This window comes from Massilicoli timonensis (genome assembly GCF_900199515.1).
GTDB lineage: Bacteria > Bacillota_I > Bacilli_A > Erysipelotrichales > Erysipelotrichaceae > Massilicoli > Massilicoli timonensis.
This window is the reverse complement of the sequence record NZ_LT963434.1, coordinates 1,442,180-1,672,865: the sequence shown is the minus strand read 5'-3', so window position 1 is coordinate 1,672,865 and position 230,686 is coordinate 1,442,180. Positions and strand designations below refer to the sequence as shown.

General features: G+C 44.9%; 241 protein-coding genes, 1 pseudogene, 1 riboswitch and 2 other annotated features (1 of these 245 only partly in view). Of the genes and pseudogenes, 42 read left to right on the top strand and 200 right to left on the bottom strand.

The window, feature by feature from the left end; all coding sequences use genetic code 11:
• The 16 genes from C1712_RS10360 to C1712_RS10275 all read right to left on the bottom strand — a co-directional run.
• Positions 1–331: the 5' portion of a PrgI family protein gene (locus tag C1712_RS10360; RefSeq protein ID WP_102269018.1), read on the bottom strand. The gene continues 104 nt to the left of window position 1, outside the view; the window shows 331 of its 435 coding nt (coding positions 1–331); the start codon lies at positions 329–331; the stop codon falls past the left edge of the window.
• A 43-nt stretch (positions 332–374) separates the two neighbouring features.
• A complete protein-coding gene (locus C1712_RS10355) occupies positions 375–1,100 on the bottom strand; it encodes a hypothetical protein (protein ID WP_102269016.1) in 726 nt (241 codons plus the stop codon).
• Positions 1,101–1,104: 4 nt separating this feature from the next.
• On the bottom strand, positions 1,105–1,662 hold the full coding sequence (locus C1712_RS10350; protein WP_102269015.1) for an MT-A70 family methyltransferase: 558 nt from the start codon (positions 1,660–1,662) through the stop codon (positions 1,105–1,107).
• Positions 1,662–2,114: a SpoVG family protein gene (locus C1712_RS10345; RefSeq protein ID WP_102269013.1), complete on the bottom strand. Its 453-nt coding sequence runs from the start codon at positions 2,112–2,114 to the stop codon at positions 1,662–1,664. The genes C1712_RS10350 and C1712_RS10345 overlap by 1 nt, the downstream gene beginning before the upstream one ends.
• A 41-nt stretch (positions 2,115–2,155) precedes the next feature.
• Positions 2,156–3,019: a VirB6/TrbL-like conjugal transfer protein, CD1112 family gene (locus C1712_RS10340; RefSeq protein WP_102269011.1), complete on the bottom strand. Its 864-nt coding sequence runs from the start codon at positions 3,017–3,019 to the stop codon at positions 2,156–2,158.
• Positions 3,020–3,025: 6 nt separating this feature from the next.
• Positions 3,026–3,106, bottom strand: a complete 81-nt coding sequence (locus tag C1712_RS10335) for a Maff2 family mobile element protein (protein ID WP_121708447.1) — start codon at positions 3,104–3,106, stop codon at positions 3,026–3,028.
• A gap of 92 nt (positions 3,107–3,198) precedes the next feature.
• The gene (locus tag C1712_RS10330) at positions 3,199–4,863 is read right to left on the bottom strand and encodes a recombinase family protein (protein ID WP_102269009.1); all 1,665 of its coding nucleotides are present in this window, start codon (positions 4,861–4,863) and stop codon (positions 3,199–3,201) included.
• A gap of 6 nt (positions 4,864–4,869) precedes the next feature.
• Positions 4,870–5,067, bottom strand: a complete 198-nt coding sequence (locus C1712_RS10325) for a hypothetical protein (RefSeq protein ID WP_015536493.1) — start codon at positions 5,065–5,067, stop codon at positions 4,870–4,872.
• Positions 5,068–5,308: 241 nt separating this feature from the next.
• A complete protein-coding gene (locus C1712_RS10315; RefSeq protein WP_425436012.1) occupies positions 5,309–6,703 on the bottom strand; it encodes a virulence-associated E family protein in 1,395 nt (464 codons plus the stop codon).
• Entirely contained in the window at positions 6,615–7,250 is a 636-nt protein-coding gene (locus tag C1712_RS10310) for a CHC2 zinc finger domain-containing protein (protein WP_102269005.1), read from the bottom strand. The genes C1712_RS10315 and C1712_RS10310 overlap by 89 nt, the downstream gene beginning before the upstream one ends.
• Positions 7,251–7,313: 63 nt before the next feature.
• Entirely contained in the window at positions 7,314–8,903 is a 1,590-nt protein-coding gene (gene mobQ, locus C1712_RS13170) for a MobQ family relaxase (RefSeq protein ID WP_102269003.1), read from the bottom strand.
• Between the two features lie 139 nt (positions 8,904–9,042).
• Positions 9,043–9,459: a hypothetical protein gene (locus tag C1712_RS10300; protein ID WP_102269001.1), complete on the bottom strand. Its 417-nt coding sequence runs from the start codon at positions 9,457–9,459 to the stop codon at positions 9,043–9,045.
• A gap of 2 nt (positions 9,460–9,461) precedes the next feature.
• On the bottom strand, positions 9,462–9,659 hold the full coding sequence (locus C1712_RS10295; RefSeq protein WP_102268999.1) for a helix-turn-helix transcriptional regulator: 198 nt from the start codon (positions 9,657–9,659) through the stop codon (positions 9,462–9,464).
• A gap of 314 nt (positions 9,660–9,973) precedes the next feature.
• On the bottom strand, positions 9,974–10,273 hold the full coding sequence (locus tag C1712_RS10285) for a DUF3847 domain-containing protein (RefSeq protein ID WP_180963126.1): 300 nt from the start codon (positions 10,271–10,273) through the stop codon (positions 9,974–9,976).
• Entirely contained in the window at positions 10,266–10,607 is a 342-nt protein-coding gene (locus tag C1712_RS10280; protein ID WP_102268993.1) for a DeoR family transcriptional regulator, read from the bottom strand. The genes C1712_RS10285 and C1712_RS10280 overlap by 8 nt, the downstream gene beginning before the upstream one ends.
• Positions 10,608–10,793 carry a hypothetical protein gene (locus tag C1712_RS10275; protein ID WP_044930770.1) on the bottom strand — a complete coding sequence of 62 codons (186 nt, stop codon included), beginning with the start codon at positions 10,791–10,793 and terminating at the stop codon, positions 10,608–10,610. It abuts the gene before it with no gap.
• A 532-nt stretch (positions 10,794–11,325) separates the two neighbouring features.
• Here C1712_RS10275 and C1712_RS10265 point away from each other — a divergent pair.
• Positions 11,326–12,147, top strand: coding sequence for a helix-turn-helix domain-containing protein (locus tag C1712_RS10265; protein WP_102268991.1), 822 nt, complete (start codon positions 11,326–11,328; stop codon positions 12,145–12,147).
• Positions 12,148–12,215: 68 nt separating this feature from the next.
• Here the strand turns inward: C1712_RS10265 and C1712_RS10260 are convergent, their stop codons facing one another.
• From C1712_RS10260 to C1712_RS10145, 24 genes are all read right to left on the bottom strand, one after another.
• The gene (locus C1712_RS10260) at positions 12,216–12,668 is read right to left on the bottom strand and encodes a GNAT family N-acetyltransferase (RefSeq protein ID WP_102268989.1); all 453 of its coding nucleotides are present in this window, start codon (positions 12,666–12,668) and stop codon (positions 12,216–12,218) included.
• Positions 12,669–12,680: 12 nt separating this feature from the next.
• Positions 12,681–13,580, bottom strand: coding sequence for a GrpB family protein (locus C1712_RS10255; RefSeq protein WP_102268987.1), 900 nt, complete (start codon positions 13,578–13,580; stop codon positions 12,681–12,683).
• A gap of 36 nt (positions 13,581–13,616) precedes the next feature.
• Positions 13,617–14,258: a Vat family streptogramin A O-acetyltransferase gene (locus C1712_RS10250; RefSeq protein ID WP_102268985.1), complete on the bottom strand. Its 642-nt coding sequence runs from the start codon at positions 14,256–14,258 to the stop codon at positions 13,617–13,619.
• A gap of 28 nt (positions 14,259–14,286) precedes the next feature.
• Entirely contained in the window at positions 14,287–14,580 is a 294-nt protein-coding gene (locus C1712_RS10245; RefSeq protein WP_281254635.1) for a helix-turn-helix domain-containing protein, read from the bottom strand.
• 67 nt (positions 14,581–14,647) lie between these two features.
• Positions 14,648–14,806 (bottom strand): Maff2 family mobile element protein, encoded by a 159-nt coding sequence (locus C1712_RS10240; RefSeq protein WP_102268981.1) that lies wholly within the window; start codon positions 14,804–14,806, stop codon positions 14,648–14,650.
• Between the two features lie 234 nt (positions 14,807–15,040).
• Complete coding sequence (locus C1712_RS10235) at positions 15,041–16,879, bottom strand: VirD4-like conjugal transfer protein, CD1115 family (protein WP_425436026.1); 1,839 nt, start codon at positions 16,877–16,879, stop codon at positions 15,041–15,043.
• A gap of 2 nt (positions 16,880–16,881) precedes the next feature.
• On the bottom strand, positions 16,882–17,352 hold the full coding sequence (locus C1712_RS10230; protein WP_102268977.1) for a PcfB family protein: 471 nt from the start codon (positions 17,350–17,352) through the stop codon (positions 16,882–16,884).
• A 34-nt stretch (positions 17,353–17,386) separates the two neighbouring features.
• Positions 17,387–17,800, bottom strand: a complete 414-nt coding sequence (locus tag C1712_RS10225; RefSeq protein WP_102268975.1) for a hypothetical protein — start codon at positions 17,798–17,800, stop codon at positions 17,387–17,389.
• Positions 17,801–17,837: 37 nt separating this feature from the next.
• Positions 17,838–18,638, bottom strand: a complete 801-nt coding sequence (locus C1712_RS10220) for a hypothetical protein (protein ID WP_102268973.1) — start codon at positions 18,636–18,638, stop codon at positions 17,838–17,840.
• A gap of 17 nt (positions 18,639–18,655) precedes the next feature.
• Positions 18,656–19,075 carry a DUF3846 domain-containing protein gene (locus C1712_RS10215; protein WP_102268971.1) on the bottom strand — a complete coding sequence of 140 codons (420 nt, stop codon included), beginning with the start codon at positions 19,073–19,075 and terminating at the stop codon, positions 18,656–18,658.
• On the bottom strand, positions 19,072–19,899 hold the full coding sequence (locus C1712_RS10210) for a hypothetical protein (RefSeq protein WP_245858131.1): 828 nt from the start codon (positions 19,897–19,899) through the stop codon (positions 19,072–19,074). Before C1712_RS10210 ends, C1712_RS10215 begins: the two co-directional genes overlap by 4 nt.
• A gap of 6 nt (positions 19,900–19,905) precedes the next feature.
• Positions 19,906–21,936 (bottom strand): LPD1 domain-containing protein, encoded by a 2,031-nt coding sequence (locus tag C1712_RS10205; protein WP_102268967.1) that lies wholly within the window; start codon positions 21,934–21,936, stop codon positions 19,906–19,908.
• A 29-nt stretch (positions 21,937–21,965) separates the two neighbouring features.
• Entirely contained in the window at positions 21,966–22,868 is a 903-nt protein-coding gene (locus tag C1712_RS10200; protein ID WP_102268965.1) for a hypothetical protein, read from the bottom strand.
• Positions 22,869–22,902: 34 nt separating this feature from the next.
• Entirely contained in the window at positions 22,903–23,673 is a 771-nt protein-coding gene (locus tag C1712_RS10195) for a DUF6674 family protein (RefSeq protein WP_102268963.1), read from the bottom strand.
• Complete coding sequence (locus tag C1712_RS10190) at positions 23,674–23,958, bottom strand: helix-turn-helix domain-containing protein (RefSeq protein WP_102268961.1); 285 nt, start codon at positions 23,956–23,958, stop codon at positions 23,674–23,676.
• Between the two features lie 32 nt (positions 23,959–23,990).
• Positions 23,991–24,215 (bottom strand): hypothetical protein, encoded by a 225-nt coding sequence (locus tag C1712_RS10185; RefSeq protein WP_102268959.1) that lies wholly within the window; start codon positions 24,213–24,215, stop codon positions 23,991–23,993.
• A 14-nt stretch (positions 24,216–24,229) separates the two neighbouring features.
• A complete protein-coding gene (locus tag C1712_RS10180; protein ID WP_102268957.1) occupies positions 24,230–25,213 on the bottom strand; it encodes a DUF3991 and TOPRIM domain-containing protein in 984 nt (327 codons plus the stop codon).
• 80 nt (positions 25,214–25,293) lie between these two features.
• Positions 25,294–26,166, bottom strand: a complete 873-nt coding sequence (locus C1712_RS10175; protein ID WP_102268955.1) for a DUF6017 domain-containing protein — start codon at positions 26,164–26,166, stop codon at positions 25,294–25,296.
• A 29-nt stretch (positions 26,167–26,195) separates the two neighbouring features.
• A complete protein-coding gene (locus C1712_RS10170) occupies positions 26,196–26,717 on the bottom strand; it encodes a DUF5720 family protein (RefSeq protein WP_102268953.1) in 522 nt (173 codons plus the stop codon).
• Positions 26,718–26,817: 100 nt separating this feature from the next.
• Positions 26,818–27,678, bottom strand: coding sequence for an SIR2 family NAD-dependent protein deacylase (locus tag C1712_RS10165; RefSeq protein ID WP_102268951.1), 861 nt, complete (start codon positions 27,676–27,678; stop codon positions 26,818–26,820).
• Positions 27,678–28,502 (bottom strand): SIR2 family NAD-dependent protein deacylase, encoded by an 825-nt coding sequence (locus tag C1712_RS10160; RefSeq protein WP_219718857.1) that lies wholly within the window; start codon positions 28,500–28,502, stop codon positions 27,678–27,680. Before C1712_RS10160 ends, C1712_RS10165 begins: the two co-directional genes overlap by 1 nt.
• Positions 28,447–29,226: a protein-ADP-ribose hydrolase gene (locus tag C1712_RS10155; protein WP_102268949.1), complete on the bottom strand. Its 780-nt coding sequence runs from the start codon at positions 29,224–29,226 to the stop codon at positions 28,447–28,449. The genes C1712_RS10160 and C1712_RS10155 overlap by 56 nt, the downstream gene beginning before the upstream one ends.
• 4 nt (positions 29,227–29,230) lie before the next feature.
• Positions 29,231–29,845 (bottom strand): pyridoxamine 5'-phosphate oxidase family protein, encoded by a 615-nt coding sequence (locus C1712_RS10150; RefSeq protein WP_102268947.1) that lies wholly within the window; start codon positions 29,843–29,845, stop codon positions 29,231–29,233.
• 75 nt (positions 29,846–29,920) lie between these two features.
• Positions 29,921–30,694, bottom strand: coding sequence for a nuclear transport factor 2 family protein (locus tag C1712_RS10145; protein ID WP_102268945.1), 774 nt, complete (start codon positions 30,692–30,694; stop codon positions 29,921–29,923).
• 358 nt (positions 30,695–31,052) lie between these two features.
• Between C1712_RS10145 and C1712_RS10140 the strand changes: the two genes are divergently transcribed.
• Positions 31,053–31,388, top strand: a complete 336-nt coding sequence (locus C1712_RS10140) for a winged helix-turn-helix transcriptional regulator (protein WP_102268943.1) — start codon at positions 31,053–31,055, stop codon at positions 31,386–31,388.
• 150 nt (positions 31,389–31,538) lie between these two features.
• Here C1712_RS10140 and nusG read toward each other — a convergent pair whose 3' ends face one another.
• The 9 genes from nusG to gap all read right to left on the bottom strand — a co-directional run bounded on the left by nusG (position 31,539) and on the right by gap (position 37,413).
• The gene (nusG, locus tag C1712_RS10135) at positions 31,539–32,087 is read right to left on the bottom strand and encodes a transcription termination/antitermination protein NusG (RefSeq protein WP_102268941.1); all 549 of its coding nucleotides are present in this window, start codon (positions 32,085–32,087) and stop codon (positions 31,539–31,541) included.
• Between the two features lie 12 nt (positions 32,088–32,099).
• Positions 32,100–32,276 carry a preprotein translocase subunit SecE gene (secE, locus tag C1712_RS10130; RefSeq protein WP_102268939.1) on the bottom strand — a complete coding sequence of 59 codons (177 nt, stop codon included), beginning with the start codon at positions 32,274–32,276 and terminating at the stop codon, positions 32,100–32,102.
• Positions 32,277–32,288: 12 nt separating this feature from the next.
• The gene (gene rpmG, locus C1712_RS10125) at positions 32,289–32,438 is read right to left on the bottom strand and encodes a 50S ribosomal protein L33 (protein ID WP_102268937.1); all 150 of its coding nucleotides are present in this window, start codon (positions 32,436–32,438) and stop codon (positions 32,289–32,291) included.
• A 60-nt stretch (positions 32,439–32,498) separates the two neighbouring features.
• The gene (locus tag C1712_RS10120; protein WP_102268935.1) at positions 32,499–33,107 is read right to left on the bottom strand and encodes a sigma factor-like helix-turn-helix DNA-binding protein; all 609 of its coding nucleotides are present in this window, start codon (positions 33,105–33,107) and stop codon (positions 32,499–32,501) included.
• Positions 33,108–33,155: 48 nt separating this feature from the next.
• The gene (rlmB, locus tag C1712_RS10115; protein ID WP_102268933.1) at positions 33,156–33,881 is read right to left on the bottom strand and encodes a 23S rRNA (guanosine(2251)-2'-O)-methyltransferase RlmB; all 726 of its coding nucleotides are present in this window, start codon (positions 33,879–33,881) and stop codon (positions 33,156–33,158) included.
• Positions 33,878–34,267: a Mini-ribonuclease 3 gene (locus C1712_RS10110; RefSeq protein ID WP_102268931.1), complete on the bottom strand. Its 390-nt coding sequence runs from the start codon at positions 34,265–34,267 to the stop codon at positions 33,878–33,880. Before C1712_RS10110 ends, rlmB begins: the two co-directional genes overlap by 4 nt.
• Entirely contained in the window at positions 34,267–35,598 is a 1,332-nt protein-coding gene (gene cysS, locus C1712_RS10105; RefSeq protein ID WP_102268929.1) for a cysteine--tRNA ligase, read from the bottom strand. Before cysS ends, C1712_RS10110 begins: the two co-directional genes overlap by 1 nt.
• A gap of 33 nt (positions 35,599–35,631) precedes the next feature.
• Positions 35,632–35,837, bottom strand: a binding site (T-box leader).
• Between the two features lie 63 nt (positions 35,838–35,900).
• Entirely contained in the window at positions 35,901–36,116 is a 216-nt protein-coding gene (locus tag C1712_RS10100) for a hypothetical protein (protein WP_102268927.1), read from the bottom strand.
• A 283-nt stretch (positions 36,117–36,399) separates the two neighbouring features.
• Positions 36,400–37,413 (bottom strand): type I glyceraldehyde-3-phosphate dehydrogenase, encoded by a 1,014-nt coding sequence (gene gap / locus C1712_RS10095; protein WP_102268925.1) that lies wholly within the window; start codon positions 37,411–37,413, stop codon positions 36,400–36,402.
• Positions 37,414–37,612: 199 nt separating this feature from the next.
• Between gap and C1712_RS10090 the strand changes: the two genes are divergently transcribed.
• A complete protein-coding gene (locus C1712_RS10090; protein WP_102268923.1) occupies positions 37,613–38,200 on the top strand; it encodes an ATP-dependent Clp protease proteolytic subunit in 588 nt (195 codons plus the stop codon).
• A 275-nt stretch (positions 38,201–38,475) separates the two neighbouring features.
• Here the strand turns inward: C1712_RS10090 and rlmH are convergent, their stop codons facing one another.
• The 12 genes from rlmH to C1712_RS10035 form a co-directional block, all read right to left on the bottom strand.
• The gene (gene rlmH / locus C1712_RS10085; protein ID WP_102268922.1) at positions 38,476–38,949 is read right to left on the bottom strand and encodes a 23S rRNA (pseudouridine(1915)-N(3))-methyltransferase RlmH; all 474 of its coding nucleotides are present in this window, start codon (positions 38,947–38,949) and stop codon (positions 38,476–38,478) included.
• Complete coding sequence (locus C1712_RS10080; RefSeq protein WP_102268920.1) at positions 38,946–39,686, bottom strand: MBL fold metallo-hydrolase; 741 nt, start codon at positions 39,684–39,686, stop codon at positions 38,946–38,948. Before C1712_RS10080 ends, rlmH begins: the two co-directional genes overlap by 4 nt.
• The gene (locus tag C1712_RS10075; protein ID WP_102268919.1) at positions 39,686–41,182 is read right to left on the bottom strand and encodes a M23 family metallopeptidase; all 1,497 of its coding nucleotides are present in this window, start codon (positions 41,180–41,182) and stop codon (positions 39,686–39,688) included. Before C1712_RS10075 ends, C1712_RS10080 begins: the two co-directional genes overlap by 1 nt.
• A gap of 32 nt (positions 41,183–41,214) precedes the next feature.
• Entirely contained in the window at positions 41,215–42,552 is a 1,338-nt protein-coding gene (gene dnaB / locus C1712_RS10070; protein WP_102268917.1) for a replicative DNA helicase, read from the bottom strand.
• Between the two features lie 9 nt (positions 42,553–42,561).
• Positions 42,562–43,014 carry a 50S ribosomal protein L9 gene (gene rplI, locus C1712_RS10065; RefSeq protein WP_102268915.1) on the bottom strand — a complete coding sequence of 151 codons (453 nt, stop codon included), beginning with the start codon at positions 43,012–43,014 and terminating at the stop codon, positions 42,562–42,564.
• On the bottom strand, positions 42,992–44,974 hold the full coding sequence (locus C1712_RS10060) for a GGDEF domain-containing protein (protein ID WP_102268914.1): 1,983 nt from the start codon (positions 44,972–44,974) through the stop codon (positions 42,992–42,994). Before C1712_RS10060 ends, rplI begins: the two co-directional genes overlap by 23 nt.
• Positions 44,952–45,872 (bottom strand): DUF2232 domain-containing protein, encoded by a 921-nt coding sequence (locus C1712_RS10055; protein ID WP_178200395.1) that lies wholly within the window; start codon positions 45,870–45,872, stop codon positions 44,952–44,954. Before C1712_RS10055 ends, C1712_RS10060 begins: the two co-directional genes overlap by 23 nt.
• A gap of 113 nt (positions 45,873–45,985) precedes the next feature.
• Positions 45,986–46,216: a 30S ribosomal protein S18 gene (gene rpsR, locus C1712_RS10050; RefSeq protein WP_102268911.1), complete on the bottom strand. Its 231-nt coding sequence runs from the start codon at positions 46,214–46,216 to the stop codon at positions 45,986–45,988.
• Between the two features lie 14 nt (positions 46,217–46,230).
• The gene (locus C1712_RS10045) at positions 46,231–46,734 is read right to left on the bottom strand and encodes a single-stranded DNA-binding protein (RefSeq protein ID WP_102268909.1); all 504 of its coding nucleotides are present in this window, start codon (positions 46,732–46,734) and stop codon (positions 46,231–46,233) included.
• A gap of 15 nt (positions 46,735–46,749) precedes the next feature.
• Entirely contained in the window at positions 46,750–47,043 is a 294-nt protein-coding gene (gene rpsF / locus C1712_RS10040; RefSeq protein WP_102268907.1) for a 30S ribosomal protein S6, read from the bottom strand.
• A gap of 168 nt (positions 47,044–47,211) precedes the next feature.
• A complete protein-coding gene (locus C1712_RS13125) occupies positions 47,212–47,334 on the bottom strand; it encodes a hypothetical protein (protein ID WP_256197870.1) in 123 nt (40 codons plus the stop codon).
• A gap of 21 nt (positions 47,335–47,355) precedes the next feature.
• Positions 47,356–48,192: a hypothetical protein gene (locus C1712_RS10035; protein WP_102268905.1), complete on the bottom strand. Its 837-nt coding sequence runs from the start codon at positions 48,190–48,192 to the stop codon at positions 47,356–47,358.
• A gap of 375 nt (positions 48,193–48,567) precedes the next feature.
• Between C1712_RS10035 and C1712_RS10030 the strand changes: the two genes are divergently transcribed.
• Positions 48,568–49,056, top strand: a complete 489-nt coding sequence (locus tag C1712_RS10030) for an Lrp/AsnC family transcriptional regulator (RefSeq protein WP_102268904.1) — start codon at positions 48,568–48,570, stop codon at positions 49,054–49,056.
• Complete coding sequence (locus C1712_RS10025; protein WP_102268901.1) at positions 49,053–50,216, top strand: aminotransferase class I/II-fold pyridoxal phosphate-dependent enzyme; 1,164 nt, start codon at positions 49,053–49,055, stop codon at positions 50,214–50,216. Before C1712_RS10030 ends, C1712_RS10025 begins: the two co-directional genes overlap by 4 nt.
• Before the next feature lie 101 nt (positions 50,217–50,317).
• On the opposite strand, the gene C1712_RS12760 is transcribed toward C1712_RS10025, so the two are convergent.
• The 15 genes from C1712_RS12760 to C1712_RS09945 all read right to left on the bottom strand — a co-directional run bounded on the left by C1712_RS12760 (position 50,318) and on the right by C1712_RS09945 (position 68,548).
• A complete protein-coding gene (locus C1712_RS12760) occupies positions 50,318–51,538 on the bottom strand; it encodes a DUF4825 domain-containing protein (RefSeq protein WP_180963124.1) in 1,221 nt (406 codons plus the stop codon).
• A 215-nt stretch (positions 51,539–51,753) separates the two neighbouring features.
• Positions 51,754–53,178: a DEAD/DEAH box helicase gene (locus C1712_RS10015; RefSeq protein ID WP_102268899.1), complete on the bottom strand. Its 1,425-nt coding sequence runs from the start codon at positions 53,176–53,178 to the stop codon at positions 51,754–51,756.
• Positions 53,179–53,302: 124 nt separating this feature from the next.
• Complete coding sequence (locus C1712_RS10010) at positions 53,303–54,223, bottom strand: calcium/sodium antiporter (protein WP_102268898.1); 921 nt, start codon at positions 54,221–54,223, stop codon at positions 53,303–53,305.
• A gap of 277 nt (positions 54,224–54,500) precedes the next feature.
• A complete protein-coding gene (locus tag C1712_RS10005; protein ID WP_102268896.1) occupies positions 54,501–55,898 on the bottom strand; it encodes a murein hydrolase activator EnvC family protein in 1,398 nt (465 codons plus the stop codon).
• Complete coding sequence (gene ftsX, locus C1712_RS10000) at positions 55,895–56,815, bottom strand: permease-like cell division protein FtsX (RefSeq protein ID WP_102268894.1); 921 nt, start codon at positions 56,813–56,815, stop codon at positions 55,895–55,897. The genes C1712_RS10005 and ftsX overlap by 4 nt, the downstream gene beginning before the upstream one ends.
• A complete protein-coding gene (ftsE, locus tag C1712_RS09995; protein ID WP_102268892.1) occupies positions 56,808–57,497 on the bottom strand; it encodes a cell division ATP-binding protein FtsE in 690 nt (229 codons plus the stop codon). The genes ftsX and ftsE overlap by 8 nt, the downstream gene beginning before the upstream one ends.
• Positions 57,498–58,121: 624 nt before the next feature.
• Positions 58,122–58,490 (bottom strand): nuclear transport factor 2-like protein, encoded by a 369-nt coding sequence (locus tag C1712_RS09985; protein ID WP_102268890.1) that lies wholly within the window; start codon positions 58,488–58,490, stop codon positions 58,122–58,124.
• Positions 58,491–58,731: 241 nt separating this feature from the next.
• Positions 58,732–59,833, bottom strand: a protein-coding gene (gene prfB, locus C1712_RS09980; RefSeq protein ID WP_102268889.1) for a peptide chain release factor 2 whose coding sequence is annotated in 2 segments (ribosomal slippage) — positions 58,732–59,760 and positions 59,762–59,833 — 1,101 coding nt in all. Because the reading frame shifts where the segments join, the coding sequence is not laid out codon by codon here.
• Complete coding sequence (gene secA, locus C1712_RS09975) at positions 59,833–62,172, bottom strand: preprotein translocase subunit SecA (protein WP_102268888.1); 2,340 nt, start codon at positions 62,170–62,172, stop codon at positions 59,833–59,835. Before secA ends, prfB begins: the two co-directional genes overlap by 1 nt.
• Positions 62,173–62,402: 230 nt before the next feature.
• Complete coding sequence (locus C1712_RS09970; RefSeq protein ID WP_102268886.1) at positions 62,403–62,600, bottom strand: cold-shock protein; 198 nt, start codon at positions 62,598–62,600, stop codon at positions 62,403–62,405.
• Positions 62,601–62,868: 268 nt separating this feature from the next.
• Positions 62,869–63,603, bottom strand: coding sequence for a ComF family protein (locus tag C1712_RS09965; protein ID WP_102268885.1), 735 nt, complete (start codon positions 63,601–63,603; stop codon positions 62,869–62,871).
• A complete protein-coding gene (locus tag C1712_RS09960; protein WP_102268883.1) occupies positions 63,591–64,754 on the bottom strand; it encodes a DEAD/DEAH box helicase family protein in 1,164 nt (387 codons plus the stop codon). The genes C1712_RS09965 and C1712_RS09960 overlap by 13 nt, the downstream gene beginning before the upstream one ends.
• A gap of 167 nt (positions 64,755–64,921) precedes the next feature.
• Complete coding sequence (locus C1712_RS09955; protein WP_102268882.1) at positions 64,922–65,833, bottom strand: sugar phosphate nucleotidyltransferase; 912 nt, start codon at positions 65,831–65,833, stop codon at positions 64,922–64,924.
• A gap of 103 nt (positions 65,834–65,936) precedes the next feature.
• Complete coding sequence (gene galE / locus C1712_RS09950; protein ID WP_102268880.1) at positions 65,937–66,932, bottom strand: UDP-glucose 4-epimerase GalE; 996 nt, start codon at positions 66,930–66,932, stop codon at positions 65,937–65,939.
• 173 nt (positions 66,933–67,105) lie between these two features.
• Positions 67,106–68,548: an LCP family protein gene (locus tag C1712_RS09945; RefSeq protein WP_102268878.1), complete on the bottom strand. Its 1,443-nt coding sequence runs from the start codon at positions 68,546–68,548 to the stop codon at positions 67,106–67,108.
• A gap of 402 nt (positions 68,549–68,950) precedes the next feature.
• Here C1712_RS09945 and C1712_RS09940 point away from each other — a divergent pair, with 402 nt between their 5' ends.
• The 13 genes from C1712_RS09940 (at position 68,951) to wecB (ending at position 83,612) form a co-directional block, all read left to right on the top strand.
• Positions 68,951–69,565, top strand: a complete 615-nt coding sequence (locus C1712_RS09940) for a sugar transferase (protein ID WP_102268877.1) — start codon at positions 68,951–68,953, stop codon at positions 69,563–69,565.
• A gap of 85 nt (positions 69,566–69,650) precedes the next feature.
• Positions 69,651–70,862 carry a glycosyltransferase family 4 protein gene (locus C1712_RS09935; protein WP_102268875.1) on the top strand — a complete coding sequence of 404 codons (1,212 nt, stop codon included), beginning with the start codon at positions 69,651–69,653 and terminating at the stop codon, positions 70,860–70,862.
• Between the two features lie 69 nt (positions 70,863–70,931).
• A complete protein-coding gene (locus C1712_RS09930) occupies positions 70,932–72,080 on the top strand; it encodes an N-acetyl sugar amidotransferase (protein ID WP_102268873.1) in 1,149 nt (382 codons plus the stop codon).
• Positions 72,081–72,100: 20 nt separating this feature from the next.
• Positions 72,101–73,141 (top strand): nucleoside-diphosphate sugar epimerase/dehydratase, encoded by a 1,041-nt coding sequence (locus tag C1712_RS09925; RefSeq protein WP_102268872.1) that lies wholly within the window; start codon positions 72,101–72,103, stop codon positions 73,139–73,141.
• Between the two features lie 45 nt (positions 73,142–73,186).
• Positions 73,187–74,350: a CDP-glycerol glycerophosphotransferase family protein gene (locus C1712_RS09920; RefSeq protein ID WP_102268870.1), complete on the top strand. Its 1,164-nt coding sequence runs from the start codon at positions 73,187–73,189 to the stop codon at positions 74,348–74,350.
• Positions 74,334–75,359, top strand: a complete 1,026-nt coding sequence (locus tag C1712_RS09915; RefSeq protein WP_102268868.1) for an acyltransferase family protein — start codon at positions 74,334–74,336, stop codon at positions 75,357–75,359. Before C1712_RS09920 ends, C1712_RS09915 begins: the two co-directional genes overlap by 17 nt.
• 5 nt (positions 75,360–75,364) lie before the next feature.
• Positions 75,365–76,093 (top strand): IspD/TarI family cytidylyltransferase, encoded by a 729-nt coding sequence (locus tag C1712_RS09910; RefSeq protein ID WP_102268866.1) that lies wholly within the window; start codon positions 75,365–75,367, stop codon positions 76,091–76,093.
• Between the two features lie 2 nt (positions 76,094–76,095).
• Entirely contained in the window at positions 76,096–77,130 is a 1,035-nt protein-coding gene (locus C1712_RS09905) for an NAD-dependent epimerase/dehydratase family protein (RefSeq protein ID WP_102268864.1), read from the top strand.
• The gene (locus C1712_RS09900; protein ID WP_180963123.1) at positions 77,111–78,328 is read left to right on the top strand and encodes a glycosyltransferase; all 1,218 of its coding nucleotides are present in this window, start codon (positions 77,111–77,113) and stop codon (positions 78,326–78,328) included. Before C1712_RS09905 ends, C1712_RS09900 begins: the two co-directional genes overlap by 20 nt.
• A 1-nt stretch (position 78,329) precedes the next feature.
• Positions 78,330–79,697, top strand: coding sequence for a hypothetical protein (locus tag C1712_RS09895; protein WP_102268860.1), 1,368 nt, complete (start codon positions 78,330–78,332; stop codon positions 79,695–79,697).
• A complete protein-coding gene (locus C1712_RS09890; protein WP_102268858.1) occupies positions 79,675–81,198 on the top strand; it encodes a polysaccharide biosynthesis protein in 1,524 nt (507 codons plus the stop codon). Before C1712_RS09895 ends, C1712_RS09890 begins: the two co-directional genes overlap by 23 nt.
• 115 nt (positions 81,199–81,313) lie before the next feature.
• Positions 81,314–82,474 (top strand): capsular polysaccharide biosynthesis protein CapF, encoded by a 1,161-nt coding sequence (locus C1712_RS09885; protein WP_102268856.1) that lies wholly within the window; start codon positions 81,314–81,316, stop codon positions 82,472–82,474.
• A 1-nt stretch (position 82,475) separates the two neighbouring features.
• Entirely contained in the window at positions 82,476–83,612 is a 1,137-nt protein-coding gene (gene wecB / locus C1712_RS09880) for a non-hydrolyzing UDP-N-acetylglucosamine 2-epimerase (RefSeq protein ID WP_102268854.1), read from the top strand.
• Positions 83,613–83,973: 361 nt separating this feature from the next.
• Here the strand turns inward: wecB and C1712_RS09875 are convergent, their stop codons facing one another.
• The 18 genes from C1712_RS09875 to C1712_RS09790 form a co-directional block, all read right to left on the bottom strand.
• Complete coding sequence (locus C1712_RS09875; RefSeq protein ID WP_102268852.1) at positions 83,974–85,326, bottom strand: ATP-binding protein; 1,353 nt, start codon at positions 85,324–85,326, stop codon at positions 83,974–83,976.
• Positions 85,327–85,868: 542 nt separating this feature from the next.
• A complete protein-coding gene (locus C1712_RS09870) occupies positions 85,869–86,219 on the bottom strand; it encodes a sporulation initiation factor Spo0A C-terminal domain-containing protein (protein ID WP_180963122.1) in 351 nt (116 codons plus the stop codon).
• A gap of 280 nt (positions 86,220–86,499) precedes the next feature.
• On the bottom strand, positions 86,500–87,969 hold the full coding sequence (locus C1712_RS09865; protein WP_102268848.1) for a flippase: 1,470 nt from the start codon (positions 87,967–87,969) through the stop codon (positions 86,500–86,502).
• A gap of 59 nt (positions 87,970–88,028) precedes the next feature.
• A complete protein-coding gene (locus tag C1712_RS09860; protein WP_102268846.1) occupies positions 88,029–89,135 on the bottom strand; it encodes a glycosyltransferase family 4 protein in 1,107 nt (368 codons plus the stop codon).
• A gap of 12 nt (positions 89,136–89,147) precedes the next feature.
• Positions 89,148–90,257, bottom strand: a complete 1,110-nt coding sequence (locus tag C1712_RS09855; protein WP_102268844.1) for a glycosyltransferase — start codon at positions 90,255–90,257, stop codon at positions 89,148–89,150.
• A 20-nt stretch (positions 90,258–90,277) separates the two neighbouring features.
• Positions 90,278–91,357 carry an EpsG family protein gene (locus C1712_RS09850; RefSeq protein WP_102268842.1) on the bottom strand — a complete coding sequence of 360 codons (1,080 nt, stop codon included), beginning with the start codon at positions 91,355–91,357 and terminating at the stop codon, positions 90,278–90,280.
• Between the two features lie 20 nt (positions 91,358–91,377).
• The gene (locus C1712_RS09845; RefSeq protein WP_102268840.1) at positions 91,378–92,337 is read right to left on the bottom strand and encodes a glycosyltransferase; all 960 of its coding nucleotides are present in this window, start codon (positions 92,335–92,337) and stop codon (positions 91,378–91,380) included.
• A gap of 20 nt (positions 92,338–92,357) precedes the next feature.
• On the bottom strand, positions 92,358–93,671 hold the full coding sequence (locus C1712_RS09840) for a nucleotide sugar dehydrogenase (protein ID WP_102268838.1): 1,314 nt from the start codon (positions 93,669–93,671) through the stop codon (positions 92,358–92,360).
• A 5-nt stretch (positions 93,672–93,676) separates the two neighbouring features.
• Positions 93,677–94,567 carry a UDP-3-O-(3-hydroxymyristoyl)glucosamine N-acyltransferase gene (locus C1712_RS09835; RefSeq protein WP_245858127.1) on the bottom strand — a complete coding sequence of 297 codons (891 nt, stop codon included), beginning with the start codon at positions 94,565–94,567 and terminating at the stop codon, positions 93,677–93,679.
• A complete protein-coding gene (locus tag C1712_RS09830) occupies positions 94,560–95,702 on the bottom strand; it encodes a DegT/DnrJ/EryC1/StrS family aminotransferase (protein WP_102268835.1) in 1,143 nt (380 codons plus the stop codon). Before C1712_RS09830 ends, C1712_RS09835 begins: the two co-directional genes overlap by 8 nt.
• 9 nt (positions 95,703–95,711) lie before the next feature.
• A complete protein-coding gene (locus tag C1712_RS09825; protein WP_180963121.1) occupies positions 95,712–96,596 on the bottom strand; it encodes a UDP-3-O-(3-hydroxymyristoyl)glucosamine N-acyltransferase in 885 nt (294 codons plus the stop codon).
• A gap of 14 nt (positions 96,597–96,610) precedes the next feature.
• Positions 96,611–97,342: a polysaccharide deacetylase family protein gene (locus C1712_RS09820; protein WP_180963120.1), complete on the bottom strand. Its 732-nt coding sequence runs from the start codon at positions 97,340–97,342 to the stop codon at positions 96,611–96,613.
• Positions 97,320–98,399 carry a Gfo/Idh/MocA family protein gene (locus C1712_RS09815; protein ID WP_102268830.1) on the bottom strand — a complete coding sequence of 360 codons (1,080 nt, stop codon included), beginning with the start codon at positions 98,397–98,399 and terminating at the stop codon, positions 97,320–97,322. The genes C1712_RS09820 and C1712_RS09815 overlap by 23 nt, the downstream gene beginning before the upstream one ends.
• A 3-nt stretch (positions 98,400–98,402) precedes the next feature.
• Positions 98,403–99,608 carry a glycosyltransferase gene (locus C1712_RS09810; protein ID WP_102268829.1) on the bottom strand — a complete coding sequence of 402 codons (1,206 nt, stop codon included), beginning with the start codon at positions 99,606–99,608 and terminating at the stop codon, positions 98,403–98,405.
• Positions 99,609–99,612: 4 nt separating this feature from the next.
• The gene (locus C1712_RS09805) at positions 99,613–100,299 is read right to left on the bottom strand and encodes a sugar transferase (RefSeq protein WP_102268827.1); all 687 of its coding nucleotides are present in this window, start codon (positions 100,297–100,299) and stop codon (positions 99,613–99,615) included.
• Complete coding sequence (locus C1712_RS09800) at positions 100,290–101,507, bottom strand: DegT/DnrJ/EryC1/StrS family aminotransferase (RefSeq protein ID WP_102268825.1); 1,218 nt, start codon at positions 101,505–101,507, stop codon at positions 100,290–100,292. The genes C1712_RS09805 and C1712_RS09800 overlap by 10 nt, the downstream gene beginning before the upstream one ends.
• 118 nt (positions 101,508–101,625) lie before the next feature.
• On the bottom strand, positions 101,626–102,144 hold the full coding sequence (gene loaP, locus C1712_RS09795) for an antiterminator LoaP (protein WP_102268823.1): 519 nt from the start codon (positions 102,142–102,144) through the stop codon (positions 101,626–101,628).
• Between the two features lie 193 nt (positions 102,145–102,337).
• The gene (locus C1712_RS09790; protein WP_102269843.1) at positions 102,338–104,224 is read right to left on the bottom strand and encodes a polysaccharide biosynthesis protein; all 1,887 of its coding nucleotides are present in this window, start codon (positions 104,222–104,224) and stop codon (positions 102,338–102,340) included.
• Between the two features lie 130 nt (positions 104,225–104,354).
• Between C1712_RS09790 and galU the strand changes: the two genes are divergently transcribed.
• A complete protein-coding gene (gene galU, locus C1712_RS09785; protein ID WP_102268822.1) occupies positions 104,355–105,233 on the top strand; it encodes a UTP--glucose-1-phosphate uridylyltransferase GalU in 879 nt (292 codons plus the stop codon).
• 552 nt (positions 105,234–105,785) lie between these two features.
• Here galU and fba read toward each other — a convergent pair.
• The 3 genes from fba to C1712_RS09770 all read right to left on the bottom strand — a co-directional run bounded on the left by fba (position 105,786) and on the right by C1712_RS09770 (position 107,617).
• Complete coding sequence (fba, locus tag C1712_RS09780; RefSeq protein WP_102268820.1) at positions 105,786–106,652, bottom strand: class II fructose-1,6-bisphosphate aldolase; 867 nt, start codon at positions 106,650–106,652, stop codon at positions 105,786–105,788.
• Between the two features lie 208 nt (positions 106,653–106,860).
• Complete coding sequence (gene rpoE / locus C1712_RS09775) at positions 106,861–107,190, bottom strand: DNA-directed RNA polymerase subunit delta (RefSeq protein ID WP_102268819.1); 330 nt, start codon at positions 107,188–107,190, stop codon at positions 106,861–106,863.
• Between the two features lie 37 nt (positions 107,191–107,227).
• Positions 107,228–107,617, bottom strand: coding sequence for a YwiB family protein (locus C1712_RS09770; RefSeq protein WP_180963119.1), 390 nt, complete (start codon positions 107,615–107,617; stop codon positions 107,228–107,230).
• A gap of 125 nt (positions 107,618–107,742) precedes the next feature.
• Here C1712_RS09770 and C1712_RS09765 point away from each other — a divergent pair, with 125 nt between their 5' ends.
• On the top strand, positions 107,743–109,614 hold the full coding sequence (locus C1712_RS09765; RefSeq protein WP_102268815.1) for a transglycosylase domain-containing protein: 1,872 nt from the start codon (positions 107,743–107,745) through the stop codon (positions 109,612–109,614).
• Between the two features lie 87 nt (positions 109,615–109,701).
• Here the strand turns inward: C1712_RS09765 and miaA are convergent, their stop codons facing one another.
• Positions 109,702–110,619, bottom strand: coding sequence for a tRNA (adenosine(37)-N6)-dimethylallyltransferase MiaA (gene miaA, locus C1712_RS09760; protein ID WP_102268814.1), 918 nt, complete (start codon positions 110,617–110,619; stop codon positions 109,702–109,704).
• A gap of 418 nt (positions 110,620–111,037) precedes the next feature.
• Between miaA and C1712_RS09755 the strand changes: the two genes are divergently transcribed.
• Positions 111,038–111,736, top strand: a complete 699-nt coding sequence (locus C1712_RS09755; protein WP_102268812.1) for a response regulator transcription factor — start codon at positions 111,038–111,040, stop codon at positions 111,734–111,736.
• Between the two features lie 27 nt (positions 111,737–111,763).
• Positions 111,764–113,965: a sensor histidine kinase gene (locus C1712_RS09750; RefSeq protein WP_102268810.1), complete on the top strand. Its 2,202-nt coding sequence runs from the start codon at positions 111,764–111,766 to the stop codon at positions 113,963–113,965.
• A gap of 119 nt (positions 113,966–114,084) precedes the next feature.
• On the opposite strand, the gene C1712_RS09745 is transcribed toward C1712_RS09750, so the two are convergent.
• The 6 genes from C1712_RS09745 to C1712_RS09725 all read right to left on the bottom strand — a co-directional run bounded on the left by C1712_RS09745 (position 114,085) and on the right by C1712_RS09725 (position 118,641).
• Positions 114,085–115,566: a recombinase family protein gene (locus C1712_RS09745; RefSeq protein ID WP_102268808.1), complete on the bottom strand. Its 1,482-nt coding sequence runs from the start codon at positions 115,564–115,566 to the stop codon at positions 114,085–114,087.
• Between the two features lie 84 nt (positions 115,567–115,650).
• Complete coding sequence (locus C1712_RS12755) at positions 115,651–115,824, bottom strand: hypothetical protein (protein WP_022200308.1); 174 nt, start codon at positions 115,822–115,824, stop codon at positions 115,651–115,653.
• Between the two features lie 109 nt (positions 115,825–115,933).
• Positions 115,934–116,134: a hypothetical protein gene (locus C1712_RS09740; protein WP_021903912.1), complete on the bottom strand. Its 201-nt coding sequence runs from the start codon at positions 116,132–116,134 to the stop codon at positions 115,934–115,936.
• A gap of 351 nt (positions 116,135–116,485) precedes the next feature.
• Positions 116,486–116,896, bottom strand: coding sequence for a sigma factor-like helix-turn-helix DNA-binding protein (locus C1712_RS09735; RefSeq protein WP_102268807.1), 411 nt, complete (start codon positions 116,894–116,896; stop codon positions 116,486–116,488).
• 485 nt (positions 116,897–117,381) lie between these two features.
• Positions 117,382–118,005, bottom strand: coding sequence for a nitroreductase family protein (locus C1712_RS09730; RefSeq protein WP_219718856.1), 624 nt, complete (start codon positions 118,003–118,005; stop codon positions 117,382–117,384).
• 45 nt (positions 118,006–118,050) lie between these two features.
• On the bottom strand, positions 118,051–118,641 hold the full coding sequence (locus C1712_RS09725; RefSeq protein WP_087232193.1) for a TetR/AcrR family transcriptional regulator: 591 nt from the start codon (positions 118,639–118,641) through the stop codon (positions 118,051–118,053).
• A 183-nt stretch (positions 118,642–118,824) separates the two neighbouring features.
• Here C1712_RS09725 and C1712_RS09720 point away from each other — a divergent pair, with 183 nt between their 5' ends.
• A complete protein-coding gene (locus tag C1712_RS09720; RefSeq protein WP_087232196.1) occupies positions 118,825–119,184 on the top strand; it encodes a transcriptional regulator in 360 nt (119 codons plus the stop codon).
• 191 nt (positions 119,185–119,375) lie between these two features.
• Here the strand turns inward: C1712_RS09720 and C1712_RS09715 are convergent, their stop codons facing one another.
• The 23 genes and pseudogenes from C1712_RS09715 to C1712_RS12745 form a co-directional block, all read right to left on the bottom strand.
• Positions 119,376–120,722 carry a relaxase/mobilization nuclease domain-containing protein gene (locus tag C1712_RS09715; protein WP_102268805.1) on the bottom strand — a complete coding sequence of 449 codons (1,347 nt, stop codon included), beginning with the start codon at positions 120,720–120,722 and terminating at the stop codon, positions 119,376–119,378.
• Between the two features lie 147 nt (positions 120,723–120,869).
• Positions 120,870–121,160: a CD1845 family protein gene (locus tag C1712_RS09710; protein WP_102268803.1), complete on the bottom strand. Its 291-nt coding sequence runs from the start codon at positions 121,158–121,160 to the stop codon at positions 120,870–120,872.
• Positions 121,161–121,318: 158 nt separating this feature from the next.
• A complete protein-coding gene (locus C1712_RS09705; protein WP_055152369.1) occupies positions 121,319–121,666 on the bottom strand; it encodes a plasmid mobilization protein in 348 nt (115 codons plus the stop codon).
• Positions 121,663–121,827: a hypothetical protein gene (locus C1712_RS12750; protein WP_168125090.1), complete on the bottom strand. Its 165-nt coding sequence runs from the start codon at positions 121,825–121,827 to the stop codon at positions 121,663–121,665. The genes C1712_RS09705 and C1712_RS12750 overlap by 4 nt, the downstream gene beginning before the upstream one ends.
• Positions 121,828–121,838: 11 nt before the next feature.
• Positions 121,839–122,600, bottom strand: coding sequence for a defense against restriction DarA-related protein (locus C1712_RS09700; protein WP_102268801.1), 762 nt, complete (start codon positions 122,598–122,600; stop codon positions 121,839–121,841).
• A 200-nt stretch (positions 122,601–122,800) separates the two neighbouring features.
• Positions 122,801–123,208, bottom strand: coding sequence for a cysteine-rich VLP domain-containing protein (locus C1712_RS09695; RefSeq protein WP_245858125.1), 408 nt, complete (start codon positions 123,206–123,208; stop codon positions 122,801–122,803).
• Between the two features lie 123 nt (positions 123,209–123,331).
• Positions 123,332–124,117 (bottom strand): DUF4366 domain-containing protein, encoded by a 786-nt coding sequence (locus tag C1712_RS09690; protein ID WP_102268799.1) that lies wholly within the window; start codon positions 124,115–124,117, stop codon positions 123,332–123,334.
• Positions 124,118–124,119: 2 nt separating this feature from the next.
• Entirely contained in the window at positions 124,120–124,371 is a 252-nt protein-coding gene (locus C1712_RS09685; RefSeq protein WP_055152375.1) for a DUF4315 family protein, read from the bottom strand.
• A gap of 13 nt (positions 124,372–124,384) precedes the next feature.
• Positions 124,385–126,136, bottom strand: coding sequence for a C40 family peptidase (locus tag C1712_RS09680; RefSeq protein WP_102268797.1), 1,752 nt, complete (start codon positions 126,134–126,136; stop codon positions 124,385–124,387).
• Complete coding sequence (locus tag C1712_RS09675; protein WP_425436010.1) at positions 126,117–128,486, bottom strand: VirB4-like conjugal transfer ATPase, CD1110 family; 2,370 nt, start codon at positions 128,484–128,486, stop codon at positions 126,117–126,119. The genes C1712_RS09680 and C1712_RS09675 overlap by 20 nt, the downstream gene beginning before the upstream one ends.
• Positions 128,434–128,838 carry a PrgI family protein gene (locus C1712_RS09670; RefSeq protein WP_425436009.1) on the bottom strand — a complete coding sequence of 135 codons (405 nt, stop codon included), beginning with the start codon at positions 128,836–128,838 and terminating at the stop codon, positions 128,434–128,436. The genes C1712_RS09675 and C1712_RS09670 overlap by 53 nt, the downstream gene beginning before the upstream one ends.
• Complete coding sequence (locus tag C1712_RS09665; RefSeq protein ID WP_425436008.1) at positions 128,835–129,395, bottom strand: MT-A70 family methyltransferase; 561 nt, start codon at positions 129,393–129,395, stop codon at positions 128,835–128,837. Before C1712_RS09665 ends, C1712_RS09670 begins: the two co-directional genes overlap by 4 nt.
• A gap of 17 nt (positions 129,396–129,412) precedes the next feature.
• Entirely contained in the window at positions 129,413–130,207 is a 795-nt protein-coding gene (locus C1712_RS09660; protein ID WP_102268793.1) for a DNA-methyltransferase, read from the bottom strand.
• Positions 130,197–130,763, bottom strand: coding sequence for a septation protein SpoVG family protein (locus C1712_RS09655; RefSeq protein WP_082382850.1), 567 nt, complete (start codon positions 130,761–130,763; stop codon positions 130,197–130,199). The genes C1712_RS09660 and C1712_RS09655 overlap by 11 nt, the downstream gene beginning before the upstream one ends.
• A 14-nt stretch (positions 130,764–130,777) precedes the next feature.
• A complete protein-coding gene (locus tag C1712_RS09650; protein WP_054338603.1) occupies positions 130,778–131,644 on the bottom strand; it encodes a VirB6/TrbL-like conjugal transfer protein, CD1112 family in 867 nt (288 codons plus the stop codon).
• 11 nt (positions 131,645–131,655) lie between these two features.
• Entirely contained in the window at positions 131,656–131,868 is a 213-nt protein-coding gene (locus C1712_RS09645) for a Maff2 family protein (protein ID WP_002578752.1), read from the bottom strand.
• 95 nt (positions 131,869–131,963) lie between these two features.
• A pseudogene (locus tag C1712_RS09640) lies at positions 131,964–132,842 on the bottom strand (VirD4-like conjugal transfer protein, CD1115 family); the annotation flags it as partial.
• A 105-nt stretch (positions 132,843–132,947) separates the two neighbouring features.
• A complete protein-coding gene (locus C1712_RS09635) occupies positions 132,948–133,313 on the bottom strand; it encodes a hypothetical protein (protein WP_099322251.1) in 366 nt (121 codons plus the stop codon).
• Between the two features lie 78 nt (positions 133,314–133,391).
• Positions 133,392–133,583 carry a transposon-encoded TnpW family protein gene (locus tag C1712_RS09630; protein ID WP_087221673.1) on the bottom strand — a complete coding sequence of 64 codons (192 nt, stop codon included), beginning with the start codon at positions 133,581–133,583 and terminating at the stop codon, positions 133,392–133,394.
• 44 nt (positions 133,584–133,627) lie between these two features.
• A complete protein-coding gene (locus tag C1712_RS09625) occupies positions 133,628–134,491 on the bottom strand; it encodes an ATP-binding protein (protein WP_087273022.1) in 864 nt (287 codons plus the stop codon).
• On the bottom strand, positions 134,488–135,222 hold the full coding sequence (locus C1712_RS09620; RefSeq protein WP_087989415.1) for a phage replisome organizer N-terminal domain-containing protein: 735 nt from the start codon (positions 135,220–135,222) through the stop codon (positions 134,488–134,490). The genes C1712_RS09625 and C1712_RS09620 overlap by 4 nt, the downstream gene beginning before the upstream one ends.
• A gap of 113 nt (positions 135,223–135,335) precedes the next feature.
• Positions 135,336–135,734, bottom strand: coding sequence for a cysteine-rich VLP domain-containing protein (locus C1712_RS09615; protein ID WP_102268791.1), 399 nt, complete (start codon positions 135,732–135,734; stop codon positions 135,336–135,338).
• Positions 135,715–135,891 (bottom strand): hypothetical protein, encoded by a 177-nt coding sequence (locus tag C1712_RS12745; protein ID WP_002596503.1) that lies wholly within the window; start codon positions 135,889–135,891, stop codon positions 135,715–135,717. Before C1712_RS12745 ends, C1712_RS09615 begins: the two co-directional genes overlap by 20 nt.
• A gap of 106 nt (positions 135,892–135,997) precedes the next feature.
• Here C1712_RS12745 and C1712_RS09610 point away from each other — a divergent pair, with 106 nt between their 5' ends.
• Together C1712_RS09610 and C1712_RS09605 are read left to right on the top strand one after the other, a co-directional pair.
• Entirely contained in the window at positions 135,998–136,276 is a 279-nt protein-coding gene (locus tag C1712_RS09610; RefSeq protein WP_003509354.1) for a type II toxin-antitoxin system RelB/DinJ family antitoxin, read from the top strand.
• Positions 136,273–136,563: a type II toxin-antitoxin system YafQ family toxin gene (locus C1712_RS09605; RefSeq protein WP_102268789.1), complete on the top strand. Its 291-nt coding sequence runs from the start codon at positions 136,273–136,275 to the stop codon at positions 136,561–136,563. The genes C1712_RS09610 and C1712_RS09605 overlap by 4 nt, the downstream gene beginning before the upstream one ends.
• A gap of 105 nt (positions 136,564–136,668) precedes the next feature.
• Here the strand turns inward: C1712_RS09605 and mobQ (C1712_RS09600) are convergent, their stop codons facing one another.
• From mobQ (C1712_RS09600) to C1712_RS09540, 12 genes are all read right to left on the bottom strand, one after another.
• Positions 136,669–138,114 (bottom strand): MobQ family relaxase, encoded by a 1,446-nt coding sequence (gene mobQ / locus C1712_RS09600; protein ID WP_102268787.1) that lies wholly within the window; start codon positions 138,112–138,114, stop codon positions 136,669–136,671.
• A gap of 187 nt (positions 138,115–138,301) precedes the next feature.
• Positions 138,302–138,598, bottom strand: a complete 297-nt coding sequence (locus tag C1712_RS09595; RefSeq protein WP_102268785.1) for a DUF3847 domain-containing protein — start codon at positions 138,596–138,598, stop codon at positions 138,302–138,304.
• Entirely contained in the window at positions 138,538–139,077 is a 540-nt protein-coding gene (locus C1712_RS09590; protein WP_102268783.1) for an RNA polymerase sigma factor, read from the bottom strand. The genes C1712_RS09595 and C1712_RS09590 overlap by 61 nt, the downstream gene beginning before the upstream one ends.
• Positions 139,074–139,535: an RNA polymerase sigma factor gene (locus C1712_RS09585; protein WP_102268781.1), complete on the bottom strand. Its 462-nt coding sequence runs from the start codon at positions 139,533–139,535 to the stop codon at positions 139,074–139,076. The genes C1712_RS09590 and C1712_RS09585 overlap by 4 nt, the downstream gene beginning before the upstream one ends.
• A gap of 10 nt (positions 139,536–139,545) precedes the next feature.
• A complete protein-coding gene (locus tag C1712_RS09580; protein WP_102268779.1) occupies positions 139,546–139,998 on the bottom strand; it encodes an RNA polymerase subunit sigma-24 in 453 nt (150 codons plus the stop codon).
• Positions 139,999–140,101: 103 nt separating this feature from the next.
• Positions 140,102–140,515: an RNA polymerase sigma factor gene (locus tag C1712_RS09575; RefSeq protein WP_102268777.1), complete on the bottom strand. Its 414-nt coding sequence runs from the start codon at positions 140,513–140,515 to the stop codon at positions 140,102–140,104.
• Between the two features lie 480 nt (positions 140,516–140,995).
• Positions 140,996–141,367, bottom strand: a complete 372-nt coding sequence (locus C1712_RS09565) for a metal-dependent transcriptional regulator (protein WP_102268775.1) — start codon at positions 141,365–141,367, stop codon at positions 140,996–140,998.
• 11 nt (positions 141,368–141,378) lie between these two features.
• Entirely contained in the window at positions 141,379–143,118 is a 1,740-nt protein-coding gene (locus C1712_RS09560; protein WP_102268773.1) for an ABC transporter ATP-binding protein, read from the bottom strand.
• Entirely contained in the window at positions 143,115–144,929 is a 1,815-nt protein-coding gene (locus C1712_RS09555; protein ID WP_102268770.1) for an ABC transporter ATP-binding protein, read from the bottom strand. The genes C1712_RS09560 and C1712_RS09555 overlap by 4 nt, the downstream gene beginning before the upstream one ends.
• 22 nt (positions 144,930–144,951) lie before the next feature.
• Positions 144,952–145,551 carry an MptD family putative ECF transporter S component gene (locus C1712_RS09550; RefSeq protein WP_102268768.1) on the bottom strand — a complete coding sequence of 200 codons (600 nt, stop codon included), beginning with the start codon at positions 145,549–145,551 and terminating at the stop codon, positions 144,952–144,954.
• 17 nt (positions 145,552–145,568) lie between these two features.
• Positions 145,569–147,050: an ABC transporter ATP-binding protein gene (locus C1712_RS09545; RefSeq protein WP_245858121.1), complete on the bottom strand. Its 1,482-nt coding sequence runs from the start codon at positions 147,048–147,050 to the stop codon at positions 145,569–145,571.
• Positions 147,051–147,069: 19 nt separating this feature from the next.
• The gene (locus C1712_RS09540; RefSeq protein WP_146003330.1) at positions 147,070–147,822 is read right to left on the bottom strand and encodes an energy-coupling factor transporter transmembrane component T; all 753 of its coding nucleotides are present in this window, start codon (positions 147,820–147,822) and stop codon (positions 147,070–147,072) included.
• A 150-nt stretch (positions 147,823–147,972) separates the two neighbouring features.
• Between C1712_RS09540 and C1712_RS09535 the strand changes: the two genes are divergently transcribed.
• The gene (locus C1712_RS09535; RefSeq protein WP_102268763.1) at positions 147,973–148,944 is read left to right on the top strand and encodes a helix-turn-helix domain-containing protein; all 972 of its coding nucleotides are present in this window, start codon (positions 147,973–147,975) and stop codon (positions 148,942–148,944) included.
• Between the two features lie 31 nt (positions 148,945–148,975).
• Here C1712_RS09535 and C1712_RS09530 read toward each other — a convergent pair whose 3' ends face one another.
• From C1712_RS09530 to C1712_RS09495, 8 genes are all read right to left on the bottom strand, one after another.
• Positions 148,976–149,329: a TnpV protein gene (locus C1712_RS09530; protein ID WP_102268761.1), complete on the bottom strand. Its 354-nt coding sequence runs from the start codon at positions 149,327–149,329 to the stop codon at positions 148,976–148,978.
• A gap of 26 nt (positions 149,330–149,355) precedes the next feature.
• Positions 149,356–151,236 carry a recombinase family protein gene (locus C1712_RS09525; protein WP_102268759.1) on the bottom strand — a complete coding sequence of 627 codons (1,881 nt, stop codon included), beginning with the start codon at positions 151,234–151,236 and terminating at the stop codon, positions 149,356–149,358.
• 73 nt (positions 151,237–151,309) lie between these two features.
• Entirely contained in the window at positions 151,310–152,299 is a 990-nt protein-coding gene (locus C1712_RS09520) for a type IV secretory system conjugative DNA transfer family protein (RefSeq protein ID WP_219718855.1), read from the bottom strand.
• Complete coding sequence (locus tag C1712_RS09515; protein WP_245858119.1) at positions 152,286–152,693, bottom strand: PcfB family protein; 408 nt, start codon at positions 152,691–152,693, stop codon at positions 152,286–152,288. The genes C1712_RS09520 and C1712_RS09515 overlap by 14 nt, the downstream gene beginning before the upstream one ends.
• A gap of 126 nt (positions 152,694–152,819) precedes the next feature.
• A complete protein-coding gene (locus C1712_RS09510; RefSeq protein ID WP_087295699.1) occupies positions 152,820–153,533 on the bottom strand; it encodes an antirestriction protein ArdA in 714 nt (237 codons plus the stop codon).
• A gap of 1 nt (position 153,534) precedes the next feature.
• Complete coding sequence (locus C1712_RS09505; RefSeq protein ID WP_087234751.1) at positions 153,535–153,876, bottom strand: DUF7768 domain-containing protein; 342 nt, start codon at positions 153,874–153,876, stop codon at positions 153,535–153,537.
• A gap of 295 nt (positions 153,877–154,171) precedes the next feature.
• Positions 154,172–155,713 (bottom strand): ParB/RepB/Spo0J family partition protein, encoded by a 1,542-nt coding sequence (locus tag C1712_RS09500; protein ID WP_102268755.1) that lies wholly within the window; start codon positions 155,711–155,713, stop codon positions 154,172–154,174.
• A 236-nt stretch (positions 155,714–155,949) separates the two neighbouring features.
• On the bottom strand, positions 155,950–156,468 hold the full coding sequence (locus tag C1712_RS09495) for a DUF5662 family protein (RefSeq protein ID WP_102268753.1): 519 nt from the start codon (positions 156,466–156,468) through the stop codon (positions 155,950–155,952).
• Between the two features lie 252 nt (positions 156,469–156,720).
• Here C1712_RS09495 and C1712_RS09490 point away from each other — a divergent pair, with 252 nt between their 5' ends.
• Positions 156,721–157,668 carry a magnesium transporter CorA family protein gene (locus tag C1712_RS09490; RefSeq protein ID WP_102268751.1) on the top strand — a complete coding sequence of 316 codons (948 nt, stop codon included), beginning with the start codon at positions 156,721–156,723 and terminating at the stop codon, positions 157,666–157,668.
• An 82-nt stretch (positions 157,669–157,750) separates the two neighbouring features.
• Here the strand turns inward: C1712_RS09490 and C1712_RS09485 are convergent, their stop codons facing one another.
• The 13 genes from C1712_RS09485 to C1712_RS09430 form a co-directional block, all read right to left on the bottom strand.
• On the bottom strand, positions 157,751–159,256 hold the full coding sequence (locus C1712_RS09485) for an RDD family protein (RefSeq protein WP_102268749.1): 1,506 nt from the start codon (positions 159,254–159,256) through the stop codon (positions 157,751–157,753).
• Between the two features lie 134 nt (positions 159,257–159,390).
• Positions 159,391–161,061, bottom strand: a complete 1,671-nt coding sequence (locus C1712_RS09480) for a formate--tetrahydrofolate ligase (RefSeq protein ID WP_102268747.1) — start codon at positions 161,059–161,061, stop codon at positions 159,391–159,393.
• Positions 161,062–161,315: 254 nt separating this feature from the next.
• The gene (locus tag C1712_RS09475; protein ID WP_180963117.1) at positions 161,316–163,079 is read right to left on the bottom strand and encodes an ATP-binding cassette domain-containing protein; all 1,764 of its coding nucleotides are present in this window, start codon (positions 163,077–163,079) and stop codon (positions 161,316–161,318) included.
• Between the two features lies 1 nt (position 163,080).
• Positions 163,081–164,451: an ABC transporter permease subunit gene (locus C1712_RS09470; RefSeq protein ID WP_102268743.1), complete on the bottom strand. Its 1,371-nt coding sequence runs from the start codon at positions 164,449–164,451 to the stop codon at positions 163,081–163,083.
• Between the two features lie 23 nt (positions 164,452–164,474).
• A complete protein-coding gene (locus C1712_RS09465) occupies positions 164,475–165,845 on the bottom strand; it encodes an ABC transporter permease subunit (RefSeq protein ID WP_102268741.1) in 1,371 nt (456 codons plus the stop codon).
• A gap of 23 nt (positions 165,846–165,868) precedes the next feature.
• On the bottom strand, positions 165,869–167,239 hold the full coding sequence (locus C1712_RS09460) for an ABC transporter permease subunit (protein WP_102268739.1): 1,371 nt from the start codon (positions 167,237–167,239) through the stop codon (positions 165,869–165,871).
• 23 nt (positions 167,240–167,262) lie between these two features.
• On the bottom strand, positions 167,263–168,630 hold the full coding sequence (locus C1712_RS09455; protein ID WP_146003329.1) for an ABC transporter permease subunit: 1,368 nt from the start codon (positions 168,628–168,630) through the stop codon (positions 167,263–167,265).
• A 2-nt stretch (positions 168,631–168,632) separates the two neighbouring features.
• Positions 168,633–169,769: an ABC transporter permease subunit gene (locus C1712_RS09450; RefSeq protein ID WP_180963116.1), complete on the bottom strand. Its 1,137-nt coding sequence runs from the start codon at positions 169,767–169,769 to the stop codon at positions 168,633–168,635.
• A 2-nt stretch (positions 169,770–169,771) separates the two neighbouring features.
• Positions 169,772–170,665: an ABC transporter ATP-binding protein gene (locus C1712_RS09445; RefSeq protein ID WP_102268734.1), complete on the bottom strand. Its 894-nt coding sequence runs from the start codon at positions 170,663–170,665 to the stop codon at positions 169,772–169,774.
• Between the two features lie 110 nt (positions 170,666–170,775).
• Positions 170,776–170,943: a hypothetical protein gene (locus C1712_RS12740; RefSeq protein ID WP_180963115.1), complete on the bottom strand. Its 168-nt coding sequence runs from the start codon at positions 170,941–170,943 to the stop codon at positions 170,776–170,778.
• A gap of 20 nt (positions 170,944–170,963) precedes the next feature.
• The gene (locus C1712_RS09440) at positions 170,964–171,233 is read right to left on the bottom strand and encodes a hypothetical protein (RefSeq protein WP_102268733.1); all 270 of its coding nucleotides are present in this window, start codon (positions 171,231–171,233) and stop codon (positions 170,964–170,966) included.
• Positions 171,226–172,290 carry a P-loop NTPase family protein gene (locus C1712_RS09435; RefSeq protein WP_180963114.1) on the bottom strand — a complete coding sequence of 355 codons (1,065 nt, stop codon included), beginning with the start codon at positions 172,288–172,290 and terminating at the stop codon, positions 171,226–171,228. Before C1712_RS09435 ends, C1712_RS09440 begins: the two co-directional genes overlap by 8 nt.
• On the bottom strand, positions 172,283–173,683 hold the full coding sequence (locus tag C1712_RS09430) for a radical SAM protein (protein ID WP_102268729.1): 1,401 nt from the start codon (positions 173,681–173,683) through the stop codon (positions 172,283–172,285). The genes C1712_RS09435 and C1712_RS09430 overlap by 8 nt, the downstream gene beginning before the upstream one ends.
• 238 nt (positions 173,684–173,921) lie before the next feature.
• Here C1712_RS09430 and C1712_RS12735 point away from each other — a divergent pair, with 238 nt between their 5' ends.
• A complete protein-coding gene (locus C1712_RS12735) occupies positions 173,922–174,059 on the top strand; it encodes a hypothetical protein (protein ID WP_180963113.1) in 138 nt (45 codons plus the stop codon).
• 63 nt (positions 174,060–174,122) lie between these two features.
• Positions 174,123–175,367 (top strand): hypothetical protein, encoded by a 1,245-nt coding sequence (locus C1712_RS09425; RefSeq protein ID WP_102268728.1) that lies wholly within the window; start codon positions 174,123–174,125, stop codon positions 175,365–175,367.
• 443 nt (positions 175,368–175,810) lie between these two features.
• Here the strand turns inward: C1712_RS09425 and C1712_RS09420 are convergent, their stop codons facing one another.
• Both C1712_RS09420 and C1712_RS09415 read right to left on the bottom strand, forming a co-directional pair.
• Entirely contained in the window at positions 175,811–176,296 is a 486-nt protein-coding gene (locus C1712_RS09420; RefSeq protein ID WP_219718854.1) for a hypothetical protein, read from the bottom strand.
• 162 nt (positions 176,297–176,458) lie between these two features.
• The gene (locus C1712_RS09415; RefSeq protein WP_102268726.1) at positions 176,459–178,210 is read right to left on the bottom strand and encodes an ABC transporter ATP-binding protein; all 1,752 of its coding nucleotides are present in this window, start codon (positions 178,208–178,210) and stop codon (positions 176,459–176,461) included.
• Between the two features lie 402 nt (positions 178,211–178,612).
• On the opposite strand from C1712_RS09415, the gene C1712_RS09410 reads away from it, so the two are divergent.
• On the top strand, positions 178,613–180,100 hold the full coding sequence (locus tag C1712_RS09410; protein WP_102268724.1) for a DUF1846 domain-containing protein: 1,488 nt from the start codon (positions 178,613–178,615) through the stop codon (positions 180,098–180,100).
• Positions 180,101–180,258: 158 nt separating this feature from the next.
• On the opposite strand, the gene C1712_RS12910 is transcribed toward C1712_RS09410, so the two are convergent.
• Complete coding sequence (locus C1712_RS12910; protein WP_219718853.1) at positions 180,259–180,405, bottom strand: hypothetical protein; 147 nt, start codon at positions 180,403–180,405, stop codon at positions 180,259–180,261.
• Positions 180,406–180,671: 266 nt separating this feature from the next.
• Here C1712_RS12910 and C1712_RS09400 point away from each other — a divergent pair, with 266 nt between their 5' ends.
• Genes C1712_RS09400 through C1712_RS09390 form a run of 3 tightly spaced genes read left to right on the top strand, consistent with a single transcriptional unit; the run spans position 180,672 to position 182,372 of the window.
• Positions 180,672–181,298: a type IV toxin-antitoxin system AbiEi family antitoxin domain-containing protein gene (locus tag C1712_RS09400; protein WP_102268720.1), complete on the top strand. Its 627-nt coding sequence runs from the start codon at positions 180,672–180,674 to the stop codon at positions 181,296–181,298.
• On the top strand, positions 181,291–182,196 hold the full coding sequence (locus C1712_RS09395) for a nucleotidyl transferase AbiEii/AbiGii toxin family protein (RefSeq protein ID WP_102268718.1): 906 nt from the start codon (positions 181,291–181,293) through the stop codon (positions 182,194–182,196). Before C1712_RS09400 ends, C1712_RS09395 begins: the two co-directional genes overlap by 8 nt.
• The gene (locus tag C1712_RS09390) at positions 182,178–182,372 is read left to right on the top strand and encodes a hypothetical protein (RefSeq protein WP_102268716.1); all 195 of its coding nucleotides are present in this window, start codon (positions 182,178–182,180) and stop codon (positions 182,370–182,372) included. Before C1712_RS09395 ends, C1712_RS09390 begins: the two co-directional genes overlap by 19 nt.
• A 113-nt stretch (positions 182,373–182,485) precedes the next feature.
• On the opposite strand, the gene C1712_RS09385 is transcribed toward C1712_RS09390, so the two are convergent.
• From C1712_RS09385 to C1712_RS09360, 6 genes are all read right to left on the bottom strand, one after another.
• Positions 182,486–183,751, bottom strand: a complete 1,266-nt coding sequence (locus tag C1712_RS09385) for a UDP-N-acetylglucosamine 1-carboxyvinyltransferase (RefSeq protein ID WP_102268714.1) — start codon at positions 183,749–183,751, stop codon at positions 182,486–182,488.
• Between the two features lie 316 nt (positions 183,752–184,067).
• The gene (locus tag C1712_RS09380) at positions 184,068–185,939 is read right to left on the bottom strand and encodes an extracellular solute-binding protein (protein ID WP_102268712.1); all 1,872 of its coding nucleotides are present in this window, start codon (positions 185,937–185,939) and stop codon (positions 184,068–184,070) included.
• Position 185,940: 1 nt separating this feature from the next.
• Positions 185,941–186,777 carry an ABC transporter permease gene (locus tag C1712_RS09375; protein WP_102268710.1) on the bottom strand — a complete coding sequence of 279 codons (837 nt, stop codon included), beginning with the start codon at positions 186,775–186,777 and terminating at the stop codon, positions 185,941–185,943.
• On the bottom strand, positions 186,778–188,361 hold the full coding sequence (locus C1712_RS09370) for an ABC transporter ATP-binding protein (RefSeq protein WP_102268709.1): 1,584 nt from the start codon (positions 188,359–188,361) through the stop codon (positions 186,778–186,780).
• A 20-nt stretch (positions 188,362–188,381) separates the two neighbouring features.
• Positions 188,382–188,915 (bottom strand): helix-turn-helix domain-containing protein, encoded by a 534-nt coding sequence (locus C1712_RS09365; protein ID WP_102268708.1) that lies wholly within the window; start codon positions 188,913–188,915, stop codon positions 188,382–188,384.
• A gap of 347 nt (positions 188,916–189,262) precedes the next feature.
• Positions 189,263–189,997: a GntR family transcriptional regulator gene (locus tag C1712_RS09360; protein ID WP_102268707.1), complete on the bottom strand. Its 735-nt coding sequence runs from the start codon at positions 189,995–189,997 to the stop codon at positions 189,263–189,265.
• Positions 189,998–190,267: 270 nt separating this feature from the next.
• On the opposite strand from C1712_RS09360, the gene C1712_RS09355 reads away from it, so the two are divergent.
• The 4 genes from C1712_RS09355 to nagA are packed head-to-tail and all read left to right on the top strand — an operon-like array spanning position 190,268 to position 193,523.
• Positions 190,268–191,053 carry a PTS mannose/fructose/sorbose/N-acetylgalactosamine transporter subunit IIC gene (locus C1712_RS09355; protein ID WP_102268705.1) on the top strand — a complete coding sequence of 262 codons (786 nt, stop codon included), beginning with the start codon at positions 190,268–190,270 and terminating at the stop codon, positions 191,051–191,053.
• The gene (locus C1712_RS09350; RefSeq protein ID WP_102268703.1) at positions 191,043–191,870 is read left to right on the top strand and encodes a PTS system mannose/fructose/sorbose family transporter subunit IID; all 828 of its coding nucleotides are present in this window, start codon (positions 191,043–191,045) and stop codon (positions 191,868–191,870) included. The genes C1712_RS09355 and C1712_RS09350 overlap by 11 nt, the downstream gene beginning before the upstream one ends.
• A 27-nt stretch (positions 191,871–191,897) precedes the next feature.
• Positions 191,898–192,371, top strand: a complete 474-nt coding sequence (locus tag C1712_RS09345; protein WP_102268701.1) for a PTS sugar transporter subunit IIB — start codon at positions 191,898–191,900, stop codon at positions 192,369–192,371.
• A gap of 21 nt (positions 192,372–192,392) precedes the next feature.
• Positions 192,393–193,523: an N-acetylglucosamine-6-phosphate deacetylase gene (gene nagA, locus C1712_RS09340; protein ID WP_102268699.1), complete on the top strand. Its 1,131-nt coding sequence runs from the start codon at positions 192,393–192,395 to the stop codon at positions 193,521–193,523.
• Between the two features lie 167 nt (positions 193,524–193,690).
• Here nagA and C1712_RS09335 read toward each other — a convergent pair whose 3' ends face one another.
• The 12 genes from C1712_RS09335 to murB all read right to left on the bottom strand — a co-directional run bounded on the left by C1712_RS09335 (position 193,691) and on the right by murB (position 205,564).
• Positions 193,691–194,809 carry an alanine--tRNA ligase gene (locus C1712_RS09335; RefSeq protein ID WP_102268698.1) on the bottom strand — a complete coding sequence of 373 codons (1,119 nt, stop codon included), beginning with the start codon at positions 194,807–194,809 and terminating at the stop codon, positions 193,691–193,693.
• 155 nt (positions 194,810–194,964) lie between these two features.
• Complete coding sequence (gene mnmG, locus C1712_RS09330; RefSeq protein ID WP_102268696.1) at positions 194,965–196,836, bottom strand: tRNA uridine-5-carboxymethylaminomethyl(34) synthesis enzyme MnmG; 1,872 nt, start codon at positions 196,834–196,836, stop codon at positions 194,965–194,967.
• 16 nt (positions 196,837–196,852) lie between these two features.
• Positions 196,853–197,047, bottom strand: a complete 195-nt coding sequence (locus C1712_RS09325; RefSeq protein ID WP_102268694.1) for a hypothetical protein — start codon at positions 197,045–197,047, stop codon at positions 196,853–196,855.
• Positions 197,044–197,379: a zinc ribbon domain-containing protein gene (locus tag C1712_RS09320; protein WP_102268693.1), complete on the bottom strand. Its 336-nt coding sequence runs from the start codon at positions 197,377–197,379 to the stop codon at positions 197,044–197,046. The genes C1712_RS09325 and C1712_RS09320 overlap by 4 nt, the downstream gene beginning before the upstream one ends.
• A 317-nt stretch (positions 197,380–197,696) precedes the next feature.
• Complete coding sequence (locus C1712_RS09315) at positions 197,697–200,279, bottom strand: cation-translocating P-type ATPase (protein WP_102268691.1); 2,583 nt, start codon at positions 200,277–200,279, stop codon at positions 197,697–197,699.
• Positions 200,280–200,603: 324 nt separating this feature from the next.
• On the bottom strand, positions 200,604–201,464 hold the full coding sequence (prmC, locus tag C1712_RS09310) for a peptide chain release factor N(5)-glutamine methyltransferase (protein ID WP_102268689.1): 861 nt from the start codon (positions 201,462–201,464) through the stop codon (positions 200,604–200,606).
• Positions 201,464–202,540: a peptide chain release factor 1 gene (prfA, locus tag C1712_RS09305; RefSeq protein WP_102268688.1), complete on the bottom strand. Its 1,077-nt coding sequence runs from the start codon at positions 202,538–202,540 to the stop codon at positions 201,464–201,466. Before prfA ends, prmC begins: the two co-directional genes overlap by 1 nt.
• Complete coding sequence (locus tag C1712_RS09300) at positions 202,537–203,157, bottom strand: thymidine kinase (RefSeq protein ID WP_102268686.1); 621 nt, start codon at positions 203,155–203,157, stop codon at positions 202,537–202,539. The genes prfA and C1712_RS09300 overlap by 4 nt, the downstream gene beginning before the upstream one ends.
• Before the next feature lie 172 nt (positions 203,158–203,329).
• Positions 203,330–203,539 (bottom strand): 50S ribosomal protein L31, encoded by a 210-nt coding sequence (rpmE, locus tag C1712_RS09295; protein WP_102268685.1) that lies wholly within the window; start codon positions 203,537–203,539, stop codon positions 203,330–203,332.
• Between the two features lie 119 nt (positions 203,540–203,658).
• Positions 203,659–204,147, bottom strand: coding sequence for a YbaK/EbsC family protein (locus C1712_RS09290; RefSeq protein WP_102268682.1), 489 nt, complete (start codon positions 204,145–204,147; stop codon positions 203,659–203,661).
• Between the two features lie 74 nt (positions 204,148–204,221).
• Positions 204,222–204,545 (bottom strand): cyclic-di-AMP receptor, encoded by a 324-nt coding sequence (locus C1712_RS09285; RefSeq protein WP_102268680.1) that lies wholly within the window; start codon positions 204,543–204,545, stop codon positions 204,222–204,224.
• A gap of 95 nt (positions 204,546–204,640) precedes the next feature.
• Positions 204,641–205,564, bottom strand: coding sequence for a UDP-N-acetylmuramate dehydrogenase (gene murB / locus C1712_RS09280; RefSeq protein ID WP_102268678.1), 924 nt, complete (start codon positions 205,562–205,564; stop codon positions 204,641–204,643).
• Between the two features lie 119 nt (positions 205,565–205,683).
• On the opposite strand from murB, the gene C1712_RS09275 reads away from it, so the two are divergent.
• Positions 205,684–206,553 (top strand): patatin-like phospholipase family protein, encoded by an 870-nt coding sequence (locus C1712_RS09275; RefSeq protein WP_102268676.1) that lies wholly within the window; start codon positions 205,684–205,686, stop codon positions 206,551–206,553.
• A gap of 64 nt (positions 206,554–206,617) precedes the next feature.
• A riboswitch (Lysine riboswitch) is annotated at positions 206,618–206,789 on the top strand.
• A 58-nt stretch (positions 206,790–206,847) separates the two neighbouring features.
• Positions 206,848–208,332 carry a Na+/H+ antiporter NhaC family protein gene (locus tag C1712_RS09270; protein ID WP_102268674.1) on the top strand — a complete coding sequence of 495 codons (1,485 nt, stop codon included), beginning with the start codon at positions 206,848–206,850 and terminating at the stop codon, positions 208,330–208,332.
• 139 nt (positions 208,333–208,471) lie between these two features.
• Here C1712_RS09270 and ychF read toward each other — a convergent pair whose 3' ends face one another.
• From ychF to C1712_RS09225, 10 genes are all read right to left on the bottom strand, one after another.
• A complete protein-coding gene (ychF, locus tag C1712_RS09265; protein ID WP_102268672.1) occupies positions 208,472–209,575 on the bottom strand; it encodes a redox-regulated ATPase YchF in 1,104 nt (367 codons plus the stop codon).
• A gap of 2 nt (positions 209,576–209,577) precedes the next feature.
• Positions 209,578–209,787 (bottom strand): DUF951 domain-containing protein, encoded by a 210-nt coding sequence (locus C1712_RS09260; RefSeq protein ID WP_102268670.1) that lies wholly within the window; start codon positions 209,785–209,787, stop codon positions 209,578–209,580.
• Complete coding sequence (folD, locus tag C1712_RS09255; protein ID WP_102268668.1) at positions 209,774–210,643, bottom strand: bifunctional methylenetetrahydrofolate dehydrogenase/methenyltetrahydrofolate cyclohydrolase FolD; 870 nt, start codon at positions 210,641–210,643, stop codon at positions 209,774–209,776. The genes C1712_RS09260 and folD overlap by 14 nt, the downstream gene beginning before the upstream one ends.
• Positions 210,644–210,785: 142 nt before the next feature.
• The gene (gnpA, locus tag C1712_RS09250) at positions 210,786–212,927 is read right to left on the bottom strand and encodes a 1,3-beta-galactosyl-N-acetylhexosamine phosphorylase (RefSeq protein ID WP_102268666.1); all 2,142 of its coding nucleotides are present in this window, start codon (positions 212,925–212,927) and stop codon (positions 210,786–210,788) included.
• On the bottom strand, positions 212,924–214,426 hold the full coding sequence (locus C1712_RS09245; RefSeq protein WP_102268664.1) for a UDP-glucose--hexose-1-phosphate uridylyltransferase: 1,503 nt from the start codon (positions 214,424–214,426) through the stop codon (positions 212,924–212,926). The genes gnpA and C1712_RS09245 overlap by 4 nt, the downstream gene beginning before the upstream one ends.
• A 15-nt stretch (positions 214,427–214,441) precedes the next feature.
• Positions 214,442–215,533: an ABC transporter ATP-binding protein gene (locus tag C1712_RS09240; RefSeq protein WP_102268662.1), complete on the bottom strand. Its 1,092-nt coding sequence runs from the start codon at positions 215,531–215,533 to the stop codon at positions 214,442–214,444.
• 11 nt (positions 215,534–215,544) lie between these two features.
• On the bottom strand, positions 215,545–215,709 hold the full coding sequence (locus C1712_RS12730; RefSeq protein WP_178200356.1) for a DUF6903 family protein: 165 nt from the start codon (positions 215,707–215,709) through the stop codon (positions 215,545–215,547).
• A gap of 12 nt (positions 215,710–215,721) precedes the next feature.
• Positions 215,722–216,600, bottom strand: coding sequence for a carbohydrate ABC transporter permease (locus C1712_RS09235; RefSeq protein ID WP_102268660.1), 879 nt, complete (start codon positions 216,598–216,600; stop codon positions 215,722–215,724).
• A gap of 11 nt (positions 216,601–216,611) precedes the next feature.
• Positions 216,612–217,508, bottom strand: coding sequence for a carbohydrate ABC transporter permease (locus C1712_RS09230; RefSeq protein ID WP_102268659.1), 897 nt, complete (start codon positions 217,506–217,508; stop codon positions 216,612–216,614).
• Between the two features lie 77 nt (positions 217,509–217,585).
• Positions 217,586–218,917 (bottom strand): carbohydrate ABC transporter substrate-binding protein, encoded by a 1,332-nt coding sequence (locus tag C1712_RS09225; protein WP_102268657.1) that lies wholly within the window; start codon positions 218,915–218,917, stop codon positions 217,586–217,588.
• 223 nt (positions 218,918–219,140) lie between these two features.
• On the opposite strand from C1712_RS09225, the gene C1712_RS09220 reads away from it, so the two are divergent.
• Positions 219,141–219,983 carry an AraC family transcriptional regulator gene (locus C1712_RS09220; RefSeq protein WP_102268655.1) on the top strand — a complete coding sequence of 281 codons (843 nt, stop codon included), beginning with the start codon at positions 219,141–219,143 and terminating at the stop codon, positions 219,981–219,983.
• 235 nt (positions 219,984–220,218) lie between these two features.
• Here C1712_RS09220 and C1712_RS09215 read toward each other — a convergent pair whose 3' ends face one another.
• The 7 genes from C1712_RS09215 to glmU all read right to left on the bottom strand — a co-directional run bounded on the left by C1712_RS09215 (position 220,219) and on the right by glmU (position 227,752).
• Positions 220,219–220,434, bottom strand: coding sequence for a hypothetical protein (locus C1712_RS09215; RefSeq protein ID WP_102268654.1), 216 nt, complete (start codon positions 220,432–220,434; stop codon positions 220,219–220,221).
• Positions 220,434–222,413, bottom strand: a complete 1,980-nt coding sequence (gene metG / locus C1712_RS09210) for a methionine--tRNA ligase (RefSeq protein WP_102268652.1) — start codon at positions 222,411–222,413, stop codon at positions 220,434–220,436. Before metG ends, C1712_RS09215 begins: the two co-directional genes overlap by 1 nt.
• Positions 222,414–222,452: 39 nt before the next feature.
• Positions 222,453–222,655 (bottom strand) — a binding site (T-box leader).
• A gap of 68 nt (positions 222,656–222,723) precedes the next feature.
• Entirely contained in the window at positions 222,724–223,224 is a 501-nt protein-coding gene (locus C1712_RS09205) for a hypothetical protein (RefSeq protein ID WP_146003328.1), read from the bottom strand.
• A 293-nt stretch (positions 223,225–223,517) separates the two neighbouring features.
• A complete protein-coding gene (locus tag C1712_RS09200) occupies positions 223,518–224,801 on the bottom strand; it encodes a dihydroorotase (RefSeq protein WP_102268648.1) in 1,284 nt (427 codons plus the stop codon).
• Between the two features lie 268 nt (positions 224,802–225,069).
• Entirely contained in the window at positions 225,070–225,411 is a 342-nt protein-coding gene (locus C1712_RS09195; RefSeq protein WP_245858117.1) for a DUF1622 domain-containing protein, read from the bottom strand.
• A 17-nt stretch (positions 225,412–225,428) separates the two neighbouring features.
• A complete protein-coding gene (locus tag C1712_RS09190; protein ID WP_102268644.1) occupies positions 225,429–226,379 on the bottom strand; it encodes a ribose-phosphate diphosphokinase in 951 nt (316 codons plus the stop codon).
• A gap of 17 nt (positions 226,380–226,396) precedes the next feature.
• Positions 226,397–227,752, bottom strand: coding sequence for a bifunctional UDP-N-acetylglucosamine diphosphorylase/glucosamine-1-phosphate N-acetyltransferase GlmU (gene glmU, locus C1712_RS09185; RefSeq protein WP_102268642.1), 1,356 nt, complete (start codon positions 227,750–227,752; stop codon positions 226,397–226,399).
• Between the two features lie 131 nt (positions 227,753–227,883).
• Here glmU and C1712_RS09180 point away from each other — a divergent pair, with 131 nt between their 5' ends.
• Positions 227,884–228,657: a Cof-type HAD-IIB family hydrolase gene (locus C1712_RS09180; RefSeq protein WP_102268641.1), complete on the top strand. Its 774-nt coding sequence runs from the start codon at positions 227,884–227,886 to the stop codon at positions 228,655–228,657.
• Between the two features lie 18 nt (positions 228,658–228,675).
• Entirely contained in the window at positions 228,676–229,029 is a 354-nt protein-coding gene (locus tag C1712_RS09175) for a nucleotidyltransferase family protein (protein ID WP_102268639.1), read from the top strand.
• A gap of 349 nt (positions 229,030–229,378) precedes the next feature.
• Here the strand turns inward: C1712_RS09175 and C1712_RS09170 are convergent, their stop codons facing one another.
• Positions 229,379–230,152 carry a Fic family protein gene (locus C1712_RS09170; RefSeq protein ID WP_245858200.1) on the bottom strand — a complete coding sequence of 258 codons (774 nt, stop codon included), beginning with the start codon at positions 230,150–230,152 and terminating at the stop codon, positions 229,379–229,381.
• A gap of 50 nt (positions 230,153–230,202) precedes the next feature.
• Positions 230,203–230,406: a helix-turn-helix domain-containing protein gene (locus C1712_RS09165; protein ID WP_102268636.1), complete on the bottom strand. Its 204-nt coding sequence runs from the start codon at positions 230,404–230,406 to the stop codon at positions 230,203–230,205.
• Positions 230,407–230,686 lie beyond the last annotated feature (280 nt).

Sequence of the window (230,686 nt, the reverse complement as noted above, 5' to 3'; positions counted from 1 at the left end):
GTGATACCTCCTTTTTGGCAATCGATTTATAAAGATTTTCAGTCCGGTAAGGCCGGTTCTTCGGCCAGAGCTTATAGCGGAGCCGGTTCTTCAACAGCTTTTCCGCCGCCTGCCCATCCTTTTCATACATGGCAAAGAAGAAAAAGGGCATCATAAGTCCAATCATAAGAAGGACCGCCGCGGAATTACCGATAGCGCCGCGGGTAAGAAAATACACCGGCAGCCCCACCAATGCGGCCAGACTGAAACAAATGAGCTGGCGCTTCGTCAGGTTGAAGGCCAGCTTGGTCTTGACTTTTGTTAAGTCCTTTGGTACGGGTACATACGGCATCTGATTCACCTCCATTCACCGTAATCTCAAAATCCCGGTACCGTCAGCGTATATCGGCGCTGCGGTTCGCTTTTTCTGAAGCCGGACGATCTTTTACCTCTTTGGCCGCATGTTGCAGCCGTTCCCGGATAGACTTTAGCGACTGTGCCCGTTCCTCCGGCGGTGAATCTATTTCTTCCATCACGCCGCAAAGAACCGCCTCCCCGGAAGTAACCGCACTGTCCGGCCAATGATCCGCAATCAGTTTCAGCGGATTATCATAACGAAGAAGGTAATCCACCTCTTTCTCATTCGGGGAACACATATCCTGCATATAGCGGTAAGCAGCCATGACCGCGGCGGTTTCTTCGGTCCTGCCGAGTATGGCCTGTTTATCACAGGACATCAATTCTTCCCGGTAGGCGTAGAGGTTTTTTGTCAATGCCCGCATCAGCTCGGCATACTTATCGGAAAATGACGGTACCGGGTCTGCCTTTGTGAATCGCTCATACGCATTGATTTCTTTCAACAGTTCACAGATTGGAAAGCTGTGCGTATGTGTGTTATCTTCCTTACACCAGCGCGCCACATCCAAAGGGTCCTGAAATTCCAGAAGCGCCTCCACCTCCGCAGGTGTGAATTCATGCTCCACCTTCAGGTAATAATGGAGCTCCGCCAAGTCCTGCAATTCATAAATGGCGCCGATATTATCCGCATCCAGCATATCCGCATGGACTTTCAGGCAAACATCCAGCCGTTTTAACAGCAATCTTTTTGCGTCCTGTTCCATTCGGTCACTCCTTCCGTTTCGGCATCATGGCCGTACATTCCACTTCATTTCCCCATACATCCCAGCCGGGGGTCTGCTGCCTCGCAAAGAGTTCCACCCTGGGCTGGTCGCCCATGAGCTTTACGATCTTATCCCGTACCTCGTCCGGTTTCTTGCTGTGCTGTTCAATGTGGGAAATGACAAACTGATGGATTCCCGCACACTGGCGTTTGGGATGCCCCCGTATCGCCAAAAGACATACCTCGGCATTGCTCCGCGTCCAGAAGCCCATTCCATAAAACCAGGAATCTGCTTTCCGGTTCTGTTTCAGCCACAAAAAGGCCAGCGTCTTATACTTAAATCCCCATGCCTCCATCACACGGAACGCCTCGTTAAGCTGCGGGAAGGTAGCCCATAGAAAAAGCGCACTGTCTTTGGCCGCAAGTTCTGCAACCGGCAGTGCGCATATTTCCTCAATGCTCATAGTGGGATAATGCTTTTCGGCAACACCGTTTCCGCGTTTCATATCATAACGCCAGGGTGGGTCCGCATACACGATGCCATATTTTTTCTGCTCCTGCATCAACGGGCCTGCTCATTTTTTGCAGGTGCGGCTTTCGCCGGCTGAGCTTTCACTTTCCCGGCATTTTCTTTGAGCGCACCGGACAGCGAAGGTCTGTCCGCGGCGCCTTTGGTCGCTTCAAGCGTGGCCTGCAAATTTTCAATCGCCTGGCCGTACCCTTCAATCAGCGCATCGTTGAGCTGTCTGCGGAAATCCGCCGTTACAGGCCAGCACACATCTTTCCAGTTCCCTTTCCCGTCCTGGGTGGAAGGCATATTGACATACAGCCCCTTTTCACCGGAACAGATACGGAAGCCGTCGATCTTAAAACACCCGCCGATTGTCACATTGGCAAAGGCCAGCAGGTTCCCCATCGGCGCGATAGGACGCACACGGACATCCAGCTTCAGGCCCTCGGACGCCTCCGGCACCTGTACCTCCGGCTGCATGGTTTCATTGTTGGTTTTACTCATATGAAAAATCCTCCTTGTCGAAAATATAGATTGGTTACGCACTAATGCGAGTTAAATATACTTTTGGATAGCGAGCCTGTCTTAAACAGGGCAAAGGCCAGCAGGACCGTATAGCCCGCCGTACCCCAGATTGCTCCGTGAATATCGCCGGAAGAAGGGATTGACTGGACCAGCACCGCGTAAATCGCAACACAGACCAGAATCAAAAAGCCCTGAAAACCTAAAGCAAACAGGGAACGCAGGTAATTGGTTCCCATCTGCCCCCATTCACGGTTTGCCATCGTGGAAAACGGTATGGGTGCCAGGCTGACCGTGAGATATATTTCAATCATACGGCCATACACAATGACAAAGATTACAATAGACAATACCCACATGCACAGGTTAATGATATTGGTTTCCAGCCACAGACCGATCAGCTCCCACATTCCCATTGCTTCAAGCTGCGTTTCCAGATCAGACAGCGCAGCGGTGACATCCAGACTTCCGTTTATCACGCCGGCGCTCTGACTTACCACATTTTGGGCGACATCGAATACCGCCATAACGATAGTGAAACAGTTGGTAAGCAGATATGTGGCAACAAAGGTCTTGAAAATCCACTTGAAAATGTTGAAGGTATCAAAATCGTGCATGTTGTTTTTTTCAAGAATCATCTGAATCAGCTCATAGACCAGCACAAATGTCAGGATGATTCCCGCAATGGGAATGACGACGGTTTCAGAAAGATTCTGGATCATACTGAACACGCCGCCATTCCACCCCTGCGGCGTCTGGCCTACCTGCGAAGCCACATCCGAAACCTGGTTGTTGACCGACTCAAAAATACCGGTATATTGTCCTGTAATCGCTTCAATTAAGCCCTCTTTAATCCAGTCTGTTATCCATTCAAACAGACTGCCCATCCGTCATTAACCGAACAGGCCGGAGAGCAGCGGAATCAGCGTGGCACCCACCAGGGCGATACCTCCGCCCGCCATGAGCTGTTTTATCCCTAAATAGGAGTAAAACCTTGCTCGATGGCGGGCGGCGGCGTGTCAAAAAATATATGGAATTGTTTTAGAACCGCTCCGGCGTGGACAGGTCAGCCCTTGACCTGTTCCACCTCCGGGATGGGTTTGAGATTGAAGTGAATTTCGATAGAAATGTGTCGTGTCTTATCGCTGTCGATGTGTTCATGGACAACGATTTCTTTAATCAGGCGGTTTAGGATGGCTGCGTCCAGCTCCGTGATGTCGGCATATTCCTGAATGGCGTCCACCCATTGTTTGGCGTCCATCGCCAGCCGCATTTCATCAGCCAGCTTCTTGCGCCCCTGTGCAACCCGCTCTTTCAACTCGGCCTGTTCTTTCTGCGTTTTGTCCAGCATGAGATTGAAGTTGGCTTCGCTGATCCGCCCGGCAACCATGTCCTCATAGAGCCGCAGCACCATCTTTTCCAGCACCTCAATCCGTTCCTCGTCTTTTGTCAGGGAACGCTCCAACGCTTCCCGCTGGCCTTTCTGTTCGGCTTCGCAGGTGTTGGTCAGCTTCCCGGCAATGGCTTCCCCATCGGTCAGGGCAGCCTTGGCGCACTCCCGGATTTTGTTCAGGACAAGGTGGTAAAGGGTGTCGTACTCCACCCGGTGCTGGGTGCAATGGTTCTTGCCGAACGCCCCATAGGTCTTACAGGCGTAAATCTGCTGCGGGTGCTTGGCGTGGGTGGTGCGGATGGTCAGCGACTTACCACATTCGCCGCACTTGATAAGCCCGGCAAACAGGCTGGTTTCCCCGTCCTGCCGGGGGCGCTGGCGGGATTTTAGCTTGTCCTGCACGATGGCAAAACTTTTGCTGTCAATCAACGGTTCGTGCCGTTCCTCCACCACAATCCAGTCCTGCGGCTTCTTCTCCCCAATGGTGCCGATTTTGAAGCGGTAGTCCTTCTTTTGGGAAGCTATCGCCCCGGTATAAACGGGATTCATCAGGATGTCCTTTATCACGGAGAAATCCCACATATACCGCCCGTTTTCCGGGTCTTTCTTTTCCCATTTGGTGCGGACATTGCGGAAGCCCCGTTCCCGGTTCCACCATGTAGGGCAAGGCACTTTCTGTTCTTCCAGCCTGCGCCGGATGAAGTTGGGGCCGTGTCCTTCCAGCGCCCAAAGGAAGATTTGCCGGACAATGGGGGCGGTTTCCTCGTCCACCAACAGGTGGTTTTTGTCCTCCGGGTCTTTCCGATACCCAAAGGGAGCCACACAGCCGGTAAACTGGCCTTGCTGGGCTTTCAGAAGATACGAGGAATGTACCTTCTTTGAAATATCCTTGCTGTACATCTCGTTCAGGATGTTCTTGAACGGCGCAATGTCGTTGTTGTCCCGCATGGTGTCGATACCGTCATTCATGGCGATATAGCGGACGCCGTGACGGGGGAAGAAGTCCTCGATCAGTGTGCCGGTTTGCAAGTAATTTCGACCCAATCTCGATAAATCTTTCGTTATCACAAGGTTTATCTGCCTGCGCTCGATGGCCTTTAACATCCGTTTCAGGTCGGGGCGCTCCATGTTCAGCCCCGTGTAGCCATCATCCTGATAGACTGCCACAACCTCCCATCCCTGCTTTTCGCAGTAGCTTTCCAGCATATCCCGCTGGTTGGCAATACTGGCGCTCTCCCCGTCAAGGTCATCGTCTTTGGAAAGCCTGCAATAGATGGCCGCCCGGAAGCTGCCCGCCAGAATTGCGTCCATGCCTGTGTAGTCGTATCCGTTCATCATAACCGTTTACCCGCACAATCCAGACGGAACACGGTTCTTCTGAACCTCGTCTTTATTATATCCTAAATCTTGCGTTTTCGCAAGATTTTCCTTACCGGTATTCTGCCCATATTTTTGGGCAATCAGGCTCACAAAGACATCCGCTGCGTCCAGCTCGCCGTCAAAAACTGTGGTAACATGAATCTCTGTTTTCGTTTTTGCCATAGGCAGTTATCCTCCATAATAGAATAGCCAGACAAGGAGAAGGTCGGCAACGAAGTCCGGCAACGGGCTTCAAAAAACCTCAAAACCTTCTCTGTCTGGCGGTTTGGTTACAATTTATATTTTCTTTTATTTTTCTGTTGCTTTGGTTGCTGATAGGGGGAAAAGCCTGCAGTTACGGGGCTTTCCCCGGCAACCAGCCCGGCAACAGGCGTGCAACAAAGTCGGCAACGGGGTAGGATTTTCAGAAAGGAAGCTCCATCTGTTCTGTGACCTCCACAAATCCCTCCGGGATTTTTTCGGCTCCGTTGCTGGTGTCCGTTGCCGGGGTTTCACTCTCCCAGCCCTTCTGCCTGCCGTATTCCGGGAACATCCGGGGATTGGAAAAGTAGTGCCAGCCTGTGACACAATGGTTCATAATGTCGTTGACCTCCCGGATTTCCCATTGTTTCGGCTCGTCAAAGGGGTGGTTCAGGGCTTCCCGGAAAAGCTGTTTGGAACACACCATACTGCCGGTATAGCGGTCAAGGTAGGCTTGGATCATCCCAGCCTTGGTGTCCTCCGGCATGAAATCCCGCTGGTGTTCTTTGAGATAGCGCACCATTTCGGGGCTGAAAGACAGCTTAAAATCCCCGCTGCGGTAAATGGTCATGGCTTCCGCCCATAGCTGCTCCATGTAGGCTCTGGAAGCGGCTTCATCGTCCAAAATGTGAACTTCCGCCTGTTCCGGGTACACCATGACCGGCAGAAAGCGCCGGTTGCCGGAACGGTCAAGGGGCAGAAAGTCCAGGGCATTGGAAGTGCCGCCGAACACGCATTGCCGCAGCCTGTCCTCCGGGTGGGTTTCGTATGGGATTTTATAGACCTCCTTCTGTCGGCTCAAAAAAGACTTGATTTCCTCAATGCTCTTGGCGTTTGCGGTGGCGATCATCTCCGACATCTCAATGATCCAGTGGCCTTGCAGCTTGCGGTACACATTGTCATCGTCCAGCTTGCGAAGGTCATCGGAAAACCACTCGTCTTTCACGGCCAGCAGCCGGAAAAAGGTGGATTTCCCGGCTCCCTGACCGCCCACCAGACAAAGCATGACTTCAAATTTGCAGCCGGGATGAAATGCCCGGTGGATGGCTCCCAGCAGGAACAGCCGCAGGGCTTCATAGGTGTACTGGTCGCTGTCGGCTCCTAAAAAGTGGTGCAGGCAGGTACGGATACGCTCGGTTCCGTCCCATGAAAGGCCGTTCAGGTAGTCACGGATGGGGTGATAGCCGTTTTCGTTGGCAACGATCCCGATGGCTGCGGCAATCTTCTTTTCGCTGGTCAGCCCATAAGTTTCTTCCAGATACAGAAGCAGATAATTCATATCCGTGTCCGTGATGGCGGTGCCGGTACGGTGGTAGCCGATGGGCTTGATGATGTCGGTGCGCTCGGTCAAGAGGTTTTTGGCGATTGCCCCGGAAAGCAGCGGATCATTCTGAAAGACGGTCAGGCAGTTTCGGATACTGTTGCGGACGCCCCCTTTCTCGGTGCTTTCCAGCATGGCTTTGACTTCCTCAACGCTCCGGGGCGGCGGTGCTTCTTGCATGGTCTGTTCTGCGGCCTGCCGTATCTCCGGCGGCAAGCTCTGCCATTCGTCTTTCAAGATTGCTCACTTCCTTTCCACAGTCGATGATAAAGGCTGCCCGTTCCTCCATGTCAGGGGAGAGAAGCACATCCAGCAGATAGTCCACATAGTCCTGCTTTTGCAGGGCTTCCACAAACAAAGGGTGGAAATCCTCGTCTGGTGTGTTGGGGGCATAGTCCCGTTTCCAGCGGCGCAGCAGGTTTCGATAGTCGCATAGCACCCGGAAGCAGTACCGTTCCATACGGCGGAACCGCTGTTCCGGGGGTTCCTGCCGGGGCTTCCTGTGGCGGGGCGGCTCCTTGTCCTCATAGGGGATGGAAAACGCCTGCGCCAGCATAAGGGCAGCTTCCTTGGGGCTGACAGCTTCCAGACGGGAAACAAAGTCGATTACATCCCCGTCGGCCTGACAGCCGAAACAGTGAAAGCGCCGGTCAACCTTCATACTTGGGTTATTGTCGGCATGGAAGGGACAGACGCACATCCCGTTCCGTCCCACCCGGATTCCGAAATGCTCGGCAGCCTGCCGGGTGGTAACAGACTGCTTGACAGCTTCAAATACATTCAACTAAATCCTCCTGAAAATAAGAAAAGCGCCTGTCATTCTCAAAAAGAAAATGGCAAGCGCCTGTTAAAGTTCCATATCCTGTTTTTTCTCTGTGCGGGGCTGCTGGCGTTTCTCGGCCTGTTCCTCCCGGATACGCTGCGCCCGGCCTTTGACTGCCTGCTGGATAGACGGTTTCTTGCCCGGCTCGGCAGTCTGGCGGTACTGCTCGGACGGAAGCACCTGATTAAGCCAGTGGCGCACATCCCGGAGAATTTTCACATCCTCCTGCACCGCTGACAGGCGTTCCCCGTACTCGGCCACCTCTCCGGCAAGCTGCGTCCGTTCCTCGTTCAGCTTTTTGGTGCTATACTTGGTTCCCTCCAAATGCACCTTGAAATAGCGGACAGCGGCATTGTAGGCGTCCAGCTCGTCCCGATGGGCGGCGGCAAACTGTTCCTTTGGCTTCTTAAACCGGATGGCGGCATATTCCGCATGAACCGGCTTATGGGCTTCAAAGTTGGCGATATGGGAAAGCAGGGTGTCGATCTCCTTCATGCGCTTTTCCTTCGGCTTCATCTCCGCCCGGATGGAAACGGCCTGCCCGCTGACGGTATCCAGATAGGCATCCAAACTCTCCACGGTGGACAGCTCCTTTTCCCGCAGATAGCGGATAGCGTCCATAACCTTGTTGAAGTCGTTCACAGTGCCTTTGAGCTGGCCTTTGCTTGTCCAGCCAGTGCGTTCCTCCCGACGCAAATCCAGATATTTGCCCAGCAGTTCCGGCAGGGTGGGTTCCTTCGCTTCCTGCAAGGCTTCCAGCAGGGCGGCCTTTTTCTCCTTCAGGTCTGCAATCCAGCCTTTCAGGTGGCGCACCATCTGACGGATGGACTGCATGAGCCGGTTGGCGGCGGTAATATCCCGGTTCAGGTTGCCGATGTTGGTCTGTATCCCTCGTTTCTCCATCTGGCTGACCGCTGGCCCCATGTGGACGGTGGGGATTTTATCAAGCCCCTGCCGTTCATAGGAACGAAGGTCAAGGCGCTCCGGGCGGTCATTGGCTTCCAGATAGCGGTTAGCGACAGCCGCCCAGCCCTGCCGCCATATCTCGCCATACTTCTGGTCGTTCCAGTCTACGGTGTCCTCCTTGTGGCTTTTCCAGTTTCCGGACGGGAGCCGGATACGCTCGCCGTTCTCGTCAAGGTCATAAACCTTCCGGCTCTTGGGAAGCCATTTCCCGATTTCGTCCATTGCCCGCATGGTCAGCAGGATGTGGGCGTGGGGATTCCCGTCCCCCTTATCGTGAATGGCAAAATCGGCAATCATGCCTTTGGAAACGAAAAACTCCCGGCAATAATCCCGAATCAGGTCGGCGTGTTTTTCCGGGGGAATTTCCCTCGGTATGGCAAGCACGATCCTCCGGGCAAGCTGGGAGTTCCATTGTTTTTCTATGGCTTCGGCGGCGTTCCACAATGTGTTGCGGTCTGCGTACTCCGGCGGGGCGTGGGGCGGCAGCATGATTTCTGTGTGGACGATCCCTCGTTTCTCGGAATAGTATTTCTGCTTCTGGTCGTACTCGGAAAACAGCCGTTCGCCGCTCTGGTAAGCTGCGGCGGCTACGGCTGACTGGCGGTTGCTGCGCTGGACAATTTTTATATCATGGTGGGGACAGGGCATAACGGCTTCCTCCTTTCTATGACTGATTGGATGGGGTGGTGCTTTGCCACCTCATTTTGAGCATAAGAAAAGCAGGAAACCGTTTCTGATTTCCTGCTCGATGGTACCGCTGATGGGCGGCGGATATTTCAAAATATGTTTACATGGTTTTGTGCAAATGCCAGAGTCGCACAATAAAGGCCAGTTGACCAATCGCAAAGGCTCCAATAATAGTGAAACAAGGAACTACTGTCATATATCCAGTAAAAATCAAAGCAAAGAGGGAAACAGAAATCGTGACATTCATTACTTTGAAGCCACTTGCCATAGCGGCATTGCCGAGTGCTATATTTCTCTCATCATTTTCTTCTATTTGCATTTCCTTGGTTTTCTTGCCAAGCAAATCGCACGCACCAGATACAATTAGTGAAATTCCAATGAGGGATGTGCCTACTACGATCAAGTCAGGACGCGGCACAGGAACGATCTCATTTATTCCCAAACCGTATGTTAGCAATCCTCCCAGCAAAATAATCATTCCAGCAACTACCATTAAAATCAATAACCCTTTTTTCATAATCAATCCTCCTCGTAAATAAAAATCTCCTCAATCGTCATATTGAAGTATCGAGCAATTTTGAACGCCAACTGAATAGACGGATTGTAGCGTCCATTTTCTAAAGAGCCAATTGTTTGTCGTGATACTTCCAAGACATTTGCCAATTCTTCTTGCTTGATTCCTCGTTGTTTGCGGAGTTCTTCCAGTCGATTTTTCATGCGAGCCTCCTTCCTAATGGAAAGTCTGCTTTCCGTGTTCTTAGTATAGCACAGCTGTTTGAAATGTCAAGCATACTTTCCATTTTGCCCGTCATAAAATTATAGAACTTGTCGGACAGGAACAGCTTGTAGTGCAAGGTGTTCCCGGACGGCAAGTCCATAAAGGGGTAGCTGGCGGCAGCTAGCGCAGGGGAAGCGCAGCGTCCCCTGTGATGATTGGAAGCAGCCGCAAGTGTGCTGGCAATTATCCGCTTTCCGCAGGAAGCCCCCGGCAGGGCGCAACGCACCGGCTCGACCGGTGTATAGTTGCGCCCTTACTCCGTAAGAGGTTTCCCAGCTACCCGACCTTTCACGCTTTCCGCAACAGCTTCCTTCATACCAGTTTGGGAAAATGCCTGTTTCAGAATGTCCATCACATCATCGTCCGTCAGCACTTCCGGTCTTATCAGGAAACTTTCCAGCATAGCCCCTCTGGTGCAGAGCCGGTGCGTCCGTTCCTTCCGGGTAAGCTGCTTTATCTGGTGTGCCAGTATCTTTTCTTCGTGCTGCGCCCGCCGCAGTTTGGCTTCGCCTTGGGCAATCTGCTGGTTGAGCTTTTCCAGCTTTTCATTCATCACGGTCATCCTCCTTTTTGGGAAGCAGCGTGTAAATGCGGTTCGGTTCTCCCACGCCCCGGCGCACCCGCAGGATCAGTCCGGCGTCCTCCAATTCTTTCAGGGAACGCTTGACGGTCACGGAGCTGCGGGACAAGGCCGCTGCCAGCTCCACAATGGGGAAACGGACAAACAGTATCCCGTTGGTATCCTCCGCACCTCCCGCAAGGGTGGCGTCCAGCAGGCGGGCATACATGACCTTTGCGGTGCTGCTGACCGGCAGCCGCAGCATGGCGGTGGGAAGTGGCATACAGGGTGGCAGAACGGTGTCTGCGGTCATATATTCAAAATCCATTTAGTCGGTTTTCTCCTTTCGCTTGGCTCGTTTGGACAGGTAATGGGGGCAGTCGATCACGACAGCCCGGAAGCTCTGTTTACACTCATGCTGACACTTCCGGCACAGGTCGTTGTAGGCCACACGCCCCCGGTCATTGAGGAAGAAGGACAGCTCCAACTTCCGTTTCTTGCTCATTCTCGGCATGGTGCCTCCTATCATAGAAAATCTGCCCATTTCAGCCGTAACGGTAGAGATGGGCGGATAGCGGTTTCTGGTGTCATGTTTCGGGGCGATTTTCAAGGAAAATACGGCCATAGAGCCGCCCTAAAAAGCCCCATAGTATCACGGACAGGGCAGAATACGCCCCGCCATTTTGTCATGTTTGGGTAGCGTTTTGGTGTCAGTTCTGCCGGGTTTCCCTGATGTCGTTCCTGCCCCTGAATCTCACAGCAGCGTTTCGTTCCCGTTGGTACGCTCGCTGCGGTTAAGGTTCCTCCAACTCCTTGCCGCAGGTCGTTGCGCTACATCGCCGGGGAGCATATCCCATCAGGCCGGTCATTCGATTGGAATAATCCATCGATGAACTGACTACATCATAGCTCATTTTTGAACCCTTTCCCGTATGTCCAGAAAGTAGGAATACCGCCCCAAAATCGAAAATTTCCACGATTTCGGAACGGTATGGTATAATGGTTATATATGCTCGAAACCCACATGGGAAGGGAGTGGCAAGCCGATGAAAGACCATGTTTCTTTGCAGGAACGCTTGAAAGATTTACGGGTGGAAAAGGGCTTGAAGCTGGAAGAACTGGCGGAAAAGACCGGCATTTCAAAATCTGCTTTAGCCAGCTATGAAAATGAAGAAAACCGAAATAAGGAAATCAATCACGGCAATCTTATCACGCTGGCAGACTTTTATGAGGTGTCCATTGACTATCTGTTCTGCCGGACAGAAAACCGGGAGCAGATCAACACCCCGCTGTCTGAATTGCATTTGACCGATAAAGCCGTGGCGCTTCTGAAAAGCGGACGGATCAATACCCGGCTGCTCTGCGAGATGATGTCCCACGAAAAATTTGCGGAGCTGATGGCTGACGCAGAAATCTATGTGGACGGAATGGCCACCATGCGGTTCCATGACATCAACAGTGCGCTGGCCGCTGTCCGGGCAATGATACTGGAAGAACATCCTGAAGCTGCCGCAGACCGTTCCTTGAAAATTCTGGAAGCCGGTCAGATAGAGGAAGAAGATTTTTTCTGCCATGTGACACACAAAACATGGGACGCTATCCTTCACGATATACGCAAAGCCCATGAGAACGACATGGAGAGTGCGCCGGATACCACGCCCGCCGATGAACTGATAAGAGAAGTCCGAAAGGCCATGCAATCCACTGGGGATAGGGTGCAGGAATTTCTGGAAATCTTCTGCAAGGCGTTCCAGCTAAAATACAAGCGGCTCACAGACGAGGAAAGGACGACCCTGAAAAGGCTGTTCAAAAGATCGCCGCTGATTAAAAATTCCGGGATCAACTTCCGGCGCAGGCCGTGGAAATAAAAATTGCCGTTGTGGGAACTGGTGTTCCTACAACGGCAGAGCCTTTTTAACTTTAATTTCTATAATAATTATCTGTGAATGTACATTCTTGTCATGTCCGGCTCATCATCCCCCTGAACCATACATAAAAATTCCCAGCCATATCTTTCATAAAAACTTGTATGGTCTGTAATCAAATAAATAGGAGTAATTCCTTTGGATTTCATATCTTTCACAACCGTATCAAGTAACTGCCCTGCAATTCCTTGACAGCGATAATCCTCTTCCGTATATAATGCACATACATTTGGCGAAAGGTCTTTTCTATCGTGAAAATCATTATCTATTACGCCCAGACCGCCTATAATACGCCTGCCGTCTAAGCAAAAATACCAGCCGTATTCCGTTTTATTTTTCAAATAGGCTTCCATACATTCAAGATAGGCTTCTTGCGGTACGCCCCATTTGGCATGAAACCATGCAGCGGCGGGTTCTTTTAATTCTGGTACTTGTCTTAATGTGACATAACTATATTCATTCATATCCGTGCTTCTTTATATCCACCAATTAGAGGTAATGTCTCCTAATGCAACAACTTTTTTATTTTCATAATCCAGCATAATTTGGATAGAGTGATACTTCTCCAGGGCAAGTTGTGTCATAAACTCCCGACATGCACCACAAGGTGGGATAGCGTTTCCGTTTTGTCCAATCGCTATAACACGCTGGATCGTACACTCGCCGTTTGTAATCATGTTGGCGATGGCGTTTCTTTCCGCACACATTCCCAATGAACAAGCCGTGTCAATGCAAACACCTACATAGATATTTCCTTTTTCCGTGAGAAGTGCGGCAGAAACGGTTCCTGCTTCGATCAATGGAGAGAGCTTTCTTTCATATTGTACTTTTCTTGCGGCTATATACATTTTATCCCATGTTCCGTCAAATTGGGAAATAGCAATTTCCTCCATTTCTCGCACAAAATTTTCTTTCCCATCACAATATCCATCAATATCATACGGATATTTTTTTGCAAGTTCTATTTTTATTTTTGCATATTCCTCTCGTTCCTTTTCATGGGTACGCATATAGTCACGAAAAGCAAGATGACGCCCGATATTATTCCAGTCATCGGCTTGAAAAATATGAATTTGATGAGTTCGCTCATCGCCACCTTTGCGAAGATAACGCCGACCTTCTATACCAAATTCTCCAAGATATTCATAGCCTATATCCGAAAACTTTTCTGCAACAGTATCTACTATCTCAAGACTTCTGACAACTGCCATGATATCAATAATTGGCTTTGCGGCTAAACCTTCCACAGAGGTACTTCCAATGTGGTAAATTGCTATGCAATTATCTGCAAGAATATTTCTAATCAGCAAAGATTCTTCTTTATACTTATTTTTCCATAATGGACTATACTCTATTACTGTTATGTGTTGACTCATTTATTTCCCACCTCTAAAACATCAATTCCAACAAAATTACACCTCAATTATGTTGCGTATCTGTTCCAAATCTCCGCTACATAACGCCTCAAGATTTGCGAATATTTTTTCTGGTGACCAGTCCCACCATTTTATCTCTTGCAAGTACGAGATGAGTTCATCGTCAAAGCGTTTTTTTATTATTTTGCAAGGATTTCCACCAGCGACACAATAGGCGGGAATGTCTTTTGTTACGACAGAATTTGCGGCTATAATTGCACCATCTCCGATATTCACACCCGGCATTACAGTAACATTCTGCCCAATCCAAACATCATTTCCAACAACAGTGTCACCCTTTAGCGGCAAGTCCTCTAAAGCCGGAGTAAACTGTTCCCAGCCACCGCCCATAATATTAAAAGGATAAGTCGTAACGCTGCACATCCGATGATTTGCACCGTTCATTACAAACTCTATTCCCTTAGCAATAGCACAAAATTTACCTATAATCAATTTATCCCCGATGAACTCATAATGATGCGTTACATGATCCTCGAATTTCTCCGCACCATCCATATCATCATAGTAAGAATATTCACCCACTATAATATTAGGGCGGGTAATTATATTTTTGATAAAGCAGACACTCTTAATTGCCTCATTCGGATAAACCGCATTTGGGTCTGGCCCGTATTGCATATATATAACCTCCTCATTGATCTTTGTTTTATTCTTTACTCTGATTAGCCCCATCTACTTCCAATTCAATCACATCCGAAATGCCACAATGCAGGGTTTCACAGATACGCAGAAGTGTTTTCATGCTGATATGCTCGCCCTTGCCCATGTTGGCAATCATGTTGGTTGTCAGACCGGCGGCAAGCCGCAAGTCCTCCTTTCTCATGCCACGCTCTTTCAAGGTGTTCCATAATGGCTGATAGCTAATGTGCATAGGCGTCCCGCCTCTCTTTCCATCGTCAAGTGTTCTGCACCCATTATAGCAGAAATCTTGTGTTTCCACAATATCTCTTGACCGGGCCGCCGGTTCCGTCTGGATTGTGCTTTTCCTTTCTCCACTTTTATCACATCTAATTAGCCATAAGCTGCTTCATGCCCTGGGATTTGGCGCCGGGATTGTCATTTCCGTAGCCCTCCAGCAGATTGATGACGCCCCATGCACCCAGGCCGGCGCCCAGGGCAATTACCAGAATTTTCAAAGTATCAATCGCACTTGCGAAAAATGCCATAAAGTTAATCCTCCTTATATCATAGAATTTATTGTTGTGGCCGAGACTGGCCGGAAACGAAAAAAGCCGCCGCCATGCTAAAAAATCTGCAAAAAGCATGACGGCGGCATAAGGGCAGGGGTAACACCTGCGGGAATATTCAGTTACAGGGGAGGCGCGCGTATCCTCAATCAAAACCTCCTTCCATCGGGAAAACAAAACCTGTCAGGCCGCTAAGACCAGGCAGGAATAGGATTATGCGGTTTGCGCTGCCAAATCCTCGGCGGTAATTTCATAATTGCGGTACAGCTCGCCGGGACGGACAGGAAGCCTTGTTGACAGAAACTTTTCAATGTCAAAGGCATTCTTAGGGTTATAATCCGACAGATATTTATAATTCGGGTGCTTGGTAATATCGTACTTGCGGGAGAGGAACGGACGGACGCCCCTGATCTGCAGGAGACATTTCCCGCCGTCCATCACGGCCAGCTCGTCCACGGACATCAAATCCTTACCCAGCTTTTGGTAGTTCTGTCCGTGGGATTCCTGGGTTCCCTTCGTGACACTGGTATTGTACATATCAATGGTTTCTTTTCCCAGCAGTGAGTTCCAGCTTTTCAGCGTGGTTTCTTCCTTTCCGCCGAGGAACAGGCTGGCGTCACAGTTGCCAATGATTGTGTCCATGTTATCTTTGTACAGAGCTTTAAGCTGACTCTGCGCCTGCAAAACCAGACAGGCCGATATTTCCCTTGAACGGATGGTTGCCATCAGTTTTTCCAGATTGGGAATCTGGCCGATATTGGCAGCCTCATCGATCAGGCACCGCACATGGACCGGCAGCCTGCCGCCGTATTTGTCATCGGCCCGCTCACACAACAGATTGAACAACTGTGTATAGGCCATGCTGACAAGGAAATTAAAGGTTGCGTCCGTATCGCTGATGATAAAGAACAGCGCCGTTTTCCTGTCTCCAACCAGGTCAAGCTCCAGCTCGTCATACATGGTAATTTCCCGTACCTCTTTAATGTCAAAGGGGGCAAGCCTGGCGCCGCAGGAAATCAAAATGCTTTTCGCTGTTTTGCCCGCCGCCAGCTTATATTTCTTATATTGCCGGACTGCAAAGTGGTCGGGGTCTTTCTGTTCCAGTGCGTCAAAGAGCAGGTCAACCGCGTTTTTGAAACTCTCGTCATCCTCCCGGACTTCCATCGCGTTTATCATTTCTACCAGAGTGGAGAAATTCTGCTCATTTGTGGGGGCCTCATAATAAATGTAGCCGATCAATGCTGTGTACAGCAAAGTCTCGGCTTTGACCCAAAAATCATCTCCAGATTTTCCTTCTCCTTTGGTATTCGCAATCAGCACCGTTACCAGTTTCAGAATATCTTTCTCATTGTGAATGTACGCAAAAGGGTTGTAGTGCATACTTTTTGAGAAATTGATTGTGTTGAACACCTTGATCTTATAAGGCTCATACACGATTTTTCCATTCTTGCCCCGGACGGGTTTTCCGTCCTTATCCAGTTTAGGGGTCCCTCGGCTTAACAGCTTTCCCACCTCGATTAAGACCGTTCCCTTCGGATCGGTGACAACATAGGAGCTGTGCATCTGCATGAGGTTGGGTTTTATGAAAAATCTCGTTTTGCCGGAACCGGAGCCGCCCACCACCAGCACATTTTTATTCCGGGCGTGAGCCGGATTCTTCGGTCTGCCGGACATCATAAGTCCCTCGGTCTGCGTCAGGATAATGTTGTTTTCCGGCTTTGGGTCCATAAACGGGGCAATATCCGCTTTGTTGCCCCACCTGGCAGAACCGTATTCCACATTTTTACGGTACTTTTTCGCATCCTTCCCTTTAAGATAGACTGCCAGCCGCACGACAGCCGAGCAACACAGACCAACCAGCCAGTCGATTCCGGCGCCGGGCCACATGCTCTGAAATGCAAGGGTAAAGCCTTCGGAAAGACCCAGCAGCTTTTGGGAGGCGTCCGCTCCGGGGGCAAGCCGTACCGCTTCGCCCAGCTTAGCAAATACCAAAAGAAACAGAAGATAGGGCAAGTGAAGGATCACCTGCTTTTTCAGGGTATCGGTATCTATTTTCAACGCTCCGGCCCTACATGTTCTTTGTTCTTCACACGGTCACGGCCAAGCGCCTGCGCCAGCTCTTTGAATTTATGGAGCTGAGACAGCAGAGAAGGTCTCTGCGCGCGGGCAAGGTCTTTCCTCGTATATTCCTTAAAGGCCGCTGTCAGAGCATCCGCCTGGTTTGCCTTGAAATAAACCGTCCACTTAGGCGGGTCCGTTCCAGCTTCTTTCTCAATGTGATAGCGAACCTGATGTTTCCTTGCGTACCGCTCGAAAGAGCGAATCCGCCCGGTCACTTCTATGGTATTCGCGCCGGGGTCCCTGGCCGTCAGCCGCTTCATACTGTTGCGGCCTACTTTTGGGGTATTGCGTTCCTGTTCCATTTTTTGAAGCACGGCTGCAATGGCCGCTTTCAAAACCCGCCCGGTCAGCTTTGACGCCTGGACAGTGACAGAAACGGTTCTTTGTTCAATATCTTCCTGCATGAGCATCCTCCTTTCCTACGTTATTTGCTCTCGCTTATCTCGGACTCATGGAGCCGCCCTGAAATGGCCGTCTGAGACCATTTTTGATATAGGCGGGCGTTTTGTAGATTTCGTGATAATCAATTTGCGGAGGGATATAATCCGGGTCAGGCTTGAACTCCCTGTGCCTGATCCTTTCCTCCGAAGGTACTTTACCGTCCAAAGAACGGATAAAAGTATAATCGCCGAATCGGAACCAATGCTTTGCGTATTTTTTATATGGAAGAAAGACTGCACCGCAGACGGGGCATATCTTCCCAGTTAAAAGCAAAGCACCGTCACGCCGGGTTTCAAAACGGATACGGACCTGGCCGTAATGCGGCGTACCGCTGCCGGGACATTTGCTTTCGCCGGAATGACCGGAGCCTACATAAATGCACCTGTCATAAGGGGCAGGAATAATCTCCATTGCCACATCCTCCCTGATAAAATAAAATCTGTTATTTTCATCTGGCGTTCTCAATCATTCGCTGGCGGGGCGCGTGCTCGAAGGCTTTCGCTGCCTGATCCACCTGAATTTTTGCGTGTTTCAGGAGCGTCTTGATAATCGTAGCCGGCTGATTGTGTTCTTCCAGGTGTTCTACCATGTCCTTGCAACTATCCGGGAGATATTCAGCCATATCCTTGCGCGCATCATCAAGACTTCCCATGAATCCCCAGCAGCTATCCTCCAGCTCACCGTTTTTATACAGCTCAAATCCATAGCACTCACCGCGGAGGTAGGAATCATAAGCCGCCACCTCGCCCCGCATAAGGTCCTCCGCCTTTTTTCGGATGGCGCCGGTCATTTTTTCGCCGCCAAACTCCTTCAGGGCATCCTCTTTGGAAACATAAATCCATCCAACCTGCCCGCTGTCCCAGGGGTCGTGAAAACTGGTTGTTTTCATGGCAAGCCCGCTGTGGTCCAGCAAATACAGCGGCAGCATGATGTACTTCTTTGAGATCACATTCAGCAGAGTATTGTCAACGGCACGTTCATCCGGATTTGGACCGGTCATTTTCCGACTCCACACCATGTTTACCATATTTTCATACCGTTTCATGCCGCGCTCGTCATTCCCAACGGTATTCAAGTACATTTCCCGCAGGAAATCGTCTTTGTCCATGTAATTGTGGCTGTCACCCAGCGCATAACGGGGATGAAAGCAGACCATCGTTCCAAAATTCTCGTCCACCTCGCGGGGACTGATTAAAATATCGTCCGGCTGCACCATCAGGGCATACGGACCTTGTACTGCCATCAGCATAGGTCATCCCTCCATTCCTACAGTTCCGGTCCGGAGTGGGGAGGCTTAGGGGCTTTCTCCTGCCGCTCATTTGTAGCCGGCTGCTTAACCGCGATGATCTCGCCGGCAATCCGGGCAAATTTTTCCGGGTACTTGAACTGCTCGCTGAATTTTTCCATCAGATCAGCAGGAAGGTCAGTAAAATCTTCCTCGCTCAGACCGACAATCAAAAAATTGCCGGCAACAATGTCATACATACGGCCTTCCTCATCATAGAGCGCCCGGTTCAAAGGCAGCCCTGTATATTTGCCTTCCTCATTGCAGATCAGCGCAACCATATCCTCATAGGGATAGATTGCCTGAATATCTCCGCCGACAGCCTCCTGCAATGAGGCCAGCCCGCCCTCAATTTCCGTTTCGTAGGGCGATCTGCCCGGTTCCACCATTAAAACTTTCAAATCTGCATATCCTCCTTCTTTTTCGCTGTCCCAGGCGCAGCGGGGGCTTTCTCCTGGGATTTTGCCGCTGCCAGTTTCCCCAACACAGAAGGCTTTTCCAGCATAGAAATACCGCCCTCCGAAACTTCGGCGGCGGTACGGTCTGTCTTTACCGGTTCCTGGCCCTCCACGGTATATCCCGGCAGGAGCGCCCCATGCACAGTAAAATGACGCTCATACTGTTTTGGTATCTGCGGGGAGATTTCCGTAAATAAATGGGCGTAGGCTTTCTTGCGTCCATCCAGATACTTTAGGGCCGCAGCCTTATCGGTGTAGCGTTTCTGGTTTTGTCCGGCAATCTTCTCGCCATATCCCTGTTTTGGGGAGTTCACATACAAATCCCATGTAACATGCCAGGCAACCGGAATACGCTGATCGGTCTCACGACCATGTTTGGTATTTTCCTTAATGCTGCAAGACATTTTATACACGCGGTTGCTGATCTGCTCACTGTCCCTACAGCCGTCGCTTTTCTCCCATACATTCCCCGTATGCTCCACCTCCGGCGTGCGAAGATATTCCAGCGCCCGGTCTATCATCTGTGTGGAAGCTGCCTGCTGTTCCCACTGTTTCGCCGCTGCCACCACAATTTCATAGGCTTTCTGCTCCCCGTCAATACTACCCTGACGCATAGCCTCTAAACTTTCTTTTCCCATCATAATAAAGGGGGAAATATCCACATCTTCACAAGAAATACTGTGTTCAATCTTCAATTCATACCCTGGCTCTAAATGGTCGCCGTACCGGTAAGCACGGAAGTCTTTATTTTCTTCCAATCTTTTCAACACCTCCTAAATCTCCGGCGCACGGCTCTTTTTCGGAACCGTCTGTGCCGGCGTTGTTTTTTCTGCCGGTTTTGCCGCTGCAAGCTGCGCCATAACCGAAGGACGCTCCATCGTAAATATGGAAATCTGCTCATTTTCAGCCAGCGGCGCGGCCTGCGCCGGAAGCGGAAGCGTTGTCTCCCAATGGGTAAGTATCTGTTCCTGTTTTAGCTCCGCCATAATTTCATCAAACACCGCATTGATCGCCTGCCGTTCCGCTCCTTCGGGATAGGCTTTCAAAACCTCCATTTTCCCGTCTTTCCCAGCTACAAGAGTAACGGCACAATCCGCATGACCTGCCAGATAGTCCGACTGATAGGGCAGCTTATCTTTTATGTAGCAGGCAAAAGCTCTGGCCGTCATCTCCACATTGCTGTCCCAATAACCGCCGTCTTTTTCACATTCTTTTCCCATCCGCACGGAATTACGGTAGTAATCGGTTTCTGTGCGCCCAATCTGCGGTGTTTCCTGTTCCTGTACTCCATAAAGCATCCGCTCAAACAGTTCCAGCCTTTCCCGCTCACTTTTCGGGATCACGCGCCCGGTAACAGCCTTCTTAAAGGCGCTGATCCGCTCCACAGAGCCGGTTTTACCTGACAGGAACGCCTCGCGCAGAACTGCATAGGTCTCCATTTGTTCTTCATTCCCATACCGTTTCAGGGAACCAAGTACCGCAGAATCCAGCCAGCTTGCCGCGTTTTTCCGGGTCCGCTCGCTCTGTGCCTCGGTACGCTTTGCCGCCTGCTCCGGCGTTTCCGGCTTATATTTCATGGTATCAATGAGCTTTTGAAACAGGGGATAGAGGCGGGGCTGCTCCGAAAGAAATCCCTTTGCGCCCATTCGCGCCCCCAGGTAATCGTCAAACCCATGCCACCATTCATGGGCCAGGGAACCGGCACCGTGCATCTTCGTGAGATTGATGACTTTACGGAGGGGTTCATAATGAGCCGCGGCGTTGCCGCTGCCCCTGGCGCCGAAAGCGATAGCAAGCGTTCCCTGATAGGCAATATCCTTATCGCTGATCTGTAAAGCTGACGCCAAATCTTTGAGCGCTTCAAATCCCATATTGAGGGAAGCCTGCCTGTCATTCTGATTCATCCAGTTTCCAAACTCACCGCCGCGGAAGCCGAAGGTTTCAAGGTAATGCTGTCCTGTAATTTCCTGGCCGTTCCGGTAATCCGGCCCGGTCCGTCTCACATGTTCAAGCTGCGGAGGGGTAAACCGGACCTTTCCGCCTTTGCTCCGCTGTCTGGCAAAATCCTGCACCCATTTCAGAGCAGCCTCACGGGATTCAAAGTTCATCTGCAAAATGGAATAACCCTTCGTCACATAATAGGTGCCGGCCTTCCAGTCATTATTTTTGGAATAAGTGTTTTTCCCGTCATTGAAATGGATCGCATATCCCTTTGGCACCTTCTGGTCTTTGGAGACGCCAAACTGTTCCTTTCTGGCTTTCTGCGTAAAATTCCGCTCAAAATATTCCGCCGAGCGAACCATCAGGGTATTGGACAGTTTATTTGTAATGACCGGATTCTCCCGGCCTTTTTCCGTTGCTCTATAATGGATGCCGCTGCCCCAGCCCTGTACTTGTTCCAAATACCCGTTCTCCAAAAAGAAACGGTCATAAACTTTCATGGCATCCTCCACGGTGCGGACTTCCGAGACCACGCTCTGCAATTCCCGTACTGTCTGGATATATTCTTTCTGCCTTGCAAGACGTTTCTCCGGCGTGTCGTCCCTGCGGTAATACTGCGGGGAAGCATTTAATCCGTCCCGCACTTTTTTGATGAAATAGACAACACCCAGAGGGACGCCCTCGTCAAGCATGGCCTGATAGTCCGGCTTTTTCCAGACATTATCCTTCTTGACGAATTTTTCCGCCTCCCGTTCATTCATGCCGCTAAGGTCATCCACATAAAGTCCCCGGTCTTTCCAAAGGTCCTTTTTTGCGCCGCCGATTTTCTCACCAAAATCTTCATGCTGTATGTTTTCTGGCAATCGGTATCACCTCCAATCTGTACAAAAATTTACCGCTCCTGACTGGAACGGTCTTTCTCCGGCTTATGAAGGGCAGTGGGCTTTCCAATAATCCGATCCGTTTCTCTATGAATCAATCGGTCCAGAGCGCCTAAGTCCTCCGGAGCAATGGCAAATTCCCTGTAATGCTCATACCACAGCCCCGTAGTGACTGCCGCAATAGGCGCTATCTTTTCCGGCCCGGAAGGAAGGAGACGGTAAACCGGCGCTTCGTCATAGAGAAGCATCTGTTTTGCCGCTGCCAGAGGAATACGGTACATATCCATATCGGGGTTCTGCGCATCGGTCATGTATTCTACATTCAGGCGTTCCTCCAAATCCTGGGGCATATAGGAAAATGCCTGCTCTTTCCACTGGCCGAATCTGCCGGTATAGTAATGCTGCCATTCTGTAACCTGCTCCGGTCTGTAGCAGAATCCCCAGCTTTTCAAAGCGTCTTTTTCGTAAAGTTCCATCGAGTGCCATTTTTCAAAGCTGACCGTTTCAGACGCGCCGTTTTGATGTTCGATATTGACGCCATAGGGGGAAAGTGTGCTGCCTTTCACATCCTGGCGCAGCGTATCTAAGTCCATCATCAGCATGTCGCCGTACAGATGGCCGTCCGCTTTATGATCCGTATGGAACAGAAAAGCCCTTGCGCCAAGATATTCCGTCGTAAAGATCATCTGGTAGAGGTCCGCTGTGGAACAGTACGCGTGCAGCGCATCGGACAGCCACATGTGCCGGTGTCCCATAATAGCAATCGAATCCGGCCCGGTATTCGTAACCAGGGAGTGCATATTAAATTCACTCTCCCGGAGAAAATCACCCGCGAAAATATGGAGTTCATAGGCAAATATCGTAAGGTCCGTATCACGGAGCAAATAAATCTGAGGCAGCGGTTCCTGTTTCAATCAAAATCCTCCTTTCTCTCTGGGCTGCAAATGCTTACCGGCTGTCCTTATCGTGAGAAGGTGCCGGCTGCTTTTTTGCCGGCTCCGTTTTCGCTGCCTGCTCCCGCATTGCTTTCAAAACGGAAGGACGGCGTTCTGCGGTCTGTTCCAATCGGGCAAGGGTATTCAAAGACCGCTCCGCGCCATGTTTTACAGAAGATATAAGGGCACGCTCCGCTTTGAAAGCGCCTTTGAACACCCTGGCAATCTTTCCGGTTTCTTTTGCTTCTGCCTCCATAGGTTTCCCTCGAAGGGTGCGGCCCATATTTTTCAGATGGCGGCCTGCCTCATGGTATTCCGCACTGAAAGCGTCAATCCTGGAAACAGCCCTGTCACTGGCCTGCATCCCTTTTTCTGCCGCCTCCTGAATAGCCTCCAGCGCTGGCCGGATATGCAGGAATTGTGTGATTCCATTCAAGGCAACGGCTCCGCGTTCCTTGAAATCAGTCAGGATATGCCGGCACCCGTCAATGATCTGCTCTTTGAGCTTGGAAAGACGCTGGCGCATAGCAGCCACACTTGCCTCCATAGCCTTACAACTTTTTTGGAGGGAATCTTTCAGGGAATGGTCCTGTAAGCCCTGTACCTCCCGACGCATGGCCTTTAGTTCCTCGGTTGCTTCGGAAAGCCGCTGCTCCATCTCGGTCACATGGCCGATCAGCCTGGCAAATTCCTCATATCCCGGCGTATTGTTGTCTTTCAGGAGAGCAAGCAGCTCTTTTACCTGCTCATTTTCCGCAATCGGCTGGCTGTCCGTTTCTGCCATTTATAAATCCCTCCTGTCTGCCGGAGGCTGCCCTCCGGCAATCTTGCCGATAATTTCCGGCCCGGTCTCAAAAATCTGCATCAGCCGCTTTGCCGTGCTGCTGGGCTGGACGGCCCCACTGGTCCAGAGACGGACAGTAGAAGGGGTAACATTCATCAGCAACGCGAACCCCTTTTCATTCACATCCAGCTTTTTCATCAGCGCCGTTACCATTTCAGGCCCATACTCCGGGCAGCGGGCGGTTTCGGCAATCATCTGCAAAGCGGTATTTTCTGTTTTTGTCATAGTGAAAACCTCCTGTTATTCTGGCCCCGCCGTTAAGCCGGGGCAAAACTGATTTCGTTGTGTTCCATCCTCCGGGCAAATTCACGGAGAGAATATTTCACGCCGTCAATCTCCGCATGATCCTGGTCCAGATAACGGCAAAAAGAAAAATGCCGGTCCCCATTTCCATAAAACAGGCAGAGAAGGCCGTTATCAGGAATCGAAAACAGCGCCTTTCCAGCACTGTCCGTAAAACGAATCTGCTGTGTTCCGTTCATACCAAAATCCCCCCTTAAATTGAAATAGCCGCCTGTTTCTGGCGGCATGGTAGTTGGCGGTCCTTGATTTTTCCTCTGGTATGTAACAGCTTTTCGTTATAGTCCTTTCCAACGCGGGGCGGGTTGATGCCTACCCGGATATGCTTAAAACGCGGATTGTCATGGAGCATTGCCTTAATCCTTCTGGCATTTTTAAGACCGCCAAGATCATTGTCCATGTAAAGATTGACGCGCCGGATTTCCGGGTGGCGCTCCAGAAACGCAATCAGCGCCACATGAGAGGTACCGCCCAAAGACAGACGGTAGCCATCCCATTTCCAGCCTTCCAGCTCTTGCAGCGTTACGTGGGAAAGAGCATCGATAGGCGCTTCAAAGACCGCCACATGCTGGCTGCCCGGATTTTGGGGTGGATAACAAAAGCTGTACATTTTGTCGCTGCCGTATACGTCCTTTCTGAGTTTGCCGGTAATACTCCGCATACAGGCAAATTTTGCTTTCCCCGCATCATCCTTTCCCACAAACACACAGACCGCCTCGCCCTTATAACGGGCTTCATAGAAAAGCCCTAACCGAACGCACCGGCTGATTACTTCACTACTGATTCCGCGCTGCTGCAAATAAGAAACAGCAGCGGTAGCACACCGTCTGGCCCAGGGGAGGGAAAAGGCTTTTTTCTTCTGTTCCCTCTGTATGTAATTTGGCTCCGGCGTACTCCGGCGTTCCGGTATCTGCTGAATCTCGCCGCCGACCAGTGTGTGGACCGCATCCACCAGACCATATCCCCGAATCTGGATCAGGTAGTCCAGAGCGTTGATACTCCGGCCCCGGCTGTTCCAGTACCAGTATTTTTTCCCGGTCACATAAACCAGGCTGTCATGCTCTTTATGCCGGTAATTCGGCCCGTCCCGTTTCAATACGCCCGGCTCGTGAAACTGCAGGTAAGCGAACAGGTCCGCCTCCCTGGCTGCCTGGATCTGCTCTTTGGTTACACCGGGCATAACACCGGCACAGCTTTTCGTTTCATTGTGCTTTCGCCTCCTTCCTCCATGATTGCATGAAAAAAAGCGCCCTCTGGCGCCTAACACCCGTACATGTCGTGATTGACCTCGGCACGGTAATAACTATCCATCGTCGCTGTGGCATTATAGAACGCTGCCAGCAGATAAGCCTTGATATTGTTGACCTTCGTAACATTCTTGTCGATACAGTCAAAAACATACTCCACATGGCTGGAGTTGATCTTTAAGAACCGGCTCCTGACAACCTCCCGTGGAAAGTCGTCTCCGGCAATGCGGATATATGGCCGTCTGGAAAGCACCGTTTCCAGTATAAGCTCCACCGTTTCGTCCATGCGTTCCCTCCCATAGCGGGGAACCAGAAAGTCATACTCAACATTCTCTTTGATGATTTCACGATATGCCTCTGCCATATCCATCCTATCAATCCCATCCTGACAGTCAGCCGTTTCCGGCTCTGCCGGATAGATTGATTGATGTGTTCTTGATATATCCGTTTTTGATTTTTTAGTCCTTTGTGGATTAGTATTTAATTGTGCGGGATTTCCCTGTCCAGGTTCCGCCTGTTTAGGTTTTGCCTGTCTTGGATTTGCCTGTCTTGGATTTTCCCGTTTAGGTGGAACTCCTTGTTTTACGCCGGTTGCGGGCTTTTCATGGATTGTGTATTCAATATCTCCGAGCTGCCCGTTATCATATCGGAGGCGCTGCCTGGTAAGATACCCGTGCCGCTCCAGCTCCTTCAGGGCGGTAGTAATAGAATCCACACCGTCCTTACAGATATGTGCAAGCCCCTTTGTGGTATAATCCCAATCTTCCGGCAGCGACAGCATAAGGGAAAGGAGCCCCTTCGCCTTTAAGGACAATTCCGTATTACGCAGATGATGATTGCTCATAACCGTAAAGTCCTTCGTTTTCTCTACACGGAATACAGCCATTTCACAGCCTCCTTTCTTCGATTATTCCGCTACAAGGCACGGTCCCTGCGGTCATAATAAAGATTTCCGCCGGACACCTTTGCATGGTTTTTCAGTTTTACTTCGCCCCGTTCCTGGCTGTCTAAAAATTTCTGATAACCGGCATCTGTAAGGAACAGACGCATCTTATCTCCCTTATCGCCAACAGGGGCGTCATAGGACAGTACATCAAAGACGATCATGTGCCGCACCTCCGGGTCAAACCGTTCCAGCGCCATGATGTCATGCCCTTTTAATTTTTCAGCGCCGGATCGCTGCCTGGCCTCGGCAATCCTTTCCCCAATAGTCCGGGGCGGATGGGGCAGACGGTAGTTCTTCTGTATGTCCTTCACTAAGTCCATGCACTCCGCATCCGACAGGATGCGCAGCTTTGCCATGAGGCTTTGCGCCGCCTCCCGCTGCTCGGAATCATTTGAATAGCGCACGGTCATGTAGAGCTCATTCAGAACTTTAGTCTGATAATCTCCTTCTACCTGAAAAAGCAGCTTTTTTTCCATTTCGTTTAGTTCCATGTTGTTCTCCTTCCTCCGTAAAATAGGGATGAAAAAAGGGCGCCCACCCGTAAAAGTGAAACGTCCTTTCGCAAACGGCTTAAATGCCGCATATATTAAATTACAGCTTGTTCAGCACTTCTCCTATGTCCGCATTGATACAGATGGAGTTTTTCTGAATCTCCTTTGGCGCATATGCCTCGTTCAGATTGATACAGGCATAAATTGCGTCCGGCCACTCATATGCCATCCTCCAGAAACTAAATTTCACTATGCCCGGCGTATTCATGCCGGTGCCTAATTCTAAGAACAGCGTGTTCATGTGTTTATGACGACAAAGGAAGTCTGCGTACCGTTCCGAAGCGGTATGCCAGCCTTCATCTTCCACAAAAGTATTATCCGCACGAAGGTTCATTGTCATCGGTTTTCCACATACAGGGCAGCGGGGAATTAAATCAGATGGAATCTTCATATCTTTTTGCTGCTGTACCATCTGGCGAATGACAGCTTCATTTTCGTATGTCTTTTGGTGGCATGGCTCGCTGCACTGGAACAATCCGTAATCCCCTTGTGTGTAGAACAATCTATGCTTATCAAATCCAGCTTTCTGAAAGCAGTGATCGACATTTGTTGTCAACACAAAATAGTCTTTGTTCTGGATTAGCGAAAGCAGCTTGTCATATACCGGCTTTGGCGCATCCTCATAACGATTGATAAGAATATACCGGCTCCAGTACGCCCAATGTTCTTCCAGTGTATCATAGTGGTAGAAGCCCCCGGAATACATATCACTGAAATGATATTTGGCTGCAAAATCGTGGAAATGCTTTTCAAAACGTTCTCCCGAATAAGTGAAGCCGGCAGAAGTAGATAGGCCGGCGCCGGCACCAACAATTACCGCCTCCGCTTTATCCAACGCCGCACGCAGCTTTTCCGTAGCTTCAGGCGTATTCTCTGCTTTAGGAATTCTCCAGCCAAACATCATGCACACCTCTTTTCCTTAAATTCTTTTATCCAGTTATGCGAACCAATCTGGGTCTGCCGTTTATCCATGTGTTTTCTTGATTTTTCTGCGGTGCTCCAAAAATGTAACACCGGGGTGTTCCCGCCAACACCAAGTTCTAAAAATAAAACATGCTTATTTTTATGCTTACTGATAAAATCTGTATAACGATTTGCGGCGGCATGCCAGCCTTCATCCTCCACAAAGAAGCTATCACATCTTAAATTCATCGTCATAGGCGCCCCGCAAACAGGACATTTCGGTATCAAATCTGTTGGAATCTTCATATCCTTTTGCTCTGCAACCATTTTCCGTACAGTTTTCTCGTTATCATAGGTCTTATCGTGACACGCTTTTGAACACTGCCATAAACCATAATCGCCCTGTGTGTAAAACAGTCGTTTTTTATCAAAGCCCGCAAGCTGAAATTGATGGTCTACATTGCTCGTTAATACAAAATAGTCCTTATTCTGCACGATTTTTAGTAGTGTAGAATATGGCTCTCCGACAGACACATCATAACGATTTACATAGATATGCCGTGACCACCACGCCCAATATTCTTCGAGGGTTTCATATGGATAAAAACCGCCTGCATACATATCTGAAATTCCATACTTTTTATAAAAATCGGAAAAATACTTTTCAAAGCGTTCTCCATCATAGGTAAATCCTGCCGAGGCGGACATTCCTGCGCCTGCGCCGATTATAATCGCATCGGCTTTTTCTATTTCTTTTTTCAGTTTGTCAATTTGCTTGGAGCAGCTCATGGTAGATGTTGTAATCAAGTTCCTTAAAAACATTGAATATCACCTCTATTTCGCTGTGTGTTTGTTTCTTATATCTTTTTACGGTTTCAACCGCTATCTGTGCTGCTTTATCATTTGGAAAATGAAATTCTCCCGTAGAAATGCAACAGAATGCAATACTTTTTAGCCCGTTTTTTTCTGCCAGTTCCAAACAAGATCGGTAACAGGAAGCAAGCAGCTCTTTATCTTTTTCAGTAAGATCACCGTGAACAATCGGACCGACCGTGTGCAGCACATAACGGCTCGGCAAATTATAGGCAAGGGTGATCTTAGCTTTCCCCGTTTCTTCCTGATGACCTTGCTTTCTCATCAACTCCGCACAAGCCAAACGAAGCTGTACCCCCGCAAAGGTGTGGATGGCATTGTCAATGCAGCCGTGATTCGGACAGAAACAGCCGAGCATTTGACTGTTGGCGGCATTTACAATACCGTCGCATTGCAGCGTGGTAATATCCCCACGCCAAAGATATATCCCTTTTTGAATCGGTGTTAAGTCTGATAAAGCCGTAATTCCTTTCCTGCGGATTTCTTCCTGCAAATAAGCATCCTGAACCGTCACAAATTCATCTGTTACAGGCAAGGGCATGCGTTTATTAAAAAGCGAACGAAGCAAGGATTTTTGTTCCTGCTCACGCGATGGAATTTCGATTTTAGCATGCTGCGGCTGTTCTTTTAGAAGTGCCGCTATTAAATATCTTCGTCTTTCGGTTTGTGTCATTTTCTTATCCTCTCCGTATCACTGCTTTTTGCGGACAAACATGGAAACAGTTGCCGCAATGCAGGCAGTTTCCCTGCCTGATTACAGCAGGGACGATCGAAAAATCGATGCAATCTTGCGGGCAGACAGTTTGACAAGTCCGGCAGCCGTTACATTTTTGCGTAATTTCATAGCCCTGTTTTTCTTCCTGTTTGCTGCCAATCGTGAAAGAAGCGCGCTCAATCGGCTTTTTTGAAAGGTCAAACCATTCACCGCTGCCCTCATAAAGATGAAAGACAGTAAGCGCCTGTCGGGACTCTTCACTCGGATAAATCTCATTCATATATGGATTTTTTTCAAACAGCCTTAGCAAAGGCGTTTTCCCGATTTCTTGTACTTTTCCCCGTACCGAAACAGCTGCACGGGAAAGCGTATCGCCTGCATGCATTCCTGTTAATGCAACATATTCGTTTTTCTTTAAGCGGTGATAAACCCCTTTTCCTTTCGCCGTTAAAAAATACAATCCTTTTTCATCACTATCCATTATGTCAATCGCACAGGTAACGGGCAGACCGTTGTCATCGACAGTTGCCGCGATCACAGAATGAATTTCTTTTTCTAAGTAATGTAAATAGTTCATTTGCCACACCCTTTCCCAAACAAGATATTGCGTAAAGTCCTGCATTGCAAATATAGATGCAGGACTTTGTCTTATTTAGAATTTACCGTTTTGATTTTGCCAAGTAGATTTGTCAGCAATGGTTTCCATTACATCCCAATGCTCGGCAATCTTACCGTCCTCAACACGCCACAGATCATAGTAAGAGGTCGGCATACCGCCGAAAGTTCCTTCACTGACCGCAAGCACGAAATTCCCTTGTGCAAGCACCTGATGAACGGTTGTATAAATCATCTGTATATTTTGTTCAGCAAGTGCCGCCAGTGCAGCGCCTAAACCAGACAATCCATCGGCAATGCCGGTGTTATGCTGGATGTAGGTATCACCATCAAAATAATCCGGTGTCTTTTCAGGACGGTTGCCCTGCATAACATCGTAAAGGAAATGCTTGACTACTTCACGGTTTGCCTCCGTCTTATCAAGATCTTTCAGTTCCATCGTGCCATCAATCTGTGTTCTGCCGGAGGGATTTGGATCTGCCTTTGCTGCGAGATTATCCCAATGCTCGGCAATCTTGCCGTTTTCTTCAAAACGGAAAATGTCAAAAGCGACTTGCTCGCCCGCACCTGCAAAGTTGTAAACTGTCTGTAAGAAAACCTTATCGCCGTCCTCAAATGCACGGATATTGTTTACAGTCGTTTTAACAGGAGCAGAAGCAAGCGCGGCAACCGAGCTGATAAAGGCATCACGTCCTGTTCCATAGGCAAGGTTATGTTGGATATATCCTTCCGCAAGCAGATCTTTCGCTTTTTCAACATCACCGCTTGCAAAAGTATGGATGAGTGCAACTGCATTTTCTATATTTGTCATGATTGTTTCCTCCTTTTTATTTCGTTACTTGTTATCAAATACTTTCACACATATACATCTTAGCTTTATTCTTTTTATTCACTTTGAGCTTTCCAAACGGCCGTTCTTTGCAGCTCTGTGCATATTATAGGACCATTGGTTTCCAATGTAAAGTAAGCACTTTTTTGTACTGTAGTTACCAAAAAGATACTATTAAAAGATTCTCCATTTTTAGCTTTTACATAAACATGCATCTATTCAACCGTATTATCATTTATACTGCTTATGATAAGCCATCGGTCCTCTTGATTGCATTGAGGCTGTATGGTAAAATTGTAAACAAAGTTACCGATAGAAACTATTAAGAGGAGATGATACGATGACTGAACAAAAATCAGTGAAAGCACTACCGGCTTGTCCTGTGGAAACAACCTTGACTTTGATCGGTGATAAGTGGAAAGTGCTGATCTTGCGTGATTTGCTTACCGGCACAAAACGTTTTGGTGAATTAAAAAAATCAATCGGCTCCGTATCGCAAAAGGTATTGACCACGCAGCTTCGAGCAATGGAGGAAAACGGTTTACTGACGCGTACCGTTTATGCGGAAGTACCGCCGCGCGTAGAATACACCTTGACGGCATTAGGCAAAAGCCTGCATCCGATCCTGGACGCCATGCGAGACTTCGGTGAGGCTTATCAAAATTCTCAACATTAAATGAAGCAGCGTGTATCCATAAAGTGATACACGCCTTTTTATTGTCCTTTGTTTTTCATGCGCCTAAGCGATTCATCTTCAAACAAAAGCAAGGAACAAACGAATGATCCGCTTAAAAAAAGACCTCCATCTTTCGATGAAAGTCCGCTCTTATAAATCTACTTTTTCCAGTTCGCCGTAACCGATCTCTGTCGGTGTTTCCCGTCCGAATAAGATCAACAATACCACTGCTTCCTGTGCGTCATCGTGCAGTTCTTCCACTGTTCCTTCCGAACCCGCAAACGGACCGTTCAGGATCTTAACACGATCACCTACCGCAAAATCGACATTTACCTTGCGATCAGACATGCCAAGACGGCGCAGGATCGCCTCAATTTCATCTTCCGCTACCGGGAAAGGCTTTGCCCCGCCCCCGCTGGATCCGATAAATCCGGTAACCCCCGGCGTATTACGCACCGTATACCATGCCTCATCGGTCATGTTCATTTCCACAAACAGATAGCCGGGAAACAGATTCTGTACTTTTTCGACCTGCTTGCCGTTTTTATATTCGATTTCCGTCTCTTCTGCCACGACGACACGAAACAGGAAATCCTGTAATCCCATCGTTTCAATACGGCGTTCCAGATTTTCTTTTACCCTGTTTTCATGTCCGGCATAGGTATTTACGACATACCATTCTTTGTTTCCTTCACTCACAACGCATTCCTCCTAAAGTCCGATGAAGTGCAAATACGTTTTTGCAATCCATTCGCACAAAGTAAAAAACAGCGCAAATGCAGCGGTAAAGAAAATAACCGAACCGCTGTTCGCAATCAGATCCTTCATCTTAGGCCAACGGATTCGGTGCACCTCTGCCCGAATTCCGGCAATACTAAACCATTTCATTTCATTCACTCCTTATTTCGTTTCCTTGTGAATCGTATGCTCTCCGCATTTTTTACAATACTTTTTCAGCTCCAGACGCTGCGTATTGGTCTTCTTATTTCTATGTGTCGTATAGTTACGAGAAAGGCAGCGCGTGCATGTCAAAATTACTTTTTCACTCATGTTTACACCTCTTTCTATGCTTATTAACTGTAACATAAAGTGCCGTGCTAGTCAATGAAATCAAAGTTTCTTGCGAATCTTTTGTATCGTATTATCGACTTTTTTCTTAGTCGTATGTAGGATCGCCGCTATTTCATCATACCGATAGCCATAGCGATGATAGCGAAAGATCTTTTGTTCCAGTTCGCTGCATGTACGCAAGATCGCTTCTTCCTGCTTTTGCGCTTCCTTCCAGCGTAATTTCAAAACACCTTCAAACTCCCATTGATCATTGCGTATCTGATCGATCCAATAACAGCTCTCTTTTTCATTGATGCTGACATCAAGTGAATAAGCATGCACCATCGCTTTGCGCTTTAATGCCTGACGGCGGCGCACATAAGAAACAATGACATTCTCCAGCCGCTTAGAAACATAAGTGTAAAATGATGCGCCCTGATCCTCGCGGTATTCATACAAGGCAAGTGAAAGAGAATGAAAACACTCCTGTTTCAGTTCTTTTCGTTCTTCCTCAGTGAAATAAGCGTTCCAGCGATACAAAGCGATCTCAATAAGCGATTGATAGGAACAATGCAATAAATTCCATGCACTTTCCTGATTTTGTAACCCATAATACAACAATTCATAGTCATTGGGGCGCACAGCGCTCCCTGTTTTCTTCTTCCCCATTGATTCCTCCCAAAACGTATTTTTACGTTTCCCAAATAATTATTCTATCTAGCGATGATCGCGCTGATTAAATACTTCGTAAAGAAGGATGCCGCAGGCGACCGAAGCGTTTAAGGAAGTGATCGTGCCGACCATCGGCAATCGTACGCAGTAATCACAGTTTTTGCGTACCAGCGGACGAATGCCAAAGCCTTCCGAGCCGACGACCAGCACCAGCGGAACGGTAAAATCTGCTTCCCGATAATCGATCGATTGCTCCAGATCAGCTCCTACTGCCCAAAATCCCTTTTCTTTCAAACGCACCAGCGTCTGTGATAAATTGTTTACCACAGCGACTTTTACGGTATCGATCGCACCGGTCGATACCTTTGCGACCGTCGGGTTCAAAGAAACGCTGCGATTTTTCGCCAAGATCACACCATCTGCACCAACCGCATCACAAGTACGCAGGATCGCCCCCAGATTATGTGGATCTTCTAAGTTATCCAGCATGATCAAAAACGGCGTCTTTCCTTCCGGTATCGTTTCCAATAGTTCCTCCAGCGAATAAGTCTTGTAATCATCGATACAAGCCGCAATTCCCTGATGATGCTCTGTCTTTAACAGCCGATCCATTTGTTTGCGCGGCATACTGCGAATCGTAAGATGCCGCTGCTTCAGCGCTTTGATCAATTCCCGATCCTTCAGCCCCTCGCTTACGATCACCTCATAGATGCGTTTTTGTTCTTTCAATAGCTGGTGGACGACATTCTTCCCATATACATATTGCGTCATCGCTTCACTTCTCCTATCTTTTTTACCGCTTCCCACAATTCTTCCAATCGCGCCTGCTCTTGATTCAGATACAGATATCCCCAAAGCGCCTCAAAACCGGTAGACATGCGATATGTCATTACATCGGCGTTTTTGGCTTTCGTAACCGTATGCGCATTGCGGCCGCGACGTATGATTTCCAACTCTGCTTCCCGAAAAAATGACTGCTCCATCAAGATCTTCACATAATGCGCCTGTGCTTTGGCACTCACATAATAAGTGCTCTTCACTTGCAGATCGTTTGGCTTTTGATAGCCTTGCGACAATAAATACTCCCGTACATAAAGCGACATCAGTGCATCCCCGATATAAGCAAGCGAGGTCGCATTCATCGCGTCAGCCCGCATTACAACAAACCTCTTTCAATCAAGATCATGCGGTAACGGTCTGCTTCCTCAAACTGCTTTTCCGCTTTCGCCGCATTCCATTTTGCGAAAATCGCTTTATCTTCTTCACCCAGCACTGTCTTCGGAATTTCAATTCCCAGCACATAAAGCATCTGTTCCAGCGCCTTCATCAGGCTGCCGATCCATGCAAAGTCCACCTCTTTTTGACGCAGCGCCTGGTTGAGCTGCTTATTGGCTTCAAAAACGCATGCCACTGCATTTGGCGTATTGAGATCATCCTGCATTGCTTCCAGGAATCGATCCCAGATTTCTGCCGCATCTCCTTGTAATTCTACGCCGGCCAAGCCTGCTTTCACATAAGCCTGCGTCATGGATTTACTGATACGCTCCAATTCTTTGCTCGCCGTGGCAATCGCTTCTTCATTGATATTTAGCGGCCCGCGATAATGTGCCGACAGCATCACCCAGCGCAGTACATTCGCACCGATTTTAGCGATCATATCCTTTGCCCAGATCACATTGCCTAATGATTTTGACATCTTTTCTCCGTCAATATTTACCATGCCGTTATGGATCCAATAATTGGCGATCGGATTGCCGAAAGCCGCACGAGACTGGGCGATCTCATTTTCATGGTGTGGAAATTTCAAGTCCATGCCGCCGCCGTGAATATCGATCAGTTCACCATCGAATTCCTTATTGATCATGACCACGCATTCCGTATGCCAGCCCGGGCGTCCAAGCGACCATGGCGATTCCCATCGGATTCCTTCCTCCGTCGCTTTCCACAAAGTAAAATCAAGCGGATTTTCCTTTTTACTGTTTTCATCAATGCGCGCACCGACCACCAGATCATCGACCTGCTGATGTGATAAGCCGCCATACTGGTTTACCTCACCGACTCTGAAATACACATCTCCATCTACCACATATGCATAGCCTTTTTTTACCAGAATATCGATAAACGCAATGATGCGGTCCATCGTTTCCGTTACCTTTGGCGCCGCATCCGGCATTTTCGCATGCAGCTGCAAACGCACGTCGTTATAAGCCTTGATAAATTCCTCGGTTACTTCTTTTTCGCTGATGTGGCGCTCGATCGCCGCTTTGATGATCTTATCATCGACATCGGTATAATTGGATACCATTTTTACCTGGTAGCCCAGCATCTCAAATGTCTTGCGCAGCGTATCAAACACCACGATCGGTCTGGCATTGCCGATATGTGCATGATTATAGACCGTCGGTCCGCACACATACATGTTTACCTGGTTTTCATGGATTGGCTGAAATTCCTCCACTTCCCTGCTCATACTGTTAAATAATTTCATATCGTTCCTCCTGATTCATAAAAAAAACGTCAATATAGAGGTGCAGTTCGCACGGTCCCACTCTACTTGAACGCTTTGATTCCACTTATTTATCGAGTAACGCCGATCTACGTTTTTTTCTACATTATCGAAAAAACCCTAAAAGGTGCATTCCTCACAAGTCCGCGAAATCTTTTCACCGGCCAGATCCTCTCTATGCGCTTATCCTGTGGCTACTCGTCCCTTATCTTTGGTTTCTTATAGTATAGCATGACGCGATTGCCCTTTCAACTAAAAAACAATGAGGATCACGCTTTCTTCTGTCATCTGCGCAAGGTGAAATCATATTGCAGATGGTGCAGTCTTTCTTCGATCTGATAAGTCTGACAAACCGTTTCATCATAAAAAATACGGATTTCCTGATGAGGCAGATCCACATTTACCGAGATGACGCCGCGCAGTTCTTTCAGACCGCTGATCAGCGTTTTCTCATCATGCAGCACATCGATCATTTCTACTTGATAGTTGATTTCTTTCATAGCTGGTCTCCTTTTTATATGACGGGAAACACCCTTCCCTTTATGGATGAGTATGCCCGAATCTTTTCGCTTTATTAGGAAAAGATACTTTATCCTATGCAGTTGATCAAAAGACGTTATAAAGAAAGCAACTGTTTTCATCGGCAAGCCGCTTTCCCCTATACGGCAAACAAACCGGCATGTCATCATGAAAGCAGCGTTTCGTATGAAATACGAAAGGAATACATAAAATGAAAAAAACGGTATGAGATTTCCCATACCGTCTGCTCATCAAAGCATGTAATTATGCTAATTCAGAGAAGTATTTGATCGTACGAACCATCTGGCTTGTGTAAGAGTTTTCGTTATCATACCAAGATACGACCTGTACCTGTGTATTTCCGTCTTCCATTTCGATTGCCATTGTCTGTGTAGCATCGAATAAAGAACCGTAACGCATACCGATGATGTCGCTGGATACCAATTCTTCTTCCGTGTAACCGAATGATTCATTTGATGCTGCTTTCATAGCCGCATTGATTTCATCAACTGTTACTTTTCCTTTTACAACTGCAACTAACAGTGTTGTAGATCCTGTAGGAGTCGGCACACGCTGTGCAGAACCGATCAGTTTACCGTTTAATTCCGGAATAACCAAACCGATTGCTTTTGCTGCTCCCGTTGAGTTAGGAACGATGTTCACTGCTGCTGCACGAGAACGACGCAGATCGCCTTTGCGCTGCGGACCGTCTAATGTCATCTGATCACCGGTGTAAGCATGAACCGTTGTCATGATACCGCTTTGGATCGGTGCCAGTTTGTTTAGTGCGTCAGCCATTGGCGCCAAGCAGTTTGTCGTACAAGATGCTGCGGAAATTACAGTATCTTCTGCTGTCAGTTTTTCGTGGTTTACGTTATATACGATAGTCGGTAAGTCGTTTCCTGCCGGTGCAGAGATAACAACTTTACGAGCGCCTGCTTCGATGTGTGCGCTTGCTTTTGCTTTAGAAGTATAGAAACCTGTACATTCCAAAACAACATCTACGCCTAATTTGCCCCAAGGCAGGTTTTTCGCATCTGCTTCTGCATAGATGGTAATTTCTTTTCCGTCTACTGTGATTGAGTTTTCACCGGCAGTTACTTTGTCAGCCAGTGCATAACGTCCTTGTGATGAGTCGTATTTTAACAGGTGTGCCAGCATTTTAGGGCTAGTTAAGTCATTGATTGCAACAACTTCGTATCCTTCTGCTCCAAACATCTGTCTGAACGCCAAACGACCGATGCGTCCAAATCCATTAATCGCAACTTTTACTGTCATTTCAAAAGTCCTCCTTCTAACAACGATATTATACTGAGTTTGCATATAAATGTCAATTGTGAGAAGATTCACTTTCAGCAATTTTACGTGAATTTTCACTTCTTTTTTTCACTGCTTTGTGAAATGGGACGCTTCTGCATATTTTTGCCGGTTCCAGACATACTTTATATAGAATGAAGCATGAAAAGAGGGTGATAAAATGTGGATCGTACCAACGGTGATCGAAAGAGAAGGCGCGCATGAACGGGTCTATGATCTGTACTCCTGTCTTTTGAAGGAGCGTATCGTGCTGTTGAGCGGGGAGATCGATGATCAGCTTTCCAGCAGCATTTGCGCACAGCTGCTTTATCTTTCCGGTTTAAGCAGCGAGGCGATCATTTTATATATCAATTCAGCGGGCGGCAGCGTCAGTGCCGGATTGGCTATTTATGACATCATGCAATACATTCCCAATGAGATCATTACCATTGATATGGGGATGTGCGCCAGCATGGCAGCCGTGCTGTTAGCGGCGGGAACAAGAGGCAAGCGCTTTTTATTACCGAACAGTGAAGTGATGATCCATCAGCCGTTAGGACAGATCGGCGGACAGGCGAAGGACATGGAAATCGCAGCGGCGCATATCGCTTCGATGAAAAAACGGTTATATCGAATCTTGGCGGATGCCTGTAACAAAGAAGTAGAAGTGATCGAACAGGACTGTGATCGTGATCATTATATGGATGCAAAAACGGCGGTTTCCTATGGCATTGCCGATCGCATCATCACTTCGATGCAGGAGCAATAACGCTCATACTGATTTCCAACGAAAGAAAACATGCAGGCTGGTGCCAAGCCACGCTCATGAAGGCGACTTGCATCTATCATAAAACGACATCTTTTTTGATATATGTATTTGTCATTGTCGTAAAGCACATTCCTAAACCTACTATATCATTTTGTATGATAAAAGGCAGAAGGATCTACTTTTTGTAAAGTGATCTTTCTGCCTTTCTCGTTCTATCCTATGTTTCATAAAAATATGAGTCCAATAAAAGCTTCTTGACAAAGGTTTCTATCGTTCTATTTATGATACGGTTCATGATTCATGATCTTAAACGCACGATAGATCTGTTCTAAGATCAATACTCGGCAAAGCTGATGGGGAAACGTCATTGTCGATAGCTGTAAACGCAGATCGGCGCGTTTGATCACAGCATCGCTCAAGCCTAATGAACCACCGATCACAAACGTGATCTGGCTTGTCTGATAGGTGAATATCTGATCGATCTTAGCCGCTAACTGCTCGCTGCTCATTGCATTTCCATGCAGATCCAATAAGATCACATATTCCCCATCCTTTATCTTAGCCAAAAGACGTTCGCCTTCTTTTTTCATGACCTGCTCATTTTGAGCGGCGGAATTGCTTTCCGGGGCAATCTCATCCGCTACTTCAATGATTTCCAATTTGGTATAGGCGCTGATCCGTTTCGCATATTCGTCAAGCAGGCTGCGCATGCTTTTTTCTTTCACTTTTCCAACCGCGACCAGCTTCATCGTTTTCCTCCCAGATAGATTTCAAACTGTCCTGCCGCATGCAGCTTGAAGCGGCTGCTGTCGATCCCATGTGCCTGCAAACAAGCCTGCAAGGTTTCTAATGCCAATGCACGCGTGTTGCCTTCCTGCGAAATATGCGCCAAGACGATTTCTTTCGTTTTATCACCGATGATCTGCGCCAAGATCGTGGCGCTTTCATCATTGCATAAATGACCGCAGTCATTGATGATGCGCTGTTTGACATAGACCGGACGATTCGTCTGCATCAGCAATTCAATATCGTGATTGCTTTCAAAAATATAATAATCCGCATTTTCGATATACGGCTTCACTTCGGCTTTGATATAGCCGGTATCGGTAATATATACCAGTTTTTCATCACCGGCATGCAGTACATAGCCAACGCAGGATACATCGTGCGACATCGGCAGTACCTGCACATGGATACTGCCGACATCAAATTCCTCATAAGGTGATACGATCTGTATTTCCTGCTCTTCGATCGCTTCCGGACCATATTTCTTATGATCTTGAAACAGCTTGATCTGTGAAATATGATCACTGTGATTATGTGTTACTAACAGCGCATCTGCTTGATGATAGTCATATTGCAGCTTCGCAAAGCAGCTATGTAAATATTTACGAGTCGTTCCGCAGTCGATCAAGATCTGGGCATCCTGATGTTTGATGATGCAGCAGTTTCCTCTTGAACCGCTGGCAAGCAAAGCGAATTTCATCAGTTCAGATATAAGGCAGGATTGACCTGCTGCCCATTCAGCCTGATCTCAAAGTGGACATGCGGCCCAGTCGCAAGTCCGGTCATACCGATATTGCCGATCACTTCACCTTTGGCAACCGTAGCGCCGACCGGGAAGAAACCTGGACCGGACATATGTCCATAGTAAGTCTGATAACCATTGTTATGATCGATGATCATGTAATAGCCGTTGATCGAACGGTAGGAATTTTCAATCACGACGCCGCGGTCGCTGGCAAGCACTTTATCATAACGGTTATATGCATTCTGCACATCGAGCGCCTGATGCCCGCCATAACAGTACCAGCCGCAGCTGACCATCGGATTGTAGACCGGCCAGCCAAATACACCGCTGCCGATCTTCGGTTCTACCTTCGTACCGACACGTACGACTTCCTGCACCGGATTTTTCGTGATCTTTTCACTGCGCTTGGCAGAGGATTGCCATACGCCGTTGATATAAGTAACCTCATACGTTACATCTTTGCTGCCGTTTTCTCCGACCGTTACCACTTCGCTGATGCCTTCCCGCAGCGTATCATCATAAATATACTGGGTTTCCGGAGCATAGATCACTTCCTCTGTCAGCACTTCCTTTGTCGTCTTCACTTGGATCGGTGAATCCGGCTTGGCGACATTTAACTGCGTGCCGATCGCCAGCAGCTGATTTTCACTTTTCAATACCGAAGAATTGATCGCCAGCAGACTGGAAACATCCATGCTGTTTAGCCATGCCACACCTTGCACCGTATCATATTCCTGCGTCGTGTAATACTCTTCTTCATATTCCATGCCATATGCGAAATAGATCGCCGCTTCCTCTTTTGTCAAAATAATATCCGATACCGGCGCAAAACCTTTTGTATAATTGGCATTTTCGATAATTTCATAACCGGTAAACCGCTCACCGTATGTCTGTAAGGAAGGTGTTTCTTTTCCATCCTTCAAGGTTTGATACGATTCTTCGTCTAAAAAAGAAGCCACATAGTTTTCTTTCGCCTGTTCAAACAGCTCCAGATCTTTTACATAAACATGTTCACCATTGGAAAAGATGACTTGATTGACTTCGACCGAAAATAGATCGTTCTTTTTCAAATAGTTTAAGATTTCATCATCCTTATCTTCATAGACAAGTGAAGTGAGCGTAGATTCAACATGCACATCTTTCCCAAGCGCCAGCTGTGAATCCGGAAAATCATCGCGATACTGTTCTTCATATACGCTTTTTAACAGTGCATCTAATTTTTCCTCCTGCTTCAGTACGCCGATCACCTGTTCGTTTTCATAAAGCATCTTGACCTCATACGGTTTAGATGCGGCAGAAATCACATTCTGCTCGATCAGCGGGATCGTTTCATCATTCAGCTGCTTCGCAGTTGCTTTCGATAAAACAGGTGAATCGAACATCATTTGTATGAACGTAAGCAAAAGCGCTGCCATGACGCATCCACCCAAAACGAGGTAATTTCGCTTCATCTGTTTTCCCTCCTAATCTTCATTCCCTATTTTTACGCCGCAATGTTATAGAATGCGGAAATCGCCTTGTTGAAGGCGAGCATGACGCTGCCGGTTGCACCGTTACGGTGTTTGGCGAAAATGATCTCCGTATTGTCTAAGGTCTGTTCGTTTGCCTCATCCGGCTTTGCATAGTAGGCATCGCGGTACAAGAATAATACGATATCGGCATCCTGCTCGATCGCCCCGGATTCGCGCAGATCGGAAAGCATCGGCCGTTTGTCGTCTTTTCGTGCTTCCACGCTGCGGGAAAGCTGGGATAAAGCAATGACCGGGACATTTAATTCTTTTGCCATGATCTTTAAGGATCGGGAAATCTCCGATACTTCCTGCTGGCGATTGTCGCCGTTGCCTTTGCCGCTGCCGCTGATCAGCTGCAAATAATCGATCACGACCAGATCCAGTCCCTGCTCTGCTTTCAGCTTTCGGCATTTCGCGTGGATCTCTGCCATTTTGATCGCTGCCGAATCGTCGATATACAGTTTTGTATGCATCAATTCATTGGCGCTTTCATTTAAGGCGCTGAACTCATCATCACGCAGATAACCGGAACGCAGTTTACTGGATTCCACCTGGCTTTTACAGGACAAAATACGCTTCATCAGCTGATCCGCACCCATTTCTAGAGAAAAGATCGCGGTAGCCTGACTGTTTAACTGTGCAACATTCAGGGCCAGATTCAGTGCGAAAGCGGTTTTCCCCATCGCCGGACGCGCTGCTAAGATAATGAGATCGCCGCGCTGAAAGCCGTTGGTTTTCTTATCTAATTCGGTATAGCCGGTTTTGATTCCGGTTACGCGGTCATCACTGGCGCGCAGCTTCATAATTTCATGGATGACTTCATTTACGACTTCGCGGCTTGTTTTGAATTCACTGCCACGGCGATTTCTTGTTACCTGCAAGATCCGTTTTTCTGCTTCATCCATGACCGCATCCACTTCATCGCCTGCCGCAAAGCCATCAGCGGCGATTTTCTCCGCTGTATCGATCAGCCGTCTTAGATGGGCGCGATTCTGGATCAGTTCAATATAGTAATTGCTATTGGCAGCCGATACTGCGGTATCCGAAAGCTTGATGATATAATCGGCGCCTCCGACCAGATTTAACTGATCGCTGTCGCTCAGCCTTGTGATAAGCCCGGTTACATCGACCGGTTTGCCATGATCCACCAGATACATCATTTCCTGAAAAATGCGCTGATGAATATCTAAATAAAAATCCTCTTTATGCAAGCCCTGATCATAGATCGTACGGGTTACGCTTGGATATACCAGCATGGAGCCGAGGATCGCCTGCTCCGCTTCCGTACTGTGCGGTAATTCTTTGCTCATATGCTTCACCTATTGCTTAGGCGCGACATGCACATGGATCGTACCGATCACCTTATTGTGATACAAGTCGATCTTGACATCGCTGTCGCCCAGCGCATCGACGCTGCTGATTCCCAAGATCTTGCGTTTGTCGATCGCAATGCCATGCTGCTTCATCATGCCTTCCGCCAGCTGTTTCGTGGAAATAGAACCGAAGATGCGGCCGTCCTGTCCCTGCTTCAAAGTAAAATGTACCTTGATCATATCCAGTTTCTTTTTCAGCTCCTCCGCCTGCGCTTCTAACTCCTTTTCATGCAGCTGTTCCTGTAATTTTTGTTCATCGCGTATTTCCAAAGAGCGTTTGGTCGCTTCTACCGCCAATCGCTGGCGAATCAAAAAGTTGCGTGCATAGCCGTCTGCCACTTCGACCAGTTCCCCTTTTTTTCCTACTTTCTTCACATCACTTAACAGAATTACTTTCATTTTCTTCATCCTTTCTGGTTAAATATGCTTCTATCGTCGCTTCCAGTTCCGCATTTACCGACGCAATATCATCGCTTTCCCGCTGCAGCGCCGCCGCCGAGAAATGACCGCCGCCCTGCATCGCTTCCATAATGATCTGCACATTGATACTGCCGCTGCTGCGTGCGGAAATTGCCACATTTTTCTCATCGGTGCGGGCCAGTACAAAACTTGCGTCCACCCCTTTGATATTCAGTAAATTATCCGCGACCTTGGAAAGCATCGTGCGATTCAAGATCCGGTTATCGCTGACACAGGCAATCACGATATGTTCGTGAAAGCGTTTTGCATATTTCATGATCTGTGCCCGCTCTTCAAATTCTTCAAAGTTTTCCTTCAGCAGATTTTCCGCTTTGATCGAATCTACCCCCAGCTTTTTCAATTGTGCCACCGCTTCAAACGTACGCGATCCGGTTCTCGCTTTGAACCGATTGGTATCAATCAAAATACCGAGGTACATGATCGTCGCTTCTTCTTCGCTCAAATGCACTTTATTGGTTTGGTACGGCAACAGCTCGGTAATCAATTCACTTACGCTGCTGGCACCGGTTTCCACATAGACAAGCAATGGATCATCAATGAAGTTTTCACTGCGTCGATGATGATCGATCACGATCTTACGCTTTTGTTGCCGCAGGATATCCGGCGCCCCGCACTGATCCGGATTATGGTGATCGACCGCAATCACCAGATCCTGTGCATCAGCCATCTTGCAGGCTTCCATATCGCTGATAAACTGATGCCTTGCCCCCAGCGCTTCGTTGAAGGTGTGCAGCGCATCATTTAACTGTTCTTCGATCCCACCGCTTTTAGAAACGATGTAGCACTTGCGTCCATAGGCCTGTACGATGCGCGACATGCCCAGCGCACTGCCCATACAGTCGAAATCCATCAGCCGATGTCCGACGATAAAAACACGTTCACTGTCCTCGATCGTTTCCCGGATCGCCTGTGCCATGACCCGCACCCGCACTCTGCTTCGCTTTTCTTTGGCTTCGGAATTGCCGCCGAAATAACGCACGTTTTCACCATAACGCTTTACCGCCACCTGATCGCCGCCGCGAGAAAGCGCCAGTTCTAACAAGTCGTTTACCATCGTATCCAGTTCCTGATAATCGCTGGTGCCTCCCGCAAACGACATGCTGAGCGTAATCGCAACATCTATTTCATCGGCATTGTTTCTGATCTTGTTTAAGATCGAAAACTTATCCTCTAAGATCTTTTCATAGATTGCCTTATCCAATACGACCAAAAAGCGATCGCTGCGCAGACGGCGGATCAACATGCCATATCCCTTCGCCCATTCCACGACTGCCTGCCGCAGATTGGTGTTGATCAGCGCCATCTTGGTTTCATCCTCATATTGAGAAATATCCATGTAATTATCCAGATGGATCAGCCCGATCACGACTTCCTCATCTTTCTGCAGCTTGCGCAGCGCAGTGATTTCGGTAATATCACGCACATACAGCACATGTCCGTTTTCCTTATGCGTTACTTCATATGTCTGATCTTCATAAGCGCCGACAATGCTGTCGCTTTCTCCGTTTAACAGCACATGCAGATCCGGGATCCAAGACGTTACTTTTTTTCCTACCAATTTTAATTCCCGCTGCATCATAAATTCATTGACCCAGGTTACGACAAAATTATCATCATAAGTGATGATCCCGATCTGGCCAAACACAAACGCGTCTTTCGCATCTTTTCCTAAAATACGGGAAATGTCAATATCACGGTTCTCTTTCTCTTTTTGCAGAGAATATAAGATCCAGATGACCACAACGATGTTGAATACCATAAACAGTGCCAACGGCTTCACCGTTTCCTGAAAGCCTACCAGATACATCACCAGCAGCATGACGATTTCCGCAATGACGATCACGGCAATCTGTAATTTAAGGTTTTCTAATCGTTCCATTTTGCACCGCCTCCTTCAAGATCTGTTTTCCGCCGATGAGCATGTCATAAATGCCGAAAAACAAGATGATATACTGAATGATCGGGGTAATCGCCATAAGCGGCAGAATAAACACCCATTTTTTTCTTCCTGCAAGCAATAAGATACACATTAAGTACATGCAGCCATTCGCTAAAGCGATCACACTGACAGCCAGCATCGCAAGACTTAAGAGTGCCGCAGCTTCACTATTTAATTCTAACATATTTCTGCCTAGAAATAGAAGTATAACAATAATGGAAATCACACCGAACCATTTGGGAAATTGCAGATCAATGACCGTTTTTGTCCGAATTTCTGCTATTTTCAAGCGTTTTAATAATAGGATCGCAAGCAGATGGATACAAAGCGCTTCTAATACGCTCATGACCAATGCCAAAAATACAGACACCCACAAAGCGATCTTGGCAATCTGTGCCGGTACGCTGATCTCCAATAACTGAAACAGCTCGATCAGCATTTCCACATCATCGCTGCCATAGCCGAATACCTGTGCAAGCAATACCGTCGTTACCAGATAAGAAAGAAAGGTAAAGAAGATCGTAGCGCCCAACAGTACACGATTCTCTAATTGTTTTTTGACACCGCAGCCGTAAAACAGTCCGACGATCAAGGCGGATACCAAATAAAAAACGGTCGTCGGTACAGAAAGGATAAGGCTCAGGACCAGCATGCTGAAAGCGGGAATGAGCGCTGCTTTTAACCCATATTTGGCAGTATAGATCAAAATCGGAAAACTGAGCAGCCAGTAAAACAGATACTCAAACATACCGGCTGTCTGACGGTTGAAAAACAGCACCAAGCCGACCATTGCCACCATCATCGCTCCTTCGCTGATGCGGCGCACGCTTTGATTCATAAGCATTCTCCTTTCTGTATCGAAATGATTTTCCTGCTGATAAGACAGGTTTTGGATAGGATCATAATGTGCAAAAACCGCCACCAGATCGATGACGGTTTCCCTTCTTTTTCTTATTCTGCTACGTAAGGTAACAGAGCCATCTGACGAGCGCGTTTGATCGCAGTCGCCAGCATGCGCTGATATTTTGCGCGCGTTCCGGTTACGCGTCTAGGAATGATCTTCCCGTTAGCGGAAATAAAACGCTTTAACAATTCAACGTCTTTATAGTCGATATATTCGATATGGTTTTTCGTAAAGTAACATACTTTTTTACGTCCCATACGCTGTTTTCTATATGCCATAGTAATCTCCTTTCTTAAAACGGCAGGTCATCACTGGAAATATCCAGCGTGTCGCTGCTTGCATAATCCTGTGAGAAGTCATTTGCATTCTGGAATGCCGGCTGCTGTGCAAATTCATTCTGCGCAAACTGATTGTTATTGTAGTTCTGCGCGCCGTATGCGTTTTGATTCGGCACATAGTTCGATGCGCCTTCACTTCTTGCGCCTTTCGGCTCTAAAAACTGCACATTGTCTGCCAAGACTTCTGTCACATAAACACGTCTGCCTGTTTGATCATCATAGCTTCTCGTCTGGATTCTTCCCTCCAAGCCGATCAGCGATCCTTTATGCAGATATTGCGCCATCAGCTCCGCAACTTTATTCCATGCCACGCAGTTGATATAATCCGCTGACTGCTCCTGTGTCTGCACACGGCGATTGCAGGCAACGGTGAAGGATACGACTGATGCACCTGACGGTGTCTTGCGTAATACTGGATCTTTGGTTAATCTTCCTACCAATACGACACGGTTAATCATTTACATCATCCCTTCTTATTCTTCGCCCTGCATTTTGATGATCATATGGCGCACTACATTGTTGTTGATACGTGTCAAACGATCAAATTCCGCGATACCTTCATTGGTAGCAGATGCGTTGATCACAACATAGTAGCCTTTTTTCATGTGGTCGATCTCGTAAGCAAATTCTTTCATGCCCCACTCATCAACATTATCAATGCTGCCGCCGTGGTTTTCGATGATGCCGTGCAGTGACGCGATTACTTCATTACGTGCTGCTTCATCCAGATCCTGCTTGATGATATACATGATTTCATACTTCTTCATAGCTACACCTCCTTATGGTCTATATGGCCCTTATCTAAATAAGAGCAAGGAGTAGAGATTTCTACTCGTTCTAAGATTATAGCATTGAATGTAGTGTAAGTAAAGAGATTTTCTGTTATTTCTTTGATTTATCCACAGCTTTTTAAGCGCCAATTTTATCGTTTTTTCCTAACGATGATCCCTTTCATCACTTTGCTTCAAAAAAGCGCTTTTATCGCTTCCAAGCATTTCGACTCCTTTTTCCTTAACAGGACAAAAGCAGATGATCGCCATAAATCTTCCTGCTTTCATCTGCTTCCTCTTTTCCTTTATTCATCTATCTTTTATGCTTTCTTCACCGAAACGCCACATCTGCGAAAAAGAGATGAATTTGATACGATCACACAGTTCCTTCGCCGCCTGCCGCTGCTTTTTCAGATTGTCCTCATGCACATGGTGCAGAACATGCTTATCCATCATATACTGCACATAACAAAATTTCTTCAGCAGGAACCACTTTGCGATCAGCTCATAAATCGTTTTTTCCTTATTACCGGATGCCAATCGGTCTGCGGCTTCTGCCTGCAGCGTTTCTCCCATCTCCTTAGCCAGATCATACATTTCCTGATAATTGGAAAACAGCTTGCGATCCAGCATTCGCTGAACAAAGCCCGCCTTTTCACCTTTTTCAAAGAAGCGCGACGCACATTCTACGCTCAGTTCCATATTTTCCCTATTCACACATAAAGCGATCATTTCATTGCGGGAGCCTTCAAACTGATTGTCCGGTTCACTGATGACATAATAAAATGCCTTTGCATAAATATACTGCTCGCGTCCTCCTTCACATAAAATCATCGCATACTGACGTTCGTTTTTATATCCATATATGATATAAGGACAAACGATCGCATCCGCATGTAATTTGAATGCGTCTTTATAGCGAATGATCTGATTTGCGATTGCTTTCTGATTGATCGACAACTGTAATCCCACACATATTTTCAAACTTTCATCTAATTTTGAGATCTGTTCCAGGATTTCACGAATGGTTTGATTGCCTTCCTGTTGTTCCAGAAGTGTCAAATAATCTTCTAGGTAGCCGTTAAAGTGACATTGTGCCGTTTCTTTTTCATGGGAGATCGTGCACAATACATCATAAATTGCCATAACATCACCCTTTTCTATCCGGTTTTATCTTCGCTGATAGGATTACTGTGTATGTATATTATTGCATTGTTTCTATAAATTTTCAATACCAAAATGTAAGCGATTTCATTAAACCGGTTTACAATTTATTTTTTTTGTAACATCTCATTCTTCGTGCAGACGGCGCACATCACATTTCTTCTTTTTTCGCTCATTAACTCTTTCCTATTTGTGAAAAATTCTATTTTTTATATTTCTTTCATTAGAAGAGAACGTCGTGCAGATCGATTCCGTAGGTTATTTTCAATAGCCGCAACTCTTTCACGATTTATATTTTCTTTCCTTCTAAAATGGTATAGAATATACATAAATATAATTGGAAGAGCAGGTGAAAGAATGGAACGGAATGTATTATTATCACTGTTAGAAAAAAACGCACGCATGGATACGAAGGATCTGGCTGATATTTTATTGGCAGATGAAGCAAGTGTCATCCATGAGATGAGCGAACTGGAAAAGGAAAAGATCATTTGCGGTTATCACACGGTCGTGAATTGGGATAAAGCCAATCAGGAGCGGGTCATGGCAATGATCGAGGTCGGCGTTACACCGGAACGGGAGTTCGGCTACGATCGGGTCGCAAAGAATATTTATCGTTATCCGGAAGTGGATACGATGTATTTGATGAGCGGGCGCAGTGAATTTATCGTGATCATCTACGGCAAGACGATGCAGGAGATCTCTAATTTTGTCGGGGCAAAGCTTGCCTGCATCGAGCAGGTAAAATCAACGGTTACCTTGTTTGTCTTGAAAGAGTACAAGGTGAACGGGATCGCTTTGGAGGATGATGATAAACCAAGTGAAAGGCTGGTCGTTACACCATGATGAAACAATATCTTTCTGATAAAGTAAAAGCGATCAAACCCAGCGGCATCCGCAAGTTTTTCGATTTGGCTTCCGCAATGGATGATGTGATCTCGTTAGGCGTCGGGGAACCTGATTTTGATACGCCATGGCACATTCGTGAAGCCGCCATTTATTCGATTGAGAGCGGCAAAACGTTTTATACTGCCAATCAGGGGCTGAAGGAGCTGCGTGTGGAGATCTGCCGTTATATGAAGCGGCGCTTTCAGTTAGACTATCAGCCTGATGCCAATGTGGTCGTAACGGTCGGCGGCAGCGAAGGCATCGACATTGCACTGCGGGCGATCGTAAATCCGGGCGATGAAGTCATTTTGATGCAGCCAAACTATGTCGCTTATGAGCCGGGCGTACAGCTTACAGGCGGAAAGCCGGTTTTCGTGGAATTAAAGGAAGAAGATCAGTTCAAGCTAACGCCGGAAGCGCTGCGTTCTGCTATTACCCCAAAGACAAAAGCCGTATTGTTGAATTTCCCAAGCAATCCTACCGGCGGGGTCATGACTTACGAGGATTATGAAAAACTGGTGCCGATCATTGAAGCGCATCATCTGATCGTGATCAGTGATGAGATCTATGCGGAATTGTCTTACGATACAAAGCATGCCTCGCTCGCCAACTTTCCTTCTATCAAGGATCAGGTCATTTTGATCAGCGGGTTCTCAAAAGCGTTTGCCATGACGGGATGGCGGCTTGGCTATGTCATTGCCAACGAAACCTTTACCAAAGCGATGAATAAGATCCATCAGTTCATTATCATGTCGGCGCCGACCGCAGCACAGTACGGTGCAATCGAAGCGCTGCGCCATGGCGAAGAACATGTAGAGGAAATGCGGGCATCTTATCAAAACCGCCGCAATTTCATCGTAAAAGGCTTTGAGCGGATCGGTTTGCCGACGCATATGCCGCAAGGTGCATTTTACATTTTCCCTTGTATCAAAAGCACCGGTTTGACAAGTGAAGAGTTTTGCGAAAGACTATTGACGGAACAAAAGGTCGCGGTCGTACCGGGCACTGCATTCGGAGAAGCGGGAGAAGGCTATATTCGTGTTTCTTATGCCGCAAGCTTAGAACAGATCAAAACCGCATTAGAACGAATTGCCGTATTTATACAGCAGTTTCGCTGATTGCTTCACATGAGATACAAACAGAAAAAACGGTTCGTCCGGAAAGTCATCACTTCCGATCGACCGTTTTTTTACAGCCGCTGATCTTTGTTCCAATAAGATCAAAGTAGTTTTTTCACATAGGGCCGTTTTACAAATGAACTGATTTCATTCGCATGCTGGGTAAAACACTTAGCGAAAACTCCTTCCACAAAATCAGTATCATTCATCTTGTTTTCCACATATTCATGGAACTTCGCTTTGTCGAGCTGTTCCTCTGCCAATATTTCAAAATAGCTTGGGTATGCGTTCTCTATGACTGCTCGATTTGTTTGATAAGATCCTCCGCTGAAATGGAAGGTAACGGATTCGAGATTATCGATCAGCAGAAAGAGCGATACCGCATTGTAAAGCAGCGCTTTATCGACATATTGATTTTCATTGGCATACCAGTCAGTCGTATGATAGTCTACGATCAAGCCATGATCAACATCATCTATTTCAAAGACATAGCCGAATTCCGATAAAGGCAAACAAGAAAGCAGGTTGCCGATGTTGGTGTTATCACCGATGTATGGAGCTTGATAGCGAATGATGTGTGCAATGCCGCTTTTCTCCATCTGAAAAGGCATGATCGGAAGCGGTGAGGAACGATAGGTTTTCCCTGTATCTACGATATAGTATTCATTTGGCGTATCCGCATTGATTCGATATACATCATAAAAGAAGCTGTGATAAGTGATGATCTTGGCATCACTTTGCCAGTTGGTGCTTGTCATATAGCGGTAGATCGGCGGGCGATGAAAGGAAGTAACACTGATATAATCAACAACATAGAATAGGGAAAGGATCAGGAAAAAGGCCAAAGCGGAAATTCCCAGCTTCTTGCCTTTGTTTTTTATTTTCAGTGCGTGATAAAGACCGCTCACAAAGATCATTATGCCGATCAGAGAATATATACTACTCCAACTGCTTTCTGCTTCAAAAACGATAAAGGCACTCATGCAGAACAGGATGCCGATGATCATAACGACATAGGATCGTTTCCATTTTTCATCCTCGATCTGCTTCTGTGAATAATCGATCGTATTGATGATATTTTTTTCTAATTCATTTTGATACTCTTCGGTTTTTATCTTTTCACCGCTCAATAATTCATTGATCGTAATGTCAAGCTGTGCACACAGCGGTTCAAACAAAGACAGGTCCGGCATACATCTGCCCGTTTCCCATTTTGATACGGAACGATCGCTTACCCCAAGCTTTGTTGCCAGTTCGGCCTGGGTCATCTTTTGTTTTTTTCTGTTTTCCGCTATGAATTGTCCGATTTTTTTCTGATTCATCAAAACACCTCTTTCTTTACACTGCTATGGTATCTTGAAAAAGAATATGTGCACAGGAACCAAAGGTAGAATTTACAGGTTTTTCGTGTTCCTGCACGCAAAAGATCGTATTGTGATCAAAGAAACATCTTGTATATGCGCATGTTCAGTTTATAAATTGTGATCACTTCTTTTAACGGTTCATAAGCGGCTGTGAATGAAGATCACGCGGCGCATCATCGTTCATTTTTGCTTTTCTGTGCATATTCGACTCGTATCTTTTTCTTTTTGATCGTGGTGTTTTGTAAAGCGTGATAGGCTTCTGTGCCTTTACCGTTTAATATTTCTACATAACTGCCGTGCTGCCGTACTTCAATCACGCCGATATCTTCCGCCTGCAGCGCTGCTTTTTGGCAGAGAACACCGACAATATCGCCAATGCGGATCTTTTTATCCTTTCCACCGTGCAGATATAACGTAACGACATCATTTCGCACCAATTCACTTTTTTTCTGTTTCTTCGTAGCCGGTGCAGATAGTGCCGCACCATTGATTTCCCGCAAATAATGAGCGGTGGATAAAAGCTGCGGCTGTTTTGTAAGGGTCGGCAAGATCGCTTCCCAAATGTTTTGCTGCTGATCGCTTAACAGCACCAAGCTCTCTCCCGCCTGATCTAAACGGGCGCTTCTGCCGATACGGTGAATGTATTTACGCAGATCGTCTGACAGCTCATACTGCACCACCAACTGCACATCGGCAATATCCAGTCCTCTGCCTGCCACATCACTGGCAATCAAAAAGCGGTAATGTCCTTTGCGAAACGCCTCTATCGCTTCATAGCGTTCTTTTTGCAATAAACCGCCATGCACGTGGACCGCACTGATCTGATGCGCACACATTTTCCGATACAACTGTTCTACACTCTCTCTGCGATTACAAAAAACAATGATGCTTTCCGCCTGCTTTTCGATCGCATAATTACACAGCACGGTGAATTTATCGCTTTCTTTTAGCGGACAGACAAACTGTTTTAACTGCATTTCTCTCATTTCATTAGAAAGCATGCGGGGATCGTGCAAATAAGTATGGATCAGTTCTTCTAACGATTCATCAATGGTCGCTGAGCAAAGCGCGATCGTACAGCTTTCGGGCACTTTTTCCATGATCTGCTGAATGAGCGCCAAAAAACCCATATCCAGCAATACGTCTGCTTCATCTAATACCAGATAGCGTAAAGCGCTGAGATCCAGCGTTCCTCTTTCGATATGATCCCGAATACGTCCCGGCGTACCGATGGCAAGATGCGCTCGTTTTAGGCGCTGGATCTGCGGTTCGTATTTGGCTTTTCCATTTAGCAGTACGCTGCGGATACGGCGATAAAGACCAATGGCATCTGCTTCTTCTATCAGCTGTAAGCTCAATTCTCTTGTCGGGGCGATCACCAAAGTCTGTACTTTTCCTAAATCCCAGTCGATCGTTTGAATCGTTGGGATCAAAAAAGCAGCGCTTTTCCCACTTCCTGTTTGAGAGCGGATCACGACATCCTCTTTGGCAAGCAAATGTGGAATCGTCATCTCCTGGATCGGCAATGGCTTTTGATAATGCAGCTTGGTTAATGCTCTGATCACTTCTTCACTGATACCTAGATCTTGAAATCTCATTGTAATTTCCACTTCCTATGTCATGTAATCGACTGCACTGACATCCGTTACATGAATTCCTTTCTTTTTCTTATTGTATCATAGATCATTCGGCAAAGAAAAAGGGGATTTTTCAATCCCGCTCTTATCGCATGATGATATAGGCTGTATAGATGAGGTATACCAGTACACAAATCAATCCTTCTTTTTTTGAAAACTGCTTGCGCGTGGCCGCAAAGAACAGTAGCATCAATGTAACTGCGATCAATACGAGTGTATCGTAAATGGATTCTTGTGATACCGGGATCGGCGACAGCGCTGCAGACATTCCTAAAATGAATAAAATATTGAAGATGTTGGAACCGATGGCATTGCCCAGTGCTAAACCATGTTCACCTTTTCGCGATGCGACGATCGATGTAACCAGCTCCGGCAAAGAGGTGCCGATCGCTACGATCGTGAGAGCGATCAGATTTTGGCTGACTCCGAATACCTGCGCGATCTCACTGGCATTGGTAACGACTAAATTGCCGCCGCCGATGATCATGACCAAACCGACCGCAATGAACAGCAGCGACTGCCCGATTGAACGGGTATGTTCCTGTGCTGTTTCCTTATGACGATTTGAAAGTGCGTCCATGATCGTCCAAATGAGATAACCGCCCATCATCACGATCAGGATCAGTCCTTCTAATCTGCTTAACTGCAAGTCGATCATACAAAACAAAAGAAAGAGCGCCGCACCTAATGACACCGGAATATCACGTATCAAGAGCTTACGATCAACCGCAAACGCCGCAAGCATCGCACATACGCCAACTACTACCATACCGTTAAAAATATTGGAACCGACGATATTGCCGATCGCAATATCATTGTTTCCCGCCAGACCGGCAGTAATACTGACAGAGGCTTCCGGCGCACTTGTTCCCATCGCCACGATCGTTAAGCCGATGATCAGCGAAGGCACTTTCCAAATACGTGCCAATGATGCGCTCCCTTCTACAAATAAATCAGCCCCTTTGATCAAAAGCAAAAAACCGACAACCAATAATAAATAAACCATAATTCCCTCCTGACCCGCGATCGGAAATCAAAAAAGACTTCCATCACGAAAAAGTGATAAAAGTCTTGTTTCTTATGAAATAAACCGGTTTTACAACGTGATGACGATTTATATCACATTCACGGATGAATGCAAACTACTCCCTTTTATACGAAAGTATTATATTGTTTTTTACAAAAGAAGGCAAGTAAAATTTTAATTAACGCTCCATCGGGCATCATTTGCATTCTTAGGATAAAGCAAGCAGGATGCTGTGACACCCTGCCTGTTTCCTATCTTAATATACGACATAGTATTCCGGTCTTAAACGGCATACCGGTGCTTTATATTCACACTGGCTGCTTGCATTGTAGTAAACCCCGAAGTTATAGCCTCTGCTCTGTAAGATCTGCAGGCCGCCGTTGATGCCGACCGTTCCCAGATCATACACTTCGATATGGGTATGCGGACCGGTGGAATTGCCGGAACTGCCGCGATAACCGATCGTTTGTCCCTGTGAAACGATCTGACCCGGTGTAACCGCAATTCCATTTAACATCAGATGGCCGACCAAAACGCCGTAGGTCCTGCCGTTTACTTCACCGACCATGACGATCATATTCGCATAACCGGCTGCATTTCCTAAATGTCCATATGTCGGATAGCCGTCGCGTGTATAGCCGATGACGCCGTTGATCGGTGCCGTAATCGGACTGCCGACAGCGCCGGCAATATCCAGTCCGGGATGGAAGCCGCCATCATCATATGCCCAAGTACCGGCACTGCGATAACCGCTGACCACTCTGCCCCAACCATTTGAAGAAGGCGGCAGTGTACCGTCATCAATCGTGATCTTCGGAATGCTGGCGATGATTTTGTTCATCTCTTCCTCATTCTGCAAGATCTGGTTGTAAAGATCTGCTTCTTTGCGATGTCCTTCTTCGATCAGTTTATCCTGATAACGCTTTTTCGCAGCGATTTCTTCTCTTTTTACTTCAATATCCGCTTTTTGCAGATCGACCAGCTCCTGCTGACGCTCTACTTCTTTTTTATCGTTATCCAGTTTTTTGATATCTTCATTCAGCGATTCGATCTGCTCATTTTCATAGGTCGTAATTTGATCCATGATGCTGATGCGCTCTAACAGATCCGTAAAATCAGTTGCACCCATAATAAAGTCAATATAACCGTTGGTATTGACAAATGACTGTGAATTGACCATACGGGCTTTGATATCATCATCTTTTTTCTTGATGGCTTCCGTATTTTCCTGAATTTGTGTTTCCAGTGCGGAAACCTGTGCTTCCAGTGCGGCAATATCGCTTTCTAATGATGCGATTTCCGCATCAAGACCGTCTAATTCTTCCTGTAGACTGAGCGCTTCCTGCTCGATCACGCTCAAATCGCTTTGCAGCGCTGCGATCTTATTGTCGATCTCTTTATTTAAGCTGTTCAAACTGCTGCTTTTTTGTGAGAGGTAACTTTGAAACTCATAGCATTCCTGTGCATCTGCTGCGGAAGAAAAGGTCTGCGAACAATAATTGCGCCAATAGTCTTCATTGCCTTCAAACTTGCTGTTTCCCTGTACGATCTCAACTGCCCCCGGCACTAACAACAAAAGCGCAGATGCCACAGCCAATGTGCCTGCTTTTTTAACGAAATGTGTTTTGCCTTTCCATCTTGCCTGTATTTTCATCGTTTCCACCTCAAATACTTTGTAACCGCAAGGAAGCTGCCTACCAAGCCGACCACGATACCCGCTAATAACAGCAATCCGCAAACCTGAAGCACAAACGGATAGATCGGCTGCAGCGTAAACATGGCACTGCTCAGCACTTTACCACCGGTAACACCATATAAATAGCGATAACCGAAGAAAGTGATCAGCATCGGAATGATTGCGCCGATCAGTCCGATGATCATGCCTTCGATCATAAACGGCATTTTAATAAAGCCGTTTGTCGCACCGACATTACGCATGATCGCAATTTCATGACTGCGGCTGTAAATCGTCGTTTTGATCGTATTGGAAATCAAGAAGATCGCCAGACAGCTTAATACCAAGGTAAGCGCCCCTCCGGCAATGCGGACCGTGGACAATCCATCTACCAGATCAGAAGTCGTCGTTCCGCCAAAATCAGCCTTTACGATCCTGCCTTCCATTTTCTCAAGTGCTTTCTGCACCGTTTCTAAGTTTTTTCCATCATCCACCGATACATCGAAAGCCGCATGCAGCGGATTTCCTTCTCCGCGATAAGCTTCATACAGAGATTGTGCCGATTTGTCCTGATTGCTGATAAAGCGGTCTAACTGTTCATCTTTACTAGAAAAGGACACGGCTTCTACATGCGGCAGTGCTTCGATTTCCTGCTGCAGCGCATCTAAATCTGCCTGCTCGCTCACACTGTCATCAATTTCTGCTAATATGCCCAGTCCTTCTTCAATGTTTTTGGTAAATGCGCCGATGTTGCCGGCGATCAGCAAAAACAAAGACATCAGTAATAAGGTAACCATGACTGCCGAGGAGCTGGAAATTGTCAAAGCAAGATGACGGATAACGCTCTTGCCTGCTGATTTCACATGAAACGGGATGCTTTTGATCAGTTTAATCATGCTGCAAATAGCCTCCCTTCATGATATCCGCAACGATATAGCCTTCCTCTAAAGCAATGGTGCGTTTTTTTAACTTATTTACGATGGTGCTGTCATGCGTTACCATCAGGATCGTCGTATGTTCTTCCTCGTTGATGCGCTCCAGCAGTTCCATGATCTCAATGGATTTTTCCGGATCGAGATTGCCGGTCGGTTCATCGGCGATCAAAACCTTAGGGCGATTGGCGATGGCTCTGCCGATCGTCGCACGCTGCTGCTGACCGCCTGAAAGTTCGCTTGGAAAGGCTTTGGCTTTATCAGAAAGGGAAACAAGTTCCAGCACTTCTCTTACCCGCTTGCGAATATTCACTTTGCTTTCGCCGACACACTCCATCGCAAAAGCGATGTTTTCAAACACCGTCATGCTCGGCAACAAACGGAAATCCTGAAACACGACACCGATATTGCGCCGATAAATCGGCACTTTTGCATGCTTTAACTTCCCGACATCGACATCATCGACCAATACTCTTCCAGAAGATGGGATCTCTTCCCCATCCAGCAGTTTGATCAAAGTGGATTTTCCCGATCCGGTAGGACCGATCACATATACAAATTCTGCGTCTTCGATCGTTAAATTCACATTGCGAAGCGCATGAACACCGTTTTTATATTCTTTGGAAACGTTCTCCAATACAATCATAACGTCCCTCCTATTCATTCCATCTTTTGTATTATAACATAAAGCATTTCTTTTTTTTACCCCTTCCCATATTTTCACATAGGAAATTCTTTACATATCAAACAATTCTGTCTGATTTATGGTTTGATTGCTATTTGATATCGTTATTTATTCCGTGAAATACTTGCTTTGTGTGATTCATTTCATCAGGATCGAATTTGTCTGGGTGATTTTCGCAAATCTTCTAAACTTACCTGTTTATCCGCTGAAAATCCCCTGACATCTTATGGCGACATCTTTCTTGAAACACCGTTTCCGAAGGTTTCTTCCTATTGACGATAAAAGCTGCTTTGCCTGTTCGGGCTGAATAAGAATCATCACGCCTGTTCATAGTTCTTGCTTCTCCTTTTGTTGCATTTGATCGCAGGGCATTTTCTTTGGAATGCTTTGCAAATACAGCCTGCTTTATCTGAACATATCCAGAAGTCATTCAGTTGTGAATGTAATCGTAATCAGTATAAAAGAAATTCCCTTTTGTATCTTAGGCACAAGAAAAGAAGGAAGTCCGTTTCTGGAGTCCTTCTCGATCGTGCTGCTATAAATGTAACTATGATTCCGTTGTTAATGCGTTATGCAAACTGAGTTTTATTTAATCGTTGTGCCTATCTTCATTTTTCTACGCCATTCCGGCGCCGCTCCATCATCAGACCAATATTCATCCATCTCTGCAATCAAATGATCTTTGATACGAATAAAACTTACTACATGAAACGATGCACTGTTATCAACAGGAAATACTCTACAAGCCAGAATCACTGTATCATTGAATTTTTCAATACGTTCTATTTCCCCATTCCAATCATTTGGGTACTCACAATTTGCTTTTATATATTCCTCTACATGAAATCGTTCGTTGGTGCAATGCCATTTAATGCATGCATTTTTATGAAAATACTTTTTCAATTCTTCCTCATTTTGTGATATGACAGCATCAAAGAATTTTTTGATATCCATACAGCTCACCTCCGCAAATTCGTATTTGTTGATCCTATTATATCGTATTTCACCTGTTTTTTTATACCTATTCGACCGGGACGATCCGTTTTCATCTGTCAATCCTCATCCATGTTCATACATGATCTTTCCACATCACTCTAAATTCATTCCTGCTATCATGATACGATAGGATAATAGAAAACAAGCGCCGTCATGTGTTTCCCATCTTTCTAAACACTTTTCGCACTTGTTTTTTTGTTTAATTGACCTGTTTTTTCAAATAAGCATAGATAAAATCATCGATCTCGCCGTCCATGACTCCCTGCACATTGGTCGTTTCATAACCGGTGCGCACATCTTTGACAAGCGAATAAGGATGAAATACATAGGAGCGAATCTGCGAACCCCATTCGATCGCTTTCTGTTCGCCCTTGATTTCTGCCAGTTTTGCCTCCTGTTCCTCGATCATTTTCTGATAAAGGCGGCTCTTCAACATATTCATTGCCGCTTCTCGGTTTTCATGCTGCGAACGTCCGCTTTGACAAGTCGCAACCAGTCCGGTCGGCTTATGCACGATCCGCACGGCAGAATCCGTTTTATTGATATGCTGTCCGCCGGCACCGCTGGCCCGATGCGTATCGACTTCAATATCCTCCGGACGGATTTCGATCTCGATCTCATTGTTGAACTGCGGCATAACATCGAGCGAAGTAAATGAAGTATGTCTTCTGCCTCCGGAATCAAACGGTGAAATTCTGACAAGTCGATGCACGCCTTTTTCCGATTTCAGATAGCCATATGCCAGATCACCTTCGATCAGCATCGTAACCGATTTGATACCGGCAACCTCACCTGCCAAATAATCCAGTACGCTTACTTTATAACCATGCGATGCGGCCCATCGGGAATACATGCGGTAAAGCATCTCCGCCCAATCCATCGACTCGGTTCCGCCTGCTCCCGGATGAATTTCCACGATCGCATTAGAATGATCGTATTCATGAGAAAGCAGCACCGTAATCTCAAAATGTTCAAACTGCTTCAGCATTTCCTGATAATCCTGTTCACTGATCGCCATGATTTCTTCGTCATATTCTTCTTTCAGTAAAACATAGGCATCTCGCAAATCCTGCAATGCTTTTTCTAAATCATCATATGTCTGCACGACTTGATTTAAGCCGTTTAACTGCTGGAGCGTATGCTGCGCTTTCGTTGGATCTTCCCAGAAATGCGCTGCCATCGTTGCTGCAGTCAATTCTTCGATTTTATGTCTTTTCGCAGCTAAGTCAAAGTGACTCACCTAACTGAGATAACTTAGTTAGGTGAGTTTCCACTCCTTGCTTTAATTCATAAAGTTCCATTATGCTTCCTTCCTTTCGATCTGGATCTTTAAGGTAAAGAACACGACTTCTCTGGCGATCCGCTGCATCATTTCCTCAAACATTTCATAGCCCTCATTGACATAGGCCTGAAGCGGATTGTCTTGTGCATAGGAACGCAGATGAATGCCATCACGCAGCTTTGACATCATGTCAATATGCTCGATCCAGTTGCGGTCCATGTTCCGCAATACGATATTTTTTTCAAACGGTAAAAACTGCTCTTTAATATCCGCGATCTTCTCATTGTACTGATTCCATGCTTTTTCGCTTAAATAAGCCGCCGCTTCCTCTGCTTCCTTGCCGTTTAACTCATCGGCACTGATCAGATGAGCGTCAAAGCCCAATACTTCAAGCCCCTGCATCAAAGAATCAGTCTGCACTTGGGTGCTGTGATTGCTTTGCAGCGTATTCGCCTGTACGACATTCTGTAAGACACGATCCATCATATCATGTACGATGCCATGCACATCATCATTTTCCAGTACGAAATTACGCTGATCATACATGATTTCACGCTGTTGACGTAGCACGTCATCATATTCCAAAAGCTGTTTACGCACATCAAAGTTATAGCCTTCTACACGGCGCTGTGCCTGTGTGATCGATTTGGTTACTAATTTTGATTCGATCTGTTGATCGCCCAGCGTCTTAAAAAGCGTTTCCAGCTTATCGCCGCCAAAGCGCACCATCAGCTGATCGCGCACCGATACATAGAAACGGGAATAGCCCGGATCTCCCTGACGGCCGCTTCGTCCACGCAGCTGATTGTCGATACGCCGTGATTCATGACGTTCACTGCCTAATACCGCCAAACCGCCAAGCGCTCGTGATTCCTCGGACAATTTAATATCCGTACCGCGCCCCGCCATATTGGTTGCGATCGTAACCGCTTTGACCTGTCCGGCCTTCGCAATGATCTCCGCTTCACGCGCATGGTTTTTCGCATTTAATACTTCGTGCTTGATACGCCGCTTCTGTAACATCGACGACACCAGTTCACTGACTTCTACCGAAATCGTGCCGACCAGCACCGGCTGTCCGCGATCATACAGCTTCGCCACTTCTTCTACCAACGCGTTGAATTTTAACTGCGGCGTCGCATAGATCGCATCCGGATAGTCGATTCGGGCAATCGGACGATTGGTCGGAATCTCAATGACCCGCATGTTGTAAATCGATAAAAATTCCTCTTCTTCCGTTTTGGCCGTACCGGTCATACCGCACAGTTTTTCATACAAACGGAAAAAATTCTGATAAGTGATCGTTGCCAGCGTACTGGTTTCTTCTTTGATCCGCACGCCCTCTTTGGCTTCGATTGCCTGATGCAGACCATCGCTGTACGCACGTCCTTTCATCAGACGTCCGGTAAACTGATCGACGATGACGATCTCATCATCGGCAACGACATATTCCACATCTTTCATCATAATATAGTTTGCTTTCATCGCCTGTGAAATATGATGCACCAACTGGGTATGTTCCACATCATATAAATTCTTCACCTTGAAATAGCGTTCAGCTGTACGTACACCATCCTCGCTCAGCATGACCTGCCGCGTTTTTTCATCGATCTCATAATCTGATTTCTTTAAGCGTTTCGCAAACTGATCCGCCTGGATGTATAAATTAGCGGTTTTTTTCGCTCCGCCGGAAATAATCAACGGGGTACGCGACTCATCGATCAAAATGGAATCGACTTCATCGACGATCGCCACATGCAGACCGCGCATCACACGATCCTTTACATCTGTTACCATATTGTCGCGCAGATAGTCGAAGCCGAGTTCTGAATTGGTCGTATAAGTAATATCGCACGCATAGGCTTCCCGTTTCTGCCGCGCACTGAATTCACGTTTATTAAAGCCGACACTCAATCCTAAAAACGAATAGATCTGGCCCATCCATGTCGCATCACGTTCTGCTAAATATTCATTGACGGTAACAACGTGCACGCCTTTCTGCGTCAAAGCATTCAAATAAACGCACATTACCGATGTCAGCGTTTTTCCTTCACCGGTCTTCATTTCCGCAATATCACCGCCGTGCATAGCGACTGCACCCATGATCTGTACCAGATATGGATATTCACCGATCACACGGCGACTGGCTTCACGGGCAACCGCATAGGCTTCCACCAATAAATCATCTAATGTTTCGCCTTCTTGATAACGGCGCTTAAACTCATCTGTCTTTTCTTTCAGCGCCGCATCGCTCAGCGCTTCCATTTGCGATGCCAGCGCATTGATTTCATTTGCTTTTTTTTCTAACTGCTTCAGCCTTTTTTTATCACCACTGAATAAAGCATTCATAATTCCCATGGTCAGTCCTCCATTTCACTTAACGATCAAGTGATTTTTTCCTATATTAACGCATGTTAAATTATACCATAAACCCTTTGCGATGAAAACAAAAAAGCGGGTTTGTATCAAAGAAATGCGGATCCACCTATTCCTAGTGTCCTTTCATTTTGAAAGCTTACGGAATTTCCCTTTTTCTAAAAAACAGATGGCGCGCACCATTCATGTGTCCCCATCTGTCATTTTGCTATTTACAGTTTAACGATATTGTTTGCCTGTAAGCCACGTTCCGTTTCAACGATTTCAAATTCAACCGCCGTGTCCGGATCAATCGTTTTATATCCTTCCATCAATAACTGTGAATAGTGGAAAAATACTTCCTTTCCATCTTCACTGATGATAAAACCATAGCCTTTTGCCGGCTGAAACATTTTTACTTTTCCTTGCATAATATTAAAAATCCTTTCTTTTCTACATTATAGTAAATTTCATTTTACCATGCAATCACGATGCTTTGCATGCTTCCTTTGCTTATGGAACTACCTGCTTGTCCTATCGCGTCATACGACCACTGCTCTTATGCGCCTTCCTATGAGCGGATCATTCTTTTTTCGACTCTGTTTTCACGATCAGACTGCTTTTATTTGTCTTTCATCTCGTTTCTCCTTTCCGGCTTGCCCCTATTTCTAGTATAGCCGCAACCCTTTGACGATACAATCAAAACTGACCGCAATTTTCGACATACAGCGGATGTACGCTGAGCACCAGCACTTCGATCGGATACGGGTGCTGCTTCAGCAATTCACACGCCGCCCGCAATGTAGAACCGCTGGTACACACATCATCAAACAAAAGGAGCGCTGTGTCCGGCAAAGCAAGATTCGGATCCAGTTCGATATAAGCGGCGATTTCCAAACGGCGCTTTTTTCCCTGCTTGGCCTGTTTGATCGGCGCTGTTTTGCGCAGACAGGGACAAATCGGCAAACGGATCTCTTTCAACATTTCCTCTAAATGATGAAAGCCGCGCTCTTTGATCTTTGCTTCTGAGGAGGGCATCGTTACGATCGTATGGTCCGCATATCGTCTTTCTATCTTATGTCTGAAATCATGTAAAAAGACCGGTGCAAGCGCAATATCTCTTTGTTCTTTATAGCGGTAAATCAGACTTTCCAAGGCATCGTCATATGTATAAAGCGCCCACATCGGATATTGTGAAAGTGTCAGCTTTTGATAAATACAGTGGAAATAAGTTTCTTTACAGACATGACAGATCACTTCTTTTGAAAACAAATAGGAGCAAAGCGGCTGTGCTCGATCAAGCTCGCCGATGCAAATGCGACAAAACGGAATCGGCCTGCGTTTTCCGATCTGCCTGATCCAAAGCCAAAATGCGGTCATATAGGAAGTTCGATCCTGCTTCAATTTTCCTATTTTAAGTGTTAATTTACGCATATATCCCCTTCCTCATTCATTTTTCTCAGCGCCCTTGCACAGCGTTTGATCGCAGTTGTTTTACGGGTACAAAGAAATAATCCTTCTCCGCTTGGCATCGTTATGCTTCTTCCCACCCTGCCGATCATTTGGATCAAGCTTGCTTCATGAAAAACAGGATGATCGCTTTTCCATATCACCACATCAACACCGTGAATCGTAATGCCACGCTCCAATACGGTCGTGCAGATCAAAAACTCTAATTCATATGCGCGCAGTTCTGCCACCAGTCTTTCTTTTTCTATTGTCTTGGAGGTAAAGGCGCGGCAGCGACCAAAAAGCGACAGGATCTTTTCAAAATACGCTGCGCATGTGATCGTCGGCACAAATAACAAAAACGGCTTATGTTGTTTCTGATGCCTTCTGATAAAAGAAAGCAGAAAACACGCCTGCACTGCCGGCGGTGCGGAAATGATGCGCGGTTCGACCAATGGATAGCCATGCGGACGCCGAAACAGCTCTACCATTTTCAATTCTCCTGCTTCCACTCTTTTCAGATCCCTTTCATCCGGCGTCGCACTCAAATAGATCCGCTGCCCGACACAGGCGCTTTCCGCAATTTTTTCCAGCATCTCATTATCGCGAAAAGGAAACGCATCCACTTCATCCATGATCAACAGGTCAAATCCCCGATAATAGCGATACAGCTGATGCATGGTACAAACGATCAGATCGCCGTCAGTTTGATCTGTATAGCCCTCACAAACCGCGACCACCCTGATTTGCGGAAATGCTTTGCGCATCCGTTCGCAAATCTCAAGCACGACCTGTCTTCGCGATATGGCAAACCCCACCCGTTTGCCTTCCTTGAGATATCGCGCTATGCTCTCCATCACGATTTCCGTCTTGCCCGCACCGCACGCCGCATATACAAACACATCATGTCCTTCTCGCAAATCGTCATTTAGTTGTCTGATCACTGCCTGCTGATACTTCGTCAAAGGAAAATCCAACTGCACATCACAGACACATTTACGTGATTTGGAGGCATAAGGAACAAGCGGCTCACCAAGATCGACCCTTCCAAAATTCACACATTTACGACAATAGATCTGCTTGCCGTCTTTCCAAAAATAGCGTGGATCCCGATTTCCACATCGGCTGCATTGCAATCTTTCATCCCTCCTCATCATACGTTATAGAAAAAAACAGACAGACTCCTAAACAAACCTATAAAAAAAGCAAGAAAAGACGCCGCACTTGCTCTTATAAGCATGTCATCCTCTTCCCTGCTCTTTTTCTATTTTACGGGCTGCTTTATGATTTCGTCATCAACCGATCACGATCCACGATAGATCGGATCCAGCTGCTTCAATTCATTAAACGTATCGATTTCAATGATATCAGATGAATCGATTTCTCTTAGCAATACATCATAATGTTCTTTACAATACGTCAGCGCCACTTCATCCCAATATTTCTCACGTCCTCCCGGCATCGTAAAAACTTTTTCTACATCATTTGCCATCTTCTGTGCATCTTCCTTCGACCAGTAAGAAATGCCTACCATTTGATAACAATTCTGCCCGCCGACCGATACCTTCTTGATCATTCCGTTTTTCGTCTGGAAGCACCAGTCATCACTGCGCTCTACCGCAAAGCCGCAGTAATTGGTCCGATATTCATATTTACGGATGATATGCGGATGATACAGCAACAAATCGCTTTCCAACACATAAGCATTCTCCATTTGATCTTTGATCAGCATTGCACTGGAAATATTATTAGATTCATTATAGATTGGATTATCGATAAAACGAATCATCGGATATTTCTTCAACAACAGATCAAACTGTTCGCCCAAATAGCCGCGTACAATCGTTATATCCGTAATTCCTGCTGCCAGCACTGCATCCAACAGCGTTTCAATGATCCGCTTCCCATGCACCATGATCAGCGGTTTTGGCGTATTCAAGGTAATCGGCACCAAGCGGCTGCCAAAGCCGGCTGCCAAAAAAATCGCTTTTTTGACCCGATACGGTTCCAGCCACGCATACCCTTTCAGCGTTACCTCAAAATGCCCCTGCTCATTTGCGCACAATAATTCTTTTTCCTGCAATTCACTCAGCAGCTTATTGATCATACCAACCGAAAGCCCCAATGCTTTTGCCAGTGCCCGCTGTGCATGTTTTTCTTCCTGTCTTGCCTCTAAATAAACAAGCAAGTCAAACTGATTGATCGTCAAATTCATGGATATTCTCCTTTTCTTGTTCAACACGAATGATTATATCATGTTTTTTGAACAAATAAAGGAGTTTCAACATGAAATTTATGATGAAACTCCTTCTTTCTTTTTACTTATGAACGAAACGCCAAGAATCCTCACACATTTCTTCCAGTTCTTTTTCCGCTTTCCAGCCCAGCACTTCATAAGCTTTTTTCGTATCGGCATAGCAGGCAGCGATATCGCCAGGTCTTCGTGGTGCGATCACATATGGTACATCCACCTGATTGGCTTTGATAAACGCATGCACGACTTCTAATACACTGTATCCATGGCCGGTTCCCAGATTAAACGCATCGATGCCGTTTTTCTTTTCCACCCATTCCAAAGCCTTCACATGCCCTTTTGCCAAGTCAACAACGTGAATATAATCGCGTACACCGGTTCCATCCACAGTATCATAGTCATTGCCGAATACGCTTAGATGATCTAATTCCCGATTGGCTACTTTTACGATATACGGCATGAGATTATTCGGAATATCATTCGGACTTTCTCCGATCAAACCGCTCTTATGCGCACCAATCGGATTAAAGTAGCGCAATAACGCAATATTCCACTCATTATCCGCAAAATGGACATCCTGCAAGATCTGTTCGATCATCAGTTTGGTCGTTCCATAAGGATTGGTTGTCGGTCCAAGCGGGAAATCCTCGCAAATCGGCACACTTGCCGGATTGCCGTACACAGTAGCGCTGGAACTGAATACCAGATTTTTACAGCCGTACTTCAACATCGTTTCACACAGTACGATCGTGCTGTATAGGTTATTGTCATAATACATCAGCGGTTTTGCGACCGATTCGCCGACAGCCTTGTACCCCGCAAAATGAATAACCGCATCGATCTGCTGTTCATGAAAGATCCGCTCTAATAAAGAACGATCACAAACATCTCCCTCATATAGACATACCTTTTTCCCACTGATCTGCTGGATCTTATCGATCACATCTAATTGCGCATTGTAAAAATTATCAATGATCACGACATCATGATCTGCTTCCAATAATGCGACACAAGTATGACTGCCGATAAAACCAGCGCCGCCGGTTACCAATACTTTCATAATTGACCTCCTCGATAGTATGCGCTATCTTATTTTCTTCTCCATTATAAACAGGAATTTTGAAAAATACAATTCTTTCCGCAATGTCTTTTTGCATGCAAAAAAGATGGCAGTACAGAGAAATGATCGCTTCCACCATCTTTTTATTTGCCAGTATCGTTATTTTCGCTTCTTTATTGTTCTTTCATGACTGCTTCGATTTTCGCAACCGCCGCTGCCACACTTTCTTCATCCGGCACCATCATATAAGAATTCGTACCGTTTTGATAAGAGTACAGGCTCGCTCCGGTTCCATCTACGCTTTGACTTTCAATCGTCCAGCCGCTCATATCATTCAGCTGCATACGCACAAGACTGGTGATCTCGCTGTCAGACATATTGGTTTCAAAGCTGCCGCCTACAACATTCATGATACCAGTGTAGTTGGTAATAATGGAATAAGAAAGGGCTTTGTTGATGATCGCCGTCATGACGCGCATCTGGTTTTCTCCGCGTCCGCGATCGCCGCCTTCCTGATGATAGCGGTCCCGGGCGAATGCCAACGCCATTTTGCCATCCATATGCTGCGTACCGGCGTTAAATTGATAGCCGTCTGCACTGAATGAGTTTGCCACTTCGACATCTACCCCATCCAATACATCGACGATCTCGATCAAGGAAGTGAAATTAACCCGCACATAGTAGTTGATGTCGATGCCGAGTTTTTGTTCCACTGCCTCAACGCTGCACTGTACGCCGCCATTGCCGGCATGGGTCAATTTATCATATTCGTTTTCATAGCAAGGAATACGAACATAGTAATCACGCGGAATACTGGTCATCAGTACCTTTTTGGTTACCGGATTGATCGTCATGATGATATTGACATCGGAACGGGACCCGGTATTGATAGAACCGTAGCGATCATTGCCTGAAACGTAAATATTGAACGCATGTTCCGTTACATCGACATTTTTGCTGAAATCTTTTGCCTTGCTTACGCGTTTGTAGGTTTTAAGCACTTTTGTTTCATCAGAGAACTTTTCATGCGTTTCTTCGATCATGCTTCGATAAGATTCATTCAATACGATGGCACGTACTTCCCCTTGATAAAGGGCATCGGATAATTCGGCTATATTCTGATAACCGGTGGAACTGATTTCACCGTCTAAATCTTCATTGATCTTTTCCACAGCATAAGTGGTATTTTCCTGATCCATTACGCTCAATACGCCAAATGAATCGTTTTTTAGATCAGTGATCGTTTCGGCTTGATCTTCTTTCATTACGACAACGGATATTTCCGTTACCAAATCAGATTGACCGGTAATAGCGCCTAATGTATTGCCGCCGATAAAGACATAGACATTGGCGAAAATCAATAGTCCGCTCAGCAGCACGATCATGATCTTACCTAGTGTGCGGTTGAGCTTATTGATCCCTTTCCCGTATTGCAGCGCCCACATCAGCAGCAATAGCACCAGCAGTACGGTGATGAGAGCGATAAAGTATTTCATCGGAAGTATGTGAATTAAAAATAATTGGATCAGCAGCGCAGCAGAAAGGATCGTCTGCACTAAAACGAAATAGAAGCGGCTGTCTTTCCAAATGTTTTTGCGGTTGTTTTTCTTTTTCATAGCATAACCTCGCTTTTTTCAAATGTTACGCAATTAGAATACCACAAATTATGAATATTGCAAGATTTGCGGCAGTTCTTACGATTGCCGATGTGGAAGTATTTATGAATGATTTTGGTGTATGACTTCTTTATTTTACAGCGTATGAAGCATGATATCAGATTCTGATGATAAAGGTATTCTGTGCTGAGAAGAAAAAATGCTTTCAGTATTCTTATTCGGCTTCATGAAACCTCTTATCCCCCCATTCGCATCATTTGAAGGTTTGTTTCATTTGTGAAACTCATAATATATTTCATACTTTAAGTGTTATTACGTAGAAAAGGATAATCGCATATTATCCATAGGTAAGGAAGCAGTTGAGAGATCAGCTGTTTTTATTATGGGTTAGGAGGAAAAGGAATGTATCGAAATTATATAAAAAGAGGGATCGACTTTTTGTTGTCTTTGATTGCATTGGTATTATTGAGTCCGCTCTTTCTGATCCTATGCATCTGGATCAAGTTGGATAGTAAGGGACCGATCCTGTTCAAGCAAAAAAGAGTCGGAAAAGATAAAACTTATTTCTATATCTTGAAGTTTCGTACGATGTATGTGGATACACCAAAGGATATGCCTACCCATCTATTGGCAAATCCGGATCAGTATATCACAAAGGCAGGAAGGTTTTTAAGAAAGACAAGCTTAGATGAACTGCCGCAGATCTTGAATATCTTAAAGGGGGATATGGCGATCATCGGACCGAGACCGGCACTATGGAATCAATATGATCTGATAGAAGAAAGGGATCGTTATCATGCGAATGAGATCAAGCCGGGATTAAGCGGATGGGCGCAGATCAATGGACGAGATGAATTGGAGATCGAAGTAAAGGCGAAGTTAGATGGAGAGTATGTGGAACGCAGCTCTTTTTTATTTGACGTGAAGTGCTTGATCAAAACGATCACATCGGTATTGCGATCAGATGGAGTGGTAGAGGGAGGAACAGGAGAGATGCACAAGGGGGAGATGGAATGAAACGGATCTTGATCACGGGGAATAAAGGGGACTATTATCCGTATTCTTTTAACAAATATATGCGGAAAACAGAAGGAGTACTATTATGAAAATATTGGTCGTAACACAATATTTCTATCCGGAGAACTTCAGAATCAATCAATTATGTTTGGATTTACAGCACATGGGACACCAGGTAACCGTTTTGACAGGGAAACCAAACTATCCCAAAGGAGTATATTTTGATGGATATTCTTACAAAGGCAACGATGATGAGACATGGAATGATATACCTATTATGCGTGTACCTTTAAGAGCAAGAAAGAAAGGTGCTAAAAATTTGATATTGAATTATTGCAGTTTTGTTAAACATGCGAATCGCAAAGTAAAAAAGATAAATGAATCATTTGACATCATTTATGTTTTTGGACTTTCACCGATTACGGTGGCGCTGCCGGCAATTAAATTCAAAAAAAAGAGTAATATTCCAATCGCTATTAATGTTCAAGATTTATGGCCTGAGAGCGTTATAGCAGTTACAGGAATGAAAACCAAATTTATTATTTCTTTTATTGATAGGCTTGTAAATTACATTTATAAACACTGTGATTTAATTCTCTGTGCAAGCCCAAGCTTTGTAGAAAAAATAAAAAAACGAGTAAAAAACAAGGATAAAGTAAGATATTGGCCACAGTATGCCAGTGTTTCTAAAAATCAATCAAACGAACGTCTATTTGATGAAAATGAGTTCCATATCGTATTTACCGGCAATATAGGAGAGGCACAAGGAATTGATATTGCAATAGAAGCAGCTAGATATTTGGTTGATACTAAGATACATTGGCATTTTATTGGAGACGGGAGAAAAAAAGAAAGTTTAGAGAAATTGGTCAGTGAGTATAGACTTGAAAATCATGTTACTTTTCATGGATTTAAGGAAGAATCAGAAATTCCCAAATACTTGTCTTCTGCAGATATGGCACTGTTGATCTTAAAGCCTGATCCAGTGTTTGAAATGACGATACCAGCAAAACTACAAACCTATTTAGCCTGTGGAGTTCCGATCATAGGATGCGTCAGTGGTGAAGGGAAACGGATCATTGAAGAAAGCCAAGCAGGACTGATCAGCGAGGAAATCAGTGTAAAAGGTCTGGTTTCAGTCTGCGAAAAGGCGCTCGATCTAAAAGAATCCGAATTAAAAGCATATGGAGACCATGCTTTGACTTATGGAATGACCCATTTTAATAAAAACGTACTTTTGGAAAAACTAAACGGTTTTATGAATGAGTTAATAGAAGATGAAAATCAGCGATCTTAAAGCAAAAGTATGAAATGAAAATGCAAGGAATAAAGTTTTATTTTATTTAATAGATAAAGGAGCAACGATATGCAAAGAAACAATGAACATAAGATGTGTACACGCTGTGTAATGGATACAAGTGATAAAATATTGAAATTCGATGAGAATGGTGTATGTACGCGCTGTAATGAGTTTGAACATCGAATTGTGAAAGAATGGAATTATGGGAAAGGTCATGAAAAAGAGCTGAAAAAGCTATTAGACGAAATTAAAAAATCTGGGAAAGGGAAAAAATACGACTGCATTCTTGGATTAAGCGGAGGCCTTGACAGCAGCTATTTGTTACATCTGGCAGTAAAAGAATGGGGATTAAGACCATTTGTATTTCATGTTGATGCAGGGTGGAATTTACCGGTAGCAGAAAAAAATGTTAAAAGATTGTGTGAGAAACTAAATGTAGATCTGCACATTGAAAAAATGGATTTTGAGGACATGCGTCAAATGCAGCTGGCTTTTTTCAAAACGGGACATGCCGGACTAGATGCACCTCAAGATCACGCATTCATAGCACAAGTAGATAAATGGTCAGAAAAACTTGGTGTGAAATATATTTTGAATGGGTATAACATCTGCACTGAGATCGTGGCTAACCCGGCATCTTGGAATGAAGGCGCAGGCCCAACAGCTGATAAAACATACATTAAAGATGTATTAAAAAAACATGGCGGTTATAAGACCAAAAACTATATATATACAACCGGCTTCAAACATAAGTTTTGGCTTCCTTATGTAAAAGGGGTTAAAACAGTGAATTTATTAAATTATGTTCCGTTTACAAAAAAAGAGATGATTTCAACTTTGGAAAAGGAATACGGATATGAGGCTTATAAGCAAAAGCATTTTGAAGATTTACTTACTAAATTTTTAGAGGGTTATTGGTTGCCGACAAGATTTGGCTATGATATTCGCAAAGCACAGTTATCCAGCTTAGTAATAACAGGACAAATGACACGAGAAGAGGCCTTAGAAATCTTAGCGAAGCCATCGCTGTCAGAAGAAGAAAGCAAAGAATTATTTGCGATCGTTGCAAATAAGCTGCAGATCAGTGAAGAGGAATTGATGAGTTACCATTCATTGCCGAAGAAATATATAAAGTATAGAAATAATAACTGGGCTTTTCAGTTGGGAATCAAACTTTATACCATTCTTGGGCTGGATAAAAGAATAAGACAGTAAACATAATTGGAGGAATTGAGATGAGCAAATTCAAAGATAAAACATTATTGATCACAGGAGGAACTGGATCATTTGGGAATGCGGTGCTGCATCGTTTTCTGAATACAGATATCAAAGAAATCCGTGTATTCAGCAGAGATGAACTAAAACAGGATAACATGCGCCATGAGTTTCAGGCCAAATATCCGGAACAATCCAATAAGGTCAAGTTTTATATCGGTGATGTACGAAATCTCAGCAGCGTCAAAAATGCAATGCACGGCGTAGATTATGTGTATCATGCGGCTGCATTGAAACAGGTGCCGTCCTGTGAATTCTTCCCGATCGAAGCAGTAAAGACCAATGTACTGGGAACAGAAAATGTATTGACTGCCGCGATTGAATGCGGAGTCAAAAGAGTCGTATGCCTGAGTACGGATAAAGCGGCTTATCCGGTCAATGCGATGGGGACAAGCAAGGCAATGATGGAGAAAGTGATCGTTGCGAAATCAAGAACGGTAGATCCAAACAAAACATCTATCATGTGTACGCGATATGGGAACGTCCTGGCGTCAAGAGGCAGTGTCGTACCGCTTTTTATCAATCAGATCAAAGCGGGAAACGATCTAACGCTAACAGAGCCGACCATGACCAGGTTTGTGATGACGCTGGAGGAAGCGGTCGATCTGGTATTATTTGCGTTCGAACATGGGAACAGCGGAGATATCTTTGTGCAGAAAGCGCCGGCATGTACGATCGAAGTATTGGCACAGGCAGTAAAAGAATTGTTTCATGCAGACAACAAGATCAAAGTGATCGGTATCAGACATGGAGAGAAGATGTATGAAACATTGTTGACAGATGAGGAATGTGCCAATGCGATCGATCTGGGGAATTTCTATCGGGTACCGGCAGATCAACGAGATCTGAACTATGATAAATACTTTTCAGAAGGGATACAGGAATCAACATTGACACAGTTCAACAGCAATAATACGACCTTGATGAATGTAGAGGAAGTGAAAGCGAAACTATTGGAAGTGGAACTGGTGAGAGAAGAATTGAAAAAAATAAAGAAATAGTTAGCTATTAAAATAACTAACTAACTATCGAAAGGAGGAGAATAAATGGATGGATACTTACACTATTATAAAAAAATTTTCATGAGGTTACTGCTTTACCCTTTAAGAATATTTCCTATCAAGCATAACAGGATTTTAATGCATAATGATTTAGCATATAATTATTCTTGTAATCCTAAATTTGTTACAGAATATTTGCAAAAAAAATATCCGGACCAGTTTGAAATCTTTTTTTCCGTACGCAATCCTAAGCAATATAGTAATCAAAATAATATTAGGTTTATAAAATTTAATTCGTTGAAGTACTTTTTTTATACGCTAACTTCAAAAGTATATTTGACTAACAGTGGAGGATTCTCTTATATTCCATTGAAAAAAAAGCAAATTGTCATCAATACGCATCACGGTGGAGGAGCATATAAAAAAATTGGAAGATATGTATATGGTGATACTACTATCTTTCGTAAGGATTTATTGTTGTCTGCTAATCAAACAACAGTATTTTTGTCAACTTGCAAGAAATTTACAGATGTTGTTTCGGATTCATTGCTTGTTCCTAAATGTAAATTTTGGGAAATTGGTATGCCTCGAAATGATATTTTGTTGAATAAAAATATTAAACTTTACCAAAGCATCAGAAATAAATTAAAATTGAAAGCTGGAGAAAGACTAGTTTTATATGCACCTACTTACCGGAAATACAACGACAACTATTTTAAGGATTCTATCGCTATCTCATATGGGATAGATTGTGCAAGAGTATGTTCTGCTCTTAAAACAAGATTTGGTGGAGAATGGGTGTTTGGATTTCGGTTACACCCCTGTGTTGCAAATCGGAATGAGTTACCAAAAGGTAATATCATGGATTTATCTGATTATGAAGAAATGCAGGAATTACTATTAGTAGCAGATGTGATGATCAATGACTTTTCTTCTTCAATGTGGGACTTCATGCTAACTGGAAAACCTAGTTTTCTTTACGCTAAAGACTTAGAACATTACATTCAAACTACAGATGTTGAAACGCCAATTAACGAATGGCCTTTCCCTAAATCAACTAATAATGATGAACTAGAAAAGTCCATACTGGAATTTGATGCAATCCAGTATGAAAAAAATGTAAAAAAGCACTATGCAGAATTAGGTGGCTGTGAGAGTGGTAAGGCAACACAATTGGTTGGAGACTATATTCATGAATCATGTTTTTAATAGTAAAATGATAGATGTAAATAAAAACTGCTTTAATTTAATTAGACTAATTGCTGCAATCCAAGTATTATTTGGGCATGCGGTAATTCACTTTAATTTGGATATGGGGGGGGGACTTCATGCAATATGGCTATCATTTAGGGGAGTGCCTGTTTTTTTTATTCTAAGTGGCTTCCTATTATGGAATTCATTGACGAAGAAAAAGCAAAGCTTCAAAGAATATTTTAGAAATAGAGTATTACGTTTATACCCAGAACTGATACTTTGTGTTATCCTGAATAGCATAGTTATAACTATTTTTATGTGGGATCAACTAAAGCTACTTCCATTCACATTATTTCAGTTCACGCAAACTACTATTTTTCAGTTTTGGACACCCAATTTCTTAAGAGCGTATGGAGTCGGCACACCAAATGGATCATTATGGACAATTGGAGTAATGGTTCAATGTTATATCATCTTATATTTGATTTTTTCAATTTATCGAAAAAATAAGAAAAGACTATTCTTCATTTTTTTGATAGGGGTTTTATTCAACTTAGGAGTCCCATTGTTGGAACATCGAATTCCAAACATAATTTATAAACTCATTTGCCAAACATTTATTCCGTATTATTGGCTATTTATATTAGGAGCATTAATACGTGAATATTTTAATCAGATTATTCCAAAGCTTATCAAGTATAATAACTTTATTATTCTAGTATTATTACTAATTAGCTTCTTGAATTTCGAGGTGGGTTATGGTGTATATGAGACAATAAAATCAATTATTTTAGCCTTTGCATTTATTGGATTTGCTTATAAGTACCCAAAATTAAATATAAAAAAGGATTTTTCCTATGGAATATATCTCTATCATATGATCATAATTAATATTCTAATCGAAATTTCATTTAGTTGTGATTATTACACAATATTATTTGTGATAATGTCGTCGTTATGTTTATCTTATATATCAAATAAATTTATAAAAGGGATTGTTTTGAAATCAACAGATAGGAAGTGAAGTTCATGAATATTGCGATTATATTTGCAGGCGGAGTAGGGTCTCGAATGCACTGTAAATCAAAGCCGAAGCAGTTTTTAGAATTACATGGGAAGCCAATTATCATACATACATTGGAGAAATTTAATAATCATAAAGAGATTGATGCAATTGTTATCTCATGCGTTGAAGACTGGATAGAATATACTTGCGAATTAGTCAACAAGTATAATATAGATAAAGTAACAAAAGTTATTAAAGGTGGAAGCACTGGACAACTATCTATTTATAATGGTTTATGCGAAGCTGAAAAAATTGCTAGAGGCGATAAATGTATTGTCCTAATAAATGATGGAGTAAGGCCTTTTATTAATGACTGCTTGATTACTAAAAACATTGAATGTGTTAAACTTTATAATTCTGCAATTACAACAGGACAAGTTAAGGAAACTGTTATGGTAGTTAATGAAAATGGATCAGTTAATTATGTAACAGACAGAAACAAATCAAGGCTGGCAAAAGCACCACAAAGTTTTTGGCTTCATGACATACTAGAAGCACATAAAAAAGCATTAGAAGATGGGAAAGAAGACTTTATTGATTCCTGTACATTAATGCAATATTATGGTTATAAACTACATTTAGTTGATGGCCCTACCCAAAATATAAAGATCACTACACCTGAGGATTTCTATACGATGAGAGCCTTACTTGATGCAAAAGAAAATGCACAAATATATGGATATGAGGAGTAAATATGATAGATATTCTAATAAATAAAAAACTCATTAGATTAAAGGACTTGAAAAAAAAGAAAATATTGATTACAGGCGCAACGGGATTGATTGGAAAAACACTTGCAATTACTCTATATAAGATTTCAATGAAATATCATTTAGACATTTCATTAATTCTGTTAGTCAGGGATATTAATAGATTAGATAAGTTTCTGAAAGAATTATTAAATAATAATCAAATTGAATGTATCATTGGTGATATAAAGGAACCGATTAAATATGACTCTGGAATTGATTATATTATCCATGCAGCAAGCATTACTGATAGTAAGATGATGATTGAAAAGCCAGTGGAAGTTATATATACGAATATTATCGGTACGAAGAATATTTTGGAGTTGGCAAATAATAAAAAGACAATATCAGTTGTATATTTATCGAGTATGGAAGTCTATGGCTTCACTACTGAAGATCATTTATTAACTGAAGAAGATGTGCAATATTTGAACCCGTTATCGCTGAGAAGCAGTTATCCAGAAAGTAAGCGTATGTGTGAAAATCTATGTATTGCTTACAAAAATGAATATAGCATTCCTGTGAAGATCCTGCGCCTTGCTCAAACATTTGGGAAAGGCGTTAAGAAGAATGACACGAGAGTTTTTGCTCAATTTGCTCGGGCAGTTACTGAAAACAAGAATATTCAGTTATCAACTGATGGCCTAAGTGAAAGAATGTATTTAGATGTTGAAGATTGCATAAGCGCAATAATACTTGTACTCTTAAATGGTCAAAATGGAAGTGCTTATAACGTTGGGAATAAAGAAACTTTTTGCTCTATCAAAGAAATGGCAGAATTTGTTGCTGGCGAAATAGCTAATGGTGATATTGAGATAGAAATGAAAAAAGATAGTGATACTTCCAAATTTTCCCCGAAGCATAAACTCTACCTAGATACATCTAAAATAGAAGCATTAGGATGGAAACCAGCAAAGAACCTAAAAGATATGTATTTCGAAATGATAAAGGAGTGGAATGATGAAAATAGCATTTTGTAGTTTAATTCTTCCAGAAGACAAAAATCTAACTGCATTGACTAAAGGGGAGCAAAGTGGTATAGCTTTAAGCAAAGTCTGTGATTCTTTATTAAGAGGATTTGATGAGAATGGGATAGATGTAACAGCATTCAATATTATAAATACTTTGAATTATCCAAAAATACCAAAGGTCTATTTCAAAACCGAAAAATGGGAACACAACAAAATGTCAAATGATTATCATATTGGGTATATCAATATTTTTGGAATTAAATACATTACACAAGCAAGAAATTTATATAGAGGGTTAAGCACTTGGATTAAAAAAAATAAAGATCATTCTATTGTATGTATTTATTTCCCGTTTTATCCAAGTATTAAGGCCGTTTATAAAATCAAAAAAAAATATAAAGATAAAGTAAAAGTGTGCTTTATTACTGGTGATATCTATGGAAGTGATGCTAGTGATTTTATCAGAGAAAGAGACTTAAAGCAGAAAATCCACTATTTTTTTGAAAAAAGAATGAATCAAATGATCCGTTTTTTTGACTATTACGCTTTCGCCACAGAAGCTATGGCGCCAGCAATTGGTGTAGAAAAGAAACCAAATACGATTGTTGAATGCTTGTATAAAGTGCCAGATAAAAGACTACCAGTTATTGAAGAAGAAAGTTCATGTAAAACAATTTTCTATGCTGGAGGAATTCGCCTAGAATATGGAATCAAACATTTAATTGAATCATTTAAGTTAATTCAAGATAATCATTATAAATTAATAATAGCAGGACATGGAAAAGATAAAAATTATGTAGAACAAGCAAGCCTATTAGATAGTAGAATAGAGTATATAGGCCAAATCCCCCCTGAAAAGGTATATGAATATCAGCAAAAAGCAACTGTATTGATTAACCCACGAATCAGTGGGGATTATGAATTTGTAAAATACACATTTCCTAGTAAGACCGTAGATTGTCTAGCTGCGGGGAAACCATATATAGCACATAGGTTAGCGGGAATCCCAATTGAATATGATGATTACATTCAGTATCCAGAAGATGAATCAAATGAAGCTTTAGCAAATAAAATAATTGAGATATGTAATTTAGAAAAGGAAGTTAGGGAGAAAATAGGGCAAAAAGGAAAAGACTTTATATATAGAGAGAAAAATGCAAAAGTTATGACCCAAAAAATCATTGATATGATTGAAAGGAATATCTAATATGAGAAAAAATCTAAATCTGCCTTTGTATATAATAATCTTCTATCTTATATTTACGTTAGTCATTTATATAGCAGGCCCATTCAACTGGATTACATATAATCCCATATATTTTTGGGGATTACAACTACTTTATTTAAGTATGATTATATTTGGATGGAAAAAAGGAGTTCAAAAAAAACAAAATAATATATGGTCAAGTAAATGGGATTTATTGATTATTAAATATTTGAGACCATTATTAATAATAAACTTTATTTATGAACTCGTTAATATATTTAGAAGATTTGGATTTTCGAATTTTAATTTCATAGGCTTAATAAACAAAGTGGTTTATGGATTATTTCATATGGGGGAAAGTTATAATACTTTTCAGGAGTCAATAGGAGAAGTTTCAGGCGCGGATCTATTAGGTGGAAATCTATTTACAGTTTTTAATTTGATTTGGGAATGCGTCGCCTTTTTGGTTCTTCTATTAAGCATTATCTATTTTAAGAAGTTGACAAAAAGATACAAGGTAATTACTATATCTACAATCTTAATTAGTATATTAGCATATTTGTCCACAGGAACAAATATTGGGTTATTTAGAATTATTTTTCCAAGTATTATTATTTTCATTATGAAATTATATAAAAAATCGCTCATTTGGGATCGATCTAAAAAAAAGAGGTTAATGAAAATTATATTAGTTATAGTTGGAATAAGTTTTATTCTAGTTGCTTTCATTTTTGATATGACAATGAAAAGCCGAGGTGGAATATTGTACTTTAATGATAGTAGTTATAATATTGGCGGAATATCCTTAAATAAGGATAGTATATTTTTCAAAATTGTACCAGAAAGCTTGTACATGCTTTTGGTAGCAGGCGCTGCTTATTTAACTCAAGGATACTATGGAATGTCGCTATGCTTGAGGATTAAATGGATTCCTACTTTTGGGATTGGAAGTAGCATGTATTTGCAAAAGTTTTTTTCAAAATATATTACTGATGATTTTTTACTAAACTCATATCAATCGAGGTTGCAAGAGTTTGGATGGGATCCTGATATACGATGGCACAGTGCCTATAGTTGGATTGCAAATGATGTCAGCTTCTTAGGGGTCGGAATTATAATATTTGCATTCGCTTATTTATTCGCCATGGCATATAAAGATGTTCTTGAAACCGATAATCCGTTTGCGATTACATTGGTTTGTCTCCTTTCACTAGCAGTGTTTTTTATACCTTGTAATAATCAGTTATTTCAGACACCATATACAATGTTTGCTTTTTTTGTAACACTTATTTTGTGGAGAGCAACAAAAGCGAATACTAAAATATATAAATGGAGTAAGTCAATTTATGCAAAAGTCAAACAGAAATAAATATAGTATTTTTAACGCACTCTCTGCAGTGTTATTAACGCTAGTAAATGGAGTCTTAGGAATCGTTGTTACAAAAATGATAATCAACACATATGGTTCAGATTTTAATGGATTAAATTCTACTGCAAATCAAATTGTTAATGTTCTACTGATTGTGGAAGGGGGATTTACATTAGCATCAAATGTAACTCTATTTTATCCATTAACAAAAAAAGATTACACTATAGTAAATTCAATACTGGCTTTGACGAAAAAGAAGTTCGAGAGTATCGGATGGCTATTTCTGATATGTGGAATTGTCATTTCAATTATATATACTTTTATGATTAATAGCAGGCTAAGTAACGAACTTATATTTAGTGTTATTATCATGACTATTGTGCCCGCAGCATTTAATTTATATTATGCAACGACATATCGTGTACTATTGCAAACACAGCAAAAAGAATATGTTATCAATATCATCACTATGAGCACAATTGGATTAGGGCATTTAGGGAACATTTTGCTTATTATATGTAATGGCCCTATATGGCTGGTAAGAGCAATTACGATGTTATTTGCATTAATAAACAGCATTCTTATAGGCAACTATGTTAAGAAGAAAAATAAGTTTATTAATCTAAATGTTTCATATGAAAATATAAACATCAGTGGCACAAAAGATGTTATGGCACAAAAAATTACTGGAGTGATTTACAACTCCTTGCCGATTGTGTTCATATCAATGTCAACAACTGGTGGGACTGTGTTAGCCAGTGTTTACGCAGTTTATAATAATATTTTTAATATGATAAAAAGTATATTAAGAGGAATTATTGATGCGCCTAGACTGGGAATAGGACAATTACTAACAGAAGAGAAGAAAGAAAATGTCTGGTTTATTTTTGCTCAATATGAATATATTGTATTTATTTCAATCTTTGTAACATTATGTACAGCTTACATCCTTATCCTACCATTCATCTCTATTTATACAGAAGGCATTTCCGATGCTACATATTATGACTTTTGGATAGCGTTTTTAATGGTATTAATTGCTGTTTTTGAATTAATCCATATTCCTAGTGGACATCTCATTAATATGGCAGGTAAGTTTAAGATAGCAAAAAATATTCAAATTATTTCATGTGTCGTCTTACTTATACTAATGATGATTGGTGGTATAAATTTTGGCATCTATGGACTTCTTTGGGCTGTTTTAATTGTTTCAATTTTATTAGCATTTTTAGAAATATGGTATGTTCACGCAGTTTTTTTTGAAAACAAAATTAACGAACTTATCAGACTGTTGGTACCCTTTCTTATCAGCGGGTTTATTTGTTGCTATCTTGAAACAAATTTTTTTGTAGAAATTTCAGGTGTAATAGAATTTATAACAACTGGATTTATACTGACACTAATCAATTCTTCAGTCGCAATCTTTATTAGTCTTATTTTTGCTAGAAAAGAATTATCATATTTAGTAAAGCGAGGAAGAATGCTCTTAATAAAAAAGTAAATACATTAGTTGAATGATCTAGTCAGTTTCAAATTAATATATCTTAATATTGCATAAACATAGTTTTTATATTAGTAATGATTTTATTGAAATAATATATATTAGTGGAGGTCTTATGAACATATTGATCACAGGAGCAAAAGGATTCGTAGGAAGAAATCTGGTGGAAACCTTAAAGAATATCAGAGATGGGAAAGATAAAACAAGGAGCGTGCAGATCGATGCCATTTATGAATACGATATGGATTCTACTTTAGAAGAACTGGATACCTATTGTAAGGATTGTGATTTCATCTTTCATCTGGCAGGGGTGAATCGTCCGAAAGAGAATGATGAATTCATGAAAGGAAATTTCGGTTTTACTTCCGAACTATTATCATTATTGAAGAAATACGGGAATACATGTCCTATCATGCTTTCTTCCTCTATCCAGGCAACATTAGAAGGAAGATATGCAGGGAGCGAATATGGGAAAAGCAAACTGGCGGGAGAAGAACTGATGTTTGCTTATGCGAAGGAGAGCGGAAGCAAGGTATTGGTATATCGTTACCCTAATCTATTTGGGAAATGGTGCAGAGCGAATTACAACAGTGCAGTGGCAACGTTTTGTCATAATATCGCACATGATCTGCCGATCCAAGTAAATGACAGAAATACGGAATTAGAACTGCTCTATATAGATGATGTCATAGCAGAGCTGTTAGATGCATTGGAAAATAAGGAGCATCGAGAAGGCAAGTATTGTTATGTACCGACAACCTATCATGTGACGTTAGGAGAGATCGCAGATCTATTACATCGGTTTAAGGAACAGCCGCAGACGCTTATGATGCCTGAGATAGCGAATGACAGTTTCGAGAAGAAATTATATTCTACTTACTTGTCATATCTGCCTAAGGGAAAGACCAAGTTTCCATTGAAGATGAAGGTAGATGAGAGAGGGAGCTTTACGGAATTATTGAAGACAGAAAAGTGCGGACAAATATCAGTGAACATATCGAAGCCGGGGATCACCAAAGGAGAGCACTGGCATCAGAGCAAGTGGGAGTTTTTTATCGTAGTAAGCGGACACGGATTGATACAGGAAAGAAAGATCGGGACAGATGAAGTAATAGAATTTGAAGTAAGCGGGGACAAGATCGAGGCAGTACACATGTTGCCGGGATATACGCATAACATCATCAATTTATCGGAAACAGAAGAACTGGTAACGGTGATGTGGGCAAATGAAGCCTTTGACCCAAATCATCCCGATACTTATTTTGAGGAGGTCTGACATGAGAAAATTAAAACTGATGACCATCATAGGCACTAGACCGGAAATCATCCGTCTTTCAGAGGTGATCAAGAAATGTGATCGTTATTTTGATCAGATACTGGTCCATACAGGACAGAACTATGATTATAGCTTGAATCAAGTATTCTTTGATGATCTGGGATTAAGAGCGCCGGATCATTATCTGGATGCAGTGGGACAGGACCTAGGCGAGACGATCGGGAATATCATTGCGAAAAGCTATCGGTTGATGAGTGAAGTAAAGCCGGATGCGCTATTGATATTAGGAGATACGAATAGCTGCTTAAGTGCGATCAGCGCCAAGAGGCTGCATATTCCGATCTTCCATATGGAAGCAGGAAATAGATGCTTTGATGAATGTCTGCCGGAAGAAACAAACAGACGGATCGTGGATCATATTGCCGATGTGAATTTATGTTACAGCGAGCATGCGAGACGATATCTGAATGCGGAAGGAACAGCGAAGGAAAGAACCTATGTAACGGGATCACCGATGGCAGAGGTGCTGCGTGCCAATATAGAAGCGATACGATCTTCTGATGTATTGGAAAGATTAGGGCTGACGAAAGGGAACTATATCTTGTTAAGCGCACATCGGGAAGAGAATATCGATACAGAGAAGAACTTTATGGAACTGTTTACATCGATCAATCATCTGGCAGAGAGATATGATATGCCGATACTTTATTCTTGTCATCCAAGAAGCAAGAAATATTTGGAGGCGAGAGATTTCAAATTAGATGAGAGAGTCAGGTTGCATGAGCCGTTAGGCTTTCATGATTATAATCATCTCCAGATGAACGCATATGCGGTGGTAAGCGATAGTGGGACATTACCGGAAGAATCATCATACTTTACATCAATAGGAGAATCATTTCCGGCTATCTGTATAAGGACAAGCACAGAGCGGCCGGAAGCATTGGACAAGGGATGTTTTGTATTAGCAGGGATCAATGAAGGGGGAGTAGAACAGGCAGTAGAATTAGCAGTTGCGATGAATGAGAATGGAGACAATGGAATACCGGTACCGGTATATGAGGAAGATGTAAGCAATAAGGTAGTAAAACTGATACAGTCTTATACCGGTGTTGTAAACAAGATGGTGTGGAGAAAATAGAATGCTTATTTGCATTTTACAATACGAGAAATATATTATTTGAAAGTAATAGAATTTCAAACAATTCACATAGATTTTATTCCCATGAAATACTAATGATCAAAAGCATTCCCCTAAAGCCAAAACCGGCATTTGAGGAATGCTTTTTTGCATCAAAGTAATGGATTTTATGAAAACAGAGCTCAAACATACACTTATAGTAGTTATAAATCAAATTACTCTATAAATTATGTAATTTCTCCAATAAAAGAATAATATACCTTGCTTAAATACTTCCGATTTTATCTATGCAATTATGCAGACAATAAACTGGATTATTATTACGAAATAGAAATTTCGCATAAGTCAATCTCTTTACCGATCATAATAACAGTTCTGCATTTTCCACCTCATTTTTCAAAAACATACAATAGTAAATTGGCAAATATACGATATCATTAGAAATAACGACATCTCGGTTATTAGATAATACAATGCCTTCTTTTACCGGATAATCTTTATTGGTCACGAATTTTGTAATAGCATGATGTATTTGATAATCTCTTCCACTTTTTACCTCGATTGGCAAGACAGAAAGTGTATCATAATCATCGATTAAGAAATCTACTTCACCATTTTTTCGATTATCGTAATAAAACAAACGCTCAAAGCCAATGGCTTTCAATTCGCTTGCAATCACAGTTTCATATAATGCACCCAAATTGATCGACCGCACATCATCTAAAATTGGCTTAGTATTATTCTGATATAGCAAACAGGATAACAATCCTACATCATTCATGTACAGTTTTAATAAGTTCTTATCTTCTGACTGACAAAGCGGAAAGGTTGGGTTCGAAATTGCTTTTACATCATTGGCGATACCGCTATTGATTAAATAATCAAACTCATCTGCATAGTTATGATAGCGTTTGCCTTTTATGCCCTCAATGTCTTTTACGACAATCCTTTTTTTGGTACTTTGCATAGTAGAAGGCAGCATGTCATAAATACGTCTGATTTTTAGCTTCTTTAATTCATCTCGCTTACTTGCGTCTGCCCGATAATAGCGGATAATATCCGTCTGTATTTGCCTGATCAATGCTACATTCCTTGAAGCCAAGTATTCATTTACACAATCCGGCATTCCACCGACAATTAAATAACGACGGAATAAACTCATAATATGATTATGGATGTTTTCATTCAGTGATACTCTGTTTCTAAAATGGTTTTGCATATTTTCAATTACATCAAATCCAACTCCATTGGCTATTAAAAATTCTTCAAAATCAAGTTGATACATTCTTTTTCTTTCTATTGATCCGATCGGGATGGAAGTTGTTTCAGCAAGTGCTAAGCCTAAAAGAGAACCACTTGCTATATAAGTGTATTTGTCTTCTGCACGTAAAAACTTAAGTAATGTCAATAATTGAGGATATTCTTGAATCTCGTCGATAAAGATCAGCGTATTTTCTTTTTGATCCATTTTATCTCCTGCAATAGAACTTACTGCTATGTAAAAGTCATCTGTACTATGGACATGTTCGAATAGGTGATTATATTCTTTATCTTCAACCATATTCAGTTCAATGTAGTTTTGAAATAGTTCTTGACCGACCTTGCGGATGATAAAACTTTTTCCTATTTGTCGAGCACCTTCTACAAGCAGTATCTTACTGCTGCTTGATTTAAGATGTGCTTTAATGGAATGCTCTATTTTTCTATACAACATAAAATCACTTCCTTACACTTTTCAAATAAATTATAACCATAATATATACACTTTTCAATGATTTTATACATCTAAAATATACACTTTTCAAACAATAGGTCATTTATTTATGGTTTGCGATAGGACAAAATAAAAAAGATAATAAATGAAGCACACTTTGCATGTATTTGTTGAAAACAAAAGAAGTCTGAGAGAATCAAAAAATTCATTAAAATTATGACACTATCGTTAAGCGGAAATATTATTTCACTAGTATACATTTATAGTATGAATTTATCGTTAGATCTACCACTCATTTACTTAAGCCAAATAAAGTAATTAATCCATCTAAAGTAAATATGAAATAAAAAAAGCGCCTTTTCTCTGTGGTCCTCCGTGGACAATATAAGGCGCTTTTTTTGGTGGGCATACTCTATTTCAATGCACTTGCTCATGTAGTGCCCAACCTAATTTAGTATTCAAACTGCTTTCTCTTTCCGTGTATAATTTTTTAGTTTTTTTAGAATATGTATAGTTTTAATAGGTATCGTATTTGTTACTTTTTACGAAAACCTTAAGTCAGATAGTGTTAGCGTTTCTAGTATAGTAATAATGAACTGCGAATTTGTTGCTTTTGATCTGTGATAGGCAATCGTATAACCGAAGATCTTATACAGCAATTCAATATTCCCGCTTGTAAAAGCAATTTCGATTGCATGCCGCATTGCGCGTTCAACTCTTGCCGGTGTAGTTCCGTATATCTTTGCAATTTTCGGATACAATCGTTTGGTTATGTTGTAGCGATAAGAATCATCGTCGTACATCAACATAATAGCTGTCTTAATGTATTCATAGCCTTTCACGTGTGCTGGTATTCCTAAGATGCGTAACATTTGTACTATTCTAATATTCATTTCTCTAAACCTCCCCTTAGCAGCTGAACACATCTATTACTATACTACATTTCCAGATTTTTACACGCGTATTTTGTCGAATTACAAGAAAAAGTTGATTTTTTTGTTTTTTTAGGGGGTTTGCTGTTTTGATTGCAAAAATTATGTATGAAAAAGGGTAAAAATGAGTGTTTTAGAGTTAAAATTGCCCTTTAACACATAACTTGACTGAGTTGAATGCATGAAAATACGTGAATCAACATGAATAATCTATCTTTTTGTGAATATATGTTTTCTGTAATCATCTTTTAAGATTAAAGAAATTACTGATTTTCTTAAAGTATGAGTGTAATGTATTTTGTACTAAATCAATTTTAAGTAATGCGCAAAGTAATAAAAATATACCAAAATAAAAGCAACTTCCAACAAACAGAGAAAGGAATGGAGTATCAATAGATGATTTTACAATCAAAAGTAAAATGATCGGGCAGATCGAGCAAAATAAGATCTTACATATTTCAACATAATTAAAAATGTTGTGGAATGGTGTTTGCCTAATCACATATAATTGCACTATAAAACCAGATAATTGTGCTGCAACCGTACAAAGTGCCGCTCCGTTTATGCCATAGAGCGGAATAAAAATTGAATTTGTAACAATATTGATAATCGCACTTACTACAATAGAGTGTAAAACTTCTCTTTCTCTATTTAATGGAGTTAAAATTTGGATACCTGTTATATTGGTTAATCCGATAATAATAACACATATCATAATGAGCTGCATGGCAAAAGTTGCCTCAAGATATCCACCGCCAGCTAAAAATAAAATACTTTCTTTTGCCATAACGATGAAGAAAACTGATAATGGAATACTGATGATTAAAACAAAGCTTGTTGCCTTTTTAATTAAGCATTCAAATAAATCGATTTTATGATGAGCAACATAATAAGAAAGTCTTGGGAGCAACACTGTTCCCAATGAAGTAACCAGTGTTACAAGAATAGACTTTATTTTTATTGCGACAGTATATAGCCCTACATCTACATCACCTTTTAAGAAACCTAACATAGCTAAGTCCAGATTTGTATTTATCACAACAGCAACGCTTTGTGCGAAAAAAAGTAAGATTGGTTTTATATGACGTCTAAATTCATAATGATCATATTTTTTCAAATAAATATACTTTTTGATCCTAATAAAATTCAAGATATTCGAGCCTGCTGTAGCAAAAACGGTAATGCCTCCATAAATAATATAATCACTTGGTTGCGAAACAAATAAAAACATTAAAATGACTGATAAAGCTTTGAATGCAATAGATCGAATCGTAATGTAACTATACTGTTCCAACGCCGAATATAGCCAGTTTACTCCAAATGTATTAAGTACCATACCAATAAGATTTATGAACATCAATTCCTTTTCTGCATAAAGTTTGTCAACAGTAACTATTGATATTAAAAACAATATTGTTGTTATACCTGTCATTATCAGATTTATGATCAATAATTCATGAACTGATTTAGACAGTGCATCTTTATCATCTCTGACTTTTGCACATACTCGAATTCCGTAAGTCGGTATACCCAAAGATGCAACCATAATAAAATAGTTGGCAATAGAAGTAGCAAATGACACTTTCCCATTACCGGCTGCCATTAACACTCTAGAAACATAAGGGAAGGTAATCAAAGGAAATAAAAAATTAGAAGATGTTAATATAAAATTCATAATAAAATTATATTGCACAGACTTTATTTTCCCCATAATATCCTTCCTTTCCTAAAAAACGAATTTTAGTGTTGCCCTATTTCATGCTGCTCAGCTTATTGTTTTTGAATAACAGAATTGAATAGCACTTTATAATCATATGCGATGCGTTCCCATGAAAATTTTTTGGCATTGCTTATACAAGCATTATATTTATTGGGTTCATTACAAATTAACATAATCTTATTAGCAATATCAAATGGATCAGTTGCGTTTACGTGATAACCGACTGTTCCTTCAGGAAATTGGCAATCAAATCCTTGTCCTTTTGTATATAAAATCGGTAGCCCCTGTGAAATTGCTTCTGCATATACCAATCCGAAGGTTTCTGTTAATGAAGGTAAGCAAAAAACATCGCTTTCTCTATAGTATTTTAGTAATTCTTCTTTTGACATATACTCTACAATTCTGACAAACTCACAATTACACAGTGATTGATAAATATGATCATTTTGATGCTTTCCAATAAGAGTAAGGGAAGCATCTAAACCTTTTTTTCTTAAAATCTCAATTGCTTTTTGAAGGGTGATTTGGTTTTTATTTTTGCAAATCAAGCCGACGCAAAGAATTTTAATTTCCGATCTCTTTTCTTTTGGCTTTTTTGAGAATTTATGGAAAAATAAATCGTTAATACCGTATGGGATGATTACCGATTTCTTCATAAGCTGCTCTCGTTGCCTTTTACTTTTTACATACTGTTGAAATAATGTGGTTCTATAACTTTCTGAAGCAAAAACTACTCGATCAGCATGTTCTAGTATTGTTAATCCGAGTTTACGTAAAAACAGTCTATACTTGAAAAATACATTGATATCGGTATTTTGAACATATACAATATAAGGGATATTTTTTTCTTTTTTCCATTTATACGCAATATAACCATTTGAAAAAAGGGAATGAGCAAATAATAAATCGAATGTTTGCGTACTGCCATACTGCTTAAAATCATTCCAGACTTTACTGTGTTTCCAATGAAATAAATATTTTTGATGATCTTCAAAGCAGTACCTCAAATCAACATATGGATGATCAGCATTTGTTGGTGGATATCCATTAGCCTTAAAATAGTAAACTCTTCCATCTATTTCTTGTTTTTGCAGTGCTTCAAATAAATCAGAAAAAAGAATATTATCGAAATATGAACATATATGACATATTTTCATGATTACCTCCGTCTAGCCGCACTTGATGTACTCGATCACTGTTTTCATACCTGCTTCAATATCAACATGATTTTCAGCAAAACTTCTGATTTTTTGTATGACAACTTCTTCACTTTCAGTAGTATAAATGCGATCATAAAAATCTATAATCTTTTGAAAATCAATAATAGAATCATTGTTAGGGAATTCTAAAAAATACGGAAAATCTCGATCCATGAATAAATCTACATGATTCCCGGCAATTAGAGGTAAGCCTCTGGCAAGCATCTCTCTGGATTTTAGTCCACATGAAATCTTGATGTTTTTCTTATAACTACCAAATGATTCTAAAGATAGCCTACATTGATTATAAATAGAAATCAATTCCTGATCTTTTAACATCCCATAAAATTTAACATGTTCATTAAGCTGTTTTTCATCGACTATTTTCTTATAGAACGCTAATTCACTTCCATCACCGACAAAATGACAAACGATATTTCTTGTGCCACCATTATGATAATATTGTGCTAAACCATATAAAACGCGTTCATAACCATGCCATTCCTTAAAAATTGCAACTGCACAGATCTGAATCGTCTCATCATTATTTCTGCTTATCTTTTTTACACTGTTTTCTTTAAGATCCACCCCATTTAGAATTTTTAAGGTCGGCGTATGAAAAATAATTTTATCATCTGTAAGAGTGACAATTCTATCCACAACATCATGTAATTTTTTTCGGTTAAACCGATCTTTCCATATCAGTAAATGACGAAACTTAAAGGAATATAATTCCTTGTCATAAGGATAAGTAGGTATTTCGTAAATAATTTTTACGAAAGGATTTCTCTTTTTTATGCGCTTTAAGAATTTTATCATATAGCCTGAAACAACTAATGGACGCCGCATATATAAATAATCGATCTGCTCAAAACATGTATCCCACTTCCAAATCGGAGCGCCATTGTAAAATGGAAATTTATAAAGAAGACGCATCAATTTGCTTGTAGAATGATACATCGTGATTTCACTGCAATAAAGATCATTTTTATTAAAAGCTTGAATCTGGCCTCTTATTTTTTTCCCCACACCGGTAGTATCTTTTTCTGTTGGTACATAGGTAATAAAAATACCTTTCATACTACTCACCTCATTTCATGCTAGAAAAAGCAAAGTCTTATCATTAAAACTGCATTGCAGAATATTAAAAAACAGGAGATTAAACGTATGTTTCTGTTTTCTGCATAAATCATCTTACATATAGGAACAATAGAAAAAATATAAAAATAGTCATAAATACGATTGATTGCTCTGATTCCATGGAAAAAGCTAATGACGAGCAAACCTGATAATATAATTTGAAAAACCTTTTTATCTGCTTTTTCATTGCTGAGAAAGTAGCAGAGAACAAGAGTATAAAAAAGCCAGTATAAATCAATGATTCCAATGGCAGAGTCAATACTATTAAAGTATGCACTATATCCATGAATTCCTAAAAAGGTTAAGATTCCATTTATACTTGAGAGTGATATTCTCAAAAGAAAATCTGTAGCTCCAGATACTAATAGCAGACCCAATAACAAAGTAATAATAAAATAAATGCGTTTCTCTAATACTGGAATATATTTCCAAATCATGTAGGCAATAACAATTACAATACACATTTTATGAAAGGAAAAAGCAATCAACATAAGTAAAATTGCTGATTTAATATGTTTTTGTTCTAAAATCCGTATGCCCAACAACATTACACCGACAGATAATCCTGCTCGTATTGCGACACCACTATACATCAGTCCATAACTGCAAATGTAAAACAGTAAGATAATGATCAATATGTTTGATTTTTCAAATAAAGACGGATAATAAACTTTGATAAAATAAGTAAAAAAACTATAAATCAAAAGATTTGTTGAGAATGCAAGGATGAATAAAAATAGTTGATAAGGGATACAGAAAAAACTCATGATTTTCATTAGAACGATAAAACCATACTCAATACCTTTAACTTTCGAGAACAAACCAAAAGCAGGCAATACCAAACCATCTATTTGGTTATATAAGTTTACATATGCCAAAGTATCTTTTGTATCTAAGGGACGTAATGCAATGAGTAAAGAATATAGAAATAATATTCCTATAATTACTTTCTGCTCGTGTTGCTTAGGAAAAAACTTAGTACCAATTCCACTATATAAAGATATTCCCAGTAAAAACAAGCAATGCAATAATAAATACATGTCTAATACCGCCTTCTTCGTTATTTTTTAATAGATGTATCGTATCGCTTAAACAATAGTTTTGTTTGCTTTTTTATAAAATCATGCAGCAATTCTCGGTATGTCCTTGATCGTATTGAAAGCAGCAGCCATGTAACTGTGTTCCAAATAAATATCAATGTCCTAATAAAAAAATTAAGTTGTAAATATTCGTATAAATAATATGTTACACTGTTCCAGCGATGATATCTGATAAAAGCAAACCCAGATTTTTTAGTCGATACACTTTCTTTATGCCAAACTTTTGCGTCATGATCAATAATAGCCTTTCGTTCATGAGAAGCAAGTTTACAAATTAAAATATCTTCTTCGTAATAAAGAAATACATTTTCATCAAAATAGTGGATTTGCTTAAAGTCAGTTGCCCGTATTCCAAAACAGCAACCGGAAGCCATGCCTTGAAAAATAAAAAAACGCTGATTTACAGGTATATCATACAAACGATCAACTTTCTTCTTAAAAAAGGAAATATTACAAAAAGGATGTCGTCCATAAATAAAATTTCTTAGAGTTAACTTCTTTTTTGCCAGTTGCACTTCATTTCCATGGTTATCTACTACAGAAGGCCCTATTATCATACAATGCGGATTATTGATCAGTGTTTTGGTCATGATCGTAAATGCACTATTCAATAGCTCTATATCACTATTAACTATATAAATAATATCACAGTTGTCTTCTAAACATTTTGTAATACCGATATTATTTCCGTATGAATAACCACCATTTCGGGAAGCGCGGAGTAACACTATATCGTGATCATTATGAAAAGTATGATATAAATCATCCCATGAATGGTCTGATGAACAGTTATCTACGATATATATTGTATATTGCTTTTCAAATTTACGAATTGAGTAAACACATTTTTTCGTTTCTTCACTTGTATTATAATTCAAAATTACAATACCTGTTTTTAAGGAAGTCATGTTTTTCTCCATGGCATTAAATCCTTAATCTGCTAAAGCAATTCAACATTATCATATGCAAAATAATCTTTCATCGCATTTCTCGTATCAAAGATGGCCTTGCTGTTCTTCTGGATCATTTCCAAATCATATGATTTATGTGCGGTCGTGATCACTACCAGATCATATCCCTGTAACACTTCCGGATCGATTCCCTTAATTCCCGTATAGCTTTCTCCTTTATAACGATATGTCGGAATATACGGATCATAGAAATCCACATCCGCATCCTCTGCCTTCAATAATTCGATTACCTTCAATGCCGGACTTTCCCGATAATCATCTATATCATTCTTATATGCCACACCAAGCACCAATATCTTCGCTTCTGACATCGCTTTCTTCTGCTTGTTTAACACCTTGTAACATCTTTCTACACAGTATTCCGGCATCTTGTCATTGATGATCATACTGTTCTCGATCATAGATGTATGAAACCCATACTCTCTAGCCTTCCATGTCAGATAATATGGATCAAGCGGGATACAATGTCCGCCTAATCCGGGTCCCGGATAAAACGCCTGATAACCAAATGGCTTTGTTTTCGCTGCATCGATCACTTCCCATGCCGAGATCCCCATCTTTTCACATAACATACAGATCTCATTCACCAATCCGATGTTGATATTCCGATATGTGTTTTCCAAGATCTTCTCCATCTCTGCTACTGCCGGAGAGGACACTTCATGGATATCGCCATCCAGCACCGCACGATACATGGCCGCAATGACTTCCGTCGCATCTTTCCCGATTGCTCCGACTACTTTCGGTGTATTTTTTGTGTGATAGACTGCATTCCCCGGGTCTACTCGTTCCGGTGAAAAGCCTAAATAAAAATCAGTACCGCATATCAGTCCTGATCCTTCTTCTAAGATCGGTCTTACCAATTCCTCAGTCGTTCCCGGATAAGTAGAGGACTCCAATACGACCATCGTTCCTTTTCTCAAATGTTTTGAAATTGCTTCCGAGCTTGCTTTTACATAACTGATGTCCGGCTGCTGATGCGTATCAAGCGGTGTCGGAACACAAATAGCCACAAAGTCCACATCTTTGATGAAACTGAAATCTGTCGTTGCACTTAACATGCCGTTTTTTACCAAATCCGAAAGATCATCATCCACAACATCGCCGATATAGTTTTTTCCTGCATTGACCATGTCCACTTTTTCGTTTTGCACATCAAAGCCGATCGTCTGAAATCCTGCCTTTGCTTTTTCCACTGCCAAAGGCAGTCCTACATACCCTAATCCGACTACACCGACAACGATTTCTTTATTTGCGATTTTATTCAATAGTAGTTCTTTCATTTCCCTCAATTCTCCTTTTTTAGCTTTTCTATAAACTTCTTATGCTCAATTGCAAAATTGCCTGTAACAGCTTGATGATCTGCAACATCCTTTGTTACCACTGCTCCCATATTGGTCCTGGCATGCGTGCCAATTACTAATCCATTCCTGATCACACTACCGATTCCGATCCAGGCGTGATCTTTTATTTCCGTTCTGCCGCCGATCACTGATAAGGCCGGCATCATGACATTATTCCCTATTTTAGCTGCATGTCCGATATGGATCAGATTATCCAATTTTGAATAATCACCGATCTTCGTATCATCCCACGGATATACGGCTCTATCGATCGCACAGTTATGCTGGATCTCAACGTCATGACCGATGATAACACCGCCTAAATGCTCGACCCGATACTGTGCATCGCCATCTTTCTTGAATTCAAAGCCACATCCGCCGATAACAGTGCCGCTGCGAATCATGCAGTTATCTCCGATCACAACATTTTCTTTGATAGAAACAAATTCTTCGATCTTGACATGATTGCCGATCACAACGTTATGTTCTGCGATACAGGAAAGCGGCGATATCTGACAATCTGTTCCGATCTTAGTTGGGAATTGTTCTCTTTTATAGCACGCATCTATACTTAAAGAATTATGCAGGCGAAAAAAAGTATTACGGGGATCATTGCTGATAACAACACCGAAAGTATGTTCTTTTGGAAGACTGTGGTATGTTTCCTCATTCGTGATGACGCAGGTAACATTATTTTTCTGCATGAGCTGATCGATATGCTTTTCGCTTTCAATAAAGGTCAGCATCGGTCTTGATGTTTTGGAATCTAGAATTCCTAATACTTCAAAGCACCCATCTTGATGGACTTCTTCAAATAATTCCGATAACTTAAACATGGCGATACTCCTTTAAGCATTCAATCAAACTATTGGCAATATAATTCACTGTTTCTGTATCTAAATATGGATGCATCGGCAAACTCAAACAAACCTTTGCCACATGCTCGCATTCTTTCAACTCATCTAAGTTAAAATCGTAATCCTGATAGACGCTCTGCTGATGAAGCGGCTTCGGATAATAGATCATTGTCGGAATCTGTTTTTTCTTCAATCGCTCTTGTATGAAGGTGCGCTCCTCTTCTGATCGAAGCAGGATCGTGTACTGCGCCCAGCTGGACTCCATCCCTTCCGGCACATATGGAGTGATGACATGCTCTTTTAACAGCATCGTATACTGCTTCGCAAAGAGATTGCGCTTTTCCATCTCATGGTCTTTGAATGCCTTTAACTTCGGTAACAAGATACCTGCTTGTAATGTATCTAAACGTGAGTTCATTCCCACTCGTACATTGTCATACTTGAATGTTCCTTTCCCATGGACACGCAAAGAAGTAAGCAACTCATAGTATTCATCTGAATCCGTAAAGAGCGCTCCGCCATCTCCATAACAGCCAAGCGGTTTTGCCGGGAAGAAAGAGGTAGTGGAAATATCGCCGAATGAACATGCTTTCTTTCCATCGATCGTTCCGCCAAATCCCTGTGCACCATCTTCCAATACATACAGCTTATGTTTATTGGCAATTCGTCTGATGCTTTCATAATCAGCCGGTTGACCAAACAGATCGACAGGAATGATGACCTTCGGTGTTAATTTCCCTTCCTGTTTTACTTTTTGGATCGCCTGATCTAATTTTACTGTATCAATATTAAAGGTTCTCGGATTGGTATCTACAAAGATCGGTGTAGCGCCTAGAAGCGATACGACCTCGGCAGTAGAATAAAAGGTAAAGCTCGGAACGAATACCGCATCTCCTGCTTTGATGTTCCAGACCATCAAAGCAAGCTGTAAGGCATCGGTCCCGTTTGCACAGGTAATACAATGCTTTGTTCCGACATATTCCGCTAATTCTTTTTCCAATTGTTTTACATGATCTCCCATCATGTATTGCCCTGAATCCAATACACTTTGTATATTTGCATCGATCTCATCTTTTAACACTTCATATTGTGCTTTTAAGTCTATGAATTGCATAACTACCTCCTATTTTTTCGACTTTGCCGGATTCCCATATACCAAAGTATGGTCCGGCACATCTTTTACCAGATTGCTTCCGATTCCCGTATAAACATTTTCTCCAACATGGATACCGTTTAAGATCGTTACCCCCGGTGCAATCCAACTGTCTCTTCCTATCGTTGCACTGCCGGAAATCTCGGAACAAGCCGCGACCTGTACGTTTTCATGTAAATGAACATTGTGTGCAATATGACACAGATTATCTACCATTGCATGATCTTCGATGATCGTATCAGAGAGACAGCCTCTCACGATGCATGTATTGGCAAAGATCTTAACATGATCGCCTATTGTTACACCTGCCGGATGCGGCACTAATTCAGGATGTCCTTCTTCATCCAGATAAGTACCAAACCCACAGCCGCCGATCACGGCACCTGATTCGATCAAACAGTCATCACCGATCACGACTTTTCCTTGAATGGTAACATTATGCATGATGATCGTACCGTCTCCGATCGTTACTTCCTTATCAATAAAAGTATGATGTCCGATATAAACCGCATCTCCTACTTGTTTGGATAGCACGACTGCACTTGGTTCGATCTTACTTTCTTTCATTGCATCAAGGTTGAAAAGATCACGAATGATCCGAAAAAACGTTCTCTTTAAGGATTCTACAAAGATGACGTTATCGCCATGCTCTGTATGATCTTCTATTTTGCACACGAACAATGTTTCCGGGTTTGCTTCGGTAATTTTCGCATCATATTGCTTCAACCATGTAATCGCATGCGGCTTTAATTCTTTTAACGGACAATACTGTGTGATCAAAATCTGCTTTAATCCATTTACCCGATAATGGACTTTCTTTTCATTAAGATAGTTTAGGACATCATATGCATCCATCATTCATCACCTTCTCACTTTATCAATTCATCTAAATCGGTTATGTTTTGATATAATGCTTCTTGCGTTTTATCTGCACATTTTGTCTTAAATAACGCTATCTTGTCATGTGCGGTCCTTTCCCTTTCATCATACCAAAAAGCATGTGTCAAACACTGGATATGTCGGTAACCATTCGCCACTGCTTCATAAGGGTCATCTTTCCAGTTTCTTCGTGAATCGCTGACATACTTGAAGTCGCTGAAAAACTGTTTGTCATAAGCAGAAATGAAAGAATTTGAAATCGTTTCATTAAAATATTCTCGCAAAGGTCTATGGAAAGACACGACATGGACCGGCTGTTTCGTAATCATCTCCAGTATTCGCATTTCTTTCTCGATCATTTGGATCAGATCCTCTTTTGAGCTGATGTCATAATTAGTAACATCAAAATGTAACTGCACGGAATGTCCATAGGCGATTATTTTTTCGATCATCTCTTTGGAACGCTTTGTAAAAAGATTATAAAATTCTGTACCGATCAATACAAAATAGGTACTCTTCATACCTACTTCTTTCTCTATCTCCGCTATTTTTAAGGCATCTTCTATCGAATTGTCGATATCATGTCTTAAAATGACCTGCTTTTTTGTCATATCCGCTTCCTGATAAAAAATATCCTGATAACCGTTGTTTTTGAAAGTTAAGAGCAGTTTACGGTAAGCATCATAAGTAAACTTCATCTTATTCACCGAATCTTCCTTCATAATCAGTAGAAGCAATATCGCCTAACGGCAGCTTTACCGCTTTCCCCGTCGCCGCCGATTCATAGATCGCCAAGATCAATTCCAATGCACGCATCCCTGCTTCTGCATCTACCAATGGTTTACGGTGTTCTTTGATCGCACCGATCACATCTGCATATAACGGATCATGTCCGAAGCCATAGACATTCTCCGGATTTTCACTATGCGCTTGCTTTACTGCTTCCGCATCCTCTTTTTCATCCGCAAATTCCCATTCTTCAATGATATTCACTGATTTCCCTCCGGCTTTCACTGTCCCTTTACTGCCAAAGATATACAGCGTTTCTTCCAAATTCTTCGGATAGACATTGACCGTTCCTTCAAATAGTCCATAAGCGCCGTTCTTGAATTTGATCACAGCCAATCCCAGATCTTCTGCCTGAATATAATCATGATTCAGATTATCGGTGTAAGCCATGACTTCTTCCACTTCATCTCCCATCATCCATCTTAATAGATCGGCATTATGAATACATTGGTTCATCAGACAGCCTCCGTCATTTACCCAAGTACCGCGCCACTTGGCCTGATCATAATAACCTTTATTGCGGTTCCATCTCACATGAGCAGCTGCATGAAACAGTTTCCCGAATCGCTTTTCTTCCATTGCTTCATGGATCTTCTGAATGGATTTATTAAAGCGGTTCTGATGGTTCGCACATACAACGACATCATACTTTTCCGCTGCTTCACAGATCATGCGTGCATCTTTCATATTCATAGCGATCGGTTTTTCGATGATGACATTGACTTTATGAGCGATACAAAAAAGAGCGATCTCTGCATGAAGGCCGGATTCTGTTGCGATTGCGACTAGGTCCGGCTGTTCCTTTAGGATCATCTCTTTATAATCTGTATATCGGTTTGTTTGATGGAAATCATATGTAAATCTGCTTAATAAGTTTTCCATGTTCTCTTTTACGATATCGCATACCGCGATGATTTCCAGTTCGTTTTGTATTGCGGCTGCTATATGATTCGGGGATATTCTCCCACATCCGATCAGTGCATATTTCATTGTCTATTCCTCCTGTAATTTCACTAGATCATTTACTAAATTTGGATAAATCTTGCTAGAATCAAATTGTTCCTGATAAAGATGATGTGCATTTTTAACATAATTTTGGTATTTTATGTCATCATCTAAAAGCTCAGTGATTTGATATGCTACATCATGGGCATCCTTTCCAAAAACACCACATTGATTATTTAATATAAGATTTTTCATTACACCATTGCACAATACAATCGGTGGTAAAGCATAGCAAAGTGCTTCTGCAAATTTATTTCCTACGCCTAATTGAAAATCAAAAGTATCATAATATGGGATCAACGCAAAGGATGCTTGTTTCATATATTGTTGAATTGTATTTGCATCTAACCACCCTTTGAATTGGATATTAGGGAGATCTTTTGCCAACGTATGGAAATCTTCTGAAAGCGGTCCATCGCCACCAATAATAAAATCAATGTTTTTAAGTTTCATTGCTATCTTACATATCAAATCATAGTTGATCTGATTACTTAATGTACCTACAAAAATAATTTGTACTTTTTCTGCTCTGGCTATCAAACTCTCTTCTGCACTTAATTGATAGCGATTCGGAAAGCCAATAAAATAGCCGCTATCATATTTTTTCTTTTTTCTTCCGGATTTTTCTATTACGTAATTAACACATTCATTCGAAACAGCATTTACAGCGTATGAATTACGATATAATTGATTTACTAAACGATGTAAGTAGCGAAAAATCGGATTAGTAACCCAATACATTTTTTTAGGAACAGCTCGTTCAAATACTTCTGGCCATAAATCTCGAACATCTAATACAAATTTTATATTTTTTTGATTTGCGTAACTGAGTGCTTTTTTGGCAAGATAGATTGGCGGGAATGAACAATAAATTAAATCTGGCTGTTGCAGCTTCCTTGATACGCGTTTGAATTGTTTAGCAATTTGGATATGATTTTTTATTCGCAGTAAAGAAATATTTTTTTGATAACGGCAGCCATATAAAAATTGAATTTGAAAATTGTCCTCAATTTGCACCATTTGATTAACAGAAAATCGCTGTGTTTTTGTGTAGTGATCAAATGTTGCGGCAAACCATACCACTTCATGCCCCTGTTTCAGTAATGCTTCTGCAAGCATACCGGTACGAAAAGGTCTTTGATTTTTATCTACCGCCGGTATTGGCTCATTTGCCTGTATTAACCATACTTTCATTGTATTACACCACCGTTTTCACACATAAGCTCAAATCCTTTACAAAACAAAACTCCCTTAAATACTCCAAGTTATATTTCATCTTCTGTGGCAATATCTCTTTCGTATATATTTCATCGATTGTCTTGCCTTTCATGCTTCCCGCTTCCAACAATGCATCCTCATCTTTGTACTTGATACTTGCTAAAGACGTAACCCCGGCCGGCATCAGCAGTGTTGCTTTCATCTCATCAGAATAGCAATCAACATATTTTTGTACTTCCGGTCGCGTCCCCACAAAACTCATTTCTCCACGTAAAATGTTCAACAACTGTGGTATCTCATCCAAACGGGATTTTCTGATCTTTGCCCCCACCCTTGTAATGCGTGTATCGTTTTGACCGGTAATCAATGCACCGATCTGATCAGCATTCGTTACCATTGTTCGAAACTTGAAGATCCGAAATGTCTTCCCATACTGCGTTACTCGTTCCTGTCGATAAAAAACTGATCCCCGACTGTCCATTTTGATCCATATAGCCAGTAACAAAAAAACCGGTGATAACAAAATGAGCAAAATAAAAGATGCTGCTATATCAAATAAACGCTTCAACCATAAGTGGACGCGTTTTTTAGAAAGCACATCATAATATTTTCTTACTTCATCATTTTTCATGAAGACCGGAAGATCATCCCATTTTTTTAACAACATTGATGCTTCTCCAAGCTCTCTTTGAAGCATTGCAGAATATAGGCAACATCTTCATCACTTAATTTACTATACAACGGCAACGTGATTTCATTTTCATACTGATGATAAGCATTTGGAAAATCTGCAATGGAAAATCCTAAGTTTTTATAAGCGGTAAGCATCGGCAGCGGTTTATAATGAACATTACATGCGATGCCTGCCTCTGCCATAGAGGTAATGATCTCATTTCGTGTTTCTTCACCGATCCCCTCGATTCTGACAAAATACAGATGACCGCTGGAACGGTGGTGATTGCTGCTGTGTGTCAATACTTTTACCGGCAAATCTTTCAAGGCTGTATCATACATTTGGATTATTTTATGACGACGCTTCAACAGATCCTCATATCGCTCTAACTGCTTTAATCCGATGGCAGCCATAATATCTGTCATATTGCATTTATAGGCCGGTGCAACAATATCATACTCCCATGCGCCTAACTGATTTTTGTGCAAGGCATCTTTTGTTTGTCCATGCAAAGATAACAGCTGAAATTGCTGATAAATAAAATCATTGCTGATTGTCGGTATGGTTTTCCATGTGACCGCGCCGCCTTCAGCTGTTGTTAAATTCTTCACGGCGTGGAAAGAATAACACGTAAAGTCCGCAATATTCCCTGCTTTTACATCACTCTGCATTGCCCCAAATCCATGTGCACAATCAGCCATGACGATAATTCTGTTAAATGCTGCCTGCAGCGCATGATTCGCATGAAATAAAGCGCGTTTATCCTCTACGATCTGAAAGATCTTCCGATAATCGCAAACGATACCCGCCAAATCAACCGGTATGATCATTTTGGTCTTTTCATTGATCCGCTTTGCCATTTGTTCATAATCCATCTCAAAACTGTCTTTTGCACAATCTATCATGACCGGTGTCGCACCAACATGACAAATGACAGAGCAAGATGCCGTATAAGTATAGGCAGGTACGATTACTTCATCTCCCGGTCCGATCCCAAGCAAACGCAGGGTTAATTCCATTGCGGCAGTTGCGCTGTTCAGGCATACTGTTTTTTCTGTGCCGACATAGGCAGAAATCTGTCTTTCAAATTCTTTTGTTTTCGGTCCTGTTGTAATCCATCCGGAACGTAATGCTTCCGCTACTTCCGCAATCTCCGCTTCACTGATATCCGGCGGACTGAAAGGGATCGTTCTACTTTCCATTCTATTTCCTCCTAACCCATAATAAAAACAGCTGATCTCTCAACTGCTTCCTTACCTATGGATAATATGCGATTATCCTTTTCTTATATCATTTTACTGTTATTTGCTTAAATCCATATCATGTGCGTTTCGCCACTATCTCAAGTCCGACCTTCGCGGTCGTCGTCTTCCCAAACATTTCTACTTCAATCACAGCGATCCGCTTATGGCGATCCACCTTGCAGATCATCCCCTCTTTCCCCATCAAAGGTCCTTCCATAACAACGATCCGTTCTCCCTCCATATAGCCGACAGACATCTCGACCAAATGCTCCATCCTGCCAAATGACTTCAAAAACGCCACTTCCTTTTCATACAGCGGATAAATATCCTCCCCATGCTTTCCCAGCAGCTTTGTCAGATCATCAATTTTATACAATTCATGATACAACGCCTGCACATCATCACTGATCAAAAAAACATAGCCCCGAAACAACAGCTCCTCCACCTTTTCCCAATGTCCGCGTATCTTTTTCATTCGCTCGCATTTCGGCAGAAAGCAATCATGTAAAACCGCATGGTCGATCAAAAGGCGGCACTTGCGTAAGATCCGCTCCTCTTGCCCGCTTCTCACCTGTATCACATACCAGTTTTCCATAAAAAAACTCCTTTCAGGTAGGCTACGCCTATCCACCCAACCAAAAAAATCAGATAGACCGTTACGAAATGACCATATCCTTCATGAAACGCGCGCTGGGCGACGATTTCAATCCGCATAATCCTGTAAATGGCATCATAGATACCAATCTAAATTATTATACCACTTTAGAGCGGTTATAACAATTCCTATATCAGCCGGCGCTAACGTCTTTGATCATCTCCAGCATCGTTTCCCGATACGCTTCCCGCGTAGCGCCACACGCAAGCATTTCACTTAATGTATGCAATTTTGCATTGATCTCACTCATTGAAATATCCATTACTTTATTGATAAAGATCAAATCATTCTTTGTCTTTACCGTATCTTCGCCATCTAGACGCAGTTCCTCAAACATCTTTTCACCCGGTCTTAAACCGATCTCTACGATATCAATATCCTCATAAGGCTTCAGACCGGACAGACGAATCATTTTCTCTGCCAAATTCAAGATCTTTACCGGTTCTCCCATATCCAGAACAAAGATCTCTCCCTTATCCGCATAATAGCCTGCCTGCAATACCAGCTGCGCCGCTTCCGGTATCGTCATAAAATAACGAATGATCCCTTTATCGGTAATCGTAACCGGTCCACCTTCGGCAATCTGCTGCTGAAAGATCGGAATTACCGAACCATTTGAGCCCAGCACATTGCCAAAACGCACAGCTGCCATCTTCGTAATACCGTTCTTGCCATTTGCCTGCAAGATCATTTCCGTCATTCGCTTCGTCGCTCCCATTACATTTGTCGGATTGACCGCTTTGTCCGTTGAAATCATGATGAAGCGCGAAACATGGTGCGCAATACAGAGGGAAATGACATTGTTCGTTCCGAACACATTGTTTTTGATCGCTTCCTGCGGCCTTGTTTCCATCAGCGGAACATGTTTATGCGCTGCCGCATGATAAACGACCTCAGGTTTATTTTGTTCAAACACTTCATTGATCGCCTTACGTTCCCGAATGGAAGCGATATAAGAAACGATCTCGATTTCCGGATCCAGTTTGCCATGCATTCGATCCCGATTAAATTCCTGTTCCAGCATATACAGTGTATTTTCATTGATATCGATCAAAACCAGTCGTTTCGGATGGAACTTCACGATCTGCCGGCATAATTCAGAACCGATCGAACCGCCCGCACCGGTAACCGCAACGACTTTCCCGGTAATATAAGAGCGGATCTCCTGTTGATTCAAGCGAATCTCACCACGTCCCAACAAATCCTCGATCGCAATATCTTTTACCGGATAGGTTTCTTTCCCCGGCGTATCGCTAAGCAGCGTTTCTCCACGCCGCATGATCTTCGTTTCTAAATTCAGATCCTGACATTTTTCATAGATCCTGCGCACATCTTTCTTTGAAGCGCTGGGAATCGCGATAAAAACGATCTGGATCCGATGCTTTTTCACAACCTCTGCCAGATCTTCCGTCGTACCCAGCACCGGTTTCCCCGCAACGATCTTATCATGACGAAAATCATCTAAAAAGCCGACTACATGCGCATGATAGCTTTCATTTTGCGTAAGCTCCTTCAACAGGATATAGCCGCCGTCTCCCGCACCGATGATCAGCGCATTGATCGTATTTTTCTTTTCATCGATCTGATAGCGTCTCAACAAACGATACCCGAAGCGTATCACCAGCATCAAAAGCACATTCAATAAACCGGCTACAAAAATAACACTTGTATAATAGCCGTCTTTGGTAATAAATGTCGCAATCCCCATCAAGATCAACGTCGCAAAGCCATCAGCCAGACATAGTCTGACCGCTTCCATCGGCCCAATGTATTTCCACAGACTGCGATGTACCTTAAAAATCAAAAAATTCACAGTGTAGACACCGATTACCAGCACGGCCCACAATAAGACATTTTTTAGTGCCAAATGATTCTCAAACCGGAACAGGAAATCCTCTTTGGTCCAGAACGCGATCAGAAACGACACACATACCAGAAACAGATCCAGCAGCAACAGAAAATACTCCCGGTACTTCTGGTAAAATTTGTTATTCAATATCCAAGCGATCACTTCAATCATCCTCACTTTGCTTTCTATCCTTTGATTTGCATCTTTTCCCGAATCACACACTTTGCGATAAATTGTTACTTTCCCACTGGTCATTTATCATAAATATGATAGAATGGAGCCATGGAGTGTGATAAAGTTTATGAAACAAGTGAAAAAAGCCATCATCCCCGCGGCCGGTTTCGGCACCCGCTTTCTGCCGGCAACAAAAGCCATTCCTAAGGAAATGCTGCCGATCGTGGATAAACCGACCATTCAATATATCATTGAAGAAGCCGTAGCCAGCGGAATCGAAGAAATCCTGATCATTACCAATGCGCATAAGGCCAGCATTGAAAATCATTTTGACCAAAGCTTTGAACTGGAGAAGCGCTTAGAGGCGTCCGGCAGTCAAGAACAGCTGCAAATGGTACGGGAAATCTCGCAAATGGCTAACATTTATTCCGTTCGTCAGAAAAACCCCCGCGGTTTAGGTCATGCCGTTCTGTGCGCCAAAACATTCGTTGGTGATGAACCGTTTGCCATTCTGCTTGGCGATGACATCGTGGTCAATCCAAACGGCGATCCGGCAACCAAACAGCTCATCGACGCCTTCCATGTCAATCAAAGCAGCGTAGTCGGCGTACAGCGCGTAGAGCCTGCCGCAGTCTCTAAATACGGTATCATCGATCCGAAAGAAACATTAAGCGAACGCTGCTTCGCTGTCAAAGGTTTTGTGGAAAAACCGAAACAGGAAGAAGCACCAAGCGACATCGCCATTTTAGGACGCTATATCCTGACCCCAAAGATCTTTGAACTGCTGGAAACCCAGGAGCCGGGAAGCGGCAACGAGATCCAACTGACCGATGCGATCAACCGTCTGCTCGCCCATGAAAACGTCTGCGCTTACGACTTTGAAGGAAAGCGCTACGATGTGGGCGATAAACGCGGCTTTTTGAAGGCTCAGATCGATTTCGCATTAGCACGCGAAGATCTGCGCGACGACATGATACAAATCATCAAAGAACAATCTATTCAGTAAAATGACTGCGTTATCCGCGCAGTTTTTTTATGATGCACCGCTTTTTTCAAAAAGCGTGCATACATGAAAAAAACGCCTTTTTTACGCACCAATTTACACACTGATTATATCTACATTTCCCTAACAATTCAACACTTTATAAGGGGAAATCCATAATTTACAAGAATTTTTTCATTTTTAGCCCCCCCCCCCTTTCTCTTATACCCCTTTAGATGTTTATAAGAGCCCGGTTTGAAGGGAAAACCCAAAAATTCCAAAAATTTTTTTTTTTTTTACCCCCCCCCCCCCCCCCCGATTTTTTGCCTTTTATGCAATTATTTTCATATTCAAGCAAAAATAAAACATGCTTTTTCTATCTGCTGCAATCTGTTTATTGAAACAGAAAAACATGATCAATAGGAAAAGCGCAGATGAGCGGAACACATGGCACATATACTAGATCTCCATAGATATTTCGCCAAAGTCAATAACCGTTTCTATAAAAAAAGCACAAACCAGATCACCTGATTTGTGCCTTTACTCTTTATTGATACGTTTTATCCCAATAAGCAATTATGCCTGGTTATAAGAACCAAACTGTTTCATCATTGCGATGACTTTATCCTTGATTGCGTCTGCACCCGGTTTCAGCAGTTTACGAGGATCGTATCCTTTGCCTTCCAGATCTTTGTCCGCTTCAATGTATTTACGTGTTGCGGCCGCAAATTCCAACTGCAATTCCGTATTTACGTTGATCTTAGAAACACCTAAGTCGATTGCTTTTGCGATCTGATCAGCCGGGATACCGGATCCACCATGCAATACCAGCGGTTTGCCGTTTGTTACATTCTGGATTTCCGCCAGACGATCAAAGTTCAGACCTGCCCAGTTTGCCGGATATTTACCGTGAATGTTACCGATACCTGCTGCTAAGAAATCAACGCCCAGCTCGCAGATCGTCTTACATTCCTGCGGATCAGCCAATTCGCCGTTTGATACCGTACCGTCTTCTTCACCGCCGATACCGCCGACTTCACACTCGATCGAAACACCTTTTGCATGTGCCAATTCGATCATCTCTTTTGATTTTGCTACGTTTTCTTCAAACGGATAATGGGAACCGTCAAACATAACCGATGTAAATCCAGCTTCGATACAAGCCTTTGCACCTTCATAAGAACCATGATCCAAATGCAGTGCTACCGGAACGGTAATACCTAAACTGTCATGGATTTCTTTTACCATTGCCACAACGGTCTTGAAACCGCACATGTATTTTGCCGCACCTTCGGAAACACCCAGCATAACCGGAGATTTTGCTTCTTCCGCTGCCAACAGGATCATTTTCGTCCATTCCAGATTGTTGATGTTAAATGCGCCGACTGCGTAATGTCCCGCATGTGCTTTGTTAAGCATTTCAGTTGCTGATACTAATGCCATATCAATTTCCTCCTTATTTATTTGACACTCTTATTCTACTGCATTTTTCCCTTTTTGAAAAGTCCCAATACCGCAGAAACGCAAGAATATGCACACATCTTCACAGCCGTGCCTACAAAAGGCAAATACCCTTTTTTCGAAGCGTACTTCCCTTGCCAAAAACAAACAAGGCGTATGCAGATCATCTTCGATCGCCACGCCTTGCACGCTAATCAAATTCCTCGTTTGTTTCTTTTTCCTCTTCTGCTTCTTCAAGCGTTTCACTATCTTCTGCCTCATCATCGATCAGCAATGCGCTTGTATCAATGATCGTTTCGTTAAAAGTGTGACGGTTGCGCAGATCCCACTTATTATCGCCGACATGCAGAAAACGCGTATCTAATGACAGATCAGAGTAAAAATGTGCGATCGCTTCCTCTTTCTGCATCTCATCCATACCCAGCGCCTGTGTTACTTCTTCCCATAGTTTTGCGAATGTCATCGCTTTTTTCTTCTTCGACATCAATTCATATGCGACATCAATCATCGACTTTTTCATTTCATACCTCCTGAAACCGATACCTTTTTCTCGCTGCTTAAGAACATGCACCTTTGATATGCCAGCTAAAGCGCAGTCTTGTCTTTTCCCGCATATCTGACAATACATCATATTCCACCACGATCATCTGTTCACTGATCCGATAAAAATAAGTGTACAGCGCTATTTCAAAACTGCCGTACGGACTTGTGATCGTCGCGGTCGTATTCGTATCCCGCCGAAACCGCAGCCGGCTGGTTACATCGCCTTTGCGAAAGATCATCAGCTCTTTTGCATCGGCCTTCAGCACGACTTCGCCGCCTTCTTTTTCCCGATAGGAAAGGGTGATCTGATCCTTTTCACAAGTATATTCACAAACGCCGTCATGCAGCACACACCGGCTTTGATCTGTGCAGTTTTTCTGCCTTACCGTTACATGTTTTTTCATCATATCACCACTTGTCATGAGATAGTATAGCAAAATATCAATACAATGCAATAGCAAGTTGCACTTTTTTCAACCTGCCCGTTTATTTCCGATACGGCAGGCAACACTAATCTAGAGGTGATCATGTGAAAAAAGCGGGAAAAATCCTTTTGATCGTTGCCTTTCTTTTCGCAACGATATTCATCGCCGTCTTGTTTTATGCCCGGTTCGATGAACTGGAATTATACGAAAAACGATCCAGCATCACCATGTATGATGTGCACGGCAATGTATTATATGAAACAAACTTCAAAAAAAATATTCACTGGACCGATTTAGATCAAATTCCGAAACGGGTGCAGAACGCCGTGCTGGCAGTTGAGGACAAACGCTTTTACACGCATATCGGCTTTGATCCGCTGCGCATCGGAAAAGCGTTTTTCAACAATCTCATCCATCAAGAGATCACACAAGGCGGCAGTACGATCACCCAGCAGTATGCGAAAAATTTATATTTAAGCAATGAACAGACCTTGCAGCGTAAAATTTCCGAAGTATTTTATGCACTGCGTATGGAAATGCAGTATGACAAAGAAGAAATATTGGAAGGTTATTTGAATACTTTGTATTATGGACACGGAGTGTATGGCATCGCCAATGCTTCCCAATTTTTCTTCTCTAAAGATCTGTCTGATTTAGATGATTGTGAACTCGCAGTCCTGATCGGCATTCCAAACGGCCCTTCCATCTATTCTCCGCTCATTTCCATCGAACAGGCAACAGAGCGAAAAAACCTGATCTTAGATATTTTATATGAGGAGGAACTCTTGTCAAAACAAGCGCATCGTGAAGCAAAGGAAGAAGCAATCGAACTGCACATCAATCAGATCAACGAAACAAAAGGCAGTGAACAATACTACATTGACGCGGTCATCGCTTCCTTGAAAGAACAAAATATCAGTTTAGATCAGCCCCTCTATGTTTATACCAACTATGACCCACAGGCACAAAAAGCACTCAGTGATGCGATCGAGGCACATGTGGATACGAAGGAACAACTGGAAGTCAGCGCTGTTGTTATGGAGCCTTTTACCTTTAAGGTGAAAGCGATCGCCGGAGGAAAAGATTATACGTTATCCTCTTATAATCGTGCGCTTTATGCCAAACGGCAGGTTGCTTCCACGATCAAGCCGCTGCTTTACTATACCGCCCTGCAGCAAGGCTTCACCCCATCCACTACCTTTACCTCACAGCCGACCACCTTCCAGATCGATGAAAAAACAACTTACGCACCGACTAATTTTAAGGATATTTACGCTTATCGGGATATTTCCATGATACAGGCGATTGCGGTCAGCGACAATATTTATGCGGAAAAGACCCATCTGTTTTTAGGAATGGATACCTTAAAGGAAGCGCTGCTCTCATTTGGGATCGAAGATGTAGAGGAAAATCCTTCGATGGCACTGGGCACGACACAGATGTCGATCTTAGAGCTGGCAAAAATCTATACTGCCTTTGCATCAGAAGGATTATATGAAGAACCGTCTTTCATCGATCATATTACCGATGGGAACGGCAAGATCATTTACGAGAAAGAGATCGCCTGCAAACGACTGCTGCTGCGTGATGAAACACTGATCTTAAATCAGTTGTTGACAGCCACCTATGATCCAAAGAATATCGGGCATAATGTACCGACCCTGCTGGATGCCGTGCCGAATGTCAAGGTGGCGGGAAAAAGCGGCACCAGTGATTATGATGCACTGGCGGCAGGCTTTAATCCCGACTACTGTGTTGCCGTATGGAGCGGCAATGACGATCATTCTGAGCTGGATGAAGCTTACTTTAAGACCCCGAAACTGATCTGGCGAGATACGTTCAATGCCCTTTATCCAGAGGGAGGCGGGAGCTGGTATAAGCGCAGTGATGCGATCATTGAAAAACGAGTCGATCCGATCAGCGGAAAAGAAAGCAGCAGCGGCTCTGTTTACTGGTATAAGGCCGAAAATGAGTGATCCGTCTTTTGCTTATCATGATACGAAAAAGACCGCTTTTCAGCGATCTTTTTTCATATTCTGCTATCTCTGATTACCAAACAGCGCTTATTTGTCTGAATCATGCAGAAACGCTTCGATCTGTGCTTCTGCCTGCGCTTTATAATCTTGTTCCATATCCAGCCAGATAATGTCATGATCTTTGCGAAACCACGTTTTCTGCTGTTTGGCAAAGCGTTTGATCGCTCTGCTCAATTCGGTATAGAGTTCTTCCTTGCTTTGGTATCTTCCACTTAAATAATAGTAGATATGACGATACTCCAATCCCAGTGCTTCCATGAATGCTGCGGTTGCTCCCTGCTCCATCAATCCTTTTACCTCTTCGATCATGCCTTCATCAAAGCGTTTTCTCATGCGCACATCAATGCGTTCATGCAAGATCGCATTTGGCCACGTTACCCCTAATTGCAGTGCTTCATAGCGCGGTTCATAATGATCCTGCAGCGCCTCTTTTCCAAGTACATGGTACTTTTCCAGCGCTCTGATGATCCGCCGCCGATTTTCCTTCGTATTGCGTTTTGCCGCCTGCTCATCTATTTCCGCTAATTGTGCATACAGCTCTTCTGTCGTTTTCTTTTCCAGTGCCTCGCGCAGTTCAAGATCCGGTTCCATCTTTACAAACGTATAACCCTTTACCACACTGCGCACATAAAGACCCGTTCCTCCCGCGATGATCGGCAGTTTCCCCCGCCTTAAGATATCGTCGATGCACGCATAAGCACGCGCTTGAAAATCAGCGACTGAAAACAGTTCGTTACTGTCGAGAATATCGATCATATGATGCACAACGCCCTGCATTTCCGCTTTGCTCAATTTCCCCGTTCCCAGATCATACCCCCGATAGATCTGCCGAGAATCTGCCGATATGATCTCACCGTTATATTTTTTAGCCAAATACACCGCCAAATCACTTTTCCCCGATGCGTTCGTGCCGACAACGGTAACGATCTTTCCTTTTTTCTCCATATGCTCACCTCAATGTCTTGTTACATTTTATCATATTCTATCGCTTTCTTACTACCTTTGTTTTACTTTCTCTTCTTTGGCACGCAAAATTTAGAAACAACTATCCGATCCTTTCCCTTTTCCAAAACCATATCTTCCATTTTTAATGCTTTTCAAAAATCTTTAGAAATTCTTTCGTTTTTTCGCACCCGCTTCTTTATAATCATTCTTTATAATGAAAACAATGAAAGGAGCTGACATTATGAATCTGTTTTTCTCTACGCTCATACAAGCCTTTGTGATCACCGCTTTATTCTGCATTCTGATCGGATGTATTGCCGCTATTACCCACATCGATCATTTTGAATGAAACGAAATCTCATATTTCATTCAATCAAAAGTTCTGCTATGATGTAAGCATAACAAGAGAGGGCAAGTTATGAATTATCAGATATTAGTGGTAGAAGATGAAAAGGCGATCAATGACGCCATTGAAATTTATTTAAGAAATCAGGGGTATACGGTTTTTCAGGCCGCAAACGGCAAAGAGGGATTATCGATCATGGAACGGGAAACCATCCATCTCGCCATTGTCGATATCATGATGCCGATCATGGACGGCATTACGATGACCATGAAAGCACGGGAACATTATGATTTTCCGATCTTGATGTTATCGGCAAAATCAGAGGATATTGATAAGATCACCGGACTGAATATCGGTGCAGATGACTATATCACCAAGCCTTTTACACCGATGGAGCTGCTGGCACGGGTCAATGCGAATTTAAGAAGATATGCGCGTTATTTACAGCTGCAGGAAAAACAACAGGAAGATGAACAGGTCCTCTCCCTTGGCGGACTGGAGCTGCACATCGATCAGAAACAGCTGTATGTGAACGGGACCTTGACCAAGCTGACGCCGATCGAGTTTAAGATCCTGCATCTGCTGATGAGCCATCCGGGACGCGTCTATTCCAGCGATACGATTTATGAAGCCGTATGGAAAGAAACGGCGATCAATTCGGAAACCGTCATGGTCCATATCCGCAATATTCGTGAAAAGATCGAAATCGATCCCAAGAACCCACGCCACCTAAAAGTCGTATGGGGCGTAGGATATAAAATAGAAGCGTAATGCTTTTATCGGGAAGGAAAGATATACATGAAAAAAACAACATTCAAATACACACTGCTCCTGCTTGCAGGCACAGCGGTCATTGCCATGCTTGCGTGTTTGTTACAATTTCCGATTACGCAGTACATCGAAAAAAACGCTTATGAGGAAATCAAAGATCAAACCATTCCAAGAAACAGCGATGAATTGATCGTAACGCTATATGCACAGGGCATGCTGGAGCTTTTGCAGCAGAGTGAAAGTCCTTATCATATTTTGATAGATGAAAGCAAATTGGATCCGGAAGAGCACGATCTCGACTATTTGCCTGATTATGTCGAATCCTTCTTGCAAAGAAACTGGAATAGCTGGTTCAGAAACGATGCCTCCGCCCTTTCCTACTCTTTGCTGTTAAAGGATCAAGAAAAAGAAAGTGAGTTTACCAATCAGCCGAATCTAAGAGAAACAGACATGGAAGACGGTGATTATTTATGGTATGTCCGCTTTTCCTTTGATGAAAACGGTGTGGTATCCATCAGTGAACTGAGCGATACGATCCAGACTTATGACTATATGGAACGACTAAAGACAGCGCAGTATCACTATGTGCAAGAATATCTTTATGATCTTTATAATGAGGCAGAGCAGGAAAGCATGCAGGAAGATCCATCATTGCAGCTGCTGCCCGCCGCTTACCGACCGATCAAAAATGCGGATTATATCATCGCTGTGCCAAAAGACATTTCGGTTTATGACTATTTATTCTATCACCAGATCGCAAATCCGATGGCAGTTTCCTTTCAAATTTCCGCTTTGTTGTTTCTGGGGGCACTGGGGCTTTGGACGATCTTTTGCTTATTGTTCCCACTGTCTTATGCCAAGACGATGAAAGGCTTTCGTGCCTTTCTGCATATCCCGTTAGAAGCGCATCTGTTCTTTGATATGATCCTGCTTTCGATCGGGATTGCCGGCACGATCGCCATTCCGCAGTTTTATGAAACCAACTTGCTGCAGATCGGTACAAATTGGGAAACACCGTTTTTGATCGCAATCAACGGCTGTGTATTCCTATATGTGTGGACTTCTTTATTGGCGGTATTCCTCTTCATCCAGCACCTGAAGCAAATCAAGGAAAAAGGATGGGGCTCTTATTGCAAGCACCATATCTTGATTACTTCCTTGCTGTGCAAGTTCTATCGCAAACTGTGCAGCGTGGATATTCATAACCGCGGCGTACAGTATATCATCGTCTTTTTGCTGATCAACTTCTTATTCGACTTTTTCCTGATACGCTATAATACGTTTACCCATCCAAACATTCCATTTATGCTCGTAGTGCTGCTTTACCATGGATTCTTAGGTTATCTCGCCCTGCACACCTATCGGCAGTATCAGCGTAATTATGAAGACATGCGCGATGCCCTTCATGAAATCGAAACCGGACAGTTTGATGCGCAGCCGATCAAAGATCTCGGCATTTATCAGAGTATGAATGATTCTATTGTCTCTATCCGAGATGGTTTCAGCAAAGCGGTAGCGGATGAAGTCAAGAGCCAAAAAATGAAAACAGAGTTGATCACCAATGTGTCGCATGACTTAAAAACACCGCTTACCTCTATTGTTTCTTATGTTGATCTATTAAAGAATACCGATGCCACCGAAGCAGAAAAACAGGCTTATCTGGATACACTGGAAGTCAATGCCTCAAGATTAAAGCATCTGATCGAAGATCTGTTTGAAGTCAGTAAAGCCAGCAGCGGCGCAATCGTACTGCATCCGATACGCTTAGATCTTAATGAACTGCTGAATCAGCTGCTGGTCGAATACCGTGATACCTTGGCAGATAAACAACTCGATGTACGCTTTCAAAGCGATGCAGATAAACAATATGCTTTCCTAGATCCACAGAAAACATATCGGATTTTTGCCAATCTGCTGGGCAATATCGGCAAATATGCCTTGCCTAACAGCCGCGTCTATATCGAAGTGCGTGAAACCGATCAGATTACGGTAACTTTCCGCAATATCTCGGAAAAAGAAATCCATTTCCGCGCCGATGAGATCATAGAACGCTTTGTACGCGGTGATTCCAGCCGCAACAGTGAAGGAAGCGGACTTGGCTTATCCATCGTACAAAGCTTCGTGCAGTTACAGGGCGGCACCTTCCATATCGAGATCGACGGCGATCTATTTAAGGCAATCGTTCATTTCCCGCTTTTCCAAAGTGAGGAGGAACAAGCAGAAGACTAGGATAAAAGCAAAGCAGTTCGCTTCTTTCTATCCTATGGCGATCCATTACAAAAATACATCTATTGTTTTCAAAGCAGAAAACTATTCTTGACAAGGGCATAATGCCAAGTGAAAAGGTTTTAGATTTTCCAGTGGATTGTAACACTCTCACTGGTAGCGTCAATCTGTGATATGAGTATATCAACCACCTTACGCTTATCGTCAAAGCTCACGGACTCCCAATCATCAAGATAGCCCGTAATGCTATCAATCTGTGAAGCGGAAACAGAATTAGCGGTGAGGTCTGCGACCAGCCGGAGCTGTTTCTGCCGTTCCGCATCCAGTTCCTCAATGCGGGTGTTTGCGTATTGCAGGAGAAGCGGATTAGCGCCGGACAAAGTGTCCAGAAGTTTCTCGATCTCACTTTCCGTCTTTGCAAGGGCGACACGGGCGGCGGTCAGCTTCGGATTATAGCTTTGTTCCTTTCCGCCTTTCAGCGTGTGGAATTTCCGCATCTTCTTAACCATCTCGCCGTAAACAAACGCCTCCATGCTTTGCGCGGTCAGCGTACCGGCTCCCTTGCAGCTCTTATTGTCTGCCCGTTGTTTGCACCGCAGGTAGGTGACACCATTTCTGGCGTTCAGACTTGCCAGGGCATAGCCGCAACGTCCACACTTGATTTTCCCGGCCAGCCATGTGTTATGGCATTTCCGGCCATTCTGGAATGTGGTGTTTTGTGAGAGCTTGCGCTGAACGGTCAGCCAGAGCTGGGAGGGGATGCGCCCCTGGTGGGGAGCAATCACAAGGATCGGCTCCTCGCCCTCGCGCCCTTGATAGAGATAACAGCTATTGTCCCCTGTGAACATTTCCGGGGAACTTTCAATTTTTACGCCCTGGGCCTTGAAGTATTCGTAGATGTCCATATCGGCCTGGACGTAGACGGGGTTTCTCAGCAGTTGAGCAATAAACCCGCGCTTTAGGGACTTGTCATAAACCTTAATGTCGTTCTCGGCAAAGTACCGGGATATGTCGCCGTAGGAGTTGCCCGGCTCCGCATACATTTGATACATCAGCTCGGCAAAATCCATTTCCGCATTTTCCACCAGCTTCTTTGTCTTGATCCCGTCCATGACGATGGGCTCGGTATCAAAACCGTATGGCGTCCGGCCTCGCATATAGTAGCCTTTGGTACACCGGGAATAGAAAGCGTCCTGCACACGCATCTGGATGCTTTCGCGTTCAAGCTGGGCAAAGACAATGCAGATATTGAGCATCGCGCGGCCCATCGGCGTGGAAGTGTCAAACTTTTCTGTGCAGGACACAAACTCCACATCGTACTGCTTGAACAGTTCCATGAGCTTTGCAAAGTCCACGATGGAACGGCTAATCCGATCCAGCTTGTAGACGATCACCCGCTTAATCAGGCCCAGCCGGATGTCCTGCAGAAGCCGCTGGAAGTCGGGGCGCTCAATGTTCTTGCCAGAGTAGCCCTTGTCTTTGTATTCCTTACCCTCACCGCCTTTAAGCTCATAGCGGCAAAATTCAAACTGACTTTCAATGCTGATACTGTCTTTTTTGTCAATCGACTGCCGCCCATAAATTGCATCTATTCTACTATCCATAATTAGCTCCCTTCCGTTAAACGGGAGCCAACCTACAATTATATTGTACCTCTGCCGCCCCCTTACTACAAGGATGACTCTGGCCTACCCCCGCCCGGCATATTTGCGGAACACGTCAAACAGCCGCCGCTCAATCTCGCGGTTGCGCTTGTCCTGTTCCTGCGGGGAAAAAACGGGGGTGAGATTTTTGACGGTGATCGTGCGATCTCCGAGTACAGCAGTTTTGATTTCACTTTCATATTTGACCTGTGCCTGCATAAAATCCCTCCCATGCAATCAAAGAATGTCTTGAAACATGGCAAAGGCCAGCACCGGGAAAGTGCTGGCCTTTGGCCGGATATGTACCTCTGGACAAAGTGTCCGGAAGTTAGTAGGGGCTCCGCTCGTAGTATGCCTCGGCCTCCTGCAAAGTGGTATAGTCGAATACCTCGTAAAGCTCGACCATCACCTGTTCAATGTCGGACGGCTTAAAGCCGCACCGCTCCATCGCGGCGATGACGTACCCCCGGCAGGCATCGTTGCTCCACGGCTGGGAGAGCAAGGCCGCCAGTTCTGGATCATAGTTCATAGAGCGTTCCCCCTCTTTTTTGATAAATTAGGGAGTGCCGCGCCCGTTTCCTTGACCTGTCCAAAGACAACCATACTCGGCGCGGCATCCCCACACAACGGGGAACGGCGGCCCGGAGGGACAGGCGGCCAGCCTGTCCAATGGCGGATCGTGGCCGTGGGTTGGCCCGGCCCACCTGCGGCGCTGGTGTTTATCGCTCATTCTCCGTGGAGAGAAGTCACCGCGCACCCGCCGCCCGGCTCCCCGCGCTATGCTCAGGGCCGCCGCCGTTCCGTTGCGGAGAGGTTTATATTTCCCTCTCTAATAACCAAGACATTTTTGCATCAATTCCAAGTGGGGAAACAGCAAAAATCAAAAAGTTTTTTTCATGCGTTCCAGGCCCCGCTTGATAGACTGGCGGACGGACTCCTCATGTACACCATCGGCCTCGGCAATCGCTTTGATGCTTATGCCAAGAATGATATGAGCATCGATCCGGCGGCCCTGGATCTCCGGCAGGGAGTTGAGGGCGTTCCAGAGCCGGATAAACAGCTCCATGCGCTCCAGAAGCTCCTGGGGAGTGGGCTCATGCAGGCAGGCGGAGTATTCGATCCCGTCCTCACAGTCCAGGGAATACTGCGCTTTGTGCCGGGTGAGCCGCCGCTGGTAGGCCGCTTCATAGCGGACGCTGGCCCGGAGTGCCTCGGCCACTTCCTCGGTGACTTCGATAAACTGATCCTGCGTGTACCAATAATAAAAATCTTTCAGATTGATGGTAGTCATTATAAACCTCCGTTTCGGTGTTGGGTGAACGAGTGACCGAAACGGGGGATGGTGGAGAGCGGCACCCAGGGGAGCCGCCCCGCACCTCTGGACAAAGTGTCCAGAAGTCGGACAAACAAAATGCGCCTGCGCGACACAAAGCCACGCAAGCGCATGAAACGACAAATTCATTTATGTACTGCCAAATTTCGCATCCACCGCCGGACTGATCCTGTTGGGCGGGTGGGCTTTTTTTGACAGGTTAGGGGGAGGGAAAAAGAAAAAGGACACGGCGATACCTCCCGGACACCGCCGTATCCTTAAAAAAGGGCGACTTTAACACACCCCCCGTATTCTCATTTTTTGAAAAGAAAACGGCGGCTTGAAATTTGCTATTTCAAAACCGCCGTAGGGCTACTGTATTTTGTTTTGGCGCGTGATGAACCAGCCGCCGAAACAACGGTTTTTTTTGTTTCGGTAGCACTGAGTTCTTAAATTTCTATGTATTATTTAAGATAGAATACTACATCTTTAAATGCATTCCTCGGTCTCTTTGCAGGATGCTCATCAGGATACCCCAACGCTACTGCGGCCAACAATTCACCATATTCTTTATGGTATTTGGACAATTTATCATAAGCAAAATATATATCACATATCCACAAAGAGCCTATACCAAGAGAAGTGGCTTCTAATAATATGTTTTGTATGGCGGCCCCGACAGACTGAATGTCAGCGCGTTCATATATCTTATTTTCAATACTCAAATCCTCATATAAAGATTTACCTTGCGGATTATAAATTAGCAGTAACACAGGTGCTTGATCTATTATTTGGGCCGTATGATTTGCCGCCGCAAGATATTTTGAACTATTAGGAAGTAATTGCCTACTCCTTTCTTCCTGTATTCCTTGTTTCATTATTTCGGAGAATTGCTTTTTTGCATTACCTTCTAAAACGACAAATTTCCAAGGTTGTCTATTCTTTGCTGATGGCGCATCAATACCAGCTTTAAGAATATTATCTATGATTTCCCTTTCTATTTTTTGGGAACGAAATTTTCGTATACTTCTTCTGTTTTCTATTTCTTTCATTCTATTCTCCATTCTGCCGCCTTTGATTACCAGCATAAATTTTAATGCAAATCTGCTTTTTTCGTACTACTCTTCCTTCCGCTATAAAATTTTACCCGTCAGGATCAAATTTTTCATTATTTGAATTTGTTTTTCCAAAATTGCATTTGACAGATGAGCGGAAAGCATTATCTCTTCAAGTCCTATAAACCAAAATACTACTAACTCTACTAATTCATTAGTCAGTTCATAAGGTAAAATACCATGTTCTTTTCCAAAAAATACAATTTCCATAATGGGTTGCTTTAAGCCGTTAACTGCAATTTCAAAAAACTCTTTGTCCTGATCATCTTTATGAGCGGCAAAAAATTCAATCATTGCTAATTTTAGGCTATCATCAATATTCAAAAGGTTATATTTTAAATCTTCAAAGTATTGATCAATGGCTTTAAAAAAATCTTTAGTGCTATTCAAGTCATAAGTCACTTTTTCTGCGTGTGATTTATGATATTGCTTGATAACTTCTGTAAATATCTCATCTACGGAACTAAAGTATAGATAGATACCTCCACGGCTAATATTGCATTCGTCAATTATGTCTTTCATAGTTACATTTGAAAAACCCTTAGTTCTAAAAACTTGTTCTGCACATTTTAATATTAGATTTCTTTTTTCTTTTGATCTTTCCGACATAGGTACACCTCCACAAATGACACTTGTGTCATTTATATTTTATGACACTCATGTCATTTTGTCAATGATCGCCTTCCGAACGTCATTCATGTAATTTATAGTGAAATTAAACAGTCAGAAATATGAAATATACAATCGTTCAAATAATAATACCTGAAATGTAAAATTACATTAGGTGATATTATGAAGATTGAGAGAGATGAACGACGATTTGATTTTCACGATATAGGACTCGCTATCAAGCGGGCGCGGGAGGACAGCGGGATGACGCAGGAGCAACTGGCCTATATTGTTGACCGGGCTCCGCGTACCATCATGTATAACGAGAATGACGGCCAGCACCCCAGCCTCAACACCTTTTATCAAATGGTGACAATGTTCGATATATCGGTAGATCAATATTTCTATCCGTCCAAGAATAAAGGGAGCGAGTGCAGAAAGCGGATTGATGCCATGCTCAACGCCCTGGACGAAAAAGAACTAAAAATTGTAGAAGCCACAATCCAAGCGATGAAAGCGGCTAAGGAAACGGAGGATGCGTAAGAAAAGCGTGTACCTCCGTTTTTTCGCGCCATTTTCGGGGGGTGCACAAAACGGCAAGCAATTCGGGTGTGGTCACACTCCGAAATTTTCACAGGCCGCAGGCCCGTGAAAATGCTTGTTGGGGAGCTCCCCAAACCCGCCGGACTTCTGGACACTTTGTCCAGAAGTCCCTGGTTGTCTGCGGCCCGGAGCTATCGCTCCTGGGCCTTATTTTCACGCCCATCCGTATGGCCGAGCAGATGGTCAATGTTCGCCTTGACCGCCACGGCCTGCCGCATTTCCGCCTGGGCCTTGCGGTATTCCGCATAAAGGGCCTTTCTCTTTTCGGAGAGCTCCCGGCGCTCCTTTTTCAGCGCATCCATTTTCGGGAGCTTCGCCCCGCCTAAAAGATCGCTCATAGTAGCTTTGGCCGCCCGGTAGTCAGCCAGCTCTGCCTCGTGCTGGGCCAGGTACTTTTTAGAATACCGGGCCGCCTTGTAGCCGTCGAACACAGGGCGCGTCTTTGCATACTGTACCACCGCGCCCATGAGCTCAGAAGTTTTAGAGAGGGCCGCCTCTGTGTCCCGCAGCTCCCCGGCCAGCTTGTGGGCGCGATCCACCGCCGCCTCGGTGCTGGCGGCCAGCGCGTCATAATCCATCAGATCGTGTTCCCGGAGATATTGGAGCGCGGCGGCCATCTGTTTGAGGTTGTAAACTTTGGCCCACCGCTCATAGCCGGGCCCCTTGCCCTGGGCCATGCGCTCCCTAATGTCGATAATCAGATTGACCCGCCGGGGCGGAGCCGGGCCGTCTTTTGGGAGCTCCGGGATGGGACGCTCCCCGGCAATTACCGCCCGGATGTCATCCGGATCGAAACCGGGGCCCAGGGTTGATGCCCGCAGGCGGGTGTACTTATCCTGCCCAGGGGCCAGGAACGAGATCGCGCCGCCCCGCCCATGCTTCACTTGAAAGCCGGACTCCTCCATAAGCCGCAGGAACGCCGGGAAGTCAGCGGGCCGTTGCCCCAGGGCCTCCACGATGGCCAGCCGCACCCTCTGTTGTGCGGTGGGCGGCTTTTCTCCAATCCACTGGCCATAATGGAGAAAGCGGCCCTTGCTGTGCTGTTTCGGATTTTGGATAACAGACAGCTCATGCTCAATGCACACCCGGTCAGAGAGCCGCCGCACCGCAAAGCTGGAGCCGATGAAGTTATGAAACTTCCGGGAGCAGTCCTGGGCCGTGGAGTTGTAATAAATGTGATTATGAATGTGGCCCTTGTCGATGTGGGTACAAACGAAAAACTGGTACTTGCCCTTTGTCCAGCGCATGGCCGTTTCATAGCCGATTTTGTTGGCCTCCTCCGGCGTGACCTCACCAGGAGGAAACGCCTGCCGGATCTGAAAGAACAGGGCCCCGCGCTCTACGGCCCGGCCCGTTTCCGCCTGGTACTGGCTCTTTGTCAGGAGAAACTCAGCGGGGGCCGATGCCGGATCGCAGAGGTAGGCAGACACAGCTCCTATCTTTTTCGGATTGAGCCCGTAAGCAAACCGATCCTCCATTGTCTGGACAGCCGTTTTTCCCGCCGCTACCTTGTAGGGCCGGATGTAAGTTGTAGCGATAGCCGCACCTCCTTTCCCAGCAGAAAAAGCGGGCGGCGGTCTATGTCACCCGCCGCCCGGCACCTCTGGACACTTTGTCCGTAAGTATCAGCTCGCCATAAAGTCCATCGCCGCATACTTCACACCATGCAGACGCTCCACCAGCCAGCCGCCCAGGGCCGGGAGCCCAAAGGGGGAAACCAGGAACGCCAGCACAAACATGGTGATGCAGCCTACTGTCTGCCCGGCCAGCAGGCAGAGGATCGCCAGTAAGGACAGGCCCACACAGGCCACAATGCACACCGCTCCCGCCACGCAGGACAGGAACGTAAGCACAGCCACAATGAGGATCAGGGCCAGGACAAAGGGAGCCGCGATGATTTTTAAGATTGTCCGCATCGTTCATACCTCCTACAAAAAGTTCGTTGTTTGCCTCTATATGTATATTATAACTCCGCAGGAGGGGGCCAACAAGGATGCCTCGGCTATCCCCACCTCTGGACAAAATGTCCAGAAGTCGAGATAGCCGGGGAACGGCAAAACCGCTCCCCGGCAGGTCAGAGCCGCACGATGGCGGAGAGCTTTTCCAGCAGATCGGAAAGGGGCCGCCACAGCTTTTCATAGTCCCGTTGCAGAGCTTTGATCTCCTCCGGGTAAATGCCGCCGTAGGTATTCGCCTGGATCGCCACCTGGTTTAGATTGTTGGAGCACCGCCGCTGGAGCGACACCAGCTCCTGGACAGGTGACAGGTCAACATGGAGCACATACCCATTGAGGGCCATTTTCCGCATATAGGCCCCCATGTTTCGGATGCCCGCCTCGGCCATACGCTCCCGGATCAGCGCCTGCTCCTCCTCGGACACCATCACATGGAGATGGATGGGGCGGCGGCGTTTCTTTGTCACCGCTCCTCCCGTTCCAGGCTCCGGCAGACGCGGGGCGGCTCCTTTACCTTGTCCAGCGCCTTTTCCCGTTCCGGGGGCTGGGCGGGGATCGGCGTATTGAATACCCCGGAGAGCCGCAGGGCCTCCTGGTTGGCAAAATCCTCTTCACGCTTCTTTTCCATAAACAGTCCTCCTATCTGTCGCCCCGGTCAGGGGCTTTCTTTTTAGGGCCGTCCGGGGCCCGGTGTTCCTGGGCCTCCTTTTGCGCCGCTTTCAGTTGTTCCGCAATCGGGGGCTGGCGTTTGGCCTCCTTATGAGCCCGCGCCGCCTCCTGGCGTTCCACGCCACGGGCAAAGCTGGCCAGTTGCTCCGGGGTGATGTATTCTTTCACCACATAGCTGCCGAAGTCAGGGTAAAACCACGTCAGCCGCTTTTGATCCGGGACACGGTGAGCGTCCTCCCATTTTCCTACCACCTGGGCCTGGGCATCCATCTGCCGCCGAATATCCAGGTTATTGCGGGAGGGCCGGAGCTCATAATCCTGCATTTCCCGTTCCGTCAAGGGATGGGCATAGGTGATGGCTCCCCACGCCTGGAACGCCTCACCCGTCACTTGCTGGCGGGTAAAGTATAAATCCATGTGGACAGGGCGGTTAAAATAGCTGTTCGGGTAGGTGCCGATGTCGATAGGCCGCTGGGTGGAGTAGTACAGATAGGTTTCCTTGTCCGGGGCCTGCTCCACTTCCTGCACATGGTAGCGCCGCTGGTAGTCCTCGGCCCGATTGAGTAAGTCCCGTTCCGCCATATCCGGCTCATTCATGTAGTGGCCCCAAAAGTAATTCCGCTGGCCGTCCTGCTCGTTAAAACGCCACGTCACAAAGGGATTAGGGGCCCTGCTATTTTCCCCAAGGGCAAAACCGCACTGATTGTCAAACAGGATCGTGCGGCGGATCACATAGCCTTGATTTTCTTCCAGAATAACACCTCCTTAGATGCCCCGCCACCTCTGGACAAAGTGTCCAGAAGCGGCGGGGGTAGATGTGGAAAGCATTTGAGCAAAATAAGGGCAGGCCATAGAAAGATACGGCCCACCCCCAAAAGGGCCCCGGAAAGCCTTGATACAAGCGGGTTTTCCAGAGCCTAATTTTCCACACATCACCTCCGCTTTTTCCGCATATAGTCCCGCTTTTGCCGCCGCAGGGCAATCCGGGCACAGGACTCGGAGCAGTAGGCCATGCGCCCATCCGCAGGGACGGCCCCGCCACAGACCGGGCAAATCTTGAAATCCGGCCTGGGGCCCTCACTCAGCAGGGACACCTCCAGGGCCGGATCAAGGGGCAGGACAGCCTCCCGAAAGTAGCGGCAGTAAGCGCCCGTCCAGCATTTCCCCAGCATATAGCACTCACAGTCCAGGGGCAGGCACCCATATTCCCGGTCATAGTTAGCGCACCATTTTGTTACCAGGGCGCGGATCGCCCGTTTTTCCTCGCGTGTCAGTTCACGGGCCAAGCCGTCACCTCCCGCCAGCCGGGGCCCGCATGAGCTCCCGGTAGCAGGACACACAGCCGATGCCCCGCCAGTAGGGACACCCGGAGCACCGGGAGCCCCTGGGCGGTTTCGCCGGGGCAGGAGCCTGGGGACGGGGCTTCTGCTTCATCATTTTTTCAAAGGGGCTGTCGGTAAACCTCATTTGTCAGCCTCCTCTCCGTCCTCGTCCTCCTCATCCCAGGGCGGGCCGTCATCGTCCTCGCCCCCGTAGCCGTCCGGCCCGTCATAGTCATCCAGCTCCCCGCCATAGTCCTCCTGGGGTTCGGCGGCTTTCTGCTGTTTGGGGCGCAGTACCTTGAAATAGAACGCCGCGCCGCCGCCCACTAAGGCCACGGCCAGCACCGCCAGGAGCATCCCCATGTTGCCGCCCGTTTCTGGCTCGGCCTCCTCCGGGGTGGGTTCCTCGGTTTCCGTGGGTTCCGGCTCCGGCTCAACGCCCGCGCACTTGTTCATATTGACCGAGCAGACGGCGCACTCTGTATTCACGGCACCCGCCGCGCATTTTTCAGAGCAGGAGCAGACCGCCTGCTCCACCCCGGCGGCCTCGGCTGCGGCCAGCAGATCGGCCTCGTCTACCACGCTGAAGAAGTAGGTTTCATACTGCTCGCCCTCCTCGTCCACGGGCTTGTCATAGTCAATGACAATGTAAAAGGTGTTCCCGCCCGCCGTCTGCACCGTGATAAACTGTTTGTTGGTGTGCTCGTCATAGAGCAGATCGCGGGTCACAAGGTTGCCCTCCTCCGAAAAGCCCTCGCCCGGTTCGATGGTGGGTTCCGGCTCCGGGGCCGGGGTTTCCTCGGTCATAGTGGGATCGCCATAGTCCGCGCCCTCACCGCCGTCCGCATAGGCATAGGCCGGGACGCTAAATCCGCATAAAAGAACGGCGGCACACAGCGCCGCCGCCATCACCCGAAAGCGTTTCATCTTCAATTTTCCTCCTTTCCGCCGTCCCCGGACTTCTGGACACTTTGTCCAGAAGTGCCGTCCCGGAGCCGCTGGAGCACCAGGGGGAGCTCCTCCAGGGAAATGCTCATGCCCCGCACGATGTCCACGATCTCGCTGTTTTCGGCCTCCTGCTTGTTCTTTTCCAGCTCCTTGAGCCGGGCCTGCTGTTCGCTGATTTTGGCCTTGACCTTATCAATCTCGGCCTGGATTTTCTGGCTTTTGCTTACCGCCATAGATACCTCCTTATCAGGGTAAACGCCCGTAGGCGTAGAAATGGGATTGCCAGTAACTTGTATTTAAGTTTGCATATTGGATGGGATCTCCACAGTGGATCATCATCCCGTCCCCCACATAGATGCCACAGTGGGACACGCCCGCCGTGTCATAGGTGCCGACAAAGAACACCAGATCGCCGGGCTTTGGATTGCTGGTAGGGGTGCAGATGTTATAGAGCCCCTGGGCTCCCAGGCGGCCCACATTCCAGCCGCTGTGATTGATCACCCAGGACACGAAGCCGGAGCAGTCAAAGGACGTGGCCGGAGAGCTCCCGCCCCACACATAGGGATAGCCCAGGTATTTCTCCGCCTCGGTGAGCATGGCCGCAAAGGTTTCATCGTCCAGATATTCCCCCGGCACGTCATATTCGGCGGGCGGGTTGGTAACATATTTCCCCACATAGGCCGACTCCGGGAACAGGTCAGGCCGGTTCCCCAGGGTAGACATATAGAGGGAATACCGGGACATCTGCTCCTCGTTCATCATTTCCAGGGGCAGATGGGACAGGTTGCGGTTTTCCAGCGTTACATAACAAATATAGTAATTGTAGGGCACCTCTACCGTGTAGGAGTTGCCCTCGCTGTCCGTCCGGCTTTCCGTCCGATAGCGCACCTCCACCACCACATCCTCGGTGAGAATGTACTGGCGGTCAAAGAGGGTTTCCATCGTCCCCTGCACCTGATCCAGCATCCATGCCCCCTCATGGAGCACAGACAGGATAGAGATCAGCACATAGGGATCGTGCTCAATGCTGTCCAAGTCGAAGTGGTACTCGTCATAGTCGTGGGTGCTTTCGTAGCTGTCCAGGTAGTCCTGGAGCTCTGCCTCCATACCGCAGTAGGCCGCCTCCGCCGCCAGCATTTCCTCATCCTGGGATGGGTAGGTAGTCGCGCCCACCGCCCCCGCGCCGGAGTTCCCCAGCATTACCAGTGACGATGAACAGGACTGCATCATAAAGAGCAAGAGCACACAGGCCAGGGCCAGCACCACCCCCACGGGATGCCGCTTCACAAAGCCTACCGCTTTTGCCCCGGCCTTTTCCGTGGCGGCGGCTGTCTTTTTCGCCGCGCCTGCCGCCCCGGTCTTGACCGCCTCCCGCGCCCGCTTCTGATACTGCTTTTTCAAGCGGTGCCTGCGCCACATCCGGGAAACCGGGTTGCCGGACATCTCCGGGTGTTCCTGGGCGGCCATGCGGAAGTGATAGTCCGCCGTGGCCTTGACATATTTTGACTCAGCCCGCTGGACGGCCTTTGCCGGGTGTTCCCGGACTTTCCGCTTCACAAACCGGGAGCCATGCCGCAGGGCGGCCTCGCCCACCAGCTCGGAGCGGTGGGCCCCCTCGATGCCCACATTTTCCTGCTCGTTTTCATAAATCTTCCCATGCACAAAGCCGTGGGCGGCCCCGCCAGCGGCGCGGCCTACCCGCCGGATGGGGCCGGGCTTTTTCGGGGGCTTCTGTTTTGCCAGCTTGTCTTTGGCCGCCTCCAGCTTTTCCCCGCGCTTTTCCATGCGGAGCTTAGAAGCGGCGGCCTGCTCCTGTTTGCTTTTCTGCCGGAACTTTGACTTGTGGACACTTTGTCCAGAAGTGCCCTCTGTCCCGGCACCGCCTGGGGAGCCACCCCCAGCGTTCCCGGAAGAAGCGCCGCCGGGATCGGCGGGCTCCTCCCAGGAGCCGGGGCGCTCCCTGGGCTCTTGTTCGGGTTTATTCGGTTTTCGCTTCATTCTTCAAGTCCTCCGGGCGCGTGGTCAGCAGGTTATAGATCTCCCCACGGGGGAACCGATCCACAAAGGGGATGGTCACATCCCCATAGAACAGCAGGCCCTCGCCGGAATTGGAGTGGGTGATGTAGGAGAGCTGATGCTCGGAAATGCCGAGCTGTTTCGCCAAAATCGCCCGGTCACTTTGGGCCTGGGACAGCAGGATCATAAAGTCCGTGTTGTCCAGAATGGCCTCGATCTCCCGGCTGGCCAAAAGGTCTTTGACGTTCTGCGTTAAAGCTGAGGGCACACAGCCCTTTTTGCGGAGCATCTTCCACACGGCTACAAAGTAGCTGGCGGTGAGCGCGTCCCGGAGCAGGATGTGGAACTCGTCAAAGTAGCACCAGGTAGAAACGCCGTTGTGGAAATTCACATTGACCGCCGAAGTTACAAAGTCGTTGGTAACGTGCATAGCGATTTTGCGGAGGTTTTCTCCCAGCCCTTTGAGGACGATGCAGACAATATGCGCCGTCAGTTTTACGTTAGTCTGATGGTTGAACAGGTTAAGGGAGCCCGTACAGTAGAGCTCCAGGGCGGTTGCCACCCGGCGTGCCTCCGGCTCCGGCTGTTTGAGAAGCTCCTCGTACAAGTCCTGCAACAGCGGCGTTTTTCCCGTGGCAATTCCCAGGGCCTGCTCCCGGTAGACCAGCCGCACACAGCGGTCAATCACCGTCTTTTCAATGGGTTGCAGGCCGTCTTTGCCGCCCACCACCAGCTCGCACAGGGACAACAAAAAATCCGCTTTCATGGAAAGCGGGCTTTCGTCATCGTCCAGATCAAGCTGGATGTCCATCGGGTTGATATGGCTGGGGGAGCCGGGCGCGATCTCCACCACCTGGCCGCCCAGCCTCCGCACCAGCGGGGCATATTCCCCCATCGGATCGACAATGATAATGCGGTCTTTGGGGATAGCGAGAAACACGTTGATGATCTCGCGCTTTGCGGCAAAACTCTTGCCGGAGCCCGTGGAGCCGAGATACAAGCCGTTGGCCGATTTCAGCTTCTTGCGATCCGCCATGATGACGTTGTGGGAAAGGGCGTTCATGCCGTAGTAGAGGGACGGCCCGGCCATCCGCAGCTCCCTGGTCATAAAGGGAATGAAAATCGCCGTGGAGCTGGTAGTCATGCCCCGCTGGATTTCCACCTCGTTATAGCCCAGGGCCAGAGAGGACACAAAGCCCTGCTCCTGTTGCCAGTCCAGCCGCTTCAAAGCGCAGTTGTATTTCTGCGCGATGCCGCCCACCGTGAACACATCGTTTTCCAGCCGCTGGCGGGTGGGCGCGATATTGATAACCGTAAACGTCAAGAGGAACATCCGCTCGTTGCGGGACTGCAGATCGGCCAGGAGCTCCGCCGCGTCCTTGCTGAATGTAATCAGGTCAGGGGGCAGGATGTCGGGATCGTACCCGGCCCGCACCGCCTTGCGCTGTTCCTCCACCTTCATTTTGCCGATGTCGGAGATTTTGCCCTTGATGGTCTTAATGGCTTTAAGCTGATCCACCGTCTGAATGTGGAGAGTAACCGTCATTTCCGCATCCAGCTCCAGGATCTCCGCCAGGAGCTTGTCCGAGAGCTCGGACGCCAAAATTTGCAAGTAGGACGCCGCACCCCAGTATTGGCCGATGCGGAACGTCCTGGCCTGCCGGAAGTCGAAGCTGTCCGGCGCGATATAGTCCTTTGTGCCAAGCCCGGTTTTGGGGATGTCCTGCCAGGAGAAGCGGAACGGCTCCCGGTTGCCGGGATGCATCTGCCCGTGGAGCAGGGCCAGCCGCGCCTGTCCGTCCATCGGGACAGAGGGAACGCCCAGCCGTTTGAGGTTGCCTGTCACATCGGCCTCCACCCGTTCCAGGCGGGGGCGGGCTTCCGCGATCCCCTCGGCGGGCAGGCCAAAGGTGATATATTTTGACCGCTCGATGCCGTTGTTGCTTTTGGCGATCTGGTTTTTCAGCATCCCCGTAAACTCGGCCCGGATGCTGTCAAAGTCATCCTGGGCCGGGGGAATGTTTACCTTGTAGCGGCTCCGGGAACGGGAGCGGCGGTTGATAAAGGATAGCTGGAACGGCAGGGAGCTGTCGAAGTAGTTGAGGAACGAGCTCCACCCGCTGAAAATCGCCGTCTGATCCTCCGTAGACGCAACGGAATAGTTGATGTCCTCATATTCCACCGTCTTTGTGTAGAGCCCGCCGGGGAGCTGGCACACGCCGTCCGGGTGCATCACCAGATAAGGGATGGTCTGCTGGGCGGACAAAACAGCTTTCCGGTTAGCGGCCTTTCCGGGGCCGCGCTTTTGGCTTTTTGCTTTCTGCAATCGCATCCTCCTTTCGCACAGCGCCCCGCTGGGTGAACGGGGCATAGATATTTTCCGTCTGGTAGGGCCTCACCCCAGGCCGCAGGAACTTCGCCCGCAGGACATTCCGCACCACCTTTTCAAAGGGGAGGCCGTCTTTTTCATACATCGCCAGCAGAAACGCCGGGAGCGCCACCCCCATCATCAGGAACATGGCCCCGGTGTTGCCGATGGTGCTCCGGGCCAGCAGGTAGGACGGGATGCCCACCGCCGCCGCGATCCCGAAGCACACAAGCTGGCGTTTCGTCAGGTTAAAGGCAAGTTTGGTCTTGATTTTGGATAAGTCGTTGGGGACATTTACATAGGGAATTTCAATCACTCCTTTCTGTCCCCGGCCACCTCTGGACACTTTGTCCAGAAGTCCGGGATGGTGCTTTCCACCTCGTTCCCCCACACGTCCCAGCCGGGCGGGGACTGCCGGGCGAACAGCTCCACCCTGGACACATCGCCCATGAGAGCCACGATCTTTTCACGGGCCTCCTCCGGCTTGCGGCTGTGCTCCTGGATAGGGGAAATAATGAATTGATGGACGTTTGCCGCCTGCCGTTTCGGGTGTCCCCGTGTTGCCAGCAGGCAGACCTCCGCGTTGCCCCGCGTCCAGAAGCCCAGGCCATAGAACCAGCCCTCGGACTTGCGGTTTTTCTTCAACCAGACGAAAGCAACGCTCTTGTAGGTGAAGCCCCACGCCTTGATGAGCCGCAGGGCCTCCGGGAGTTGCGGGAACGTGGCCCACAAAAAAAGCACGCTGTCCGGGGCCGCCAGATCCGCCACCGGGAGCGTGCATAACTCGTCAATCCCCATTGTGGGGTAGTGTTTTTCCGCCGCCCCCTGCAAGCCCTTTTGAGCATACCGCCAGGGGGGATCGGCGTAGATCACAGAATATTTCCTGATAGTTACACTCCTTTCTCCCCGGCCTCCACCGCCGCGCCTGCCACACGGATGCGCTCGCTGGCGGCAGCATAGTAGGCCGGGACGGTTTCAAAACAGAGGAAACGGCGGCCCGTGTTGAGAGCGGCCACCGCCGTTGTGCCGGAGCCCGCGCAGATGTCCGCCACCAGCTCGCCGGGCCGGGTATAGGTCTTGATAAAATACTCGCACAGGGCCACCGGCTTCTGCGTGGGGTGGACGGTGCGCTGGACGGTGGGGAACGTGAGCACATTCCCCGGAAACCGCAAGCCGTCCTCCGAGCCGCCCGTGGTACGGACGAATTTTCCATAGTTGGGGCTGTCCCCGTTGTTTGTCAAACTCCGTTTGTAAGGCTTGCCCTGTTCAAACTGCGGATTGTAAAGGGGGAGCTTCTGGTAGAACACCAGGATGTTCTCCGTCTTTTTTAACGGGGCCCGCCTCGCGTTGAGAAAACCTGTGCATCGGCTTTTGTACCATACCCACTCATAGCGGAGCATGGACAGGTTGGATGCACCCAGCACCTTGTCATAGGGGCACTGAGCAAAGAACAGGATCGCGCCGTCCGGCTTGACCGCCCATTTCACCGCCTCCCACAGCTCCGGGAGCGGCAGGGGCACATCCCAAAAGTTCCGGGTGGTGCCATACGGAGGATCGGTCAAGAGCATATCCACGGAATGACGGGGCAGGGAGCGCAGGCCCTCGATGCCATCCATGAGGAACAGCCCCTCCAAGAGCTTTGGGGACTTCTGGACACTTTGTCCAGAGGTGCCCTTATCGGTCATCCCTGGCCTCCTTGCCCTTTGCCTGGGCGGGCCGGGTGGCGTTTTCCTTTGCGGCCTCCTTTGCCGCGTTTGCCATCTGCTCCCGGATCGGCTTTGGACGCAGGGCCTCGGCGCGGGCAATCAGCTTTTCCACGGCCATGTTGTAGCCGTCTGCCGCCGCCGCGCTCAGCCGCTCCTGCAAGGCCCGGTTTGTCACCCGCGCTGTGGAACGGTAGCCCGTCCGGGTTGTGGGATCGGGTTTGCTGGGCTCACCCAGGAAGATCCCGTTTTTCCCGTTGACTACCTTAAAATCGTCAATCACGATGCCGCCGATATTCACGCTGGCAAAGCCAATCAGCTTGCCCTGGGGCTCAATGGGCCGCACCGACACCTCGATAGGCACCTCGGCGGCCTCCAGGTTTTTCTCCACCCGGAGCTGTACGGCCTCGTCAATGGAAATGCCCTGGGCGTCCGCCAGCTCCTGGATGGGCGCTTCAAAAATCAGGCGGCGCATTTCCGCCATCGCCGCCTCGTCCATAACGGGGGCGCCTTGTGCCGCCGTCTGCATATTCGCCATAAAATCAAACCTCCTTAGTGCGCGCTAAAGATGCTGCGCGCTATCGTCCCGGTTTTGAACAGCATGAAGCAGAGCAAAACCGTATAGCCCACGGTGCCCCAGATCGCCCCGATGGGATCTCCGCCCGTGGCAATCCCCTGGATCAGCACCGCATAGATTGCAACGCACACCAGAATGAGCATCCCCTGGAAGCCCACGGCAAAGAGGGAGCGCAGATAGTTCTGCCCGATCTGGCCTACCTCCCGGTGGGAGATTGTCGCCATAGGGATCGGGGCCAAACTGGTGAGCAAATAGATTTCCAGCATCCTCCCGTAGACCAGGACAAAGATGACGATGCCCAGCGCCCACATGGTTACGCCGATAATGGAGGACTGGAGCCACAGGCCGAGAAGCGGCCCTAAATCCATCCCCTCCAGGGTGGTTTCCAGCTCCGTAATCATATCCGGCGTGATGTCCGTGGAGCCCTGGATGAGCCCTCCGGCCTGGGCAATCACCGTCTGCGACACGTCAAAGACGGCCATCACAATATCAAAGGTATTCGAGAGAATGAAGATGGCACAAGCCGTTTTGAACATCCATTTGTAGATATTCGCCACGTCAAACTCGTGCATATTGTTTTTTTCCAAAAGCATCTGAATGAGCTCATAGGTGGCAACAAAGGTCAGTACCAGCCCGGCAATCGGTAAAATCACCGTTTCGGAAAGCTGGCGGATGAGGGAAAATACCCCGGCGTTCCACGCCGCCGGGGTAGTCCCCACCTGTACCGCGATCTCTCCGACTTGGGTATTGACGTAATCAAAGAGCCCCTCCAGGTTCCCCATGATCCCGCCAATCAACAGCTCTTTGAGCCAGTCCGTGAGCCAGTCGGTGAGAAAATCCATAGGCCCTTACCTTAAAACAGGCCAGACAGCAGAGGGATCAGGGTGGTGCCCAGCAGGATGATGCCGCCGCCCGCCATGAGCTGCTTCATACCCTGGCTTTTGGAGCCAGGGTTGTCCGAGCCGTAGCCCTCCAGAAGATTGACAACGCCCCACACGCCCAGGCCAGCGCCGAGAGCCACAACAAGGGTCTGCAAAGTATCAATAGCGGAAGAAAAGAACTGCATATAGCCTCCATTTCTCCGGGTGTTCCCCGGCCATGAAAAAAGCCGCCATTTCTGGCGGCAGGTTGCGACCTCTGGACACTTTGTCCAGAAGTGATTTATACATAGGCATCCGGATCGTCCACGTCGTCGTAATTGAGGATGTCCTCGTCCTCGTTTACGGGCCCCGTGTCCGATGCGTCTACCTCGTACACCTCACAAGCCTCGGAAAGCCCAGGCCGCCTGCGGCGGTTGATGAGCTTATCCAGGTCAAAGGCGTTTTTCTTTTTATCGGCCTCAGCCGTGTACTTGTAGTTCGGGTGCTGTTTCAAATCGTATTTGGACGAAAAGAACGGGGGCAGGCCCCGCAACTGCAAAATGCACTTGTCGCCCGGCATGGTAGCCAGCTCGCTGGGGGTCATCAGCTCCCGGCCCAGCCGCTGGGTATTCTGGTTGTAGCTTTCCGACTGCCCACGGGAGCGGCCCTCGGTCTGCATGGAGATGGTGGCCTTTCCCAGCCAGTTCTCGGAAATCTCCTTGATGGTGGAGCTTTCCCGGCCACCCAGGAAGATCACGCTGTCCATGTTTCCCAGGATCGTTTCCGCGTTATCTTTGTAAATGGCCTTGCACTGCGCGTACTGCTGGTAGAACAGGCACAGACTCACCTCGCGGGAACGGATCACGGCCACCAGCTTCTCCAGCGAGGGCACCTGGCCCGTGTTGGCCGCCTCGTCCCACAGCACCCGCACATGATGGGGCAGGCGGCCCCCGTGAACATTGTCCGCCCGTTCACACAGAAGATTGAACATCTGCGAAAAGGCCAGGGCCACAATGAAGTTATAAGTCGGGGTTGTGTCGGAAATCGTAAAGAAAACCGCTGTTTTCCGATCCCCGATGCGGTCAAGTTCCAGTTCGTCATAGCTCATGATCTCCCGGAGCTGGGGGATGTCAAAGGGGGCCAGCCGGGAGCCGCAGGAAATCAAAATGCTTTTCGCGGTCTTGCCCGAAACGAGTTGTCAAGGACTTTTTAATCAAATTCATAAAAAGGCCACAAAAAAAGTGCCAGAAGCACTTTCATGCTCCTGACACTCAGGCGAGTAGAATTACTTGCGGCCGCTTAGCAGTTCGTCGCAAATGTACGCATATTCCGGCAGTTGGTCGATATAGGGTTTCCAGCGCCTCTTAATCTCGGCCAGTTCCAGCGGGTCGGCGTCCTCAAAGTCATGGTCGTTTCCGGTCATTCCGAAAACATCCAGTGCTATATCATTCAAGCACTCATAACAAAGACCGGCAGCGGACTCTATCCAGTTGCCGGTGTCGATATAGACCGGGTCGATAGATATTGCCAGCCACACATAGCCGACCTTGTCCGACCAAACCAAATCATAAGCGGTCATCTGCTGGATATGTTTCTCAAACACTTTGCGGACGCGCTCAATCTCATTTTTCTCTTTTTCTGTGTACAGCATTTTCATGTCCTCCTTGGCTAAAAGTTTTGGTGTGTACCATCATCAGTTTAACACAAGGCGGCTGGCTTTATCAGCCGGTCACATCTGCTGTATCTCGTTTTTAAGCATACGCTTGATTTTGTCGCTCATGGTTTCGGTGCTGGTGTCGCTGAAATGGACGCGCACCTTGTAGGTGGTCTTGCCGATTTTCTTTACCAGCGCGGGGGCGTCCTCCGGCGCTCTGGCCGGAGTGGTGTCTGCGGTCTGCATGGTACGGGTTTCTTCGTTCATGGCGCTCCTTTCTCCGGGCGGGGCTGCGCCGTCCGGCAAAACAATCAGTCGCTCTTACGGTTCACAATGTCTTTCGCCGCCTGCTTGGTGGCCCCGGCGTTTTCCTCTCGGAAGTTTTTCCCGGCAAAGAGGATCGGGGCGCACCGTTCCAGGATACGGTCATAGATACGGGCGTGGGCCAGGTCGGGCGGGTTCTTGAGTTCGGCCAGTTTCAGGTTGGTGGTGATTATCATGGGCCTGCGGCTGCGGTAGCGGCTGTCAATGACGAAAAACATCTGCTCCATCGCATACTCGGTACTGCGCTCCACGCCCAAATCGTCAATGATGAGCAGGTCGTACTCGTCAAAGCTGGCGATAAAGTCGGCCCTGTCCTCGGAGAACATCCCCGTCAGGCGGTTCAGGATGGTGGGAAAGTTCGTCATCAGCACCGGCACATCCCGGTCAAGCAGGGCGTTGGCGATACAACCGGCGAAAAAGGACTTGCCGGTTCCCACATCCCCAAACAGCAGCAGGCCAGTGTTGTTTCGGTATGCCTCCTTCCAGTTCTCCACATAGGCGCGGGCCTTGTCCATCAGAGGATTTTGGCCGTTGTCGTTGGCAAAGGTGTAGTCGTACAGATAGCGGTCTTGCAGGCCCTGGGCCTTCCGGCGCTTGATACGCTCCATGCGGCGCTGCCGTTCCTCGGCGGCTTTGCGCTGTTCCTCGGCCTCCCGCTGGCACTGGCAGATACAGCGGGGCATGAAGTAGCCGGGTTTCCCAAAGCATGGCACAACGGTCTGCCTCTGGCCGCCGCACCTCTTACAGTGAATGAGGCCGTCTGCCGGGTCTATGTACTCGTCCCCGGCCAGTTCCACACCGGCGGCTGCCTTGTCGATCAGCGCCCGGATTTCTGCGGTAATCTCCATCATACGGTTTCATCCTCCTTTACGCTGTAATCCCGGTTGCGGGTGGGCGGGGCCGCCTTTTTCGCGTCCTCACCGGCCCAGCGCCGGATGGTGGCGGCATGGCTTTGATACCGCTTGCCGGTAGAAGCCATATACTCGGACAGCTTTTCGATGTACTGGCCCCATACGGTGGGAAAACTGGCCTGCAAGTCCGCCAGTTCCTCGTCCGTCAGGAAAACATTCTGGTAACGGCCATAGGCGCGGGCGGGGCGTCCCTTCTCTATCTCTCTCTTTATCTCTATCTCTTTCTCTAACTCTATCTCTATCTCTGGTGGACGAATGTCGGACAAATGTCCGCCGTTTGTCCGAGGCGCGGAAAGAGCCTTGTTTTGAAGCCTCGCTGCCCGCTTTCGCTCGGCCTCGGTGGAGGACTGGCCGATCAGCAGTTCGATATTGCTCATGTAAAAAGTGCCGCTGTCCAGCACTTCCACAAGGCCCAGCTTCAGGAAGATTTGCAAGGCCCTCTCCACAGTGCCGATCTGCTGGCGGGTGATGGTGGCAATCATCTGCGCCGTGTAGGGGATATTCTCGTCAAGCTGGAGCCGCCCGCCGTGTTTCAGGGATTTTAGATACAACTTGAGCAGAATGTTGGAGTACAGCACACCGTCCTGCATACTTTCCAGCAGCACGATGGAGTCATCGTCAAAATAGTTCTCTTTGAGTTTCAGGTAGTAATATTTTCGATTGTCTGACATGGGTTCCTCCTTGGGGTTTGTTTCAGGGGTCTGTACGCCTTTAGAGGGCCGTTTTGGGGACCAGAGGATAAATCTATCAGGCCCCCGCCGACACCCTCGAAAAAAGCCTTGATTTACAAGGGTTTTTCAGCCCCTAAATGCGTAGAAAGGTAGTATCTTTTCCGCTGTCGTTCTGCCTCTTTGCGGCGGCGTACCTGAACAGCACATTCCGGGCAGTATTTGGCCCGGTTGGAGCCGGGCGTAAACAGCGCCCCACAGACGGCGCACCGCTTGGCGTCCAGGCGGTGGAACAGCGCCGTTTCCAGTTCTCTGTCCAGCGGCAGCACTGCCGCCCGGAACCACCGGCACAACAGGGAGTAGGAAATGGACTGAACGCAGACACATTCCTCCCCATCGTCCAGCGCAATACAGTTGCCGCCGTCATAGTTGCAGCACTCATGTACCAGCCGCCGCGCTCTGCGGTACTGGCGGTAGTCCATGACGGGGATGGGTTCAGGCTTGCTTTTCTTCATGCTGGCACTTCCCGCACCCGCCGCAGTTGCCGCAGCCCTGGCAGGCATGGGCCTCCGGCTCCGGGCCGGTGGGCGCGTCTGCCGGTTCCGGCTGCAAGAGGGCAAGGGGCAGGCGGATATTCAGGTGGACGGTGACGGGTAAAATAATCTGCTTCATACAGTGACCTCCTTCCATGAATTTACTGTTAAATATTCGTGCAAAGTATTGTTTTCTTCGTGCAAATGGCATATACTAAAAGTACCAGCAGAAAGGGGTTGATGATATGGCTGGAAATACCACAAACATCAGCATCCGCATGGACGCGGATTTGAAGGCACAGGCCGACGCCCTGTTTGCGGAACTCGGCATGAATTTATCCACGGCGTTCAACATCTTTGTGCGCCAGTCGCTTCGTGAGGGCGGCATTCCCTTTGAAGTGAAGCTGGAACAGCCCAACAAGGAAACGATTGCTGCCATGCTGGAAGCGGAAAGGATTGCAAAAGACCCGTCTGTAAAGGGCTACAATGACCTTGACGAGTTGTTTGCCGACCTGAAAAAATGAGGAAAACAAAATACACCGTCAAGTACACGACCGCTTTCAAAAAGGACTACAAGCGGGCCATCAAGCGCGGCCTGAAAATCGAATTGCTGGAACAGGTCGTGGCGCTGCTGGCGATGGGCGAACCGCTGCCGGATAAAAACCGAGATCACGATCTGTCCGGCGATTGGGTGGGCCATCGGGAATGTCACATCCTCCCGGACTGGCTGCTCATTTACCGCATCGAGGATAACGTGCTGGTTCTGACGCTGGCCCGCACCGGGTCGCACAGCGACTTGTTCGGCAAATAAACCGTCTGCCGCCGTATGGGGAAACCTGTGCGGCGGTTTTTCTGTGTGTAAAGGTGTGTCGTGAAACGCGATGCACCGCAAGGGGTCGGCAAAACGCCGTACCCCTTACCGCTCCGGCCCCCGGTCACGGGGCTTGTCCCGTTCCTGCCGGGCCAGTTGGTCGGCAGCCTTGCGGAGCCGTTCCACGGCTTTCAGTTCCTCCCGCATGGCCTTCATGTCGATGCTGTCTACCTGTTTCTGGGCGGTCAGCAGGTCGATCTCACGCCGCCATTCCTTCGGGTTGATTTCTTCGCCGCTGGCTTTCAGTTCTTTCAGATACCGGGCCGCCGCGTCATAGAGGATCAGTTCCCGGCTGTGGCGCTGCTCGAACAGTTCCCGTTTCTCCGGCTTCACCTTGGCAAACTGCTTATGGACGGTCTTGTACTCGTTGTACTGCGCCCACATCTCCCCCCGCTCCGTGAGGACAGCGATCCGGCGCTCGGCCTTAACGATCTCTCGCCGCAGGTCATAGTAGCGGGTATTCATGTCGGCAATTTTTTCATGGAGCTGCTGCATGGATTGGATGCCGTTGGCATTCAGGAAATTGAACAGGGCGGCGCTCTCCTGCAAAGCCCGTATCTTGCCGGTGCGGGTGTCAGGCCGCTTGAGCTGCTGCTGGGCCTCCCACAAGTCAATCATGCTGGGCTGCTGGCCCTCCGGCTTCTCGGCCTCGGCCTTAGACCAGTTGTAAAGCCGGGTAATGCGGGCCTTGATTTCCCCCAGCAGCTTATTGTCGGCGGCGATCTGCCGGTTGACTTCCCCCTTGTCGGTGCGGATGCCGCGCTTCTCCATCTGGCTGGCCGCTGGCCCCAGGTGGACAGAGGGGATTTTATCAATGCCCCGGCGCTTGTAGCTGCGGTGGTCTACCAGGGCGGGATGACCGGCAGCCTCCAATGCCCGGTTGGTATAGGCCGCCCATGCCGCCCGCCAAATTTCCACATTTCTTTTGTCGTTCCAGTCGGTGGTGTCCTCCCGGTGGTTCTTCCAGCCGCCTTTCACGTCCGGGATGCGCTGGCCGTTTTCGTCCAGGTCGTATGCCTTGCGGCACTTCGCGCCCCATGCGCCGTTTTCTTTTAAGGGCCGGACGGTCAGCATGATATGAACATGGGGGTTGCCGGTTCCCTTATCGTGGATGGCAAAGTCAGCGCACATCCCCTTGTCCACAAAATTGTCCTTCACATAGGCCCGGACAAGGGCAAGCTGCTGTTCCCTGGACAGTTCGCGGGGCAGGGCTGCCTCAATCTCGCGGGCAAGCTGGCTGTCCCTGGCTTTCTCGATCTGCTCCACACTGTTCCAGAGGGTGGAGCGGTCTGCAAACTCCGGCGGGGCGTGGGCGGGCAGCATGATTTCCGCATGGACAACGCCGCCTTTCCGGGTGTAATCATGGGTCAGGCCGTCCCATTCATTCGTCAGTTTGGTTCCGCTTCGGTAGGCGGCTGCGGCAACAGCGGAACGGCCCTCGCTGCGCTTGATGATACTGACGGGAATATGACAAAAATCTATGGGTGACACCTCCTTTCGGTGAGGGGTATTCAGGCTCCGTGGAGCCGGACAGACGCAAAGCGGGTGTTTGGCTGCGCGGGGCGCACAAGGGGTTTGGGGAGTGTAGCTCCCCATCGCGCTCGAAGAGCGCAACAGCCCCCAGCAGGGCGCACGACACCGGCAACGGTGTATAAGTGCGCCCTTGTAAACAAGGGACTTACGGCTTGTCCCCGGATTTCGGCAGTTTTTCGGCCAGTTCCGCCGCCCCCGGAAGATGGGACAGGGCAATCAGGAACGCCTTGACCTCTACGCCGGGAAGGCCGGGGGCCAGAGGGAACACGCCCTCCAAAATGGCCCCGCGCTCAATCAGGCGGCGGGTGCGGGCCTTGCGTTCCTCGTTACGTTGCTTGTTCTCTAAAATCTTCTGGCGGTTCTCAAGCTGCCGGATTTCCTTCAGGACTTCTTCGCGCTCGTCTTTTTTCGGCTTCGCTTGGGCGGTGCTGTCTTTGTGCATATCGCTTTCTCCTTTGGCGGCTTCATCCAGCCGCGCCTGATATAATATTTCTGCAACTTGATAATGGCGTTGCGAACCGTGACAATGGCCGCCGATGTGGTAAAGCCCTCGGCCTCGGCAATCTCCTTGAAGGGCTTTCCCTCCCAAAACCGGGCGTATAGGCAACTCGCCTGCCGGGGTGTCAGGGTGGCAAGGGCCTCCTGGAGCCGTTCCATCATCAGGGCGCGGGCGGCCTCCTGTTCCCGTTCCGTTTCCTTCTCCATCAGAATATCCTCCGGGGAAACGGCCTGCTCCGGGAAATGGTTTTCCATGCCGGGGGATGCGTCCAGAGAGTAACAGTGATAGTGCTGCTTGGCGTCATTGGCGTCCTCTGCGCGGCTTTCCTCTACAATGGCGTCTGCCACCTCGTCCGGCACTTCCACAAAGGTGTCTTTCTTACAAATCGGGTAGTAGTATTTTTTCAGGTTGATTGTTTTCATAGGCCGCTTGTCCATTTCCGGCGTATGAAGTACCGGCGCAGCCGCCGGAGCGCCGCATGGATGGACTTTCCTGCCTGGGATGGGGTGATACCTTCCATCGCGGCAATGTCCTTCACTTTCATCCCCAGCATATACCGGGCATGGACACGGCGGGCCTGCGTTGGGGGCAAAGAGGAAAGGGCCTCATAGAGCCGCCGGAGCAGTTCGGCATATTCGGCCTGCGCCTCCTTTTCCATCAGGAAATCCTCCGGCGATGGCTGCGCCCCGCCAATGGCGGCGTTCTCAATCCCATCATTGCAGTCAAGGGAGTAAAACGCCTTGTAGCGGTACATCTTGCGCTCCCTGGCGGCCTCGGCCCGCTTGTCCAGCAGGAACGCCTCGACAATTTCATCCGACACCTCCACAAAGGTGTCCTCGGTGCAGAACGGGTAATACTGTTTGAGATTGATCGTCTGCATAGGCCCACCCTCACTCTGACGGGAAAAGGCCGTCATAGCAGCGGTGCATATTCCGCAGGCCCCGCCGGATGGCAACGCTGACCTTGCTGCTGTGTACGCCCTCCATCCGGGCAATTTTGGGCTGGTTGATACCGGCGATGTAGTAGGCCCGGACGCGGCGGGCCTGTGTTGGGGTGGCATGAGACAGGGCCTCCGGCAAGGCGGCAATCAGCCGCAGGCGGACGGCCCGTTCCTCACGCTCCAAAAGGATTTCCTCCGGCGATCTGCTGTGTTCCAGCGCGTAGTTCTCCGTCCAGCTATATGCGTCCAGAGAGTAGTAGGCGCGGTGGTAGACCTTCCGGCGCTCATAGTTGTTCATTTCGCGCTGGGCCTGCCGCATGACCTCCCAAACTTCATCGCTGACCTCCACAAACTCGTCATGCCGGTAGTGGGGATAAATCCACCGCAGATTGATTGTTTTCATAGGCTTACCTCCTGAAAATGGGAGAGGCGGGCAGCTTGTCCGCTGTCCGCCTCCCGCTGGGATAAGGGAAACAATCCCTTTCACTTGGTAGCCCGAAAAGGGGTCATTCGTTAGGGTAGTTCGCAAAGAATTTCAAAAATTTTTTCCGAACCGCGTCAATGCTCTCATGGACGGATACTTTGGAGCAGCCGCACACCGTCCCGATCTCCGCAAGGGTCAGCCCGTCCAGGGCATAGAGCAGGAACCGGCGGCGCTGGGCCTCGGTGCAGGTGTCCAGGACGGCCATCAGCTCGCCCAGTGTTTCCATGCGGCAAAGGTATTCCTCCGGCGTTTCGCCGTAGATACCCACGCCCTCGGTGGCAACTATGTATTCGTCAAACTCCCGGCCATCCCAATGCCGCCGCTGCTCATGGGACAGGTTCTCGGCTTTGTGGTCAGCCCGGTCAAGAAATTCATAGACTTCCAGCGTGACCTCTACGGCCACAGCTTGTCCGTTGTAATGGATGGTGACTTCCATCTGCCTTTCCTCCGTTCAGATTTTTTGCGGGAAAATCTGAACGGGGCGGCGGGGAACGGCACCGGGGGCAAGGTTCGGGCCATGTTGGCCCGATGTTCCGGCCCCACAGGTATGAAAAAACGCCCGGACAGCAGAAAGCTATTCGAGCGCAAAAAATACGGTATTCAGTTACATTGTGACAATTTTCGCACTGGCTGCCGGACGGGGGCTGTTCGGTGGCCGGGCTTTTTTTGACGATAGTTCAAATATCGTCTGAATTTGTCGGCGGTCAGTGTGCTTCATGGCGGCTCCCTCCTAAAGCCGCCGTGTCAGCGTATAGGCGTCACTCCTTTGTCGAGGGCATAAGGAACGGCGGCCTTGATGTTACTCAAAACCGCCGCAGTACCCTGAAAATCCATTATAGGCGCACGAAGCTGTCTGCCCTGCAACGGTTTTTTTCTTTCCCCGTTTAGCGGGGCAGGATAGCTTGTCTTATTTGGTTTATTCTTGGTCTTGTGCGGCTGCCTCTTTCAACCGTGAAAAGCTTTCATCGCTGATGATGTGTTCAATCCGGCAGGCATCGGCCTCCGCAGTTTTTGGGTCAACGCCTGCGGCGATAAGCTGCTCGGTAAAAAAGCAATGGCGCTCATAGATTTTTTCGGCAACCTCGCGGCCCACATCGGTCAGATGAAGAAAGTGATCTTCGTCCATTGTGAGAAAGCCGCCGTCCCGCAAGGTAGCCACTGCATGGCACACGCTGGGTTTTGACACCTCCATGTGCCGGGCCACATCTACGGAGCGTACCATACCGAGTTTCTTTTGGAGAACAAGGATGGTTTCCAGGTAGTCCTCCCCGGACGCATGAAGTTTCATAAATATTTCTCCTAATTGATTTGCCAACCGGCTGTAGTCTGCTGAATATCCCACAAATGCCGGTATAGACCATGATTATCCATCAGTTCCTTATGTGTACCCACTTCTTTTACCTCGCCCTGATCCAATACAATGATTTGATCGGCCCCGGCAATCGTTTTCAATTTATGGGCGATCATTACCACAGTACGGTCTTTCACGAGTTCTTCGATGGCTTGCTGAACCTCCACTTCATTTTCCGGATCAAGGGAGGAAGTTGCTTCATCTAACAGCAGTACAGGGGCGTCTTTCAAAATTGCGCGGGCGATAGAAATTCGCTGTTTCTCACCACCTGACAACGTGGAGCCGCCTTCTCCAACCATTGTGTCATAGCCATCCGGCAGAGCCATGATGAAGTCGTGACAATGAGCCAGTTTTGCGGCTGCTTCAATTTCTTCCTGCGTGGCATTTTCCCGGCCATAGCGGATGTTGTTGCCGATGGTATCCTGGAACAAATATACATCCTGAAAGACCACAGATATTTTAGACATCAGTTTTTCCGGATCAACCGTCTTTTCGTCAACACCTCCAAAACGAACAATACCATTCTGTGGATCATAGAACCGGGCAATCAGCCGTAGCATTGTACTTTTTCCGCTGCCAGAAGGTCCGACAATCGCTGTCATAGTTCCTTTCGGGAAACTCGCATTGACATTGTGAAGGACAACATCCTCCCCATAACCGAAGGTGACATTTTCAAAGATAACATCGTGATCCTTCGGGGCTTCTCCGTCACCCTGCATTGTTGGTTCTTCCAGTAAATCTACAATGCGCTTTCCCGCAGCAGCCTGATAAGTAAACACAGGGAGTTGAGTAATCGCACTTACCAACGGATCAAATACACGGGAACCGACTAAAAGAAAGATAATAAACATTGGCAGCTCCAGTGTTCCTCCAAGAAGCAGATAAGTGCCGACCATCGTAATCATTGAAAGTCCAATCTGTAAGAACGCAACTGCTATCAGATAAAACGGGCCAGACACACCTTCCAGCTTAATGCTTTCTTTCATAAAATTGTAGAACGCCCGCTCCAGCTTTTTGAAATTCGCCCCCCGCAGGTTATATGCTTTTATTACCTTCATTCCGGTCAGATATTCCTGCAAGCGGTTCGTTTGTTCAATTCTGGCTTTTGTATGTGCAGCACCGCGCTTGCGGTCAATCACACGGACACCCCAAAGGATTAAGAAGGTCACAGGAAGTCCGGCAAACATAGCCAGTGCCATACGCCAATCAGCAAAAGCCATTCCGAACAAAGCCAGAAATGCGACGATGATACCACTGATAAGCTGCGGCAAAATGTGGGTAACGCCTTCCTCAATCTGGCTAAAATCATTCATCATGGTATTTCCCAATTCGCCGGAGTCCTTGCTCATCAGAAAACCTAAAGGCAATTTGCGGATATGCTCTGCGAGGCGGATACGACCGTCCGCACTCGTTGCGTAACCGTCATGGAAGGTAGCATGAGTAGCCTTGCGCTCCAAAATATATACCACAACGGAAGTCGCTAAAATGCCTCCCCATGAAAGCCATAAGGTCTTAATATCCAGCGAACCGGCATCCCCGGCAAAGAAGGAATATATCGTGATAACAAACAGTGCCAGGAACATAAAAGAAAACAGATTTATATTGGTAACAACCGTCCAGATCACCGGCTTTTTCAGTTTCTTTGGATTTCCCGCCGTCACCTGATAAATAGGATTTGTCTTTTTCATGCCTTTGCCACCTCCTTATCTGTTCCTTTTTTCAGTTCCCAATCGGACGAAGCTGTGTAGGCCGCCCACATCTTATGATAGGTTCTTTCATTTGCCAGAAGTTGGTCATGGGTTCCTGTTTCTTCGATTTTTCCATGTTTGATGACCATAATCTTATTGGCGTTCCGAATGGTCATCAGCCGGTGAGCAATAATCAATACTGTCTTGTTTTTAATCAGTTCTTGTAATGCCAACTGCATTTGAAATTCATTCTCTGGATCAGCATAGGCGGTTGCTTCATCAAGAATCAGGATCGGAGCATTTTTCAAGATCGCTCTTGCCACAGAAACACGTTGTTCCTCGCCTCCTGATAGATAAACACCGCCTTCCCCGATTAAGGTATCGTAACCCTGGGGCAGCTTCTCAATGAACTCATGGCATTGCGCTGCCCTTGCCGCTGCATAAACTTCTTCTCTTGTAGCACCGGGTTTTCCCACAGCAATGTTGTTATAGAGCGTATCAGAGAACAGGAAACAGTCCTGAAATACGAAAGACATGGTATTCATTAAATCTTCCGTTCTCATATCCCGGATGTCTATGCCGCCAATCGTTATGCTGCCTTCCTGTACATCCCAAAACCGTGGAATAAGCTGTGCAATCGTTGATTTACCAGATCCGGAAGGTCCTACAAGCGCTGTTATCTTTCCCTGCTCAGCGGTAAAACTCACATGATCCAACACCTTTGGACCATCCTCATAAGAAAAGGATACATCGTGAAATTCAATGGTATATCCGGCGGGCTTTTTGCTGTTCTGCGGCTCTGTTACCTCACTTGTGCTTAACACTTCGTCAATGCGCCGTACCCCTTCATTGATATTGTTGAAGCTGGAACCAAAATTATTAAACTTAAACACAGGTGTAGCAATTCCCGGCGCGAAGATTAACACGAACAGCAGCGTCATAGCAAATGCCATATTCTGCGGATTGCCGGTAAGAAACAGCATACCCACAGGGATGATAAATGCGGAAAGTGAAAGTACAAATACACGGAACAGGACATAACAAGGTTCATAGTTATCCGCATATTTCGTTGTCATATCACGGTAGGCAATAATATCATCATAGAATTTTCGGAAAGAGCGCACAGTCTGACCAAAAATTTTGATTGAGGGCATACCCCGCACATATTGAACCGATGATGTGTTGATATTTTCCATTGCATCGTAGTATTCCTTGAGTCCTTCTTTGGCCTTAGAGCCGAACATAAAGGAGAACTGCACAACAAACCCGACAATAATCGGTAGGATGCAGGCAAGGGCCAGCCAGATATTCAGGCTGAACATCACAATGACCATAAATACTATCACAGCAATGGTACTAATCATATCCGGGAACTGATGGGCAATGAAAAGTTCAATCTGTTCCACATCCTGCTCCGCAATCTGCTTTACCTTACCGATAGAGTTGCGGCTGAACCACCCCAAAGGCAATCCGCTGATATGTTCGGACAGCTTTACACGGATTCCATAGAGGGTACGATAAGCCTCGATATGACCGATCATGCCACCCACATACATAAACACATAGCAGATCACCAACCCGACAATTCCGAATAAAGCCCAAAAAGTCATATAGGAAGTGTCCACCTGACTAATATCTGCGGCATTACGCAGAAGCTCCGTCATAACCTTATAAACTGCCAGATAGGGAGCTAACTGAAACAAAGCCGCAATCGTTGAAAGCGAAGCACCGACAATCATCAGAGTTTTTCGTTGTCCGGCCATCTCCAGCAAACGCGGGATGCCTGTCTTTTGCTTTTTTTCTTTGCTCATAATTTTCAACTCCTTTTACCGCCTATTCCGCATTGGAAAGGCGTTTTTTTACGATTTTATTTCCCCAAAGCACACCCAGACAGGTGAGAGTAACCGTTGCCACGCACAGCACAATCATGACCGGAACAGAAACGATATTCATGCACCATTCAGCAATTTCCAGAAGGCCGGAATCATCATTCACCAGCATGGAACGATAGGCGTCCTGCATCCAGATGAACGGTATGTATTCACCGAGAGCCAGCCCTACCAAAGCGAAGGAGGAACCTACCATCGTTGCTTTGGTTGTACGCCTCCCCAAAACACTATAAAGGATTTCTCCGATCACACCGCCAGCCACAGTGCAGAAGAACATCATGCCATAAGGAGCCATCGTAAACAGGCAGATACCCAGCAGAAATGAACTGATTAAAATACCACCTGGGATTGTCAGCTTTGATAACATGACAACATAGACAATCCCACCGATAATTCCGAGGACACAGGGAAGAACCAATAAAATTGGTGGGAAAAATCCAATCGTAAAGGCCACCAGGAAGCCAATCACAACCCACAGCGCACTGAAAACGCCAATTCGGATTAAATCCTTCAATCTACGACTTTCTTTTGTTTGATTTCTCATAGCGACACACTCCTTTTTTAGAATGAAATTTGAAAATATTGAGCCAGGTTTTCCGGCTTGTACTTATCAGGGGAAAGATACTGTATCGTACCATCCTCCTGTAAAAGAAGAAGGGAAGAAAAAAGCTCTGCGGCAAATTCATAATCGTGGGTAATGACAAACACACACGCGCCACCTTCAGCCAGCTTTTTTATTTCAGTCTGGACAATCTTCATATTCTCTGCGTCCAGTCCGCTGGTCGGTTCATCAAGGTAGAGAAGCGGTAAACGGTTCATTTCTGCCAATGCAATAGAAAGCCGCTGCTTTTGTCCACCGGATAAAGCTGTGGGGTGCCTTTTCAGGAATTTTCCCAATCCCAAATTCTCCAGCTTACAAATGGCCTGTTCTTTTTCTATCTCTGTCTTTTTCGTACCCATCAGCATTTCCTCCAATACATTCGGAGCAAATAGCTGATAATCTACATCCTGCATGACATAGAAAGATTTTTTTCGCCGCTGCTGCTTGCCGGAGTAACTTCCGTTGATAGAAATTTTCCCGGTCTTTGGCTTTTCAAGCCCCATAAGTGTTCGGATCAATGTGCTTTTTCCGGCTCCGTTCTTTCCAATGATACCGATGATCTCTCCACCATGAGCGGAAAAGGTAACATCGTGCCATAACAGCGGTTTTCCCGGATAACCAAAGGACAAATTCTTTATTTGAATGGAGACATCTCCCTTAACAGGATGGTAGGATTTTGGTGTAATAAGTGCGAGATCGGATTTTCGCAGGCCATGCCTTGTAAACCATTCTGCTGTCTGCCGGTCGAAAACCCTGCCTTCCATCTCTTTATCAATTTTTCCGTCCTTCATAATCAGAACACGATCCGTAAGCCCGTTGAGGTAGTAGAGCTTATGCTCCGAAATGATGATGGTGTTACCCTGCTCTTTGAGGGATTTTAATACTTGACGAAGCTGCTCTGTACCCTCCGAATCCAGATTGGCCGATGGTTCGTCCAAGACATAAATTCCGACTCCCACCATATAAATTGACGCAATGGCTACCTTCTGCTTTTCGCCGCTGGAAAGGTCGAAAATGCTCTTTCCAAGTAAGCCCTGAATTTGTAAAACGTCCACCGCTTTTTCATATTGCTCCTGCATTTTATCCATAGGTGTTCCCAGGTTTTCGCTTGGAAACGGAATTTCCGTTTTGACATGAAGTGTAAAAAACTGAGAACGTGGGTCTTGAAATACCGAACCGACCAACGGTGAAAACTCACCTGTTTCATGTTCTGCAATATCCATACCGCAAACGCGGCATTTCCCTGAAAGGTCCCCCTCGAAAAAATCCGGGATAAGCCCATTTATGCAGCGGGTCAATGTGGTCTTGCCACAGCCGCTATGTCCTGTCAAAAGGATAAATTCACCCTTACGAATGATTAAATCAATCCCTGTCAGACTTTCTGAGTCAGCATTATGATAGGTAAAACTAAAGTTTGAAAATTCAATGACAGGCTGGTTCATTCTCATGCCTCCTTCCCATCTAAAGTAAAATCACATGATAGTTGATAAATGCTAAACCTGCCGCAAGGAGCGCAACACAAAGCAAGTAGATAAGATCTGTTACCCCTAGTTTCACTTTCGTGCAGCACGTTCGTTTTCTTTTTGTGCTAAGCCCTTTGCAGATTGAAGCGGCAGACAATTCTTCCGAAATTTTTTCACTGCGATATAAAAGTGGGACAAAAAAGTTTTCTACATTTTGCATTGGATGGCATACCTTATCCCACATAGAGGAATGGAGATTCCGCATTTTAAGGCTTTCCCGAATGTATCCGATCTCTTTCAATATCGTTGGTATGTAACGATAAATAACTGCCAACGGGATCAACACTAATTTTGGAAAACGCCAGATTTCCAATGAAAAAAGCAGTTCATCCATTGGCGCTTTTTCAATCAGAACCCTCACTGCCAAATACGCCGGATATAGCCTCGCCATCAACAAAAGGAAAAGCGGAAACAAATCCGAAACAATCGGAATGTATATCTCTTGCAGCGCAAACAGTATCAGCAGCATAGCTGCATAGGACAGAAGGTTTTTCCAGAAAACCGCCCACCCGCATTGAAGTAACAGCAGGAAATCTACAATCAGCACTAAAAGAAATAATGCGAGCAGATTCCGAAATACCGATGCCAATACCGCCACCACGACAATCTGTATAATTAAAATGCGGGGGTCCGGCATTGATGCCTTAAAACTCATCCGCATATTTTCACCTCCTTTACCTTGTGAAAACAACAGGTATGTGCTACAATATCAAGTGGTTAGCTCTAACTAATCACCGTTTCTAAGTATAGTACGAGACTTTTGCTTTCACAATGGATTTTGGAAAGGAGCGTCGTATCGGCGTATAAGTTCGTCCAAACGGCGTATTTATAGGTGACAACAATGAAACATATAAAAGAAATGTATCATTCCATGCTTTCTGATGGAGGATTCTTTTTAGATAACGAACACAGGCAGCCTTATAATGAATTTACCTGTTACACTTTACAGGCAGATAAGGGGCAAGGGCATTTTTGGGTATATTTTTATGAAAATATGTTTGAAATCACCATCAGAGATTTTCTTTTTCTTGATGACATTATGTTAGAGTGTCCAGAACCGGAATTTTTGTCTGTTACTTATTACACCTCCGTGTCAGGTGAAGAATTTCATCCTTACCGCCAGCTTTCTCCTAACAGTTTACAAGCACAAATCGGGCAGGCAGGCAGGGTGTATCAGGCGATTTATCATAAGAATATTCCTTTGCAGAGTATCAGTTTTACGATCATGCCGGAGTTTTATCAACGGTATTTGCAGCAGAAATTTCCAGGAGAATACATTGATCCCAGCGAAGCATTTCGTAAAATGCAGATCGGAACGGATTTCCCTGAATTGATTGCTCTGCTAAAGCAAATCGAAGGATACCGGGGAACAGGTCTTACGGCAAAGATGTTTTATGAAGGCAAAATATTAGAAGCGGTTTCTTTAATTATGGAGCGGGCTAAAAGCAACCAGGAGAAGAAAAAGAAGCTGCATCTGACAGAGCAGGATCAGGAGAACCTTTCCGCAGTTGCGGCTTATCTGGATAACCATTATGCCTTTTCTGTTCCGATTGAGAGGTTGTGTCGCATTTCTTTTATGGGGCAGACGAAGTTAAAAGCTGCCTTTAAGGAATGTTTCGGCTGTACGCTCTATGATTATATTTTGCAGAAAAGGATTGGACAGGCCCAGCACCTCCTTATGGGAACAGAATTAAGCATCGCAGAGATCGCACAAGCGGTTGGATATGATAGGTCTGAAAGTTTTGCAAAACAATTCCAGCGTGTTACTGGATTATTACCACGAGAGTATAGAAAATTGATAAACAAAGAATGAACGCCAGATTTTTCTGACGTTCATTCTTAAATCAAACAAATATAAGTTCTTGAAAAATAATTTCCTCCACCTGCGCTTTCAGCGTGTTCATCAGCCCCACCCAGCGCATAGGGTCATGGGCTTTCAGTTCCTCGGTGACGCCTGCCGCCTCCATCATGCGGGGCAGCATGGCGTCTATCCGCTCTCGCGCCGCCCGGTCAATCTCCAACAGGTGCGGGTACAGCTTTTCGCTCAAAGCCAAGCTGCTGTAAAGGCCGGGCCGGTGTTCCTTCAGGTAGCGTTGCCGCATACGGCCATACTTGCCGATGGGGGCCTCCGGCTGCTCGGAAAGTTTCAGGTCGGGGATGTAGTAATCCCCGCAGCGGGTGTAAGTCAATTTGTTCATGTTCGTCCTCCTTTGCACTGTGACGGTTAAACTGCGGCGCTGGCCGATATGGTGGCCTTGCGCGGCTCCTGCCTGGGTAACTGGCTGACGGGGATAAAAACGCCCTTTTCCATGTCCTCGGCCCGGATCGCGGCCTTTGCTGCCTCCACCTGGGCCTTGCGCCTGGCGTTGTAGCGTTCTTCCCATTCCTTCTGCTTGCCGTTTGCCTTGCGGCGCAAGTAGTTCTGGTGAAGCCTGTCCTTGCGTTCCTCCTTCTTCCGCAGTTCTTCCTGTTCCTCCGGGGTCAGGGGAACCGGCTGCAAGGCAGGAGGGATATAGCGGCCCACAAAGTTGAAGTAGATTTCAACCTCCTGTGTGGTGTCCTGGCTGCCTTTGCGGGCGCGTTCATGGACAAGGATTTTCTCCACAAACTCGTTGAGCATGGTATTTGTCAGCGTGTCAAAATTCTCGTACTTGTCAATCAGGGCAATAAACTTCTCCGCAGATTTCCGGCTCTGCTCATAGCCGGTAACGGCCTTTTCCAGTTCCGCGATTTCCGCATGGAGAGCGTCCTGCTCTTTGGCATACTGTGCGTCCAGGGCTTCATACCGGGCATCCGGCAGCTTGCCCAGGGCGTTGTCCTCATAGATTTTGCAAATCAGCTTTTCCAGTTCCCCGGCCCGCTTTTGGGCGGCGGCCAGCCGTTTCCGTTTCTTGGATATGTCGGCGGTCTGCTGGGCGGCCTGTGTTTCCTGGACAGTGCGGATAAACTCAGCCCTGTCATTCTTGGAATACTCCGCGATGGCCCGGAGCATATCGGTTATCAGGGTCAGGACGGCCTCGGCCCGGATGCGGTGCTGTGTGGGGCAAAGGGAGCCGATAGGGTATTTGCTATACTGACTGCAAGTAAACTGTGGGTCACGCTTGCCGTTATTGACGCGATGGACATACATCTTGTCGCCGCAGTCGGCGCAGTACATCAGGCCGGTCAGAGGATGGGCCTCGCCCCAGCCGTCCGGGTAGCGCCGGACATTCGCCCGGATGCGCTGCACATTGTCAAAGGTTTCCTGGTCGATGATGGCCTCATGGGTATTCTCGAAAATCGTCCACTCGCTTTCGTCAACATAATGGCTTTTCTTGTCCTTGAAGTGTTTGCGGGTCTTGAAATTGATGGTGTGGCCCAGGTATTCCCGCTTTTTCAGGATGTTCACAATGGTGGACGATCCCCAGCCGTAGGGGTCTTTGACCGGCTTTGACCTGTTTACGCCCTCGTGAAAGCGTGCCAGATGGACAGCGGGGATTTCAACCTTTGCCTCGGACAGCAGCTTGGAGATTTGATAGGGGCCATAGCCCTCCATCGTCAGGGAAAAGATGCGGCGTACCACTTCGGCGGCTTCTTCGTCCACAAGCCAGTGTTCCCGCTTTTCGTCCCACAGATAGCCGTAAATAACGGTGCCGGTCAGGTGCTTGCCGCTCATGCCTTTGGACTTGAACACGGAGCGGATTTTCCGGCTGGTGTCACGGGCGTAAAACTCGTTCATGATATTGCGGAACGGGGTAAAATCATCGTCGCCTTTCAGACTGTCCACACCGTCGTTGATGGCGATCAGCCGGACACCGCGCTGCCGCAAAATCTCCATGACCTGACCGACTTTCAGATAGTCACGCCCCAGACGGCTCATGTCTTTGATAACAATGGCCTCCACCCGTCCGGCCTCGACTTCCTCCATCATCGCCAGAAAGCCGGGACGGTCAAAGCGGGTTCCCGATACGCCGTCATCGGTGAAGTGTGTGGGGTTCGGCAGCCCATTCCGGCGGGCAAACTCCTCTAACATCTGCTTTTGATGGCTTATGGAGTTGCTCTCGCCCTGTAACTCATCGTCGCGGCTCAAACGCTCATACAGAGGGGTGATTTTCTCGTTTCTCATGGCTGTACCTCCTGAAATGAAAATGCTCTAAGTGACTGCTTCACTAACCATGACAAAAACCATGATTAAGAAGTCACTTAGAGCATACATCTCCGCTGGCCAGCTTATATTTTTTGTACTGCTTCACGGCAAAGCAATCCGGCTTGCGCTTTTCCAGGCCCTTGAACATATAGTCCACCGCGTTCATATAGGACTCGTCATCCTCTTTCACGTCCATGCCGGAAATCATGTCCACCAGGGTATTGATGTTCCGATCCTCGGCAGGAGCTTCAAAGATAATATAGGCAATCAACGCACAATAAAGGAGCGTTTCTGCCTTTGTCCAAAACGGATCGCCCTCCTTGCCCTCGCCCTTTGTATTTGCTATGAGAGTGTCCACAAATTTAAGGATGTCCGCTTCGTTGTGGATGTAGGACAGCGGATTGTAGTGCATGGATTTTGAAAAATCTATGCTGTTGAACACTTTGACCTTATATCCCCGGCGTTGCAGGAAAGCTCCCACCTGAGAGAGCACCCCGCCTTTCGGATCGACGCACACATAGCTGCATCCGCCGTTTTTATCCGCGCTGGCCTGCAAAATCTGCGGAGTGAGCCAGAAGCGGGTTTTGCCCGAACCGGACGAGCCGATGATGCAGGCGTTGAGATTGCGGGCGTTGGCCGGATTTTTGGGCCGGGTGTTCATGGTGAGAAACTCCGTCTTTGTCAAAATGACGTTGTTCTCAAACTTTGGATCGATAAAGGGCTTGATGTCCTTTTCTGTCCCCCAGCGGGCCGACCCGTATTCTTCATCCCGTCTGAATTTCTTTGCGTTCTTGCTTTTGAAGTAGATCAGCAGGCGGAAGCCTACCGCGCCCACAATGCCGATGAGCCAGTCAAGGGGATGGAGCCCCGGCGCAAAGTCGGCAAAGGCCGGGCCGATGCTCTGGCCCAGGCCCATCAGCTTGTGAGCAAAGTCCGCTCCGGGAGCCAGGCGGTAGGCCGTCCCCAGCTTTAGGCAGGCCCACAGGATAAACAGGTACGGGATGTTGGGTATTACATATTTCTTGACGCTATCTGTCCTCATGCACCGCCTCCCTTGCACGTTCTTTCTTGTGGGACGGCTGGCGGGCCAGTTCAGCGGCGGCCCGTTTGAGCTGTTCCCGGATCGGGACGCGCCGGGACTTGGAACGCTTCATCACGCGCCGGGAATATTCCGAAAAACAAGCGGTGATGGCATCGGCCTGCCCACTTTTGAAAAACAGCAGGTACTTGTCCGGCCCGGTTTTATAAAAGGCATAGTCCACATTCCATTTCCGAGCCACCCGGTCAAAGTCCTTTGGGGACTCCACCTCGATGCTGTTCGTGGCGGCCCCGTGGCCCATGAGCTGGCGCACCGTCTGTTTGCCGTGGGGTGTCTGGCGGGCCCGGTGCGCTTTCTTGATTTTCCGGCCCACCGCCAGACACGCCTGGGCCAGCACCCGGCCCGTGAGCTTTGTCGCCTTAATGGAAACTGCTATGGTACGTCTGGAAACGTCCTCATCAATCAGCCGTATCCCTCCTTTCCGTGAAAAAAGCGCCTCTGGACAAAGTGTCCAGAAGTGCCGCTATCGCTCCTCGTGCTCCTTTTTGGCAATCTTCCGATAGCCCTCCAGAGAGGAGCCGTCAATAATTTCTTTGTAGGCCGCCATCTGCTCCCGCACCGAGAGCTGCGGGAACGCGAAAACCTTATGCTCGGCGGGAATGTCCTCGATCCCGTGGTAGTGCTCGATGAATTTGCCGCCGTTGTTCAGCACATAGCCGCCGGGGGCAAAGTGGCCGTCCTCGTTGATCCGCACGTCCCGCCCGTATGCTTCATAATCGAAGTAAGGGAGCAGGTGATCGGGAATGTCAATGGCCTCCATATCCTCCACATAAATGCGGCCCAGGGTTTCATCGTCCTCCACACCGGGATAAAACTCGTAGCAATCCAAGTTTTGCGCCAGATTGATGAGGTCAGCCACGCTGGAAGTATGTTCGCCGCTGTCAATGACCGCTTCAAACTTCTCCAAGTCGCTTTGCTCCAGCTCGGAGAGTAGGCAGGCCAGATGATTGAGCTCGTCCAGGTTTTCATATTCCGTGAGATAGTCATAGAGCCCCAGCACATCACCGTCAAAGCTGGTGATGAAAAATTCCTCATACCGCACCCCGTCCACGCCGATGCGTTTCAGAAGTCCCTGCACCTCCTCCGTGGTAGTGGGGAATTTCAAGGTTTCACCGACCAGCTCGCCCTCGTTGTATTTTCCCAGGTTGGTGATGTAGGCTTCAAACAGGGACGCCATATCAGCGGCGGCCCTGGCCTTTGACGGTCAGGATGCCCTCAAGGGTGGTAGCGGTGATCCCCAGCCGCTGGGCCACGGCAATATCATTTTTCATGGACTCGGTGATGGTATGGCCGCACACCACCAGCACACGGGAACGCCGGAGCAGGTCACGGCCCATGTCGATGCCGTTCTTGTGCTCCTCCGGCACCGCGTCATTGAGGAACAGCGGCAGATAGAGCATGGGGCAGATGGGGGAATAGCCCGCATCGTAGACCACACGGCAGAAATGCGCCGCCTGTTCCATGTCCACCGCAGGATCGCCGCGCCATGCGGCGGTAATATAAGCAAGGGATCGTTTCATCTTCAACACCTCCGATATTTATAATAGGTAGTTCGACCCTATCCCCCCGCCCTTTCCCTATCCAGGGAAAGGGGGCGGCTCTGGAGGATATATACCCCCGCCGCGCCGCTGGAAGTAGCACAGCCGGGGCAGACCGTCAAGGGCAAGCCGCCGCGAGCGGCGGTGCGTTGCACCCTTGACGGCCCACTCCCGGCTGTGCAGGAATATAGGCGGCGACGGGGGATATATCACCACAGAGCCCATCCCAAGCGCGGGGCGCTTACCTCTGGACAAAGTGTCCAGAAGCGGGGCCGGGTTACTTCTCCAAGTCCTTTTTCTTGTCCGGCTTCGCCAGTTCGGGCGGCTGTTTCTCTTTCCACTCGTCCAGCAGAGCCATGATCTGCTCCTTCATTTTGGCAGGAGTGACCTCCTTGCCGAAATACTTAGACAGTTCAGCAGTCGAAATAATCACACCGCGATCCTCCTTTTTTTCTTCGCTCAAAATACCGTCAATCACATCGCCGTTGAGCTTGCCCTCCTTGTCCAGCTCGTGGAGCCGCTTCGCCTGGGCCACCGAGGGGGAGGACTGCTCCCCGTCAATGGAAACGGCAATCAGCCGCTGGTTTTCCGGCCTGATATACGAGATCTCCACCGCAGGCATAAAGCCCATCTGCTTTGCGTCCACCTTGTCCAGAAGCTCCGGCACCAAGGAGTTGAGCCGGATATACCGCATGACCTTTTTATAGTTCATGTCGTGATCCTTGCCAACGATCTCCACCGAGAGCTTACCAAGGGCCTCGGCCTCTTTCTCCGTTTTCGGGCGGGCCCCCTGGCGTTTGATGGCCTCCACCTCCAAATCCAGGAGCTTTGCCAGCTCGCTGGGGAGCGGATCGCCGCGCTGTTTGTTGCTGTTCCGCATTTCCCGGACAGCTTCAAGGTCAGTCATCTCCCGGACGATACAGGGCATTTCCTCCAGCCCGGCCCGCGCACCACCATGATGGCGGCGGTGGCCCGCGATAATCTCATAGCCCTTGCCGTCCTTTTCCGGGCGGACGGTGGCGGGGGTCATAATGCCGTGTTCCTTGATCGTCCCCACCAGATCGTCCATCGCCTTATCGTCCTGCACCTTGTAGGGGTGTTCCCGGAACGTGTGGAACGGATGGAGCTCCGACATCTTCAAATAGACGATTTTTCCCTCTTCCACCGGGCGGGGCGGCACCTCCGGCGTGGGCGGCAGTTTAATCTCCGGCGGCGGGACTGCCGCCTCCTTGACGGGAGCGGCCTTGCCCGGCTTTACCGTCTTAGCGGATTTAGACGCAGGCGCACCGCCGGAACCCGTTTCCTTGCCCTTGTCGGCTTTCTTACCTCTGGACACTTTGTCCCGAACAGAGGGCGGAGCCTCCTCACGGGCCGCCTTGTCAACCTTAGACGGGCGGCCTGTGCGGGGCTCCGCCGCTTTCGACTTTTTCTCCACAGTCGGCCCGGCCTGCTCCTTCGGCGGACGGCCCCGGCGCTTCGGCGGCTTATCCGCCTCCGGCGCTTTCTTTTCCAGAGTGGGAGTAGAAGCCTCCTTACCGCCCTTATCAGCGGCCTGGATGTCCGAGAGGTTGATCACCTTGCTGGACGGTGCGGGAGTGTCCTCACCCATACCAGGGATAACAGACTGCTCTGGCTTGATGGGCCCCTCCGTTTTTTCCGGCATGGCGGGCTCCACATGAGCGGGGGCCGTCTGATCTCCACCAGGGACAGCGGGCCCCTCGGTGTGCTTCGGCGCAGGCGGATCGCCCGGCCCGGACGGGGCCGGAGCTTCCGGGGCTTTCTTTTCCTCCGGGCTCACGTTTACTTTTTCATCTGCCATTGGCTAACCTCCTTTTTCGTGAGATGAAAAAAGGCCAGACCTCCCGGCCCGGCCAGCTAAAAAAATTCCCCCTTTCGTTTTAGTATAAAGTCAGCACCACTCCTTTCCAAAACCGGGCCATGAAAAAACGCCGCCTTTTCCTCGAAAAAAGCGACGTTTTAGTGTAGGTTGGCTCGGTTTTTGTTGTGATTTATGATTATGCCTTTGTAAAGAAACCTAAGCAAAAGATGTATTTTTTATTTACGATAGTGTTTACGGATATAAGCAATGGTTTCATCTAAGCCGTGTTCACTTAAATAAGTAAGCAGCTCTTCTAACAGCGCATGGGTATTTTCATGCATCAGACAGCGACTTTTCCCATTCAGATAGTAACGCAGCGCCGAATCATCCCGATAGGCTTCTTTCTGATAAGTCTGACAAGCCGCGACCCGATCACAAAACATTTCAATGACATAATTGACCGGCATTTCGATCGCTTTGATCGGATCTCCGTTATCCAGCCAATATTCCCAGTGATGCTTATTTCTGCCTTTATGGTGCAGCCAGCCAAGCGAATAGCCAATGACCTCTTTTTCCCGATTGATCGGACTGCGATCACCTTGGTAATACTTTACACCGGACAGAAACTCCACCGGCGTATATTTTGATAGATCGTGCAAGATTCCCTGCTTATACAGGCCACAGCGAAAACACAGTTTCGTCACCCGGATCTTATGCAGCGTAATTGTCTTCAAATGGCCGAAAAACCGCCCCATGCGTCCACCTGCTTTCTTATTATTTATTCTATCATGTGCGTTCTGATAATTCCAGTTGGAAATCACTGCTGCACTTTGATAAAAAATGCGAAAATAAACTTTGTCGCACGGTTCTTCCCTGTGTTATAATAGTTTCGTTTGATAGAAAGAAGGTGTTTGTATGTCCCCTGTCCCCGAGGCGCTTATTAAGAAAATAAAATATTGTTGCAGGAGGAGATACAAACGATCGCTCCTGTAAGAAAGGAGTCTGTCATGTTAAAATTTTATAAAACGATTGACGGCGTTACCCATGAACTGGCTGCTTTGGAAAAAGACTGCTGGATCAGCGCCGTTGCACCCACGGAAGAAGAAAAAAACTATTTGATGCAGGAAGTCGGCGTATTGCCGGAATTTGTCAAAGCATCGCTCGATGAAGAAGAAAGCTCGCATATCGATTTTGATGATGAAGCAAATCAAACGCTGATCATCGTCGATTATCCAAGCGCAGAGGAAAGCGAAGAAGCCATTACCGAAACAACCCTGCAGTATACCACACTGCCCCTTGGCATCATCATTATGAAAGGATATATCGTAACGATCTGTCTGTATGAAAATCTAACGATCGAGGACATGGAGAAGGGACGGATCAAAGGCATCAATACGGCTATGAAGACCCGCTTTTTGTTGTTTATCCTGCTTCGCATCTCACAGCGTTTTCTCATTTATCTGCGCCAGATCGATCGATTATCTTCCCGTACGGAACAAAAACTGCATCAGTCCATGCGCAATGAGGAATTGATCCAGATGCTGGGCTTAGAAAAATCACTCGTTTATTTTTCCACCTCATTAAAGACCGATGAGATCACACTGAATAAGATCATGCGAGGCAAGCTGATCAAGCTTTATGAAGATGACCAAGACTTGCTGGAGGACGTGTTGATCGAAGTGCATCAGGCAATCGAAATGTGTAATATTTATTCTAATATCTTATCCGGCACGATGGATGCGTTTGCCTCTGTCATTTCCAATAACTTAAATATCGTCATGAAAGTGCTGACGGTCATTACGATCGTCATGGCGATCCCGAATATTATTTTCAGTTTCTATGGCATGAATGTCGATGGACTGCCGGGCGCGCATTGGCTGTTCCCAAGTGCATTAGCTATCATCGCCTGTCTGATCGCTACTTATATTTTTAAGAAAAAAGATATGTTCCATTAGATTTTGGAAAAGATGTGTACAGAAACCGTACACTTTTTTTCTGCCTGCTTTTCACAAAAAAAACCGATGTTCTTTATAAACATCAGTTCCCTTGCCGATATTGAATCAGTTTTGTCATGACTTTCTCTGCTTCCTGCGGACATCCGCATTCTCCCAGCGATACACCTCGATGGATGCCCATAAAGCCGCTGCCGGATGACACCAGACACTTTTCTTCCTTTGCCAGTTTCATAAGCTGTGCACATTGCGCTTTGGTGTGCATACTGCTGAATACCTGAATACCATCTAAGCCCGCTGACAGACAGGAACGAATGAAAGACAAGTCTTCTTCATGCCAAAGCGGTTCCGCTAAGATCGCAACGCCGCCGCAGCGGTGCAGCACTTCAACAATGACCCGCAGATCCGGCAATGTTCTTTCCACATAGCACGGTTTTCCTTTATAGAAAAAATCCTTTTCAAAATAACGCAGCGGATCATGCCGATGATCTCCATATACATAAGGGTATAAAAGCGCTGATTCCCGATAAGCTTCCTGCTTCAGCACATAAGCGCCGATCATCTGCGGTGTGATCGTATGAAAGCGATTCTGCTTCAACAGTTCCTGTGTCGGGATCTTCATGCCGCTGATCTCTTCAAAAAGCGCGACCCGCTTTTTCGATACCGTCTGCTCCCGGCTTAAATAATCATTTTCGATCTTCTTAAAGGCTTCCTTGCGTTCATCAATATGATATCCATAGACACTGACTTCTTTCCCTTTATAGTTGCAGTCGATCTCAATGCCGCTGATATAACCGACATGATACAATTCACTCATTTGTCTGGCAATCACGTTGGCTTTGGCACAGTTATGATCGGTAATCGAGATATAGCGCATGCCCTGTTTCTTTGCCAGCTGAAAGATCTCCTCCACGCTTAAAGCGCCATATGCGCTGAAATCGGAATAAATCTGCAAGTCGATCTGTCCACGCTTTGGCATAACTTCCGCAGCATGTGTTTCTACTGCATTCACCTTTGCCTTTTTCCCGCTCAGCAGGACGACCACTCTTGTTTTGGTGATCAGATCGGGCAAGATCCGATGCTTGGGATCCAGCAGCATCATGAGGAAATTAAGACCGAGATAGATAAACGTCGGCAATGCGCCGACAAAGATCTGCAGCAACAAGATCGGCAGATCACGAAGCAGTTCCCGTACAAACAGCACTTTAGTGGAAACCTGCGCCCCATTCATGCCTACGACCTTAAAACGGCACATATATTTGCCCAGCGACTGTCCATATGTGACAGAAGCAAAATACGGCTGCACTAAGGCAAAGGTCAAAATCATCAGTCCTAAGATGACATAATTGCCGTATTTCAAAGCATCTACCGGCAAAAGATCGCCACATACAAGCAGAAACAGCACCATCCAAAGATACATCGGCGAAAGCAAGATCACCGTATCGGCCAATAAAGCGATCACTCGATAGATCATGTCGCTGTAATCGGCTTTGCGAATGTGTCGTTCTTTTTCATAGCTGCGTGAACGCTGCTTAAAAAATATCTTAAAGAGCTGGAAATGACTGTACCGTTTACCATTTACCGTTTCCATGCCTTCACCCTCTCTCACGCTTTTTCAATTTATCTTACGTTCCATTTTATTATACTATACTTTATCTGATTGTGTATGTTAAATTATGTGATACCGATTGTCGAAAGAAAGAAAAAAAGGTGATCGCTCACCTTTTAGAATAATCCTACGATATGACCATCTTCATCAATATCCATATTATTGGCCGCCGGATGCTTCGGAAGACCCGGCATCGTCATCACACTGCCGGTCAAAGCTACGATAAAGCCCGCGCCAAGCGATGGACGAAATTCTCGGACCGTGATCGCAAAATCTTTCGGTGCACCGTAAAGCGTCGCTTGATCGCTTAAAGAAGTCGGAACCTTTGCCATACAGATCGGCAGTTTATCCCAGCCGCGCTTTTGATACATCGCAATCTGTTCCTTTGCCTCCTCGCTGTAAACGACACTGCCTGCGCCATAACAAGTGGAAGCGATCTTAAAGATCTTATCTTCGATACTTTCTTCCACATCGTAAATCGGATGATAGTGGTTTTCTTCCTCACATAGCCGCAGCACTTCCTGCGCAAGCATTTCCGCTCCGGCGCCGCCTTTTGCCCAAACTTGTGACAACGCCATCGGATGCCCATGCTCTTTGCACCAGTTTTCTAACGCTGCCACTTCTGCCGGCGTATCCGTCGCAAATTCATTGATCGCTACTACATATGGCAAGCCAAATGCCTGAATGGTCTCAATGTGTTTTGCCAGATTGGCACATCCCGCTATCATCGCATCGACATTTTCTTCCTTCAGTTCTTCAAAGCTGACCCCGCCATGCTGCTTCAATGCCCGAATGGTCGCCACGATGACCACTGCGCTTGGATGCAGATCCGCTAAACGGCATTTGATATCTAAAAACTTTTCCGCGCCTAAATCAGCGCCGAAGCCCGCTTCCGTAATCACATAATCAGCCAGCTTCAGACAAGTCTTGGTCGCTAAAACAGAATTACAGCCATGCGCGATATTGGCAAACGGTCCGCCGTGAATCAGCACCGGCGTATGTTCCAGCGTCTGCACCAAATTCGGCTTGATCGCATCTTTCATGATCATCGCAAGGGCACCGGCAATTCCCAGATCTTTTGCATAGATCGGCTCTTTTTTCGTATTATAGGCGATCAGGATATTGCCCAGTCTTTCTTTTAGATCCATCAAAGAATGAGAAAGACATAAGATCGCCATTACTTCACTGGCAACCGTAATATTAAATCCGTCTTTGCGTTCCACGCCATTTGCCTTCGGTCCTAAACCGATCTCGATCTGGCGCAGACTGCGATCGTTCATATCCAGCACACGTTTCCAAACGACCGCATTCACATCAATATCTAACGCATTTCCCTGATGGATATGATTGTCTAAGCAAGCGCTGATCAGATTATTGCAAGTCGTGATCGCATGCATATCCCCGGTAAAATGTAAGTTGATATCCTCCATCGGCACGACCTGCGCATAGCCGCCGCCTGCCGCACCGCCTTTTAAGCCGAAAACCGGTCCTAGGGACGGTTCACGCAAAGCAACCATTGCTTTTTTTCCCAGTCTTCTGAATCCATCTGCCAAACCGACCGTTGTCGTTGATTTCCCTTCTCCGGCCTTGGTCGGATTGATCGCCGTTACTAAGATCAGTTTCCCATCCGGTTCTTCTGCTCTTTTTTTCAGGACATCTAATGAAACCTTTGCCTTATACTTTCCATACACTTCCAGATCTTCTTCGGATATGCCTGCTTTTTTCGCAATTTCCGTGATCGGTTCCATCACGCATTCCTGCGCGATTTCCAAATCTGTCTTAAACATAGCCAGCCTCCTTTTCCTCCTGCTTATCACATGTTTTCATACAAGTCTATTGTAAACTACTTTTTTTCTTCTTACAATTACAAATCATGATCTTTCTTCGCTTTGTGGAACAAACCGGCACTTTTTTTAGCAGATGCTGCGATTTTCTAAAAAATTGTTGCCTTTATGGAATAAAAGCAATGGAAACTCTTTTTTTGAACAGCGACTGACAGTTTGAAAGGAGCGTATCGCCGATACCCTCCTGTTCTCATTTTTTACTGATTTTTAGTGATTTCCTGCAACCCCTTGGAAGCGGCAGTTAGCGAATAGAGATAGCCTTTTTTCTGAATCAGATCCTCATAAGCGCCGCTTTCTATGATCGTTCCCTCTTTCATGCAGAGCACTTGATCAAACAGCATCAATTTATCTAATTTATGTGTGATATAAATTAGGATCTTATCTTTCCCCAGTTCCTTTACCAGCTTCATAAACTCATATTCAGCGGTGGTATCCAAAGCACTGGATGGCTCATCTAAGATCAGAACCGTACAGTCTTTGGCGATCGCCCTGCCAAGCGCCAGTTTTTGCAATTCCCCGCCCGAAAACATTGTCGCCTCTTCCTGAAACTCGGTCGTCATTTCCGTGTAGATCGTATGCGGCAAGCCCATGACTTTATCGTACAGATTGACTTTTTTCAGGATTTCCTCCACCTTTCGCACATCATCATTGTTTTGAAGCGGGCGCATCAAAATATTTTCCGCGATCGTAAGCGCATAAACCTGATAATCCTGAAAAATATAACTGACCTGATCTAAATATATTGCTTCATCAAGCATTCTCCCATTGACGATCCTTTTTCCTTTTGCCTCGTCAAACACCATCCCGATCACTTTTGCCAAAGTCGTTTTTCCCGATCCATTCATCCCTACGATCGCATAACTGTTTTGATGAAACCGGTAATTGATCGCATGCAGCGCCGGCGTTTCACATAATGGATAAGTAAAGCTGACATCTTGCAATTCGATTTCACGGATCGCTTCTCGATACTTTTGTTTTTTCGCAACAGGCGCAAGAAAATCTTTGATTTCACCTATGTAAAGACCGTTCTCATAAAAAACCGGTATATATTGAAAGAGCAGCTTTAAGTTGTCGCTCAATTCGCTTGTCCCATTATAAAGCACCAAAAAATCGCTTTTCGCAATCACTTCCCGCAATACGAGATAGGCGATATACAGAATCGTGCTCAGCTGAAAGAACAAACTGATCAAAATTTTCATCATATGATAGCAGACTGCTTTGCGATGATATTGATCTTGAATTGCGCTTTTTTCCTCATACCAGTGATGCAGCTGTTCTTTTAACGCCTGTAAGAGCGGGAACACTTTTAATTCAAGATGGTACTGCTTCAAGTAGAAGATGCGGTTCACATAATCTAAACGGCGGTTCGGTTTGATCAGGGCATGATTTTTCTGATAGGTGTTTCTTGAAATAAGCAGATCGATCAGTAAAGAAACAGCCAGATAAATCAATACGAAACAGATGATCATCAGATCGCTTGAGGCAAGCAGCGCACTCAGCCCCGTAATGGCAACAACTGCGGCAATCAAATCGGCAAAACTGTTCAATAACTGTAAAATACTGTCTTTCCCGTTTTGGATCACAAAAAAGAAATGATTGTATTGATGGGGATCTTCCAGATCCTGTGCCCGTTTTTTCGACATTGCCTCATACAATTTGATTTCGATCGCTTTGCTGACCTTTAGTTCTTCCTGAGGAATGCGATAGGTCATGAGATAATCACACAAGGATTCCAGCAGGAAGCTGATCAATAACAGGACAAGCAAGATCATGGCTAATCGCTTTAAGTTCGCTTCTTGAAAGATCAACTGTAAAATCATTCTTAATACGAAAAGGGAATAAACGGTATAGAAGCCTTGTAGTATCGCATAGATGATACGAAAGCATACAATTTTTTTAGAAGTGTCAAGGATGAAGCGCATCGCGAACCGGAGATTTTTTACAACTGTTATTCCTTTCATGCTACACCACATCTTTCTTTCTCAAGATCAGTGTAGTTACACCAAAAAGTATTATGCAGTAGACCCCTAATATGACGATCCCTTCTGCATATGTGTAATAGGATGTCCCCGCTAAGTTCAAGATCGGATTCGCATAGGAATATGGATTCCACATCCCTATCTCACTGACATTCGTTATCCCCGCATTGATATAACAAATTCCCCCTATCCCTAAATTCACGATCATCCCTAAATAGGGATTGTTTATCATGGTCGTGATCATCTGATTCAATAATACCTGAAAGATGATGAACAATACTGTCATCATACTCACATATCCCATGAATACATGAAAATCCATCAGCTCCATCGCTATGTGCGGCGCATTGTATTCCAATGTCGGAAAGCCTGAATAAAGCGTTAATCCCATCGTCTGTAAGAACGGTGTGTATTCTCCCGTTAGATTATTCGGTAATGATGTGAAGCTTGTGATCCCTTTTGGATATGCCAGGATCGGTATGTTTTGAAACTCAAATCCATTTAAGCAGATCACAAATAAATTACATAATAAACTGGGAAGAAGCAATACGATGAGCATGGTCGCTGTATTCGTGATGATCTTCTCCATGAGATAGCGTATTCGTTTATTTGGCTGCGTCAGCCGATTCTTGATCGTTCCCTGTCTCTTTTCTTTCGCAAACTGATCATAGTAGAGCAGTACGGTGATCAATAAGACAAGGATCGGAAACAGATGATAGATGAATTGATAGAGCGCGGTATTCCCGTTCAGATAACTTGGAGTGTATAGTTCATCGATCCCTCTCTCTAACATCTCATAGGAATATTGGGTTTGGGAGATGTACTGAGGAGCCCAGAATTTATCGAATACCCCTAAGCCAAGGTGAACATCATGATAAGGCAAGTTCCAATCTTTCTTTATCTTTTCTACGATCTCGATATTCTTAAAGAAGTCCTCATCAGTTTCCAAATACATCTCCTGATCCTGTGCAACCATAGAATCTGTCAATAGGACATTGGCTTTGATATTTTCTCGATAAAAGGTCGTATAATCTTCATCTTCTATTGCTTTAGCGGCTTTGGAAGTTGCTTCACATAAATAATCAAACGCCTCATCCATTCTTCTGATGTCGTGTTCATCAAAGCCTAAAAACTTCGTAGCATAGTCATAATCCAACTTCCTATACCAGAAATTTCTATAAAAATTCGTATATAAGTTTACATACTTTTGGTAATACTCCTTCTTTTCCTCTCTTGCACGTTCCTCCAAATGAAAGACCATCAATAGTTCACAGATCAAAACACAGATCATGGCGATCTTCGTTGTTTTACTGCGTAATGAGGATAAGATCCCTAGCTTAATTCTCTTCAACATCTTCGATCGCCTCCTTTCTGTCTTTATATCACATCTTTCTTCTTTAAGATCAGTGTAGTCACACCAAAAAGTATCATGCAATAGATTCCTAATATGACGATCCCTTCCGCATATGTGTAATAGGATGTCCCCGCTAAGTTCAAGATCGGATTCGCATAGGAATATGGATTCCACATCCCTATCTCACTAACATTCGTTATCCCCGCATTGATATAACATATTCCCCCTACCCCTAAATTCACGATCATCCCTAAATAGGGATTATTTATCATGGTCGTGATCATCTGATTCAATAATACCTGAAAGATGATGAACAATACTGTCATCATACTCACATATCCCATGAATACATGAAAATCCATCAGCTCCATCGCTATGTGCGGCGCATTGTATTCCAATGTCGGAAACCCTGAATAAAGCGTTAATCCCATCGTCTGTAAGAACGGTGTGTATTCTCCCGTTAGATTATTCGGTAATGATGTGAAGCTTGTGATCCCTTTTGGATATGCCAGGATCGGTATGTTTTGAAACTCAAATCCATTTAAGCAGATCACAAATAAATTACATAATAAACTGGGAAGAAGCAATACGATGAGCATGGTCGCTGTATTCGTGATGATCTTCTCCATGAGATAGCGTATTCGTTTATTTGGCTGCGTCAGCCGATTCTTGATCGTTCCCTGTCTCTTTTCTTTCGCAAACTGATCATAGTAGAGCAGTACGGTGATCAATAAGACAAGGATCGGAAACAGATGATAGATGAATTGATAGAGCGCGGTATTCCCGTTCAGATAACTTGGAGTGTATAGTTCATCGATCCCTCTTTCCAACATCTCATAAGAATATTGGGTTTGGGAGATGTATTGTGGCGCCCAGAATTTATCGAGTACTAACAGTCCTAGGTGGACATCATGATAAGGCAAGTTCCAATCCTTTTTTATCTTTTCTACGATCTCGATATTCTTAAAGAAGTCCTCATCGGTTTCCAAATACATCTCCTGATCCTGTGCAACCATAGAATCTGTCAATAGGACATTGGCTTTGATATTTTCTCGATAAAAGGTCGTATAGTCTTCATCTTCTATTGCTTTAGCTGCTTTGGAAGTTGCTTCACATAAATAATCAAACGCCTCATCCATTACCTTAATATCATCCTCATTGAAACCCAGATATTCTACAGCGTGTTTATAATAGGAATCTTTATACCAAAAGTCCCTGTAGTAATTCGTATATAAGTTCACATACTTTTGATAATACTCCTTCTTTTCCTCTCTTGCACGTTCCTCTAAATGAAAGACCATCAGCAGTTCACAGATCAAGACACAGATCATGGCGATCTTCGTTGTTTTACTGCGTAATGAGGATAAGATCCCTAGCTTAATTCTCTTCAACATCTTCGATCGCCTCCTTTCTGTCTTTATATCACATCTTTCTTCTTTAAGATCAGTGTAGTCACACCAAAAAGTATCATGCAATAGATTCCTAATATGACGATCCCTTCCGCATATGTGTAATAGGATGTCCCCGCTAAGTTCAAGATCGGATTCGCATAGGAATATGGATTCCACATCCCTATCTCACTAACATTCGTTATCCCCGCATTGATATAACATATTCCCCCTACCCCTAAATTCACGATCATCCCTAAATAGGGATTATTTATCATGGTCGTGATCATCTGATTCAATAATACCTGAAAGATGATGAACAATACTGTCATCATACTCACATATCCCATGAATACATGAAAATCCATCAGCTCCATCGCTATGTGCGGCGCATTGTATTCCAATGTCGGAAACCCTGAATAAAGCGTTAATCCCATCGTCTGTAAGAACGGTGTGTATTCTCCCGTTAGATTATTCGGTAATGATGTGAAGCTTGTGATCCCTTTTGGATATGCCAGGATCGGGATGTTTTGAAACTCAAATCCATTTAAGCAGATCACAAATAAATTACATAATAAACTGGGAAGAAGCAATACGATGATCATGGTCGCCGTATTCGTGATGATCTTCTCCATGAGATAGCGTATTCGTTTCTTTGGCTGTATCAATCGATTCTTGATCGTCCCCTGTCTCTTTTCTTTCGCAAACTGATCATAGTAGAGCAGTACGGTGATCAATAAGACAAGGATCGGAAACAGATGATAGATGAATTGATAGAGCGCGGTATTCCCGTTCAGATAACTTGGAGTGTATAGTTCATCGATCCCTCTCTCTAACATCTCATAGGAATATTGGGTTTGGGAGATGTACTGAGGAGCCCAGAATTTATCGAATACCCCTAAGCCAAGGTGAACATCATGATAAGGCAAGTTCCAATCTTTCTTTATCTTTTCTACGATCTCGATATTCTTAAAGAAGTCCTCATCAGTTTCCAAATACATCTCCTGATCCTGTGCAACCATAGAATCTGTCAATAGGACATTGGCTTTGATATTTTCTCGATAAAAGGTCGTATAATCTTCATCTTCTATTGCTTTAGCGGCTTTGGAAGTTGCTTCACATAAATAATCAAACGCCTCATCCATTCTTCTGATGTCGTGTTCATCAAAGCCTAAAAACTTCGTAGCATAGTCATAATCCAACTTCCTATACCAGAAATTTCTATAAAAATTCGTATATAAGTTTACATACTTTTGGTAATACTCCTTCTTTTCCTCTCTTGCACGTTCCTCCAAATGAAAGACCATCAATAGTTCACAGATCAAAACACAGATCATGGCGATCTTCGTTGTTTTACTGCGTAATGAGGATAAGATCCCTAGCTTAATTCTCTTCAACATCTTCGATCGCCTCCTTTCTGTCTTTATATCACATCTTTCTTCTTTAAGATCAGTGTAGTCACACCAAAAAGTATCATGCAGTAGATTCCTAATATAACGATCCCTTCTGCATATGTGTAATAGGATGTCCCCGCTAAGTTCAAGATCGGATTCGCATAGGAATATGGATTCCACATCCCTATCTCACTGACATTCGTTATCCCCGCATTGATATAACAAATTCCCCCTATCCCTAAATTCACGATCATCCCTAAATAGGGATTATTTATCATGGTCGTGATCATCTGATTCAATAATACCTGAAAGATGATGAACAATACTGTCATCATACTCACATATCCCATGAATACATGAAAATCCATCAGCTCCATCGCTATGTGCGGCGCATTGTATTCCAATGTCGGAAACCCTGAATAAAGCGTTAATCCCATCGTCTGTAAGAACGGTGTGTATTCTCCCGTTAGATTATTCGGTAATGATGTGAAGCTTGTGATCCCTTTTGGATATGCCAGGATCGGTATGTTTTGAAACTCAAATCCATTTAAGCAGATCACAAATAAATTACATAATAAACTGGGAAGAAGCAATACGATGAGCATGGTCGCTGTATTCGTGATGATCTTCTCCATGAGATAGCGTATTCGTTTATTTGGCTGCGTCAGCCGATTCTTGATCGTTCCCTGTCTCTTTTCTTTCGCAAACTGATCATAGTAGAGCAGTACGGTGATCAATAAGACAAGGATCGGAAACAGATGATAGATGAATTGATAGAGCGCGGTATTCCCGTTCAGATAACTTGGAGTGTATAGTTCATCGATCCCTCTCTCTAACATCTCATAGGAATATTGGGTTTGGGAGATGTACTGAGGAGCCCAGAATTTATCGAATACCCCTAAGCCAAGGTGAACATCATGATAAGGCAAGTTCCAATCTTTCTTTATCTTTTCTACGATCTCGATATTCTTAAAGAAGTCCTCATCAGTTTCCAAATACATCTCCTGATCCTGTGCAACCATAGAATCTGTCAATAGGACATTGGCTTTGATATTTTCTCGATAAAAGGTCGTATAATCTTCATCTTCTATTGCTTTAGCGGCTTTGGAAGTTGCTTCACATAAATAATCAAACGCCTCATCCATTCTTCTGATGTCGTGTTCATCAAATCCTAAAAAACGTATCGCATTTCTATAATACAGGTCCTTATACCAAAAATCTCTGTAAAATTTAGTATATAAACTCACATACTTTTGATAATACTCCTTCTTTTCTTCTCTTACACGTTCCTCCAAATGAAAGACCATCAGCAGTTCACAGATCAAAACACAGATCATGGCGATCTTCGTTGTTTTACTGCGTAATGATGATAAGATCCCTAATTTGATCCTTTTCAACACTACGCATCCCCTCCTGATAAATCCGCAGTTTCAATTACTCTTTCTGACGCCCAGATGCTTAATATAATCATAAACAGCGAACAAACACTGAACAGCAGGATCGAAAAGTATTTGACATTAACGGTATAAGCAACATCAACAGAGAAAAGCGGAATATAGTATAAAACATTGGGGAAGCGAAGTTCTAATTCACTCATGCAATATAAAATAATGAAATAGGAACCGATCGCCATCATTGCCGATGTACCGTTTCTTAAAGAAACAGATACCAAAGTAATGACAGAAATCGTAAACAAAATCAATACCAGCAAGATCAACATACATTTCAGCACATAATCAAATGCGATCCATATACTGAAATCTTCCATCACTTGCGGATATTCCAAAGTTCCTGTTCCACCGATCCATGCGGCCGCAACTGACGGCAGGAGAATGGCAACACTAATCGCAAACAGCGCAAACAACAATACCGCTTCGACCTTTGATCGAATAATTTTCTTTCTGGCAACCGGCATCGTATATAACGGTTTATAACTATCACAGTCAAAATCCTTGGTAATGACATCGATCGAAGCAAATGCGATTAAAATCAGAAAGACAAATACATTCGGTGATTGAAAGAAATTCACTAAATAGTTCATCGTATTTACTTCATACGGCGTATCATACTGCTCGATCTTATGTCCCAACAAATACTCTCGCAATATGATTTCTTTTTTCAATTCCTTCTGTGTCTTGGCAAGTTCCAAATATGCCTTATTGTATTCTTTATCCCACGCATCTAATATGTGCCGATAACGATCTTTTTCAAGGGTAGTTCGTTCTTCTTTCGTAAAAATATCTTTATCGCTTAGAGGATTAAATTTTCCGCGCAGATAACTGGCATATCTGCCCTCGAAATCCCAATACTCATTTGCTTCTGCCACTTCCGGCGTTTCTTCTACATATTTCAGTTGTTCTTTTTCTTGTTTGGCAATCGCACTCGCCGCATACAGTTCCTTTAACTGCACTTCATCATATTCGACTCTTTTTTCATTCAACTGGTACAGGATAAAAAACGAAAACACGATCATACAGAAGACGACCCCTATATTTTTCGGACTCTTAAACAGTCGTTTCAATTCTAACTTTAACATGATCATGCCTCATATAGTTCACTATACATGGTTTCAATATCAATGACTTTTTTCGTGATGTCCTCATATTCGATCTGTTCTTTTTGAAATAAATGCAAAATATCCTGTATTTTGTGATTTTCTTTTACCAGTATGACATATCCGTTTTCCTGATAAGTGTAAGAGTAGACAGATGCTGCCTGTTCCATCAACTTTTCCACTTGCTCTGTTTTTTTCATTGTAATGTGATAGCAGCTGTCATTTTTCATCTGCTTTGGATTTTCTACGATCTTTCCTTTGTTGATGCAAATATAGCGGTCGGATATTTTCTCTAATTCTCCTAACTGATGAGAGGATACCAGTATGGATACATGCTTTTCTTTTGCCAGTGTTTTTAACTGATTTCTAAGGTCAAATACACCTGCCGGATCCAGCCCGTTGGTCGGTTCATCCAAGATCAACAATTTCGGGTCGGATAACAAGGCGATCCCTAACGCCAATCGCTGTTTCATTCCCAGTGAATATTTTGCGGTTCGTCTGTAAAGACCATCGCCTAAATTCATGAATTGAATGATCTCTTCTATTTTAGACTGCGGTATTTTTTTATAAGAGGCAAAATATTCGATGTTTTCTTTTCCGGTCAAATTTGGAAACAATCCCGGAGTTTCGATCAACGAGGACTGTTTTGCCAATGCTTTTTCTCTTTCTTTTACGATGTCATAGCCGCATATCTTTATCGTACCTGCGCTTGGAAAGATCAGATTGCACATACATTTCATTGTCGTACTTTTACCGGCTCCGTTTGGTCCGATAAATCCGACGATCTCATCTTCATAAATATCAAATGATACGTCATGCAGTACCTCAGTCTTACCGAATTTTTTGCATAATCCCTTAATTTCTACGATCTTTTCCATATTTGATCCCTCCTCTTAATCTATATCTCTTTATCAATTCGTTATGATTGTTTTTCTTTTATTATGACATAGGGGGAGCAAAACCCTGTACTCCCCCCTATTGCCCATGATTACTGAACATCTGAAACTTTGCCGTATCTAGAAGCAGCTTGTTGATTAGCTTCATAAAAATTCGATCTCTCAGAAGCCGGTCCAAAGCAAGTCGCCTTACAGTAACAAGTTGCCTTCGGCGCAATTTCCGTTGTCATCAAAGTCGCTTTGTTTACTTTCTTCAACATCTCATTCCCTCCTTTCTTTCTCAGTTTATTGAATTTTTATTCGTCGCCTGCACCAAATACGTCAAGAGATCCTGCATAGAAAGATTGCTGCGATCTAAGAAGAATTTTTTGTCAAAAGCGATCGAATAATCATTCTCCAGCAAATACACGAAATACACCAGTTCGATTGCCGTAAAGTAATACGGTGCGCCAAACAGACTGTTTGACAGTACCGTTTCGATCCTGATCTTTTTTTGATAGATCGTTTCTAATATCTTCTCCAATTCCGCTATCCATTCACGTTCATTCATCTTCTGCACCTTCCAGTTTTTTCAATATGGCGGCAAATACCGCGTCTAAATAACTTTCATCTGTGCATGCGCCGAAAGGAACGACCCGCACCTGTCTGTTCTTTTCTAAGTATCGCTGCAAGATCGAATCAGATACATAGTAGTATTCATCATCATTTTCGATCGTGACGCTCAAACTATCTTCAAATTTGATATTCATCAAACAGGCAGCGTCGATCGTAAGATCAAATTTATGTCGGATATAATCATTCAGCTTCATAAAATACGCATCGTCATATTCGCCGATCGGCAGTGTGCATAGAAATAAGTCGGCGCTTACCGCCTGTGAAGTGATATAGTAATAGACACCGAAATAATTAAATACATGATAATCAAATCTTAACGGTCCACCGATCACTTCGATGAGTATGACATCCGGTTCATGCTTTCGGATCAGAAACTGCAGATACTGATTCAGCAGTAAGACTTTATACTCTGCGCTTATACGATCGGATACAAATTCATCGGGATATGGATAGCATTCTTGATCGATGCTGTATCCGTATCGGGAAATCACGATGCTTTTGAGCTTTCTTTTCTCGAATCTTTTTTTGATCTGATAAGAGAGCCATGCAATTTCAGATGTTTCTTTGATACCACCGACAAAAATGATCGGCTTGTCGATAAACACATAGTGATAGGAATCAGTAACATGAAAATCACGACACTGCAAAACAGCCATCGGCATGAACTCTCTGCATTTATCTGAAAAACTGATCACTTCTATTTGATAGGCATTCCATTTCACAAGCAGTTCGTCAATGTGTTCATATAGTTCGCTGTTTTTGCTTTCAAGCAGAATGATCTTATCGACCTCACGAAGGTCTATGCTGTGGATATCGACGATCCTGCCTGTACCATCCAAACGATTCAGCGCTTTGCCAATGCTTTGATCGATCGTACCGGTTCCCGATAAGGATGCGAGCACACAGGCGTCATCTTGATCTAAATATGCCTGACAGAAGCTGCTGTTCTCCAGCGTAAATGGAAAGATCACTGTTTTCCCCATCTTATCCACGTCCTTTCCAATCCGCCATTTCCTTAAAATACATGCGTACCCGCAAATCTTCAACGAAATTCTGTTTGCATAATGCACAGTATTTCATCTTGGTAGCGGTACTGCTAAAACCGCCCGCTCCGTGTGTTTTGAAACAGAGCGTGCATTCACGAAAGGCCGGACAGTTTCGACAAAGGGCAAAGGTATATCTTGAAAAATTCAGGATTTCCTTTATCTTTTCGTAGTCATATCCTGTATCAAGCGTGCCGATGCAATAATCCTCTCTGCGTTCGCTCACTTTTTCACAAGGGAATAATTTGCCCTGCACCGTTACCATTACTTTGGTATTGCCCGGAATGCACTGCCCGCTTGGAATTGCCGTTTTACCGATTGCGGACGCTTGAAATGGCAGCACCAATTTTTTATAGCTCTCTTTCATCGAAGCGAAAAATTTAAGATCTTCAGTAAAATCCAGCGGAGATATGACACTTAAATAAGACAAGAAACGATAATAGCTAAATTCTTCATAAAAAGCTTTCGACTCTCTAACCTCATTTTCCAAATAATCATCTTCAATTAAGCTGACGCTGATCTGCATTTGATTCAGAAACGGATATTCCCGAAACAGATGCAGAAATCCTTTCAGATCTTTTCTTTGATCGATCACCATGCTTAAGTTGATCTTTTTCGCAAATTCCGGTGCGTTTTCATAGAGATACTGCAATGTTTCGATGACTTTCTCGAATACGCTGCCTTTTTGAGAAACAAATTTACGATTGCGATCATTGCTTTCTTTATCTCCATCTAAACTGATTGCCAGACGAAACTCATTTGTAATCAAAAAATCGGCAATTTCTTTTGTCAATAATGTTGCGTTGGTCGTAATGCTGAACACACATTTCTTCCCTTCAAATTTCTTTTTGGAATAGGCGACGACTGCTTTCATCAAAGAAAACTGCAGCAACGGCTCTCCACCGTAAAAAGAAATATTTGCCGTATCGGCATCGATGGATTTATCATAGTAGAAATCGACTGCTTTCTTAGCGGTCTCCCAGCTCATATTTTGATTGGTGTGATGCCTGTGTTTTTCGCCGCTTTGCGAGTAAGGGCAGTAGGAACAGCGTAAATTGCAGTTCTGCGTTATTTGTAAGACCAATGTGCCTGCTTTTCTTGTCGTAAGATCTTCAACGAAATCCGTAGCCGGATGCTGAAATGTTAAAATAGGATTTTCATGCAAAAATCCTTCTTTATATAATTGTGCTATTTCTTCATTATAAAAACAATCAATCATTTGATGCTCTTTCAAATACTGATAGCCGGCTGCGGAGAGTTCAGAGATTTGATTGACGTACGCATCGTAAAAATAATAATGCGACGTGGTCTTAAATAATTGAATGAAAGGTCTTGTTTGCATCAAATCCCTCCCCTCAAAAAGTCCCCAAAAAATTATCAAATCAATCACACATTACATTATAGTCTGACTATATCACACTATTATTAAAGAAATCTATACATTTTGTGTTTTTGCATTTTTTTATAATATCCTCGAATAATTTACAGGTTTTGCTAATTATTGCAATTTCTATAAAGCCGTTCCACCTCATACTAAACTATGCTATAATATAACCAAATCGGGGAAAAGGAGGTTTATTATGAAAAAAGTTGTTTTAGCGGCATTGTCTTGCTTTATCTTCACGATTGCATTTACATCGACAACGGTATTTGCCAATGACGGAGATCCGGTACCTGCTCCATATTGCACAGGGCCAAATTGTTATTATATCGACTAACATTTGTCAGGGGGATCCTGACATTTTATTTATCATTGAAGAGTATTAAAGAGGAATAACACCATGCCGATCATAGAAAAAGAACATCTTTCAAAATTACTGGAAATCTATCGCGCTGAAACATACACGAAAGACGGCGACGCTTTGTTTTCTAAAACAAAATTCGGATTTACCATGCACAATGCAAATCTAGTAACGATTTGTTCTTTTCATACTTATCAAAAACTACTTGAAAATCCGACTTTAATTAAAGATAAAGTGTATCTTCAACTGCTTGACAAGTTTGATCTTCGTTATGAAGAAGGCGCTTCTGATTATTTTTCCAAGCATATGGAAACTGTCCATGCGCTCTATCACGCGTTTCTTTATCTTGATTATGAAGGAGTCTATCAGTTATGCGAAGCATTGCTTAAACCGCTCGCAGCAGATATTGTATTTGAAAATGAATACCGGCTGCTCTTAGAAGCTGTTCAAGATTTCCATCATAAGGTAGAAAAAATTGACATCGACTTATTGGAACACTTTTTGCATGTTTCTTTTCTGTTCCCCGATGAATTGCAAATCATGTTATATGATCTGTGTTTTCGCTCCTATTATAAATACCATTTAGATATGAAAGCATGCGGAAAAGTTTTAGAAGAAGTACAAAAGCAGAATTTATCTTCAATCATTTTGGAAACTGATCTATTGATATATGATACTTCTACTGTATCCATTCCGAAACATATTTATCAAATCAACGCTTTACTGGACGATTTATTAAAGAACGAAAACTATAATCGCTCTTTTGATGTCTATGTGATGAAACTGAATTATGTGCATGAAAACAATGAAGATGATTCAGAAATCTATCAAGAAGTGGAGCAGATGATCAAAACCAAACCGGTTCACCCGAAAAAGAAATTTGCTTGGCTTATCAATACGATCATTCACTCGTTTGATCATAAAGAATATGATAAAGTCATACAGTTATTTGAGGATAACTTTTTACAAACGAAAGTTCCTATTATCGCTGTCTTGCTTTATTATTCCGCTTCCAATATTACAAAGCACCCATTCCAAATCATCAGCCAGTGTGCAATTATGGAAAATGCTTCTTTGCTTTATGTAGATCTGAAAACATATTTTGAGTACGATCTGCCAATTTATCAAAGAGAACGACGCTTATTTTCTTTCTTCAAAGAAATATCTTATGACAATTCTATCTTAAATCAAATTATATATAACGAGTTTGCGCTATATTATAAACAGTTCAGCAAAGGTACACTGCTTCGTTTTATTGAAGAAATCATCAAGCGTAAATTATAAACGGCATGCAATGAATCGTAACAAAAGGCAAGAGATGTAGGATATCCCGTATTACAGGTTTTGAATTCTGCTAAATCACTTGCCTTTTTGCTATGATCTAATAGGCTTTCTATTTTATCTTTATTCTTCCAAAATGGAAGTACAAGAGTTGTTATGCAAAAGGTGATTTCAGCCACTGGATACATATATTTGCAATAAACTGAAATGCAGTTACAGGACCGCATGACCGCTGAAAACCAATACAGAAAAGGCTGTCATTTTATGAAATCACTGTCTGAACAGATGTGTGGCACTTATCATAGGAAGACGATTACCTTATTCCGCATTCCGAAAGAATACTGCATGCTAGTTTGCAAAAACCTACTGATATTCGGTAATTTGCCCCTCCCCAACATCATTCACATCTTTGCATAGAAAATTGTGCTGACGGAACTTGTATATGCTTAATCGAATGTCCATGATCGACCGTATGCCTGATAACAGGTATCATCTTTTTGTTTTGGAACCTTAAATTTGTATTTCCCTTTTCCAAACCCGCTGACGGCTTCAATTAAATCTGCGTTTTTCAGCTTTATAATGAGTTTGCCGGCAGCAGTAACGGAATCGCTTGTAATTGCGGCTATGTCGGAACGTCCAAAGATGCCATCAATGCCCATGCTTGCGAATATTGTTTTTGCTTTTTTAATCGTAGTTTGGCTTGCGTTCAATCCATCAATCGCAACCTCAATCGCAAGATAATCAGGAGCAATCGCAACATTTTCATCTTCAATCATAGCTTTAGTTGCGTTTATTGCAGTTCCATAATTCAAATTATACAGTGTAACTTGAAACGAAGCTGCATCGGAATAAAATTTAAGCTCCAATTCATCCCGATAATTATGAGCAGCATGGTAGGCATCTGCGATCTTCCGAAATCCGCTTCCCTTCATATTCGCTGTACTGCATCTATTGAGAATTGATGTGCTCGAAAAGGTTCGTCATATACTAATACTCTCGTTATGTCTTGTAGCCTAAATAACTCGAATTTACTATTATAGTGTTTCTTTATTTCATTATCAAACCGTCAGTCTGCCAGCACAGCAAAACCGTCCTCATTTTAATCTGCCATGATACATGTCATTAAAAATGCCTTCTTTTTCAATCAATTCTTTATAAATCCCTTTCTGTACGATCATTCCGTTATACATTACCAGGATCTCATCACAGTTTTGTAATGTCGTCAATCGGTGTGCTATGGAGATAATCGTCATATCGTTTTCTTCTTTCAACCGCTCAATTTCCTTTTGAACAAAACGCTCTGTAGTATTATCCAGCGCTGAAGTCGCCTCATCTAAAATTAAAACTTTCGGTTTACGCAAAAAGATCCTCGCCAATGCGATTCGCTGCCGTTGCCCGCCTGATAAATTATTGCCTCTTTCCGCTATCAGCGTATGAAGCTTCTGCGGCTGGCTTTCCACAAATTCCGTGAGACCTGCCTTTGCGACCGCCTGCATGACTTCCTCTTCACTCGGCATCACTTTCAATCCATAGCAGATATTCTCATAAATCGTTCCTGCGATCAAAAAAGGATTTTGCGGTACCAATGCAATCAACTCCGACAACATTTCCCGCGACAGTGATTCTATTTCCCTACCATCGATATATAGCGCTCCTTCACTTTTTTCCAACTTGCAAATTGCTTTGATCAGTGAAGATTTACCACACCCACTGGGCCCGGCTATCCCAATAAAAGAACCGCTCTTTATTTTCAGGTCAATGCCTTTCAGCACTTCTTCATTTGATTCATAGGCTAGCCGTAGTTTTTCTGCGAAGATCATATCGTGCTTTTTGAACAGCAGTTGCTTCGCCGAAACTGGCTGATAAGAAAAATCACAGGCAATTTCCGCCATTTTGAAAAAATCCTCTGCCAGTACAAAACTCTCTGATAATTCATCTAAAATCCGATGCAGTTCCTCTAGAGGTTTGATCAGTTGAGAAAAACAAAGATAGGCAGTCAGCACTGCACCGACACTGATGATTCCCTGTGTCGCCAAATAAGCAGATGCACCGATAATGAACACTGTAAAAAAGACTTCATTAAAAAACTTCATCGCATCATATTTCGCCATCTGTTTATGATGCTTCATTTCTTTCTCACGCAGTTCTTCAGATTTGATCGAAAAACGATGCTCTTCGATCATTGTGCTGTTTGCCATTCGGATCACTTCGATTCCATTCAGCAATTCCACCAGCGAACCATCCATATTTGCCTTTGTTTCCAGCAATGCAATTCGTATGCCTTTTTGTGTTGTGATCTGTCGAAGTACGATCAATACACCGATCGGTATTACCAGCAACATCGGCAGCGCCAATGTAAAAGGCAGGGTCGTAAAAATCACAATCACAGCAGCAATGCTATTAAATACTGCTGGCGCTAAATCCATAAATATCAATTTTTCTAGTTTGATCGTTCCTTCTAAACAGCGATTCAACCTGCCGTGGATATTGCCGGTCATGTTTTCCTTAAAATAACGCAGCGGCGCTTTCATGAGAGAAGCAATGACAAGTGTGCGCGCTTTCTTTTCAGTTTTGGTCGCTGTATCCTCCACCAACAGTCTACGCCAGATTTTAAGCAGTTCATTTACGACATTCACAATTAAGATCAACAGTAGCATCGGCAGCAAATCGATAAACGCCATTCTTCCCTCGGCAAAAATGTCATCTGTCAGCCAGCCAATGGCTTTTGGTGTAACTTGTGTCAAAGCGGAAGAAAGAAGCATGATCAACAAAATCATGATAAAGATTACTTTCTGTTTCCATTCCAGCAGTGCGTATATCTTTTGCAAAGTTTTTCTCATGCCCATTCCCGTTGCTCCTTTCTTTATTGCTTATAATTCATTATACCTTATTCCCATAGAAATGACTATGGAAAGAGACATATGGGAAATTCATTGGTCTGTAGAAATGGGGAATGTACTACTTGTCCGCTATAGCGCCATGCTGAAAGGAAAAAATAACAAAAAGCGATCCTTTTCAAATTATATTTCCTAAAAATCGACTTAATCAAAGCAGCATCTAAAACTTTATGAAAATGATACAAAGAATGAAAAAATAAGGTAACAGTTCGTATCAATCTCAGATAACTACTAAAAATCACTTATCTAAGTACAGCGAATACACGCCCCCTCAAAATTCCTCTATTTTTACATAGGAAATCCCCACATTTTTTGATATAATGATGAAGTTGATGAAAGAGAGGATTCGGGATGAAAACACAAGCATTTGATAATCAATTATATTTAGAGATGCAATCCAAGCACATTTTAGAAAGGATCTCCCAATTTGATAATAAACTGTATTTGGAGTTTGGCGGTAAACTATTCGATGATAACCATGCAGCCAGAGTATTGCCGGGGTTTGAGCCTGACAGCAAGCTGAAAATGCTTTTGACCTTAAAAGAACAGGTCGAAGTCATCATCGCCATCAATGCCGGTGATATTGAAAAAAACAAAGTGCGCAGCGATCTGGGTATTTCCTATGACGGTGAAGTACTGCGCCTGATCGATGCCTTTCGCGGCGTCGGCTTATATGTCGGCAGTGTTGTTTTAACCCAATATGAAAATCAGGCAGCTGCCGATGCTTTCAAACAGAAATTAGAATCGCTTGACATACCGGTCTTCTTACATTATCCGATTCCCGGCTATCCGAATAATGTATCCTATATCGTGAGCGAAGAAGGATTAGGCAAAAACGACTATATCAAAACAAGCAAGCCGCTTGTCGTCGTAACGGCGCCGGGTCCCGGATCCGGTAAAATGGCAACCTGTATTTCGCAAATGTATCATGAACAAAAGCACGGCATCAAAGCAGGCTATGCGAAATTTGAAACATTCCCGATCTGGAATCTCCCTTTGAAACATCCGGTCAATCTTGCCTATGAAGCAGCGACCGCCGATCTAAACGACATCAATATGATCGACCCGTTCCATTTGGAGGCATATGGCGAAACGACCGTTAATTATAATCGCGATGTAGAAATCTTCCCGGTGCTGCGTACTATCTTTGAAAAGATCAACGGCACCTGTCCTTATAAATCCCCTACCGACATGGGCGTAAATATGGTCGGCAACTGCATCGTTGATAATGATGCGGCTGTAAAAGCAAGCTGCGATGAAATTATCAGACGCTATTACCATGCCTGCGAAGGGCATAAAAAAGGTCTCGTTGAAATGGCGACGATCGAAAAGATCGAACTTGTCATGTCTCAGGCAAACATTGATAAAGAAAGCCGCATCTGTGTGAAACCGGCACTTGAAAAAGCCGAAATGACGCAGGCTCCGGCAATGGCGATCGAATTGCCTGATGGAAGTGTGGTAACCGGTAAGACCTCCTCCCTGTTAGGAGCAAGCGCCGCTGCCTTATTAAACGCCTTAAAAGCATTGGGGCATATCAATGACGATATTCCGCTGATCGCACCAAGCATCATTGAGCCAATTCAGAAGTTAAAGACCGGCAGTCTTGGCAACAACAATCCGCGTTTACATTCCGATGAAATTCTGATCTGTCTGGCAATTTCCGCCACGACCAATCCGATTTCCCATTTAGCTTTACAGCAGTTGTCAAAGCTGAAATGCTGCGAGGCACACAGTACAGTGATCCTTTCAGAAGTAGACCGCAATGTCTATCGAAAACTGGAAATGAATCTGACCTGTGAAGCCGCTTATCAGACAAAGAAAATGTATCATCCAAAATAGTTCCGGATCATCCCTGCATCATGCAGCATCTTACCTGTATCTGAAGACCGTTTCTCCATGCTTAGCGAAACGGTTTTTATTTGCATCATTTTCTGATGTTTCTTCTCTGCTAATATATATCCTATGCCATAAAAAAGGCGATGACATATTTGCGGATATCAAATAAGGGAGTAACGGTGTAGCTCAGAAAATAGATTCCACCCTATCTTTTTATCATACCAAAAATTTGAAAGCCTGCTTTTTCGAACTTCCCCAATCATAGCATAAATTTCCCAGTCGAAAAAAATATCAATTATTTCTGCCACTGTAAAGTAAAAATTCACGTTTATCGCTTGCTTTATCGTTATTATAGACGCAATACGCTGAATCAGGTAATTTACAAACATTGACATAAGCTCCGTAATACCTGCTATTTCACGATGTGTGCAATACAACATCCTTAATCGCTTATCTTCCTGTCATACCTGTTCACTACCGAAAACCTATAAAGCCAAGAATGCTGCCTACATATAGTTGTTGCAATATCTAACACGATACGATATACTAATTGCATACAATGTTTATTTTTTGTATGCAGAAAGTTGGTGCTCGCTTGAATAAAAAAGAAAGTTTAATAAAAGTAATTGAAAATAACGGAGGAGTTGCAAAAACTTCGGATTTTGTCGCTAGCGGAATAAATAAATATGAAGTAGCGGCTTTCTGTAAAGAAGGAGTTATCGAGAGGGTTCGCAGAGGCATTTATCAGCTTCCAAAGAGCAATCATATAACAGAGGAACAGTGGATAAGAGAAATCCTTCCACAAGGAATTATTTGTGTGGAATCTGCCTTGTTCCATTATGGATATAGTGATTTTTCTCCTCGCAAATGGTCTATTGCTGTGCCGCGAACAGCCACCCGTGCCGTAAAGAATATTGAAGAATTTCCGATGAAGGCTTATTATATTCAAAAGGATTTCCTAGATATGGGTAAAACTACAAGCAATTTTAACGGCGTCATGCTTCCTATATATGACCGCGAAAGAACAATTTGTGACTGCTTTAAGTATCGCACAAAACTCGACAATGAAATTTTCAATAAGGCTGTCAATGCTTATGCTGCTGATAAAAAAAAGAACCTTGTGAACTTGTCTAAATATGCAAAAGAGATGAATCTTTATACAAAAGTTATGAATGTAATGGAGGTGTTGATCAATGGCTGATATTGCCGCATCCGTACTTGCACGGCTCAAAAACAAGGCAAAAGAAAGCGGAAGAAGCTATCAGCTTTGCCTCCAACTTTTCTGTCAAGAAGAATTTTTGCGCCGTTTGGAAAAGTCCAAATATGCAGAAAACCTTATCCTCAAAGGTGGTTTGTTTATTTATTCCGTTACCAATTTTGATAGTAGGGTAACGATGGATGTGGACTTCCTACTTCAAAAAGTACCAAATACGCCCGAACAGTTAAAATCTGTACTGGATGAAATCCTATCTATGTCTACCGGCAATGATTTTATTACCTTTGAAATTAACGATATTGCGCCTATTGCGGTTGCTAAGAAATATGCCGGTATCGGGACTTCTATTGTGGCTCGTATTAAAAATACGCGAACTCCATTTCATATAGACTTCGGTGTGGGCGATGTGATCGTACCAAAACAAGAAAAGCGAAAAATCCCGACGCAGCTTGATGATTTCACTGCACCGGTGGTAAATACCTATTCTCTTGAAACAACGATTGCTGAGAAAATAGATGCAATCCTCACTCTGATGGAATTTTCCAGTCGAATGAAAGATTACTATGATATTTATTATCTTGCCAATAAATTTGATTTTGACGGCAAAGTACTCAGTGAAGCACTGAAAAAAACTTTCGAAAATCGTGAACATAGCTTTGTGATAGAGCAGTTTGAACAGGTTATGCGCTTTGCAGATGATCCTGCTATGCAGAAGAAGTGGAAAGCATTCTGCCTGAAGATAGACACTAAAACGGATCATTTCAGCACTGTGCTTAAAACGATCAAGGCATTTTTGACAGAACCTTTTCTAGCGGCTGTTGGAAAAATAGAGTTTTCACAACAATGGAAAGCTGCTGAAAGCCGATGGGAAAAAGAAATGTGATCAATGCCAAAATAATAGAAACGATCAAGAAAGAAACAAAAGCAAAAGAAATCATGCTTATCAATATCGTTATAACTTCATTGATTTACCTTCGATCGATCAGGGATAAAGAGCGTTGCTTGGATTCTTTTACCGGTTTACACCATGATGTTTTCAAGGTAACTGGCATTGCATAAAAACGGCGGCAGAGAGATATTTCTCTGTCGCCTTCCATGCTTATGAAGTTATATTTCGATGTGTTTTCAAATTACTTCCTTATATGGCGTTCACATTTGCCATCACCGATTTCTTATGCGATCGTTTCCCGCCAGATCTTTGCCCCCAAAGCGCTTAGCTTTCCATCTAAATTTTCATAGCCGCGGTCAATATGATAAATCTCGCTGATCTCGGTAATGCCGTCCGCAATCAAACCCGCAATTACCAGACAAGCGCCGCAGCGCAGATCTGTTGCGACAACTTCCGCTCCTGATAAGCGTGTCGGTCCATTGATAAAGGAACTCGGTACCATGACATTGATATTCGCACCCATTTTATTCAATTCATGACAATGCTTAAAGCGCTCTGTGTAAATCGTTTCCGTAACGATCGACTGTCCTTCCGCCTGTGTTAATAAAGCAGTAAGCGGCTGCTGAATATCCGTCGCAAAGCCCGGATAAGGCAATGTTTTAATATCTGTCGCTTTCAAATGCGGATTTCTTCCCTTAATGGTAACCTTGTCAATATCCACTTTCATTTCCACACCGATTTCCTCCAGTTTGGACAACAGAGATTCCAAATGCTGTGGAATGATATTCTCCACAGTCATTTCCTCTGCGGCTGCCGCTGCCAGCACGATATAGGTTGCCGCTTCAATGCGATCCGGGATAATTTCATGGAAACAGCCGCCCAGCGTTTCCACACCGTCGATCGTAATGACATTGGTACCGACGCCGCGAATCTGCGCACCCATTTTATTCAGCAGCGTTGCCACATCAATGATTTCCGGTTCTTTCGCCGCATTCTCGATAATCGTGCGCCCCTTTGCATAAACTGCCGCCATCATGACATTCAAAGTCGCACCGACACTGGAAATATCTAAAAAGATCTTTGTGCCCACCAATTCCTTCGCTTCAATAATATAAGCACCATGTTCATAATTGACTGTTGCACCCAGCGCTTCAAATCCTTTCAAATGCAGATCGATCGGTCTTGGGCCTAAATAGCAGCCTCCCGGCATCTTCATTTCCACTCTGCCATATTTCCCTAATAATGCGCCCATGAAGTAATAAGAAGCACGCAGTTTTTGCACCGCATCCTGTGTCATCGGGCGATTCTGCATATGGGTCGGATCAATAATGATGTGATCCTGTGCCTTAAAGCAGACATCTACCCCCAAATCCCGCAATAAAACCGCAAGTGATTCCACATCTGATATATTCGGTACCCCTACGATCGTAACCGGACCGTTCGCCAAGATTGCCGCAGGTATCAGCGCTACCGTTGCATTTTTTGAACCGCTGATGCGCACTGTTCCCTTTAATGCATGCCCTCCTTCAATCTTAATGACTTCTTTCATCCATATTCTCCTTCCCGATCTCATTTATCAATACAGCGTTTCTTTCACAACGCTTGTTTTACTTCCTGCAAACATCTTTATTATAAAACATTTCCCTGAATATATCTATGTTTTTTATTGCGCCAATATGGATATTCCCTATTTTCTAAATATTGTCTTACTAATCCCCGCTATGATATGCGAAAAATCTGAAAAAGTGCCTGCCTATAAAAAAGGACTGCTTTACAACAATCCCTTTTCATTTCCATAAGCACAAGCATGTTCTCCTTGCCGCACACTGCACGTGCTTCCATCGTTTTTTTTATTTATCTTTTATTTAACTGGCATTGGAAGCCGCTACCTTTACTTTCGCAAATAAGTTCGCAATGATCTTTCTTGTATCTTCATCATACTGGAAGACTTCATCCTTCTCATATCCGGTTCTTGGCAAATACGCATTGATCCCTTCATATTCGCCGCCTTCCTGTGACATTTCCAGCATGACTTCTTCATTTGGCGAAGTATAGCCGACAAAGCTGGAATTATCCATTGCTCCCTCATATTCAGAAACGAAATTGATAAATGCATGCGCCAGCTCCACATTCTTCGCATTCTTCGGAATGACCATGGCATCTGACCACAAATTCGTTCCGCTTTCCGGTAAATAGAAGCCCATATCTTCATTTTCACTCATGATATAAGCCGCATCTCCGGAATACACAAGGCCCAGCGCTTTTCTGCCCTGCGCCATATTGTCAATGATTTCATCGGTTACGATTTCCGGTTCCATCGTATTGACACATTCCAGCAGCCATTCATAGGCTTCATTCAATTCTTTTTCATCACTTGTATTCATCGAATAACCAAGCGCTTTTAATGCCATCATGAATGAATCTCGTTCTGAATCATACAGATAAATGTCGCCTTTGTATTTCTGATCGAGGAAAATATTGAACCCTTCTTTCTCCAGATCTTCCTCGCTTACCTTGTTTTTATCATAAACAATGCCGACAGTACCCCAGAAATAAGGAACGGAATATTCATTTTTCGGATCATATGAGAGACCTTTTACCCCGTCAGATAATAGATCCAGACAGTTGAGCTGATCCTGATCCAGCTTCTGCAGCATATCTTCCTGCATCAGTCGTTCGATCATATAGTCGCTTGGCACCAAAATGTCATACACTTCACCATTTGCGACTTTGATATACATCTGCTCATTGGAATCAAACTGATCCATTACCACTTTGGCGCCGGTTTGTTCCTCAAACATCGGGATCAGATTTTCACCGGTATATTCTCCCCAGTTATATACATACAGTGTTTGTCCTGCGTATTTTCCTTCCGATTTTGATGAATTTAATGCAAAGGCGCCTAAGCCAAGCGCAGCCGCAATGCCCAGTACGATCCATCCTTTTTTGCTTTTGCCCGGCTTGTTTTTGCGAAACATCGGCACGAGATTGATGATCAGCAAGACAACCGTAATCAGTACGACTACCAAAGTAGAGATCGCATTGATGCTCGGATTGACCCGTTTGCTCATCGTATAGACCATGATGCTCAAATTCTTGACGCCGCCGCCGGTTACAAAGTAAGAGATAATGAAATCATCAAATGACATCGTAAATGCGATCAGCGCACCGGATACGATGCCCGGCATGATCTGCGGCACCAGCACCTTCGTGAGCGCCTGCCATGGCGTTGCCCCAAGATCCATAGCGGCGTCAGCCAGATTCGGATCCAGTGAGCGGATCTTCGGCATGATGCTTAAAATAACATAAGGTGTACAGAAAGCGATATGTGCCAAAAGCATCGTCATAAAACCGCGTTCAATGCGCAGCGTGATAAACAGTAACATCAATCCGATCGCCGTTACGATTTCCGGATTCATGATCGGAAAATCATTTAACTGCATCATGACCTTGCGCACGATTTTTTTAGATTTTGATAAACCGATCGCACTAATCGTTCCGATCAGCGTAGAAACAGCAGTTGCGATCAAAGCGATCACGATCGTCGTCTGTAACGATTCCATCATCGAACGGTTTTCAAACATCCGTTCATACCAGATCGTTGAGAATCCGCTGAAATGCGTCAGTGATTTACTGGAATTAAAGGAGAATACCATCATAAACAAGATCGGCAGATAGAAGAATGCCAATGTTAAGATCATCAAGATCTTGCCGATCGGGCGTTTTTCTTTCTTCATCTTATTTATCCCCCTTTCCAGCGCTTCGTTCTTCCAGCTTGCGAATCACATAAATGCTGAACATCATGACCACTGCCATGATCATCGAGATCGCACTGCCGAAATTCCACTCGCCAACAGTGATAAACTGATTTTCAATGACATTTCCGATCAGGAAGTACTGTCCGCCGCCTAATAGCTTCGGAATGAAGAACGAGCTGACAGCCGGCAGGAAGACCAGCGAGATTCCGCTTACCACGCCCGGCAAAGAAAGCGGCAGGACCACTTTCAAAAATGTCTGTACCTTATTCGCGCCTAGATCCGCACTTGCTTCAATCAGCGATTTGTCCATTTTAGACAATGATGTATTGATCTGCAAGATCATAAACGGAATGAAGTTATATACCATGCCAAGCAAAACGGCTCCTTCCGTATATAACAGCTTGACATCCCCTAATCCGATCCATGCAAGCAGCTGCTGAAGCAGGCCGCCATCAGAAAGCAAGCCGATCCATGCATAGGTTCTTACCAGCATGTTGATCCACATCGGCAGTGTAATTGCCAAGATCAAAACATTGCGCAGACGATCATTGCTTCGCGCAATGAAATAAGCAATCGGATAACCCAGCAATACACAGATCACTGTCGTCTTAAAGGCAATGACGACCGAGCGCCATAAGATCAATAGAAAATCAAGGTCGGTAAAAAAGCGTTTGAAATGTTCCAGCGTAAAGGAGAAAGTGATCAGCTCATTGCCTTGTGCCGTAAGCGCATAAAGCAGGATCAGCACCAGCGGCAATACGATCATCAATGCAACCCAAACGATATAAGGAACTGCTAATTGAGAAAACCGCTTCATTTAGAAACCCATCTTCTCCATGACATGGATATCTTCCGGGAAGAATGTCAAGCCGACCTCTTTTCCTTCTTCCACGTAATCTGTCGTATGAATCTTAAACTCCCGACCGGTCGTTGAGAATGAGATGTTATAAACACCTTCTACGATGTTTTCATCATCGAAATCGTAATCAACGCTCATATCGATCGATTCGTCTTCATCGCTCAGCTTCCAGCCCTGTGCGTTTGCCCATGTCTTTAAGTCTGTATCCAGCGCAACCGATTCTTTGATCTCATCAACGGTCTTAAAGAAGTTAAACGCCATGACCGCTTCATTCGCCTTTTCATTTTTTACGACACGCTGATTGACGACAAAGATCTTGCGTTCGATCGAGGTACCGTTTGCGGTAGCGAATACGACCGGATATTCTCCCAATTCTTCTTTCAGATCATATTCGATCTTGTTGATGGAGATGTATTCATCTGATTCCGGCGACCATGCCTGTGCATCGGCACGAGCGATGATTTCTTTATCGTCTAATGCCGCTACGTCTTCGATATCGACATAGAAGTCATTGGCACTGATCTTTTCCTTGCCGTTTTCAGAGGTAACATCATGATTGCGGATCACGTGCATCTTTACATTGACGGTCGTTCCCGGCACGGTTTCCACAATTACTTCATAATGAACGCCCTTAAACAATACGCTCAGCACCTCGCCGCTCATCTTGCCTTTTTCCACATCGACGATGTCAATGTCCTCAGGACGGATCACGACATCGACTTTCTCATTTTCCCCATAGCCATGATCCACACAGTCAAATACAATATCATCAAACTTCACTTTATAGTCTTCTTTCATGACAGCGGGAATGATATTGCTTTCGCCGATAAAATTCGCAACATAGCGATTGACCGGTTCATTGTAAATATCCTGCGGCGTTCCCACCTGACAAATTTCGCCGTCTTTCATAACGACGATCTTATCAGACATCGTCAGTGCTTCTTCCTGATCATGCGTTACGAAAATAAAGGTGATGCCGACCTCCTGCTGAATACGTTTTAATTCATACTGCATTTCTTTGCGCAGCTTCAGATCAAGCGCGCCTAACGGTTCATCTAACAAGAGCACTTTCGGCTCATTGACAAGCGCTCTGGCGATTGCCACACGCTGCTGCTGACCGCCGGAAAGCAGAGTTACGTTCTTGTTTTCATATCCTTCCATACCGATCAGCTTCATCATCTTCATGACCTTTTGTTCAATGACATCCTTGCTCATCTTTTTGATCTTCAAACCGAATGCGATATTCTCATAAACCGTCATATGCGGAAATAGCGCATATTTCTGGAATACGGTATTCAGTTCCCGCTTATGTGCAGGCAGTGTGCTGATGTCTTCGCCATCAAAGATCACCGTTCCCTCACTCGCTTCCAAAAAACCGCCGAGAATGCGCAGCAACGTTGTCTTTCCGCACCCGCTTGGTCCAAGCAGCGTCACAAACTCATTTTCATAAATATCCAGATTGATTCCCTTTAATACGATCTGTCCGTCAAACTCTTTTACGATATTGCGAAACTGTATTAACTTTTTGTTTTCCGTTTCCATAACCTTCTCCTCCTGATTGATCAAAACATAGGCGGCGTTGTGATCCAAAGGATCTTTGCATCACTGCTGCCGGTATTTTCCAAATAATGGCTCGTCTTGCCGTCTAAATAAAAGGTTTCCTTTGCTTTTAAGCGATAATGCTTATTGCCTTTTACCAGGGTCAGCGTTCCTTTCAGTACGTAACCGAATTCTTCCCCGTTATGACTTTCCATCAGCATGCTTCGCTCATGCGGATGCAGTGTCAAAAGAATCGGCTCCATTTCATTTTTCTGCGCATTGGGAATGATCCATTCGATCGTGTACGCATCCTTTTCCGCTACGAAAAAGTCCTGTTGTGAAAATACGATCTTTTCCTCTTTTTCCGATTTGAAAAACTCAGCCAGATTGGTTCCCAGCGCCTCTAAAAGATCCTCCAGCGTTGAAATGCTGGGACTTGTCAGATCACGTTCGACCTGTGATAAAAAGCCCTTTGTCAGCTCGCTTCGCGCAGCCAGTTCTTCCAATGTCAAACCATTGCGAAGCCGCAGCTCTTTCAGCTTTTCGCCGATGTTCATCCGATCACCTCCGTGTTTCTTGATACTAAACTTTTATTTTCATAAATTGAACAAGACACATTATACATGATTTTGATGAAAACACAACCCGTTTTTTAATATTTTTAATAAAAAGTTTAATATAGTAAACACAGCACGCCTTTTCGCGACTGATAAAAAAAGGATGCGCCCTGTTCCCATACAAGCGCATGCCCTTTATCTGTTATAAATCACAGTGCGTTTTTCAACCATCGCCTTTGTCGCTATTATAAAACCGCTGATTTCTTATCTCTTCTTTGCTGTCTGTATCCGTTAAAAACAATACTCGCTTCTTCCCGTTTCTTTCTTTCGATAATACGCGTAAAACGCTATTTTTCTCTTTTATTGCTGTAAAGCAAAGTAAAAGTATCATAGCGGATATATGAATCGGAATATTCAAAGATCACGCCGTTTTGAAGTCTTGATATATGCGAAATATAAACGACCGGTTCGCTTTGCTTTATCTTTAGCAGCAAGGCGATATCGCTTGGCGGCAATATGATCGACAATACGCTTGAACCATCGCCGATCGTCAGTCTCAAAGTATGTTCGATATAAGAATAAATGGAACTTTTCAAATAAGCGAGCGGTAACTCGGGAATGATATCTTTTGTAATATAAGTATACTGCACCGCAAAAGGGCGTTCATTGCCAAAACGCACTCGTTCAAAATAATGCACTTGACTGTTAGGCAAAACGCCCAGTTTTTTCGATAATGATCGGTCTTGAAAATCAGTGATGCGCTTTACCGTATAAAATAACAGTTTTGTCGATACGTCGAATCCTTTCCCGGTGTATTCTTCCGAAAAAGAAGCCATATAGATGCTTTGCTTACTTAATTTAGGCGTACGCACATAACAGCCGCTGCCCTGTATTTTCTCAACGAGCCCGTTCTCTACAAGTGATTCCATCGCTTTATTTACCGTTCTTCTGCTTACCTGAAACTGCTCGCAAAACGCCTGCTGCGTCGGAAGCAGAGAATCAGAAGGATATGCCCCGCTTCTGATGCGTTCATGGATATAGTTTTCGATCATCTTGTATTTGTATTTTTCTTTTGTTGTCATGTGTGCTCCTTTATCGCTGTCATTATATACTGAAAAAAGGAAGTGATTCAAGTAACACTGAAAATCGCATCTATTTTATTTCCTTTTCTATACGCATATAAAAAACATCCTGATCAATAATATTTCAATAAACGTTACTAATTAGATACAAATTTTCGTTTTTTATCAATACCGATCATGCTTGATGATACCATAAATGTGAAAAGATAGATATTATGATCTATTTCATCATTTGTGGAACAAGACAATGACAGAAGAGGAGGTATTGACATGACCACAATGCAAATTATTTTATTGACGATTTTATCCGGACTTATCATGATTGATTTTATGTCAGTGCATTTGACTGTACATAATACGATGATTACCGGTGTAATCGCGGGCGTCATTATGAATGATCCGCAGTTGGGATTGATCGTCGGAGCAACGATGCAGTCATATGCGCTTGGATTAAACTATTTCGGCGGTGCGTCTATTCCGAATTATCAAGTGGCTGCCATTATCGTAGTAGCGCTTTGTAAAGGAGATGTGAGCCGTATAGCGGAAGTTACCGCGTTAGTGGGAATCCCGGTCGCAACGCTGACCGTACAGTTAGACGTCGTGGGACGTATCATCAACAGTTTTTGGCAGCATCAAGTAGATGCGGTAGTGCCAAGCGGCGACTTGAAGAAAATCATGATCCGAAATGCCGGCGGCTTATTGACATGGTCTTTGACAAGAGCAATACCGGTATTCATCTGTTTGGTGGTAGGTCCTTCCCTTGTCGAAACATTAAATGAAATGATGCCGGCATGGGTATTGAACGGTTTGACCATCGCAAGCGGTATTTTCCCGGCGATCGGCTTTACCATTTTACTAAAATACATGCCGTTAAAAGGCAATATCCAGTATTTGATCATCGGCTTTGTACTTGCCGCATGTTTCAATGCGTCTACCATCGCCGTAGCGTTGGTCGGATTATCCATCGCTTTATTTGTTTATCAGATGGATAAAAATAATCAGGCAAAACTTGTCACGGGCATCAGTATCGAGGAGGAAGGCAATTATGATGAATAAACAAAAGACAAATCTGACAAAGAAATTCACGAATAAAGAATTGTATCGCATCACATGGCGATGGTCTACTTTCCTTGCTACCATTTGGAATTATGAAAAGATGGAAGCGGCAGGCTATTTGATCACAATGGCGCCGGTATTAGATAAACTGTATAAAGATGATGAACAAGCGCGATTACATGCCTATGAAGTAGAATCACAGTTCTTTAATTGCGAAACGAACTTAGCCGCAATTATTTTCGGAATGGATATTGCGATCCAAGAGGAATTCGGAGAAGACGGTTTGGAGATGGCGCAAGCAGTCAAAACCAGTTTGATGGGACCATTCTCCGGTATCGGCGATACTTTATTTTCCAGTGTATTTGATGTGATCTTCGGATCTATTGCGGTTTCGACCGGTTTGCAGGGGAATTTTATCGGACTGCTGTTATGGTTTGCGTGGATCGTCTTTGTGCCGTTCGTACTGCGCCCTTGGTTTTGCCGTTTGGGATATCGGGAAGGTACCAAACTAACTGAAAGCCTGAATCAAAGTTTGGCAGAATTGACAAAGTGCGGCAGTATCTTAGGCTTAACGGTCATCGGGGCAATGATCGCGACAATGGTAAGCGTCAAGTTCGGCACCATTTCTTTTGACGGTTTTGAATTTAACGTACAGGCACAGTTGTTCGACGCGATACTGCCGAACATCGGATCGGCAATCGTCGCTTTCTTATGCTATCAGTTTTTAGATAAGTTCGGCATGAAATCGGCACGTTTGATCTATATCGTCATTGCGATCAGTTTAGTATTGTCATACTTCGGTATATTAACGGTTTAAGTCATTCGTCATGACAGGAGGAAAAACATGGAAATTGTAAACATACGCGTAGATTCAAGACTCATTCACGGACAGGTTGCGGTGATGTGGACCGGCACCTTAAAAGCGACGCGGATCATGGTGATCGATAATGATGTCATTCAAGATACGCTGATGAAAAGTATCTTGAAGATGGCGTGTCCTAAAGTATGTAAACTAAGTATTTTAGATGTGGAAACCGCAACAAAAAACATAAAAAGCGAAAAATACGGAGAAGATCGCATTTTTATCATCGTAAAGACCATTGATACGCTAGTGCGGCTTTTAGAACAGGGATTTCCGCTGAAAGAGGTAACGATCGGCAATCTCAACGGTTCCGTGCGTTCACGCACATTGGTAAAAACAGTTTGTGTCACACCGGAAGATGAAGAGCAGCTACATATGCTCGTGGAAAAGGGGGTATCGCTGTCTGTGCAAATGGTGCCTTCTGATCCAAGAGAAGATATCGTGAAATACTTATAGGAAGAAGAGAGGAGTGAGAACATGCTGATTACAGGAAATCATGTTTGGCTGAATGAGGAATTTGTACCTGCAACTATTGAAATAGAAGGGAATCGCATCAAACAGATCATCCGAAAGAAAACAAAGCAGGCAATAGATTACGGAGATCATTACATCATTCCGGGGCTGATCGATATTCATACGCACGGTTATCAAGGGGGAGGTGCCGCCGACGGCGATGCGGCGTTTTTGAAAAAGTGGGCGCATTACTATGTAAAAGAAGGTGTTACCACGTTTCTGGTCGGAATCAATGTGACTACGGAAGATAAAATCAAAAAATCGCTTATTGCCGTGGCGGATGTAATGGATGAAAAGCCGCATGGCGCGGAAATATACGGTACCTTTTTACAGGCGCCGTTTATGAGCCATCAGTATTGCGGCACATATAACAAGTTCTTGTTAAAAGCGCCGACAGTAGAACAGGTAAAAGAATACATCGCTTGTTCCAGAAATACCATTCGTACGATTAGTTTGGCGGTAGAAGAAGATCATGAACATGAAACATTGAAGTATTGTGTAAAACAAGGCATTAAAGTATGTATGGGATTTAGCGGTGTACGCTATGAAGAAGCAATGCAGGCGATCCGTGAAGGAGCAAGCAATGTGATTCACTGTTTTAACTGCATGAGTCCGATGATGAGCCGTGAACCGAATTTACCAGCCGCCGCAATGCTTTGTGATGACGTATATTGTGAAGTGATGAGCGATGGCATTCATGTTCATCCGGCAATCATGCAATTAGTCGGAACAATGAAAGGAAAAGACAAGTTGATTTCTGTAACCGATTCCACCAGTTTGAAAGGACTGGCGCCCGGTATTTATGAGGCGGAAGGCGGTTTGACCCGAGTGTGTGATGACGGTGTCGCCAGACTATTGAATGGTAAAATCGCCGGCAGCTTAAAACCGATGATCGCAAATATCAAAGATATGACAGAAAAAGGCAAACTGCCACTTGTGACAGCAGTAAACGCCGTAACGATCAATCCTGCCAGAATGCTGGGGATCGATCATGAAAAAGGACTGATCCGAGAAGGATATATTGCCGATTTGACCGTATATGATCGAAATTACCATGTGATACAAACATATGTGCACGGAGAAGCGATGTTATAAAAACATTTTGCCCGTAAACGGTAAACTGCTCCTGCCGCAATCATAAAAAGAGGTCGTTGCCTCCGAATAGAATCATTTCATTTTCTTGAAATCATCTGTTTGGCTGCGACCTCTTTTCTTTTATATTCTAAAACGTCATGACCGAGGGCTCATCTTTGTTTTATCACTTACTGTGATACGATCTTTGCCAGTGCTTCTAAGAAAGCATCTTTGCCTACCTCTGCTTTTGCCGTTACGATCTTAGGAGAACCGCCGCCGGTTACTTCAAACGATGCCTTGATCGCTTCTAAAATCGTGCGGGCTTCATTTTTTCCGGATACGATCGCAAAATGAATCGCATCACCGCTTGTCATATAAATCACTTTATTGCCGTCAACCTGATTCATCATTGCCTGTGCCGCTGTTCTGATGTCGTTAGCATCCTCACCGTCATAAGCGATCACTGCCGCTTCCTTCTGCAACAATTCCTGCACCTTTACAGCGACCAGCTGCTTTTTGACCTCAGCCAATTCTTTCTTCATCTGTTTTGTGCTTTTGCTTAACTCTTCAATGCGTGCGCACAGTTCTTCTTTCTTTACACCGGCTGCTTTGGCAGCTTCTTTTACCAAACGGTAACATTCCTTTAATTTCTGGTTGGTCGCATGATAAACGCTGAAATAGACCTTTGTACCTTTTGCCGTCTTTTCATGATCTAAGATCACAAAGCTTTCCAGCTGTCCCATATGATTGACATGCAGCGTACCGCATGGCTGGGTATTGATATCGCCAAATGAAACCACCCGCAGTTCTTCAAATTTTTGATAAAACGGGTCCGGATAGTCTTTGCCGTTCATATAGGTGATCGTCATACTGATATCTTGACGAATGACCTCATTGATAAAAGCTTCTGTCTGTTTCAGATCTTCTTCGCTGATCGTCTTGCTGTTGACCTCATACCACTGGTTATCCGGCTGTACACCGACCGTAGGAATAGAAAAGCCCTGTTTTTCATAATATCCATCTAATAGATGCAAAACACTTTGCACCGTTGTATTGATGCGTCTTGTTTCCTCATCGACACACATTTCGATCGGATCGCACAAACTACCTGCCACTTTATGATAAAGTTCTTCCCCTTCCCACTTCAGATCAATGACCGGCAGCTGATTGATCGTCCCCTGATCTGCAAGCATGCCGCCTTTTTCCCCATAAAAGATCGTATCTTCAAAGGCGTAATAACCATCCTTTTCTTCTTTGATCTTTGTGGTACAGGTACATACTTCATAATCATCATAATAATTGTTCATATGCCTTTCTCCTTTTTTCCGTTTTCTTTTCTTTTATTATAGCACCGATATCTGTTTTTCTAAATAGGTTCGATCATTAACGACGATTTCTTTTATCAGCAGCACCACATGCAAAAAACACCCTTTTTGTGCGATAGCATGAAGGGTGCTTCTTCCTATTCTGATTTCCTCTTTTTGCGTTTCTGATTTTCCAAATAGACAGAGAGCACTGCAATATCAGCCGGATTTACACCGGAAATGCGAGATGCCTGTCCCATCGTAACCGGCTGGATCTGCGCTAATTTCTGTCTGGCTTCCAATGACAAATGCTCGATCGCTCCATAATCAATACCTGCCGGTATTTTTACGGCTTCCATCTGTTTTAAGTGTCTGGCATCACGTCTGGCCTTTTGAATATAGCCTTCATATTTTAATTCAATGGCGACCTGCTGCATCACTTCCTCATCTGCTTCTACCTGCAAATAGGATAAGATTTTGCGAATATCCAGATGCGGACGCTTTAACAGCACCTTGGCACTGATCCCTTCGCTCAGCGCTTCATATCCCTGCTCTGCCAGATAAGCATTGATCTCTGATTTCGGGGTAAAGCGCGCGTTTTCCAATAACTCCAGCAGCTGCTTGATCGCTTCCTGCTTTTGGCAAAAACGGTCATAGCGTTCTTCACTGATCAAACCGATCGCATGGCCATATGCGCTTAACCGGGCATCGGCATTATCATGCCTTAACAGCAGGCGATACTCCGCACGTGAAGTCAATAAACGGTAAGGTTCTTTGGTGCCTTTGGTTACCAGATCATCGATCAAAACACCGAGATACGCTTCATCTCTGCTTAAGATCAGCGGTTCTTTCCCATCCAGCTTCAAACAGGCATTGATGCCCGCAAGCAGTCCCTGACCGGCCGCTTCCTCATAGCCGCTGGTACCGTTGATCTGTCCCGCCGTAAATAAGTTTTCGACGACCTTGCTTTCTAAAGAAGGCTTCATCTGCAATGGGTCGATCGCATCATATTCGATCGCATACGCATATTTTTTGATCCGGCAATGCTCCAATCCCGCCAAAGAATGCAGCATCGCTTCCTGCACATCATGCGGCATCGAAGTAGAAAAGCCCTGTACGTAAGTCGTATCCAGTTCCAGCGATTCCGGTTCTAAAAACAGCTGATGCCGCTCTTTATCGGCAAAGCGTACCAGTTTGTCTTCGATCGACGGGCAATAACGCGGACCGACGCCTTCCACCAATCCGGAATACATCGCACTCTTTTCCAGATTATCACGAATGATCTGATGTGTTTTCGCATTGGTATAGGTCAAATAACAAACCTGCTGTTTTGCGAAAGGGAGAATATTTTTGGTTTCATAAGAAAATGATACAAAAGCATCTGTTCCCGGCTGCACTTCGGTCTTGGAAAAATCAATGCTGTCGGTATAGACGCGAGCCGGTGTTCCGGTCTTTAAGCGGAATGTGGAAATGCCCGCATCACGCAGCGACTGCGATAAATGCGGCGTTGTCGGTTCATCGTCCGGACCGCTTTCCTTAACCGTATGTCCGACCATCACCTTCGCACTCATAAAAGTCCCGCTGGTCATGATCAGCGCTTGACATGGCTCCATGCTGCCATCAGCCAAAACGACTCCTTTGATCACACCGTTTTCGACCACAATGCGCTCTACGATCATTTCTCTTACTTCCAGATGCTCCTGGTTCAGGACCTGTTTTTGCATATAGCGCGCATAGGCCAGTTTATCAGACTGTACCCGCAGACACTGTACGCCCGGTCCTTTGGTCGTATTCAGCATCTTAAACTGAAGCGCCGTCGCATCTGCGGCTTTTCCCATTTCTCCGCCAAGCGCATCGATCTCTCTTACGACGATTCCCTTAGCCGGACCGCCAATGCTTGGATTACACGGCATAGACGCAATCATATCAATGTGCATCGTATAGAGAATCGTATCTTTTTTTAATCTCGCACAGGCAAGCGCCGCTTCTACACCGGCATGTCCGCCGCCGATCACAATGATATCCGCCATTGCCGCATCCTCCTTTCTACTTTCGCTCCTTCAAACAGTTTGGGCAATATCGATCGTTTGCTTTCATCATGCTTCCGCAATACGCGCACACCTCATCATATACTTCACCGTTGATCTTAGAAAGATCCACCTTGTGTGTGCTGCGTTTACGCCAAACGATCCAAACCGAGATTCCGATCAATAATAAAATCAATATTACAGCAGCGATCATCTTAATTTCGTGCCGCAGTGATTGCAGAACACATCGTGCATGCCGACACGGTTGCCGCATTTCGGACAGTTATGACTGCCTTTTCGTTTCAGATCGTTATAAAGCTCTGCCTGCATTTCCTTTTGAATACGCGCGATCCGCAGATTTCTGACCAGCAGAAATAAAGTGATCACCAGCAAGACGACTGTCAGGATCGTCGCAATCAACGGCAGCGTACCATGATCCCGACAATAAACGAGGACCACGCTCGCAACCATCGCACAAAGAATGGCAGATACGATACAGACACCCCAATAAGGACGTCTTAACCATGAACTTGTTTTTCTTGACATCACAATTCCCCCTTCACAGGTTCAGTAAGAGAATCAGTCGATCGTTTTCTCTTAGGCTCTTATTATAAAATAATAATCTGTAAATGAAAACAGAAATTTGTAGAATTCTTTTGAAAAGCAGGATCACATCACTTCCACTGAAAAGAAAGAAATATGCTTGCCAAGTCTTGGCGACACTGCCACGTAAGATTATAGCCGCACTTGTTAAGCAAGCCAAAAAGCAGCTGTACTACTGAAACCGTGCTCTTTGAAGCATAAACATTCGCCTCAATCAAATACACTTCTGTTGTGATCTTTATGCGGTGCCCTTGGCAAAATCACCTTTGTTTATACATGATGCTTTTTCTGAGCTGCACGATCAATACCACCAGTAAAGCAAACAGATCAACAAGTGCCAACTGTGAGATACTTAACGGCTTGATCAGAAACATGCCCTGTAAAAACGGCACAAACAAAACAAGATGAAGCAGAGCTGCGCCGATCAAAAACGCGGCCACACTGAAGCGATTGGAAAAAACACCAGCCTGATACAGCGGGCTTTCACTTCGGCAGTTAAAGCCGTGCAGCAAGCGCGCCAAGCAGATGGTCGCGAAAGCCATTGTCGAAGCACGTGCAGGATCACTTTGTAAACCATACAGATAAGCGCCCATCGTACAAAGGGCAATGATCATTCCTTCAAAGCCGATCTGAAGAAGGGTACTGCGATTTAACAATGATTCGTCTGTTTTACGAGGTTTTTCCCGCAAAACATCACGATGGCTTTTCTCCATACCGATCGCAATCGCAGGTAATGAATCGGTAATTAAGTTCATGAACAGCAGATGCACCGGATAAAACGGAGTCGGCAACAAAAACAAAGAAGAAACAAACACACATACGATCCCCGCAAAATTTCCCGATAATAAATAATTGATCGCATTTTTGATATTACGGTAAACATTTCTGCCGGTAATGATCGCTTTGACGATCGTGGAAAAATTATCATCAGTCAAGATCATGCTTGCGGCGTCTTTTGACACTTCTGTCCCGGTGATCCCCATTGCAACACCGATATCGCTCTGTTTTAAGGCCGGTGCGTCATTCACACCATCACCGGTCATCGCCACGATATCACCGCGTTTTTGCCATGCTTCTACGATTCGTATCTTATGCTCCGGTGCAACACGTGCATAGACGCTGATGTGCGGCAGTTTGTCTGCCAATTCTGCCTCGCTCATCGCTTCCAGTTCTCGTCCTTCCACAGATAGATCTCCATCCTCATAAATCCCGATCTGCTTGGCGATGGCTCTTGCGGTAATGACATGATCGCCGGTAATCATGATCGGTCTAATACCTGCTGATTTACACTGCTTTACCGCTTCCGCGCTTTCTATTCTCGGTGGATCCATCAAAGATACCAGTCCGACAAAGGTCAAATGGTATTCCTCTTCAAATGTCAATGTTTCTTTTTGAAAGGAGCGATACGCAAAGCCCAGCACGCGCAGGCCATTTTCCGCACAGCGCTTGTTTTCCTGTTTGATCGTTTCGATCTGTTTGCTTGTCAGCGCTTCTTTTTTACCGTTTACCAAGATCGTATCGCAGCGTTCTACTATCACATCCGGCGCGCCTTTTGTATAAATATGATGCAAAGAGGCGACGCTCATGAGCTTGCGCTCCGAATCAAAAGGCAGCTCTTGTCTGCGCACCGCAGTATTTTGAAAGCGAAAATCATGTTCGGTATGCGTCTGTACCAGATCGATCAGCGCCAGTTCTGTCGGATCTCCGATTCGCTGTTCTTCATTTACGACCGCATTGTTGCAAAGCAGACAGCACTTCAATAAAACGCTATGATCATGATTTTGTGAATCCAAGTCCTCTATCTGCATGCGGTTATCATAAAAGTAAATCGTCTGCGGCGTCATTTTATTTTGAGTCAGCGTTCCCGTTTTATCGCTGCATATGACCGACACGCAGCCTAAGCTTTCCACAGCATTCAGGTTTTTTAGGATCGCATGTTCTTTTACCATCTTTTGCGTGCTCACAGATAAAACGATCGTTACGATCGAACTAAGCGCTTCCGGGATTGCCGCTACCGCAAGCGCCACTGCGATCATCAGCGCATCTAATAAAGACTGTTTCGCTAAAAAGAGATTGAGTCCTAACACGACAAGCGAAACCAGTATGATCACAAGCGACAGTTTTCCACTGAATTCATCTAAGCTTTTCTGTAACGGAGTTTTGCGTTCTTTTGCCTGATTCAGCATAGACGCGATCTTGCCGATTTCGGTATGCATGCCAATAGCGGTTACCACATATCGACCGGTTCCATTCGTAACCAGACTGCCGGAGAACACCATGTTTTTCTGATCACCGACAATTAACTCTTTATTTAAGGCATCCACCGTTTTATGCACGCTCTCTACTTCACCGGTCAATGCGCTCTCATTGACTTGAAGGGCAGCGCATTGAATGATGCGCCCATCGCCGCTTACTACATCGCCTGCTTCGATCTGCACGATATCGCCGACGGTCAGTGCAGAAGAAGCAATTTCCTGAAGCGTGCCTTCACGCACGACCTTTGCTTTGGGAATTGACAGTTTCTTTAAGCTGTCCAGTGATTTTTCTGCTTTTAACGTCTGCACCGTACCGAGAATGGCATTGATGACAATAACGGTTACGATAACGACCGTACTTTCCCACTGTCCGCTCAGTCCCGAAATCATCGCTGCGATGATCAAGATGATGACGAGCAGATCTTGAAACTGCTTGATAAAAATCTTGCATGCCCCATCTTTCTTTGTCAGAGCCAATTGATTGCTTCCATATGCTTCCTGATTTTGTTTCACTTGTTCTAAAGTAAGTCCTTCTTTAGAAGAATTGAATTCTTTGATGACTTCCTCTGCCGGTTTTCGATAATACATCGTTTCCTCCTCCTTCTTCTTTAGCGAAACAAACAAAAAAGACAAGTTCGCTAAAGATCCTATCTTTTAACGAGTCTTGTCTTTAAGATGCCCCAGAATAGAGTTCTATTCGCGTATGTTGGCAACATCACACATTTCGTGAGACTACTCCCTCATTGCCATTTATTCTAACAGATTCTCTTCTTTCCGTAAATACATGCCAAGTTAAAAGTATGTAAAATCTAACGGGATCATTTATTACGAAAAGGATTCCCCGTTCAAATAAAATCATACAAAAAAAGATCGCTTTCACATTGCTTCACGATCCTTTTTTCATTCTTTTCTCTATTTGATACCGAAATACACAAACAGCATGCGATCCTTTCCGCTCATATCCTTTAAGACTTCTGCCCTTGCATCAGGCAAGTATTCTTTTACCAGTGCAAGCATCGCTTCTTTTTGATTCCAGCCCATTTCAAATGCCATGAAAGAACGCTCCTTCATCACTTCTTTCGCCTTTGCGAAAATTTCACGATAAAACTTCAAGCCATCTTCACCGCCAAATAAAGCGAGATGCGGCTCATAATCCTTGACGCTTTCTTCCAAAACCTCATCTTGCGGAATATAAGGCGGATTGGATACGAGAATATCAAACTTCATATTGCGTTCTATGAGCGGCTCCAGCATATCGCCGATCACAAACTGCACATTGGCTCCTAAGCGCATCGCATTATCATATGCGACATCTACCGCTTCTTTACTGATATCGGTAGCCAAAACATGAAAGCGCGGTTCCTCTTTCTGCAAGGCAATCGCGATCGCACCACTGCCGGTCCCCACATCCGCCACAAAGATCTCATCGCTTTGATCGGCAAAATACGTATCATATTCCGCCAGTACATTGGCAACCAATTCCTCTGTTTCCGGACGGGGAATCAGCACATCGCTGCTTACCTTGAACTGATAACCGTAAAACCATTCATGTCCGATGATATGACCCAACGGTTCATTTTGCTTTAATCTCCCGATCCCTTCCTGAAAGCGCTGATACAATGAATCAGGCATTTCTTCTTCATATTCCATATATAAATTATGCGCTTCCATTTCCGAAAGCTCCAGCATCAGCATGAGCGCCGCCTGTTCGCCGCACTGTGCCTGTTCCAATTCCGCTTCCGCCGCTCTTAAACAGGCGCGATAAGTCGTCATTATTTTTCACCTGCCAGTTTGGCCTGCTGATCGGCACTGATCAACGCATCCAAAAGATCCTGCATACGGCCTTCCATGATACGGTCGAGCTGATTGACCGTATAGCCGATGCGATGATCGGTTACACGATTTTGCGGATAATTGTATGTACGGATCTTTTCCGAACGATCACCGGTTCCGATCTTGCTTCTTCGCTCCGCACCGGCCGCTTCTTCCAGCTTACGCTGATGTTCTTCATAAACACGGGAACGAATCGTCATGAGCGCAGTTGCCCGGTTTTCATGCTGCGAACGACCATCCTGACATTTCACGACAATGCCCGTCGGCTTATGGATGATACGCACCGCCGAATCCGTTTTATTGATGTGCTGTCCACCGGCGCCGCTCGCCCGCATCGTCTCGATTTCCAGATCATTCATATCAATATCAAAGTCTTCCGCTTCGATCTCCGGCGATACCAAAACCGTTGCCGTAGACGTATGAATACGCCCCTGTGATTCGGTCTTCGGCACACGCTGTACGCGATGACTGCCGGATTCAAACTTCAATCTGCCATATGCGCCATCGCCATGCACCATAAACGATACCAGCGCAAAGCCGCCGGCCTCCGATTCATCCATTTCAATGATCTCGATGCGCCAACCTAAAGATTCCGCATATTTCGCATACATGCGGTACAGATCACCGGCAAAGATATTGCCCTCATCACCACCAGCAGCGCCGCGGATCTCAACGATCGCATTATGCGAATCATTAGGATCTTTCGGGATCAGCAGAATTTCCAACTTGCTTAAATACTCCTCGGTCTTCGGTTCCAGCTCTTCGATCTCCATCTTCGCCATTTCCCGCAGTTCTTTATCCTCTTCACTTTTTAATAATGCTTTTGCTTCTTCCAACTGCTGCACGCACTTTTTATACTCTTCATAAGTTTCCACCACATTCGTAAGATCCGCCTGTTCCCTTCCCAGTTTCTGCAGCATCTTAGGATCAGACACGATCTCCGGCGACATCATCATCTCATTGATTTCATGATAGCGATTGACCATGCCTTCCAAACGTTCGATCATGACACTCATGCTTTTCCCTCCTTTATCGGCCGACAATATTTTTCCGACGGCTTTCCTGCCACCTCATGGCAATGCCGGCATCTTGCTTCATAAGATTCACTTGCTCCTACCTGTACGATCGGATCATCGTAATGACTTGGCTGTCCATTCACAAGCCGCTGCGTTCTGGTCGCAGGCGCCCCGCACTTCATACAGACAGCCGTTAATTTCGTTACAAATTCCGCTATTGTGATCAGTCTTGGCATAATGCTGAACGGTTCTCCACGAAAATCCATATCCAATCCCGCTACCATGACTCGTTTTCCTTGATCCGCCAAGTAATCGCATATATCGACAACCTCGTCATCAAAAAACTGTACTTCATCGATCGCTATGACTTCCACATCTTCTTCCAAATAATCAAAGATTTCCCGCGCCTTGCTGATCGCATAGCTTTTCACACTTTTCCCGGCATGAGAAACGACATCATTTTCATCATAACGATCATCGATCTTCGGCTTGAACACCACGATCTTTTTCTTTGCATATTCCAATACATTGATCCTTCTGATCAATTCCTCCGTCTTTCCGGCAAACATACAGCCGGTAATGACTTCGATCCAACCTTCACGATATTGCTGATACATACGCTTCACCTCTAACGACAGTATTATATCAAAACTGTCCTCTGAAAGAAAACCATTCCGTTCAAAAACATGATATCTTTTCCACTCTCAGAAATAAATTCCCCATTTTGCACTGCCGGTTTCCTTTCCATAAAAAAACTGCAGTCTTTCATGCAGTTCTTTCTCTTGTTTCCTACTTGTTGTTAAGTCCGTATTTTTTGTTGAATTTTTCAATTCTACCCTGTGCCGCCGCAAAACGCTGTCTTCCTGTATAGAATGGGTGGCAGTTTGAACAAGTATCCACACGCAGTTCTTTGCTTGTTGAACCAGTTTCAAATTCCGCACCACAAGAAGTACATTTGCAGATGACTTTATGGTATTCCGGATGAATTCCTTTTTTCATACAATATACTCTCCTTCCGCCTTAGATCTTATATCTTACTTCCTATACTGCTGATCTAAAGTAAGTGCTATCCTATTTTAACAAACCTCGTCTAAATAATCAATAGCAATCTCGCAAAATTATACTTCTTCCGGATAATCGTCGATATAGGTAACATCACAGCCCAGTTTTTCATAAATATCCTTCAGATAATGCGTTTCCATTTCAAAGCTCTCTGTCGGTGTCCCTGCTGAACAAATGTACTTTTCAAATCCGAAGATGCGATTATCCACAATATATTTCATCGTATCAGGATAAGCAAACGGCGCCGCGCAGCCTACCGCATAACCGCTTACTTCCATCAGTTCTTCACCACTGCATACGGAAGTCTTTTCGCCTAGTAAGTTTTTCATGTATTTACGGTCCATACGCACGCCCTCATACGTAACAAACAGTACGAATTGACCTGATTTTGTCTTCATCATCAGACACTTGCTTTCTTTTCCGGTCAAATGATACTGTTCATCTACTCTGGCTGCCGCTTCATAATTCAAGACCGGTTCATGTCCCTCAATATAGTTACAGGGAATCGCCAGTTCTTCTAAGATTTCTTTACATTTTGTACTCATTTTCTATCTTCCTTTCTTTTATCCATACTGCTTTTTTAATGAAAAACAGGGAAGTTCCCCGTTTTTTCATATGATCAAAGTTTAATGAATTTCTCTACGTCAATTACGAAGATCGTTGCCCCGCCGACCTGCACTTCCACAGGGAACGACGCATAACGCCCGATATCATAGGACGCAGTGCTCGGCACAACTTCCGTACGACGACGGCTGTATTCGCCGATCACTTCGATTGCTTTATCTACTTTCTCATCATCGGTCCCGACGATCAATGTTGTATTTCCCGCACGCAGGAATCCTCCTGTTGTTGCCAGACGCGTTACCTGATAATTCTCTTTCGTTAAAGCGCTGGATACTGCCGGACTATCATCATTAGACATAATGGCTAAAATCAGTTTCATGATATATCCTCCTTTCAAGAAAACCAATTCCTTTGTTTTCTATATCATACCACTTTTAGATTATGAAGAAAAGTGCTTTTCCTTTCTTTATCATTTTAGCCGAAGGTGGTATTTGGCGTAATTTGTATGATTTCACATTCCAGCCAAATGCCGCTTTTCGCATAAACCGCTGTCTGTACCAGCTTGATCAATGTCAGAAAATCATAGGCGCTCGCTTCATGCAGATTGATCAAGAAACCGGCGTGTTTTGTGGAAACGCAGGCATCTCCGACATGCTTTCCCTGCAAACCTGCCTGTGCGATCAGCAGTGACGCATAACTGTTTGGCGGACGTTTGAAAACAGATCCGGCGCTGTAATGGGCAAGCGGTTGTTTATATCTCCTTCTTTCATTCAGCTCCTCCATTTTCGCTTTGATCTCCTGTTGCTTTCCTTTATGCAGCTGAAATTCCACTTCCAGGATAATGCCTTCCTGATGAGAAAAGCAGCTGTGCCGATAGGCAAAATCCAGTGCTTCCCGCTCCTTGATCTGTATTTCCCCCTGAGGATCGAGATACCACACGCGGGTGACGACATCTTTCATCTCTCCTCCATAGGCGCCCGCATTCATGACGACCCCGCCGCCGACACTTCCCGGTATGCCGCATGCGAACTCCAACCCGCTTAATTCATGGTCCAAACACCAATCACATAGCGCTTTTAAGGTCATCCCGCTTTGTACCCGTACCCGCTCTTCTTCTCTTTGTACGATACGGTTATAGTTGCGCAAGAGGATCATACATCCCGCATACCCTTCCTCATCGATCAGTACATTGCTTCCATTTCCCAATATGTAATAAGGAAGCGCACATTGCTTTGCGATCAAAATACTGTCTTTTATCTGTTTCAACGTATACGCTTCGATGAGCAGCGCCGCTTTCCCGCCGATATGAAGTGATGTATAAGGCTTCAAAGAGCAGTTACAGGAAAAAGGCACTTTTGCATCACGCAACAACCGCTTTGCTTGTTTGATCGTTTTCATAAATCATTCCTCTCTGCTTTTATTATATGTGTTTCTCGGCATTTCCCCAGTCATTTGCTTCTTTCTTTTTTTGATGCTCTGTTTTTTGTGATATAATGGGCAATAAAAGGAGTGGTGTTATGAATCGACTGGGCTTGGTATTAGAAGGAGGCGGCATGCGGGGCGTTTATACTGCCGGCGTCTTGGATTATTTTTTGGAAAAGAACATTGCAGTGGATGGCGTGATCGGTGTATCGGCAGGTTCCTGTCATGGTGTTTCTTTTTTATCTAAGCAGTATCAGCGCAATCTGCGGGTCAATCTGAACTATTTAGATGATCCTGACTATTTAAGCATGCGTAATTTTTTGAAGACCGGGTCGATCTTCGGCATGGATATGTTGTTCAACCGGATCCCCAATGAACTGGATCCTTTTGATTATGAGGCCTTTGATCGGCGCAAAGCAGAATTTGTCATCGTATCGACAGATATCAAAAGCGGTAAGCCGCATTATCATGTCGCTAAAGACATGCGTGCAGATATCAAATATGTGCAGGCGTCTTCCTCTTTGCCGTTACTAGCAAGACCGGTGGAAGCAGATGGCACTTTGTTAATGGATGGAGGCTGCAGTGATTCGATTCCGATCACCTATTTCAAAGAAAGAGGCTATACGCATAATATTGTCGTTCTTACCCAGCATCATTCTTATCGCAAAGGCAAAAATAATCTGTTGCCGCTGATCAAATGTGTTTACCGTGATTATCCTAAGTTATATGAGGCCTTAAAGACGCGCCATATCCGTTATAATCAAACTTTAGATGAACTGGAAACACTGAAACGGCAGGGAAGTGTATTTGTCATTCAGCCATCGGTTCCGGTCAATATTTCCCGTTTGGAGAAAAACAAACAGAAATTACAGGATCTTTATCAGTTGGGTTATGAAGATGCGAAAAAAGCATATCCGAAATTGGTACAATTCCTTGAAAAGAATGGATTTTCTTGTGAATCTTGACTTCCTTTCGGGAATTGTTTGACTTCTTTATCGGATTATCGTATCATTGGTACTATAAAAAAACGAATCAAATAGAGGCGCGAGCAAGATCAGTAGAGCAACAGTGGCTGACTGCCGATACTGTTTTTTGAAAGGGTTGTTCGCCGAAGTGTATGACTTCTCGTCAAAGCATATGCTGGGCTGCAGGTGAATAAGCTGCAGACTCTCACAGAAACTGTGATGGTGCTATTGAGATCGATCTGAAATCATGCGATAGCATCGGCTATCGTTTTTTTATTTGGAGGAGGTGGCCTTATGGAAGGCAGTATTTATTCTTTGATTCCCCCGGTTTTGGTCATAATCTGTGTGCTGTTATCAAAAAAGGTTATTTTATCAATTACGTTGGGGATCGTTTCTTCCGCGCTGATCATTCATGACATGAATGTCATACAGGCGGCACAGGCGGTTTTAGAGTCGTTTTTACACCTGTTTTATGTCGATGGGGCGTGGAATGTATCTAATTTGTACCTAATGGCATTTTTGCTGTTATTAGGGGTATTGACCGCCTTCATTGCCAGAATGGGCGGTACGAGCGCTTTTGCACAATGGGCAAGCAAGCATGTGAAAAGCGGCGCCGGTGCGCAGCTGTTGGCTTTTATACTGGGGGTCATCATATTCATTGATGATTATTTCAATGCTTTGACTGTCGGAGAAATCGCTCGTCCTCTTACGGACCGCTATCGTGTATCACGGGAAAAGCTGGCTTATATCATTGATTCTACCAGTGCGCCGGTATGTGTGATTTCACCGATTTCAAGCTGGGGCGCTTATATCATCGGGTTGCTCGGTGTAATCTATGCGACGCATGAGATCGATACGGCTCCGTTCATCGGGTTCCTGTCGATCATTCCTTATAACTTTTATGCCATATTCTCTTTGTTATTTGTGCTCGTAACGATTTTCTGGAACATCAATCCCGGTAAGATGAAATATCGGGAAGTTGCCGAAATAGAGGAAGAAGTCCAAACGGAAACAGGAAAAGCATCAGATTTGCTTGTACCGATCGGCGTTTTGATCATTGTTACTTTGTCGATGATGTTTTTGACCGGATGGCAGGCAGCCAGAGCGCTTGATTTTATGGCGATCTTAGAAAATACGGATACGTATCTGTCCCTGTTGGTCGGTGCGATCATTGCAATCGCGTTTGCCCTGTTCCGCTATCATCGTGCCGGACATCGTGTTTATGTCAAACCATTCTGGGAAGGCATCCGTTCCATGACCGGCGCTTGTTTGATCTTATGCTTCGCATGGGCACTGATCGAACTCATCTCCGCGGTAGGCACCGGCACTTATTTATCGGGCCTGTTTGCCTCAATGGATTTTAACAGCGCTTATCTGCCGGCCGTGCTGTTCGTCATTTCCTGCTTTATGGCGCTGGCAACCGGTACCAGCTGGGGTACTTTCGGTGTGATGCTGCCAATCGGTGCACAGATGGCCATGACACTTGATCCACAGATCTTCACCATCTGCCTAGGCGCTGTTTTGGCCGGTTCGGTTTATGGCGACCACTGCTCGCCGATCTCAGATACGACGATCTTATCCTCAGCAGGGGCAAAATGTCATCATATCGATCATGTCATGACCCAGCTGCCGCTCGCCTGCTTTGTGGCAGTGATCTCCTGTATCGGCTATTTGATTGCAGGCATAACCGAAAGCATGCTCTTATCGCTTCTTTTAACGGCAGTGATCTTCTTTGCAAGCTCTTTCGCTTTGAAGGTACTGCTCGCAAAAAAAGGATAAGTGCCATTCACGCTTTATCATTGAAAACGATGTCTTTCCCAGTGGCTGACATCGTTTTTCTTTATGTTTTCGCTGCTTGCTTATCATCTGTCGATACGCAAAAAATGCCCTGTTTTCACAAGACATCTTTTTTCTGCTATTAGACATTGAAGCGGAAATGCAGCACATCGCCATCCTGCACGATATAGTCTTTTCCCTCTAATCGAAGCCGTCCCGCTTCCTTGATCGCATGTTCATTTTCTAATTCGTCAATATCTTCAAAACGATAGGTTTCTGCCCGGATAAAGCCCTTTTGAAAATCGGTGTGGATCACACCGGCACACTGCGGCGCGCTCATGCCTTTGCGAAACGTCCATGCCCGGCATTCATCTTCACCGGCAGTTAAGAACGTACACAGATCCAAAATGCGATAAGCTGTTTTGATGACCTGATCCAGACCGCTTTCCCCCATTTCCATTTCTTGCATAAACGCATCTTTTTCTTCTTTTGACAAACTGCTTAATTCTTCTTCCACTTTGGCGCAGATCGGCACCACTTCGCTGTTATGCGCAGCCGCATATTCCTTTACCAGCTTAAAGTAAGCATTGTCCTGCGGTGCAGCGATTTCTTCCTCGGACATATTGGCAATATAGATCATCGGCTTCATCGTAAGCAGATTATAGTTTTTCATCTGCAGCCGTTCTTCCTTATCCATTTCCACGCTTTGTGCCGGTTTCTCTGCTTCCAGCGCTTCCTTGACACGCCTTAACAGTTCCACTTCTGCCATTGCTTCTTTGTCTTTATTGGTCATCGCCTTGCGTTCGATCTTACCCAAACGATTTTCCACGGTCTGTAAGTCTGCCATGATCAGTTCCAGATTGATGATCTCAATATCACGGATCGGATCGACACTGCCCTCGACATGGGTAATATCACTGTCATCAAAGCATCTGACCACATGGCAAATGGCATCGGTCAAACGAATATTGCTTAAAAACTGGTTGCCTAAGCCTTCTCCCTTGCTTGCGCCTTTTACCAACCCGGCAATATCGGTAAATTCAAACGTCGCATGAATGGTTTTCTTAGGATGAAATAATGCGCTTAAACGATCTAATCGCGCATCCGGCACCTCTACGACTCCCACATTCGGAGAAATGGTCGCAAACGGATAATTTGCGGCTTCTACTTGTGATTTTGTAATTGCATTAAATAAAGTTGATTTTCCGACATTCGGCAAACCTACGATTCCTGCTGTCAATGCCATCTTTATTCCTTCCCTTCTGTATGTTCTGCTTTTTCCACAATGCGTTTTAATTTCTTCTCAAATTCATAGCGCGGAAATAACACGGATGTGCCGCATCCCAAACATTTGATGCGAATATCCGCACCCATACGAATGATCTTCCAGTATTTGGATTTCTTGCAAGGGTGCTGTTTTTTCATTTCCACAATATCATTCAAGTCATAATCGCCCATACATCTTCTCCCTTTCTTCATATGCTTCCAGCGTATTTTCCAAAAGCATCACACTGGTCATCGGCCCTACGCCTTTTGGAACCGGCGTCAGATATGAAGCAAGCGGCTCCACGGAAGCAAAATCAACATCTCCGCATAATTTCCCGTTTTCATCGCGATTTACACCTACATCGATTACCACGGCGCCCGCTTTTACATAAGACGCATCGATCATACGCGCCCTTCCGACGGCTACGACCAACAAATCAGCCTGTTTTGTAAACTTCTTTAGATCAGCTGTTTTAGAGTGACAGATCGTTACGGTCGCATGCTGTTTAAGTAGCAGCTGAGCAACCGGTTTCCCGACAATATTGCTTCTGCCAATGACCACCGCATGCTTGCCGCTTAGATCTTCCATTCCGATTTCTTTTAGGATCCGCATCACACTTTTTGCCGTGCATGGCTGAAAGCTTTTCTGCTGTAATAGCAGTTTCCCGAGGTTGACCGGCTGAAAACCGTCTACATCTTTGCTCGGATCAATGCACGCCAGTACTTTTTCTTCATGTATCTGCTTTGGCAAAGGCAGCTGTACCAAAATCCCATCTACGCTGTCATCGGCATTTAATTGCTTGATCGCATCGATCAGGGCAGCTTCTTCCACATCCTGCGGCAGTGTGATCAGACCATTTAAGATGCCTACTTCCTCGCACGCCTTTTCTTTGCTTTTTATATAAGAAAGAGCAGAAGGATCTTCTCCGGCAATGATGACGCTTAACTTCGGCAAACGACGCTGTTGTTGCTTCATTTGATCGATTCTCTTTTTGATATCTGCCTTGATCTGTACCGCTAATTCATTTCCATATACGATATTTGCCATAAGATCCCTCCTTTTTCTTTTCAAATACTATCATAAACCCTACTTTCACGCAATGAAAACCGACTGTCCTGATGTTTTTTCTTTTGCTTTTTCTGAAATGAGAAAAAGCGACCCTTTCCCCTTATGGATCGCTTCTGTTTCATTAAATGGTAAACCACTTCAGCTCACAAGCATCTAAATGCAGTGCAAAACTGCTGCCATCGCCTTTATATACGATCGTATCCTGCGGCTCATAAGTATTATTCACTACGCAATAACTGTTCGTAGAAGGATAAACATTGACTTCTACATTGTAGTTTTCACTGTACCATTTTTTCATTTCCGCTTCTTTCCCTGCCGCATAAAAGATACTGCGGTAAAGCAGACGCGCATTTTCAAAACTGAATGGCAGACCGTTCATATAAACGCTTCGGCCTTTTCCATAAGCATTGACCGCAAGGTTGATATTCTGCTCTTTTTCACAAACGACGATCGTGCCGTCTAACGCATAAATATTGCGGACCTCTTCACCGAAATTCTCATGCGTTAATTGCTCGCTGATAAAATGCGGATGCGTTTCCCAGTTATATTTATCATGGCTAAGGGTAAAGCCCAGTTCCTGATCGACACCTAAAACATCGTAAAGGGCAAAGCATTTTCCGCCTTTCGCATTGGCGGTCGGTTCACCGATTCCGATAAACCCTTTCCCCTCATCCACGTACCGGCGCAAGATCGCAACGATTTCCGGATCAAATTCCTCACCGCCGCTGAATGCGGTATAAGCATCGCCGACATTGATCAGCACATCAACATCGTTTAAGATCGAAGCGTCTTTGCGCAGATCATCAAAACTGATGAATTTCACATCAAACGGCATTCCGCTTAAAGCTTCCAGCACTCCGCTGTAAGAATAAATCTGCTTATACCATAAAGCATGTGCCACCATATGGGTACCCCATCTGCGCAGTTCTCCCCAGCAGTTTAAGACTCCTACCGTCAAAAGGTTATGCGGTGTCTGCTGATTAACGTGTTCATATAATTCTCTGAATTCATCACAAACATGTTCAATATAGTCAATAAATTCCGGGAATTGCAAAGCCAGCTTCAGATAACCGCCATAGCCGATTCGATCCACCGGTTTGCGCAAGATCGCCCGTCTCGCCGTTACCCAGTTTTCTTTGGCTTCTTTCAGCGGATCGCCGCCTTCATAAAACGTATCCGGGAAGAAATACGGCAAGAAACGACCTTCCGTATAATTGACTCCTTCAATATCGGAAATCAAGCGCAGCGTCGTACCGTTTCCCACACTTCCGACTACCGCATCTAATCCGATTTCTTTGAAGTATTTGCCAAACGGTTCCGTACCGATCCAGTGATCGCCCAAAAACATCATCGCTTCTTTTCCCGCTTCATGGCAGATATCCACTAACTCTTTTGCCAGTGCGCATACCTCACGCTGCTGGAAATCCAGAAAATCCTTAAACTCTTTGGTAGGTACACAGAAAGTGGAATTATGAAAGCCTTTGTTGATGATGTATTCCGGACGGAACGGATAGCCGACTTCCTTTTCGAACTTCTCTAATATATAAGGGGAGACTGAACCGCTATATCCGAACCAGTCCACAAATTTTTCCTTTGCATATTCATTGAACTGCAAAGTAAACTGATGGAAGAAAGTCGTAAACCGCACGACATTGACATCTTCTCTTTCCTGTACGAATTTACGCAGTTTTTCTTTTACATATGCCTGTGTTTTAGGCTGACGTACATCATAGGTCATCTGATGCTCTTCGTCTTTCCAATCATTTGTCAAAGCGTTATACATATGAACCGGATCCCAGATCACAAATGCCAAAAAGCTTACCGTATAGGCATGATAGGGAATCGCATGATGAATGATGACTTCTCTTTTTTCTTCATCATATTCCCAGTCTTGTATCGGTTCATCAGTTGTACGGTCAATGACTTCCCACCATCTGTGAATATCATCGATCGTATTCGGCTTTAACTGTTGATCATAGTAGTGCTTCATGATCGAAATGCGCAGTTCTTCGCCTTTGGCTGTGATATAATCGCTCATCAAGTACATCTGCTGGATTTCTTCCGGATGCGCTTTTGCCCATGCGTTATCTTTTCTTGTCGTATAATAAGTCGCATATTGTTTGATATTCATTTTTCGCAATGCGTCCGGCATATCGGTTCCGTCGCAGTCACGAATCGCATCTGCCTTCCAGCGGTTGATGATCTTGATCGTATCGTCGATTACATCAACATCAGTCGGCACGGTAACTCTACCAGTTTTCATGTTCGTCCTCCTGTATTCGTCGTCGTATTTTGCAATACCTGCTCCATAAAGCGATCACACGCTTCTTCTCCCGCATGATCTAGCTTGAATACACCGCAGTGTGCCAATCCTTCCGCAAACACTTCTGCGATTTCCTGTTTTAAGATCTCTGCCGCATTTGCTTGCGTAAAGGTATGCTTTTCCATCAGTGCCTTTAACCAATCTATATGCGTACCAATCTCACCCTGTGTCGGCTGTCCCAACACATAACGCTCCATATCCGCTAATTCACGAATTAAGCGAGCCGGCAATACCGCCAAGCCCATCACTTCGATCAAGCCGATATTTTCTTTTTTAATATGGTGGATCTCTTCATGTGGATGAAAGATCCCTAATGGATGCGCTTCGCTCGTACGGTTGTTGCGCAGTACCAGATCCAGTTCATAAATACCGTTTCGCTGTCTTGCGATCGGTGTGATCGTATTATGCAAAGCATCACTTTTTGCTATGACACCAACACTTTCATCACTGTAACTGCGCCATGTCCGCAATATTACCTCAGCCGCATCACACAGCGCTTCGATCTGTTTTCCCTTTAAGCGCAGTGTCGTAAGCGGCCAGTATAGACGTTCTGTTTCGATTCCCTGTTCGATAAAACAGTCATACTGCTTCATGATCTTCGCCTCGCTCATTGCGAATGTGTAACAACCGCCCTGATAGTGATCATGACTTAAAATAGAACCGCCTACGATCGGCAGATCGGCATTTGAACCGAGGAAATAATGCGGAAACTGTTTTACGAAAGATAACAGATTCATAAAGGTTTGTTTCGTGATCTTCATCGGGGTATGCGCTTCATTCAACACAATGCAGTGTTCATTATAGTAGACATAAGGAGAATACTGTAGATACCAGCGATGATGATCTAATTCCAGCGGTATGATGCGGTGATTGCTTCTGCCATCACAATTCACATTGCCATAATAACCCTCACACTCCCGACAGATCACACATTTTGGATAAGTGCTGCTTGCGGCATGCAAAGCCGCGGCAATATCCTTTGGATCTTTCTCCGGCTTTGATAAATTGATCGTAATATCCAATGTTCCAAAACGTGTATCGGCTCGATAACAGATATTTTTCGCAATACGGTCCATCCGGATATAATGACTTGCGATAGACTGTTCATAAAACCAGTCGGTTGCCTGTTTCGCATCTTTTGCATATAACGCTTCAAAATGTGCAATGATCGAGGAAGGGCGCGCCATCATCGCATTCATCAAGGCGCTGTCAAAGGCATCACGCTGCCGTTTCGTATCTTCTAAGCGCTTATTTTCAACTGCCGCATCACAAAGCTTTTCCAAGATCGTTTCAATCGGCATCGCCAGCGGCTTTGCTTCTTCATAGGATTCCTTTCCCAATAGGTGCAGCAGCTGATTGGTTACATACACCGTATCTGCTTCCTCATATAACTGATGCTTTTTGCCATACGCGAGCAGCGAAGCAATCAAGCTGTCCATAACATCACGCTCCGTTTAATCAATGCGGTTTTCCGTTTCCGGATCAAAGAAATGCACCTTGCTCATATCCATCGTAAGTGCGATCGTCGTATGGGATTCCACATTTTGACGAGCGGAAATCTTTGCCTGCAATTTCTGTCCTTCCGCTTTGCCATGTAAAATGATCTCATGTCCCAGCAATTCATGCACTTCAATGTCATAATCCAGTTTCGCGCTCGGATAAGTTTCCGCAACGATTCCTTCTTCATAGAGGTCTTCCGGACGAATGCCCAGGTACAGTTCTTTTCCTTCGTAGTCTTTCAATACATCATGGAACATTTCCGGCAGTTCGATCGTCTTGCTGCCGATTTCAAATGTTTTGCCATGACATACGCCTTTTAAGAAATTGGTAGCCGGCGCACCGATGAATCCCGCTACAAACATATTGGCAGGATTGCGGTAAATCTCTCTCGGTGTTCCGATCTGCTGGATATAGCCGCCTCTCATAACGACGATACGTGTTGCCATCGTCATGGCTTCGGTCTGGTCATGCGTTACATAAATCGTCGTTGCTTTCAAACGCTCATGCAGACGAATGATCTCAGAACGCATCTGCACACGCAGCTTCGCATCCAAATTGGAAAGCGGTTCATCCATCAAAAACACTTTCGCATTTCTGACGATCGCACGTCCAAGCGCAACACGCTGTCTTTGTCCGCCGGACAGCGCTTTCGGTTTACGATCCAGATACTGTTCGATCTCCAGCGCTTTCGCAGCTTCCTTTACACGCTGATCGATTTCTTCTTTCGGCGTCTTTTTGATCTTTAAGCCAAATGCCATATTATCATAGACGCTCATATGCGGATAAAGCGCATAAGACTGGAAAACCATGGCAATATCGCGATCCTTCGGCGCGATATCATTCATCAGTTTGCCGTCAATATAAAATTCACCGCTCGTAATGTCCTCTAATCCTGCGATCATGCGCAGCGTCGTAGATTTTCCACATCCGCTGGGACCTACGAATACGATAAATTCTCCGTCGGTAATATCTAAATTAAAATCAAATACTGCCTGTACGTTGTTATCGTAAATTTTATTGATATTTTTTAATGATAATGTCGCCATTCTACACCCTCCTATTTGTATTGGCGGTTATAGCAGTACACAACAAATAAAATACCGCATAACCCGACGATTTCCATTGCCAAATAGCCATAGCCTACTGTCTGCTGGCCATAGATCACCAATCCCATGCTGATGACAAAGAGCAGCGCTAGTAAAATCACTTTTCCTTTTTCCATAGCCTCTGCCTCCTAGTCCTTCAATCCGCCAAGGGTCATGCCCTGCGTCAATTTTTTCTGCACTAAGATATACAAGATCAGCGTCGGCAGCATAACGATGACAAGTCCCGCGTATTGCGGACCATAGTTGGTAGCCGCTTTCTGTGCTGCCATCAAATTCTGCAAGCCGACCGGCAGTGTCTTATTCGGTCCCGGAATCAAGGTCAAGGCAATGATATATTCGTTCCAGAATGCCAGGAAGTTAAACAAGATCACCGTAATGATGCTTGGCTTCGCCATTGGAATCATGATCTTAAACATCGTCTTAAAATAACCGCAGCCATCAATCAACGCCGCTTCTTCATATGCCTTCGGCAAAGAACGGAAATAACTGCTCAGCAGATATACGGTAAACGGAATTGCCGTAGCCGCATAAACGACGGAAAGCATGATCGGATTATCCAAAAAGAATTTTAAGTTAAACTGCCGCAGGAAACGATCTCCATCATTCAACATCAGGAAGATCGGTACAACGATATAGTTTACATTGATAAACAGACCCGCCATCATCAGCGTATTCCAGAATTTCTTGCCCTTGAATTGGAAGCGTGCCAGTACATAGGCCGCCGGCAGCGACACCACCAGCAAGATGATAAGCGAGAGTGCCGTTACAAGCACAGAGTTTAACATAAAGGTTCCCATATTCGCTTCCGTAAACGCTTCTACAAAGTTTTCAAAATGGAATCCTGCCGGCAGCGCCCATGGATTACGGTAAAATTCCGCATTTTCTTTCACGGATGCCATAAATACCCAAAGCACCGGTACAAGAATGCTGATCGCCAGCGTCAATAAGGCGACATAGATGAAAATTTTATAGAGAGAGAGTTGTTTTTTCTGTTTTTTCTTTTCCATAATGCGCCCTCCTAAATTTCAATATTATCACGTTCGGTTACCCGGTTGATCGCAAAAGAAAGACCAAATGATAAAATGAATACCACGGTACCGATCGCCATTGCATAACCGAAGCTCGCATTGGAATAAGCTTGGCTATACATATAACTCAATACTGTTTCACTTGCTCCGTTAGGTCCGCCGTTCGTCATGACATTTACGAACAGGAACGATAAATTGATCGTTGAAATCACGAAGAATGTCAGCGTCGTACGAATGTTGTCCCAAATCATCGGCAGCGTGATCGAGAAGAACTGACGCACCTTGCCCGCTCCTTCCAAAGCAGCCGCTTCATACAGGTGTTCCGGAATCGTACTCATGCTCGCCATATACATGACCATATAGTAACCGATCGCCTGCCAGATCATCGCCCCTACGATCGCATATAAGACGATCTTAGAATCCCCTAAGAATTTGATCGTTTCCCAGCCTTCGCCATTCAACATCGACAAGACACTGTTGATCATTCCCTGTTCGGAAGGATCATAGATTGCTGAGAAAATAGATGAAATTACGACAACTGACAAAATATTAGGAATATAGAATACCACTCTGAAGAAATTTTGCCCCTTGATCTTTTCCCGCACGAGAATCGATGCGAACAAAATCGCAATCGCCATCGTAATGACCGTAACGATCGCAATGATGAAAATCGTATTCTGCAATGCGCGAATAAAATTCATATCCTGCATCAGTGTCTGAAAATTATGCAGTCCCACAAATACTTTGTTGGAAGAAAGCCCGCCCCATCTGAATGTAGACATGGCAAAGATACTAATTGTCGGATATAGCATGAATATCGCAAATAGGATCATTGCCGGGGAAAGACAGGCAATCACAAACCATTTTTTCGCTTTTTTCTTGTTCATTGATTATCCCTCTTTTCAGAAATAGCGTTGGAATATTTTCCAACGCTATATTCTTTATTGTTTCACTGATTTAATTCTTATTTGTTTGCTTCTTCAATCTTTTCAACGGCTGCGACTACTTCATTGTACCATTCATCAACAGTCTTTTCACCGTTTACTACAGAGTTTACTGTCGCATACAGGATACCTTTGTTTGCATCTGATACGTTTACACCTTCCGGCATGTTATCCATAACCATGAAGCCTACGCCGTTAGCGCTTGCGCCTGATTCATAAACACCGTTGTAAACACGGTTTTCATCATCTTCACCCATAACGTCCGTGATACCTTTGACCGGCATCAGCGCACCGCCGTTTTCATAGAATGCTTTAACCGCTTTTTCAGAATACATGAATGCTAAGAATTTCTTTGCCAGATCTGCATTCTTTGCATCTTTCGGGATATAGATCTGTTCTGTGAAGGTCGTTGCATAAGCAGTTCCGTCTTCACCGACTTTTGGCAATGCAGTTACGCCCCATTTGAAGCCGTCTGCACGAGGTGCTTCTGCCATTTCGCCCGGTAACCAGTTTCCGTTAGGAATGAACAGCGCTTTGTTGTCAAGGATCAACTGCTGATTTTTCTTGAAGTTATCACCATTTGCGTTTGCAACTGTCGTCGGTTCTGTGTACTGAGCCAGTTTTCCAACGATTTCAAATGCTTCTTTAACGGAAGCTTCTTTCCATGCTGCACTGTCGTAAGCCATCAGTTTAGAGTAAACATCAGGTCCTGCAGTTTCATTTAACAATGCAGAGAAGAATGCGTCAAAGTAACCGGTAGTAGGATAAGTGAACAGATAGATTCCTTCTGCTTTGGCTTTGTCGCCCAGTTCCCACATTTCATCCCAGGTAGTCGGTACTGACCAGCCTTTTTCTTCAAACAGACCGGCATTGTAATACAGACCGCAAGGTCCATAGTTGATCGGCATCAAATACAGATTGCCGTCACCATAAGGCATCGTATTTAAGTTTTCTTCGATTCCGTCGATCAGCTTATCGCCAACTGTTACATCTTCTCCCGGAACTTCCAGATCCAGTACATCATTGATTTCCAGTACGTTCTTTTCTTTGATCATCGTATCGGTCAAACCTTCTGTAGATCCAACTGACAAGTAAATCAAATCAGGAACATTGCCTGCCTGGATTTCCGGACGCAGTTCTTTTTCGATTGTCTTAGAAAGGGTCAATTCCACTTTCACATCGTATTCTTTTTCGAATTCAGCTACAACTGCCTCCCAGCCTTCTTTACCATAACCGCCTTCCAATCCGGCGATCGTTAGGGTATTGTTATCAGATTCTGTTTCAGTCGAACAGCCTGCCAACACACCGACAGCCATCAGTGCGCACATACCCATCATGACTAATTTTTTCATAAAATTCCTCCTTGTGTCATGGTAGAACTCCTAGTATCAATATACATGATGTAAGCGCTTAAAAATAGATTTTTATTGCTACAAACTTTATATATATTGCTTTCATATTAAAACGATAACGCAAAAATATTAAATTTTTTTACTGTATCCGTCATAAAAGACATGTTTCTTGCTTGTACCTATTCCGCAGTTCTCGTATAATAAAGAAAAAAGAGGTATTGATATGAACAAAGAAGCCAATGAAACATCCTTTGCGGACATCCTGCCCGGCACAAAACTGCTTTATGTCAAACATTCCAGTTATGATGCCAACTGGCTGTCTATCCCGCACACTCACCCTTTTACCGAATTATTCTATGTGCTGAGCGGAAAAGGCAAATTCATCGTCAAAGAGGCCTGCTATGATATTTCGGCAGACGATCTGATCCTGGTAAATCCACATGTGCCGCATACGGAACAAAGCACCCGCGGCAGTAATCTGGAATATATCGTCTTAGGCATTGAACACCTGAATTTCTTTGCGAAAAGCAAGTTCGGCGATAATGACTTCGTCCTGCATAATTACTATGACTATAAGCACGAGGTCTTATTTTACTTGAAAACACTGCTGTTAGAAGCAAGCAATAAAGATGAGCTCTCCTCTTTGATCAAGCATGATCTGCTTGAGATCTTGATCTTAAACGTCATTCGTCGCACTTCCGCACGTGTTGAATTGACCTCCGCCAAACAGATTCCACAGGAATGTCTGTTCTTGAAGAAGTATATCGAAGATCATTTCAAAGAGGAAATTACCCTTGATCAGTTAAGCGAAGCCGCTTTCTTAAATAAGTATTATCTGGTGCATGCCTTCAAGAAACACTTTGGTGTTTCACCGATCAATTACCAGCTGGAGCTGCGGATCGAAGAAGCAAAGATGCTGTTGCAAAATACCAATCACCGCATCATGGATATTGCCAATATCGTCGGTTTTTCCTCACAGTCTTATTTTACCCAGGCATTTCGCCGTTCCACCCATTTATCGCCTAATGCCTATCGCAAGCTGCAAAGACAAGCGGAAGAAAGCTGATACGACTTTTACAAAGATGCTTATAGAAGCAGAAAGAAAAAGACGATCCATCTGAAAGGATATGCCTTAGCATTTCCTCCCTCTCAAATCGACGGGTATCGTCTTTTTTATTTGTCTTTCTTATCCTTCGCCGCTAAACCTGCTCATAGATAATATCACAGCGCTAATGACCAGATACCAAGACTTATTTTCTTCACGATCTTTTTTCATTCTTCTTATCGTATGCTCCTGCTGCTTATCTGTCATCAAGCGAATCTGTTTCTTCCTCCACATCATCCTGCATCGTCTTTTTCAACAATACCATTTTCCCCGCCGCAACGGCAATGCAGAACAGTCCGATCACGACAAAGGCGATAGGCGTATCACTCAACCGATCGGCCTTCACGATCATAAACACGCCCAGCACCGCCAGCATGCCATGCAGGATCATATATCTTTTATAAGCAGACATCAGTCAACACTGGTTCCGCCGGCAAAGTCTTTGGTAATCGTCAACAGATCCAGGTCCTCATCATCACCAACCGTTGCACACAGCAACATGCCGTTTGACTCCATGCCTCTGAATTTAGCCGGTTTCAGATTGGTTACGACGATCACCCGTTTGCCGATCACTTCGCTTGGTTCATAAAACTTCGCTATGCTGGAAACGATCTGCCGCGGCTTTTCTTCACCCAGATCTACTTGGAATACCAGCAGGCGATCCGCATTTGGATGCTTTTCACACGCTTTGATCACACCTACTTTCAGTTCGATCTTTTCAAAGTCCGCAAAATTGATCTGTTCCTTTGCGGCTGCTTCTTTCTTTTCTGCAGCTTTTGCTTCTTTCTTTGCTTCTTTGGCTTTTTCTTTCTGCGCCTGTTTCTGCTCTTCTTCGATCTTTGCCATCATTTCCTTAGCGTCGATACGCGCAAATAAGATTTCCGGTTTCTCACATACATGGATGCCGGTTTCCAACAAACCAAATGTCATATCGCTTGTTTCTTTGGTCTGTAACTGCTTCAAGATCTTTTCCGCAGTTTCCGGCATGAAGCTTGATAACAAGATCGCAGAGATACGAATACACTCTAACAGATGATACAGCACCGTCGCCAGACGATCCTGTTGATCCGCTTCTTTGCCTAATACCCAAGGCGTAGTTTCATCAATATATTTATTGCATCTTCTCAACAGTGCAAAGATCTCATCAATGGCATCACAAACACGCAGCTCGTCCATTTTTGTTTCCACCTTTTTCGGTGTGGCCTTTGCCAGTTCGATCAATTCCTCATCGACTGCTTCTTTGACACCGGGATTGGTAATCAGACCTTTGAAGTATTTATTCGACATCGAAATGGTGCGGTTTACCAGATTTCCCAGCACATTGGCAAGATCGCTGTTTACGCGTTCGATCATCAGTTCCCAAGTAATCGTACCGTCTTGCGCAAACGGCATTTCATGCAGACAGAAATAACGTACCGCATCAACACCGAAATGGCGCACCAGATCTTCCGCATAGATCGCATTGCCCTTTGATTTTGACATCTTGCCATCGCCCACCAGCAGCCAAGGATGCCCAAACACCTGCTTTGGCAACGGTTCTCCCAGCGCCATCAGTATGATCGGCCAGTAGATCGTATGAAAGCGCAGAATGTCTTTTCCGATGATATGCACATCTGCCGGCCAATACTTTTTATATAATGCCCCATGATTGCCATCGGCATCATATCCAAGCGTCGTAATATAATTGCTTAATGCGTCGATCCACACATACACGACATGCTTATCATCAAAATCAACCGGCACGCCCCATTTGAAAGAAGTACGGGATACACAAAGATCCTGTAGTCCCGGGCGCAAAAAGTTATTCAACATTTCATTTTTACGGCTTTCCGGCTGAATGAATTCCGGATGTGTTTCGATATGCTTGATCAGGCGATCCGCATATTTATTCATTTTGAAGAAATACGCTTCTTCCTCTGATTTCTGCACTTCTCTGCCGCAGTCCGGACATTTCCCGTCTACCAACTGACTTTCAGTCCAAAACGATTCACACGGCGTACAATACAGCCCCTCATATTTCCCTTTGTAAATATCGCCCTGCTCATATAATTTCTTAAAAATTTTCTGTACTTGCTTTACATGAGCCTCATCAGTCGTGCGCACAAAATAATCATAGGACGTATTCATCATATCCCAGTTCTTTTTGATTTCCGCCGCGACACCGTCCACAAACTCCTGCGGTGTTACATTCGCTTCTTTGGCTTTCTCTTCGATCTTTTGTCCATGCTCATCTGTCCCCGTCTGGAAGAATACATCATATCCTTGTAAACGGCGGTAGCGGGCAATCGCATCGCTTAAAATAATTTCATAGGTGTTGCCGATGTGCGGTTTACCTGATGTATAGGCAATCGCTGTCGTCAAATAATATGGCTTTCCGCATTTTTCACACATACTTTCTCCTCCATTTCTCATGAAAATAAAAAGCTCTCGCCAAAGGACGAAAGCTTCGTGGTACCACCTTTATTCATGTCTGTATAGACACCTCTTGCCTTTAACGCCGGCACCGCGTTTTTTTCTACCTATCGAAAAAACAGCTCCGAGGCCATCTTCCATTCCCGATTGCCACAGATTTTCACCATCCATCTGCTCTCTACGCGCTTTCTGAAATGTACTCTTCTCTTCATCGCTTTTACTTCTCTATTATATAGAAAGATCTAGCCTTTGACAAGGACTTTATCGAAATCACATCTGATGACTGTTTTCATGAAATGCCGTCATCTTCATGGAAAGCGCCTGCCCGCACATCTTTGAAAAACTGTTCTGCGGCTTGTTCAAAAGTATCGTATATCGCAATCTGATTCGCTTTTAACGCACCGACGACATAAGAGTTGAAGCCAACCGTACTTTCTAATCCAAAAGCACCGTTACGCTTCAAACGCTGATCGCTGAATACCGGATATAGATGGATCTTCGGGTTTTGCCTTTTTTTCTCCAGCATGACACCGAGTGCAGTATGGCTGCCGGTATCACTGTTAGAAAGATCAAAAAATACGACATTTGCCTTGCATTGATGCCGATAGTCTGCCTGATAGATAGCGATTGAATCAGCAGCGCCGTCATTGACCGGCAGTTCGATCGGATTGACGATCTGATAAGGTGTGTCGATCAAATCCAACTGTTTTTTCAAATATGTCCCCTCATAGATACGCTGCTTCGCCTCTGCCTGATTAAATAAGGGGCCTACGATATAAATATAGATCATGTTTTTCCCTGTATATTGCATGTGATCGCTTCATTTGCTTGCATATGCATAACGATGCAATATACTTTTCCTTTCTATCAACCTTTTGCCGGTGATGCGCTTTTGATGATCTTCATTGCCGTTAAGCAAGAATATTGTTAATTTAGGATCAATCACTGAAATAGGCTCATGAGAAGCAAGTTTATCGCTGCCGCGATCCTATCCGTCCTATTTCCCGGGAAATAACAATATCTTTGATCCCGGTTGTTTTATTTCTGCTCGATTGTTTTCTAAGTCTCTTGATCTTTGCTTCCTCATTTCCTACTTGATTCCTTTTCATTTTCCCGATAGACGATCTTCCCGGATAATATCGTCATTTTTACTTTCCCCTGCATCGTTTGGCCAAGGAAAGGAGAATTAGCGGATTTTGAGACAAAGCTTTGTATTTGATAGTCGGCCTTGGGTTCCAGCAGCACGATATCCGCAGCTGCGCCGACTTGCAATGTGCCTGCCGGCAAGTGCAAAAGCGAAGCAGGCTTTGTGCTCATTTTTTCAATCAGCTGTTCTAAACTAAGTGCTCCGCTGTTTACCAGATATTCCATGCCGAGCGAAAAGGCTGTTTCAAGTCCGATGATTCCGCTTGGCGCTTTTTGGAATGGTTGTTTTTTTTCTTCCGAGCTATGCGGAGCATGATCGGTGGCGATCACGTCGATCGTTCCATCCCGCAGTCCTTCAATAATTGCCAAACGATCGCTTTCTTCTCTTAAAGGCGGATTCATTTTCGCCATCGTTCCATACTTCATAATGGCATCTTCTCGCAAAGAAAAGTGATGCGGTGTCGCTTCAGCCGTAACCTTCACTTTTTCCTTTTTCCCTTTTCGCACCAACGCTACGCCTTCTTTCGTTGAAATATGCTGAATATGAATATGCGCGCCGCTTTCCTTCGCAAGCTTTAGATCTCGTTTTATTATTTCCCATTCCGCTTCCCGCATTGCCCCTCGCAGCCCCATTTTTTCGGCAGTCTTGCCGGCATGGATCCCCGCTTCTTTTACATACTGCGGCAGTTCCTCATGCAGTGAAATCGGCAGCTTTGTTTTCACGATCTGCTCCATTGCCTGCTTCAAAAAAAGCGGATCGGCAAGCGGCTTGCCATCATCACTGAAACAGATCGCACCGGCTGCTTTCAGCGCCTGATAATCGCATAGCTGTTTACCGCCGAGTCCTTTTGATACGCTTGCCGCAAAATAAATATGGGCATCGCACCGCTTCGCTTTTTCATAGAGCTTTGTTAATTGGTTTGGATCGTCAATGACCGGATCTGTATTCGCCATACAGACAACTGAGGTAAAACCACCCTTCGCCGCAGCTTTTGCCCCGCTATCTAAATCTTCTTTATAAGTAAAACCAGGATCACGAAAATGCACATGGATATCCACAAATCCCGGCGCTATCACACAGCCTGCCGCATCGATCACTTCCTGTTCTTTCTCTGCTTCCAGCTTGCCGATCTTTTTGATCTTGCCATCTTCAATCAGCAGATCGGCATAAGCGCTGATTTGCTGAGAAGGATCGATCACATAGCCGTTTTTAATTAACATGCGCATCCCTCTTTTCTTCTAACTGCTTTCTTTTTTCTATACGATAACATTTTATCATATTTGACTGAAAATCGTACGCATCATCCATCAGCATTTTCTATTATTTTGTTTCTAGTTCTTTTATCTGACTCTAACAAACGCACTTATCCGGCAACTTCCAGAAATCTTGCCCCCTAAATACACCAACTCACGATGCACCTATCACTTTTACAGCCGCATGAGCATAACAAAAGGTGCGATATCTTGCATCGCACCTTCTTCGATTGCATTAGTATTGGTCTTTAATTTCCAGCTTCTCTCCTCGATATTCATGATCCACTTTCATTTCATAATGAATCAAAAGAGACAAAATCGCCCGTAATAAAATAATCGCTCCCAGCACGATGATTTCATCCATCGTACGAATGATCACCGTTTTTAATATTTCCGCCCCCATCTTAAACTCCAACCCCAATGCCAAAGCATTGGCTAATTCTAACTTGATCGGATAGCGCCTTGATGTAAAGGAAGAAATGATGTAATGATAAAACGACTTGAACAGTCCGACGCCGATAATGAGAATGCCGGCTATTTCAATCAGCGATATGATTTCGGGGAGCCATATTTCCATGTAATGATGCAACATACTTACATGAATTTTGCGATAGCTTCACTGACCGGGCTGTTGGTTTCCATCTGTCTGATGACTTCACCCAGCATACCGCCTACATGTAATACGGTCATGATCGGCAGTTGTGCTTCTTTGGCACTTTGATCGATCGTATTCGTACAGACAAATTCATTTAATTTGCTGTTGTTTAAGCGTTCGATCGCCGGTCCGCTCAATACCCCGTGCACGCAGCTCGCATACACTGCTTTTGCCCCGTTTTCATAAAGCATATCAATGCCGGAAACCAGCGTTCCCGCCGTATCGACAATATCATCAATGATGATCGCATGTTTTCCATTTACATCGCCGATCAAATTCATCGCTTCTGCCACATTCGGTTTTGGACGCCGCTTATCGATAATTGCCAATGGTGCATGCAGGATCTCCGCTAATTTACGAGCACGCGTTACTCCACCATGATCCGGTGATACGACGACCACATCATCCAGATTCTTTTCTTTGAAGTAATGTCCGATAATACCGATGGCGGTAATATCATCGACCGGAATATCGAAGAACCCCTGAATCTGCGACGCATGCAGTTCCATCGTCATGATACGATCTGCCCCCGCAACCTCTAATAGATCGCTGACCAGTTTTGCGGTGATCGGCTGACGCGGTTTGGCTTTGCGATCTTGTCGTGCATAACCGAAGTACGGCATGACACAGGTAATGCTGTTGGCGCTTGCACGCTTACAGGCATCGATGCAGATCAGCACCTCCATCAGATTAGAAGAAACCGGATTGCAGGTAGACTGTACGATAAACACATCTTTTCCTCGTACCGACTGGTCCAGTTCTACCATGATCTCTCCGTCTGCGAAGTGCCGTACTTCACATTGACCAAGCGGCAATCCTAACTGGCTGACAATTTCATTCGCCAATGAAACACTGGATGTTAATGCTAATACAATCGTTTTGTTTTTCATGATCTTTTCCCTTTCTCCTATTTGTTTTTATATTTGGTTCCAAAGCCTTCCTTATTGGTCTGTCGGGCTCTGGCAATACCCATATCTCCATCCTCTACACTGTCAGTGATGGTCGAACCTGCTGCCAGCAGAGCGTTTTCCCCTATGGTAACCGGTGCGATCAGATTACAGTTGCTGCCGATGAATGCGCCGTCTTTTACCGTTGTTCTGAATTTATGCTTGCCATCATAATTCACCGTTACCACACCGCAGCCGACATTGATCTTCTTGCCGAAATCACTGTCACCGATATAAGTTAAATGCGCACATTTACTGCCATCACCGAAGTGTGAATTCTTAAATTCCACAAAATTGCCGATTCGTACATTCTCGCAAATTTCCGTATTGTTGCGCAAATGGCTCATCGGTCCGATCGTTGTGCCTTTGCCAACCGTGCTTTCTACGATTTTCGATGAATCGATCACGCAGTTGTCTTCGATGCGGACATTGCGCAAAAACGAATTAGGCAATATTTCCACCTTGCTGCCGATCTTAGATACGCCTTGAATGTGCACATTTGGATAGATTACGCTATCTTGACCGATCTCCACATCCACGTCGATATAAGTATGCTCCGGATCAATGATCGTTACTCCGTTTAACATGTGCTTTTCGTTGGTTTTCCGCTGTAGCCACTTATTGGCCTTTGCCAGATCGATGCGGTCATTACAGCCCATCGTTTCATCGCCATCTTTTACCACCATTGCATTTACACGATACTGTTTACGGTTAAAGATTTCCACTAGATCTGTCAAGTAATATTCTTTTTGTGCATTATCGTTTTTGATTTCTTTTAAGTTTTCAAACAGCAGTTGATTTTTGAAGCAGAAGATTCCGGTGTTGATCTCGCGGATCTTCAGCTCTTCTTCGCTGCAGTCTTTCGCTTCTACGATCTTTTCCACCATAGACGCCGCATTGCGTACGATCCTGCCATATCTGGCTCCATCAGGAAGAATTGATGTCAGCACAGTCATTTCATAATCTTTATTTGCTTCAAAAGCAGCTTCGATCGTTTCTTTTTGGATACATGGACCATCACCGTTTAATATGATCGTATCGCCATTCAAAGAAGCAAGCGTCTGTGCCTGCATGACCGCATGGCCGGTTCCCAGCTGTGGTTCCTGCAAAGCATAGGTAACACGATCTTTCAAATATTCTTTTACGCTTTCTGCGCCATGTCCTACCACTACCACGATATGATCTACATGACATTGTTCCAGATTGGTTACGATATGTCCGATCATCGGTTTATTTAAGACTGGATGCATGACTTTATTTAATTCTGATTTCATGCGTGTGCCTTTACCGGCAGCTAGTATAATTGCTGATCTCATAATAAAATATACCTCCAATCTATATTTTATCAAAATCGGTCATAAAATAAAGTCTTATTGCGTTTTTTTAAGAAATCGACGGAGATTTACCAAACAGATATGTTAAAATATCCTTTGAAAGTGAGGTATGTATGGAAAAACGTGTAATTTTCTTTGACGTAGACGGCACTTTAGTAGATGGAGCCACCGGAATCGTTGCAGAATCAACAAAGCAGGCGTTGCAGGCACTAAGAAAAGCCGGTCATATTTTATGCTTGGCGACCGGCAGAGGCATGCGCTCTTTGCAGCTGGGTGGCTTTGACAAGCTAATTGACTGGGATGGTTATGTATGCAACACCGGACAAATGCTTTATGATCATGAAAAGAACTTAATTTTTGAAAAATATATTGATGCGGATGCGGTTTATGAGGCGCTTGCATTAGCAAAGAAAAATAAGCAGGTCATGCTGTTGGAAGGAAAGGATCATTCGATATTGACCGATGAAGCGGATGATTATGTGATCCAGACGCATGAATTTATCCATGAGGAACTGGAGCCGGTTGCGGAATATGACGGCTTCCCGGTCATTATGATGATGGTGTTTGCGCCAATGGGATATGATTACCGAGCATTTGATCAGATCAGCGGCATCCGGGCAATTCCCGGCATGAGCGCTTTTGCGGATATTGTGCTTGATGGTTTTTCTAAGGTTTCGGGAATAGAAGAAATGATGCGCGCTTTGGGGGAACAGGGCTATATTTGCTTCGGGGATTCTTTGAATGATATTGAAATGGCGAAACATGCGGATTATGCGATCTGCATGGGGAACGGGCATGATGCGTTAAAGGCGGTCAGTGATCATGTTACCGGTGGAGTGGATGAAGACGGCATTTGGGATGCCTGTAAAGAATTATGTTTGATATAAAAGCAAAAGAGGTACTATATGGGCCAGAATGTATTATTCCAAAAAGCACAGTATAATTACATAAATGAAAATACCAAATTGCTCACGATCGAAGAAATAAAAGAAGCATTACAACCACTCTGCAAAAAATACCATATTCAGTCTGTAATATTGTTTGGTTCTTATTCTAAAGGAAACGCCACAGGAGAAAGCGATATTGATTTAGTCGTGGAATATGATACGGATACAAAAGCATTCGTACGAATGGAGTTTATGGATGATGTAGAAACCGTATTTAGCAAGAAAATTGATTTTATCAATAAACGCGTGATCCCGGAAAGGCTAAAAAATGATATTGAAAAAGAAGGGATATTGCTTTATGAAGCAATCTGATGATGTTGTAGCGGAATTGATTACAAAGTATATATGCAATGTATAGTAAAAGGGTCTAGTAATAATGAAAGAACCAGGAGGAAAAAAGATGAAATTAATTATTAAAGGCATTGTGTGGCTTGTATGTCTGCCGATCATGTGTTTTGTTTGGCTGATTCAAGGACTTTGCGGCAAGAAATAGAACACAGCTTCTTAGATGCGTTCAGACTGTTGACTCCTTCCCCCTTTGTTGATAATCTGAAAAGAAGGTTGCAGCCTTCTTCTTTTTATTAGTCGTTAACTATCTAGTTATCCATGCCTGACATCCACATTATGTGCGAGAATCGAATTTTTATCAAGTGATATTAAATTATTTACTGCTGTTTTTATGACTGCTTTTTGCTGCTTCTCTTTTTATCTGATAAGCAAGTGTGCGTGATCTCTTCGACGAAAACCGAAGCCATGTTTTCTCTTGTTGTTGCCGGATGAATTCTAATAATGGACTTAATGATTCTTTTGTATCAAACTCTTCCAACGCTTGATAATAACTGTCTTTGCTTTCGTTATAAATAACCGTCGGCGCAATATCGTGTATCATAAAATAATAGTTCATCAATGTGCGTCCTACTCTGCCGTTTCCGTCCGCAAAAGGATGGATATGTTCAAAAACGGCATGAAAATATACCCCTGCAAGAAAGTGATTTTCCAGTCCTGGTGAGTTGATTTCATCTAATAACTCTTTTAGATCGTCTTCCACTTCTTCCGGACGACTTCCTACTTCGCTCACTCCGGTAACATAGTCATGCTTTTTGAATGCTCCCGGTCTTTCTTCATTGATATTGTATCTATATTCATCATAAGTTCCTTTTGTCAGTTGATAATGCACTTTTTTTATGAAATCAATATCTATTTCATACTTATCTAAAATATATGGCTTCAAAAATTCATAACAATTCTTTTGATTTTCTATTTCATAGAGTGTTCTTAAATCACCGGTATATCCAACGACTTTTCCGGATTCAAAAATATCCCTTGTATTGTGATAAGAAATATTTTCATTTTCAATTTTACCTGAATGATAAGCAAAGATGATTTTGAAATCATATAAGTATTTTTCAAAGTCGGCCATATTTCTGAATTTCATTTCTTTCACAAAATCACTCCTTAATATACAACACATAGTATATCACAAATTCATTTGCTTATCGTCAGAATATCCGAAACAGAACAATTTAACGCTTTACAGATCTTGGCAAGATATTCCAGATTGATATGCTTCCCCAACTGCCAATAAATGTGATTGATCGCCGACGGAGAAATCCCGCTTTTTCTGGCTAGTTCCGCTGGGATAACTCCCTTTTTCTTCATGATGTCCGCTAACGTAAGTGTTATTTTCATTGTTTAAGTCTAGCAAAATCCATATGGTAACAAAACGCTCTTGCATCATGTGTTTTAATGCTTCTGATCTAAGTCTAGCAAAAATCCATATGGTAACAAAACCGATCAGATCGATTTTTTGAAGAACACAAGTCTAAGTCTAGCAAAAATCCATATGGTAACAAAACTGGGTATTGGACTGGGAAGGGAAAGCCGATGTCTAAGTCTAGCAAAAATCCATATGGTAACAAAACAGAAAGGAGCAAAAAAATGGAAGAAATTATGTCTAAGTCTAGCAAAA

Excerpts from the sequence above, each read along its gene's own strand:
- glmU (WP_102268642.1), bottom strand. The coding sequence starts at position 227,752 with ATGAGATCAGCAATTATACTAGCTGCCGGTAAAGGCACACGCATGAAA.
- C1712_RS10230 (WP_102268977.1), bottom strand. The coding sequence starts at position 17,352 with ATGCAGGAAGATATTGAACAAAGAACCGTTTCTGTCACTGTCCAGGCG.
- C1712_RS10240 (WP_102268981.1), bottom strand. The coding sequence starts at position 14,806 with ATGGCATTTTTCGCAAGTGCGATTGATACTTTGAAAATTCTGGTAATT.
- C1712_RS09395 (WP_102268718.1), top strand. The coding sequence starts at position 181,291 with ATGGCTGATATTGCCGCATCCGTACTTGCACGGCTCAAAAACAAGGCA.
- C1712_RS09465 (WP_102268741.1), bottom strand. The coding sequence starts at position 165,845 with ATGTTGAAGAGAATTAAGCTAGGGATCTTATCCTCATTACGCAGTAAA.
- C1712_RS10225 (WP_102268975.1), bottom strand. The coding sequence starts at position 17,800 with ATGGAGATTATTCCTGCCCCTTATGACAGGTGCATTTATGTAGGCTCC.
- rlmB (WP_102268933.1), bottom strand. The coding sequence starts at position 33,881 with ATGACGCAATATGTATATGGGAAGAATGTCGTCCACCAGCTATTGAAA.
- C1712_RS09685 (WP_055152375.1), bottom strand. The coding sequence starts at position 124,371 with ATGGCGGTAAGCAAAAGCCAGAAAATCCAGGCCGAGATTGATAAGGTC.
- C1712_RS09285 (WP_102268680.1), bottom strand. The coding sequence starts at position 204,545 with ATGAAACTGATTTTAGCCATTATGTCTAATGATGATAGTCCGGCAGTA.
- C1712_RS09220 (WP_102268655.1), top strand. The coding sequence starts at position 219,141 with ATGAACAAAGAAGCCAATGAAACATCCTTTGCGGACATCCTGCCCGGC.
- C1712_RS09500 (WP_102268755.1), bottom strand. The coding sequence starts at position 155,713 with ATGGCAGATGAAAAAGTAAACGTGAGCCCGGAGGAAAAGAAAGCCCCG.
- C1712_RS12740 (WP_180963115.1), bottom strand. The coding sequence starts at position 170,943 with ATGTTGAAGAAAGTAAACAAAGCGACTTTGATGACAACGGAAATTGCG.
- C1712_RS09860 (WP_102268846.1), bottom strand. The coding sequence starts at position 89,135 with ATGAAAATATGTCATATATGTTCATATTTCGATAATATTCTTTTTTCT.
- C1712_RS09810 (WP_102268829.1), bottom strand. The coding sequence starts at position 99,608 with ATGAAAGTATGGTTAATACAGGCAAATGAGCCAATACCGGCGGTAGAT.
- C1712_RS09890 (WP_102268858.1), top strand. The coding sequence starts at position 79,675 with ATGCAAAAGTCAAACAGAAATAAATATAGTATTTTTAACGCACTCTCT.
- rpoE (WP_102268819.1), bottom strand. The coding sequence starts at position 107,190 with ATGAAAAAGTCGATGATTGATGTCGCATATGAATTGATGTCGAAGAAG.
- gap (WP_102268925.1), bottom strand. The coding sequence starts at position 37,413 with ATGACAGTAAAAGTTGCGATTAATGGATTTGGACGCATCGGTCGTTTG.
- C1712_RS10250 (WP_102268985.1), bottom strand. The coding sequence starts at position 14,258 with ATGCAATACGGGCCAGACCCAAATGCGGTTTATCCGAATGAGGCAATT.
- C1712_RS09530 (WP_102268761.1), bottom strand. The coding sequence starts at position 149,329 with ATGAACAAATTGACTTACACCCGCTGCGGGGATTACTACATCCCCGAC.
- C1712_RS09555 (WP_102268770.1), bottom strand. The coding sequence starts at position 144,929 with ATGAGCAAAGAAAAAAAGCAAAAGACAGGCATCCCGCGTTTGCTGGAG.
- C1712_RS10180 (WP_102268957.1), bottom strand. The coding sequence starts at position 25,213 with ATGCCCGGTGTAACCAAAGAGCAGATCCAGGCAGCCAGGGAGGCGGAC.
- C1712_RS10140 (WP_102268943.1), top strand. The coding sequence starts at position 31,053 with ATGACTGAACAAAAATCAGTGAAAGCACTACCGGCTTGTCCTGTGGAA.
- C1712_RS09195 (WP_245858117.1), bottom strand. The coding sequence starts at position 225,411 with ATGGAAATATGGCTCCCCGAAATCATATCGCTGATTGAAATAGCCGGC.
- C1712_RS10355 (WP_102269016.1), bottom strand. The coding sequence starts at position 1,100 with ATGGAACAGGACGCAAAAAGATTGCTGTTAAAACGGCTGGATGTTTGC.
- wecB (WP_102268854.1), top strand. The coding sequence starts at position 82,476 with ATGAGAAAATTAAAACTGATGACCATCATAGGCACTAGACCGGAAATC.
- C1712_RS09750 (WP_102268810.1), top strand. The coding sequence starts at position 111,764 with ATGAAAAAAACAACATTCAAATACACACTGCTCCTGCTTGCAGGCACA.
- C1712_RS09470 (WP_102268743.1), bottom strand. The coding sequence starts at position 164,451 with ATGTTGAAGAGAATTAAGCTAGGGATCTTATCCTCATTACGCAGTAAA.
- rpmE (WP_102268685.1), bottom strand. The coding sequence starts at position 203,539 with ATGAAAAAAGGAATTCATCCGGAATACCATAAAGTCATCTGCAAATGT.
- C1712_RS10345 (WP_102269013.1), bottom strand. The coding sequence starts at position 2,114 with ATGAGTAAAACCAACAATGAAACCATGCAGCCGGAGGTACAGGTGCCG.
- C1712_RS09720 (WP_087232196.1), top strand. The coding sequence starts at position 118,825 with ATGAAGATTGAGAGAGATGAACGACGATTTGATTTTCACGATATAGGA.
- C1712_RS09770 (WP_180963119.1), bottom strand. The coding sequence starts at position 107,617 with ATGAAAAAACATGTAACGGTAAGGCAGAAAAACTGCACAGATCAAAGC.
- C1712_RS09855 (WP_102268844.1), bottom strand. The coding sequence starts at position 90,257 with ATGAAAGGTATTTTTATTACCTATGTACCAACAGAAAAAGATACTACC.
- secE (WP_102268939.1), bottom strand. The coding sequence starts at position 32,276 with ATGAAATGGTTTAGTATTGCCGGAATTCGGGCAGAGGTGCACCGAATC.
- C1712_RS09550 (WP_102268768.1), bottom strand. The coding sequence starts at position 145,551 with ATGAGAAATCAAACAAAAGAAAGTCGTAGATTGAAGGATTTAATCCGA.
- C1712_RS09870 (WP_180963122.1), bottom strand. The coding sequence starts at position 86,219 with ATGAATATTAGAATAGTACAAATGTTACGCATCTTAGGAATACCAGCA.
- C1712_RS10275 (WP_044930770.1), bottom strand. The coding sequence starts at position 10,793 with ATGCCGAGAATGAGCAAGAAACGGAAGTTGGAGCTGTCCTTCTTCCTC.
- C1712_RS09625 (WP_087273022.1), bottom strand. The coding sequence starts at position 134,491 with ATGATGGAGATTACCGCAGAAATCCGGGCGCTGATCGACAAGGCAGCC.
- C1712_RS09925 (WP_102268872.1), top strand. The coding sequence starts at position 72,101 with ATGAGCAAATTCAAAGATAAAACATTATTGATCACAGGAGGAACTGGA.
- C1712_RS09945 (WP_102268878.1), bottom strand. The coding sequence starts at position 68,548 with ATGAAAAAGAAAAACAACCGCAAAAACATTTGGAAAGACAGCCGCTTC.
- C1712_RS09845 (WP_102268840.1), bottom strand. The coding sequence starts at position 92,337 with ATGGAGAAAAACATGACTTCCTTAAAAACAGGTATTGTAATTTTGAAT.
- C1712_RS09485 (WP_102268749.1), bottom strand. The coding sequence starts at position 159,256 with ATGGAAACGGTAAATGGTAAACGGTACAGTCATTTCCAGCTCTTTAAG.
- C1712_RS10120 (WP_102268935.1), bottom strand. The coding sequence starts at position 33,107 with ATGGGGAAGAAGAAAACAGGGAGCGCTGTGCGCCCCAATGACTATGAA.
- C1712_RS09645 (WP_002578752.1), bottom strand. The coding sequence starts at position 131,868 with ATGCAGTTCTTTTCTTCCGCTATTGATACTTTGCAGACCCTTGTTGTG.
- C1712_RS09725 (WP_087232193.1), bottom strand. The coding sequence starts at position 118,641 with ATGTCGGAAAGATCAAAAGAAAAAAGAAATCTAATATTAAAATGTGCA.
- loaP (WP_102268823.1), bottom strand. The coding sequence starts at position 102,144 with ATGGAAAACTGGTATGTGATACAGGTGAGAAGCGGGCAAGAGGAGCGG.
- C1712_RS09415 (WP_102268726.1), bottom strand. The coding sequence starts at position 178,210 with ATGGGCATGAGAAAAACTTTGCAAAAGATATACGCACTGCTGGAATGG.
- C1712_RS09505 (WP_087234751.1), bottom strand. The coding sequence starts at position 153,876 with ATGAAACGATCCCTTGCTTATATTACCGCCGCATGGCGCGGCGATCCT.
- C1712_RS09655 (WP_082382850.1), bottom strand. The coding sequence starts at position 130,763 with ATGGCGAATATGCAGACGGCGGCACAAGGCGCCCCCGTTATGGACGAG.
- C1712_RS10300 (WP_102269001.1), bottom strand. The coding sequence starts at position 9,459 with ATGAAAAAAGGGTTATTGATTTTAATGGTAGTTGCTGGAATGATTATT.
- C1712_RS09235 (WP_102268660.1), bottom strand. The coding sequence starts at position 216,600 with ATGGAAAAGAAAAAACAGAAAAAACAACTCTCTCTCTATAAAATTTTC.
- C1712_RS10265 (WP_102268991.1), top strand. The coding sequence starts at position 11,326 with ATGAAAGACCATGTTTCTTTGCAGGAACGCTTGAAAGATTTACGGGTG.
- C1712_RS09520 (WP_219718855.1), bottom strand. The coding sequence starts at position 152,299 with ATGAGGACAGATAGCGTCAAGAAATATGTAATACCCAACATCCCGTAC.
- C1712_RS09675 (WP_425436010.1), bottom strand. The coding sequence starts at position 128,486 with ATGCGATTGCAGAAAGCAAAAAGCCAAAAGCGCGGCCCCGGAAAGGCC.
- C1712_RS09940 (WP_102268877.1), top strand. The coding sequence starts at position 68,951 with ATGTATCGAAATTATATAAAAAGAGGGATCGACTTTTTGTTGTCTTTG.
- C1712_RS10025 (WP_102268901.1), top strand. The coding sequence starts at position 49,053 with ATGATGAAACAATATCTTTCTGATAAAGTAAAAGCGATCAAACCCAGC.
- C1712_RS09320 (WP_102268693.1), bottom strand. The coding sequence starts at position 197,379 with ATGTCAAGAAAAACAAGTTCATGGTTAAGACGTCCTTATTGGGGTGTC.
- C1712_RS09445 (WP_102268734.1), bottom strand. The coding sequence starts at position 170,665 with ATGGAAAAGATCGTAGAAATTAAGGGATTATGCAAAAAATTCGGTAAG.
- fba (WP_102268820.1), bottom strand. The coding sequence starts at position 106,652 with ATGGCATTAGTATCAGCAACTGAAATGCTTAACAAAGCACATGCGGGA.
- rplI (WP_102268915.1), bottom strand. The coding sequence starts at position 43,014 with ATGAAAGTAATTCTGTTAAGTGATGTGAAGAAAGTAGGAAAAAAAGGG.
- C1712_RS13125 (WP_256197870.1), bottom strand. The coding sequence starts at position 47,334 with ATGAAAGCAGGAAGATTTATGGCGATCATCTGCTTTTGTCCTGTTAAG.
- C1712_RS09525 (WP_102268759.1), bottom strand. The coding sequence starts at position 151,236 with ATGAGAAACGAGAAAATCACCCCTCTGTATGAGCGTTTGAGCCGCGAC.
- C1712_RS09420 (WP_219718854.1), bottom strand. The coding sequence starts at position 176,296 with ATGAAGGGAAGCGGATTTCGGAAGATCGCAGATGCCTACCATGCTGCT.
- C1712_RS09375 (WP_102268710.1), bottom strand. The coding sequence starts at position 186,777 with ATGAAGCGGTTTTCTCAATTAGCAGTTCCTTATATCGTTTGGGTTGCA.
- C1712_RS09390 (WP_102268716.1), top strand. The coding sequence starts at position 182,178 with ATGGGAAAAAGAAATGTGATCAATGCCAAAATAATAGAAACGATCAAG.
- C1712_RS09935 (WP_102268875.1), top strand. The coding sequence starts at position 69,651 with ATGAAAATATTGGTCGTAACACAATATTTCTATCCGGAGAACTTCAGA.
- C1712_RS09615 (WP_102268791.1), bottom strand. The coding sequence starts at position 135,734 with ATGAAGAAAAGCAAGCCTGAACCCATCCCCGTCATGGACTACCGCCAG.
- C1712_RS09895 (WP_102268860.1), top strand. The coding sequence starts at position 78,330 with ATGAGAAAAAATCTAAATCTGCCTTTGTATATAATAATCTTCTATCTT.
- C1712_RS09215 (WP_102268654.1), bottom strand. The coding sequence starts at position 220,434 with ATGTCTGCTTATAAAAGATATATGATCCTGCATGGCATGCTGGCGGTG.
- C1712_RS10035 (WP_102268905.1), bottom strand. The coding sequence starts at position 48,192 with ATGGCAATTTATGATGTATTGTGCACGATCTCCCATGAAAAAGAAACG.
- C1712_RS09825 (WP_180963121.1), bottom strand. The coding sequence starts at position 96,596 with ATGGATGCATATGATGTCCTAAACTATCTTAATGAAAAGAAAGTCCAT.
- C1712_RS09335 (WP_102268698.1), bottom strand. The coding sequence starts at position 194,809 with ATGAACAATTATTATGATGATTATGAAGTATGTACCTGTACCACAAAG.
- C1712_RS10185 (WP_102268959.1), bottom strand. The coding sequence starts at position 24,215 with ATGAACGGAACACAGCAGATTCGTTTTACGGACAGTGCTGGAAAGGCG.
- C1712_RS10280 (WP_102268993.1), bottom strand. The coding sequence starts at position 10,607 with ATGGATTTTGAATATATGACCGCAGACACCGTTCTGCCACCCTGTATG.
- C1712_RS09735 (WP_102268807.1), bottom strand. The coding sequence starts at position 116,896 with ATGACTACCATCAATCTGAAAGATTTTTATTATTGGTACACGCAGGAT.
- C1712_RS09165 (WP_102268636.1), bottom strand. The coding sequence starts at position 230,406 with ATGAAAATAACACTTACGTTAGCGGACATCATGAAGAAAAAGGGAGTT.
- C1712_RS09350 (WP_102268703.1), top strand. The coding sequence starts at position 191,043 with ATGATGAATAAACAAAAGACAAATCTGACAAAGAAATTCACGAATAAA.
- nagA (WP_102268699.1), top strand. The coding sequence starts at position 192,393 with ATGCTGATTACAGGAAATCATGTTTGGCTGAATGAGGAATTTGTACCT.
- C1712_RS12755 (WP_022200308.1), bottom strand. The coding sequence starts at position 115,824 with ATGCAGGCACAGGTCAAATATGAAAGTGAAATCAAAACTGCTGTACTC.
- C1712_RS09355 (WP_102268705.1), top strand. The coding sequence starts at position 190,268 with ATGACCACAATGCAAATTATTTTATTGACGATTTTATCCGGACTTATC.
- C1712_RS09985 (WP_102268890.1), bottom strand. The coding sequence starts at position 58,490 with ATGGATATCAAAAAATTCTTTGATGCTGTCATATCACAAAATGAGGAA.
- murB (WP_102268678.1), bottom strand. The coding sequence starts at position 205,564 with ATGAAAACGATCAAACAAGCAAAGCGGTTGTTGCGTGATGCAAAAGTG.
- mobQ (WP_102269003.1), bottom strand. The coding sequence starts at position 8,903 with ATGCCCTGTCCCCACCATGATATAAAAATTGTCCAGCGCAGCAACCGC.
- C1712_RS09245 (WP_102268664.1), bottom strand. The coding sequence starts at position 214,426 with ATGGACAGCTTGATTGCTTCGCTGCTCGCGTATGGCAAAAAGCATCAG.
- C1712_RS09440 (WP_102268733.1), bottom strand. The coding sequence starts at position 171,233 with ATGAATGAACGTGAATGGATAGCGGAATTGGAGAAGATATTAGAAACG.
- C1712_RS09225 (WP_102268657.1), bottom strand. The coding sequence starts at position 218,917 with ATGAAAAAATTAGTCATGATGGGTATGTGCGCACTGATGGCTGTCGGT.
- C1712_RS09545 (WP_245858121.1), bottom strand. The coding sequence starts at position 147,050 with ATGAACCAGCCTGTCATTGAATTTTCAAACTTTAGTTTTACCTATCAT.
- galU (WP_102268822.1), top strand. The coding sequence starts at position 104,355 with ATGAAACAAGTGAAAAAAGCCATCATCCCCGCGGCCGGTTTCGGCACC.
- C1712_RS09345 (WP_102268701.1), top strand. The coding sequence starts at position 191,898 with ATGGAAATTGTAAACATACGCGTAGATTCAAGACTCATTCACGGACAG.
- C1712_RS09590 (WP_102268783.1), bottom strand. The coding sequence starts at position 139,077 with ATGAAAACAATCAACCTGAAAAAATACTACTACCCGATTTGTAAGAAA.
- C1712_RS09205 (WP_146003328.1), bottom strand. The coding sequence starts at position 223,224 with ATGATCTATATTTATATCGTAGGCCCCTTATTTAATCAGGCAGAGGCG.
- C1712_RS09430 (WP_102268729.1), bottom strand. The coding sequence starts at position 173,683 with ATGCAAACAAGACCTTTCATTCAATTATTTAAGACCACGTCGCATTAT.
- C1712_RS09410 (WP_102268724.1), top strand. The coding sequence starts at position 178,613 with ATGAAAACACAAGCATTTGATAATCAATTATATTTAGAGATGCAATCC.
- C1712_RS09690 (WP_102268799.1), bottom strand. The coding sequence starts at position 124,117 with ATGAAACGCTTTCGGGTGATGGCGGCGGCGCTGTGTGCCGCCGTTCTT.
- rpsR (WP_102268911.1), bottom strand. The coding sequence starts at position 46,216 with ATGGCATATAGAAAACAGCGTATGGGACGTAAAAAAGTATGTTACTTT.
- C1712_RS09620 (WP_087989415.1), bottom strand. The coding sequence starts at position 135,222 with ATGTCAGACAATCGAAAATATTACTACCTGAAACTCAAAGAGAACTAT.
- metG (WP_102268652.1), bottom strand. The coding sequence starts at position 222,413 with ATGTGTGAAAAATGCGGAAAGCCATATTATTTGACGACAGCGATTGCC.
- galE (WP_102268880.1), bottom strand. The coding sequence starts at position 66,932 with ATGAAAGTATTGGTAACCGGCGGCGCTGGTTTTATCGGCAGTCATACT.
- gnpA (WP_102268666.1), bottom strand. The coding sequence starts at position 212,927 with ATGAAAACTGGTAGAGTTACCGTGCCGACTGATGTTGATGTAATCGAC.
- C1712_RS10005 (WP_102268896.1), bottom strand. The coding sequence starts at position 55,898 with ATGAAAATACAGGCAAGATGGAAAGGCAAAACACATTTCGTTAAAAAA.
- C1712_RS09635 (WP_099322251.1), bottom strand. The coding sequence starts at position 133,313 with ATGCTGTACACAGAAAAAGAGAAAAATGAGATTGAGCGCGTCCGCAAA.
- C1712_RS09715 (WP_102268805.1), bottom strand. The coding sequence starts at position 120,722 with ATGGAGGATCGGTTTGCTTACGGGCTCAATCCGAAAAAGATAGGAGCT.
- cysS (WP_102268929.1), bottom strand. The coding sequence starts at position 35,598 with ATGAAATTATTTAACAGTATGAGCAGGGAAGTGGAGGAATTTCAGCCA.
- C1712_RS10030 (WP_102268904.1), top strand. The coding sequence starts at position 48,568 with ATGGAACGGAATGTATTATTATCACTGTTAGAAAAAAACGCACGCATG.
- C1712_RS09610 (WP_003509354.1), top strand. The coding sequence starts at position 135,998 with ATGGCTGGAAATACCACAAACATCAGCATCCGCATGGACGCGGATTTG.
- C1712_RS09885 (WP_102268856.1), top strand. The coding sequence starts at position 81,314 with ATGAACATATTGATCACAGGAGCAAAAGGATTCGTAGGAAGAAATCTG.
- C1712_RS09480 (WP_102268747.1), bottom strand. The coding sequence starts at position 161,061 with ATGTTTAAGACAGATTTGGAAATCGCGCAGGAATGCGTGATGGAACCG.
- C1712_RS10255 (WP_102268987.1), bottom strand. The coding sequence starts at position 13,580 with ATGAGTCAACACATAACAGTAATAGAGTATAGTCCATTATGGAAAAAT.
- C1712_RS09365 (WP_102268708.1), bottom strand. The coding sequence starts at position 188,915 with ATGAACATCGGCGAAAAGCTGAAAGAGCTGCGGCTTCGCAATGGTTTG.
- C1712_RS10055 (WP_178200395.1), bottom strand. The coding sequence starts at position 45,872 with ATGAATCAAAGCGTGCGCCGCATCAGCGAAGGAGCGATGATGGTGGCA.
- C1712_RS10155 (WP_102268949.1), bottom strand. The coding sequence starts at position 29,226 with ATGACACAAACCGAAAGACGAAGATATTTAATAGCGGCACTTCTAAAA.
- C1712_RS09900 (WP_180963123.1), top strand. The coding sequence starts at position 77,111 with ATGAAAATAGCATTTTGTAGTTTAATTCTTCCAGAAGACAAAAATCTA.
- C1712_RS09380 (WP_102268712.1), bottom strand. The coding sequence starts at position 185,939 with ATGAAGAAAGAAAAACGCCCGATCGGCAAGATCTTGATGATCTTAACA.
- dnaB (WP_102268917.1), bottom strand. The coding sequence starts at position 42,552 with ATGAGCAAAGAATTACCGCACAGTACGGAAGCGGAGCAGGCGATCCTC.
- C1712_RS09910 (WP_102268866.1), top strand. The coding sequence starts at position 75,365 with ATGAATATTGCGATTATATTTGCAGGCGGAGTAGGGTCTCGAATGCAC.
- prmC (WP_102268689.1), bottom strand. The coding sequence starts at position 201,464 with ATGACGACTTATCGCGCCTGTTTAAGAGCGGCGGAAGCGGAATTGGAA.
- C1712_RS10160 (WP_219718857.1), bottom strand. The coding sequence starts at position 28,502 with ATGTTTTTAAGGAACTTGATTACAACATCTACCATGAGCTGCTCCAAG.
- C1712_RS10260 (WP_102268989.1), bottom strand. The coding sequence starts at position 12,668 with ATGAATGAATATAGTTATGTCACATTAAGACAAGTACCAGAATTAAAA.
- C1712_RS09425 (WP_102268728.1), top strand. The coding sequence starts at position 174,123 with ATGCCGATCATAGAAAAAGAACATCTTTCAAAATTACTGGAAATCTAT.
- C1712_RS09830 (WP_102268835.1), bottom strand. The coding sequence starts at position 95,702 with ATGCAATTCATAGACTTAAAAGCACAATATGAAGTGTTAAAAGATGAG.
- C1712_RS09875 (WP_102268852.1), bottom strand. The coding sequence starts at position 85,326 with ATGTTGTATAGAAAAATAGAGCATTCCATTAAAGCACATCTTAAATCA.
- folD (WP_102268668.1), bottom strand. The coding sequence starts at position 210,643 with ATGGCAAATATCGTATATGGAAATGAATTAGCGGTACAGATCAAGGCA.
- C1712_RS09815 (WP_102268830.1), bottom strand. The coding sequence starts at position 98,399 with ATGAAATATGCACTGATCGGATGTGGGAGAATATCCCCGAATCATATA.
- C1712_RS09790 (WP_102269843.1), bottom strand. The coding sequence starts at position 104,224 with ATGATTGAAGTGATCGCTTGGATATTGAATAACAAATTTTACCAGAAG.
- C1712_RS09370 (WP_102268709.1), bottom strand. The coding sequence starts at position 188,361 with ATGGAAACGGAAAACAAAAAGTTAATACAGTTTCGCAATATCGTAAAA.
- rpmG (WP_102268937.1), bottom strand. The coding sequence starts at position 32,438 with ATGAGTGAAAAAGTAATTTTGACATGCACGCGCTGCCTTTCTCGTAAC.
- C1712_RS09450 (WP_180963116.1), bottom strand. The coding sequence starts at position 169,769 with ATGTTAAAGTTAGAATTGAAACGACTGTTTAAGAGTCCGAAAAATATA.
- C1712_RS10170 (WP_102268953.1), bottom strand. The coding sequence starts at position 26,717 with ATGGAACTAAACGAAATGGAAAAAAAGCTGCTTTTTCAGGTAGAAGGA.
- C1712_RS09180 (WP_102268641.1), top strand. The coding sequence starts at position 227,884 with ATGGAAAAACGTGTAATTTTCTTTGACGTAGACGGCACTTTAGTAGAT.
- ftsE (WP_102268892.1), bottom strand. The coding sequence starts at position 57,497 with ATGATTGTATTGGAGAACGTTTCCAAAGAATATAAAAACGGTGTTCAT.
- C1712_RS09800 (WP_102268825.1), bottom strand. The coding sequence starts at position 101,507 with ATGGAAAGTAGAACGATCCCTTTCAGTCCGCCGGATATCAGTGAAGCG.
- C1712_RS09290 (WP_102268682.1), bottom strand. The coding sequence starts at position 204,147 with ATGAGTACAAAATGTAAAGAAATCTTAGAAGAACTGGCGATTCCCTGT.
- C1712_RS09200 (WP_102268648.1), bottom strand. The coding sequence starts at position 224,801 with ATGTTAATTAAAAACGGCTATGTGATCGATCCTTCTCAGCAAATCAGC.
- C1712_RS10045 (WP_102268909.1), bottom strand. The coding sequence starts at position 46,734 with ATGATTAACCGTGTCGTATTGGTAGGAAGATTAACCAAAGATCCAGTA.
- C1712_RS12735 (WP_180963113.1), top strand. The coding sequence starts at position 173,922 with ATGAAAAAAGTTGTTTTAGCGGCATTGTCTTGCTTTATCTTCACGATT.
- C1712_RS09840 (WP_102268838.1), bottom strand. The coding sequence starts at position 93,671 with ATGAAAGAACTACTATTGAATAAAATCGCAAATAAAGAAATCGTTGTC.
- C1712_RS10080 (WP_102268920.1), bottom strand. The coding sequence starts at position 39,686 with ATGAAATTCGCTTTGCTTGCCAGCGGTTCAAGAGGAAACTGCTGCATC.
- C1712_RS09510 (WP_087295699.1), bottom strand. The coding sequence starts at position 153,533 with ATGGCGTCCCTGTTTGAAGCCTACATCACCAACCTGGGAAAATACAAC.
- C1712_RS10060 (WP_102268914.1), bottom strand. The coding sequence starts at position 44,974 with ATGGAACGATTAGAAAACCTTAAATTACAGATTGCCGTGATCGTCATT.
- C1712_RS09275 (WP_102268676.1), top strand. The coding sequence starts at position 205,684 with ATGAATCGACTGGGCTTGGTATTAGAAGGAGGCGGCATGCGGGGCGTT.
- C1712_RS09190 (WP_102268644.1), bottom strand. The coding sequence starts at position 226,379 with ATGAAAAACAAAACGATTGTATTAGCATTAACATCCAGTGTTTCATTG.
- rlmH (WP_102268922.1), bottom strand. The coding sequence starts at position 38,949 with ATGAAGCTGGTCGCGGTTGGAAAAGTGAAAGAAAAAAGCATGCGCAGC.
- C1712_RS10090 (WP_102268923.1), top strand. The coding sequence starts at position 37,613 with ATGTGGATCGTACCAACGGTGATCGAAAGAGAAGGCGCGCATGAACGG.
- C1712_RS12730 (WP_178200356.1), bottom strand. The coding sequence starts at position 215,709 with ATGGAAAAAGGAAAAGTGATTTTACTAGCGCTGCTCTTTGTCATCAGC.
- C1712_RS10220 (WP_102268973.1), bottom strand. The coding sequence starts at position 18,638 with ATGCTGATGGCAGTACAAGGTCCGTATGCCCTGATGGTGCAGCCGGAC.
- rpsF (WP_102268907.1), bottom strand. The coding sequence starts at position 47,043 with ATGAAGAAGTATGAAATCATGTATATCATCAAGCAGGATCTGGATGAA.
- C1712_RS09920 (WP_102268870.1), top strand. The coding sequence starts at position 73,187 with ATGGATGGATACTTACACTATTATAAAAAAATTTTCATGAGGTTACTG.
- C1712_RS09930 (WP_102268873.1), top strand. The coding sequence starts at position 70,932 with ATGCAAAGAAACAATGAACATAAGATGTGTACACGCTGTGTAATGGAT.
- C1712_RS09630 (WP_087221673.1), bottom strand. The coding sequence starts at position 133,583 with ATGAACGAAGAAACCCGTACCATGCAGACCGCAGACACCACTCCGGCC.
- C1712_RS10075 (WP_102268919.1), bottom strand. The coding sequence starts at position 41,182 with ATGAAGCGAAATTACCTCGTTTTGGGTGGATGCGTCATGGCAGCGCTT.
- C1712_RS09660 (WP_102268793.1), bottom strand. The coding sequence starts at position 130,207 with ATGACCGATAAGGGCACCTCTGGACAAAGTGTCCAGAAGTCCCCAAAG.
- C1712_RS10015 (WP_102268899.1), bottom strand. The coding sequence starts at position 53,178 with ATGAGATTTCAAGATCTAGGTATCAGTGAAGAAGTGATCAGAGCATTA.
- prfA (WP_102268688.1), bottom strand. The coding sequence starts at position 202,540 with ATGAGTGTCATGATCGAACGTTTGGAAGGCATGGTCAATCGCTATCAT.
- C1712_RS09360 (WP_102268707.1), bottom strand. The coding sequence starts at position 189,997 with ATGACAACAAAAGAAAAATACAAATACAAGATGATCGAAAACTATATC.
- C1712_RS09595 (WP_102268785.1), bottom strand. The coding sequence starts at position 138,598 with ATGCACAAAGACAGCACCGCCCAAGCGAAGCCGAAAAAAGACGAGCGC.
- miaA (WP_102268814.1), bottom strand. The coding sequence starts at position 110,619 with ATGGAGAAAAAAGGAAAGATCGTTACCGTTGTCGGCACGAACGCATCG.
- C1712_RS09605 (WP_102268789.1), top strand. The coding sequence starts at position 136,273 with ATGAGGAAAACAAAATACACCGTCAAGTACACGACCGCTTTCAAAAAG.
- C1712_RS09915 (WP_102268868.1), top strand. The coding sequence starts at position 74,334 with ATGAATCATGTTTTTAATAGTAAAATGATAGATGTAAATAAAAACTGC.
- C1712_RS09965 (WP_102268885.1), bottom strand. The coding sequence starts at position 63,603 with ATGCGTAAATTAACACTTAAAATAGGAAAATTGAAGCAGGATCGAACT.
- C1712_RS09400 (WP_102268720.1), top strand. The coding sequence starts at position 180,672 with ATGCAGAAAGTTGGTGCTCGCTTGAATAAAAAAGAAAGTTTAATAAAA.
- ychF (WP_102268672.1), bottom strand. The coding sequence starts at position 209,575 with ATGGCATTGACAGCAGGAATCGTAGGTTTGCCGAATGTCGGAAAATCA.
- C1712_RS09230 (WP_102268659.1), bottom strand. The coding sequence starts at position 217,508 with ATGAACAAGAAAAAAGCGAAAAAATGGTTTGTGATTGCCTGTCTTTCC.
- C1712_RS10340 (WP_102269011.1), bottom strand. The coding sequence starts at position 3,019 with ATGGGCAGTCTGTTTGAATGGATAACAGACTGGATTAAAGAGGGCTTA.
- C1712_RS09650 (WP_054338603.1), bottom strand. The coding sequence starts at position 131,644 with ATGGATTTTCTCACCGACTGGCTCACGGACTGGCTCAAAGAGCTGTTG.
- C1712_RS10145 (WP_102268945.1), bottom strand. The coding sequence starts at position 30,694 with ATGACAAATATAGAAAATGCAGTTGCACTCATCCATACTTTTGCAAGC.
- C1712_RS09575 (WP_102268777.1), bottom strand. The coding sequence starts at position 140,515 with ATGGAAGTCACCATCCATTACAACGGACAAGCTGTGGCCGTAGAGGTC.
- C1712_RS09535 (WP_102268763.1), top strand. The coding sequence starts at position 147,973 with ATGAAACATATAAAAGAAATGTATCATTCCATGCTTTCTGATGGAGGA.
- C1712_RS10175 (WP_102268955.1), bottom strand. The coding sequence starts at position 26,166 with ATGGCTGTATTCCGTGTAGAGAAAACGAAGGACTTTACGGTTATGAGC.
- C1712_RS09460 (WP_102268739.1), bottom strand. The coding sequence starts at position 167,239 with ATGTTGAAGAGAATTAAGCTAGGGATCTTATCCTCATTACGCAGTAAA.
- C1712_RS09740 (WP_021903912.1), bottom strand. The coding sequence starts at position 116,134 with ATGAACTATGATCCAGAACTGGCGGCCTTGCTCTCCCAGCCGTGGAGC.
- C1712_RS10330 (WP_102269009.1), bottom strand. The coding sequence starts at position 4,863 with ATGATGAACGGATACGACTACACAGGCATGGACGCAATTCTGGCGGGC.
- C1712_RS09300 (WP_102268686.1), bottom strand. The coding sequence starts at position 203,157 with ATGTATCAGCAATATCGTGAAGGTTGGATCGAAGTCATTACCGGCTGT.
- C1712_RS10195 (WP_102268963.1), bottom strand. The coding sequence starts at position 23,673 with ATGGCAGAAACGGACAGCCAGCCGATTGCGGAAAATGAGCAGGTAAAA.
- C1712_RS10100 (WP_102268927.1), bottom strand. The coding sequence starts at position 36,116 with ATGAAAGAAATCAACTATCAAGTAGAAATGATCGATGTGCTGCATGAT.
- C1712_RS10350 (WP_102269015.1), bottom strand. The coding sequence starts at position 1,662 with ATGCAGGAGCAGAAAAAATATGGCATCGTGTATGCGGACCCACCCTGG.
- C1712_RS09745 (WP_102268808.1), bottom strand. The coding sequence starts at position 115,566 with ATGGATAGTAGAATAGATGCAATTTATGGGCGGCAGTCGATTGACAAA.
- C1712_RS10325 (WP_015536493.1), bottom strand. The coding sequence starts at position 5,067 with ATGGCAAAAACGAAAACAGAGATTCATGTTACCACAGTTTTTGACGGC.
- C1712_RS09240 (WP_102268662.1), bottom strand. The coding sequence starts at position 215,533 with ATGGCGACATTATCATTAAAAAATATCAATAAAATTTACGATAACAAC.
- ftsX (WP_102268894.1), bottom strand. The coding sequence starts at position 56,815 with ATGATTAAACTGATCAAAAGCATCCCGTTTCATGTGAAATCAGCAGGC.
- C1712_RS09385 (WP_102268714.1), bottom strand. The coding sequence starts at position 183,751 with ATGAAAGAAGTCATTAAGATTGAAGGAGGGCATGCATTAAAGGGAACA.
- C1712_RS09710 (WP_102268803.1), bottom strand. The coding sequence starts at position 121,160 with ATGCGGACAATCTTAAAAATCATCGCGGCTCCCTTTGTCCTGGCCCTG.
- C1712_RS09905 (WP_102268864.1), top strand. The coding sequence starts at position 76,096 with ATGATAGATATTCTAATAAATAAAAAACTCATTAGATTAAAGGACTTG.
- C1712_RS09805 (WP_102268827.1), bottom strand. The coding sequence starts at position 100,299 with ATGTTGTTAAAAAAATGGGATGATCTTCCGGTCTTCATGAAAAATGAT.
- C1712_RS09955 (WP_102268882.1), bottom strand. The coding sequence starts at position 65,833 with ATGAATTTGACGATCAATCAGTTTGACTTGCTTGTTTATTTAGAGGCA.
- C1712_RS10165 (WP_102268951.1), bottom strand. The coding sequence starts at position 27,678 with ATGTTTGGCTGGAGAATTCCTAAAGCAGAGAATACGCCTGAAGCTACG.
- C1712_RS09580 (WP_102268779.1), bottom strand. The coding sequence starts at position 139,998 with ATGAAAACAATCAATCTGCGGTGGATTTATCCCCACTACCGGCATGAC.
- C1712_RS09475 (WP_180963117.1), bottom strand. The coding sequence starts at position 163,079 with ATGAAAGGAATAACAGTTGTAAAAAATCTCCGGTTCGCGATGCGCTTC.
- mnmG (WP_102268696.1), bottom strand. The coding sequence starts at position 196,836 with ATGGCGGATATCATTGTGATCGGCGGCGGACATGCCGGTGTAGAAGCG.
- C1712_RS09585 (WP_102268781.1), bottom strand. The coding sequence starts at position 139,535 with ATGCAGACGATCAATCTCAAACAGTATTACCCGTTCTGCACCGAGGAC.
- C1712_RS09850 (WP_102268842.1), bottom strand. The coding sequence starts at position 91,357 with ATGTATTTATTATTGCATTGCTTGTTTTTACTGGGAATATCTTTATAT.
- C1712_RS10150 (WP_102268947.1), bottom strand. The coding sequence starts at position 29,845 with ATGAACTATTTACATTACTTAGAAAAAGAAATTCATTCTGTGATCGCG.
- C1712_RS09865 (WP_102268848.1), bottom strand. The coding sequence starts at position 87,969 with ATGGGGAAAATAAAGTCTGTGCAATATAATTTTATTATGAATTTTATA.
- C1712_RS10295 (WP_102268999.1), bottom strand. The coding sequence starts at position 9,659 with ATGAAAAATCGACTGGAAGAACTCCGCAAACAACGAGGAATCAAGCAA.
- C1712_RS09730 (WP_219718856.1), bottom strand. The coding sequence starts at position 118,005 with ATGCTGGTAATCAAAGGCGGCAGAATGGAGAATAGAATGAAAGAAATA.
- C1712_RS12750 (WP_168125090.1), bottom strand. The coding sequence starts at position 121,827 with ATGGAAAAGAAGCGTGAAGAGGATTTTGCCAACCAGGAGGCCCTGCGG.
- C1712_RS09260 (WP_102268670.1), bottom strand. The coding sequence starts at position 209,787 with ATGGGCGATTATGACTTGAATGATATTGTGGAAATGAAAAAACAGCAC.
- C1712_RS09560 (WP_102268773.1), bottom strand. The coding sequence starts at position 143,118 with ATGAAAAAGACAAATCCTATTTATCAGGTGACGGCGGGAAATCCAAAG.
- C1712_RS09755 (WP_102268812.1), top strand. The coding sequence starts at position 111,038 with ATGAATTATCAGATATTAGTGGTAGAAGATGAAAAGGCGATCAATGAC.
- C1712_RS09325 (WP_102268694.1), bottom strand. The coding sequence starts at position 197,047 with ATGATCGCTGCTGTAATATTGATTTTATTATTGATCGGAATCTCGGTT.
- C1712_RS10110 (WP_102268931.1), bottom strand. The coding sequence starts at position 34,267 with ATGCGGGCTGACGCGATGAATGCGACCTCGCTTGCTTATATCGGGGAT.
- C1712_RS09270 (WP_102268674.1), top strand. The coding sequence starts at position 206,848 with ATGGAAGGCAGTATTTATTCTTTGATTCCCCCGGTTTTGGTCATAATC.
- C1712_RS09315 (WP_102268691.1), bottom strand. The coding sequence starts at position 200,279 with ATGTATTATCGAAAACCGGCAGAGGAAGTCATCAAAGAATTCAATTCT.
- C1712_RS10285 (WP_180963126.1), bottom strand. The coding sequence starts at position 10,273 with ATGAATGAAAAGCTGGAAAAGCTCAACCAGCAGATTGCCCAAGGCGAA.
- C1712_RS10010 (WP_102268898.1), bottom strand. The coding sequence starts at position 54,223 with ATGGTTTATTTATTATTGGTTGTCGGTTTTTTGCTTTTGATCAAAGGG.
- C1712_RS09680 (WP_102268797.1), bottom strand. The coding sequence starts at position 126,136 with ATGAAGCGAAAACCGAATAAACCCGAACAAGAGCCCAGGGAGCGCCCC.
- C1712_RS12760 (WP_180963124.1), bottom strand. The coding sequence starts at position 51,538 with ATGAATCAGAAAAAAATCGGACAATTCATAGCGGAAAACAGAAAAAAA.
- C1712_RS09495 (WP_102268753.1), bottom strand. The coding sequence starts at position 156,468 with ATGGGGCGGTTTTTCGGCCATTTGAAGACAATTACGCTGCATAAGATC.
- C1712_RS09970 (WP_102268886.1), bottom strand. The coding sequence starts at position 62,600 with ATGCAAGGAAAAGTAAAAATGTTTCAGCCGGCAAAAGGCTATGGTTTT.
- C1712_RS12745 (WP_002596503.1), bottom strand. The coding sequence starts at position 135,891 with ATGAAGCAGATTATTTTACCCGTCACCGTCCACCTGAATATCCGCCTG.
- C1712_RS09835 (WP_245858127.1), bottom strand. The coding sequence starts at position 94,567 with ATGTTTAAGTTATCGGAATTATTTGAAGAAGTCCATCAAGATGGGTGC.
- C1712_RS09175 (WP_102268639.1), top strand. The coding sequence starts at position 228,676 with ATGGGCCAGAATGTATTATTCCAAAAAGCACAGTATAATTACATAAAT.
- secA (WP_102268888.1), bottom strand. The coding sequence starts at position 62,172 with ATGGGAATTATGAATGCTTTATTCAGTGGTGATAAAAAAAGGCTGAAG.
- C1712_RS09490 (WP_102268751.1), top strand. The coding sequence starts at position 156,721 with ATGTTAAAATTTTATAAAACGATTGACGGCGTTACCCATGAACTGGCT.
- C1712_RS09170 (WP_245858200.1), bottom strand. The coding sequence starts at position 230,152 with ATGAAATTCAGAAATATGGCCGACTTTGAAAAATACTTATATGATTTC.
- C1712_RS09565 (WP_102268775.1), bottom strand. The coding sequence starts at position 141,367 with ATGAAACTTCATGCGTCCGGGGAGGACTACCTGGAAACCATCCTTGTT.
- C1712_RS09820 (WP_180963120.1), bottom strand. The coding sequence starts at position 97,342 with ATGAAGGAAGATTCGGTGAATAAGATGAAGTTTACTTATGATGCTTAC.
- C1712_RS10190 (WP_102268961.1), bottom strand. The coding sequence starts at position 23,958 with ATGACAAAAACAGAAAATACCGCTTTGCAGATGATTGCCGAAACCGCC.